The organism is Streptomyces sp. NPDC111516 (assembly GCF_055635345.1).
On sequence record NZ_JBVKBV010000001.1, the window covers coordinates 570,428 to 794,557 of the forward strand.

A 224,130-nucleotide genomic window follows, 5' to 3' on the forward strand; every position below is an offset into this window, starting at 1 on the left:
CGAGGGCACCGCCATGGGCACCACCGTCATGGGGCAGCGCCACAGCGAGGCCACCATCAAGGAGGCTGGTAAGGCCGTCGAGATCACCGACAAGGCCCTGTTGACCGGCCTCGGTGATCCCCGCGGCGAGGCGCAGCGCCAGTTCGGCATTCTCGCCGCGCGGAAGGTCGACGCCGCGCTGATCGCGCAGGCGCAGGCCGACGAGACCGCGCAGGGTGGCGGCAAGCCGTACGAGTTCACCACGGCCACCGGGAAGACCGCGTTCACGTGGGCCGATGCAGTCGTGCCCGGCCTCGCTCAGTTCGGTGACGAGTGGGATCCGGCCGAGTTCGCCGGAATCTTCATCAACTCCGCGCAGCAGGCGCAGGCGTTCGCCGACCCGCAGTTCACCGACGCGTCGAAGCTGGGCACCGCAACCCCGGTCCTCACAGGTCAGATCGGCGTGGTGGGTGGTCTGAGGATCTTCGTCACCAACCGCATCACGGCGGGCAAGTTCCTGCTGCTGAAGAACAACGCGCTGGGCGCCCTGTACAAGCGCCGGCCGATCGTCGAGACCGACCGCGACATCCTCAAGCGTACGACCGTGATCACCACGAACGTGCACTACGCCGTGAAGCGGCTCGACGACAAGGGTGTGTGTGTTGGCACCCTCGCGACGGGCGCCTGATCAGGAAGGAGGGCGCCGCTGTGCTGCTGCGCCGCTACCACCCGGACATCGAGCCGGACACCGAAGACGACGAGCAGACCGAGGACGCCCCGCAGGCCAAGCCCGCGGGGCGTTCACCGTCCAAGCCCAAGCCGAAGGGGTGAGGTCATGCCCCGTGTGTACGCCACTCCTGAGCAGTTGGCGGAGCAGACGGGGCAACCGGCCCCGCAGGATGCCGCCCGGCTGCTGCGTCGCGCGTCCGAGGACGTCGACGACGCGCTGAAAACTGCCGTGTACCGGACGGACGACGAGGGCATGCCGACGGACCCCGCCATCGTGGCCGCGCTTGCCGATGCCACCGTGGCGCAGGTCGAGTACGTCACCGCGCAGGGCGGGGACGACACCGGAGCCGCCGGGCAGTGGGACAGCGTCAGCATCGGCCCGGTGTCCATGTCCGGTCGCCGCGGCGGGCCCGTCGGCTCGTCCGTCGACATCGGCCCGCGCGCGCTGCGCACCCTGGCACGGGCCGGGCTGCTGCCGGGGGTGATCTGGTGAACGTGCCCACGTGGCTGCTGCCGCATCTGATCACCATCGAGCGGTACCGCGGCGAAGGACCTGTTGGGTCGGTCTACTGGCCGCCGGGCAAACCGGTGCGCGGGCTGGTCTCCGAGAAGGTGCGCACCGTGCGGGACCGGACCGGGGCCGAGGTCACGAGCACCGCTCAGATCATCGCGGCCCCGGATCTCGACTGCCCGGCACAGTCCCGCATCACGCTCCCGTCGGGCCGGAAGACGACCGCACTGCACATCGCCCCGCACACCGCGCCGGGCCTCCCCCTGCCCGAAAGTTCGGAGGTGTTCTGCGAGTGACACAACGCGCACGCCTCACCTGGAACGGCGAGGCGACCATCCGGGGCACCCGCGAGGGCGCCGCCCGCGGTCTGCGGCTTGGCGCCGAACACGTCCTACAAGTCAGCCAGGCCCGCGTCCCGATCGAAGAGGGCACTCTCGAACGCTCCGGAACAGCGACGGTCGACGAGCAGCAGCTAACGGCCGCCGTCGCCTACGACACCCCGTACGCCGTCCGGCAGCACGAGGAGATGGACTACCGGCACGACGCCGGACGCACCGCCAAGTACCTTGAAAAGCCGCTCGCCGAGGAGGCCGCAACGGTCGGCCGGATCATCGCTGCACAGCTGCGGCGGTCCCTCCGATGAGCTACACGGCCGAGATGGTCGAGGGCCTGGCCGAACTCCTCGCCGCGCAGGGCCTCGGCCTGTACGGGCCGTCGGATGAGCCGTACCCCACACAGGGCACGGCGATCGTCATCGGCGTGATGCCCGCAGCCCCGGATGCGGTGCTCTGTCTGACGCCGTACCCGGTCGAGGACACGGGCGGCACTGACGCGATCACCGCTGTGCAGGTGCGGATGCGTGCCGGTCGCGACCCGCGCGACGTCTACGGCCTGGCTGACGCGGTGTGCGACGTGCTGCACGGCCGCGAGGGGTTTCGACTCCGTGGCGTGCCAATCGCCCTGATGTGGCGCCAGTCCGAGGCGCAGCTCGGCTTGGACAGCAACGGCCGTATGGAGCTGACGGCCAACTACTACGCCCGGACTACCCGGGTCACCCCGAACGCTTACGAGTAGGAGAACGCCCCATGAGTACCCCTGTCGAACCCGCAGTGACCGCACTCGCCCGCAGGTGGCGGCTTGAGGTCAACGTCGGCACGGCCGCTACGCCTGACTGGAAGCTGTGCCCCGGCGTTACGTCGTTCCAGCCGGCCGCGGAGCCGAACATCGAGGACTCCTCAGACTACGACTCCGACGGCTGGGCCGGGAACACCAAGACGGGCCAGTCGTGGGAGCTTTCCGCCACGATCAACCGGAAGATCACCGACACCGCGAAGACCTACAACGCGACACACGAAGCGCTCAGGCTCGCCAGTTTCGCGTACGGTTCCGCGTCGCTGGTGCACGTCCGGTACATGGACCGCAACGGCCTCCCCGAGGCGTACGAGGGTCACGCCCTGGTGACGTGGGCGCCGTCCGGCGGTGAGTACACCGCTCTGGATCAGGTCGAGGTCACCCTCACCGGCGACGGGCCGCTGAAGCCGATCACCAACCCGCTTGCCACTGGCGGTGGCGCCTGATGGCAGGGTTCCAGGCGCTCGCCGACTTCCTCAACGACGCTCTCGAACTCCCCGTGACCGGCCGGGACGGTGTCGAGCGGGTCTACCGGATCGAGGACCCGTCCGCCGAAGACGGCATCCGGATCGAGCGGATCACGACAATGGCCGCCCGCCTTGCTGCGGGGGGCGAGGCGATCGAGTCTCCCGCCCTGGACGACGAGCAGGAACTCGACCTGTACCGCATGTGTCTGGGCGAGGCGTACGAGGAGCTGCGCGCCGACCTGTCGTGGGGCCGATTCCGGCACGTGGCTCTCACGGCCATGATGTGGATCACCGCCGACCGCGAGACCGCCGAGGCGTACTGGGCGACAGGCAACATACCGGGAAAAGCGAATCGGGCGGCGAGGCGGTCGGCGTCGCGCGGCTCCTCGGTAAAGGGTGCGGCGAGTACGACGAAGCCACGGGCCTCTATGAGTGGTACGAGGGCGGCCTCGCCGCGCAAGGCGGCGGCAACGGCCCCGCGCTGACGTGGGATGCGCTGCTCGAACAGTGGCCCTTGATCGAGTGCGATCTGCATCAGGTGTACGGCATCGACGCCAGTAGCGGCGTACTCCGCGAGCGGTCATGGCGGTGGCTCCGCGCCCGCATCACCGGCCTGCTCTCCACTGAATGCCGCACCAACCGCCACTTTGCACCGCCCGACACCGGGCAGAAGGGGGGCCGGTGATGGCGCTCACGATCGGTGAACTCACCGGATACATCACGATCGATGACCGTCAGGTCCGGCCCACGCTGCGCCGCACAGAAGGCGATCTACGGTCGTCTGGGCAGCGGATGACGGCCACGGCCGGGCAGGCTGGTACGGCCGCGGGCCGGGCCCTTGGCGGCGGCGCCGCGGACGGTGCACGGTCCGGGCTCGACGAGGTGGAGACGGCGGCGCGGTCGGCCGGCCGTCAGGCTGGAGCCGATCTCGCGGACGGTGTACGTACCGGCCTGGCTGACCTCGACGGGGACGCGAGGCAGGCCGGTGGCGACGCTGGCGATGCTCTGACTGCTGGTGTGCGGGCGGGGCTCGGCGACCTCGACAGCACGGCCCGTACGGCGGGAAGGCGTGCGGGGGGCGCTCTCGGTGACGGTCTCGGTGACGGGGCGTCGACCGGGTCAGGTCGTCTGCGTCAGGTGGCGGAGTCTGCTTTCGACAAGATCAAGATGGCGGCTGTCGCGGCGGGTGTCGCGGCCGGCGCGGTATTGATGCAGGGCATCGGCACGGCGCTTGATCAGGGCCGTGTTACGGGCAGGCTCGAAGCGCAGCTCGGCGCGACTCCGGCTGTAGCGAAGAAGTACGGGAAGCTGGCCGGGGCCATGTACGCGGCCGGTGTAACAGAGGATTTCCAGGGCGCCGCGGACGCGATCAGCGTAACGATGCGCGCCGGGCTCTTGCCGACGGGTGCGACAAATTCCCAGATACGTGAAATCTCGACGAACGTCACGGATTTGGCGAATACGTTTGAGCTGGACTTGGGGCAGACCGCAAACGCTATTGGTCAGATCATGAAAACTGGCCTGGCCCCGAACGCGAAGACTGCTCTCGATGTCATCACTAAGGGTCTGCAAGGTATGGGCCCGCGCGCCGATGATATCGCCGATACTTTCAATGAGTATTCGGTCATTTTCCAGCGTCTCGGACTGAGTGCACAGTCTGCAACGGGCATTATCTCGCAGGGCATGAAAGCTGGTGCGCGTGATACCGATGTGGTCGCCGACGCGCTTAAAGAATTTACCATTGAGGGCGTGGCGGGTAGCGATAAAATCGTGTCCGGCTTCCAGGCTATCGGGCTGAACTCTGACCGAATGGTGAAGATGCTTGGCGAGGGTGGCCCGAAGGCAACGCAGGCGCTTCAAATGACGCTCGACACATTGCGCGCGATGGAAGATCCCGTCAAACGCGACGCTGCCGCAGCAGAACTTTTCGGCACCAAGAGTGAGGACACACAGAAAGCCCTCCTCGCCCTCGACCCGTCGAAGGCCGTCAGTGCGCTCGGGAATTTCTCCGGCGCTGCGGACAAGGCTGGTACGTCGCTGCGCGACAACGCATCGACACAACTGGAAGCTTTCAAGCGCGGGTTGCAGCAGAGCGTAGTGAATGTGCTGGCGTCTCAGGTGCTGCCGGTGCTGCTGCGTTTCGGTACGTGGGTGCAGCAGAACGCGGGAACGATCAAGATCCTTGCTGCTGTAATAGGCGGCGCGCTGCTGCCGGTGCTGGTGCTGATGGGTGTCACGGCGACAGTGTCCGCGGCGCGCACGGTAGCGGCGTGGGTGACGTCGGGTGCATCGTCGATCGCCTCGGCCGGCACACAGGTGGCATCGGGTGCGCGTGTGGTCGGGACGTGGATTCTTATGGGTGTTCAGTCCATGATCCAGGGCGCCCGCATGGCTGCTGCGTGGGTGGTTGCAATGGGCCCGATCGGCTGGGTAATTGCCGCGATTGTGGGACTGGCCGCGATCATTTTCCTGAACTGGGACAAGATTGTGGCCGCGACAAGTGCCGCTTGGGACTGGATTACGGCAAAGGTATCCGGCGTCGGCAAGTGGCTGCTCGGGTTCCTGATGAATCTGCCCCTGGTGAAGTATTTCGTCACCCACTGGGACAAGATCAAGACCGGCACGGCGACGAAAATCATCGGCCTGATTGACTACGTGCGCAAGCTCCCCGGCCGAATCAAATCCGCGCTGGGCAACCTCGGGTCACTGCTCTACGACAAGGGAAAGAACATTGTCGAGGGCCTATGGAACGGCATTAAGGGGATGGGCGACTGGATCAAGGGAAAGCTGATCGGCTGGGCCAAGGATTCGATCCCTGGCCCCATCGCTAAAGCGCTCGGCATCCATTCACCGTCGAAGGTAACCAAAGCTCAGGGCCGATGGATCGCGCGCGGTCTGATTGACGGACTGACCGGCTCAACGAAACAGATCAAGGCCGCGTCGACCAAGCTCGCGGATATGGTGACCGATGGCCTTCGGCCAGGCAAGAAACGGTCACAGGCTCTCGGGAAGATCAGCAGCGGAAGTAAAAAGCTGCTCGCCCTGGCCAATCGCGAAGCGAAGGTTGCATCGCAACTCAAGGCCGCTCAGAAGAAGGTTACCGATCAGATCGCAGCCCGCGACAAACTCGCCGCGGATGTTCGTAAGGGCGTGCTCGACTCCGGGAACATCACGTCGATGGACGGGCCCGCCACGGCGGACACGATCATCAACACCCTTGCCGCCAGGGTTGATCAGGCGCAGCGTTTCGCCGCACAGCTCGCGACGCTCAAGAAGAAGGGTGTGCGAAGCGACCTGATCGCACAGATCGCGAGCGCCGGGGTCGAGCAGGGCGCATCGTCAGCTGCGGTCCTCGCGAACGCGTCGGCGTCGCAGATCAAGCAGATCAACTCGCAACAGGCGGCGCTCACGAAGGCGGCAACGACCGCTGGAAACACTGCCGGTGACGCCATGTACGGCAGCGGCATCCGGGCTGCGCAGGGTCTCGTAAAGGGTCTCCAGTCGCAGCAAAAGGCGATCGAGAAGCAAATGCTCACGATCGCTAAGAGCATGCAGAAGGCCATCAAATCCGCGCTGGGCATTCATTCACCGTCGCGGGTGATGGCGGCGCTCGGCGCGTTCATCCCGCAGGGTCTCGTACGGGGCATCGACGGCGAGCGTGGCGCGGTCGACCGGTCCATGTCGGCACTCGTAGACCCATCCGCCGTACCGATCCCCACAGGGTCGATGGCGTCGGGCGGCACCGGTGCGGCTGGATCTGCCGGCCGCACCGTGATTGAGATCCGGTCCAGTGGCAGCCGTCGGGACGATGCGCTGCTCGAAGAGTTGCGGCACGCGATCCGCGTCCGTGGCGGAGACGTTCAGCTCGTACTCGCGGGCAAGAAGAGGTAAGGAGGCGCCCGTGGCATTCCCCGAGAACCCGCTCGGTTTGCGGGGCGAGCTGCTGCTCGGCGGAACCTGGACGGACATTACGCGAGACCTGTACACGCGTGAGCCGATCAGCATCGTGCACGGCACAGCAAGCGAGGGGGCGCAGACCGATCCTGCGTCCTGCTCGCTGCTCCTGAACAACAAGAGCGGCCGGTACTTCCCGCGTAACCCGAACTCCCCGTACTACGGGCGTCTCGGCCGCAACACACCGATCCGGGTCACGGTGCCAGGGCCCGAGTCGTACCTCGACCTCGGCGGCACCCCGGACAGTATCGCCACCACCCCAACCGCCCCGGTCATCAACATCACCGGAGACCTCGATGCGCGAGTGGAAGTAACGGCGGACTGGTCAGCGCCCGGTGACTACATCCTGATCGGGAAGTGGGACGGGGCGATCAACCAACGCAGTTGGAGGTTGGAGCTTTTCAACGGGACGCTTCGGCTGCAATTCTCAGCCGACGGGACCGGCGTCTACTTTGCGGCGCAGCCTCTCCCCGTGTTGCCGGTCCGGGCGGCGCTGCGCGCCACGCTGGACGTCGACAACGGCGGGGGAGGCTGGACGGCTCGCCTGTACTGGTCAACGGCCCTTGACGGGCCATGGACGCAGATAGGCCCTGACATGGTCGTCGCTGGGACGACCCGCATCTATGCATCCACCGTGCCTCTTTCGCTCGCCCCTACCACCACCCCGGTAATGGGTCGCATCCACCGGGCCGAGCTCCGCAACGGCATCGGCGGGGTAGTGGTGGCGTCCCCGGATTTCCGCACCCTGACACCAGGGACACGCGCTTTCACCGACGCGGCCGGCCGCGCGTGGTCTCTCGCACCACGTGGCGAAATCACCAACCGTGAGGGGCTGTTCTCGGGTGAGGTGTCGGAGTGGCCGCCCCGCTGGTCACCGGGCGGGCGTGACGCCTGGGTGCCGGTACAGGCCGCGGGTATTCTGCGACGCCTCGGCCAGGGCCGGCGCCCCCTGCAATCCACGCTCCGACGCCGGGTGCCGTCCGACCCCGCACTGATCGCGTATTGGCCGATGGAGGACGGGCCGGACTCTAAACAGCTCTACTCTCCGATCGACGGTGTACAGCCGTTGCGCGTGACGGGGCTCGACCTGGCCGCTGACGACGACCTACCCGGCTCGGCGCCGCTGCCCACACTCGGCACGGTAGCCACTCTGTCCGCGACGGTACCGGCCACATCTGCGAAGGGGTGGCAGACCGAAATGGTCTACCGCCTCCCGACGATGCCGAGCATTCAGACGGAGATCCTGCGGGTAACGGTGGCGGGGTCGGGCGCGATGCGGACCGCTCACGTGTTCGCAAGCACGGCCGGTATTCGGGTCGAGGCGCGTAATGCGGACGGTGAGACGCTGGCATTCATCCTCTACAGCGACCCCGCCGCGATCAGCGATTTCGCCGGTATCTGGAACCGGCTGGCGATCTTCGTATCGGACGGCGGGGGCGGGCAAACGCGCTTGGTGTGCGCCTGGCGAGACATCTCCGACGGCAAGTGGTGGCAGGCCAACACGATCTACACCGGGGCCATGGGATCGGCTACCGCCATAACTGGCAACTGGGGCTCGGCCACACAGGGCATGACCATCGGGCATCTGGCCGCATTCGCCGTGCCTGGCACCGGCACCAACCCTGGCAGCACGATCTATACCGGCGCCGACCGGGGCTACGCGCGCGAAACTGCTGTTGATCGCCTGGTGCGCCTCGCCCAGGAAGAACCGGACCTGCGCCTGACTACCGTGGATGGTGACACCACCACCGCATCAGAACAGATGGGCTCACAGGGGCAAGTCGAGTTGATGACGCTGGTCGGCGAGGTGGTCGAGACTGACGGCGGGGTCCTGTATGAGCGCATGGATCGGCTCGGCCTGGTGTACCGGGGCCGCGCCACCCTGTACAACCAGGAACCGGCGCTCGTCCTCGACTACGCGGCCGGCCACGTCGCGCCGCCGCTGGAACCGGTCGAGGATGATGCCGGGCTCCGAAACGACGTGACCGTGACGCGACAGGGCGGGAGTTCCGGCCGCGCGGTGATCGAGGAGGGCCCACTGTCGGTACTGCCGCCCGAGCAAGGCGGCGTAGGCGTGTACGAGGAGGCCGTCACCCTGTCATTGGGTTCCGACACACAGGCGCAGCTGCTCGCGGCGTGGCGGGCGCATCTGGGCACGTGGGACGAGGCGCGGTATCCGACCGTGCGAGTCCTGCTGCACCGTCAGCCGCAGCTCATACCCGCCATACTGCGGCTCCGGCCTGGTGACTTGATACGGGTCACGAACCCGCCGCCGTACACCGGGCCGGGCCCGCTGGACCTCCTCGTACGGCAGATCCAGCACCAGCCGCGCCCGCGGGCGTGGGAGGTCACGTTGTCGTGCTCACCTGCCGGGCCGTACCGGGTCGGCGTGATGGGTGATCCGGTGCTCGGCCGGGCGGATACGGACGGGTCACAGCTGGCCGCGTCCGTAACGTCGTCGGCTACGGCGCTGTCGGTGGCAATCACGGCCGGGCGTGTGTGGGTGACGGCCGCACCGAACATGCAGCCCGATCCTGGTTTCGAGGCCGGGACGGGCACGTGGGCGTGCACCCGCGGCCCGAGTATTGGCAAGGTCAGCCCCGAGACCGGCATCGTGCATTCGGGCACCGGGGCCTTGCGTATCACCCGGGTCCACCCCACCGACACCGGCACACTCAACATTGCTGACACGATCAGCGGCCTGGTGCCTGCGGCGTCCGGGCAGACGTGGGTGGGGTCGGCGTGGGTGTACAGCGGCGGCGCAGCCTCGAACGCGATGCGTGTCGCGCTCGTGTGGCGCAACAGCGACGGCACGGAAACGGTCATCTATGGGGCCGCGCCGAGCGTGGGCCCCGGGGTATGGACGCAGCTCACCGTCAGCGCCACTCTGCCCGCTGGGGCCGTTGTCGTCCGGCTCAGCGTCGAGGGCCGATCGTCATGGACGGTGGGTGAGTGGTGGCTGTGCGATGACGTGCGCCTCGCCCGTACCGACAATCTCGCCGGCCCGGACATGGCTGACGACTTCCCATTCGAGGTGCGCCTCGGCGGCGAGGTCGTCAACGTTCACGGCATCTCCGGCACCAGCAGCCCGCAAACGTTCTACGTCGACCGCGCCCGCAACGGCATCACGAAATCCCACACGGCCAGGACGGACGTCCGCCTCGCCACACCCACTATCGCCGCACTCTGAGGAGGCGCACCCCATGGCTGTACCGGCCACCCTGTGGCAGCCCGGCATGCGGATCACCGTCGGCCGCCTCGCCGCCCGCAACTATCAAGCCGGAACCGTGAACGTCAGCTTCACCAATCTGGCTTCCTACTCGCAGCCAGTCACGTTCCCCGAGCCCTTCCCCGTAGCGCCGATTATGGATGCCGAGATCGCATCCGGGGCCGGGAGCACTGGCCGCTTCGAGGCCCGCCCCATCAACGTCGGCCCAAATGGATTCACCCTCTTCATCCTGATCAGCGACACCGCCGAGGGCCCGGACACCTGGACGAATATCCCGGTGCACTGGACTGCCATGATGCCGACCTGACCACACCCCATACCTCGTACGCCCCGTGCCGATCCGGCCGGGGCTTTTCGCATATCTGGAGACACCATGGCAACACCGCTCACCGCGTCCGCGTTCCTGTCCGCGCTGCGGGGCGAGGGGGTCGACGTCGTCGAGGTCGGATCGTGGCGCACCCACAACCGCGCCGGACACGGGTCCTGGGGACCGATACACGGCGTGATGATCCACCACACCGTCACATCGGGCACGGACGCGTCCGTACGTATCTGCCGCGACGGCTACGCAGACCTGCCGGGCCCGCTGTGCCACGGCGTCATCGACAAGGCCGGCCGCACGCATCTGGTCGGGTACGGGCGCACGAACCATGCCGGGCTCGGCGACGGCGACGTGCTCGCCGCAGTCATCGCCGAGCGTCCCCTTCCCGCGGCCAACAAGGCAAGCGCCGACGGCAACGCACGCTTCTACGGATTCGAGTGCGTCAACCTGGGCGACGGGCGCGACCCGTGGCCTGAGGCGCAGATTGAGGCCATCGCCCGCGCCGCCGCCGGTATCTGCCGCGCGCACGGGTGGGGCGCCGAGTCCGTGATCGGCCACCGCGAGTGGCAGCCGGGCAAGATCGACCCGCGCGGACCGATCGGCACCAAGGACGGGCCCGCGCTCACCATGGCGAAGATCCGGGCCCGCGTCGCCGAGCTGCTGGCCGACGACGACAAGCCGACCGCGCCGAGCAAGCCGTCGAAGCCGACCGCGCCGAAGCCGTACGCGCCGCCCGCATTCCCGAAGGGGCTCGCACCGGGCCGCAAGTCGCCCTCAGCAAGGGGGCTACAGCGGGCGCTGAAGGCCGCGGGGTACATGTCCGCCGCCATCCCCGAGGCGGACAACTACGGGCCCGCCACACAGGCCGCCGTCGCCCGTTTCCACCAGGCGCACCCCGCCTACCGCGCCACCGGACAACACTACGACCCCGCCATCGGCCCGCGCGGCTGGGCCGCACTCCACACCATCGCCTACGGGAAGAAGTGACCAGCATGAAGCCGAGCACGAAGCGGAGCATCCGTACCGCGATTCAGGCCGCCGCCGGGTTCGCCGCGGCGCTGCCCGCGATCGTCGCCGCGTCCGGCGTGCCCGAGTCACTGCCGTGGGTTGCCGGGGCGCTCGCGGTCGCGGCCGGCGTCTCCCGCGTGATGGTGCTGCCCGTTGTCGAGCAGCTGCTCGACCGCATCGGCCTCGGTCTCGGCGAGGAGGACAGCAGATGAGCATCCCTACCCCGTCCGACCCCGCCGCCGTCGCGGTCGAGCTGGAGAAACTACGCGGCACGATGGAGACCGGGTTCGCAAAAGTTGACGGGTCGCTTGCGCTCCTCGTCCAGCGCGGCGACCAGACCGACCGGCGTATCGACGACCACGAAAAGCGGCTCGATGCGCTGGAGCGGGCCCGGTGGCCGCTCCCGTCCCTGGCCGCTCTGGTCGGCGTGATCGGCCTCGCCCTGACCCTCTGGCAGCTCTCGCAGAACTGAACGCGCCCCCTTCCCGCACTGTGCGGGGAGGGGGCGATTTTGTGCGTTCGGATCACGTGACGCCGCACACAGAATTGGCCTTGCCCCATACCCTGACAGTGACGAGCTGTTCAGAGAGGGGCAAGGCCATGCCAAATGATGCTACCCCGGACCCATACGCCGACCCCATGGCATTCGGTCAACGCATGCAGATCCTCCGCACGAAGCGCGGCATGAGTCGTCCAGTCGTGGCCGGGCTGCTGGGAATGTCCCCCTCCTGGGTGAAGCAAATTGAAACGGGGCAGATCGGTATGCCGAAACTCCCGATGGTCCTGCGTATCGCTGAGCTGCTGCGGATTCGAGACCTATCCGACTTGACCGGCGATCAGTCCGCCCCCGTAGATCTGTTCATCGGGCCGGGTCATTCCCGTCTGCCGGCAGTCCGGGACGCGGTTAACGCCCTGACCCTGGGCACCGATCGGGAGGCGCCGTCAGCCGAGCACCTGGCGGCCAGGCTCGCCAAGTCATGGACGGCCCGGCACCAGGCGGCAAACCATCGTGAGGTCATCGGCGAGCTGCTGCCCGACCTGATCCGCGATGCCCAACTCGCAGTGCGGCAGTCCGATTCGGCGGTTGATCGACGCGCGGCTCAGGCCGTCCTGTCCGAGGTGTACAGCCTCAGTCAATTCTTCGTGGCGTACCAGCCTGATAGCGCCTTGCTCTGGCGTGTGGCCGAGCGCGGCATGGTTGCGGCGCAGGAGTCCGAGGACCCGCACGCCATCGGCATCGCGGCATGGCTGGCCGCGCAGGCTCACCGCGATACCGGTCCGGACCATTTCGACGCTGCAGACGCCATGACCCTGGAGGCGCTTAGCTACCTGGAAAGGTTCCTGCCCGAGGCTGATAATCGCGTCCGTGCAATCACCGGGGCGCTCCAGTTCGAAGCGGGGTACACGGCTGCTCGGCGCGGCGAGTCCGGGGCGGCGTGGGGGTGGTGGGACAAGGCAAAGGCTACTGCTGGCACGCTCGGCCCCGGCTACTACCACCCGGTCACAAGCTTCTCTCAGGCCATCATGGGCGCCCATGCGGTGACGGTGGCTGTGGAGCTACGCGCGGGCGGCGAGTCGGTACGGCAGGCTGTGGCGGCGGATACGTCCGCGATCCCGTCCCGGCCTCGGCTGGCCCGGCACCGCATCGAGGAGGCTCGCGCTTACCAGCTTGACGGGCAGGCAGAAACGGCGCTCGCCACGCTGGAAAAGGCACACAAGGCCGCTCCCGAAACGATCAAGTACAACGGGTACGCCCGGCGGATCGTGCTGGAGGAGACAGAATCCAAGGTCCCGGCCCGGCGGCAGCGGGCTGCGGCACTGGCTGACCAACTTGGGTTGCTCGCCGCATAGTTCGAACCCATGGACGAGGGGCAGGAATCCTGCCCCTCGTTTGCTGTGGGCGCTCCTACGGTCAGAGCAACGCTTTCGACGACCGGGGGGACGATACCCATGGCGATGACGATCAAGGTGTACGAGGTGAGCCGGGAGGGCGTCACGCGCGTGGTGCGGCCCGAGGCCGAGGTGACCCCGCTGAAGACCGTGAACCCGTCCTCAGCGTTCCCGGCCTGCGAGTGCGAGCGGTGCAAGGAGGACCGCGCATGACCGCCCGGACCAAGATGGTCCCCGCGTCGGACGCCGCGTACCTTACCTGGATCGGCCACACCTACGGCTGCGCCACCTGCCGGGCCGGCGCCCCGTGCCCGACCGCCGTGCGACTCGGCCGCGCTTGGCGGGACGCCCGCGGCCCGATGCGGGAGGCCCGCCGATGAGAACCGAGTCGACCGACCTCATCACGCACTGCTGCTGGGACATGGACCCGAAGACCAAGGCGCGCTGCACCCTGAAGCCCGGGCACAGGGGCGATCACTACGACCCCTATGCGCGCGCATCGTGGGACCGACCGGGCGCCTCGTGGCCCGCCAAATGACTCCCGCCTGTGGCCGCTCTTTGGACGGTTCGGCCACAGGCGGGTCAACGGGCGGGGAATCAGTTCCCGCCCCCCACGGAAGGGATTAGACCATGGGTGCTCAGCCTGAGTTCGAGTTCGAGTTCGTTTCGGCGGCCATGTGCCGCGACAAGAAGGTGGGCAACTGTCCACAGGTCGCCCTCAATGTTCCCGGTACCGTGGCGGTGCGGGACAGCGAGCGGCCGGACCAGGTCGTCACGATGACGGCGGCCGGGTGGGCGTCGCTTGCAGCCGCGGTGAAGGCTGGAGAGTTCGACCTGCTGACCTGAGAGGTAGTCCTGTGAGTCGCTGCCCGCGCTGTACTGCTGCGTCCCTGACTGATCCGGAGAGCGGTTTGGGATGGTGCGCTCGGTGCGGGCAGCACTTCGGGCTTGAGGTCCGCCGTTGCTGGGGGCTTTGGTGGCAGAGCGCTCGCGGTACCAGAGCGCCAACCAGGCTTCGGGAGCACTAACCAGGGCCACACAGACAGCCCCAGCGAGCCGTAAGCGTCGACACGCAGGACCCCGCAGGTTGCGCCTGCGGGGTCCTTACGCGTTTCAGCAGGTCAGCGCGAGGATGTTTTAGGGGCGTTGTTCTTCAACAACGCGGGTACGTTCGGCCCGCGTTCCGTCCCCGTCGAGGACCTCTCGGTGGAGGACTGGCGCTCGGTGGTGGACGTGAACGTGACGGGCGCGTTCCTGTGCGCGCAGGCCGCGTACCGGCTGATGAAGGAACAGGACCCACAGGGCGGCCGGATCATCAACAACGGCTCGATCTCCGCCCACGCGCCGCGCCCGCACTCGGTCGCCTACACCACGACCAAGCACGCCATGACGGGCCTGACGAAGTCGCTGTCGCTGGACGGCCGTCCGTACCGGATCGCCTGCGGGCAGATCGACATCGGCAACGCGGCCACGGACATGACAGAACAGATGCGGACGGGCATCCTTCAGGCCGATGGCCGGCTGGCGGTGGAGCCGGTGATGGCCGCCGCGGATGTGGCCCGGACGGTGCTCCACATGGCGGAGCTGCCCCTGGAGGCGAACATGCAGTTCGCGACGGTCCTGGCGACGGCGATGCCGTACGTGGGGCGCGGCTGACGGGTACGTCCCGAACCGGTCGCCCGGCGTGGACGGTTGCGCCCGGACGACCACGGCCCGGCCGGGACGCGCGGCTCCGTGGATGCGGCCGGGCCGGGAATCCGGCCTCGCGGGGAATGCCCCGGCCCGCGGCAGGGTTGACCTGCGGCATGAGCCAGAATTCAGGTACCGGGATCCTGCGTTACACCGCCTTCTCCGCCGACCCGGACGGCGGCAATCCGGCGGGTGTCGTGCTTGACGCGTCCGGTCTCGACGACGCGGCGATGCTCGCCGTCGCGGCGGAGCTGGGGTACAGCGAGTCGGCGTTCCTGACCGGACGGACCGAGCCGGTCGAAGAACGGCCGGGTGATGAACTGCCGGGCGGCGAAGGGGCGCCGGCCGCCCGCGGGTACACGATCCGCTACTTCAGCCCGAAGGCGGAAGTCCCGTTCTGCGGCCACGCCACCGTGGCGACGGCCCTCGCGCTCGCCGAGCGCGACGGACCCGGTGATCTGGTGTTCAGCACCATCGCGGGTACGGTCCCGGTCACCGTCACCCGGGAGGGCGGCGAGCTCCGCGCCACGCTCACCAGCGTCGAGCCGGACGTGACGGACATCGCCCCGGACGACCTGGCGGAGGCGCTGGCCGCCCTGGACTGGCCGGCCGGCGATCTCGACCCGGCCCTGCCGCCCCGGATCGCGTACGCGGGCGCCCGCCACCTCGTGCTGGCCGCCGCGACCCGAGAGCGACTCGCCGACCTCGGTTACGACTTCGCGCGCCTCGAAGCCCTGATGCACCGGCTGGACCTGACCACCCTGCAACTGGTGTGGCGGGCATCGCCGGCCGTCTTCCACGTCCGCGACCCGTTCCCGGTCGGCGGCGTGGTGGAGGACCCCGCCACCGGCGCGGCGGCGGCCGCCTTCGGCGCCTATCTGCGCGCGCTGGGCCTCGTCCCGGACACCGCCGTCCTCACCCTCCACCAGGGCGAGGACATGGGCCGCCCCGGAACACTCACGGTCGAGCTCCGGGCGGGCGATGCCCGGGTCCGGGTGAGCGGTACGGGCACCCGGATCAAGGCCTGCCCCTGACGGCCACGGTCGCCGGGGACGGCCGGCGACCGGGGCCGTCAGGGGCTCAGGCCGAGGTGCCGGCGGTACCACGGGGCGTGCCGGGCGAAGACTGTCGTGAAGCCTTCGCCCGGCTCCCAGTCGAAGTCCTGGTCGACCCGTTCGTCGGTGAACCAGTGGTCCACGGCCAGCATGCCGAGGTGGTGCAACGCGTACGGCACACCGGCGAGCCGCTCACGGGCCGCGGCCACGTCGATGCCGGTGCCTCCCCAGGGCAGCCGCAGCTCGTCGACGACGGTGGAGAGCAGCTGCGCAGAGCTCACCGGTTCGGGGTGGTTGACGTGGTAGACCCCGGCCGGTTCCTTCGGGGACAGCGCCGCGCTCATCAGCGCCCGCCCCAGCGCCTGTACGTCGATCATCGAGTGCCGTGCCCCGCACCCGGCCGGCACGGCCGAGAGCTGTCGGAGCAGGCCGACCAGCCCGGGCACGGCCCAGCGGTCTCCGGCCCCGTACACGAGGTGCGGGCGCACCACGACGCCACCGGCCGCGAGGATGTGCTGCTCGGCGGCGGCGCGGGTCAGGCTGGTGGCCGAGGCCGGGGCGGGCTCGGCCTGTCCGGGCCGCAGCCCGGTGAACGGGCCCCGGCCGTAGACGGATGCCGTGCTCAGGTACACGATGCGGGTGACCCCGCAGCGGGCCGCCTCTTCGATCAGAGCCCTGGTTCCTTGATCATTCACGGACCGCGCGGTCGGTTCGTCTCCGCCGAGCCAGGAGGCGCAGTGGATCAACGCGTCGATGCCCTCGCAGCTGCCGCGCAGCGTCGGCGGGTCGGCGAGGTCCCCGTACACCGTCTCGACGCCGGGTGGTCCGGCGGAGGCGGGGAGGGCGGTCCGGTGGGTCATCAGGCGCAGCCGGAGGCCGGGGGCGGTCCGGGCCGCGGCCACCACATGGCTGCCGATGAAGCCGGTCGCGCCGGTGATGAGTACGCGCGGTGTCATGACTGTCCGACCTGCCGCTCGTTCGCCGCGTCCTGCCGTGGGCCCGGGGATTCCAGGGTGCAGGCGAAGACCGGCCGGTCGTCCTGTGTCGCCGAGACGTGCACCCCGGTCGTCGTGGGGTCGCCGGTCGGGACGGGCCGGGCCTCGATCCAGCAGGGGCGGTCGAGTTCCACGTACTGGAGGAAGTCGGTCTTCACCGACGTGGGGAGGAAGCCATGGCCGGGGGTGACGGCGACGGCCGCCTGACGGGCCGCCTCCAGCAGCAGAATGCCCGGCACATGGTCGTTGGGCCGGGCGAACAGCGTCGGATGCCGGGTGTCGAGCCGCAGTCGCCAGACATTTCGCCGCGGGCCCGGCGCCAGTACGACATCACGTTCATCGGTCCTGCCCACCACGGCCGGCGCGACGGCGGGCAGGAGGGGTATCGGGGCGCCGATCATGTCCTGCCGCCCGTCCCGTACCCTGCGGTACGCCTTGGCCGAGGTGCAGCTGATCCGGCCCCCGCCGCTGGCGAGGACCGTGCCGAGGCGGTGCAGGAGCAGCTCGACATGCATGGAGTTGATGCTCCGGGCGCCCCGCCGGATCCGGGAGCAGGCCACATCCACCGTGATGTCCCAGGGCTCCTCTCCCCGGAGCAGCCGATCGGGCTCGGAGGCGTATGCGAGCTCCCACATCACGAACTGATCTCCCATCGGGACACCGAACGCCGCATGGCCCAGGAGCATCGTCGTCTGACGCATGGTTTCCGCGATCAGCAGCGGATCCTGGTGACGGCCCGATACGGGCGCGAAGAAGCGGTGCGCCTGCGGCCAACGGGCCGACACCGAGAACTGGGTCTCGGTCTGCCGGGTCCAGCCGGTGGGAAAGATGTCCTCGGCATCGGTCCGGTGGACCAGCTGCCCGAGGAAGTCCGCCTCCGACTGTCTTCCCTCCGGCGCCGTACCGCCGGCTCCGGAGTATTCGGTGAAATCTGCGGCCCCGACGCCTTCGACTGCGGCCGAAGCGCTGTGCGAGGTGAGCTGAACCATGAAAGTTCCTCCCAGAGGATCCATACCGGGAGGGCAGGCAGCCCCCGCAGTAAGATACTGACAGTCCGGTTTTCCTATCCAGCCATATCCCAGTGGTGCTGACCACGCCACGACCGAGAGAGACTCGTAGCTGATGGCACAGCAGGCGCGCGCGATCCAGACTCGACGGTCGATCCTGGTGGCGGCCGCCGCCGTTTTCGATGAACGTGGCTACAGCAGTGCCACCATCAGCGAAATCCTCGCGCGGGCCGGCGTGACAAAAGGTGCGCTCTACTTTCATTTCACGTCCAAGGAAGACCTGGCACTCGGGGTGATGGACGTTCAGCTGGACAGCGATCCACTCCCTCCTCAGCTGACGAAGCTTCAGGAGCTCGTCGATCAGGGCATGCTGCTCGCCCACCGGCTCCGCCATGAGCCGCTGGTACGCGCCAGCGTCGGACTGGCCATGGATCAGGCGGTGGAAGGACTCGACCGGGGCACCCCGTTCCGTGCCTGGATAGACCGGCTCGAACACCTGCTGGTCGCCGCGAAGAACCAGGGCGAACTGCTGCCGCACGTCGACCCCCGCGAGACCGCCGAAATGCTGGCAGGCTCCTTCTCCGGCATTCAGGTGATGTCCCAAGCCCTGTGCAAGCGGGAGGACTTGGGCCGACGGATCTCAGTACTTCTGCACTACGTGCTGCCGAGCATCTCGACCCCGTCCGTGCTGGCCAGTCTCGACATGGCCGAGGACCGGGGCAAGCGCCTGTTCGGCACCCTCGAATCGGTCCCCAGCCAGGCCGGCGCACCCGGCTGACGGGCAGGGCCTGCCGGGACACCCCTGAACGTGGTCGACACGGACAGCGGGATCGTCAGTATGGGGAATCGGCAGACGGCCGGGCTCCGGGCGGCAGCCGTTCAGAGGGCCGGGGACGGCCCGCCGTCCCCGTCGTACGGCAGGATCCGCCGCAGCAGCCCCTTGGGGTGGCCCCGCTTGCGCCATTCCCTGGGGTAGCCGATGGAGACCTCCTCGAAGCGCACCCCGTCGTACCAGGTCGTACGGGGAATGTGCAGATGGCCGTAGACCATGGCCGCCACGTTGAAGCGCCGGTGCCAGTCGGCGGTGAGCTCCGTACCGCACCACTGGGCGAACTCCGGATACGTCAGGACGGCCATCGGTTCCCGGACCAGGGGCCAGTGGCTGGCGATGACCAGTGGAATCTCCGGATCGTGTGTCGCGAGGCGTCGCTCCGTCTCCGCCACCCGCGCCCGGCACCAGGCGTCACGGGTCGGGTACGGGTCGGGGTGCAGCAGGAACTCGTCGGTGCACACCACCCCCGTCTCGTGCGCGTACGCCAGGGACTCCTCCTTGGTCGTCGTGCCCGGGGCCCGGAAACTGTAGTCGTACAGCAGGAACACGGGTGCGACGGCCACCGGCCCTTCGGGACCGGGCCACAGCGGGTACGGGTCCTCCGGGGTGGACACCCCGAGGCTCCGGCACAGCTCGACCAGACGCTCGTACCGTTCCTGGCCCCGCAGTTGGACCGGGTCGCGCGCGGTCGTCCACAGCTCGTGGTTCCCGGGGGTCCAGATGACCCGGGAGCAACGGCCCGCGAGCAGTCTCAGCGCCCACTCCACGTCCTCGACCTGCTCCGCCACATCACCGGCGACGATGAGCCAGTCCTCGTCCGAATCGGGCCGCAGCGACTCGATGATGCGGCGGTTGTCCGCCATCCCGACGTGAAGGTCGCTCACCGCGAGCAGAGACCCACGGTTTCCATAGGCGCGATCGGACATGGAGAACCCTTCCCGAGGAGTGACTGGACAAGATCGTGCCCCATCACCGGGCCCGGCACATCAGCCACGACGGTCCTTCTCCTTCTGCCTCACCGGTCAGTCCGTGGTTCTGCGGCCGTGCACCAGGTCACGTACCCGGTCCACCAGTCCTGCGCCGGGCGCGAACAGCTCATGGGCGGGCGGGATGTCCGAGACGGCGGAGTGCGGACGGGTGGGGGCCGTTTGCTTGGCGTGGCGGGCCAGCCGGCCCAGCTCGTCCAGCTTCTCGGGGGAACAGGATGCCGCGAGCTCGGGGAACAGTTCCTGTTCCTCCTCGCGCACGTGGGAGGCGACCTCCAGTCTCAGCTTCGCGACGATGTCGTTGAACTGCGGATCATTGACGTGGAGCTCTTCGAGGTCCCTGAGCAGCTGCTCGATCTTGACGTGTTCGGCGAGTTCCTTGTCCGCCAGCACCTCCCCGTCGCGGACGTGTTTGCGAACCGTCGGATAGAGGTGCATTTCCTCGGCCACCGAGTGCCGCACCAGCTCCGCCGTCAGCCGGTTCGCCAGCACACGCCGCTGCGGGTGATCGACCGGCTGCGCCTCGATCCGGGCGAAGAGCTCCTCCAGCTCACGATGATCAGCCGTGAACTCAGCGATCACGTTGCCGCCGTGTGCCATGACAGTCCCTTTCTCGGGTCGGGTTCGTTGTCCCGCGGCGCGGGGTGCGGGCACCACCCAACAGGTCGGGGACGGACATCCTGCGCTGAGCGCGCGACGAGAGACCCCGCACTCACCTCTCCGGCCCATCCGCGCTCAGGGCGCGCGGGGGCGCCGTCTTCGCTCAGCAGAGTGATCTAGGACGCTGCGGCCCCACCGCCGGGCATACTGCCGACGTCGACGTGGAACATCCAGGCATGACCGAAAGTGCGAGCCCCCGTGTCTCAACGCCTCGGATCACTGTGCTGAACGTGCAGCCCGGTGATCCGCCCTTCCGCCTTGTGGAGATCGACGGGGAGGTCGTCGCCGAGGCAACATCGATGACGGACGTGCTCGCCATCGCCTGGGTCGCGGGCATCAGGGTCCATGATCTCGACGACCCGGAAGTGATCCGGTGGGTGGGCGGCGGAAAATTTCACTGGAGGCTGCGCTGAGAGCCGTCCCGTTGCCGCGTGGCGGGGTGCGGGTCGCATCGGCAAGGGCGTGCCCGCAGCGGGGACGGGTGGAGGCACCCCGTGCCCGCATGCGGGGACGGGTGGAGGACCCCCTCCGACCTGAGCCTGAAGGGGAACGGCAGACGAGTCGGGCTGTACGCCGGGTTCTGTCGCCCGGTCGCCTCGCGGCGGCCGGGGAGACGGCCATCCATCTAGGGCCGGCATTGCTGCCGGCCTCGTGCGGTCTACCCGCGAACTCGGGCGGGCCGCCCTCGAACATTCGCGCAGGGCCGTCTTGCGACGGCCCCTCTTGACCTTGCTCCGGGTGGGGTTTACCTAGCCGCCTGAGTCACCTCAGGCGCTGGTGGTCTCTTACACCACCGTTTCACCCTTACCGAGGACCGAAGTCCCCGGCGGTCTGTTTTCTGTGGCACTGTCCCGCGGGTCACCCCGGGTGGCCGTTAGCCATCACCCTGCCCTGTGGAGCCCGGACGTTCCTCGGGGAGATCCGAAGATCCCCACGCGGCCGTCCGCCCGGCTCGTCTGCCGTGCCGACCATGCTACCCGCCTGGCCGTGGGCACCGGACGGGGTGGCTCAGTTGAACGCCTCGGTCTCCAGGTCGAAGGCAAAGGGGGCCGGAAGGGTGAGCGACTTGCCGAACGGGATCGTGCAGTGCTGACGGTAGTCGTCCCCTTCCGGCTCGCTGAACAGCGTCACCGAGGACTCCTCGCGGTCGACCAGCAGGTACAGGGGGATGGGTCCGCGGGCGTAGCAGTGCCTCTTGTCCGTGCGGTCGGCCCGGGGCTTGGTCGAGGTGACCTCGACGACGAGGGCCACGCCCTCGCACGGCATCCAGGGGTCCGCTCCCCGGTACAGACGCAACTCGGTGGGGGCGAAGGTGCCATCGGGGATGACGTGGTTCCTGGGGCAGCGTCCGCCGCTCTTCAGTTTCAGTCCCTTGTTCCCGGAGAAGTCCATGTCGGTCCCGGCGAGCCTGATCACTTGTTTCAGAATCAGGCTGATGTAGTCCTCGTGGTCCCCGTCCGGCGGCGGCGTCACGACAATCTCCCCCTCGATGAGCTCGGCCCGGAAGCCCTCCGGCGTATCCAGCGCCAGGAAGCCCTCCAGCAGGACGTCCGCCTGCGTGAGCGGTTCGTGCGGCATGGCAGTCATGTCACGCCCCTTCCTCGGTCGCTCGCCAGATTGGGACATCGATGGATCCGCCGTCCGTGAGATGGGAGTGCTTCCCTCGATCGTGGCACAGCAGGGAGCGCGGTTGTCGGATGCGGACGGGTGGGGTGCGCGCTTGACCTTGCCGCGGCGTGAAGGTTTCTACTGGCTCCATGCGCATCGGAGAGATCGCCGCGCTCGTCGGGGTCACCTCGCGGGCGATCCGGCACTACCACCACATCGGACTCCTTCCCGAGCCCGCGCGCCGGCCCAATGGCTATCGTGCCTACGGCGTGCGCGATGCCGTGGTGCTGGCCCGGATCCGGCGTCTCACCGAGCTCGGGCTCGGGCTGGACGAGGTACGGGACGTCCTCGCCGACGACTCCGGGCGTGAACTCGTCGACGTGATCGTCGAGTTGGATGCCGACCTGGCCCGGCAGGAGAACGAGATACGGGAGCGGCGGCGTCGGCTGGCCCGGCTGCTGGACGGCCCGGTGAGCGCCGAGGAGCCCGTATCGCCCGCGCTGGCCGAACTGCTGGGCACGGCTCCGGCCACCGGCTCCCCGATGGCCGACAAGGACCGCGAGCACCTGGTGCTGCTGGATACGACGGGCGGGGGCGGTGAGCTCTACGCCGCGTTGCGGCCGCTGGCCGAGGACCCGGCCGTGCACGCGTTGTACGAGCGGCTGGACGCACTGGTCGCGGCGCGTGTGGACGATCCGCGGATCGCTCCGCTCGCCGCCGATCTGGCCGCCGCCGTGCCGGACGAGGTGCTGGCGGCGATCCCCTCCGGCGGCCCGGCGATGACGGGGTTCGGTCAGGCCCTGCTCGACGACTACGCACCCGCGCAGGCCGAGGTGGTGCGCCGGATGATGACGGCCCTGACGGCACGCGTGGCGGGGAGGGGAACAGGATGAGCGTGCGGATTGCACGGTATGCCGTGGGGGCTGTGCCGGCTGTCGAGTTGGTCCTGGGCGGCTGCCTGCTGGCGGGGGTCCGGATACCGGGTGCGGTTCTGCTCGGCGCCGAGGCCCTGGTGGTCGCCGCGCTCGGGTTCGAGGGCGTGATCCTTTGGCGGCTCTGGCACGCGGGCCGACGCACAGGTGCCGGGCGGCGGGCGGCGATGGGCGCGGCGCTCCGTACCGTCGTACCCGAGAAGGTGCGCCGTCTCGCCGCGCACGAGGTGCGCGCCCTGCACAGTCTCGGGCTGTGGGTGCTGCGGCGGCGTCATGACGTGCCGGAGGGTGCCCTTGCCGTCTCGTACACCGGGCCGCAGACCGCAATGATGTACGGCCTGGTCTTCGTCGCTCTGGTCGAGACGGTGATGCTGGCGCTGCTGATCCCGTGGCCGGTCGTGCACAGTGTTCTGCTCGTGCTCGATGTGTACGGGGTGGTCCTGGTGCTCGCCCTCCATGCCGCGTGTGTGACCCGGCCGCATGTGGTGGACTCCGACGGGGCGCTGCGGCTTCGCTACGGCGGGCTGTTCGACCTGCGGGTCCCCGCCGAGGTGGTCGCCGGTGCGCGGGTCGAGCGGCGCTATCCCGAGGGCGGGCCGGTGCGGCCGGGGGCGGACGGGGTGCTCGACATCGTCGTGGGCGGGCAGACGACGGTGACCGTGGAACTGCTCTCTCCGGTGGCGTTCGTGCGGCCGCTCGGGAAGCGGGGGTGGGCGCGGACGGTGCGGTTCCACTCGGATGATCCGGGGGCCGTCGTGGCCGCGCTCACGCGGGGGCGAAGAGGACCTTCGCCGAGCCAGGATCCGCCCGGGCGAGCCTGACCGGCAGCCGCTCCCCCAGGGGGAGCTTCGCCGTGCCGCCCTCGACGCGGGCGACGACGGCCGGGTCGTCGATGTGGACGGTGCCCGCGGTCGGCTCCTGCTCCGACACGTCGATCACGTACGCGTCGAAGACCTCACCGATCCGGTCCTTGAGGAGCGCGGCCTCGACCACGTCGACGCATTCGCGTTCCACCGTGTTGGCGCGCCTGGTTCCGTCCGCCATCTCCTTCGGCAGGCCGGGCAGCGCGGCGAGGACCCACTCGGGCGGGTCCTGCTCCGCGACGACGGCGACGCACAGCTCGGCCGCGTACCGGTCGACGAGGCGGCGCAGCGGGGCGGTGCAGTGTGTGTACAGGTCGGCGACGGCGGCGTGGACGGCGGGGGTGGGGAGTTCGCCGTGTGCGAAGACGGTGTAGCCGGCGCCGCGCAGGAGGGTGGTGCACTCCTGGAGGAACGCGGCGTGGGTGGTCCTCCTCGGGTCCAGGGAGCGGACGACCTCGGCGTACGGGACATGGTGCGGCCAGTCGATGTGCAGCGCTTCGGCCGAACGCCGGAGCCGGGCCACGGCGCCGTCCGGGGCGACCGGGAGGGTCCGCAGGATGCCGGTGCCGGCCTCCGTCATCAGGTGGGCGGCGGCCATGCCGGTCAGCAGGGAGATCTGGGCGTTCCAGCCGTAGGCGGGCAGCGGGGCGCGGTAGTCCAGGCCGTACGTGCCGTCGCGCGCGACGATCTCCTGCTCGGGCACGTTGAGGGAGATTCCGCCGCGGGCGACCTCCTGTTCCTCGCGGAGCCGTCCGATGTCCCGGAGCAGGGCCAGGGGCTCTTCGGCGGTGCCCGTTTCGATCTGCCGCTGGACGCCCGCGTAGTCGAGTTTGGCGCGGCTGCGGACGAGGGCCCGGCGCACCGAGGTGGCGACGGCGACGCCCTCCGCGTCGAGGTCGATCTGCCAGAGCAGAGCGGGGCGCGTCTGCCCGGGGAGGAGGCTGGCCGCGCCCTCGGAGAGCGAGATGGGGTGGAGCGGCACCTGGCCGTCGGGGAAGTAGAGGGTCGTCACCCGGCGGTGGGCCTCGGTGTCGAGTGCGCCGCCCGGGCGTACGAAGGCGGCGACGTCGGCGATGGCGTAGTGCACGCGGAAGCCGTGGCGGCGGCGTTCGAGGTGCATGGCCTGGTCGAGGTCGGTCGACGCGGGCGGGTCGATGGTGAAGAACGGCAGGTCCGTCGCGTCCCTGTGGGCCGACACCGCCGGGGCGCTCGCCGCCTGTGCCGCCTCGGCGAGGACGTCGGGCGGGAAGCCGTCGGGCACGCCGAGCTCGGTACGCAGCTTGCGCAGGGCCGCCCTCAACGGGGTGTCGGCCGGCCCGGTCATGTGGAGATGGCGGCGGGGCATGCACCGAGCGTATGGCGGGGCGGGCCGGGCGGCATCCCGGGTGGCGGCAGGACGTGGTGCTGCTGTCCGGCCCCGATCCGCCGGGACCGGCCCCGGTGACGGTGCAAGTGGCCCCCGTACGCTGGTGCGCGGGCTTCCGGGCCCGTCTGCCTGTGCGTACGTACGAAGGAGAACCGCCGTGCTCGTGCTGTTGCCGCCCTCCGAAGGAAAGGCCGCGTCGGGGCGCGGAGCACCCCTGAAGCCGGAGTCGCTGTCGCTGCCGGGGCTGGCCGCGGCGCGGGCCGCGGTCCTCGACGAGCTGATCGAGCTGTGCACGGCGGACGAGGAGAAGGCCCGTCAGGTGCTCGGGCTGAGCGAGGGGCTGCGCGGCGAGATCGCGAAGAACGTCGAGCTGCGCACGGCGGGGACGCGTCCGGCCGGGGAGATCTACACGGGGGTGCTGTACGACGCCCTGGATCTGGCTTCGCTGGACGCGGCGGCCAGACGGCGGGCCGGAAAGTCGTTGCTGGTCTTCTCCGGACTGTGGGGCGCCGTGCGGATGGGCGACCGGATTCCTTCGTACCGCTGCTCGATGGGAGTGAAGCTGCCGGGGCTGGGTGCGCTCGGGGCGTACTGGCGCGGCCCGATGGCACAGGTCATGCCGGAGGCGGCCGGGGACGGGCTCGTTCTGGACCTGCGGTCGTCCGCGTACACCGCGGCCTGGAGGCCGAAGGGTGAGGTGGCGGAGCGCACGGCGAGTGTGCGGGTGCTCCACTCCCGGATGGTGGACGGAGTCGAGAAGCGCTCCGTGGTCAGTCACTTCAACAAGGCGACGAAGGGGCGGTTGGTCCGCGATCTGCTGGTGGCGGGCGCTCGGCCGAAGGGGCCCGCGGAGCTGGTGGAGTCCTTGCGGGAGCTCGGGTACATGGTGGAGGCCGAGGCCCCCGCGCGGGCCGGGCGGGCGTGGTCGCTCGATGTCGTGGTGACCGAGATCCACTGACCGGAGGATGCACGCATTGCAGCATGTGCAACGTCCGTTGCGTACGGTGCTGCGGGCGCGGCAAGATGGGGCGCATGACCTCCTCCGTGCTGGACCTTGCCCCCGTCGTCCCCGTTGTCGTCCTGGAGGACACCGCCGACGCGGTGCCGCTCGCCCGGGCCCTGGTCGCGGGCGGGCTCCCGGCCATCGAGGTGACACTGCGCACCGCCGCGGCCCTGGACGCGATCAAGGCCATCGCGGCCGAGGTGCCGGACGCGGTGGTCGGCGCCGGCACGGTGATCTCCGCGTCGAACGTCTCCGAGACCGTCGCCGCGGGGGCCCGGTTCCTGGTCAGCCCTGGCTGGACGGACGCACTGCTGGACGCGATGAAGGCGTCGGGGGTGCCGTTCCTGCCGGGCGTATCGACGACGTCCGAGGTGGTCGCACTGCTGGAGCGCGGGATCACCGAGATGAAGTTCTTCCCGGCCGAGGCGGCGGGCGGCACGGCGTATCTGAAGGCGCTCTCCTCGCCGCTGCCGCAGGCCCGGTTCTGCCCGACGGGCGGTATCTCCCTCGCGTCCGCGCCGGCCTATCTGGCTCTGCCCAACGTCGGCTGCGTGGGCGGCAGTTGGATGATCCCGGCGAACGCAGTGGCGGCGAAGGACTGGGCGCGGGTGGAACGGCTGGCGAGCGAGGCGGCGGCGCTGCGCGACTGACGGAGGCGGGGGCGGCCGGGGCGCGGCCGGTTGCGGATGCCCACTGCCGCCCCGCGTCCTCTGCCTCCTACCTCAGATGCGACGTGTCGTTCAGCAGCCTGAGTGACACGTTCCCGTCCGAGTAGTACGCGACCGCGGACACCGAGGCCGCCGAGAGCTCCATCCGGAACATGGCTTCCGGCGGCGCGCCGAGCGCCAGCCGGACCAGGGTCTTGATCGGCGTCACATGGGTGACCAGGAGAACCGTGCGGCCCGCGTAGCGGGCGGTGAGGCGGTCGCGGGTGGCCGCGACGCGGCGGGCAACCTCGGCGAAGCTCTCGCCACCGCCGGTGGGGGCCGCCTTCGCCGAGGCGAGCCAGGCGTCCAGGTCGGGGCCGTAACGCTCGCGCACCTCGGCGAACGTCAGCCCCTCCCAGGCGCCGAAGTCCGTCTCGCGCAGGCCGTCCTCGATCCGGACCTCCAGACCCAGCCGAGCCGCCACCGCGGCCGCCGTTTCACGGCAGCGGCGCAGCGGGGAGCTGACGATCTCCTCGATCGTGCCGCGGGCGGCCAGCGACCGGGCGATGCGTTCGGCCTGGTCACGGCCGGTCGCCGAGAGTTCGGGGTCGCTGCCGCCGCTGCCCGAGAAACGCTTCTCGGGGGTGAGGGCCGTCTCGCCGTGCCGGAGCAGTACGAAGGTGGCGGGCGCCCCGAGATCGGGCGCCGCGGCCCAGCCCACCCGGGGCGCGGCCGTGGATGCCGCGCCCGTACCGGCTCCCGGGCGGGCGGACATCGCCGCGCGGGCCTTCGCCGCGCCCGCCGCCGCGTCACCGGGCGGCCCGGAGACCGGCGGCAGGACGGCGGTCGTCGAGGGACGGGGGGTGTCGAGGGCGGCCGTCGACGACGACGGCTCCCACTGCCTGCCGCGCTTGCCCGCGTCCATCGCCTCGTTGGCGAGCCGGTCGGCGTGCTTGTTCTGCTCGCGCGGGATCCACTCGTACGTGACAGCGGAGGCCGGCAGGATCCTGGCGGCCTTCGCCGCGAGCGGCTTCATGTCGGGGTGCTTGATCTTCCAGCGGCCCGACATCTGTTCCACGACCAGCTTGGAGTCCATCCGGACCCGTACCCGGAGAGCGCCGCCCGCCGAGGCCTCCGGCAGCAGCGCCTTCGCCGCATTCAGGCCGGCGATGAGGCCCTTGTACTCGGCGACGTTGTTCGTCGCGACGCCGATGTACTCGGCGGCCTCGGCAAGGGTCTCCCCCGTCACCGGGTCGATGACGACCGCACCGTAACCGGCGGGCCCGGGGTTGCCCCGGGAACCGCCGTCGGCCTCGATGACGAGCTGGCGCGGCTGGGTCATTACAGGCCCGACTCCGCCGTACGGACCAGGATGCGGCGGCAGTTCTCGCAGCGCAGGACGGTGTCCGGGGAGGCCGCCTTCACATCGTTGACCTCGGTGATGTTCAGTTCGAGCCGGCAGCCCTCGCAGCGGCGCTGGTAGAGGCGGGCAGCGCCGACCCCGCCCTGCTGGACGCGGAGCTTGTCGTACAGCTTCAGCAGGTCCGCGGGGACCGAACCGGCGACGAGCTCGCGCTCCCTGGTGACGGTCGCGGCCTCCTCGTCGAGCTCCTTGGTCGCGGCGTCGCGACGGGCGATCGCGTCGTCGGCCTTGGCCTGGACCGCGGAGACCCGGTCGGACAGCTCGGTGACGCGCTCCTGAGCGGACTCGCGGCGCTCCATCACTTCGAGGACGACGTCCTCCAGGTCGCCCTGGCGCTTTGCCAGCGAGGCGATCTCGCGCTGAAGGCTCTCCAGGTCCTTCGGCGAGGTGACCGCGCCCGAGTCGAGGCGCTGCTGGTCACGGGCGGCGCGCTGGCGCACCTGGTCGACGTCCTGCTCCGCCTTGGTCTGCTCGCGGGCGGTGTCGCTCTCCTCGGTCTGCGAGGCGACCAGCAGGTCGCGCAGCTGCGCGAGGTCGCTGGTGAGCGACTCGATCTCGGCGTGCTCGGGCAGCGACTTGCGCCGGTGCGCAAGCTGTGACAGGCGTACGTCGAGGGCCTGGACATCGAGGAGTCGGATCTGGTCGGCGGGCGCGGCGTTCAGTTGGGGGCTCCAGAAGAGTGGTGGGTGGTGGTGGTCCAGGGGTCGGTGACCTGCTTCGAGACATGGACCCGCAGGCCCCATCCGTGGCGGTCGGAAATCGCGTCGAGCTGCGCTGCGGCCTGTTCGCACCAGGGCCATTCGGTGGCCCAGTGCGCGGCGTCGATCAGGCCGAGCGGGGAGTGCTGGATGGCTTCGGAGGCCGGATGGTGGCGCAGGTCGGCGGTGAGGAAGGCGTCGACGCCCGCGGCGCGCACCGCGTCGAAGAGGCTGTCGCCGGAGCCGCCGCTGACCGCGACGGTGCGCACCGTCGCCGCGGGGTCGCCCGCGAGCCGGATGCCCTGCGCGGTGGCGGGCAGCCGGGCGGCGGCGCGGGCGGCGAAGTCGGCCAGGCTCTCGGGATGGTCGAGCGCACAGATCCGGCCGAGGCCTCGACGGCCCTTGGGGTCGGTGGGATCCGGTACGAGGGGCCCCTCGACGCGCAGGTCGAGCGCACCGGCGAGGGCGTCGGAGACGCCCGGGTCGGCGGTGTCGGCGTTGGTGTGGGCGACGTGCAGCGCGACGTCGTGCCTGATGAGGGTGTGCACGACCCGGCCCTTGAAGGTGTCGGCCGCGACCGTCGTCGTACCCCGCAGATAGAGCGGGTGGTGGGTGACGATCAGCTGGGCGCCGAGTCTGAGCGCCTCGTCGACGATCTCGTGGACGGGGTCGACGGCGAAGAGGACCCGGTCGACGTGCGAAGCGGGGTCTCCGCAGACGGTACCGATCGCGTCCCAGCCCTCGGCCCGCTCGGGGGGCCAGAGAGCGTCGAGCTCGGCGAGGACTTCGGACAGACGGGGCACAAGGAAAAGGCTACCTGCCCTTCGCGCCCCGTCGCCCATGGCTTCCGCGACCCGTACGGACGGGCCACGGAGTGCCTGAATCGTTACTTCACGAGGTCGGCGCGGAGGTCGTCGAGGACCAGGTTCGCGGCCGTGACACCGAGGCCGAGGTACCAGGTCTCGTCGGAGACGTCCTTGGCCCGGCCGCCCTTGACCGCCTCGAGGTTCTTCCACAGCGGGTTGGACTGGGTGGTGTCGCGCTTGGTGGCCTTCACGTCGCCGTAGACGCCGGTGAAGATCCAGTCGGCGTCGGCCTCATCGATCTTCTCCGGGCTGATCTCCGCGGCGAGGTCGTCGATCTGCTGGTTCTTGGGCCGCGGCAGGCCGACGTCGTCAAGGATGGTGCCGATGAAGGACGCCTTGGCGTAGAGGCGGATGCGGTCGGGGAGGTAGCGGACCATGGAGATGGTCGGCTTGTCCGGGCCGATGTCCTCGCCGAGCTTCTTCGCCTTCGCCTCGTAGGCGTCGAGCTCGCTCTTCGCCCTGGCGGTCTTGTCCAGCGCCGCCGCGTTGAGGAGGTAGTTCTCCTTCCAGGTGAAGCCCGGGCGGATGGAGAACACGGTCGGCGCGATCTTGGAGAGGGCGTCGTACTTGTCGGCGGCGCGGAGCTGGCTGCCGAGGATCAGGTCGGGCTTCAGACCGGCGATGGCTTCGAGGTTGAGGTTGTTGATCGTGCCGACGTTCTTGGGGTTGCCCGCGTCCTTCTTCAGGTACGAGGGGATGGCAGCGTCGCCCTCGGAGGGGGCGTAGCCGACCGGCTTCACACCCAGCGAGACGACGTTGTCGAACTCGCCGACGTCCAGCACGACGACGCGCTTGGGGGCTGACTTGATCTCCGTCCTGCCCATGGCGTGGGTGAGGGTTCGGGGGAACTGGCCGGCCTCGGCGTCCGTCCCGTACGCCGCCGTCTTCTTCGCGGCGTCGCCGAAGTCCTTGCCGCCCGTCGCGACGGCCGCCTTCTTGTCGCCGCCGGACTTGGCCGAGTCGCCCGAGCCTGCGTCTTCGCTCCCGCAGGCCGAGAGGGAAAGGGCGGCGGCCACTGCCAGGCCGACTGTGGCGGTACCGCGGCGACGAAGGGACATCACTTGCTCCAGATAGAAGGTCACACCGGGACTGTTTAGGAATGCCTAACCTTACCCATCGGCTTTCGCGTCAAGCACAGGCACCCCCTCGCCCTCAGGCGAATCCCGGCATCACCACCCTTATGTGTGAAGCGGCCGGTCTCGTGTTGTTCGGCAGGAAGTGCGAAAACTAGCTTCGGATGCCGGAGGTGACCAGTCCATGACTGCCTGTGCTATCGAGAACGAGACCGTGGGGGTGGCCGGGGATACCGGAGGCGCGGTCCTGGGGGACGACGAGCCGGATCCGCCGGGTGAACCGGGTGCGCCCGGCCGGGCAACCCTCGCCCCGCGCGCCTTCACGATCGCGGCGGACGGTTCGTACGCGGCCCGGCTCGCCCGTCGTGACATCGGCGCGGCGGGCGAGCCGTCGGACGAGGCCGGGCAGACGTGGTTCGTGGAGCGCTGGACGCTCGACGGGCACGAGCCGTACGCCGTACCGCTCCCCCTGGACCAGCCGGAGGAGCCGGACTCGGACGTGCTGCCGCTGGCCGACGGACGCGTACTGGTCCGGCGCCGGGTCGTGGACCGGCATGCGTTCTCGTTGCTGTATCCGACCGGCCCCGGCACGGGTGAACTGCCGCTCGGCGCCGTCGGATGCGCGGATCTGACCCTGCTGCCGCCGTCGCCGGACGGCCGATGCGCGTACGCCCTGTCGGTCGGTGCGCGCTCCACCGCCGTCTGGCTGGTGGCGGGCGGCGCCTTCGGTCCCGAGCGGGTCGCCGAGGTGCCGGGACGCTGCTCCGGCGGGGTCTGGCTGGACCGGGCGGGGCGGCTGCTGGCCCTGGACCGGGAGCTGCCGGGCGGCGGGCCGGTCAAGGCGGTCGCCGTGAACCTGGAGCGGGGCGGCGAGGTGACACCGCTGCTGCAGATCGCGCCGGGGAGCAACGACCGGCTGCTGCTCGCCGACGTGGACAGCGGTCTGCTGCTGATCCGTTCGGACGCGCCGGGGCACGACCGGCTCGGGTGGGGGGTGCTGGGCAGCTGCCTGCCGGTGCGTTTCCCGGAGTGTCTGCGCCCGGCGGATGTCGCGGTGACGCCGTTCGCCGTACAGCCGGGTCAGATGCTGATGCCGGAGAGCTGTGCGGTGGCCCTGCGGATCGACGGGGCGGCGGGCAGCTGGCTCGGGGTGTGGCGGCCGGCGGGACGCCGCTTGTATCAACTCGCCGCCCCCGAGGGGTGGCAGGCCGGTCGCGGGGTGTGGACCCGGGACGGCGTACTCAGGCTTCCGTACGCCAACGAGAACGTGGCGTGCGGGGTGGCACTGCTGGAGGCACCGGTGGACGCGAAACGCGGTGCGCGGCCGTCGGCGGATCCGGCCGCGGAAAGCGGTATGCAACCGTCCGCTGCCGCTGCGCCTCTACCGGTGTGCAAGCCGATTCCGCTGGGGCAGGCGCCTCTCATGGGGCGCATGGTGCCTCGCTAGAATCCTGGGCCTGGGCTGCGCAGCCGTTCTCCGCGGTCGCCGTTGGTGACCGTGCCGTGCTGCGGTGGCGTGATCGGCCCTGGTGACACACACGTAAGCGATCACAACGGGGTGACTTCCCACATGTCTGAAGCCCGAACCGACACGACCCAGACGCGTCCGGCGGACGCGGAACGGGCCGAAGCCGGCGGCTCCGGAAAGCACCGAGGGGGTGTCGCGACGGACGACACGGCAGCACAGCCGCACGGCCGTCACCGACGCCCCCACGAAGGGGACAGCCGGGCGGCCTGACCGCGCGGAACAACGACGAGGGACGGGTGGGCCCCGGCAGCCGGTCGGCTGCCGGGGCCCACCCGTGTCCCTTGCGGTCAGCCCCGTTTCAGGCCGAGCACCTCCGCCGCGGCGAAGGTCTCGTTCGGCGGGCGGTCCTCGTAGTACGGAGAAATCAGCTCGTCCAGCTCGTCGAAGGAGAACGTCTCCTTCGACGAGTCGAACTTCGCGGCCACCCTGGGTCGTTCGACGATCGCGACCATCCCGCCGTGCACGACGAGCAGTTGCCCGTTGACCTTGGCGGCCGCCGGGGAGGCCAGGTAGCCGACCAGCGGCGAGACGTGCTCGGGGGCGAGCGCGTCGAGCCGGCCGTCCGCCGGTTCCTGGAAGCCGGCGAAGACGTCCTCGGTCATCCGGGTGCGGGCCCGCGGGCAGATGGCGTTGGCGGTCACGCCGTACCTGGCCAGGGCCAGGGCCGTGGAGGTGGTGAGGCCGACGATGCCGCCCTTGGCCGCCGCGTAGTTCGGCTGGCCCGCCGAGCCGGCCAGGAACGCCTCGGAGGAGGTGTTGACGATCCGGCCGTAGACCGGGCCGCCGGACTCCTTGGAGCGGGCGCGCCAGTGGGACGCGGCGAAGTGGGTGGTGTTGAAGTGGCCCTTGAGGTGGACCCTGATGACGGAGTCCCATTCGTCCTCGGTCATCGAGAACACCATCCGGTCGCGCAGGATGCCCGCGTTGTTGACCAGGATGTCCAGCTTTCCGTACGTGTCGACGGCCAGTTCCACCAGGCTGCGGGCCTGCGCGTGGTCGGAGACGTCGCCGAGGTGCGCGACCGCCCGGCCGCCCGCCGCCCGGATCTCCGCGGCGACCTCCTCGGCGGGCGTCGCGGACGCCTCGCCGGAACCGTCGCGGCCCGGCTGCCCGTAGTCGTTGACGACGACGGACGCGCCGAGCCCCGCCAGTTCCAGCGCTTCGGCGCGTCCGAGGCCGCGGCCCGCGCCCGTGACGATCGCGGACATGCCGTCCAGGGGACGTGACAGGGGAAGTGACATCGGAATCTCGGAGCCTCTCAGGAGGGATCAGGGGTCACAGGTGAGGCCGCCGGTCAGAGTTCGACGCAGGTGCGCAACGACTCGCCGGTCCTCATCTGGTCGAGGGCGTCGTTGATGCCGTCGAGCCGCACCCGGTGGGTGATCATCGATTCGAGGTCGATGCGGCCGGCCCGCCAGAGCGCGATGGCCCTTTCGTACGAGCGGAGCACGTCCCCTCCCCCGTACATGGAGGGCAGGATCCGCTTCTCGTCGAAGAACAGCTCGAACATGTTGACCTGGAAGTTGTCGTCCATGGCGCCCGCGCCGACGACGCAGAGGGTGCCGCCGCGCCGGGTGTTCTCGTACGCCGTACGGGCGGTGGCCGACTTGCCGACGACCTCGAAGACGTAGTCGAATCCCTCGCCCGCGGTGATCCGCTGCTTGGCGTCGGCGAGTTCGTCCGGGGACACCGCCTCCGTCGCGCCGAACCGCAGGGCCGCCTCGCGCCGGGACGCGACCGGGTCCACGGCCACGATCTGCGCGGCGCCCTGCACCCTGGCGCCCTGGATGGTGGAGATGCCGACCCCTCCGCAGCCGATCACGGCGACCGACGAACCGGCCTCCACCTGTGCGGTGTTGATGGCCGCGCCGAGCCCGGTGGTCACCCCGCAGCCGATCAGCGCGGCGATCTCGAACGGCACGTCGTCGGGGATCGGCACGGCGCAGCCCGCGCCGACGACGACCTCCTCGGTGAAGGTGCCGGTGCCCGCGAAGCCGAAGACGTCTCCCCCGGCGCGCTTGAAGTTGGGCGTGCCCGCGTTCATGAAGCCGGCCAGGCAGAGCTGGGTCTGGCCGCGTTTGCAGGACGGACACGCCCCGCACGCGGGCAGCCAGCAGACCAGCACCCGGTCCCCCGTGCTCAGCCCGGTGACACCGTCGCCGACGTCCAGGACCTCGCCCGCGCCCTCGTGGCCCGGGATGAACGGGGCGGGCTGCGGCAGCACGCCGCTCATCGCGGAGACATCGGAGTGGCACAGTCCGGTGGCCCGGATGCGGAGCTTGACCTTGCCGGGGCCGAAGCCCACCGCCTCGACGTCGTCGAGGACTTCCAGCTTGTCCTGGCCTATCTCGTGCAGTACGGCTGCGCGCATGGTGCGGCTCCCCTCATGGGCCTGTGGACCTCTTGGAGTTGGTTCAGGAGTGTTCGACGAAGGTGTCACCGAGGACCATGGCGTTGTCCCGCTCCACGACCCTCACCTCGACCCGTACCTCGTTCCCGCCGGTCCACATCTCGATGCGCAGGGTCTCGCCGGGGAAGACGACCCCGGCGAAACGGGTGCGGTAGGAGCGGATACGGGTCACGTCACCGCCGAGCACCGTGTCGGTGACGGCCTTCAGCGTCATTCCGTAGGTGCACAGCCCGTGCAGGATCGGCCGGTCGAAGCCGGCCAGCCGGGCGAACTCGGGGTCGGCGTGCAGCGGGTTCCAGTCCCCGGAGAGCCGGTACAGCAGCGCCTGGTCGGGCCGGATCGGCCGCTCCACCACATGGTCGGGCGCGACCTCGGGACGGGCGACCCGTTCGGACGGCCCGCGATCGCCGCCGAAGCCGCCCTCGCCCCGGACGAAGATCTGGGCGTCGTTCGTCCACAACGGGCCCTCGTCGTCGGCGGCTTCGGTACGCAGCACCAGCACGGCCGCCTTGCCCTTGTCGTACACCGCGGCGACCTTCGAGGTCTGTACGGCGGTGCCCTTCACGGGGATCGGCCGGTGCACGCGTACGGACTGCCCGCCGTGCAGAACGGCGGCCAGGTCGACGTCGACACCGGGCGAGGAGAGCCCGCCGACGACGCCCGCGCCCGCCCCCGCGACGGTGGCGAAGGAGGGCAGCACCTGGAGCCGTGACTCGAGGGTGTAGCGCAGTTCGCCGGGGTCGGTGGCCGGGTCGGCCCGGTCGGGGTCGGCTCCGGCGCCGATCCCCAGGTGATAGAGCTGCACGTCCTTGTGGTCCCAGCTGATCCGGGTGGACCGCGGTTCGGCGGCGACAGCCTTTTCGGCATCAATGGGCATGGCGAAGCTGCTCCTTGATGGTGGGAAGACCTCGGCGCGGCCGTCCGCACCGTCGGCCGCACCGAGGTCGTGCGGGACCGGCCTCCACGCCCCGTTCTAGAACGCGTTCTAGCCGATGGCCCCATGTATAACGCAGCGTCCAGCAGTTGTGAAGACCGCTGCTGACGTGACGTCAGATCAGTTGCCGGGCCCGTCGCTCACCCATGACAAATGTCATCGCGAAGTTCGTACACACACCCCTGCCGGGCCTCGGGCCCCTTTCCGTAACGTCGTGGCCATGAAGCAGACAACGGGGAATCCGGCCGCGGTGGACCTCACCGGGGCGGTCAAGACCTTCGGCCGGGCGGGCCGGACCGTACGGGCCGTGGACGGGATCGACCTGTCCATCGGTCGCGGCGAGACCGTCGCCCTGCTCGGCCGCAACGGCGCGGGCAAGTCCACCACCATCGCCCTCCTGCTGGGGCTGGACGAGCCGGAGTCCGGCAGTGTGCGGGTACTGGGCCGGACCGCCGAGCAGGCGGTCCGGGCCGGTCTGGTCGGCGCCATGCTCCAGGACGGGCGGCCCATCCAGCGGGTCACCGTCCGCGAGCTGGTCACCTTCGTCGCCTCGACCTACCCGCGGCCGATGCCGGTGGCCGAGGCGCTCTCCCTGGCGGGCGTCACCGGGTACGCGGACCGGCGCGTCGACAAGCTCTCCGGTGGCCAGACCCAGCGCGTCCGTTTCGCCGTCGCGCTGGCCGGCAACCCGGAGCTGATCGTCCTGGACGAGCCGACCGCCGCCCTGGACGTGGAGGCGCGCCGGACGTTCTGGGAGTCGATGCGGGCCTACGCCCGGCGCGGCAACACCGTCCTGTTCTCCACCCACTATCTGGAGGAGGCCGACGAGAACGCCGACCGGATCGTCGTCATCGACCGGGGCCGGATCGTCGCGGACGGGAACGGCGACACGATCAGGGGCTCGGCCGGCAGCAGCCTCGTCTCCTTCGACCTGGCGGGCCGGCCGACCGAGGGCCTGGAACTGCTGCCCGGCGTCGTCACCGTCGAGGTGACCGGGGACCGGGCGCTGCTGCACACGGACGACTCGGACGCCACCGTCGTGGAGCTGGCCCGCCTCGGCCTGATCCGTGGCCTCCAGGTCTCCCGGGCCACGCTGGAGGACGCCTTCCTCGCCCTCACCGCACCGGCCGCCCGGACGGCCTCGACCGATACCGAGAAGGAGATCGCGTGATGTTCCGCTACATCGTGCTGGAGGTCCGCCGGACCCTGCGTGACGGCTTCTTCCTGATCTTCGGGACCGGGATGCCGGTGATGATGTACCTGCTCTTCACCAACATCGGCGGTGGCGCCGACGACGGCTGGAAGACGGCCTCGATGGTCGGCATGGCCGCGTACGGAGCACTGGGTTCCGCCATGTCGATCGGTACGGGGGTCGCCTCCGACAGGACCCTCGGCTGGCTGCAGCAGCTGCGGGTCACCCCGCTCGCCCCTTCGCACGCGGTCGTGGGCCGCGCGATCAGCGGTTCGGTGACCGTACTGCCGACGATCCTGACGGTGCTGCTGGCCGGCGGACTGGTCAACGGGGTACGACTGTCCGCCTGGCAGTGGACCGCCCTGACGCTGCTGCTGTGGATCGGGGCGCTCCCGTTCACCCTGCTCGGTCTCGGCAACGGCTACCGGCTCACTCCGCAGGGCACCGGGGTCGTCAACATGGCCTGCCTGATGGGCTTCGCGATCGCCGGCGGGCTGTGGTTCCCGCTGGAACTGCTTCCCGGGTGGCTGCGTTCGATCGGCCGGTTCACCCCCGCCAACCGGTTCGCCGACCTGGGCTGGGCGGCCACCGACGGACACGCGCCCGGCAGCGGCACGATCGCCGTGCTCTGCGCGTGGCTCCTGCTGTTCGGTACGTACGCCGTGATCTCTTACCGTCGGTCCGCCAGGACCGTCTGACAGGAGTGGACATGGTCAGGAACCGGACGGATCGGTGGATACGTACGCGTCGGGAACGGCGCGCACAGCGGTGTGAGAACCGGCGTCCGGGCCCGCCCGGACCGTACACCCTGCTGCCCTGGCTGCTGATGGGCATGGGCGCCTTCTCCAACCTCTTCCAGGGCGAGGCGCCCAACCCCTGGCTCGGCGGTGTCGGGCTGTTCGTCTTCAACTCGCTCTACATCTCCGTGGTGTTCCGCGGCTTCGACAAGAAGAAGCGCGAGAGCCCGGTGTCGTACTGGCTGCTCGCGGCGATGGCCGTCGTCACGTTCGGGCTCGCGATCGGCTACGGCGGAAGCTGGCTGCTGTTCTTCCCGCTGCTCTCGCTGGCCTGCGGCACCATCCTGCGCAACCGGCGGCTGGCCGCCGGTCTGCTCTCGCTCGCCGTGGTGGCCACGATCATCGCCGTGTGGCGCGGGAACGGCGGCTCCGACCCGTGGACCATCGGGTACGGCACCTTCATCTCGGGCGCCGTGACCGCCGCGATCCTCACCCTCGCGGAGACCGTGATGGAACTGCGCGCGACCCGGCAGGAACTGGCCCGCACCGCCGTCGAGAAGGAGCGGCTGCGGTTCTCCCGCGATCTGCACGATCTGCTGGGCCACACGCTCTCCGTGATCGTGGTCAAGTCGGAGGCCGCGCGCCGACTGGCACCACGCGACATGGATGCGGCACTCCTCCAGGTCGCGGACATCGAATCCGTCGGCCGCCAGGCCCTCACCGAGATCCGTGAGGCCGTCACCGGCTACCGCGAGGGGAGCCTCGCCACCGAACTGGACCGGGCCCGCTCCGCGCTGACCGCCGCCGGGATCGAACCGGTGCTCCGCCGCTCCGGACCGCCGCTCGCCCCACAGGCGGAAGCGCTGCTGGGCTGGGCGGTGCGAGAGGCCGTCACCAATGTCGTACGCCACTCCCGCGCCACCACCTGCACGTTCGTGGTCGACGGCACGCCCGAACGAGTCCGGCTGACGGTCACGGACGACGGCTACGGACCGGACCCCGACGCACCGGCCACACCCGGCATCGGCGGCACCGGACTGACCGGCCTGACCGAGCGCCTCGCCACGGCGGGCGGCTCCCTGAAGGCGGGCCCGGGGCCGGAGCGCGGCTTCGTGCTCACCGCCGAACTGCCGGTGGACGGGCCGGACCCGACGGACGGGAATCCGGCCGCCGGGTACGCCCCGAGCCATACGCTGGGCCGGTGAACGAGATGCCGCAGGATCACCGTCCGACCACGTCCGTACGCGTCCTCCTCGCCGAGGACCAGGGGATGATGCGAGGCGCGCTCGCGTTGCTGCTCGGGCTGGAACCGGACATCGAGGTGGTGGCCCAGGTGGCCGCGGGGGACGAGACCGTGGACGCGGCCCTGCTGTCCCGCCCCGATGTTGCGCTCCTGGACATCGAACTCCCGGGCCGCAGCGGCCTGGACGTCGCCGCCGATCTGCGCGAGGAGTTGCCGAACTGCCGGGTGCTGATCCTCACCACGTTCGGCCGCCCCGGCTATCTGCGCCGGGCGATGGAGGCCGGGGCGGCGGGGTTCCTGGTCAAGGACGGACCGGTCGAGGAGCTCGCCGACGCGATCCGCCGGGTGCTGAGGGGCGAGTCGGTCATCGACCCGGCGCTGGCCGCCGCCGCGCTCAACGCCGGTCCCAGCCCGCTGACCGCGCGGGAGCGGGACGCGCTGAACGCCTCGGTGGACGGGGCGACGATCGCCGACATCGCGGCGAAGCTGCATCTGTCCGAGTCGACGGTGCGGAACTATCTGTCGTCGGCGATCGGCAAGACCGGTACGCGCAACCGAATGGAGGCGGTGCGCGCGGCGCGGCAACAGGGGTGGCTGTAGGCGGCCGGGACGGTCGTGTCCGGGTCGGTGCCGAGCGGTCCGGTGGCGCGGCAGCCAGAGCACCATCAGCAACAGCCCACCGAGCAGCACCGTGCCGGCCGTGCGGGAGGTGTTGACGAGGCCGGAGACCAGACCGGACTCGCCGGGGGCCGCGCCCGTGATGGCTGCCGATCATCCCGCTGACGTCCGCCGGCCCCCGCCGATCACCCGCTGACGTCCGCCGATCGCCTCGCTACCGCCGCAGCAGCGTCACCACCGCCGCCCCGCCGAGCCCGATGTTGTGCGCCAGGCCGACCCGTGCGTCCTCCACCTGCCTGCCCTGCGCCTCCCCCCTGAGCTGCCAGGTGAGTTCGGCGGCCTGGGCTATTCCGGTGGCGCCGAGCGGGTGCCCCTTGGAGATCAGCCCACCGGACGGGTTGACCACCCACCGGCCGCCGTACGTGGTGGCCCCGGACTCGACGAGCTTCCCGGACTCGCCCTCGCCGCACAGGCCGAGCGCCTCGTAGGTGAGGAGTTCGTTGATGGAGAAGCAGTCGTGCAGCTCGATGACGTCGAGGTCGGCGGCCGAGAGCCCCGAGGCCTCGTACACCTGCTGGGCCGCGGCGCGCGACATCGGCTGTCCCACGGCATCGATGCAGGTGCCGGAGGCGAAGGAGTCGTCGGTGTCGGTGGTCATGGCCTGGGCGACGATCTCGACCGCCCGGTCGCCCAGGCCGTGACTCTCGACGAACCGTTCCGACACGACGACCGCGGCGGCCGCCCCGTCGGAGGTGGGGGAGCACTGGAGCTTGGTCAGCGGCCGGTGAATGGTCTTCGCGGCGAGGATCTCCTCGACCGTGTACGGGTCCTGGAACTGGGCGTACGGGTTGTTCACCGAGTGCCGGTGATTCTTCGCGCCGACCGCGGCGAGCTGCGCCTCGGTCGTCCCGTAGCGTTCCATGTGCTCGCGGGCCGCGTTGCCGAATATCTGCGCGGTGGGCGGGCTCATCTCGAAACCGTGGGCGGCGGCCATGATCCCGTAGTGCCGGGCGACGGGGGATGTCTTGAAGTCGGCGGCACCGCCGTCGGCGCCGCCGCCCCCGAGCGCGCCGCGCGTCATCTTCTCGAAGCCGAGCGCGAGGACGCAGTCGCTGCCACCGCCCTCGACGAACTGCCGGGCCATCATCAGCGCGGTGGAGCCGGTGGCGCAGTTGTTGTTGACGTTGTAGACGGGCACTCCGGTCAGTCCGAGTTCGTACACGGCGCGCTGACCGGCGGTGGAGGCCTGGAAGCAGTAGCCGGCGACGGCCTGCTGGATCTGCTCGTACGCGAGGGAGGCATCGGCGAGCGCCGCCGTCCCGGCCTCCTTCGCCATGTCCCAGTACTGCCAGTCGCGCGTTTCGGGCTTCTCGAACTTCGTCATGCCGACACCGACGATGTACGCCTCCATGAGCTTTATGGACGTCATCGGCTTCACGGGCTTCATGGGCAAGTCCCTTCGATTCAATCGCGCGGGAGGCCGAGGATGCGCTCGGCGACGACATTGAGCTGGACCTGGGTGGTGCCGCCCGCGATGGTCAGACAGCGGGACATCAGGAAGCCGTGCAGAGTCCGCTCCCCCGCCCCTTCGCCGACCGCGCCGGCCGGGCCGAGGAGTTCGAGGGCCAGTTCGGCGACCTTCTGCTGGTGGGCGGTCTGGACGAGCTTGCGTACGGAGGCTCCCGCGCCCGGTTCGAGTCCCGAGACCTGTTGCAGGGTGGTCCGCAGTCCGATGCAGGCGAGCGCGTGGGCCTCGGCCGCGAGCGCTCCGATCCGGGCCCGGTATGTGCCGTCGAGTTCGCCGGAGCGGGCGATCAGGGCCTCCAGGCCGGTGTCGAAGGTCATCTGGTCGGCCATGTGGACGCGTTCGTTGCCGAGGGTGTTGCGGGCGACCCGCCAGCCGTCGTCGATCTCGCCGACGACGGCGTCGGCGGGCAGCAGGACGTCGTCGAAGTACACCTCGTTGAAGAGGGAGTCGCCGGTGATCTCCTTCAGCGGGCGGATGTCGATGCCCTCGGTGTTCTTCATGTCGACGATGAAGTAGCCGATCCCCCGGTGCTTGGGGGCGTCCGGGTCGGTCCTGGCCAGCAGGATTCCGTGGTCGGCCCACTGGGCGGCGCTCGTCCAGACCTTCTGCCCGTTGATCCGCCAGCCTTCGTCGGTCCGCTCCGCCCTCGTCCGGAGCGAGGCGAGGTCGGAGCCCGCGCCGGGCTCGGAGAACAGCTGGCACCAGAGGAGCTCGCCGCGCAGGGTGGGCAGCAGATAGCGGTCCTGCTGCGCCGCCGTGCCGTGGGCGATGAGCGAGGGGACGACCCAGGTGGCGATCCCGAGATCGCTCAGCTTCACGCCCTGTTCCTTCAACTCCTGTTGTACGGCGAGCTGTTGGACGGGGCCGGCGCCCAGTCCGTAGGGGGCAGGGAGGTACGGGGCGGCGTAGCCGGTCGGCGCGAGCGCGCGGCGGGCGGCCTTCGGGTCGAGGCCGCGGGCGACGGCTACGGCCTCGCGCGCCTCGGCCCGGTAGGCCGCGGCCCCGGCGGGAAGTTCGAGGGCGAGTTCGCGGCGTGCCCCGCCCTCGGCCAGCCGGACGGCCCGCAGCCGGTGGGCGTCACCGGCCCCCAGCAACTGCCGGGCCATCAGGGCCCGGCGCAGATACAGGTGGGCGTCGTGCTCCCAGGTGAAGCCGATGCCGCCGAGGATCTGGATGCAGTCCTTGGCGCAGCCGTACGCGGCGTCGAGGGCGTCCGACGCGGCGAGGGCGGCGACCATTGAACGTACGTCCGGGGACTCCTCCCCTTCGGCGGCGCGGGCCGCGTCCCACGCCAGCGCGCGGGCCCGCTCGACCCGTACGAGCATGTCGGCGCAGAGGTGCTTGATGCCCTGGAACTGCCCGATGGGGCGGCCGAACTGCTCGCGGACCTTGGCATATTCGGCCGCGGCGTGCAGCGCCTTGGCCGCGGTTCCGCATGCCTCGGCGGAGAAGAGGACGGCGGCGAGGTCGCGGACGCGCGCGGTGTCGGTCCGTACGACGCGTTCCGCGGGGACGAGTACACCCTCGGCGCGGATCCCGGCCGTGGGGCGGGTCGGGTCGGCGCTGCGGTGCGGACGGGTGGTCAGCCCTTCGGCGTCGGCGTCGACGGCGAACCAGAGGGTGCCGGTGGCCGATTCGGCGGAGAGCAGGAGGAGGTCGGCGTCGGCGCCGGAGAGGACGGGCGGGGCGGTGCCGTCGAGCAGATGGCCGTCGCCGTGCTCGACGGCGGTGAGGGTGCCGGGGCCGAGCGCGACGGCGCCGACGCGTGTGCCGGCGGCGAGGCCGCGAACCAGGTCACGCACCGGTTCGCTTGCCGGTTCGGGCAGGGGTTCACGTACCGGTTCTCTCGTCGGTTCGCCCGCGCCCGCCGCGTGCAGTACGGCGGAGGCGAGGACACTCGCGAGATATGGGCCGGGAAGCGCGGCCCGGCCCGCCTCCTCCAGGACCACGGCCAGATCGAGGAGTTGGCCGCCCCCGCCCCCGTACTCCTCGGGCAGATGGATGGCGAGGAGACCCTGTTCGGCGAGCCCGTCCCAGTACCCGGGGCGCACGCCGGGGGCCCCGGGGGCGTCCGCGTCGAGGAGCTTGCGTATCTCCTCCGGCGGTACGGCGCGCGCCAGCCACCCCCGTACAGCCTGCGCCAACTCCCTCTGCTCTTCGGTGATTCCGATGCCCATGCGGATCCTCGCCGGTCGCAGCCACTGGAACGGCGCAAGAGTAGAACACGTTTCATTCTGATGGAAGGTCAGGTGGCGGTCGGATCGCCGCACGCTCCGGGCCGAGTGCGCGGTTGTGCCCCCGTTCGCTCCTCGTTCACCGGAATACCCCGGACATGCGGAAGGTTCACCGTGCACACACTTGGCGGTCGGCGCTGCCCGCCCGGGACCCGCACGCCTGTTCCGACTTCTCGACAGACCCTCGATCACGCCGCCCGGAGGCCACACGTATGCCACAGACGACGAACGGACAGCACACCGGGGAACTCCCCGATCCGCGGCCGCGCAGGGCGGGTGGCGGGGTCGTCCCCGTGCTCGCCTTCGCGGGCATCACCGTCGCGGTGATGCAGACCCTGCTCGTCCCCGTCATCAAGGATCTGCCCGCCCTTCTGCACACCGATCCGTCCAACGCCACCTGGGTGATGACCGCGACCCTGCTGGCGGGGGCCGTCGCGACACCGATCATGGGGCGGCTCGGCGATCTCTACGGCAAGCGCAAGATGCTGCTCGCCAGTCTCGCCGTGATGGTGATCGGTTCACTGATATGCGCCTTCACCGACGATCTCGTCGTCATGATCGTGGGGCGCGCGCTCCAGGGCTTCGCCATGGGCGCCATCCCGCTGGGCATCGGCATCATGCGTGACGAACTGCCGCGCGAGAAGCTCGGCTCGGCAATGGCGCTGATGAGTTCGTCGATCGGGGTGGGCGGCGGACTCGCCCTGCCCGCCGCCGCGCTGGTCGCCCAGCACTCCGACTGGCACACCCTGTTCTTCGGTGCGGCCGGTCTCGGTGTGCTGTCGATGGCGCTCACCGTCCTCGTCGTCCCCGAGACCACGCTGCGCGCCCCCGGCCGTTTCGATCTCACCGGCGCACTCGGGCTCTCGCTCGGGCTGGTCTGTCTGCTGCTGCCCATCACCAAGGGCAGTGACTGGGGCTGGACTTCGGGAACCACGCTCGGTCTGATCGCCGCCGCCCTGGTGATTCTCGTCCTGTGGGGCCTCTTCGAGCTGCGCAACCCGGCGCCGCTGGTCGATCTGCGGACCACCGCCCGGCGCGAGGTGCTGCTCACCAACCTCGCCTCGATCATGGTCGGGGTCGCCTTCTACGCCGTGTCCCTGGTTCTGCCGCAGCTGCTCCAGCTGCCGACGTCGACGGGATACGGTCTCGGGCAGTCGATGGTGGTCGCCGGGCTGTGCGTGGCGCCGCTCGGCCTGACGATGATGTTCGTCGCCCCGCTGTACGCCCGGCTGTCCGCGCGCCGCGGCCCCAAGGTGTCCCTGATGCTCGGCATGCTGATCATCGCGATCGGTTACGGGGCGGGGCTCGGGCTGATGAGTGCCGCCTGGCAGACCGTGGTGATCGCGGTGGTGCTCGGGGCCGGTATCGGACTCGCGTACTCCTCGCTGCCCGCGCTGATCATCGGGGCCGTCGATCCGTCCGAGACGGGTGCGGCCAACGGCCTGAACACTCTGATGCGGTCGATCGGTACGTCGGTGTCGAGCGCCGTGATCGGCATGGTGCTGGCGAACACCTCGGTACGGACGGGCGGGGTGCCGCTGCCGTCGATGGAGGGGTTCCGCATCTCGTTCGGGATCGCGACGGGCGCGGTGGTGGTCGGGCTGGCGCTGGCCGCGTTCCTGCCGTCGCAGCGCGAGGCGATGCGCCCGGCGTTGTCGGCGAGCAGCGAGGACGACACGTCGGCCCCCGTACTCTCCACGTCCCGCCCCGTCACCGGCTCCGGCGGCTTCCGCGGCCGGGTGCTGGACACGGACGGTACGCCGGTTGCCCGCGCCAACGTCACGCTGATCGACCACCGGGGCCGGCAGGCCGGGCTCACCGTGGCGGACGAGGAGGGCCATTTCATGCTGGCCGCCCCGTCCGGCGGCGCTTACGTGCTGGCCGGATCGGCCGCCGGATACGCGCCGCGCGCCTACCCTGCGGCCTATCCCGGCGACGGGCTGCCGGTCGACGCCGATCTGGTGCTGGCCGTCAGCGCACCGGAGCGTCGAACCGCGGTGTCGTCGTGAGCAGATGAGAGACGTCCGACCCGGCCGGCAGCTCCTGCGGCCGCGCGCCGCGGGTGAACAGCCGGGCGGGGCGGGCACCCTGCACCCGGGCCTGGCGGCCGTTGACCCGCAGCCATGACCCTTCGCGCAGGCCGAGGACCGGCACGTCGTTCTCCTCCAGGAACTCGGTGAGCCGCTCCTCGCGGGTCTCGCCCTTGTGGGTGCTCTCCGGGTCCGGGTCCAGATAGTGCGGGTTGATCTGGAACGGGACGAGGCCGAGCGTCTCGAAGGACGGCGGCTGCACGATGGGCATGTCATTGGTGGTACGGAGGGTGGGCGCCGCCATGTTCGTCCCCGCGCTGGCTCCCATGTACGGCAGTCCGCCCCGCACCGCTTCGGTCACCGCGTCCCGCAGACCGGTCCGGTACAGGGCGCTCAGCAGCCGGAAGGAGTTCCCGCCGCCGATGAACACGGCATCGGACGCGGTGAGTTCGGCGACCGGGTCGGCGTTCTCATGGACCCCGCGGACGGTGATGCCGGACGGCGTGAGGGCATCGCGGACGCGTGCGGTGTACGCGGTGTAGTCGGCGAGCGCGTACGGCACGAAGGCCAGCCGGGCGCCGGAGGGCAGGAACGCGGTGACGGTGTCGAGGGCGTGTTCCAGATAACCGCGGCCGCACTGGGTGGAGTTGGAGAGCAGCAGCAGATTCACAGGGTTCCTCTTGGTTCTGTTCTGGATCATCAGGTGGTGGTGCGGGAGCGACGGGCGCGCGGCTTCGGGCGCTGCGGAGGCTGGGTGAGGCGCCTCTCCAGCAACTGGGCCGCGTGGCGCAGTGCGTCGAGCCGGTCCTCCGGCGCCCCGCGGAAGAGTTCCTCGGCCCCGCCGAGGCTGAGGCTCCCGTACGGTTCACGCCCGAGGAACACCGGCACGGCGACGGTCGCGATACCGGTGTCGTACTCACCGACCGTCCAGGCGTAACCCTGGGCGCGAACCTTGAGGAACTCCTCCTCCAGCCGGTCCGGGTCGGTGACCGTCCGGTCGGTGAAGCGGGCCATCGGGCGGCCCCGGAAGAGCCGGTGGCGCTGCTCGTCGGGCAGATACGCGTAGTACGACTTGCTGGTCGCCCCGGCGTGCGCCGGGTAGAGCTCGCCGACCAGGGGGTAGTAGCGCAGCGGCCCGGCCTCCCCCTCCTCCGCGGCGACGCACCGCATATGGAAGCTGTCCGGCAGGCAGAACAGGACAGTGTCGCCGGTGGCCCGGCGCAGCTCCTCCAGCACCGGCCCGGCCAGCAGCTCCAGCGATCCGGAACGCTCCCAGAGCCTGCCCAGGCGCAGCACGGCGGGGCCGATGCGGTAGCGGCGGGTGGCCGGGTCGGAGACCAGGAAGCCGCGCCCGGCCAGGGTGGCGAGCAGCCGCTGGGCCACCGAGGTGTCCCAGCCGAACTCCTCGGCGACCTCGGTGACGCCCCAGTCGGGCCGGGTCCGCTCGAAGGCGAGCAGTACGAGGAGCGCCCGGTCGACGGTTTGCAGAGCACCGGCGGGGGTGCGCCGGTCCAGATCGAAGTCCGCCATCGTCATCTCACCATTCAGACCTGAATTGCAAATAACGGGAAACAGTTGCGTTCAACGCTATCGGATCCCGAATGTTGCGTCAGCACCCCGCCCCGCGCTTCCCCCCGTCGAGCGTCTCGGCCCGGGTGCCCGGATGAGCGAGAAAGTAGGGCCCCATGTTGAAGTACGTGCTGGACATCGTCGATCTGCTGGACGATCCCCAGGTCAATGGCAAGACGGTCGCCGAGTACCTCGACTCCGTCAGCGGGGCCGAGGGTTCGTCCGCGCAGGTCACCACGGTCGCCGGCGAGCGTGGCTCGACGGACTTCGTGATGGTCCGTATCCCGGGCGCCCAAGGGCGTACGTCCGGGGGCGGCGCCCGCACGCTGGGCGTGGTGGGCCGGCTCGGCGGCATCGGCGCCCGGCCCGAGGTGACCGGCATGGTCTCCGACGCCGACGGTGCGGTCTCCGCCCTCGCCACCGCCGCGAAGCTGCTCGACATGCGACGCCGCGGCGACGTGCTGCTCGGCGACGTCATCGTCGCCACCCACATCTGCCCGAACGCGCCGACCGAGCCGCACGACCCGGTGCCGTTCATGGGCTCGCCCGTCGACATCGCCACCATGAACCGTCACGAGGTGACCGGCGAGATGGAGGCCGTGCTCTCCATCGACACCACCAAGGGCAACCGGATCATCAACCACAAGGGCCTCGCCCTGTCGCCCACCGTCAAGGAGGGCTGGGTGCTCCGGGTCAGCGAGCAGCTCGGCGAGCTGCTGGCCGTGGTGACCGGTGAGCCGTTGGTCACGTACCCGGTGACCACGCAGGACATCACCCCGTACGGTAACGGTGCACACCACATCAATTCGATCCTGCAGCCCTCCACCGCGACGGCCGCCCCGGTCGTCGGCCTGGCCATCACCTCGGCCGCCGCGGTACCGGGCTGCGGTACGGGCGCGAGCCACGAGAGCGACATCGCGTCCGCCGCCCGCTACGCCGTGGAGGTCGCCAAGGCCTACGGCAGCGGCCACCTGGACTTCCACGACGCGGTGGAGTTCGACAACCTCGTCAACCGCTACGGGTCGCTGGCTCACCTGCAGACCTTCGGCCGCACCCCCCAGGAGTCCTGATGGCAGCCGCCCCGCAGGCCGAGGCCGTGGCCCACGAGGCCAAGAGCATCGGCAGCGACGACTACGCGCTCTCCCGCGTCCCGCGCGACAAGCGCTTCGGCTTCTGGTCCATGCTGCTGCAGTGGCTGGCCCAGTCCGGCTCGATCTCGCAGTTCACCCTCGGCGCCACCATCGGTGTCGGCATGACCTTCAAGGGCGCCTTCCTCGCCTTCACTCTCGGCGCGGTGATCCTGGAGATCGTGATCTTCGCAATCGGTCTGGCCGGAATGCGCGAGGGTCTGGCGACCCCGATGCTGACCCGCTGGGTAGGCTTCGGCCGCAACGGCTCAGCGCTGGTCAGCTTCGTCATCGCGGTCAGCCTCGTCGGCTGGTTCGGCGTCCAGAACACGATCTTCGGCAACAGCGTCTCGGCGCTGGTCGGCGGCCCGTCCTGGATGTGGTGCGTACTGGCGGGCATCGCCATCACCGCCCTGGTGATCTTCGGCTTCAAGTACATGGCCGTCTTCGCCAAGATCGTGACCCCGCTCTTCTTCGCGATGGTCGCCTGGTCGATCGTCTCGACGCTGAAGGACCACTCCCTCGGCGACCTGATCCATTCGCCGGCCCCCGGCCCGACGATCCCGCTCGCCGTCGCCGCCACCGCCATCGCGGGCGGCTTCATGACCGGTGCGATCGTGGCCCCGGAGATGACCCGGTACAACCGGAAGGGCTCGCACGTCTTCGTGCAGAGCGCCTCGTCGATGATCCTGTCCGAGTACATCGTCGGCATGACCGGTGTGCTCCTGGGTCACCTGGTCAAGAGCAACGAGGTCTCGCACATCGTGCTCTCCACCTCCGGTGCCTTCGGCGTCGTCGTCGTCCTGATGTCCACCGCGAAGATCAACGACTGGAACCTGTACGGCTCCTCGCTCGGTGTCGTCAACTTCTTCCAGGTCGTCTTCGGCAAGCGGCTGCACCGCGGCGCGGTCACGATCGTCCTCGGCATCGCGGGCACGGTCCTGTCCGCGGTCGGGATCATGACCCACTTCACCGAGTTCCTCTCCGTCCTCGGCGTCGCCATCCCGCCGATCGGCGGCATCATCGTGGCCGAGTACTGGGTCGTGAAGCGGATGCGCAAGCCGCTGGACGACACCCGGGAGTCCGAGACGCTGCCGAAGTCGTCGCCGACCTGGGTACCGATGTCCATCGCCATCTGGATCGCGGCGTTCTGCGTCGGCAAGTTCTTCGACGGCGGCATCCCGGCCCTGAACTCGCTGGCCACCGCCTTCATCCTGTACAGCGTCCTCGGCCTGCTGGGCTGGGTGAAGCCGTACGGCACCTCCACCCTGGACGACGAGGACGACGCCGCCGCCCCCGCCGCCCCCGCGACAACCACTGTGGGAGCAGCATGAGCACCCCCGACCCCACCACCCCCGGCCCCACGGCCTTCTTCGTCCCGGCCTCCGACGAGGCCCAGGACGAGGTCATCGAACTCTGCGCCGAACTGATCAGGTTCGACACCTCCAACCCCACCAGCGACGAGCGCGCGAGCGCCGAGTGGGTGGTGAGCCGCCTCGCCGAGGTGGGCATCGACTCGGAACTGGTCGAGTCCGCGCCGGGCCGCGCCAATGTCATCGCCCGGATCGCGGGCAGCGACCCGGAGCGCGGTGCGCTCCTCGTCCACGGTCATCTGGACGTGGTGCCCGCCGACGCCTCCGAGTGGCAGGTCCCGCCGTTCTCCGGCGAGATCCGCGACGGCTACCTCTGGGGCCGCGGCGCGATCGACATGAAGGACACGGTGGCCGTCATGCTGGCCACCGCCCGTCACTTCGCCCGTACCGGCACCAGGCCGTCGCGCGATCTGGTCCTCGCCTTCCTCGCCGACGAGGAAGCGGGCGGGAAGTTCGGCGCCCACTGGCTGGTCGAGCACCGCCCGGAGCTCTTCGCCGGGGTCACCGAAGCGATCGGCGAGGGCGGCGGCTTCTCCTTCGCCATCGACGACACCCGGCGCCTCTACCCGATCGAGAACGCCCAGCGCGGCATGGCCTGGATGGAGCTGACCGCCACCGGCCGGGCCGGCCACGGCTCGTCCCCCAACGACGAGAACGCCGTCACCGACCTCGCCGAGTCGCTGACCCGCATCGGCCGCGCGACCTTCCCGATCCGCCTGATCGCACCGGTCCGCGCCCTGCTCGAAGAGGCGGCCCGCCTCTACGGTGTCGAGTTCGACGAGAACGACATCGAGGGCAGCCTCGCCCGGCTGGGCCCGGTCTCCGACTTCATGCAGGTGGTGCTGCGCAACTCGGCGAACCCCACCATGTTCGACGCCGGTTACCAGACCAACGTCATCCCCGGAAAGGCGACGGCCCGGGTCGACGGCCGCTTCCTCCCGGGCCACGAGCAGGAGTTGACCGACACGATCGACGAGCTCCTCCTCCCCTCGGTCACCCGCGAGTGGGTCAACCACGACATCGCGCTGGAGACGACGTTCGACGGCCCGCTGGTCGACGCCATGTGCGAAGCCGTACGCGCCGAGGACCCGGACGGCCACCCGGTCCCGTACTGCAACCCCGGCGGCACCGACGCCAAGGCCTTCACCCACCTCGGCATCCGCTGCTTCGGCTTCAAGGGCCTCAAGCTCCCGCACGACCTGGACTACGGCCGTCTCTTCCACGGCGTGGACGAACGCGTCCCGCTGGAGGGCCTGCGCTTCGGCGTCCGCGTCATGACCCGACTCTGGCAGAGCTGCTGACCTCCACATCGCAGCCCCGTCGGGGGCGCCCCGCCCCGGGCTCACCCCCCGTACGCCCCCGCCGAACGCGACTTCCGTTCGGCGGGGGCGTACGGCACGATGTGGCGCCGCTCGGGGATCCTTCCCGGTCCGCCGACGCGACGAAGGTCCCTGCCAACCTCTGGCAGGGACCTTCGTCCAGGTGCCATCAGGCAACGGTGCCGGCGGCTTTGACTTCGTCGACGAACGCGAGCCAGGCGACGGCCGGGAAGACGCACACCCCCTGCTCGGGGTCCTTGGAGTCGCGGACGGCCATCTTGTGCCCAGCGAGGCGGGCGCCCTCGACGCAGTTTCCGCCTTGGTCGTTGCTGTGGCTCGACTTGAACCAGTCGGCTCCGCGCAGGGTCTCAGCCGTGATGCTCATGGATGTTCATAGCTCCTTGATCGCCGTCTGGATCGGACTCAGGGACTCCTGTGGTCCAGGAGCAAGAGCGGACAGGTCGGTGAACGCATCGTCGTACCGCTCGACGTTGTCGTCTCGCCTGGTGACCCATGCGTCCGCCAGATTCTCCAGGTACACGATGGGCTTGAGGACAACTCGGTCCGGGAAATGCAGGACGACGAACGGCCCGTTCATCCCGGAGTGTGCACCCGGTTTGAAGGGTTGGTTGCCATCAGAGTGCACTGAGCAACTGCCGGAGCACGGAACCACCCCGCGCGCGTGGCCTCCCCCTACGCCCCCGTGCCAGGAGCCCCCCATGACAGACCCCACGACAGGCCAGCCGTCGGGACCGACCGGTCCCGGCACCACCAACCTCCCCCTGGACATCGGAACCGCGGATCAAGCCGCCGATGCCGCCCTCAACCTCCGGCTCGGCACCACCACTCGCCAAGAGATCGACGAGTGGACAACCGAACTGCGAGGACGCATCAACCTCTTCGCCGAAGACGACGGCTCCCTGCGACCGCGCCGGGGACTGCCCCGAGGGCCGTCTGCGATCCACCGAGCCTCGGAGATTCATCGCAACCACCTTGCTCTTGCAAGTAATATGCAACAAGCTTGACCGGTCCTTACTGTCGACGCAGAAGCGGAGCCACGTCATGCCCCATCTGCTGCCGGACACCAGACCTCAGCGGGCCTGCTCATCTCGCTCTGCATCATCTGGGGCCGCCCCGGCTGGTATGTCGCCGGAGCCCTGTTCGCCCTGACGGGCCTGGCCGCTCCGCTCGCGGTCCGCTGGGCGCAACGCTGCCGACCGAATCGGCAGACACAGCCTGTCGTAGTCGCACCGAAGGCGTCGAACGCCTGATCCTTACCTCGTCATCGAGCGAACCCCGGCTGACGCCGGCCGCGAGGAAACGCACACCGTGGTGTGACATCCAGTGTCACCTGGTAGCACCGCTCGTTACTGTGGATGCCATGGCAGCACAACAGGAGATCACTCAACGCGACCTGCGCAACAGGTCCAAAGAGATCATGGACGCCGTCCAGGACGGGCAGGCGTTCACCGTCACGCGGGACGGACATCGCATCGGCGAGCTGATCCCGCTGCGCCGACGCAGGCGGTTCGTCCCGCGCGGCGAGTTCACAGCCATGTCCCGTACGTCTCCCGACATCTCGCTGGACGCCTTCCGGGCGGATCAGGAGTCCACCGCCGAGCAGAGGCCGGACGATCCCTATGCACGCTGAGTACGATCAGGGTCTGCTGGACACCAACATCATGATTCTTCGCAGGTGGGTGAATCCTGAGGAGCTTCCTGCCGAGGTGGCGATCAGCGCCATCACCCTGGCCGAGCTCTCCGCCGGACCGCACGAGGTGCGGCGGAACGAAGAGCAGGGCGACTACGACGAATACGCCGAGCGGGCCCGACGGCTCGATGTCCTTCAGCGCGCCGAGAACGAGTTCGACCCGATCCCCTTCGACGCGGAGGCAGCCCGGATCTATGGCAGGGTCTGTGCTGCCGTGATCGGTGCCGGCCGCAGACCGCGGCGCCGAGTGGCCGACTTGATGATCGCGTCCATCGCCGTCGCCGAGGAGCTTCCGCTCTTCACCACGAACCCCGACGACTTCAAGGGGCTGGACGACCTGCTCACCGTCGTCCCCGTCACGCGACCGCGGGTCCTCCACGATCGATAGGCCGTCGGGGCGTGCCCCGACCCGGGCTCACCCCTCGTACGCCCCCGCCGACGCCCCCGGCGGGCGCGTACGGCACGATGGGGCGCCGTCGAACGCGTGCCCCGTAGAACCGTCCCCACCAGGAGGAACCCGTGCCCGTCGAGTCCGTCGTCGAGCCCGAGCCGGAGATTCTCGCCGCCTTCCAGGCAGCCAAGGGCTTCATGCCGGTGGTCGAGGGGCTCGCGCTGTACCGGGCCGCCGTCGAGGCCGCCGCGCTGGGGCTGCCGGTCCTTGAGGTCGGGACGTACTGCGGGCGCTCGACCATCCTGCTCGCCGACGCCGCGCGGGCGGCCGGTGTGACGGCTCTCACCGTCGACCACCATCGCGGCAGCGAGGAGCAGCAGCCCGGCTGGGAGTACCACGACCCGACCGTGGTGGACCCTGAGGTCGGCCGGATGGACACGTTGCCGACCTTCCGCAGGACCCTGCACGCGGCGGGTCTCGAAGACCATGTCGTGGCACTGGTCGGACGGTCCGGGCAGGTCGCGGCTATGTGGGGCGGGAAGCTCGGCCTCGTCTTCATCGACGGCGGTCACACCGACGAGCATGCGAACGGTGATTACGAGGGCTGGGCGCCGCATGTCGCGGAGGGCGGGCTGCTGGTGATCCACGATGTGTTCCCGGACCCCGCGCACGGGGGCCAGGCCCCGTACCGGGTCTATCTGCGGGCGCTGGCCTCCGGCGCTTTCGCCGAGGTCTCGGTGACGGATTCGCTGCGGGTCCTGAGGCGTACCGGAACGGGGATCTGAGCCGGGCCGGGGACGGGGACGGAGGCACAGGTGCGGGCATCCGGGCCGGTCGGCCGAAGGCGCCCCGATAGCATCGCGGGGTGCCGTACGACGAGAGCGTTCCCCCCACCCAGCGCCGCCGGCCCCTGCTCGCCGCCGCCGCGCTCGCAGCCGTGTGCCTGACCGCCGTGGGCTGCGGCGCGGGCGATGACGGCGGCGGGGCGCAGGCCCGGCCCCGGCAGGGCGGCAGTGGTACCTCCGCCGTGCCGCCGTCGGCCTCGCCGTCGAAGAGCGCTCCCGCGCCGGGGAACGCATCCGCCACCCCCGGCCCGTCCGCGAAGCCCTCGAAGTCCACGGGCGGCCGGGCAACCGGGCCGTTGTCCGGGAAGACCGTCGTCATCGACCCCGGGCACAACCCGAACAATCATCTGCACACCCGCGAGATCAACCGCCAGGTGGACATCGGCACCACGCGCAAGGAGTGCGACACCACCGGGACGTCGACCAACTCCGGTTACGCGGAAGCCCGGTTCACCCTCGACGTGTCGCACCGGCTGCGCACGCTCCTGCAGGCGCAGGGCGCGAACGTCGTGCTGACGCAGGACAACGACCGTCCGTACGGGCCCTGCGTCGACGAGCGTGCCCGGATCGGCAACGAGGCCGAGGCCGACGCGGTGGTCTCGGTGCACGCGGACGGTTCTGCGGCCGGCAACCGCGGCTTCCATGTGATCCTTCCCGGGCTGGTACAGGGCGGGAAGGCGGACACTTCGAAGATCGTCGAACGGTCGCGCGATCTCGGCACCCGGATCGCCGGTCTCTTCGTCCGCGATACCGGAAGTGCGCCTTCCAATTACGTCGGCGGCAATAGCGGGTTGGACATCCGTAAGGATCTGGGCGGACTGAATTTGTCGACCGTGCCCAAAGTGTTCATCGAATGCGGCAATATGCGTGATCCGAAGGATGCCGCCCTGCTCACCAGCGAGGGCTGGCGCCAGAAGGCGGCGCAGGGCATTGCCGATGGCATCAGCAGCTACCTCAAGGGGTAGAACGCGGTAGTTCTGAGGCGAAATTGGGGGGAAGTGCGTCCAGCGTTCGGGCAGGGGCACAACCCGCCCAGGCAGACGATAGATTCATCCGTAGGATGGGGAGCCGCTCCCGAGCTTCGTGACATGCCCGCCGTACCCGTACAGGCGGCAGCGACGACCGCCCCGACGAGACGACCGACTAAGGACCTTCACGTGAATATCCGCTCCCTCACTCGAGGCGACGGCGTGGTGATCGGAGCAGCGGTGGTGCTGTTCATCGCCTCTTTCCTCGACCTCTCCGGTTTCGACTGCCCTGCGGGCCTCAACTGCTCCAACTACAACGCTCCGAACGCCTGGGACGCCCTCGGGCTCCTCATGAGCGTCTTCCTGGCCGGAATCATCGGTGGGGCGCTGGTCGTCGTGGGCCGTTCCATGCCGAGCCGTAAGGTCGTCGGCCTCGACCTCGGACAGTTCGGGGCCGCGTTCTGTGTCTTCGCGCTGTGGACGGCGTTCTGGACGACGATCGACTCCAGTAACGCGGGTGCCGGCATGATCCTCGGCCTGCTCGCGACCATCGTGCTCGCGGGCGGCGCGATCGCCACCCCGCTGGTCCCCGCGCTCAAGGCTCCGCTGCTGGGCGCCCCGCGTCCGCAGGCCGTGCAGCCGCCGTACGGCGGTCAGCCGCAGCCGGGTCAGGGGTACGGCTACCCGGGCGCCCAGCAGCAGCCGTACGGCGCGCAGCCGGGTCAGCAGCAGCCGTACGGCGCGCAGCCGCAGCCCGGTCAGCCGGAGCCGCAGCAGGCCCAGGCGGCGGCCGGGGCGCCGGCCGGTGACTTCACGCCGTTCTGGTTCGCGGTGCCGGTGGCCCGCCCGCTGTACGGGGAGGACGGCTCGCCGTCGCCGATCGCCGAACTGGCGCCCGGCACCTGGTACCTCGCGGTGGAGCAGCGCGGTCCGGCGCTCATCGCCCAGACGCAGGACGGCCGTCGCGGTGTGCTCCAGGACACCACGGGCATCCAGCGCGGCTGAGTCCACGCGCCGACGGTACGAACAGCGGCCTCTCGCCCCTTCCGGGCGGGGGGCCGCTGTCGTACTCTCCGTCCGTGCGTCAGATGGCTGACGTAACGTCAGAAGTGCTGGGAGGCAGCGGAATGCGGCTCGGACTCGCCCTCGGCTACTGGGGCCGCGGCCCGGACCCCGCCCATCTGGAGCTCGCCCGGGAGGCGGAGGCGCTGGGGTACGCGTCGGTGTGGACGGCGGAGGCCTGGGGCTCCGACGCGTTCACCCCGCTGACCTGGATCGCCGCACACACCTCCCGTATCCGGCTGGGCACCGGTATCGCGCAGATGGCGGCGCGCACCCCGACCGCGACCGCCATGCACGCCCTCACCCTCGACCATCTCTCCGGCGGCCGGATGATGCTCGGCCTGGGGCTGTCCGGGCCGCAGGTGGTGGAGGGCTGGTACGGGCGGCCGTTCCCCGGGAGCCCGCTGACCGCGACCCGCGAGTACGTCGACGTCATCCGCCAGGTGCTCGGCCGCGAGGCCCCCGTGGAGCTGGACGGGCGCTTCCACTCGCATCCGTACAACGGTCCGGACGGCACCGGTCTGGGCAAGCCGCTGAAGCCGATCACTCATCCGCTGCGGGCCCGGCTGCCCGTGCTACTCGGGGCGGAGGGGCCGAAGAACATCGCGCAGACGACGCGGATCGCCGACGGCTGGCTGCCGTTGTACTGGTCGCCGCTGCGCACCGAGGTGTACGAGGCGTCGCTCACGGACCTGCCCGACGGATTCATGATCGCGCCGATGGTGCGGGCGCGGGTCTGTGACGATGTGGCCGAGGGACTGCTGCCGGTGAAGGCGATGCTCGGCTTCTACATCGGGGGCATGGGGCACGCGGCCCGTAACTTCCATGCCGATCTGATGGCGCGGATGGGTTTCGAGGAGGAGGCGCGGCGGATCCAGCGGCTCTTCCTCGAAGGGCGCAAGGAGGAGGCGGTGCTGGCCGTGCCGGATGCGTTCGCCGATGAGATCTCGCTCGTCGGCCCGCGTCAACGCATCGCGGAGCGGCTGGAGTTGTGGCGCAAGGGGCCGGTGACCGATCTGCTGGTGACGGCGCCGGACCCGCACACCTTGCGGGTGCTGGCGGAGCTCAGCCAGTAGTGCTCGGTCTGGCCGGGTCCGTCGGCCAGATCCGGGTGGCGACCGGGGTGGGGCGTACGCGTCGTCGTGTGGCGGTGCGCTCCCAGGGCTGGGGGTCGGGGTAGGTCAGGAGTACCAGGGTGCTGCCCCACGGGGTGCGCAGATACGCGAACCGGTTGCGCGCCCCCGCCTCGGGGCCCGGCAGCGGCTGCGCCTCGGCGAGCAGCGTGGCGCCCGCGTCGACACAGTTCCGTACGGCCGCGTCCAGGTCGTCGGCGTAGAGCGCCACGTGCTGCCAGCCGAAGTCGCAGGGCCGCACCGGAGGTTCCCGTAGGGGGCCCTGGAACTCGAACAGCTCGATGCCCGGCCCGTCGCCGGGGAGGGCCAGCATCCGGATCGCCAGCTGCTGGGTGCCCGCGGGGACGCCGAGCCGGCGCTCGACGTCCGGTCCGCCGAGCGGCCCGTCGTGGCGGCGCAGGGCGTCGTACAGCACCTCGGCGCCGAACGCCCGGACGAGGAAGAGGGTCGCGGTCTCCAGATCCGGGACGGTGACCCCGATGTGGTCGATGCCTCGCACGCTTGTGGCCGTCATGGCTTCACCGCTCCTGTCCCGGGGCTGCGCCGACCGCCCCGTCCGCCCCGGAGCGGGCCCGCTCCGGGGTCGTGCCCCCGCTCGACCAGGCCAGCAGTTCGTCGGCCGGCCATGTCGTGACGACGCGTTTGGCCGGTACCTGGCACTCCTCGGCGCGGGCGCAGCCGTGGAATTGCCAGTCGAGCTGTCCGGGCGCGTGGGCGTCGGTGTCGATGGCGAACAGGGTGCCCGCGTCGACGGCGCGGCGCAGGAGCCGGCGGGGCGGGTCGAGCCGTTCGGGCCGGCTGTTGATCTCGACCGCCGTGCCCGCCTCCGCGCAGGCGGCGAAGACCTCGTCCGCGTCGAAGCGTGATTCCGGGCGCCCCCGGCCGGTGATCAGCCGCCCGGTGCAGTGTCCGAGGATGTTCGCCCGCGGATGGCGGACGGCCGCGAGCAGGCGCCTGGTCATCGGGGCGGGGTCCATCCGCAGCTTGGAGTGGGCGGAGACCACCACGACGTCCAGCTGCTCCAGCAGCTCCTCCTCCTGGTCGAGGGAGCCGTCGGGGAGGATGTCGCACTCGATGCCGGTGAGCAGCCGGAACGGCGCCCAGCCCGCGTTGAGCTCGGCGATCGCCGCCAGCTGCCGGCGCAGCCGCTCCGGGGAGAGCCCGTTCGCCACGGTCAGCCGGGGCGAGTGGTCGGTGAGAACCGCCCACTCATGGCCCAGTTCCGCCGCGGTGCGTCCCATCTCCTCGATCGGGCTGCCGCCGTCCGACCAGTCGGAGTGGAGATGACAGTCGCCGCGCAGCAGGGCGCGGAGGCGCTCGCCGCCCTCGGGCAGCGGAGCGGCGGCCTCCTCCTCCAGCCGTTGCAGGTAGCCGGGTACTTCTCCGGCCACCGCCTCGCGGATCACCTGCGCGGTCTTCGGCCCGATGCCCTTGACCGACTCCAGCGAGCCGTCCACCACCCGCTGTGCGGCCTCGCCGTCCGCCATCGCCGCGACTGCGGCGGCGGCCGTGCGGAACGCCTGGACGCGGTAGGTGTCGGCCCCGCCGCGTTCCAGCAGGAAAGCGATCCGTTTCAGGGCGCGGACTGGCTCCATCGACACCTCCACCGGGGCCGCCGGACACAACGGCCGCCCTTTCCAGCTTGGCTCAGCACCGCCGCGCCCGCACAGCGACGGAACCGGGTGGCGGACGGAAACCGGGCGGCGGCCGTGGGGCTCAGCCGAACGTGGCGCGCTCCAGCCAGAGGTCCAGGACCTCCGTGTCCCCCAGCACCTCGATCCGGTCGCTGTCCGCCGGGAGGCGCCGGTTGAAGACCAGCATCACGTCGGTGAGCGGGCCGCGCAGCGCCACGGACGCCTTCCCGTGGGCGCGCCGCCAGCCGAAACCGTCCTCGTCGAACTCGATCAGCCACTCGGCGTCCGGAACGTCCGTGGCGTGCAGATGGATCGAGTGCCTGGAGCCGGTCGGCTCGGCGTCCTCCCCGCCACCGGCGGCGCGCACGAAGGCGACGATCTCCAGCCACTCCTCGATGGTGTCGGCGGCCAGTTCCGGCGCCACCTCGTACCCGGCCCGCACGGTGAGCGCCGCGTCGGCCTGGTGGACGATCGTCTCGTGCGCCATGCGGCGCGCCCAGAAGCCCGTGCTCGACTCCCACGCCCAGGACCACACTTCCTGGTCCGGCCCGGCCTCCCGCAGCGCCCGGACGGTCTTCGCCGCGCCCTCCGCCAGCCAGGCGTCCAGCTCCGCGGGGTCGTCGCCCTCGGGCCTGAAGCCCGGTACCCGTTCATTCGGGACCGATTCGGTGGCCCGGGTGCGGACGATCTCACCGACCCAGCGGTGGGCTCCGCCGACATGTACGGCGAGGTCGCGCAGGGTCCAGTCGGGGCAGGTCGGGACCGTCGCCCCGAGATCCGCGCCGCGCAGCACCGTCCTCAACGCGTCGGTGCGGTGGACGATCTCGTCGCAGTAGAGGTCATGTGAAAGTGATCCCATGGCTCGCACCCTAGTACGACCGGAGATCCGAACGCCCATTGCCTGTCCGGCGAGTTGCACGGTGGTGGGCACCTTGTGAGGAGGGAGCGAGGCGGACTTCATGTCCAGAGCTGTTCACCGAGAGTCCCGGCGGGTGCGGTGCCGGGCAGGACGTAGGCCACGGCCGAGGCCCGGTGTTGGAGGAAGGGGGTGAGGGCGTCGCGGGCGGCCAGGCGGTTCTGGACGCGGGTGAACTGGGCGGGGTCACGCATGAAGGCGCAGAAGAGCAGGCCGCGGTCGGCCGGGCCGTCGTCGTAGCTGTAGCTGCGGCGGAGCATACGGGCGCCGCCGTCGAAGCGCGGGCTGGCCAGACGTACGTGGGCGGTGGCGGGGATGACGTAGGAACCGTCGGGGTTCTTGGCGTAGACGTCCGGCTCGTCATGCTCGGCGGTGCCGCTGAGGGGGACGCCGTCGCGGGCACGGCGGCCGATCACCTGGTCGCGTCGGCCCTCGGGGAGGGCCGCGAAGCCGGTGACGTCCATGCGGATCCTGCGGTAGACCAGCACGGTGCCGTTCCGGTGGGCTCCGGATGGGCCCCAGACCCACCGCTCGGCCGCCGCGTGATCGGGGTTGGCGGTGCCGTCCTTGGAGCCGAACAAGTTGCGCGGGGTGGTGCCCGGGGCCGTGTGGGCCAGGAAGCCGGACTGGGTCCAGCGCGGTACGGCGCCGGCTGCGTGCGCGGCCCTGCCGGCGAGTTCGGCGACGATGGTGAGGGTCCAGCGGTCGGCTGCGCACAGCTGGACCAGAAGATCGCCGTTGCTGCGGCGCTGGTCGAGACGGTCGCCGGGGAAGGGCGGCAACTCGCCCAAGGAAGGGGGGACGTTGAGGCGGAGCCGGGCGGCGAGGGCGGGGCCGATGCCGACCAGGGACGTGAGCCGGGACGCGCCTCCGCCCTGGAGTCGCGGGTCCGCCGGGGCGGCGGAGGCTGCGGTGGCGAGCGTGCGGGTCAGCGCGCCGAGGACGCTGCGCAGGGTCTTCCGGTCGGTGGCGGCGGAGGTCTGCGGGAGGTCGAAGGAAAGCAGATGCGTCGCCGGTTGCTGAGGCGCCGTAACACCTGCCTGTCGCACACCGTGGAAGGAAATCGCGGCCTCGGTCGGCGGGGCGCCGGTGGTGGCACGGCCGGCTGTCCGGTCGTCCCTCACCAGTTCGTCGGCCGCCGCGCCGATCCCGGCGGCGAGCACCGCTCCGGCGGCGAGCAGTGCCCGGCGCCGCCCGAAACCTGTTGCCGCGGGTCGGGACGGATCCTGCACATTTCCCTGTTCGGTGGGCATACGCCTATTGGAGACGATAAAACATCTGCCATGCAAATCCTGTCTGTAGAACGCCTGTTGACTCGTTCGCCAGTCCCGGCGGCGGTGTTCCGGGCGGCGCTGCTTCTGTCGGTGCTGGTCGTCTCGGTCGCGATGGCGGCCACCGGGTGCTCCGCAACGGGGTCGACGTCCACCGATTCGCGGCATCCGGCCGGGAGCGTGCTGCGCGTTCCGCAGGACTTCCCCTCGGTGCAGCAGGCGGTGGACGCCGCTCGTGAGGGCGAGACGGTGCTGATCGGCCCGGGCGTGTACCGGGAGAGCGTGCGCGTCACCAGGCCCCGCGTGGTGCTGCGCGGAACGGACCGCAACAAGGTCGTCTTCGACGGCGGTGTACGTCTGGCCAACGGCATCACGGTGACCGGCGCCGGCTCGGTGGTGGAGAACCTCACCGTGCACGGCTACCTCGCCAACGGCGTGCTGTTCACCGGCGTCACCGACGAGCGGTTGCAGCAGCGCGGCGCCGGCGGCTCCGCCTACGACCCGCTGGACACCACCCGCTTCCCTGCCGTCCGGGGCTTCCGCGCGACCCGGGTCACGGCATACAACAACGGCCTGTACGGCATCTACGCCTTTGACGCGCGCGACGGCGTGATCGAGGACTCCTACGCCTCCGGGCACGCCGACTCCGGCGTGTACGTCGGCCAGTGCAAGCCCTGCAATACCGTCGTCCGGGGCAACACCGTGGAGCGCAACGCGGTCGGCATCGAACTGACCAATGCCTCGGACGGCCTGTCTGTGCTGGGCAACCGGGTCGCCCGCAACCGGGTCGGCGTCACGGTCAACTCCAATGACCTGGAGGCCCTCGCCCCGCAGCACGGCGCGGTGATCGCGGGCAACGTGGTCGCCGACAACAACGCCGCCGACACGCCCGAGCAGGCGGACGGGGGCTTCGGTATCGGCATCGGCATCGGCGGCGGCACCGCGAACCGCGTCCAGCGCAACCTGGTCCGGGGCAACCGGGCGGCCGGAGTGGTCGTCACCGACCCGCCGGGGCATCCGGCGAGCGGCAATCGCGTCGAGGGCAACCGCTCCACCGGCAACGGCACCGACCTCGTGCTGGCCTCAGCCGACCCCGGCAACTGTTTCGCGGGCAACCGGCCCGCCACCCAGAGCCCGGACGACCTGGAGGGGCGCGCGGGCTGCGGCATCCACGGTCGGGGCGCGCTGCCCGCCGGCCGGACGACGCCGGTGCAGGCGCCGCCCGGTGTCCCGTTCAGTCAGGTGCCTGCCCCGCCCGCCCAGCCGTCCATGCCGGACCCGACGGCCCCGGGCAGCCCGGCGACCGGCCTGCCGGGGGCCGTCGACGCGGCCGCGTACCCGCTCCCGAAGGACGCGGACGCCGTGCCGCACTCGCGCTGAGCACGGTGCTCCGGTGGACTCGGCCCCCGTTCACCGTGCCGCCCCGAAGGGTGGGCCGAGGAGCGTCGTCGGCACCCACGGAAGCAGGGGCGCATCGGCACGGGGATGTCAGCTGGTGGCCCACGGCGCCTCGGGGAGCTTCGCGCGGCCGTCGCGCCCGGAGAACTCCACGGTGGTCGGGGTCCCCAGGCCGGACATCCGCATCGTCACCCGCCGCAGGCCGCCGTCACCGTCGACCCAGTACGTCAGCGGCGACCGTCCGCCGTCGGGTCCCGCACTGGGCGTGACACCCTGGGCGCGCGGCCCGGCGAACCGGTCGTAGCTGCGGCCGTCGATGCGATCACGCTCCAGCCAGCGAGCTCCGGACTGTGCGAGCAACAGCGGGTTGTCGGGGCGGTCCGCGCCCAGCCCGATCAGCAACCGGAGCCCGGCATCCAGAGGATCGGCCGTGTAGGAGCGCGCGGACCAGCCCGACCGCGGGATGTGCTCGGCCTGCTGCCAGGGCGGTCTGTTGTCTCCCTTGGGCGCGGGTGCCAGGCCGAGGCCGCCGGTGTCCCAGACGATCAGCCCGTGGTCGAGCTGCCCGGTGGCGGGCCCGGACGTTCCGGAGGTCCCGGAGGAACCGGAGGCCCCGGTGACCTGGTAGCTCCCCACGGCCCGGTGGGTTCGGTAGTCCACGACCCCCTTGACCTGCACCACCACTCCGCCGCCCTCGGTGGCGGTGAGGGTCACCGCCACGGGACTGGCCTGGTACAGATTCAGCCGCGACAGCGCCAGCCTGGACGCCTCCTCCGTCGTCACCGGCCGCTCGGTGGCGGTGTCGTCGGCGAAGGTCCGGTAGGCGGCCAGGCCGCCCGCTGCGGCGCCGCACACCGCGATCGCGATCAGTGTTCTCAACCAGAGGGTCCGACGCGGCGTACGGCCGTCGGTCTTCCTCTTCCGAGCCATGCAGTCGCCTTCTCTCGTCGGTCGGTCACACAGGAGGGCGGGTTCGCGAACCGCTGGTCCGCGAACCCGCCCGGTCCGGCCCGGAGGGTCACCGGTGCCGGTCGCCCCGCTTCGGGGCTAGCGGTGCTGTGCCCTTCGCCTGCGCATCAGTACGACCAGAGCCCCGCCGAGGGCGGTGAGCGCGGCGCAGCCGGCCAGGGCCAGCAGAACCGCCTGGCTCATGCCGGTGGACGCCAGGCCCGAGTTGGGTGCGTGGCCCGGTGCACCCGGTGCGCCTGGTGCGCCTGGAGCCCCCGGTGAACCCGGTTTGCCCGGTGTGTCCGGTGCCGGCGTCGTCGGCGTCGGCGTCGGCGTCGGAGTGGGGCCGGGCAGCCGCTGGTTGACCGCGGTCACCGAGACCCCCTCGTCGAGGTTGTCCGAGGTCAGCACCAGCGGCCCGAACACCGCCACATCGGGTACGGCGTACCCTTCGGGCGGGCTGACCTCCTGCCAGTAGTACGTCCCCGGCGCGCCGGCGCCCTGACAGATGCCGTCGGTCCCGGTCAGACAGGGTTTGTCGACCGGCGTGTCCGGCTCCGTCCCGGTGGCCTGCAAGCCGTCGGAACCATTCGTCTCCTTCCACAGCTGGAACTTCGCCTTCGCCAGCGGCTTGCCGTCCTGGTCGTGCTTGACCAGGCGCAGCACGCCTTCCTGTTGTCGGAAGCCGAAGTCGTAGGTGTGGTCGTTCTCCCCCGGCCCGCCGGTGGTCAGTGCCCGCTCCGGGAACTTCGCGTCGCGCGGGACGATTCCCTTGGAGTCGACGAAGTGGTTGTCGCCGACATCCGCGTCCGTGGGCACCCACTGGTGGAGCGGCCCGCCCTTGGCGTAGTCAGCCGCTTTGTCGAGGCGGATGGTGTACTTGGTCCTCGGCTTCAGGCCGCCGGTGACATTGGAGTCGTCGAAGTAGTACTCGCCACGCGCCGTCGTCTCGGTCGTGCCCACGAGCTTGCCCGACTCGTCGTGCAGGTTGACGGTCGCGCCCACGACCGGCCGCTGGCCCGGGTTCTGGATGCCCTTGCGCTCGGGGTCGTACCAGACCCGGTTGCCGATCTGGAGCGGGGCCTGGTCGCAGAGCACCTCCAGGTCGCCCATCGAGGCACCCTTGCCGAACGGGGCTGCGGTTCCCGGCGGGTTGAGGCGCAGGCCGAACTCCGGGTCCTGCGTGCCATCGCGCTGGAGGAACGACGTGCCGTACCCGAAGGCGCTGTGGTTGGGGTCGAAAGCGGAGATCGCGATGGTGTTCTCGGCCTTGGAGAGCGCCATGCCGGCGAACGCCGTGTTGTGGTGACCACCCCAGCTGGTGTCGAAGAACCGGGTGCCCCGGGGGGAGAGCCCGCAGCCGTTGTTGGTGTCCATCACGTACCCGCCGTCCGCCGGGCACGCCTTGTTCAGGTCGCCACCGGACATGACGTTGGCGGCCGAGCCGGGCACGGGGCCGGCCGGGGCGCGGTCGCCGAAGCGGTCACGGAAGGCCAGCAGCATGGAACCGTCGGACTCGAAGTCGATCTCGCCCAACTCCGGCTCGGGCTGGGCCAGATAGCTCTGGCAGGCCTGGCCGTTCTGGGAGGTCGGGAAGGTGTTGGTCCAGGGGAACCAGCCCGCGCCGTCGCACGGGGGCCCGCCGACCGTGGACTGGCGCGGGTAGTCCAGCGGCTGGTCCAGTACCGGCTTCTGGAACGCTCCGGTGGCGAGGTCGAACGGCATGACCACCGCGCGCAGGTCCGAGACCTTCCCCGTGGACTCGCCGGAGCAGACCCCGCCGAGGTAGCCGGTGCCGTCATGCAGGCCGAGGCCGAAGGGGCGCCAGTCCCCGGCCGCCGGGCAGCCCGGGTCCGGGATCGTGTAGACGGCCTTCGGCGCCGCCGCGGTCGCCACCGTGGCGTCATAACGGTAGAGCTTGCGGTTGTTGAGGTTGACGACGAACAGGTCCTTGCCGTCATCGGTGATCTTGATGCCGCCCAGGCTCTCCTTGCCGGGCGCGGTGAGGAAGGCGTCGTCAGTACCCGGGCCGTGTGCCGTCGCCCCCGCGTCCGGGACGACGGTGAAGAGGGTGGTCTTCTTCTGCGCGCTGTCGGTCACGTAGATCCCGCCGGCGTCGCCCGGACCGTAGTCCGTGGTGCGCTTGGCCAGTGCCGAGGAGAACACCCGCTTGTCGGCCTTGTTCCACGCGATGCCGAACAGCGTGCCGGTCTCGGCGTTGGTGGCGATGTTCGTGACGTTGACGTCGACGCCGTCCTGGCCGCGTGCGTCGTACGGGAAGGAGACCAGCGTGCGCTGAGCCCCGCTTTCGCGCGTGGCGGGCTGACAGGTCGTCATCAGCGGTGCGTTCTTCTGGCAGTAGTCACCCGGGTTCCACAGCCCGGTGGTGTACGCCACGCTCTTCTCGCCGGAGAGGTCGACGAACTCCTCGTTGCTGCTCAACTGGTTGGGCGCACCGTCCAGCCCCTGGCGCGAGGCGAAGGCCGGGAACAGCACACCCGGCTTCGGATTCACCACCTGCACACGGTATTTGCCGCCGGTGGTCTTGCCCGTGGCCGGAGTCAGTGTCACGGTGCCGTCGGCCGCCGTAACCCCCTCGATGCCGGCCCCGGCGTCGTCGGTGAGGGTCACCTTGACGCCCGCGATGCCCGGTTCCAGCGCGGGCGTCCACACGCCGCTGGTGTCCACGGCCCGGATCACCCGGACCGTCACCGATCCGTCCCCTGCCTGCGAGTACGCCGTGGGCGCCACGGCTAACGAGCCACTACCGATTCCCAAGGCGAGCGCGGCCACGCAGCCGACGGTGCGGCGACCGAGCATGCCCGGACGCCGCCGACGCGGCTCGGGCGCGGCTCCCTTCGCTTGTTCATTCGTAGATGTCATGCCCTGCTCTCAGTATTCATAAGGGCCTGCAGCCCTTCTGGTGAGGGAATACCTGGAGATGCGGAGAACCGCCTTGCCAGCGATCTTAAAAGCGATTTGGGCAAGATCGTGGCGGAATGGCGAACTCGGCCTCCGCCAAACCTTCATGCAACGGTCTCTGCGCGCATCGCGGGCGGGGTGGCGGGGCGGCGGAAACGGCCGTCAGTTCCGCCAACGTCTCCTGGCGGGCATCGTGAGGCAGCAGACTCATCCTCGCGGCCTTCGTGCTGGACGTGCGTGTTCCTTGCTCGAAGCACATGTTCGAACGAAGGCCGCTTTGGCGTACGGCAGTTACCGGACCGAGTGATCAAGTCCGATGCGCCGTGCGACGCCGGACGCCAAAGATCAAGCAAGTGCCCCTCCCGGCACTAACAGCAGTCCGGTTCCAGTCCACACGGCAGCCGTTCGCCGCTGAAGACCGCCGTGGTCGCCTCGTCGCCGCCGAGCGCGGCCACAGCGAGCAGCAGCGAACCGGCGGTCCAGGTGGTGAGTTCCTCCGGCCAGAACGCCCGGTCTCCCTCGAAGACGTACCCCGTCCAGTACATGCCGCCGTCGGCGCGCAGATGCTGGATGGACTGGAGGATCTCCAGCGCGCGGTCGGACTCACCCATCACCCAGAGGGCCAGGGCGAGTTCGCAGCTCTCGCCGCCGGTCACCCACGGGTTGGGCAGCACACAGCGCACTCCGAGGCCGGGGACCACGAACCGGTCCCAGCCCTCCTCGATCCGCTCCTTGGCGGCCGCTCCGGTGAGCGCGCCGCCGAGGACCGGGTAGTACCAGTCCATCGAGTAGCGGCTCTTGTCGAGGAAGCGTTCCGGGTGGTTGCGGATCGCGTGGGCCAGCGCACCGGTCGCCAACTCCCAGTCGGGCTGGGGCTCTTCGCGTCGCTCGGCGATGGCGAGTGCGCAGCGCAGCGCCTGGTGGATGGAGGAGCAGCCGGTCAGCAGCGCGTCGTCGACAGGGGTGCCGTCGGCTTCGCGCTTCCAGCCGATCTGCCCGCCGGGCCGCTGGAGCCGCAGCACGAATTCGACGGCGGCGAAGACCGTCGGCCACATCCGGTCGACGAACGCGTCGTCGCCGGTGGCGAGGTAGTGGTGCCAGACGCCGACGGCCACGTACGCGCAGAAGTTGGTCTCCAGCCCGCGGTCGGTCGGCCGTTCCGGGTCGCCGTCGTGGTAGGCGGCGTACCAGGAACCGTCCTCGTTCTGGTGCCGGGCCAGCCAGTCGTACGCGCGTTCCGCGGCAGCGTGCTCGCCGGCCGCGTCGAGGGCCATGGCGGCCTCGGTGTGGTCCCACGGGTCGAGGTGGTGGCCGCGGAACCAGGGCAGCGCACCGTCGTCGCACTGCGCGGCGAGGAGGGCGGCGACGGTCTCGGTGGCCTGCTCGGCGGTGAGGACTCCGGGCAGTACGAGGTGTTCGGTCTGCTCGGGAGTGGTCACGCCTCGGCCTTGGAGAGGTCCTCGGTGGCGGCCACGGGCAGGTGCGGCTTGGTCGCGTACGCGACGAAGCTCTTGCCGACGACGGGGTTGAGCAGTTGCTCGGCGACCCGGGTGGCCATCGGCTTCTTCATGATGTCCCAGACGAGCAGCTTGTGGTACGCGCGGACCGGCAGCGCCTTGTCGTTGTCCACCCCGAACGCGCACTTGAGCCACCAGTACGGCGCATGCAGGGCATGGGCGTGATGGGTGCCGTACGGCTTGAGTCCGGCACCCCGGATCTTGCCGAGCAGCTCGTCGGCCCGGTAGATGCGGATGTGGCCGCCCTCGACCTCGTGGTACGCGTCGGAGAGCGCCCAGCAGACCTTCTCGGGGCCGTAGCGCGGCACGGTGATCGCGATCCGGCCGCCGGGCCTGAGGACCCGGACCATCTCGGCGAGCACGCCCTTGTCGTCGGGGATGTGCTCCATCACCTCGGAGATGATCACGACGTCGAAGGACTCGTCGGGGAACGGCAGGTTGAGCGCGTCGCCCTCCATCGCGGTGGCGGTGGCGCCCTCGGGGGCCTCTTTGGCCTCCTTCATCGCGGCGAACCACTTCGCGACCTCGCGGATCTCCTCGCCGTTCCGGTCGAGGGCCACGACCTGGGCGCCGCGCCGGTAGCACTCGAAGGCGTGGCGTCCCGCGCCGCAGCCCAGGTCGAGCACCCGGTCACCTGCGGCGAGCGGGAAGCGGGTGAAGTCCACGGTCAGCACGAATGCCTGCTTTCGCGGTCGAGGGGGATCGGTTGGCGGAGACGACGAGGAAGGGCGGCGGTGTCAACGACGGCCGCCGGAGCGCGTGGTTCCGGCGCGCGTGGTGGCCGCGCGGGCGGCGATCGCCTCGCGGTAGCGGGCGGCGGTGCCGATGGCGGCCTGCTTCCAGGTGAACCGGGACAGCACTCGGGCGCGGCCCGCCGCACCGAGCCGGGCGCGCAGTTCCGGGTCGCCGAGCAGCCGGGCGAGCGCGTCGGCCAGGGCCCCGGCGTCGGCGGGCGGTACGGCCAGGCAGGTCTCGCCGTCCGGGCCCGCGACCTCGGGGATCGCGCCGCCGGTGGTGGCGACGAGCGGCGTGCCGGTGGCCATGGCCTCGGCGGCCGGCAGCGAGAAGCCTTCGTACAGCGAGGGGACGCAGGCGATCTGCGCGCCGCGCACCAGGTCGACGAGTTCGGCGTCGCTGATGCCCTTGACGAACTCGACTGCGTCCTGGAGTCCGTGCCGCTCGATGGCCTGCGCGACCGGTCCGTCCTCGGCCCGTTTGCCGACGACCACGAGATGCGCCCGCGGGTTCTCCGTACGGAGCTTGGCGAGCGCCTCGACGAGGTGGACGAGGCCCTTGAGCGGAACGTCGGCGCTGGAGGTGGTGACGATCCGTCCGGGGATCTCGGCGACCGACGGGTCGGGCGACCAAAGCTCGGTGTCCGCGCCGATGTGCACGACCTGGATACGGTCCTGGCGCACCCCGAGATGGTCGACGATCTCCTGCTTGGAGGAGCCGGAGACGGTGAGCACCGAGGGCAGCCGGCGCGCGACCCGCTTCTGCATGCGGGTGAAGGCGTACCAGCGGCGCACGGAGGCGCGTCGGCGGCGGGTTGCGGCGGCGTCCAGGTCCAGCTGCCGGTCGACCGTGATGGGGTGGTGGATCGTGGTGACGAGCGGGGCACCGAGATCCGCCAACAGGCCGTAGCCGAGGGTCTGGTTGTCGTGGATGACGTCGAACTCACCGCGTCGGGCGGCGAGATGGCGCCGGGCGCGGAGACTGAAGGTGAGCGGTTCCGGGAAACCGCCGGTCCACATGGTGGCGACCTCGGCGGCGTCGATCCAGTCCCGGTATTCGGCGCGCTTCGGGGTGCGGAACGGATCGGGCTGGCGGTAGAGGTCCAGGCTCGGCAGCTCGGTGAGCGGGACGCCCTCGTCGAGCACCGGATAGGGCTGGGCGCCGATCACCTCGACGCTGTGGCCGAGGCGGGCGAGCTCGCGGCCGAGGTGGCGTACGTAGACGCCCTGACCGCCGCAGAAAGGATTGCCCTTATAAGTGAGGAGTGCGATGCGCAGCGGACGGTCGTCGGGGCTGCCCGACGCGCCGCTGCCCGTGCGGGGGCCCGTCTCTATGGCCTCAGCGGTCACACTCGGCCCCCTTCTCACTGCGTGTCCGCCGGAGCGTAACCGCTCACGCTAATCTAGAACAAGTTTCAGACTGGATCGTTCAATGAGCTACGAATCTACCGGCAGGTAGCGTCGGCGCAACGGCCGGACCGGGTGATTCGCGCCACGACCGGCACCCTGGCATGCTGTGCGCCGCCGGGAGACCGAGCGCCTCCCTCCGGTTGCGGACAGAAGCCATGGATGGGGACACATGACAGCGGAAGCCAAGCAGGCATCGCCGCCCCTGACGGAACGACAGGAAGCCCGTCGCCGTCGCATCCTGCACGCCAGCGCCCAGCTCGCAGGCCGGGGCGGGTTCGAGGCGGTGCAGATGCGTGAGGTCGCGGAGGCCGCCGAGGTCGCCCTGGGCACGCTGTACCGCTATTTCCCGTCCAAGATCCATCTGCTGGTCGCCACCATGCAGGACCAGCTCCAGCACATGCACACGACGCTGCACAAACGCCCGCCGGCCGGGGACGACGCGGCGCAGCGGGTCGCCGACACCCTGATGCGGGCGTTCCGCGCTCTTCAGCGCGAACCGCATCTGGCGGACGCGATGGTGCGGGCACTGACCTTCGCGGACCGCAGCGTCAGCCCGGAGGTGGACACCGTCTCCCGGATCACGACGGCGATCATCCTGGACGCGATGGGCCTGGAGCATCCGACGCCGGAGCAGCTGTCCGCGGTCCGGGTCATCGAGCACACCTGGCACTCGGCGCTCATCACCTGGCTGTCGGGGCGGGCGTCGATCGCCCAGGTGAAGATAGACATCGAAACGGTGTGCCGGCTGATCGACGTGACGGCACCGCGGGACGCGTAGGGCCCGTCCGACCGCGGCAGCGGATCGAGAATCTTTCATCACACATCTCTCACCGTCCTGTTCGAAAGCGCCACAAAGCTCTCCTTATCATGGTCATGACCAGCACCAATGGAGAGGAAAACATGGCTGACCAGTCAGGCAGTGCAGGCGGCGCGATGGGGACGCAGGCCCCGGGCGGACCGGGTTACGGCGTGCAGCCCCCGGCCGGCTACGGGTACCCCGGTGGCGCCCCGCTGCCCAGCGGCAAGGCGACGGCCTCGATGGTGCTCGGCATCCTCGGGCTGGTGCTGATCCCGATCATCCTGCCGATCATCGCGCTGTGCCTCGGCGTCTCGGCCCGGCGCATGGCCGACCGGGGCGAGGGCGGAGGCCGGGGCCAGGCCGTCGCCGGCATCGTCATGGGCATCATCGGCATCGCGTTCGCCGCGCTCGGCGCGCTCGTCGCCACACTCCAGGCGATCGGCGCCGCCTGACGGCCGCCGTCCGCGGCACCGACATGTCGGAGCCGCGCCCCGTCCGCGCCCGGAAGGACCGTACGATCCGGTCCCCCGGGCGCGGCCGGTTTCCGCCCCTGGCCCAGGCCCGTGGCTTCGGCCTGCGTGTGCGGCCCCCACATGTGCACCGCGTCAGGTGAGGTGCCCTGCACCATGTCGACGGCGGCGCGGTGTTCATACGGTTCGGCGACATCACAGGTAAACGCCGAGGAGCCGGTCACCATGCGTCGCAGAGCCACAGGAACCGTCCGTCACCACAGATCCCTCGTCACCGTCGTCACGCTCGCCTCGGCCGGCCTCCTGCTGGCCGGGTGCACCGCCGCCGGAAAGGCCGGCGAGGACGATTCCGCGTCCGGGAAGGGCGCCAAGGACCAGAGCGTGAAGGTGGGCCTGGTCTACTCCCGTACGGGGCTGCTCGCGGACTACGGGAAGCAGTACCGCGACGGGTTCATGGCGGGCCTGGACTACGCGACGAAGGGCACCGGCAAGGTCGCCGGGCACCGTATCGAGGTCACCGAGCAGGACGACGCGGGAGACCCGGGCAAGGCGGTCGCCGCGGCCAAGAACCTGATCGGCAAGGGCTACAAGGTGCTGGCCGGCACCACCGATTCCGGGGTGGCCCTCCAGATGGCGCCGCTCGCCGCCCAGAACAAGGTGCTGTACATCAGCGGCCCGGCCGCCACCGACGCCGTGACCGGGATCAACGACTACACCTTCCGCTCGGGCCGGCAGTCCTACCAGGACATCCTCACCGCCGGGGCGATGCTCGGCGAGGCCAAGGGCAAGAAGGTCACGGTGCTGGCCCAGGACTCCACCTTCGGCCAGGCGAACGTCGCCGCGGTGAAGGCCGTCCTCGGCGCCAAGGGCGCGAAGGTCGGTTCCGTACTGGCTCCGCCCAGCGCCACGGACCTGACCCCGTTCGCCCGGCAGGTGAAGGCGGACGGGCCCGATCTCGTCTTCGTCGCCTGGGCCGGCTCCACCGCGCCGGCGCTGTGGACGGCGCTGGACCAGCAGGGCGTGCTGGGGGCGGGCAAGGTCGTCACGGGGCTCGCCGGAACCGCCTCGTACCCGGTCTTCGGGAACGCCGGTTCCAAGGTGTCCTTCCTCGCGCACTACTTCCCGGGGGCGGGCGGCGGCAACGCCGTGGAGAAGTCCATGATCGACTCCGTCACCGAGGCCGGCGGCACCCCGGACCTGTTCACCCCCGACGGCTTCACCGCGGCGCAGATGGTCGTGCGCGCCGTCGAGGAGGGCGGCGCCACCGATTCCGCCGCCATGGTGAAGGCCCTGGAGGGCTGGAGCTTCGACGGCGTGAAGGGCAAGGAGCAGGTCCGTGCCGAGGACCACGCGCTGGTGCAGCCGATGTTCGTCGCGAAGCTCAAGGGGAAGGGCCCCAGTGCCCTGCCGGAGCTGGTGAGCACCGCGCCGATGGACGAGGTGGCACCGCCCGCCAAGCCCTCGGCGGGCTGACCGATGACCGTACCGGGCATACCGGACACCACCGAGGAGCGCCCGGGCGGCACGCGGACCACCGCTCCCGTGCTTCAACTGGAGGGGCTCTGCTGGGGTGTCGGCGGGGCGACGATCGTCGAGGACGTCACACTGAGCGTCCACGAGGGCGAGTTCCTCGCCTTCATCGGCCCCAACGGGGCCGGCAAGACCTCCCTGTTCAACCTGATCAGCGGGCTGACCATGGCGACGTCGGGCACGATCGCGCTCGACGGTACGGACATGACGGACCGCCCCGCGCACGCACGGGCGCGGCGCGGCATCGGCCGCACGTTCCAGACGTCCAGTCTCTGGCCGGGGATGACCGTGGCCGACCACGTCCGGCTCGCCGCGCAGGCGGCCCGGGGTGGTTCGTACCGGCTGTGGCGGCGCGCCGCCCCGTACACCGCCGAGGTGGACGGCGTACTGGAGCGCACCGGCCTCGGCCACCGGGCCCGGGCGACGGCGTCCGAGCTGTCGCACGGCGAGAAGCGGAAGCTGGAGCTGGCGGTGCTGCTGGTGGGCGAGCCGCGGCTGATGCTGCTGGACGAGCCGATGGCCGGGGTGAGCGCCGAGGAGGTGCCCGCGCTGACCGAACTGATCCGCACCCTGCACCGGGACGAGGGGCGCACCGTCCTGATGGTCGAGCACCACATGGACGTCCTGCTGGGCCTGGCCGACCGGCTCGCTGTGATGCACCACGGCCGGCTGCTGGCGCTGGACACCCCCGATGCCGTGACGGCCGACCCGACCGTGCAACAGGCCTACCTCGGGGAGGGGTTGTGACGACAGAGCCTCTGCTCGCCGTGCGGGACCTGCGGGTCCTGATCGGCGGCCGGCACATCCTGCACGGCGTGGACCTGGACGTCGCCCCGCACGGAGTGACCGCGCTCCTCGGCCGCAACGGCGCCGGGAAGACCACGACCGTACGGGGCGTCCTCGGCCTCGTCCCGCGCACCGGCAGCGTGCGGCTGGACGGCGAGGAGACCGTATCGCTGCCCACGCACACCGTGGTGCGGCTGGGCATCGGATACGCCCCCGAGGACCGGGGGATCTTCGCCGGACTGACCGTCGCGGAGAATCTGCGCCTGGCGCAGCGGCGCGGCGCGGGCGAGCCCGCGTACCAGCTCGTCCATGAACTGTTTCCCGAACTCAAGCTACGGGAGCGGCAGTTGGCGGGGACGCTGTCCGGCGGGCAGCAGCAGATGGTGGCCATCGGACGCACGCTTCTCAACGGCAACCGGCTGATCATCGCCGACGAACCCACCAAGGGCCTGGCGCCCAAGGTGGTCACGGAGGTCGCCCAGGTGCTGGAGCGGGCCGCCGAGGCGGTGCCGGTACTGCTCGTGGAGCAGAACCTGGCCGTCGTACGCCGCCTGGCCGAGCACTGCGCGGTGCTCGCCGACGGCCTGACGGCCCATCAAGGACCGGCTGCCGAACTGCTGGGCGATGCCGAGGCGGCACGCAGGCTGCTCGGCGTGGGCCACGGCCCGCTCACTACGCACTCCGTGGAGGCGGATTCCTGATGTCCACCGTCGTCCTGCTCACCATGACCGGACTCGGTCTGGGAGCCCTCTACTTCCTGATCGCCTCGGGACTCTCACTGATCTTCGGGCTGATGGACGTGCTCAACTTCGCGCACGGGGCGCTGCTCTCCATCGGCGCGTACGGCACCTGGTGGGCGGCGTCCGGGAATCTGCCCGGCGCCGGCCCGGACGGTGCGGGCTTCGTCCTCGCGGTGCTGTTCGGTACAGCGGTGGGCACCGCGGCCGCCGTGCTGCTGGAACTCGCCGTCGTCCGCCCGCTCTACACCCGGCCCCGCGAGCAGGTCCTCGCCACGGTCGGGGTGGGACTCGCCGTCCCGGCGCTGCTGTCGGGGATCTGGGGATCGGACGCCCGGACCTTCCCGGGCCCCGAGGCCCTGTCCGGCACCTTCGGACTGCTCGGCGCGCGGGTGCCGGTCAACCGGCTGGTACTCGTCGCGGCGGCGGTCGTCGTACTCGTGGCGCTGCGGCTCTTCCTCGGCCGTACCCGGCACGGTCTGGTGGTACGGGCCGGGGTCGAGGACCGGGCGATGGTCACCGCCCTCGGGATCGACGTGCGCAGGGCGTTCACGCTCGTCTTCGCGATCGGCGGCTGCGCCGCCGCCCTCGGCGGGGCACTCGGCGGCCTGTACTTCGGCTCGGTCGACCCCCGCCAGGGCACCTCGCTGCTGATCTTCGCGTTCGTCGTGGTCGTCACCGGGGGCATGGGCTCGGTGACCGGCGCCGCCGCGGCGTCCGTCGTCATCGGCCTGGTCCAGCAGTTCGCCAACTACTACACCGCAGCGGGCCTCGGCGACCTGGCCGTCGTCGTCCTGCTCGCCGCGCTGCTGCTCGTCCGGCCGCGCGGACTGACCGGGAGGCTCGCGTGAGCACCGTCACCGAGACACACGACCGCACCGGCGACGGACCCACGGTCGCACCGTCCCCCGGGAACACCGCCCGGCTGCTGCGCCGCTGGTGGCCCGCCGCCGCACTGCTGATCCTCGCGGTCGCGCCGTACAGCGAACTGCCGCTGCCGGGTCTCCTGGACGGCCCGCTCGGCAGCCCGGGGAGTCTCCAACTCCTCGCCACCTGCCTGTTGTTCGGGGCTCTGGCGACCGGATACGACCTGCTGCTCGGCCGCACCGGGCTGCTCTCCTTCGGGCATGCGCTCTACTTCGCCGCCGGCAGCTACGCCACCAATCTGTTCCTGCTGGAGGCGGGCCTCCCCTTCGCCGTGTCCGCGCTCCTCGGCCTCTGTTCCGGAATCGCGCTCGCGCTGGTGCTGGGGTCGGTGAGCCTGCGGGTCACCGGGATCGGCTTCTCCATGGTGACGCTGGCCTTCGCCCAGGCGGGCTCGATCCTGGTCTCCCGCAACCCCGGCGGCCTCACCGGCGGCGAGGAGGGCCGGGCCGCCCCCGCCGAACTGCTGCCGTCCGGGCTCGTGGGCATCGAGCACACCGCCAACCTCTACTGGGTGGCGCTCGCCTATCTGGTCCTCACCCTCGCCGTCGTCCACTGGGCGGTCCGCTCCCCCACCGGACGGGTCTGGGAGGGCATCAAGGAGAACGAACGCCGGGTGGAGGTGCTGGGGTTGAAGCCGTACGGCTTCAAGCTGACGGCATTCGTCCTGGCGGGTGCGCTGGCCGCGCTCGGCGGCCTCGTCCACCTGCTGCTCACCGGCGGCTCGACCCCGCAGACGACCACCTCCGACTTCACCCTCTCCCTGCTGGTGATGGTGGTACTGGGCGGATCCGGGACCCGCTGGGGCCCGATGGTCGGCGGCATCCTCTACACCTGGGCCGATCACCGGCTCGGCGATCTGGCCGGGTCGGGCGCGGTCGCCGAGCTGCCCGCGGTGCTGCGGGTGCCGCTCTCCCAGCCGCTGTTCCTGCTCGGCGTGCTGTTCGTGGCCGTGGTACACCTGCTGCCCGGCGGCCTGGCCCGGCTGCCGTCCCGACTGGTGCCGCGCCGCGGCCCGACCGACGAAACACCCCCGAAGCGCGCCCGGAAGGAGAACGGACAGCCGTGATTCCGTACGAAGAGATTCAGGTCCCCGTGAACGGCGGCGAGTTGGCGGTACTGAGGTGGCCGGCCCAGGAGCCGGACGCCCCGGTCGTCGTCGCCCTGCACGGCATCACGGCCAACGCACTGTCCTGGGGTCCGGTGGCCGGTCCACTGGCCGGCCGCGTCACCCTGATCGCCCCGGACCTGCGCGGCAGGGCCGGGAGTTCCGCCCTGCCGGGGCCGTACGGGATCGCCCAGCACGCCGATGACGTCGCCGCGCTGGCGGAGGCCCTGGGCCTGGGCCGGGTGGTGCTGGCGGGCCATTCGATGGGCGCGTTCGTGACGGCGCTGGCCGCCGTACGCCACCCGGAACGGTTCGGGCCACTGCTGCTGGTCGACGGCGGCATCGGCTTCCCCGCCCCCACGCATCTCTCCCCGGACGAGCTGCTGACCGCCGTGATCGGCCCGGCCATGGACCGGCTGTCGATGACCTTCCCGGACCGGGCCGCGTACCGCTCCTTCTGGCAGGCGCACCCCGCGTTCGCGGATGCCTGGTCGGACGAGGTGGACGCGTACATCCAGCGCGATCTGACCGGGGACGAACCCGTCATGCACTCCAGCTGCCGGATCGAGGCGGTACGCGCCGACGGCATCAACCTCTTCGACGAGGAGGTGCTGACGGCGGTACGGAAGCTGCCGGTCCCGGCGACGCTGCTGTGGGCGCAGCGGGGCCTGATGAACGAGGAGCAGGGCCTGTACGACGAGACCCGCCTGGCGGCGGCCGACCTCGGGGGGACCGGGGTGACGCCGGTACCGGTACGGGACGTCAACCACTACACGCTGCTGACGGGAGAAGCGGGCGGCAACGAGATCGCCGGCTACTTGCTGACGATGTCCGGCGCCGCCGGCCCGTCCGGCGCCTGAGGACAGCATGTCAGCCGTCCAGCGCTTGAGGGCACGGGCAGCGGAACCCGCCCCCAAGCGGCCGGACGGCCCCTACCCTTCCTCCCGCGCACCCTTCAACGCATGCAGCCGCAAGGCGAGTTGCAGCTCCAGCGCCCGGCCGGGCTCGTTCCAGTCCCGCCCCAGCAGCACCTGCACCCGGTCCAGCCGCTGCACCACCGTGTTGACGTGCACGTGAAGTTCGTCCTTGGCGCGGATGAGGCTGCCGCCGGACCCGAAATAGGCGCCGAGCGTCCGCACGAGATGGGTGCCGCGTTGCGCGTCGTACTCCAGCAAGGGCCCCAGCGTCGCCGAGACGAAGCCGTCGACGTCCTGGGCGTTGCCCAGCACGACACCCAGGAAACCGAGTTCCTCGACGCACGCGCCTTCCCCCGTACGCCCCAGGACCCGCATGGCGCGCAGACAGCGGGCAGCCTCGCCGTATGCGGAGGCCAGCTCCCGGGCGCCGCGAGCCGGTCCGGTGGCGGCGACGGTGACGGGGGCCTGGATCAGCTGCCCGAGCTGTGCCGCCGCCGCGCGCGCCGCGTCACCGGCGGCCGGGCCGGGGTCACCGGCATCTATCAACAGCACGACGTGCCCGGCGTGTTCGGCGCTCACCCCGTGGGTGTCACCGCCGAACAGATAGCGCATCGCGGCAGGGGCCAGCCGCTCCCGGGTGCCGCCCTCGGCCACCAGCAGCAGATGCGGGCGGTCGAGGTCGATACCGAGGCGCCGGCCGCGTTCGGCGAGCCCGGCCGGGTCGCGGTCCGCGTCAGTGAGCAGGTCGCTGATCAGTTCACCGCGGATCCGGTTCTCGGTCTCGGCGACCGTACGTCGCAGCAGCAGCAGCAGGCCCGTGACCACCGAGGCCCGCTCGAACAGCCGCCGGTCGGAGTCGTCGAGCGGTTCGCGGCGGTGCAGGACCAGGCCGGCCAGGAGTTCCTGCCCGGCGAGGACGGCGCAGATCCACCGGCCGTCGCGGTGCACGGCGCGGGCCCCCGTGCGGGACTCCTCGGCGGTCTCGGCCAGCCACCCGGCGTCCATGCTGTCGGCGGCGAAGTCCGCACCGTCGGGCCGGACCGCCGCCAGGGGCCGCCCGCCTGGGTCGTGGATGGTGAGCGGGGAGCCCAGCAGCCCCGCGACCGCCGCGGCGACGTCCTTGACGTCGCGGCCGCGCAGCACCAGGTCGGTCAGGCGGTCGTGGGACTCCTCGGCCCGTTGCATGGCCGCCGAGTGGGCCCGTACGGCCGCATTGGCCTCGGCCAGCTCGGCGTTCGTCTCGGCGAGTTCGTCCAGGGCGGACCGGGTGTCGGCGAGTGCGCGGGCGGTGTCGATGGCGATCGCGGCGTGTGCGGCGAGCGAGCAGAGCAGGGCGACCTCGTCCGGGCTGAAGACGCGGGGCGCGCGGTCGGCGGCGAAGAGGACGCCGATGACCTTTCCCGTACCGCCCCGGCTGGAGCCCAGGAGCAGGGGCACGCCCAGGATGGCGACGAGCCCCTCGTCGAGCACCCCGGCGTTGATGTTGCGGGTGTGGTGGAAGCGCTCGTCGGTGCGGTAGTCGGGGGTCGCGTACGGGCTCGCGGTCTGCGCCACCAGACCGCCGAGCCCATGGCCGAGCTCCAGCCGCAGCCGCTGGAAGAGCACCGACACGGATCCGTCGGTGACCCGCATGTAGGTGTCCCCGGCCTCCTCGTCGGGGAGCGTGAGATACGCGGTGTCCGTGCCGAGCAGCATCCTGGCGCGGCGGACGATGGCGTTCAGCACGTCGTCCAGGTCGCGGGAGGCGGCCAGGTCACCCGCCGTGTCGAAGAGCGCGGTGAGCTGGAGCTCGCGGCGCCGGTGCTGGCGCAGGGCGCCCCTGATCCGCAGGGCGGTGGCGGTGGCCCGCTCCACCTCCGCCAGATCGCCCGCGGGCACCCCGGCGGCCCGCGCCTGTGAGGAGACGGCGCCCAGCGCCTCGGCGGGGGCGTCGTCGGCCAGCAGATCGAGGAGGCGCCGCAGATGGGGCGCGGCGGAGGCGGACGGTTCAGACATGGGCAACCGGCGTTCGTAGGGGGCGGGGGATCAGTTGGCGGTCCAGCCGCCGTCCATGGAGAGGGAGGTGCCGGTGATGTGCCCGGTACGCGGCCCGCAGAGCCACAGCACGGCCTCGGCTACCTCGTCGGGTTCGATCAGGCGCTTGATCGCGCTGCGTTCCAGCATGATCCGGCTCACGACCTCCTCCTCGGAGATGCCGTGCGCACGGGCCTGGTCCGCGATCTGGTTCTCGACCAGGAGCGTGCGTACGTACCCGGGGTTGACGCAGTTGCTCGTCACCCCGTGCTCCGCCGCTTCGAGCGCGACCACCTTGCTGAGTCCCTCCAGTGCGTGCTTGGCCGTCACATAGGCCGATTTGTAGGGGCTGGCCCGCAGACCGTGGACGGACGAGATGTTGACCACGCGCCCCCAGCCGCGTTCGTACATGCCCGGCAGGGTCCGGCGCAAGATGCGGAACGGGGCCTCCACCATGACCCGCTGGATCAGCGCGAAGCGGTCCGGCGGAAATTCGTGCACCGGGGCGACGTGCTGGAGCCCGGCGTTGTTGACCACGATGTCCGCGTCGGCGGGCAGCGTGTCGACCGCGTCGGGAACGGAAAGATCGAGAACCCACGCCGTCCCGCCGATCGCCCGGGCCAGGTCCTCGGCGGCGTCGGCGGCCTTGTCCACCACGTGGACGTGGGCTCCCGCGGCGGCCAGGGCCTGTGCGCAGGCCCGCCCGATCCCGCTCGCCGCCCCCGTGACCAGGGCGGTGCGTCCGGCGAGGAGCCGGTCCGTGGGCGACGACGAGGGACCGGCGGCGAGCGGCGGGACGGTGGCCGGGGCGGCGTGCGGGGCGGGCCCGTGGTCCGGGCTCTGAGGAGTCTCCATGGTCGTCACCGTAAGGAGGCCGGAGCCCGCGTCACACGGGGTCGGTGCACACACCGTCGTACGTCGGCATGGTGGCGGCGTACATGGTGCGGGCCCTCGCCGGGGCCGTCGACGGGCCGCGCCCTGGGCGATCGGGGCGTCGCGTCCGGGCCGTCGGTGGACCAGGGCGCACCGGGCGGGACGGGCGCACACCACGGGCGGCTACGTGTACGCGAACGGCTCGGACGAGAACATGGGCCTGTACAACGTCTTCGTCACGCACACGCTGCGGGAGTCGTCGGCGGGCTATTTCGTGGTCGCGGACAACGGGTGCGCGGGCTGAGACCATCCCTCTTTGGTCATCAGGCGCTGCGAGCGCACCAGTTGGCCCTCACAGGCCATGTGGTGGAATAGCAGGCCCTGAGGCGAGGTGGGGGAAGCAGTGACGAAGCGCAAAAGATCTCTTGTACGGGTGAGCGCGCTCCTGCTGGCGGCAACTGTGGTCACCGGCTGCGCGGTCAGGCCCGCCACCGACGTGAAGGCCGAGGGCTCGAAGACCCCCGAGATCCACACCGACACCGAGCCGCTGGCCAAGCGCCTGCCGAAACTCGGTCGGATCGTCTCGGCCCACTGGCAGCAGAAGGCTCCCGGCGCGGACAGCCGAGTGCCCGGCCCTACGGACTACTACATCAGCGCCCTCATGGAGCTCGACCCCGGCTCGGTGGCCGTCCTGACGGCGTCCACACAGATGCAGCCGGCGGGCGGAGGGGCCGAGCCCGAAGGCATCTCCATTCCCGCCGAACTCGCCGAGTTCGCACCGGCGGGGGCGCAGTGGGTCCACAGCAGGGTGCTCGACGAGAGCTTGGTGCGCGCCGACTCCGCACAGCTCTACTTCGACCCGGCCTCGGACACCGTCTACCTCTCCGCCACCAACGTGCACCCGCCGAACGCGGTCACGGTCCACGTCGGCCCGGACGGCAACCAGGTGACCAGCACGCCCACGCCGCCGGCACCCACGCCATGAACGGCGCCCAGAGCCAGGCCTTCTGACCTGTCGCCGCCCTCCGGCTCCCCCGCCTACTCCTCCGGCGGGAAGACGGCCTCCCCCGAGCCGATCAGCGTGATCGTGATCGCCTCCACCGGGCACCCCTCGGCTGCGGCGAGGATCGCCTCGTTGGCCTCGGTCTCCGGGACCGACGGGTGGGACTGCCGGGCGGAGTCCAGCGTGAATCCGGCCGGTGCCTGGTTCACGCACATCCCGGAGCCGATGCAGACCCCGCGATCGACCTCGACGGACCAGCGGTCCCCCATCATGCCCCCTCGTATCCGGCCGGCAGGTGGATCATCTTGTGCTCGAAGAACTCGGCGTACCCCTCGGGGCCGAACTCCCGCCCCAGACCGGAGTTCTTGTAGCCGCCGAAGGGGCCGAGCATGTCGAGGCTGAAGGTGTTCACGCTGTACGTGCCCGTCCTGACCCGGCGGGCGACGTCGATGCCGCGCTCGGTGTCGGCGGTCCAGACGCTGCCGCTGAGCCCGTAGTCGGAGTCGTTGGCGATGCGTACGGCCTCGTCCTCGTCGCCGTACGGCAGGAGGCAGATGACGGGGCCGAAGATCTCCTCGCGGGCGATGCGCATGGAGTTGTCGACGTCACCGAAGAGGGTCGGCTCGACATACCAGCCCCGCTCCTGGGACGCCGGACGGCCGCCGCCGGTAAGGATCTTGGCGCCCTCGTCCTGGCCGATCCGGATGTAGTCGAGCGAGCGTTGCTGCTGACGTCGCGCGACGAGGGGGCCGAGTTCGGTGGCGGGGTCGAGCGGGTCGCCGACCTTCAACGCACCCGCGGCGGCGGCGAACGCCTCGGCCGTCTCGTCGTAGCGGGAACGCGGGACGAGGATGCGGGTCTGGGCAACACACGCCTGGCCGTTGATCATCCAGGCGAAGGGGACAATGCCTGCGACGGCCGCGTCCAGGTCGGCGTCCGGGAGGATCACGGCGGCGGACTTGCCGCCCAGTTCCAGCGTGACGCGGGTGAGGTTGCGGGAGGCGACCTCCATCACCCGGCGCCCCGCGGCCACCGACCCGGTGAACGACACCTTGTCGACGCCGGGATGCCCGACCAGGTACTCACTGACCTCACGGTCCGCAGGCAGGATCGACAGCACCCCCTCCGGCAGCCCCGCCTCGGCGGCGATCTCGGCCAGGATGTAGGCGTCCAGCGGGGATTCGGGCGACACCTTGAGAACGGCGGAGCAGCCGGCCAGCAGCGCGGGCGCGAGTTTGGCGGCGGCGGTGAACTGCGGGACGTTCCACGGCACCACGGCCGCGACCACCCCGACCGGCTCCCGGCGTACGAGCAGCGGCCCGAGCGCCCCGTCCCGGCGCTCCTCGTACGAGAAGCCGCGGGCGACGGTGATCGCCGCGTCCCACACCATCATCGCGGCGAGTGCCTGCACCATGACGCTCGACGTGTACGGGGTGCCGTTCTCCGTGCTGATGACCCGGGCGATCTCCTCGTACCGCGCGGCGAAGGCGTCCTTGATCCGGGTGATCACCGCGATCCGCTCGTCCACGGTCATCCGCGACCAGGGCCCCTCGTCGAACGCCCGCCGGGCGGCGGCGACGGCCCGGTCCACGTCCCCCTCGCAGGCATGCGGCACCCGGCCGATGACCTGTTCGGTGTGCGGGGATACGACCTCGATGACATCCCGGCCCAGCGGATCGACCAACTCCCCGCCGATGAACAGTTTTCCGTGTTCGACAAGCTCGGTCATGACTGCTGCCTCCCGCGGCCCGGCACGTTGCCCGACTCATTGTCTGACCCTGTGTCAGAACTGATACCAGTTCCAGTTCCAGGAGTCCACGGCCGCGACGAAGCCCGCCCGGACAGCGGCGAATCGGCCCCTCATCACCTGCCCGGCGCACGGCGTGCGTGCACCGCCCACAGGTAGTCGACTGGGGCTACTAATGACATCAGTTCTGGTTACAGTGGGCGCGACTCACCACAACTGCACGCCGCCGAGAGAGATGGGGCCTCATGACGCAGGTGACCGCGCAGGTGACCGACCACGGCGGGGGCGTGCACAGCATCAAGGTCCCCATCCCGGACAATCCGCTCGGCCACACCCTCGTGCACGTCCTCGACACCGATCGGGGGCCGGTCCTGATCGACACGGGCTGGGACGATCCGGAGTCGTGGGACACGCTCACCGCCGGGCTCGACGCCGTCGGGACGGGTGTCGGTGACATCCACGGGGTGGTCATCACCCACCACCACCCCGATCACCACGGGCTGTCCGGGCAGGTGCGCGAGGCGTCCGGGGCCTGGGTCGCCATGCATGCGGCGGACGCGGCGATCGTGCGCCGGACCCGGGAGTCGGAACCGGGTACCTGGCTGAAGTACCTGGCGGCGAAGCTCAGCGCGGTCGGTGCACCCGAGGATCATCTCGCGCCGTTGCGGGCCGCCGCGGCGGACGGGGGCCGGATGCGAACCCTGCCGGGGCTGCGGGCCGCGCTTCCGGACCGGGAGATCGTTCCCGGGGAGCTCCTGGACCTGGCGGGGCGCACGCTGCGGGCCATCTGGACGCCGGGGCACACGCCCGGCCATGTCTGTCTGCATCTGGAGGAGGAGCATCCGGGGAATCTGCCGGGGCGGGGGAGGCTCTTCTCGGGTGATCATCTGCTGCCGGGGATCAGCCCGCACATCGGGCTGTACGAGGACCCGGACGACACGACGGTCACCGACCCCCTCGGCGACTACCTCGACTCGCTGGAGCGCATCGGCGGGCTCGGGGCCGCGGAGGTGCTGCCCGCCCACCAGTACGCGTTCGCGGATGCCGCGGGGCGTGTACGGGAACTCCTGGACCATCACGAGGACCGGCTGACCGGGCTGCTCGGGCTGCTGGCCACACCGCTGACGCCGTGGGAGCTCGCCGAGCGGATGGAGTGGAACCGGCCCTGGGCCCAGATCCCGCACGGTTCGCGGAACATCGCCGTCTCGGAGGCCGAGGCGCATCTGCGGCGGCTGGTGAAACTGGGGCGCGCGGAGGCGGTGGCGGGGAGCGAGCCGGTGACGTACGTCGCGGTGTGACCACCCGGCGAAAGGGGTCGGGCCATGACGTACGTCGTGGCGTGACCACCCGGCGAAAGGGGCCCACGCCATGAGGTACGTCGCGGTGTGATCACCCGGCGACGGGGGCCCGCGTCGCTACCGGCCCGGAGCCCGTCCGAACCCGCCCGGTAGAGTGTGCGCGTCGTCATCATGCCCGTTCAGGGGGAAGCCGGTGCGAATCCGGCACTGACCACGCAGCCGTGAACCGTCTTCCAGGACGGTGAGTCGGAATGCCCTGTCCGCGGTCGTGACCGGCTCGCGACCACCGGAACCCCGGTGGTCGGCACCGTCGAGGTATACGGGGCCGGAGCCTGGTGCGTGAGCGTGCCTGTGCCCGGACCCCCCGCAGGAGAGGCCCCGCCCGCCATGACCGTACGCCGCAGAGCAGCAACGCTCGCCGCCACCGCCACCGTGCTCTGTGCGGCCGCTGCCCCGGCCGCGATCGCAGCGCCGTCCCCGTCGCCCTCGCCGTCCGCCGCGCTGCCGTCCGGGCTGTACGGCACGAAGGACCCCACCTACGACGGGGTCTGGCGGCAGTCGCTGGCCTTCCTCGCCCAGCGGGTCGAGGGCGTCACGCCCGCCACGGAGTCGGTGGACTGGCTGATCACGCAGCAGTGCTCCAACGGCGCCTACGCCGCGTACCGGCCCGACGTCTCCCAGCCGTGCACCGAGAAGACCGTGCTGGACACCAACGCCACCGCGGCCGCCGTCCAGGCGCTCGTCGAGGTGGGCGGGCACGGGGAGACCGTGAACAACGCGGTCCGCTGGCTGAAGTCCATACAGAACGAGGACGGTGGCTGGGGCTACGCCGCGGGCGCGGCCAGCGACGCCAACTCCACCTCGCTGGTCATCGGCGCCCTCGCCCGGCAGGGCCAGCGGCTCGGTGACATCACCACCCCGGGCGGCAAGACGCCCTACGACCCGCTGCTGGGGCTCGCGATACCGTGCGGCGGCAAGGACGGCGGCGCCTTCGCCTACCAGCCCGACAAGGCCGGGAAGCTCGCCGCCAACGCGGACGCCACCGCGGCCGCCGTGCTCGGCACGATGGGCAAGGCCCTGGCCGTCGGGAACAACCCCTCGTCCAAGGCGCCCAGCTGCCACCCCGGCTCCGGTCTCACGCCCGAGCAGGCCGCCCAGAACGGCGCCCACTTCCTCGCGGACGCGCTCGCCGCCGACGGTCATCTCGACCTGGCACCGATGCCCGGCGCCGCCGACTCCACCCCGCAGCCCGACTTCGGCAACACCGCGGACGCGGTCGTCGCGCTGTCCGCCGCGGGCCACCAGGACAAGACGACCAAGGCCATGACCTGGCTGAAGAAGAACTCCGGGCCCTGGGCCGAGCAGAGCGGCCCCGCCGCGTACGCACAGCTGATCCTGGCCGCGCACGCGACCGGCGCCGACGCCCGCCACTTCGGCGGCGTCGACCTCGTCGACCGGCTGAACGCGACCGGTCCGGCGCCCGCGGCCATCACGACGCCCGACCCGGCCGCCGACACCGGGTACGTCGCCACGGAGAAGGACGAGGTCCACAGCGGGGACGACGTGATCGGCGGTGTGTGGTGGTACATCGGCATCGGTCTCGTCGTCGGTGCGGGCGCCGGCTTCCTGATCAGCGGCCGCCGGAAGAACCGGCAGCTGTGAGGCGGGCGGGAAGGGCCGCCGCTCTCCTGGTGGTCCTGAGCGCCGTCCTGGCCGTGCTCGGCGCGGGGACGGCCCAGGCGGCCGGCTACCGGTACTGGTCGTTCTGGGAGGGCTCCGGCACGGGCTGGACGTACGCGACCCAGGGCCCGTCCCTGGTCCGGCCGGACGACGGCACGGTGCAGGGCTTCCGGTTCGCGGTGAGCGAGGACTCCCAGGACTCTGCGAAACCGCGCCGCTCCCCCGACTTCGCGGAGATCTGCGCGGACACCCCGGCCAAGGACGGCAGCAAGCGGGTCGCGCTGGTCATCGACCCGGGCACGGCGGCGGACGCTCCAACCGGGGAGACACCGCCCGCGCCGCGTACCGCGTGCGCGCAGGTCGACCCGGACGCGAGCACCGCGGAGGCGCTCGCCTCGGTGGCCAAGCCGCTGCGCTACAGCAGCGACGCGCTGCTCTGCGCCATATCCGGGTACCCGGGCTCGGGCTGCGGCGAACAGGTCTCGGGCGACGGGCACGGAACGCCTGCCGCCTCCGCGTCCGCGGCTCCCGCCGAGTCCGCCGCCGGCGGCTCCGGTGGCTCCGGCGGTGGTCCGTCCGCCGGGGTGCTCGTCGGTGTCGGCGCCGTTCTCGTCCTCGGCATCGCCGCGGTCGCACAGGCCCGCCGTCGCCGCGGATGACCGCCCCGACCACCGGCCCGGTCCGGCCGCGCCGCCCGCTGCGCGCCCCCGGGGCGACCCGCGGCAACGCCCTGCCCGCCGGGGCCTGGTGGCTGTGGGCGCTCGGCCTCGCCACTGCCGCGTCCCGGACCACCAATCCGCTGCTGCTCGGGCTGCTGGTGGGGGTGGCGGGCTATGTGGTCGCGGCGCGCCGTACGGACGCGCCGTGGGCCCGTTCGTACGGGGCCTTCATCAAGATCGGGCTGTTCGTCGTCGGTGTGCGGCTGGTCTTCTCCGTCTTTCTCGGTTCGCCGATCCCCGGTACGCATCCGGTGTTCACCCTCCCCGAAGTGCCGCTGCCCGACTGGGCGAAGGGGGTCAGGATCGGTGGCCGGGTCACCGCCGAGCAGTTGCTCTTCGCGCTGTACGACGGGGCGAAGCTGGCCACCCTGCTGATCTGTCTCGGTGCGGCGAACTCGCTCGCCAACCCGGCCCGGCTGCTGAAGTCGCTGCCCGGCGCGCTGTACGAGGCGGGGGTCGCCGTCGTCGTCGCGATGACGTTCGCGCCGAACATGGTCGCCGATGTGGTGCGGCTGCGCACCGCACGGCGGCTGCGGGGCCGTCCGACCGCCGGTATCAAGGCGGTCCTCCAGATCGGGCTCCCGGTCCTGGAGGGCGCGTTGGAGCGGTCGGTCGCGGTGGCGGCCTCGATGGACGCGCGCGGATACGGGCGCAGCGCCCAGGTCCCGCCCGCCGTCCGGCACACCACGAACGTCCTCACGCTCGGCGGGCTGCTCGGGGTGTGCGCGGGTACGTACGGGCTGCTGGCCGCGCAGGGCGCGGTGTACGGCCTGCCGCTGCTCGTCGCCGGGCTGGTCGCCGCGCTGGCCGGGCTGTGGCTCGGCGGGGCCCGCTCGGTCCGTACCCGCTACCGGCCCGACCGGTGGGGTGCGCGTGCCTGGCTGGTGGCGGGTTCGGGGGTCGCCGTGGCCGTGGCGATGATCTGGGCGGGCGAGGTCGACGCGGAGGCGCTGCACCCCGGAGTCGTACCGCTGGCCGCGCCGGTGCTTCCGCTGTGGCCCGCGGCCGCGGCGCTGATCGGGCTGCTGCCCGCGGTGGTGGCGCCCGTGCCGCCGTCGCCGGGCGCCCCGCGTTCCAAGGAGATCCAGTGATCCGGTTCGAGCAGGTCTCGGTGCAGTACGAGGGGACGGAGCGCCCCACCCTCTCCGGGGTCGATCTGACCGTGCCCGAGGGCGAGTTGGTGCTGCTCGTCGGTCCGTCCGGGGTCGGAAAGTCGACGCTGCTGGGCGCCGTCTCCGGTCTCGTACCGCACTTCACCGGCGGCACGCTGCGCGGCCGGGTCACGGTCGACGGGCGCGACACCCGTACCCACAAACCACGTGAACTCGCCGATCTGGTCGGCACGGTGGGCCAGGACCCGCTGTCCCACTTCGTCACCGACACGGTCGAGGACGAGCTGGCGTACGGGATGGAGTCGCTGGGGCTGGCTCCCGACGTGATGCGGCGGCGGGTCGAGGAGACCCTCGACCTGCTGGGTCTGGCCGGGCTGCGCGACCGGCCGATCGCCACGCTCTCCGGCGGCCAGCAGCAGCGGGTCGCGATCGGCTCGGTCCTCACCCCGCACCCGAAGGTCCTGGTCCTCGACGAGCCGACGTCCGCGCTGGACCCGGCGGCGGCCGAGGAGGTCCTCGCCGTGCTGCAACGGCTGGTGCACGACCTGGGCACGACGGTCCTGATGGCGGAGCACCGGCTGGAGCGGGTGGTGCAGTACGCGGACCAGGTCGTCCTGCTGCCGTCGCCGGGCGCCGCACCGGTCATGGGCGCGCCCGCGGACATCATGGCCGTCTCCCCGGTCCACCCGCCGGTCGTCGCACTGGGCCGGCTGGCGGGCTGGGAGCCCCTGCCGCTCTCGGTCCGCGACGCCCGACGCCGGGCGTCGGACCTGCGGGACCTGCTGGCGCGGACACAGCCGGGCGGAGCGGCTGGTGCTATCGGTGTACCCGGGATGCACGAGGCTGCGGGGACGACCGGTGCGGCCGGGATCGCGCTGGCGCCGCTGCCCGCCGTCCCGGCGCCGCGGCGTGGGATGCTCGCCCGGCTGCTGGGCCGCGGCACACCCACCACCGCCGCTTCCGAGCCGGTCGTCGACGCCCCCGCACGGGTCGAGCGGCTCGGCGTACGGCGCGGGCGCGTCGAGGCGCTGCACCGGGTGACGCTCGCCGTCGCCGCCGGCGAGACCGTCGCCCTGATGGGCCGCAACGGTGCGGGCAAATCCACCCTGCTGGCCACGCTCGTCGGCATGGTCGAGCCCACCACGGGCACCGTCCTCGTCGGCGGCCGGGCCCCGCACCGTACGCAGCCGCGCGAGATGGTGCGCCGGGTCGGACTCGTACCGCAGGAACCACGCGATCTGCTGTACGCGGACACGGTCGCCGCCGAGTGCGCCGCGGCCGACGCCGACGCGGGCGCCGCCGCGGGCAGCTGCCGCGCCCTGGTCTCCGAGCTGCTGCCCGGTGTGCCGGACGACACCCATCCCCGTGACCTCTCCGAGGGCCAGCGCCTCGCGCTCGCCCTGGCCGTCGTGCTGACCGCGAGGCCCCCGCTGCTGCTCCTGGACGAGCCGACCCGCGGCCTGGACTACGCGGCGAAGGCCCGGCTGGTCGGGGTGCTCCGCGGCCTCGCGGCCGAGGGCCACGCGATCGTCCTGGCCACGCACGATGTGGAACTCGCCGCCGAGCTGGCGCACCGGGTGGTGATACTCGCCGACGGGGAGACCGTCGCGGACGGGGAGACCCGGCAGGTGGTGGTCTCCTCCCCGGCCTTCGCCCCGCAGACCGCGAAGATCCTCGCCCCGCAGGAGTGGCTGACCGTGGCGCAGGTGCGCGGCGCGCTGGGAGCCGCGTCGTGAGCGGGAACCGGACACGGCCGGTACGGCTCGGGCCGCGCGCGATCGCCGCGCTCGTCCTCATCAGCGCGATCGGCGTGGTCGCGTTCGGCTGGCCGCTGCTGGCCGGTGCCGACTCCGGCCTGGCGCACTCCCAGGACGCGCCGTGGCTGTTCGCCGCGCTGCTGCCGCTGCTGGTCGGCGTGGTCGTCGCGATGATCGCGGACTCCGGCCTCGACGCGAAGGCGGTGGCGATGCTGGGGGTGCTGGCCGCGGTCGGCGCCGCGCTGCGCCCGCTGGGCGCGGGCACGGCGGGGCTGGAACCGATGTTCTTCCTGATGGTGCTGAGCGGCCGGGTGCTGGGGCCCGGCTTCGGCTTCGTGCTCGGCTCGGTGACGATGTTCGCGTCCGCGCTGCTCACCGGTGGAGTGGGGCCGTGGATGCCGTTCCAGATGCTGTCGATGGGCTGGTTCACGATGGGCGCGGGCCTGCTGCCGGGCCCGGACCGGCTGCGCGGGCGGGCCGAGTTGCTGATGCTCGCGGCGTACGGGTTCGTGGCCGCGTTCGCGTACGGCACGGTGATGAACCTGTACGGCTGGACGATCGTGCCCGGGCTCGGCTCGGGGATCTCCTTCCACCCGGGGGACCCGCTGCCGGAGAACCTGGTCCGCTTCCTCGCCTATTGCACGGCCACGTCGCTCGGCTGGGACCTCGGCCGGGCCGTGCTCACCCTGGTGCTGACCCTGGCCATCGGCGCGACGCTGCTGAAGGCGCTGCGCCGGGCCACGCGCCGCGCCGCCTTCGAGGCCCAGGTCGCGTTCGACGCCCCCGGCGAGTAAGAGGAGCTCACAAAATGGGAGTCCGATCAGCTCGCGGCGTCTGGTGCGTGCGATCGCAAGGCGCTGGAAGGTCCTCGGATGGGGTCTCCCCTGCTCTTCAAGAGCTCGGGGAAGGAGCTACCAGGGCATTTCGGCAACGCAGCGAGCGTGCGTGCCAGGCGTCGCGAGCCGGGCGCCCATTTTCGTGAGCTCCTCTAAGGGACACCGCGAAGCCGATGATCGGCGACGCCGCGCTGTTCCCGGAACCCCATGACCTCGCGCGAAGGCACCGACCGCCGGTCGGTACCGGCCGGCACTGGCAAAAATCAGCAAATGACTACTTCCTATAACTTGGCCAACTTAATTACTCGTTGGTCCATCTAGGCGCATTTTGGTCCGCTGTCCGTGCCTGTCGGCCGCCGAAGCGTTGTCACGTACGTGGAACCTCGTGAATTCTGGGATCGGAACACTCTTCTGGCGGAGGCCTTTTGCGCCAGCGACGAACGCATGCGTCTGGCACAGGCTCTGCTGGACGAGGCGCAGGCGGAACGGAGCAGAATGCTCGCGGCGTTCGCCGTCACGGTCGGCGACGACGGCTCGATCGCGGACATGATGGGCCTGAACGAGCGCGAAGTGCGATTGGCGCGACGCACGGTGGGCCGCGGTGACGCGAGGTCCCTCGCCAAGGAGCTCCTGAACCGGGCCCGACAAGCGGCGCAGGAGGTGGCGGACGAACCCCCTTCCGCACCCGAGGTCCCCGTAGCGCATCCGCGCGAAGAGGTGCCCGTCGCACCGCTCGCCGCATCACCGGAAACGCCACCGGTCCCGGCTCCTCCCCCTCCCCTGCTGCCGCCCGCCGAGGTGGACATCCCCGTCGCCTGGTCGCCCAGCATGGACTCCGTGCTGCTGTGGAGCTGGGAGTCCGGTCTCGACGTACAGACGGTCGCCGCCGAACTCGGCCTGGACGTGCGGGCGCTGCTGACGCGCATCCAGGAGCTCGCGAACGACGGACGGCTCACGCTCTCGACCCCGGTCCCCGAGGTGAACCGGTCCGGGCGCCACCGCCGCCAGCACGAAGACGGATACGCCACCCTGTTCGGCCCCACCACCACGTTTCCCACCCACATGCCGTACTGAGCGGCGCCACCGGGTTCAGCGCCGCGCGGCGACCGCGTCGAACCAACGCACGATCTGCGGCCCCGACTTCATGTACGTGGCGTTGTGGCCGGTCGAACCCTGGTCGACCACGGGTGCCCGGACACCGTGCGCGGCCAGATCGGCGGCGCAGTCACGGGCATTGGCGATCGGTACGTCGGTGTCGCCGGACGAGGAGTAGAGGCGTACGGGGACGTCCGGCTTCCAGGCACAGTTGCCGTCCTGGGCGCGTACCGCGGACAGGAGGGCGCCGGCGGGGCGCTGGACCTGCCGGTAGTAGTCGTCGGTGAGCAGTTCCTTCAGCGTCGCGGGCAGCGCCGGGATGATCTGCTCCTCGGTGTGGTTGGTGTCGAAGAGGTCGTCGACGATTCCCGCGTACGGCTCCCGGAACGCCTCGGAGGCGTCCTTGTACAGCGGGTGGAGCCTGTTCTGCGCGGTGAGGAAGTAGGTCATGTAGAAGTTGCCGCTGATGTCGTTGACCCTGCCGTCGAACAGGGCGGGCATCTCGGCGTGCTCGATGTCGTACGGCCCCGAGACGGGGGCGAGGGCGCGGAGCCGGAAGTGCCGGTCGACGCCGTTGCCGAGGGCCCTGCCCAGCGCCATCGCGACCTGGCCGCCCTGGGAGAAGCCGCTGGCGTACACATCGCCGGTGAGCGGGCGGTTCAGGCGCAGCGCGGCGGTGCGGGAGGCCCGCAGCATGTCGACGGAGGCGGTGACGGCGGACTTTGTGTCCATGTACGGGTGGCGGCCCGGGCCCTTGCCGAGGCCCAGGTAGTCGGGGGCGGCGACGGCGCGGCCCGCGGAGGCGTGGAGGTAGGGCGCGAAACGGCCGAAGTCCTCGCCGACGGAGGGTGCGTAGTCGCGGTGGGCCATCGTGCCGTGGGTGTCGGAGACCAGGTCCAGGCGGTGCGGGCCGCCCTTGGGGAGCGCTAGGAGGCCGGTGGCGGTGGTGGGTGCGCCCTGCGGCGTGACGGTGCGGTAGGTGAGGCGGTAGGCGCGCAGGCCGTGCCGGACGCTGTCGGTGCCCATCCCCCCGGAGGCGAGGAAGCGGGCGACATCGGCGCGGTCCAGGTCGGCCACGGGGGTGATGTCCAGCAGGGTGCCTCTGCCGTGCGCTTCGGTCGAGCGGGACGACCCGGTCCCACCGGTGGGCTGCTGGGCGGCGGCCGGTGCGGTGCCGAGTGCGGCCAGGACCACCACGGCTGCGGCCGTCACCCTTCGACGGGCGGCGCGGCGGCGCTTGTGATCGTCCCACGTTCTTGTGTGCGTACGGCTGTTGTTGTCCATGGCCATGAAGCTACGCAGCCGCACGCCGCGCCGGTACCGGCGTGGCCCCCCGACCGGAGGTACACCTGGCAACACCTCCGGTCCGGGGTCCTCCCTGCTGGACGGGCCGCGCGCTCACAGCCGCTGGATGATGGTCCCCGTCGCCAGCGCGCCGCCCGCGCACATCGTGATCAGCGCGAACTCCTTGTCACGGCGCTCCAGTTCGTGCAGGGCCGTGGTGATCAACCGGGCCCCGGTGGCGCCCACCGGGTGGCCGAGCGCGATGGCGCCACCGTTGACGTTGACCTTTTCGAGGTCCTGCTCGAAGACCTGGGCCCAGCTCAACACCACCGAGGCGAAGGCCTCGTTGATCTCGACGATGTCGATGTCCTTGAGCGACATCCCGGCCTTGCCGAGCACCGCGCGGGTCGCGTCGACCGGTCCGTCGAGGTGGAAGTGCGGGTCGGCGCCGACCAGCGCCTGCGCGACGATCCGGGCGCGCGGCTTGAGCTTGAGCGCCCGCGCCATCCGTTTTGACGCCCACATGATCGCGCAGGCGCCGTCGGATATCTGCGAGGAGTTGCCCGCGGTGTGGACCGCGGTGGGCATGACCGGTTTGAGCCGGCCGAGCCCCTCCATCGTGGAATCCCGCAGCCCCTCGTCCCGGTCGACCAGGCGCCACATGCCCTGCCCGGCCGCCTGCTCCTCCTCGGTGGTCGGCACCTGGACCGCGTACGTCTCCCGTTTGAACCGTTCTTCGGCCCAGGCGACGGCCGCCCGCTCCTGCGAGATCAGCCCGAGCGAGTCGACGTTCTCCCGGGTCAGCCCGCGTTTGCGGGCGATGCGTTCGGCGGCCTCGAACTGGTTGGGCAGGTCCACGTTCCACTCGTCGGGCCAGGGCTTGCCCGGTCCGTGCTTGGAGCCGCTGCCCAGCGGCACCCGCGACATGGCCTCGACGCCGCAGCTGATGCCGATGTCGATGACTCCGGCCGCGACCATGTTGGCGACCATGTGGGAGGCCTGCTGCGAGGAGCCGCACTGACAGTCCACGGTGGTGGCGGCGGTCTCGTACGGAAGACCCACGGTGAGCCAGGCGTTGCGGGCCGGGTTCATCGACTGTTCGCCGGCGTGGGTCACCGTGCCGCCGACGATCTGTTCGACGCAGTCGGCGTGGATGCCGGTGCGGCCGAGGAGTTCTCGATAGGTCTCGCCCAGCAGATAGGCGGGATGCAGATTGGCGAGCGCGCCTCCACGCTTTCCGATGGGCGTGCGTACGGCTTCGACGATGACGGGTTCCGCGGCCATGAGCTCGTCCTCTCCTCGCCCTTCCGCAGGGGCGTCCCGGCGCCCGCGGAAGGAATCAGCGCCCCTCCCGGCAAGCTCTGCCCCGGGGCAAACGCTGCCAGTCACGGCACTAGTACGCGTTCTAGTTATCCATGCAGTCTTATGAGGCTTACCCCCGGTACGCAAGGGTCGTGCACGCACCTTGCGCCCACTTCGTGCCTGCTTCACCCACCCTTCACGCAACAGATCGGGCCGCCCCTCTTGCCAGTTGTAGAACTCGTTACTACCTTTCGGGCAACTTCTGATGGGCCGTCAGACACCTTTCGGGCGGCCCTCGGACCGACCTGGAGTTGCCGATGCCCTGCCCCCATCTGCCCGAAGGGTTCGACTTCACCGACCCCGATCTGCTTCAAGCCCGCATACCGCACCCGGAGTTCGCGCAGATGCGGCAAACCGCACCGGTCTGGTGGTGTACCCAGCCGGCCGGTATCTCCGGTTTCGACGACGAGGGCTACTGGGTCGTCACCCGGCACGCGGACGTCAAGTACATCTCCACGCACCCCGAGTTGTTCTCCTCGAACACCAACACCGCGGTCATCCGCTTCAACGAGTCGATCGACCGCGACCAGATCGAGGTCCAGAAGCTGATCATGCTGAACATGGATCCGCCCGAGCACACCCGGGTCCGTCAGATCGTCCAACGGGGTTTCACACCCCGGGCGATCCGCTCCCTGGAGCAGGCTCTGCGCAGTCGCGCCCGCTCGATCGTCGAGACGGCGCTCACCGCGGCCGACGACGACGGCTCCTTCGACTTCGTCACGAACATCGCCGTCGAACTGCCGCTCCAGGCCATCGCCGAACTCATCGGCGTACCGCAGGAGGACCGGTCCAGGATCTTCGACTGGTCCAACAAGATGGCCGCGTACGACGATCCGGAGTACGCGATCACCGAGGAGGTCGGCACCGAGGCGGCCATGGAGATCGTCTCGTACTCGATGAACCTGGCGGCCGCCCGCAAGGAGTGTCCGGCCAAGGACATCGTCTCCCAGCTGGTCGCCGCGGAGGGGCAGGGGAACCTCTCCTCCGACGAGTTCGGCTTCTTCGTGATCCTGCTCGCCGTCGCCGGCAACGAGACCACCCGTAACGCCATCAGTCACGGCATGCACGCCTTCCTCACCCACCCCGACCAGTGGGAGCTCTACAAGAGCGAACGGCCGGAGACGACCGCCGAGGAGATCGTCCGCTGGGCCACCCCCGTGGTCTCCTTCCAGCGGACCGCCACCCAGGATGTCGAACTGGGCGGGCAGCAGATCAAGAAGGGCGACCGGGTCGGGCTGTTCTACTCCTCGGCCAACAACGACCCCGAGGTCTTCGAGAGTCCGGGGACCTTCGACATCTCCCGCGATCCCAACCCGCACCTCGGCTTCGGCGGCGGCGGTCCGCACTTCTGCCTCGGCAAGTCCCTTGCCGTGATGGAGATCAACCTGATCTTCAACGCGATCGCCGATGTGATGCCGGACCTGCGGCTGGTCGGCGACCCGCGGCGGCTGCGCTCGGCGTGGCTCAACGGGATCAAGCAGCTTCAGGTCAGCACCGCCGTCGACGCCCGGCACTGACTCCGCCGGAAGCCGGGAGGCGGAAGCTCAGGACGGCGGGGGCCGGGGGCCTCCTTCGCACGCCCCGGCCCCCGCCGTCCGTACCGGCACACGCCCGCACCCCGTCCGAACCCCCGGTCAAGAAGCGCACAACAGCGCGAGGATCATGGCGGGCATGCACGCCCTGCTCTCCGCCTTCGCCCCCATCTGGATGCTCACCGCGATCGGCTACGCGATCGGCCGCAGCGGTCTCCTCGGGCAGCAGGCGGAGGCCGTGCTCGGCCGGTTCGTCTTCCATGTGGCCATGCCCGCCGCCCTGTTCACCATGGTTTCCGGGGCGCGTCTCGACGCCTTCGCCAACTCCTCGATGGTGGCCTTCGCGGCAGGCACGGCGCTGGTCTGCGGTCTCGGCTTCGTGGTCTCGGGCCGACTGTTCGGCCGGGGCACGGCCGACCGGGCGATCGGCAGCATGGCGTCCGGCTACGTCAACTCCGCCAACCTCGGCATTCCGGTGGCGGTCCAGGTGCTCGGCGACGCGTCGTTCGTCGCTCAGATCATCCTGTTCCAGGTGCTGTTGGTCTCCCCGGTGATCCTGACGCTGCTGGACACGGGATCGGGCGCGGGGCCGCGGCCGGGGGCGGGGGCGGGCTCCGGGAAGGGCCTGGTGTTCCGGCGGATGCTGACCATGCCGGTGCGCAACCCCGTCATCATGGCCTCACTGCTGGGCGTCGTCGTCTCCGCGCTCGGACTGCGACTGCCGCACGCCCTCGCCCACTCCTGTGACGTCCTCGGCGCCGCCGCCGTGCCGACGGCCCTGATCACGCTGGGTCTGTCCCTGAACGTCCGCCCGGCGACCGGTGTTCCGGCGATACGGCGCGCGGAGGGCGGTGAGCACGCGGAGCCCGACTGGGCCGGGGTGCGTACGAAACGTGCGGAGGTCGTGGTGGCCGTCGCGCTCAAGACGCTGGTCCAGCCCCTGATCGCCTTCGTCGTCGGCGGCCCGCTGCTGAGTCTGCCGGACCATCAGCTGCTGGCCGTCGTGCTCTGCTCCGCGCTGCCGACCGCTCAGAACGCCTTCATCTACGCCCAGCAGTACGGCCTGGACACCCGCGTGGCCCGCGACTCCGTGGTGGCCTCGACGGTGGTGTCCATGGCGACGCTGTCCCTCGCCACCTGGGCCCTGGGCACGTCCTCCTGAGCCGTTCGAGTGGCGGCGCCGGGCCGGTGGGCGGATGCTGGTCAGGCGGCGATCCATGCCGAAGGGGTGCCGGAACGGGGGTTTCGTCCCGGCACCCCTTCGGCGCCTGAGAGCCTGTCGGACGACCTACAGGCCCTGATGCTGCTTGCTGCCCACCGCGTCGTCGGCCGGTCTCGGCACCGGCACCGAAACGGCCAGGTCGTCCTGCGGTTTCGCCGCCGCCGGCACGGTCGGCAACCGCAGTCTCCGGGGCCCCGACAGAACGTGGGTCAGCCCGAAGCCGAGCGCGACGACAGCCGCACCGCCCACCGCGTCCAGCACCCAGTGATTGGCCGTGGCGATGATCGCGGAGACCGTGAACAGCGGGTGCAGCAGCCCCAGCGCCTTCATCCACGGCTTCGGGGCCAGCATGACGATGACCACACCGCACCAGAGCGACCAGCCGAAATGCAGCGAAGGCATCGCCGCGTACTGATTGGTCATCGCGGTCAGCGTCCCGTAGTCCGGCTTCGCGAAGTCCTGGACGCCATGGACCGTGTCGATGAAACCCAGCCCAGGCATCAACCGGGGCGGGGCCAGCGGGTAGAGCCAGAAGCCGATCAGCGCGAGAAGCGTGGCGAAGCCTATGGAGCTGCGGACCCAGCGGTAGTCGGCGGGGCGTCGTACGTACAGCACACCGAGGATCGCCAACGGCACGATGAAGTGGAACGTCGAGTAGTAGTAGTCGAAGAACTCCTTCAGCCAGGCGACCTCGACGACCGCGTGGTTGACCCAGTGCTCGATGTCGATGTGCAGCCACTGTTCGAGGGAGTGGATCTGACGGCCGTGGTGTTCGGCCGTGGCGCGGCCCGCCGTCGCCGCGAGCCTGACCTGCGCGTACGCGGAGTACACGACCCTGATCAGGAGCAGTTCCAGCAGCAGGTTGGGCCGGCTGAGCACCCGCCGCCAGAACGGCAACAGGGGAACGCGGCGCCAACGGGCCGGAGCCGGGACCGCGTAGTCGGTCGGGATCGGCCGCTGCCAGTACGGCGACGTGCGCGGCAGGAACGGCACCGCGCAGGCCGCGCCGAGTGCCGCGATCAGCAGCACGTTGTCGCGCAGGGGGAAGACCACCGCCACGTTCGGCAGCAGCATCGTCCCCGGCAGCGTGATCACGAGCACCACGACCGCCGGCCACACCAGCCGGTCGGAGGCCCGCTTGCCGACCCGGCCGACCACGGCGAGCAGCACCCACAGCAGTTGGTGCTGCCAGGCGGTCGGCGAGACGGCGACGGCGACGCAACCGGTCACGGCGACGGCGAGCAGTAGCTGCCCGTCGCGGGCGTACCGTACGGCGCGGCGGAGCCCGAGGCAGCAGACGACGGCCGCCAGCACCGCGAGCAGCACGATTTCGAGCGGGCCCGCCAGACCGAACCGGAGCAGCGCGCCGTGCAGGGACTGATTGGCCAGGCTGTCCGGATTGTCACCGAGCCCGGCGCCCGCGACATGGTGCACCCAGTAGGTCCACGAGTCGCTCGGCATCGCGGCCCAGGCCAGGGCGGTGCAGGCGGCGAATGTGGTGCCGCCGGTCACCGCGGCCCGCCGGCGGCCGGTGAGCCAGAGCAGGACCGCGAAGAGCAGCGCAGTCGGCTGGAGCGCGGCCGCGATCCCGATCAAAAGGCCCGAGGCGCGTTCCCCGCGGACCGCGAAACAGGCCAGCAGCACCAGCAGAACCGGCAGGATGCTGGTCTGCCCCAGGTGGAACGCGTTACGGACCGGCAGGGACACCATCAGCAGGCTGATCGCGACCGGGGCGGCCAGCAGTGAGGTGCGGCGGGTGACCGGACCCGGCAGCGCGCGGGCGGCGGCGATGCCCAGTGCGGCGACGAGCAGCAGCGAACCGAAGGTCCAGGCGACGCCCAGGCTCTGTTCCGCCGTCCGGGTCAGTGGCTTCAGCACGAGCCCGGCGAACGGGGTGCCGGTGAACCGGTCGCTGTCGTACAGCGAGCCCGTCACATGCAGGACACCATTCTCACCGATCCAGGTCTCCAGATCGGTGAGCCGTTCCCCCGGCGGCTGCCGCAGCACCACCGCCATCTGCCGGACGGCCAGTGCGGCCACAACCAGCCAGAGCAGGGCCCGGGCAACCCCGGTCCTCGCCCCCGTCGCCGCGTCTCCGCGCACACTGTGCTCCGCGTTCGCCACGCTGCGCCGACCCTCCCGCCGTTCCTGTGCCCGTCCCCGGACCTGGACGTGCTGTGAAACCTTCGCATTGCGCTATGGGATAGACACAATCAACCCCCTCTTCGCCTGACTGTCATCCTCCTTTTCTCGAAAGAATGACCGAAAATTCGCTCGTACTGGACCGGTCCGGCCCACTCCCCCGGCCGGGTCCGGAACCGGAACCGGAACCGGATCAGTGGGGTCCACGGTCCCCGGGTGCTGCGGTCCGACGGCACCAGCCGGTGGCGACCGCAAACTAAGACCGACCGGCAAATTTGTTCGCTCCTCCGATCATGCTCAAGTCACAATGACCGGCATGACCTGGACCGTGACCCCCGAACCCTTCGACTCCCCCGATGCGGCGCTGCTGCGCCGGGACTACTACGACGAGGTCGCCAGTCGCTACTGGGGGCGCCCCGCGACCGCCGAGGAGATCGACGAGGGGCTCACCGACGACGGCGCCGACCGGCTCGTTCCGCCCACCGGCCGGTTCGTCGTCGGCCGGTTCGAGGGGAAACCGGCGGCCTGCGCCGGGCTGTTGGTGGTGGACGCGGACATCGCGGAGCTGACCCGGGTGTTCGTACGCCCCGAATACCGCGGTACGGGCGGCGGCGGGCTGCTCCTGACAGCCGTCGAGAGCGCGGCGCGCGCCTTCGGAGTACGCACGGTCAGGCTCGACACCCGCAACGACCTCGTCGAGGCACGGGGGCTGTACGCCAAGCACGGCTATCGGGAGGTCCCGGCGTTCCACCAGCGGCAGTACGCGGAGCACTGGTTCGCCAAGGAGCTTTAGGTCTATCGCTCCGGGGACCGTTGGAGCGCTGGGAGCACCGGAATTCCTCACAGCTCCAGGAACCCCAGGAATCCCCGGCAGCCTCAGCGACCCCAGGCGCCGTCCACCGATCGGCTCACGCCGGGTCCGGCCGCGTGGTCCCGCTTCGGCTCGGGGCAGTGGGGCCGTTCCTTGGTCGACCCGCTCGTCTCGGCGGTCAGCTCCGCCACGAGCCGGACCAGGTCGGTCGGCCGTTCCGGCCTCCACCAGTCGCCCAGCAGCTCGGCCATCGAATCCTCACGGGCCTTCGCCAGGTTCACCACGACTTCCTCACCGGTCTCGGTGAGCACCAGCTGTATCCCCTCGCGCCGGACCAGTCCGCGTACCTCCAGCTGACGTGCCGCTTCGCTGATCACCCGCAGCAGAACCGGGGTGACGTCGGCGAGCATGGACGGTTCGACCGTGCCGTGCCGCCTTGTGCGCAGCAGCATCCAGCTCGCCGCGGGCAGCAGGTCGTACCCCGCCCTCTTGGTGATCTTCACGTAGACCTCGCGGCGGCCTTCTCGGGTGGCGAGCACCGAGAGGGCCCGGGCGCATTCGTCGTACGAGGACCGCTCGACCGGGTTCGTCGCCAGGGTCTCGGTGGGCTCCGGTGCGGTCACCGAGCCGCGCAGTCTGTCCTCCTTGAGGAACCAGGCGAAGGCGAAGGCGACCACCACGACGGGTGCCGCGTACAGGAACACATCGGTGATCGAGGTCGAGAATGCATGGAGCACCAACGGCCGTAGCGTGGGCGGAAGTTTGCCGATGGCGCGCGGGTCAGCAGCCAGCGCCGAGGCGCCGACCCCGGGAGGCGGGGTGCGGTCGGCCAGCACCGCGGTCAGTTTGCCGATGAGCCGGTTGGTGAAGATCGTACCGAAGACGGCAACGCCGAACGAGGCGCCGATGGAGCGGAAGAAGGTGGCTCCGGACGTCGCGACGCCGAGATCCTCGTATGTGACGGCGTTCTGCACGACCAGCACCAGGACCTGCATCACCAGGCCGAGCCCGGCCCCGAAGACGAAGAAGTAGGCGCTCATCCTCCCGGTGCTGCTGGTCTCCGTGAGCCGGTGCAGGAGCAGCAGTCCGATCGCGGTGATGCCGGTGCCCACGACCGGGAAGACCTTCCAGCGGCCGGTGCGGCTGACGATCTGCCCGGACGCGGTCGAGGTGAGGAGCAGGCCGGCCACCATGGGGAGCATGTGCACACCGGACATCGTCGGCGTGATGCCGTGCACCACCTGCAAGAAGGTCGGCAGATAGGTCATCGCGCCGAACATCGCGAAACCGACCACGAAGCTGATGACGGCGACGAGGCTGAAGGTCCTGATCCGGAACAGCTTCAGCGGAATGACGGGCTCCGCGGCACGGCGCTCCACCTGCACGAAGGCGATCAGCAGCAGCACGCTCAGCACTGCGAGACCGATGATCTGCGCCGAGCCCCAGGCCCAGGTGGTGCCGCCGAGCGAGGCGGCGAGGACGAGGCAGGTGGCGACGGAGGCGATGAGGAAGGTGCCGAGGTAGTCGATGGTGTGTTTCGTACGGTGGACCGGGATGTGCAGGACTGCGGCGATCACGAGGAGCGCGACAACGCCGATCGGCAGGTTGATGTAGAAGACCCAGCGCCAGCTGAGGTGTTCGGTGAAGAAGCCGCCGAGGAGCGGCCCGAGGACGCTCGTCGTACCGAAGACCGCACCGAACAGGCCCTGGTACTTGCCTCGTTCGCGCGGCACGACGATATCGCCGACGATCGCCATCGAGAGCACCATGAGGCCGCCGCCGCCGAGGCCCTGAAGAGCGCGGAAGCCGATGAGCTGCGGCATGTTCTGCGCGACGCCGCAGAGCGCCGAGCCGATGAGGAAGATGACGATGGCGGCCTGGAAGAACTTCTTGCGCCCGTACTGGTCGCCGAGCTTGCCCCAGAGCGGGGTCGCGGCGGTCGACGCCAGCAGGTAGGCCGTGACCACCCAGGAGAGGTGTTCCAGACCGCCGAGATCGCTGACGATGGTCGGCAGCGCGGTGGAGACGATGGTCTGGTCGAGTGCTGCCAGAAGCATGCCGAGGAGCAGCGCGCCGATGGCCACCATGATCGAACGCGTGGAGCGGTCCTCACCGGAGGCCGGGGCCGGGGCTGGGGGGCTCGGATGCTGGGCCATGGAACATCTCCTCGGGTCCGCTACATCCCCATCCTGGCCGTTCCGCACGGTTATGGCCTGCCGAACGGTACCGGGGAACCGGCCCGGGACCTCCGGGGCTGCGGCGACCTGCGGGGACACCCCGCCCTACGACCGCGACCCACCCGGATTGGCATTCCCGGACAGGTCTTTGTATCGTGATGGAACAAAGTAGCCTCCGCCCGCCACTCCCTGACCGGTGGGCGAGGCTGCTTGTTTCTCTTTCCTGCGACATGCCCCCTTCCCTCGAATTCGCTCGGCCTCTTCCCCTTTCCTGCGTCTTCCCCCCGCTCTGGAGCCCGCCCATGCCGGCCACCGTCCTCGCAGCTCGCGCCCTCCTTCTGGACATGGATGGCACCCTCGTGAACTCCGACGCCGTCGTGGAGCGCTGCTGGCGGCGTTGGGCGCTGCGGGAGGGGCTGGACCCACAGGCCGCACTCAAGGTGGTTCACGGGCGGCAGGGGTACGCCACGATGGCGGTGCTCCTCCCGGACCGTCCGATGGAGCAGAACTACGCGGACAACCGGGTGATGCTCGCCGAGGAGACCGCCGACACCGACGGCGTCGTCCCGGTCGTCGGCGCGCCCGCTTTCATGGACGCGATCGCGGCGCTCCCGCACGCCCTGGTCACCTCGGCCGACGCCGCGCTGGCCCGGACCCGGATGAGCGCGTCCGGGCTGCGGATGCCCGCCACCCGCGTGACCGCCGAGAGCGTCGGCGCCAGCAAGCCGGACCCCGAGGGCTTCCTCAAGGGGGCCGCCGAGTTGGGCTTCGCCCCGGCGGACTGCGTCGTCTTCGAGGACTCGGAGGCGGGAATCACGGCCGGCCGGGCGGCGGGCATGCGCGTCGTGGGTGTCGGCCCGCGGGCCGCGGCGCTCTCCCCCGACGCACATGTCGAGGACCTGACGCAGCTCCGGGTGGAAGCGGCGGCCGACGGTTCGATCCGGCTGCACATCAGCGCGCGATAGCCACCCTTCGGCCGCCCCCGGCCTCGGCGCGGCCGGCCCCGCGGGTCTCAGCTCAGCTCCTCTCAGTCCCGGTGCAGCCACCCCCGTGCCACCAGTTCGAGCATGACGGCGACGGCCACCGCCTGTACGGCCATCAGCGCCACCAGCACGAACAGCTGTACGGCCCCCGCCTGCACCGGTGAGGCGCCGCCGAGCAGCATGCCCACGAAGGCGCCCGGCAACGTGACGAGCCCCACCGTCCGCGTCTGATCGAGCCCCGGCAACAGCGCGTCCGCCGCCGCGGGCCGCGCGATCTCCAGCCTCGCGTCACGGTCGAGCAGCCCGAGCGCCATACCCGCCTCCACCTCCCCCCGCCGGGTCGTCAACTCGTCCAGTGCCCGCCGCCCACCGAGCACGGTCGCGGTCAGCGCGCCCCCGATGAGGATGCCGGTCACCGGGATCAGCGCTATGCCCCGGACCTGGACGAGTCCGGTGAGCAGCAGCAGGACGATCACCGGCACGACCCCCGCCCCGATCGGCACGGCCGCCCACCACCAGGTGCGATTACGGGTGATCCGGCGGCCCGCGGTCCGCACCGCGACGGCGTACATCAGCGCCACGAACCCGAGCAGCGGCGGCAGCGAACGGACCACCCAGCCGATGAGCAGGGAGACCGCGGCGAGCTGGACCGCGGCCCGCAGCCCGGCCAGCAGGATCTCGCGCCACCGTCCGAGCGAGGCCAGCGCGGCGGCGGCTGCCGCCGCCGCGAGCAGCAGGGCGAGAACGACCCCGAGCGTGATGTCGACCGGAAGCAGCACGCCACAACTCTACGGCCGACCCGACCCGGGCCACGGGCACTAACCGGCCCGCCCCACAAGCAGATTGCCGTCCCGTCAGCACGCACGCCCGCGCAGATGCGGACGTACACCCCCATGCTCCAGTCCTGTCGGCCAGAACCCTTGATGTGACGTGCTCATGTCGCCACTCTGTTACCTGGCGCCCACCCCACGGAAACCTGGCGCCGCCACGATGGCCGGGCCCCATAGGTCACCCGTCCAAGGTCCCCCCACGTCAAGGGAGTTCGCATGTCAGGTGTCTACGCGCGTCGCATTGCTGTCGTCGCCGCATCCGCCGCCCTCGCCGCAACCACCGGGCTGCTCACCGCACCCACCGCCCAGGCAGCCATGCCCACCCCGGTGTCGGCATCGACCGCCCGCACCTATCTGAGCCAGCTGACCGTCTCCGCGGAGGGCTCGTCGACCGGTTACAGCCGCGACAAGTTCCCGCACTGGATCACCCAGTCGGGCACCTGCAACACCCGCGAGGTCGTCCTCAAGCGCGACGGTGCGAATGTGCAACAGGACTCCAGCTGCGCGGCCGTCAGCGGCAGTTGGTACTCGGAGTACGACGGCGCCACCTGGACCGCCGCCTCCGATGTGGACATCGACCACATGGTCCCGCTCGCCGAAGCCTGGCGATCGGGCGCCAGCAGCTGGACCACCGCACAACGGCAGGCGTACGCCAATGACTTGACGCGCCCCCAGCTCATCGCGGTCACGGACAATGTCAACCAGTCCAAGGGCGACAAGGACCCGGCCGCTTGGCTGCCCCCGCGCACCGCGTACCGCTGCACGTACGTGCGCGCCTGGGTGCACGTGAAGCACTACTACAACCTCACGGTCGACTCGGCCGAGAAGAGCGCCCTGCAGTCCGTCCTCAACGGCTGCTGAACCCACCACCCCTCCCTCGTCGCCCCACACCGTACGGAGCCGTGCACGCCGCACGGCTCCGTACGCCCACCCGGGAAGGCGCGGGGACGGCGTGGGCGGGGAGCCGCGCAGGACCGGCCCGTCCGCCCACGGGCCGATCCGCACGTCGCCTACGCCCGGAACCCGGCCTTCCCATTTCCGGGCGTACGTGAGCTTCCCAACATCATCCGTATTTATGGATCACCGGAAGAACGGCAGGCGTACGCTGTACAGCTGGCCCTGCCGCTCCTGCCGCTCCCCTGCGACGTCGCGGCGTTGTTCCGGATCGGGGAGTAGTAGGTGCTTGAGAGTATGGGCGCGCTGACCGGCAGCCCATGGATCTACGCCGTGGTCGCCCTCTCGGTGCTCCTGGACGTCTTTCTGCCCGTGCTGCCCAGCGGAGTCCTGGTGATCGCCGCAGCCACGGGAGTCGCCGCCGGTTCGACGACCGTGGCGGGCACCGCTTCCGCGACAAACGCCGCCGAGCAGGTGCCCCAGGCGCCCTCGCTCCTCGCGCTGATCCTGTGCGCGGCCACCGCCTCGGTCCTCGGCGACCTCGTCGCGTACCGGCTGGCCTGGCGCGGCGGCGAACGCCTGGACCGGGCCATCGCCCGTTCCCGCCGCCTCACCTCGGCACAGGAACGCCTCGGCACCGCCCTCGCCCGGGGCGGCGGCATCCTCGTCATCATTGCCCGCTTCGCCCCGGCCGGCCGCTCGGTCGTCTCCCTGGGCGCGGGCGCCGCGCATCGCAAGGTGAAGGAGTTCCTGCCCTGGTCGGCGCTGGCGGGCGTGGCCTGGGCCGGTTACAGCGTGGGCCTCGGCTATGTCGGTGGCCAGTGGCTCGGCGCGACCTGGGTGGGTACGGCCGTCTCGGTCCTCGCCCTGTTCGTGGCGGGCGCCCTCGCCGCGTACGTCATGCGCCGCCCGGCAGCCGAGGCGGCCGCCCGGACAGCGGCGACCGCGAAGGCCACTACGGCGTCCTGACCGCACCCCGTATCTCCAGACCGTCCAGCAGTCTGGCGGTCGCCTCGGCGATCTCGTCGACGGCCCGGTCGAACACTTCCTGATTGTGCGCGGCCGGGGCACGGAAGCCGGACACCTTGCGTACGAATTGCAGGGCGGCGGCCCGGATCTCCTCCTCGGTGGCCTCTTCGGGGAGGGCGGGCGGTCGAAGGGTCTTGATGCTGCGGCACATGACCCCAGTGTGACCCGCCCCACTGACAACGGCCGAGGGCACTTCTGCCCGCCGGGCACCACACCACGTCAGCCCCTCACGTAGATCACTCGGCCGCTCACCCCTCACCGGTCCGTTCGACGGCGGGGATCTCGTACGCACCGTCGAGGATCTCCTGCCCCGGTACGTAGAGCCTGAGCACCATCCGGAACTCCCCGCCGGGCGAGGGCAGCCAGTTCGCCGCCGCGGCCGGGCCGGCCGGACGCTCCCTCCCGATGTGAAGCGTCAGCGACCCGTCCTCGTCGTACACCAGACCCGGGGTGCGATCACCGATCGAGGACCGCTCGGCCGGTTTCCCGGCGAGGCGGTGGCCCTGCGTGCCGTACACGGCCATGGACCAGAACGCCCCTACCGGGGGCTGCCGCTCGAAGCGCAGTACGTAGGAGTGGGCGCCGTTCAGCTGCTCACCGTCGGCGTCACGGAAAGCGCGGGCGTACACCGCCTCGTAGCCGTGACTCCCCCACAGCGCGTTCCGTGCCGCCACCGCCCTGGTCAGGTAGGAGGCCTCCCGGTCCGCGATCCGCCACTGCGGGGAGTCGATGGTCCCGACCCCGTGCCGGTCGAGGTTGTAGTCGAAGAGATGCGGGTCCAGCTCCCAGCCCCCGTCCGCCACCGGGGGCCGGCTCGCCTCCGCCACCCGCGCCCTGCCCCGTACCAGGCCCTCGCTCAGTGCGTGCACGAGTCCGGGGCCGGCGGACACGTACGGCGACGGCCCCTCCTCCAGCAGCCCCAGCGGCTGGAACCGGTCCTGATACGCCTGGTCGGCCGCGGACGGCGGGAAGTCGGCCATCCACACCCTGAGCTGCTCGAAGAAGCGCAGCGACTCCGGAACGTCGGGGTCGGGCGCGGGCAACCCCGTTCGGTGGGTACCGGCTCCGACATGCGTGAGGGCGAGCCGTGCCTGAAACGCGCGGCCCCGCTCCATGTCGTCCGGTCCGTCGCAGGCCTCGCGTCCGATGACGGAGACGACGGAGGTCGGTGCATCGATCACCCCGCGCACCCCGTCGGGCACACTGCCCGCCCAGCCGGGCGGTACGACGAGCCAGTCCCCGGCCTCCGTACCGGTGGCACGGCGGCCGACGTACGCGAAGTTGTTGGTCCAGGCGTCCACGAACTGCAGCACGTAGTACGCACCGTCCGCGTCGGGGACATGGAGGAGAACCGGACCACCGGAGAGGTCGAGATGGGCGAGGGAGTGGACCGTGTCGTCGTCACCGACCGGCACGAAGTGCGCGTCGGGGGTCACCGGCTGACCGGCATGCGCGAAGTGGTTGAAGGGAGTGGGCGGCAACGAGCCGAAGCCCGTCTGCATGAAGTCCTCGACCGTCGACAGGTCGTGGACCAGCGGACAGCCGTAGACGTACGCCTCGGCGGCAAGAGCGACGAGTTCTTCCGCGTTCTCCTCCGGCACCGCAACCCTCTCCGTCTCCCCCACGGCCCTCTCCTTCACGCGCCCGCTCCTCAGATGACCGCCTTCGCGGTCGCCGTGCACAGCGCCCAGATCACGAACGCGTCGATGGCGACGGAGACGATCGCCCAGACCGGCTGGTACGGCAGCCAGATGAAGTTGACGATCAGGCTGATGCAGGCAAGTGCCACACCCGTGGCACGAGCCCAGACCGCGCCTCTGAGAATGCCCCAGCCGACGCATCCGAGCACGATGCCGAGGACGAGGTGGATCCATCCCCATGTGGTCACATCGAACTGGAACGTGTAGTTCCTGACGTGCGCGTAGACGTCGTCGGTGGCGATACCGGTGATGCCCTTGATCACTCCGAGGACGCCGTCGACGAGGAGCAGCACGCCGGCGAACATGACTCCACCGGCTGCCCAGGGGTTCATGTCCCCCTGATCGACGGTACGGGCCGGGCCGGACGCGGGCGCTGAGTGTGCCATGGAAACTCCTGGGCCGGATCGGGAATGCAAGACAGAACCGACCCTGCGTGGCGCCTTCCCGGGCGTCCACCCGGACGCACCCGAACGGGTGACGCGCCGAGAGGCGCCTTCCTTGAGTCTCCCGTAGGGGGAGGCGTGAGAGTGGGGGCATGAACGGCGAAGCGCTCTGCTCGATCGGTGACCTGGCCCGGCGCACCGGGCTGACGGTCAAGACCATCCGGTTCTACGCCGACCACGGGATCGTGCCGCCGACCGACCGCACCCCGGCCGGCTACCGCCTCTACGGGATCGACGCCGTGGCACGCCTGGAACTGGTGCGTACGCTGCGCGACCTGGGGCTCGACCTGGCCACGATCCGGAAGGTCGTGGACCGGGAGCTCTCGCTCCCCGAGGTCGCCGCAGCGCACGCCGAGGCACTCACGACGCAGATCCGCACGCTGCGCATGCGGCGCGCGGTGCTCACGACGGTAGCCAGACGCGGGTCCACACCCGAGGAGATGGATCTCATGCACAGACTGGCCAGGCTCTCCGAGAACGAACGTCGACGCCTGATCGACGATTTCCTCGACGCCGCGTTCGGGGGCCTGAACACCGACCCCGGAATCAGCGGAATCATGCGCTCGATGACCCCGGAACTGCCCGACGACCCCGACACCGAACAGGTCGAGGCATGGGTCGAACTGGCCGAGCTGTCCCAGGACCCGGACTTCCGCACCGTCGTACGCCACCTGGCCGAGCACCACGCGACGGATCGCCCACCGGGCGGCACGACCGGCCCGCGCCGCGACCCCGCCGCAATGGTCCGCGACCACGTCGCCCCGGCCCTGGCAGCCGGCATCACCCCGGCCTCGCGCCGGGCGGATCCGATGGTCGAGGCGGTCATGACCCAGTACGCGAGCGATGTCGGTCTCCCCGACGACACCGGCCTCCGCCACCGGCTGCTGACCCTGCTGGAAACCGCGAACGACCCTCGCCGCCTGCGGTACGTACAACTGCTCGCGGTAATCAACGCCTGGCCTCCCCCGGACGATCCGACACCGGCCCTCGCCTGGTTCGCCGAGGCGTTGCGCACCCGGGCGGCCCGGCACCTCTGATGCGGCGGCAACGGGTCGAACCTAGACTGACAAAGGCCCGAAAAGTCCTGAATACGTGAATAAAGGAGATATTCACCATGGCCAAGCGAGGAAACAAGCGGCGCGGCCGCAAGAAGAAGAACGCCAATCACGGCAAGCGCCCCAACGCCTGATCCGACCGATCACCGAGTCCGCCGCGGCCGTGGAAGTACATCACCTGCGGTGCGCCCCGCTGTGAAGCAGCCGATGCGGCGCATGCCGATGGCTTCGAGGAGCCGACGCGAGCGGAGGTCGGCCTCTTGAGTGACCGCGACGACGGACGGGGCGTCCGAGGGAATGTTGTCCCACGCCCGGTCGGGGATCGCGGTCACGGCTTCGCGGGTGTTTGCGTGACCCCAGCGCTCGGGCAGGAAGGGGTAGGACACCTCCCGGCGGCCCAGGAACCGGGATTCCGGATCGATTGATACAGAGCCCACCACGGTCGCCGTGTCGCGCGTGACCACCGCGAATGCGTGGGGACGCAACGCGAAGTTCCGCCGGTGTACCGGGAGCCTCTCTTCGTCGACGGGCCCTCCCACCTCATCAACCGGGGCCAACAGGCCGGTGTCACCGCGATCGCCGTCGAAGACCTCGACTTCACCACCGGGAAGACCCGCGAGAAGCACGGTCGCAGGAAACGGTTCCGCCAACTCGTCTCCGGCGTCCCGACCGGCCGGCTCAAGGCCCGGCTCGTCTCCATGGCCGCCGAACACGACCTGCGCATTCATCGCGGTCGACCCCGCCCACACCTCCCTGTGGCCTCTCTGTGGGACGCCCGGCATCGTGCGGGGCATCGGACTGCCCAGGCCCCACCGGCACCCGGGGGCGTGAGGGAACCCGCCCACCCGCAACGGACCACGCCCCACGAGACGTGCCACCGGACGGGAAGAGAAAGCGGCAACCCAGCGCATCCAACACCGTTCGGGATGCGACCAGAACGCACCAGTGGGTCCAAGGCTCACTCATGCACACTGGTTAGGAGCGGTATGAACTCCTGAACGCCGGTCGTTCCTCCGGAACGGCTGGCGTTCGCACGGGCGTTGACGAACGGCACGAAGTACACGGTCGCGGCGGCGGGTTCGACGTGGCGTGCTCCGTACTTCTGAGTGGAGAAGGTGAAGTCGATCGACGGGGTCGCCAACAGGTTTGACGGCACGTCCCGGAACGTCGCGTACACCTCAGGGTGAAAGGAAGAACCACATGGCACAGCCCCTGACTGCAGCTCAGGTCATATCCGCTTTGCGAGCGGAAGGCGTGCGCATCGTCGAAGTCGGTAACTGGCGTACACACAACCGGAACTCGAAGGGGCCGTGGGGTCCGGTCCACGGGTCGATCGTGCACCACACGGTCACCAAGGGCACCGCCTCCACTGTCCGCATCGTCCGCGACGGCTACGCAGACCTGCCCGGTCCTCTGTGCCACGGGATGATCGCGAAGGACGGTCGGGTGCACATGGTCGGCTGGGGCCGCGCCAACCACGCCGGCGGCGGCGACCCGCGTGTGCTGGAGCAGGTCATCGCCGAGTCCTACGGCACCCGTCCGACCCCGCCCACGAAGGGCAACGCGAACGGCATCGACGGTAATGCCCGCTTCTACGGCTGGGAGTGCGAAAACCTCGGCGACGGCAAAGATCCCTGGCCCAAGGCGCAGTACCAGACGATTGTCCGCGTCCAGGCCGCGCTGTGCCGGGCTCACGGCTGGTCGGCGAAAAGCGTGATCGGCCACCTGGAGTGGAGCGCGGACAAGGTCGACCCCCGCGGCTTCACGATGGTCCGGCTCCGGGCCGATGTGGCCGAGCGGCTGAAGCATCCCGCGAGCTGGAACCCCGGCTCCGACCAAGAGGAGGACCCCATGGCGGGGATCACCAAGAAGGACATCTTCGACGCCGTATGGAAGACGGACGCGATCGGCGGACCCTCCGACGCGGCGGACCACGAAACGAATCCGACGTGGCAACCGCAGAGCATCCTCAAGGACATGCAGGCTCGCATCCGGCGCATGGACAAGACCCTGGCCGCCCAGTCCGCCGCGATCACCGCACTCGTGGGCCAGGTCGGCACGGGTGCGGACACCGAGACCATCGTCGCCGCGGTCCAGGCCGCCATCAAGGACGCCGTGATCACCGTCGACATCCATTCGGAGGAGGCCTGACCACGGCCGCGCGTCGCCGGGCACCACGCACCCCAGGGCGGTGAGCAAGCCACGCGGCGACCTCACCCAGCGGCCGTCCGGCGCACTGCCGGACGGCCCCGGGCTGCCACCCGGGCTCCGGAAGTCGCTGGAGGTCATGCTGCTTCTCGTGTCGCCCTTCATCGGTCAGGCGACCGACCGTTAGGCTCGCGTCGCCACAAAGGTCCCGATCTTCACGGAGGGCAGCACGACGGGGATCAATCGAGAGCGCCTCGTCAGAACGCTGACGTTCTGGCTGCGGCCTGCCTTCGCGTTGCGGGTCATCAACCGGTTTCAGAAGATCGTGGGTTTCGACCGCTCGCTGGCCCTGGCGTCCAGCGCCTTGACGGCATTGGTCCCGCTCTCCATCCTCCTTGGCGCTGTCTTGAGCAACTTCGTGCGCTACGACGCCGCAGAGCGGATCATCAGGCGCTACAACCTCACCGGAGCAGGCGCCACGGCGGTCAGTTCGCTGTTCTCTCCCACCGAAGCGACCAGCGCAAGCGTGGGCATCTTCGGGGTCGTGTTTCTGACGATCTCGGTGCTGAGTTTCGCGCGAGCCGCACAGCGACTCTTCGAACAGACTTGGGAACTCAAGCCCCTCAGTGTGCGCAACACGCGCAACGGCTTGTGGTGGATCCTCACCCTCGGTGGCTACGTAGTGGTCGCCACGTTCCTCTCCGCGCTCCTCGGCGGGGGCCCGCTGGGTCTCGCCGCCTCGGTGTGTGGGGTACTGGTGACCGCCGCGTTCCTCGCCTGGAGCGGCCGGATCCTGTCGGCGAAGCGGATCAGCTGGCCGGACCTGCTTCCCTTCGGTGTCACCGGCGCCGTCCTGACGGCGGCCTATTCAGTGGGCGCAACCATCTACATGCCGCGTCTCTTCAACACCTCCGCAGCACGCTACGGGGTGGTCGGTGCTGTCTTCGCGATGATTTCCGCCCTCTTCGCAGCCATGCTCGTCCTGGTTGCATCGGCGGCACTGGGACGAGAAGTACGAGACGAGCTCACCCGGATCCGCCAGGGCCACCGCCCTTCCGACCATGAGGTCCGCCGGCAGTGGGACAGCGTGGTCGAGCAGACTCGGTCCCGGTGGCGCACGGCACGGGAACAGGTCTCTCATCGTCGGACCAAGGGCTCGAACCATTGATGGGCACGGCCGGCCACCGCCCGAAACGGCCGAAGGGGCCAGCCCGCCCGGCCGCGATCCTGCGACCGTTCCCAGGCACGTGCTGTTGACTTGCCGCATCTCGTGGCGAACTGCCGGCACTGCGGTCACTGAGGGCTGTCGGCCCGTCCGGGGCTGGGGGCCGGCACCGGTTGCTGATAGCCGCTGTGGTTGCGGTGCTTCTCTGCTGTACTGCTGGCCGTGGGGATGGACCGATGCGGGGTGGTGGAACCGTGAGTACAGGCAACCGCGGAGTGCTGGGAGTCGTGGGTACGGCGGCCGATGGAGTCGAGCAACTACGCACCGGCCTGGTCGAGCCGGCGATCGCCCTCGGCTGGCAGGTAGCCGTGACCCTGACCCCGAATGCCGGCCAATGGCTGAGGGCGACCGGTGAACTGGACCGACTGGAAGCCGTGACCGGCCTGCCGGTCCGGGATACGCCTCGCCTACCGACCGAGGCTCGCCCACACCCGGTCGCCAACTGCTACGTCGTCGCCCCCGCAAGCGCGAACTACGTTGCCAAGCTTGCGACGGGCATCGCCGACAACCAAGCACTGACGCAGGTGAGCGAGGCACTCGGCACGATCGACGTTCCGGTCGTGGTGTTCCCGCGGGTCAACGCAGCACACGTACGGCACCCAGCATGGGACGGGCATGTCGCGGCCCTACGGAAGGCGGACGCAGAGCTCATCCACGGCCCCGACGTCTGGCCGCTCCATGAACCCCGCGAAGGGCCAGCAGTTCGACAGCTCCCCTGGACCGCCATCATGGAGTCCATCCAGCACGTGACGGCCCGGGCTGCCGAACTGGCCCCACTGCGCGCCGATCTGGCGGCCGAGCGGGCGGAGAGCGCGCGGCTTCGGCTGCTGGTGACGCAGCTGGGAGGGACGCCGTGACGCGCTGAGCGCCTCTTCCACCTACTCCGCTACCTCCTGTGGATCACGGCCGCGCCGCTCTTCCTCCGCGGCGGTCTCCTCGTCGCAGCCGACGCCTGACGCTGCTGCGATCAGTGCCGCCGGCGCTTGAAGGGGGTATTCGGACAGTTTCCAATACCCGACTCCACCATTACACGTCGTCCAGGACACCCAGTGCGAGGCCGTGATTCACCTGGACCGCATGCTGAAGCGGCAGCGTCCCGACGCTTGACTGACCGCGCCCGTTGATGTCAGAAGTAGATGTCAAAGGCCCCCAACCGTGATCGGTTGGAGGCCTTTGCACTGGTGGGCGCGGACGGTTTCGAACCGCCGACATCTGCTTTGCGAGCCTGGCGCCGCTCGCGGACACATCCTCGCTGGTCACCATGCGTGCGGCAGCGCCGAGTTGATCGCCCCGAGTAACCGTGGTTGACCGCCCGAGCTGGCACTGGCCTGGCACGCAGGCCGTCGCCGACAATGGCCGGGCCGCGCCACTCCTTGAGCTCGTTGATGCAGCGCTTCCTTAGGATTTCCCGAAGCATGCAGACCAACAGATGGGGTGGGCGATGGCAGGTCGGGTCACAGCGGTGAGCAGCAACGGGGCGTACTCGTTCAGCAAGCCCAATCGAGAGTCCGTCACGCTGCTTGCCGGCCTTGGCGTCGAAGGGGACGTCCACGCGGGGGAGACGATCCGCCATCAGTTCCGCATGACCTACGAGCCGGACCTGCCCAACCTGCGTCAGGTACACCTGATGCACGAGGAACTCTTCGACGAGCTCGCCCTCAAGGGCTTTGCCGTCTCTGCGGGCCAGCTCGGCGAAAACATCACCACCCGAGGTGTTGGCCTGCTCGGCCTTCCTACCGGCACCCTGCTACACCTTGGCGAGCAGGCGGTGGTGGAGGTGACGGGGCTACGCAACCCGTGCGCGAAGATCAACGACTTCCGGCAGGGCCTGCTCGGAGAGGTCTTCGCCCTCGATCCCGTCTCGGGGGACTTCACTTTCAAGTCCGGCATCATGGCCGTGGTCCGCCACGGCGGCCCCGTCCGCCCGTACGACCCCATCGAGGTCGAGCTCCCGCCGGCCCCGCACCGTCCCCTGGAGCGCGTTTAAAAGCCGTGGAGCTGACCGGCCCCAGCCACGACGTATCCCTTCTCTGGCGTCAGGCGGCTGATTGCTGTGCGCGCGGCATGACCTCCGGCCGGGCTGGAGCGGGGCGGAGACAGGAGCGCAGGCCAGGCCGGAAACCGGGCGGCGCGCGAAGATCAGGCGTTCCACCACTCATCGGTGGCACAGCCGACTTCGTAGTGCCACCACCCATCCTCTTGTCCTTGGGTCAGGAGCGCCTTGATCCCGTGGAAGTCGCCACCGGCTGGTGCGTTGAAGGCCACCATCGGGAAGTCTTCACTGAAGACCTCGCCACCGAGTCCGAATCTCGAAAGATGCTGATGAACTGCCTGAGGGCTGCGCCCCAGCGGGCCGGAAGGAGCAGGCACAACGCGAATCGTGCAGTTGCCGGAGGCGCTGACCCGCCCCACGGCCCAGTGAAGCCCTTCCGAGTCGGTCTGGAACCGCACAACGTCACCCTCGGCCACCCCATTCTGAAGAAAGGGGATGTTCTGCACGCAAGCCGTGTCAGCGCTGAGCCTCATAGCCCATAGACCCTCGGTGTCCTGCGAGAACCACCCCTCGCGAGGAACGAACCGGAACCAGACCTTGATCTTCTCGACCATGCTCTCCATGCCGGGCATCATGCGCCAGCCGCCAAAGTCACGTCGCATCGGGCCTGAGCTGGGCGATCAATCTTCGCTGTCATCGGACGCCCACCAGCAGATCACGGCTCATCACGCAGGGCGCAAGTCGGGGTATTCAGGTACGAATCGCACCTCGGTGCCGACTCGCCGTGTCGGATCACGCAAGGCGTTGACCTGCGTGATCACGATTTGCCGCAAAGTCGAGTGGCATGGGAGGCGGCGGCGGGCCAGGATTGGCGGCAACTGGAGGTCCCCGTCGGCGTCACCGGGGGTCCGGGCTCAGAGCAAGAAGGGGTTACCGTCACAGTGATCGACACGGACGAGCTAGCCAACCGGAACGCCGGGTTCGCCGACGGCGGATCATTCGCCGACCTCGAGCTCATGCCCAGTGGCAGTCTGACGGTCATCGGATGCGTCGACCCGCGTGTCGACCCGTCCGACGTGCTCGCGCTCAAGCTCGGCGAGGCAGCGGTGATCCGCAACGTCGGAGGGCGGGTCACGCCCGCGACACTCCGGACGCTGGAGATGCTCTCGAAGGTCGTCCAGGCCCGCACGGGCGGCCCTCGCACGGGCGACGTCCACTATGCGGTCCTGCACCACACCGACTGCGGGATCACGGACCTGGCCGCGTTCCCCGAGCTGCTGGCCGATTACTTCGAAGTTCCGGCCGGAGACCTGGACGCCGAGGCGGTCACCGACCCGGTCGCCGCCGTCCGCGTCGACGTCGAAATCCTCAAGCAGAAGCTTCCGGCCGGAGTCTTCGTCTCAGGACTCGTGTACGACGTGGCCACCGGGCTCATCGACGTCGTCGTCCCGCCCGCGCGAGTGGAAGCATGACACCGCGCGGCGCCTGCGGCCGGCGCGACCGCCGTGGGCCTGCGGCTTGTACCGGGATCTGCTTCCCTGGCCGGCCGTATCGGCGGGGAGGCGCTTTCTAGCATGTGCGACGATCACGGGCATTCGGCGACCGAGGCGGCGTGGTCAGCGCCTCGCGTCGCGGAGGGACCGGCTGTTGACCCTGTGACGCTGCCCGAGGTCGACGAGGTCAGGGTCACGACGTTGGTCGACAACACCTACGACGCCTTGCTGGCCTCTGCCGAAGGCGTCACCCGGGCGTCGATGGGCTCCGGGCGAACTGCCGCGCGGCAGTTCGCCGGCGGCGAGGCCGTCGCGGGGCTGCGTGCCGAGCACGGCTTCTCCGCCCTGGTCACCGTCCAAAGCGGGAACGCGAGCAGCACGCTGCTGTTCGATACCGGCGCGTCGCCGGACGGGCTGGCGGTGAACGCCGAGCGTCTTGGCATCGATGTCGGCGGCCTGCAGGGCGTCGTGCTCAGCCACGGACACTTCGACCACGCGGGCGGCTTCGACGGCCTGGCCCGGCTGCGCGGGCGCTCCGGCCTGCCGCTGACCGTCCACCCCGCGGTCTGGACCCGCCGCCGCCTGGAACTACCCGCCGGCCAGGGTCTGGAGATGCCCACGCTGTCACGGGGTGCCCTGGAACGCGAAGGGTTCGAGGTAATCGAGCGGCGGCAGCCGTCGCTGCTGGCCGGTGGCATCCTGATCACCGGCGAGGTGGACCGCGTCACCGAGTTCGAGCACGGCATGCCTCAGGCACACCAAGCCTGGGACGGGAACGGCTGGCGACACGACCCCACCGTCATCGACGACCAGGCACTCGTCATCAACGTGCGCGGCCGGGGACTTGTCATCATCACCGGGTGCGGCCACGCCGGAGTGGTCAACATCATCCGGCACGCCATGAGGCTGACCGGCGTGAGCAAACTGCTGGCCCTCATCGGCGGCTTCCACCTGATCGGCCCCGCCTTCGAGCCGGTCATCGACCCGACGGTGGCCGCGCTCACCGAACTCGCACCCGAGCTGATCGTCCCCGGTCACTGCACCGGATGGCGCGCCCAGCACACCCTCGCCGCAGCCTTCCCGGACGCATGGGTGCAGACCAGCGTCGGAACCACCTACACACTCAGCACCCCACAGGCGGGTGATGCCTGATCCCGGCTCAGCAGTCCCGGCTCAACCGGTGCAACAGGAAGTGCCGCGTCGGCGGTACGCGAACGGGCCGCGCGTGGGTCATGGTGTGGTCGACACCGTACGGGACGCGTGGTGCCGTGCGCTGGTGACGATGAGTGAGACGTTCTGCCCACCGAAGCCGAAGGAGTTGCTGAGCACGGCTTCCTGGGGGACGTCTCGTCGCTCTGCGACGACATCGAGGTCGATGTCGGGACCGACGCCGGCCGCGGTGAGGTTGCGGGTCGGCGGGATGACGCCGTGCTTCACACTGAGGACGGCGATGAGCGCCTCGATTGCGCCGGCGGCGCCGAAGAGATGTCCGAGCGCCGCCTTGGGGGCTGTCACGGTGGCGCGGCCGAAGACCTCCCCGATCGCGTGCGCCTCGGCGATGTCGCCGACCGGAGTTCCGGTGGCGTGGGCGTTGATGTGGCTGATCTGCTCGGGAGCCAAGCCGGCTTGCGCGAGGGCCTTCCGCATGGCCGAGATCTGACCGGAGCCGTCGGGAGCGGGCGCCGTGATGTGGTGGGCGTCGGCGGCGATGCCGGCGCCCGCGAGTACCGCGTGGACGCGCGCGCCTCGGGCGCCGGCGTGTTCGGCGCTTTCGAGCACTACGACAGCCGCGCCTTCGCTCAGGACGAATCCGCTGCGGTCCGCGGCGAACGGCCGGGAGGCTGAGGCGGGTTCGGCGGTGTATCGCGACAGTGCTTGTGCCTGGGCGAAGCCGGCGACGGTGATCGGGGTGATCGCGGCCTCGGTTCCACCCGCGATGACCACGTCCGCCTCGCCGGCACGGATGAGCCTGGCCCCCAGGGCGATCGCCTCGGCACCGGAGGAGCACGCCGAGACGGGCGTGTAGACCCCGGCCCGTGCGCCGTATTCGATACTGATCAGCGCTGCCGCCGCATTGGGCATGAGCATCGGGACCGTGCGTGGCGAGACGCGCCGTGTCCCGGCCTCCTCCAGTACGTCGTCTTCCTTCAGCAGCGTCCGTATGCCCCCGATGCCCGTGCCGATCGCTGATGCGAGCCGGTCCGGGTCCACCCGCGGGGCACCGGCATCGGCCCAGGCTTCGGCCGCCGCGGTGAAGGCTGCCTGCTGTGAGCGGTCGAGCCGCCTGGCCTGCACCGGCAGCAGTGACTCGGCGGGGTCGATCGCCATCGTCCCCGCGACGGTGTCGGGAAGGCCGGCGTCCTCGTGGCCGGGCAGGACGCCGCCGCGGATGCCGGACTCGCCGGCAAGCAGGGCGTCCCAGGTGGACTCCACGTCTCCACCGAGTGGCGTGATCGCGCCGAGTCCGGTCACGACGACTTCAGTCCCGTGCATGTCCTTGAACCTTTCTTGTATGCGATACAAGCGAACGAAGCCTAGTTGTATCACATACAATTCAAGTATGGAGAAGAAGCGAACCGAAGCTCGATCAACGTCGGCTCGGTCGCGTGACCGCGGTCGCGCGACGAGGCGCCGGCTGATTGAGGCAACTGCACGGCTCTGCAAGGAGCGGCCCGGCGCCGAGGTGAGCGTCGCGGAGATCGCGAACGCGGCAGGTGTCTTCCCCAATCAGGTCACCTACTACTTCGGGTCCAAGGACTCGCTGCTCGTGCACGCCGCCTTTCTCGGCTTGCTGCACGACGCTCGACGGATTGAGCGCATCGGTCGCCAAGCCCCCGATGCGGCGATATTTCGACGCAACATCGCCCGCGCCGTACTGGCCATGCCCTCGCTCCCATCGGTCGCGCGAGCACTCGCCGCCGGGATCTCCAAGCCCGAACTCGCCCCCGTGGTCGACCAGCACCTCCAGCTGCTGTTCCGACAATCCGAGCGCTTCGTGAGCCAGCTCATCGACAGCCGCGGCTGGAGGACCCGTAGACCGCTCAGCATGGAGGCCAGAACGTTCTGGAGCACCGCGCTCGGCGCAGTACTGCTCGTCCGCGCCGGGGCACACGGCACTGTCGCCGACCTCGACCTCGCCGGAGCATTGACCATCCACGACGAACCCGAGCGCGGCTAGCTCAGTCGAACGGGCCTGCGGCGGAGACGTGTACTTTCACGACCTCCGCCACACGGGGAACACGCTCGCTGCTGCCGGAGGGCTGGACAACGCGTGAGCTGATGCAGCGCATGGGGCACTCTTCGGTCCGGGCCGCACTGATCCACCAGCACCTGGTCAATGGACGCGACCAAGCGATCGCCGCTCACGTCGACGAGCAGATCAAGAAAGTCCGGCCGGCAGACACAGCCGCGCACGAGCCCGGGGAGGCATCCGGCACGTAAGTGGCACGACGTCCCTCCTCGGCCGTAATCGCGGAGGAACGACCAAGGCCCAGGCTCCCGGTTCAGTACCGGTGACCTGGGCCTTTGTCGTGCCTACTGCTGGTGGGCGCGGACGGTTTCGAACCGCCGACATCTGCTTTGTAAGAGCAGCGCTCTACCCCTGAGCTACGCACCCGTGGATGAAGCAACAGCGTACATGGACTACGGCCCGCGGTCACAAACGGTGCCGGGACGGCAGTGGACGGGGGCCGGGGTCGTGGCGGGGCCGTGGCGCTGTGCGGGGGATATCCCCACCCCCCGTACGGTAGCCGTCCGGATTCTGCCGGCGGGGTGGCGTACGTACGGTGAAGGCCACACCGTCGGGGACCACCCGCCGTACGACTTGGGGGAAGTTGATCATGGCACTCCATACCCGCACTCTCTTCGCGTCCGCCGGAGCCGTGCTGCTCGGTTTCGGGCTCACCGGCTGTGGCGGGGCGGATGCGGGGGACGCGCCCGCCGAGCACAAGTCGTTCGCGCTCAGTGGCAAGACTCTGACCATCCATTCCGGGCAGTCGTCGCTGGAGCTCGTACCGGCCGATGTGCAGAAGGTCGAGGTGACCCGTCGTGTCGACGGATGGGTGGTTCTCGGGAACGGGCCCGATCCCCAGTGGAAGATGCGGGACGACACGCTCACGCTCAAGGTGAAGTGCAGGGCGCTGATCAGCAACTGTGCCTCGGAACACCGGGTGAAGGTGCCGCGCGGGGTGGCGGTGGTCGTCGACGGGGACAACGGGAAGGTCGTCGCGTCCGGCTTCGATACTCCGCTCACCCTCCGCGCCGACAACGGGAAGGTGACCGTCCGGGACTCCAGTGGCCCGCTCAGGTTGGAGAGCGACAACGGTGGCATCGTCACCGAAAGGATTTCGGCCAAGTCCGTATCGGCACGGTCCGACAACGGCATGGTCCGGTTGGGGTTCGCCTCCGTGCCGGATCTCGTGGACACCGTCAGTGGCAACGGAGGGATCACCATCGACCTGCCGGCCGGCTCCGTGAGGTATGCGGTGGACGCCGTCGCCGACAACGGAAGGGTCTCGGTGGACGCGCCACGCAGCAACAACAGCAGCCACGTGGTGAAGGCCCGGAGCGGCAACGGTCAAGTCACCGTCCGAAGCGCGAACTAACCGACCCGTGTGTTCGTCCTTACCTGGTGGGAGAATGTACCGGGCAGGGCGAAACGGCACGGGAGAGGGATGTGACGGCGACACACGCGCGGCCGCAGGCGAGAGCGGGTGGGAGTTCCGCCGTCGAGGGTGTCAAAGGTGTCAAGGGCGCCGGGGGTATCGGGGGCGCCAGGGGTATCGGAGATGTCCTCGTGCTGATGTTGCTGCCTGTGCCGCTGCTCGCCGCCGCGCTGCCCGCGGCGTTCGCCGGTGGCGGTACGCGGCGCTGGTTCGGCGGGCGCGGGGACAGTCAGCGGGCCGATGCCCAGGCCGCGAAGGACGCCGCCGCTGCCGCCTTCTACGAGCTCGACACCGCCCAGCGCGATCTGCGGATCTCGATCGAGACGATCACCGCGGTGGACAGCTCACCCGGTGCGCGCAAGGCCGTGGACGATTTCGCCGCGCTCGGCCGGCGGATCGACGAGGCCAGCCACAAGTACATCACCGCGGTCGACGCACACGACCTGGACCGGGACGATCTGGAGCCGGCCGTCGCGGCCCGTGCCAGGAACGAGCTGACCACCGCCAAGGACGAGCTGGTTCGGGTCAAGGGCGAGCTGGACCGGTTCGCGCAGGGTCTGGGGCCGTTGCTGGGCAACGCGGAGACGCAGCTCGCCCGGCTCGCGCCCGCCGTGGAGCGGGCCCGGCAGGCGCTCCTCGGAGCGAGCAATGCTCTCGATGCGGTGCGGGCGTCCGGACTGCGAGCGGATGATCTCGCCGCGCGACTGGCGGCCCTCGCGCCCGAGCTGACCAAGCTCAACCAGGGCGCCGGCCGGCATGGCGTTCCGGAGACCTTGCAGCGTGCCGATCGGGTGCTGCGCGACGCCGAGGCGGTACGGGCCGAGGCGGTACGGCTGCCCGAGCGGGCCGCCGAGATCGACCACCGGCTGGTGTCGTTGCGTACGCGTGCCCAGGCGCTGACGACCCGGGCGGGCTCGGTGGAGACGGTGCTGAGCGAGCTGCGGCGGCGGTTCTCGGCCGCGTGCTGGCAGGACCTCCAGCCCGTGCCGGAGCAGGCGGCGACCAATGTGCGGCAGGCCGAGGAGAAGCTGAAGGAAGCCGCCGCGGCGCGGGACGAGCAGCGGTGGGCCGACGCGACCTCCCGGCTGAGCACGGTACGCGCCCTGCTGAACGCCACGGACGAGGCGGTGTCCGCCGCGGGCGACCGGCTGCACCGGCTGACCGACGTGTCCAAGGATCCGCAGCAGGAGATCCAGCGGACGCGGTTCGCGGTCCGGGACGCCCAGCGTCTGGCCATGGCCGGGCGCCAAACTCCCGAACCGCGCCACGCCCGCCCGCTGGACGACGCCGTGGCCCGGCTGGATCGCGCCATGGCCGGGCTGGAGGAACGCCACCCGGACTACTGGCATTTCCTGACCGAGACCGAAGCGGTACGGCAGACGGCCGCGCGGGTGGTCTCCGAGATCCGTGAGGAGCGCGGAGCGGGCACCTGAGCTGTACGGGCTCGGTCACGGGCTCCGACGGAGGGGGTGGGGCGGCCTCTCCGGCTTCCTGATGTGCGGCAGCGACACCGTGGGCGGATCCTGGTAGTACGCCTGAAGGAGACCGACATGGCCGCCCATGTACTGCACGCCACCGGACGGCGCACCCCGCGCCGCCGTCGCAGGACCACTCCGCTCGACAAGCACCTGCCCGTCGATCACCGGCTCAACCGTGTCTACCGGGTCGGAGCGGGGCTGATGGGACTGGTGCTGCTCGCCTTCGGAATCCTGGGGCTGATCGACGAGATCGGCTTCTTCAGCACCGGCGGAGCCACCGTCGCGGGCCTCAACACCAACGGCGCCCTCAGCGTTCTGTCCATCTTTGTCGGTCTGCTGCTGTTCATCGGGATGGTGATCGGCGGCAACACCGCCTCGAACCTCAACATGATTCTGGGCATCGCCTTCATCCTCAGCGGCTTCATCAATCTCGCCCTGCTCGATACCGACTACAACTTCCTCGCCTTCCACCTCCAGAACGTGCTGTTCAGCTTTGTGGTCGGACTGATGCTGATGGTCTTCGGGATGTACGGGCGGGTCAGCGGCGGCCTTCCGCACGACAATCCGTACTGGCGGGCCCGCCACCCCGACGAGGCCGCGCAGGAACTGCGGAGTAATCGGCAGGCCACTACAGCGGCAATGCCGGTCGTCCGTCGCCCTGACCACCCGTAATCCCGGGATCCGCAAGCCGTGACTCGTACTTCGTCTCCATACCGCCCGGCGCGCGTCGCCCCGCGCCCGTCGTGTCTGTCTCCCGTGCGCCCGTGCCGGATAGCCTGGGCGCATGCCTCGTTACGAGTACCGCTGCCGCTCCTGCGGAGACACGTTCGAACTCAGCCGCCCGATGGCCCAGTCCTCGGACCCGGCCTCCTGCCCCGCCGGGCACGCCGACACCGTGAAGCTGCTGTCCACCGTGGCCGTGGGCGGGTCGTCGGCCAAGTCCGCCCCCGCCGCCCCGTCCGCCGGCGAGGGCGGGGGCGGCTGCTGCGGCGGGGGTTGCTGCGGCTGAGAAGGCCGGCGGCCGGGCCGGCGGCTCCTACCGCTTGCGGGAGAGCGTCAGCCCATCGGCCACGGTGAGCAGCACGCTGTCCATCCGCGGATCGGCGGCCACGTGATCGTTGAATTCCTTGATCGCCGCCGCTCCGCCGGTCGCCTGCGGGTCGGTCACCCCGCCGTGGAAGAGCACGTTGTCCGTGACGACGAGGCCGCCCTGCCGCATGCGGGGCACCAATTCTTCCCAGTACGGGATGTAGTTGGCCTTGTCCGCGTCGAGATAGGCGAAGTCGATGTGCGGCTCGGCCGACATCGCCCGCAGTGTGTCGAGCGCGGGGGCGATACGGAGTTCGATCCGGTCGGCGACGCCCGCCTTCTCCCAGGCCTCGCGCCCGTACGCGGTCCACTCCTCCGAGATGTCGCAGGCGATCAACCGCCCGTCTGCGGGCAGCGCCTGTGCCATCGACAGGGCGGAGAAGCCGGTGAACGTCCCGACCTCCACGATGTGCCGGGCCCCGGTCAGCCGGACGAGGAAGGCGAGCAGTGGCCCCTGTTCCTCGGCGGACTGCATGCCCGCGTGCTCGGGCAGGCGGGCGTACGTGGTCTCGACAAGCTCGCGCTGCACCGCGTCGAGCGGTGGATTGTGCGCCAGCATGTACGCGTACAGCTCGTCCGTGATCTTGGTTTCGTTGCCCTTGGACATCGCTGCTCCTCGTCGGTCGTACCGGGCGGCCGGGCCCGCGCTGCTCTCCGCTCCCGTCCCGGTCCCTGTCCTCACATACTGCTACCGCCTGCCGGACGAGAGCGCCCGCCCCGGGCCCGAGGCCCGCAGGAAGTGCCGAAGGATCTCCTCGCCCGCCGCCACGCCGCGCTCGGCCGTCACGTCGACGTGCGGGGCGCTCCATCCGGTGTCGGCGAGTTCGCCGTGGGCCGGGCGCCAGGCGTGGTCGGCGTCGAGGAGCAGGTCGGCGTCGAGGAGGCTGTCACCGGCGGCGAGAGTGAGCGTGGCGCCGGTGCGTCGGGCGACCTCGTTCATGGCCGCGCTCTTGGTGAGCGGGCCCGGCACGGCGTAGATCTTGCGTCCCTGGAGGGAGACCGTCCAGCCGCGGGTCTCCGCCCATTGCCCCAGTTCCTTGACCCAGCCCTCCGGCAGCAGCGAGCGTTCGACGACGAGGTAGGTGAAGAGGTCCTCGGCGACCCGCTCCTTGAGCAGCCAGGTGGGGTCGGCCGCGGCCAGGAGATGGGCGCGGACCTCGGCGAGTGAGGCGCATTCGTCGGCGAGCCGACGGGCCACCCGTGTCTGCCAGTCGGGGTCGGACACCCCGTCGACCAGGAGGTGTCCCCCGTTGGCACAGATCGCGAACCGCGGTGCGGGGCCGGGGAGACGGATGCGCCGGTACTGCTCGCGGGTGCGGGTGGTCGTGGGGACGAAGACCGTGGAGCGGGCGAGCTCGTCGAGCAGTGTCGCGGCCGTCTCGGTCAGGTAGGAGAGCGGCTTGTGTTCGTACACCTCTACGCAGAGCAGCCGCGGGGCCTCGGCGTCCGGCATGGGGAGCTGGAGCGCCGCAGCCGAGTAGATCAGGGTGCGGTCGAGGTCGCTGGCGACCAGCGTCACGGGGGCGGCCGAGGTGGCGGGAACGGCGGAGGTGGCCGGGACGGTGGCGGGGACGGCAGAGGTGGCCGGGGTGGTCACTTCGACTCCACCGCCCTGCCGTTTGCGCCCGTGGCGCCCCTGGTGTACTTCGGGTGGATCAGCCCGACGCAGGTGTACGGGAGTTCGTCGACCTCCTCGATCGGTACGCCCCGCTGCTCGGCCAGCAGACGGATGTGCTCCAGGTCCACGCCGGCGCCGCGCTTGGCGAGGACCTTCCACGGGACGCGGCGCAGCAGTACGCGGGTCGTCTCGCCGACGCCCGGCTTGACGAGGTTCACATCGTGGATGCCGTGCTCCTCGCTGATGCGTTCCACCGCGGCCCAGCCTTCCCAGGTGGGCGCGCGGTCGGCCGCGAGCAGCTCCTTGACCTCGGCGTCCACCGCGTCGGCGACCTCGTCGAAGTGCGCGGCGACGGTGTCGAGGAAGTGGCCGGACACATCGGCGTCCGAGAGCTCCCGGTAGAACTTCGCACCGTGGAAGTCGTCCGGGCCGACCAGGTCGGAGCGCAGGACGGTCCGCGAAATCAGCCCGGAAACGGTGGAGTTGAGACAGGCGGACGGAATGAGGAAGTCCTCGCGGGTGCCGTAGGTGCGGACGCAGCCGCCCGGGTCGGCCAGGACCGCGATCTCGGGGTTGAAGCCGTCGAACTCGGCGAGCGCCACGGCGAGTTCGCGGGTGATCGCCCCCTTGCCGGTCCAGCCGTCGACGAAGACGACATCCGCCGGATTGTGGTGGGCGGCAAGCCAGCGCAGCGCGGTGGCGTCGATGCCGCGCCCCCGGACGATGGAGATGGCGTAGTGCGGCAGGTCGAGCCCGTGCCGGTGCCGGGCCCAGTGGCGCATGAGTACGCCGACGGGAGTGCCGGCCCTGGCGAGCGAGACCAGGACGGGGCGCGGCGTCCGCTCGGCGAGAACCGTCTCGGTGACGGTTCCCACGGCACGGGCGACGCGGGCGGCCGACAGCTCCAGCGCGGCCGTGAAGAGGCCCTGGTACTGGGCGGACGGCTGGTATTCGACGGGCAGCGACTCGGCGTAGTGCGCGCCGCCGCTCTGTATCGCCTCCTCGCGCTCCTCGGTGGGCGCCTCCAGCTCGGTGTCCGAGAGGTCCTGGAGCAGCCAGCCGACGTCGTCCGGTGCGTAGGAGGAGAACGCGGGGCCGCGAAGGGGCTCGGGCAGCATGGGGGGTTCCTGCCGTTCGGAGATGTACGAGGGGAGGTCCGACGCGGTGTGTGCGGGAAGGTCCGACCGGGCCTCCGCCGGGACGTACGACGGGACGACGGCGAGCAGGACATGACCGGCGTGCGCGGCGAGCTGCGCCAACAGGCCGTCGGAGGCGTGGAGTTCGGGGGTGTCGGCGGTGGAGTCGACGGCCACGACCACGGCGTCGAAACCGGCGCCCGCGACGTTGTACGCGTACCGGTCGCCGGGTCCGTCGGCCGGGTTGTCGTGGGCCGGGAAGACCAGCCGGCTGCGTATCGCGTAGCCGGGGTCGTCCACGGCGAGGACGGGGGAACGCGTGGTGGTGGAGTAGCGCACCTCCGCGTCGATGTGGCCTTCCAGGGCCGTGCCCAGGCGGAGGGGGGCGTACATGAGCTCCTCGAAGCCGAGGATCAGTACGCGGCGGGCGTCGCCCAGTGCCGCGGCGACGCGGGCGGCCATGGCCGGGAGGGCCGGCTCCAGGGCGGCCCGGTGGGCGGGGGTGAAGCCGTGCCGTCCGCCGTCGGGCACACCGGCGGGCCACTGGAGGTCCACCCGGGTGCACGGCCGGTGAACAGTCCCGGCGGCCGCTTCCGGGGCCGCGGAACCGGCCGCCTCCCGGCTTGCGGGGGCGGCGCTCTCCTGCGCGGCGACCAGTGCCCGGCCCTTCTCCAGGACGCCCTCCGGGAGGGCGACCGTGCCCGAGCTCCTCGCCACCAGGTCGACGCGCGCGCCGATCTCCGCGGCGAACTCGGTCAGCCGTCCCCGGTCGGCCGCGGACCGCATGTCCACCAGGGCGACGATCACGTACCGGCTCCGCGGGTACCGCTCGTGCAGCGCCCGGATGGTGTTGAGCACGGTGTTGCCGGTGGAGAACTCGTCGTCCACCAGCACCAGGGGGGAGTCCGCCACGGGCGCGCCTGCGCCTGCCGGGTCGGACTCGCCCGCCAACAGGTTCGGGTCCTCGGGGAGCAGCAGGTGCGAGGTGGCGTGCGAGTGCGATTCCTCGAAGCCGCCTGCCCGCGCCACGCCGTCGACGGGGCGGCGCGTCGAGTGCAGGTACGGCGCCACGCCGAGCCCGTCGGCGACCGCGTGGCCGAGACCGGTGGCCGTCTCCGCGTAACCGAGCACGACCGCCCGGCGGGCCTCGGCGTCACCGAGGAGTGCGTGCACCCGCCGGCCGAGCTCGAATCCGGCGCCGTACACCACGGAAGGCTTCTGCGGCACGTGCTTGCCGAGCACGTTGGACACGAGCAGGTGGGCCCGCTTGGGATTGCGGCGCAGGGCGAGGCCCAGCAGCTCTCTCAGCTCCTCGTCGCCGTCGGGCTTTCCGTCGCCGACGAGGTCGACGCCCAGTCGCTCCGCCACCCAGCTGCCCGACCACACCACGTTCGCCGTCTCTTTCCTTGCCGCGCGCTCGCTCATCGAGACGCACTCGTTCCACGAGGCCCACACGCTCGCACTCGCACACGCGATCCACGAACCGCGCTGCCCCCACAGGGCCCATCGCCCCCACGGGGCGCGCCCGCCCCGAAACGCACGCTCATTCCGCGAGGCCCGCGGCCAGCAGATCCACGAAGCCGACGTCCTGTCTCGCCACGCCGAAGACCTCGGCCCGCTGCAAGGTCCGCTCGGCCCAGGCGCGGTGCGGCTTCACTTCGTTCATCTTGTTCGTGTACACGGAGCGCATGACGCCACCGCCGCCGCGTTCCGGCCGCAGGATGTCCTGGGCGTCGCTGAATTCCTCGTGACTGACCACGGACAGCGCGTGCACGGGCGCGACGTGCGACGGGTGGATGCATGTCTTGCCCAGCAGGCCGTTGGCCCGGTCGAGCTCGATCTCGCGAAGCAGCCCGTCCAGGTCGTGCTCGATCAGCGCCGTACGCAGTTCCTCGGCCCGGCCCTCCAGGAAGGGACTGCGGCGGAGCTGCGGTTTGAACATGCGCTCCTGGAGCCGGAAGTACTCCCAGACCGGACCGGTGATCGTGAAGCCCGTGCCGTCCGCGCGGCCCAGCACATTGACCACGTCGGCGATGACCGCGCCGACGAGTTGTACGTCGTACGCCGTCATGTCGGGCGCCCTGCGGAGCCCGTACGCCGAGCAGAAGTCGGTGACCCCGAGCCGCAGTGCGAGCACCCGCTCGCGGTACTTGTCGACGGTACCGGCTATTCCCTGGAGTGTTTCCGCCCGGGTCTCCAGATGCAGCAGCTCGGGCGATTCCAGAACCGGCATCGCGAACAGCCGCTGCCCACACGCCTTTTCGGCGTTGACGAGCGCTTCCATGAAGGGCACGCCACGCTCTTCGGTGAACTTGGGAAGTACAAAACCAGACAACAAACGGACCGCGGAGCCGAGCCGCTGCACCAGATCGGTGATCTGACCCGGTTCCCGGACGCGAATGAAGAGCAGAGGCGCCTGCGCGCCCCGCGCGTCGAGGTCGGCGAACTGCCTGACCAGGTTCTCCTCGGCGTCGACGACCTCGGAGTCGTCGATCGAATCCTCCAGACACAGCACCATCGAGACGACCCCGCGCCCGGCCTGCTTGATGACGTCGTCGGCAAGTCTCGGCCTGGTCGCAGGGCTGTACAGGGTCGCTCCCAGGGCGGCCGAAAGCATGCGGGCCGACGAGCCCGCACCGAACTCGCACGGCTCCTGGAAGAACAGACCCTCTCGCACAGCGGGCGCAATATGCCCGAAATGACGCATGTGATTCCCCCGAACTGGCGGACCGACCGGAAATTGGATGGCCGGTAATAGTACGTACGAGCGGGTGTCAACAGTTCCCCACGTGCATGAATTCCGGGTAACTCGTCCATTTCCCGACGGGTCCGAGCCCTGCGGACCACGTGCTTCCGACATGGTTCCGACGCGCTGCCGCGACATCCGGTGCGACCCCCACGTTGTCCGCGCGGGCAGCCAGCAGGCAGGATGACGGGCATGACGCACGCGATGGTGAAGGGCTCGAACGTCCCCCTGGACGCCTTGGCCGTACAGGCCGTGCTGCGCTGGACCCCGGGCGCCGGGGTTCCGGATGTGGACGCCTCGGCGCTGCTGCTCGGAGCCGGTGGCCGCGTGCGCTCGGACGAGGACTTCGTCTTCTACAACCAGCCCCGCCACCCCTCCGGCCTGGTACGACGGCTACCGAAGCGCAGCGTCCCCGAAGGGCTCACGGACAGTATCGAGGCCGACCTCGGCGCGCTCGACCCCTCGGTCGACCAGGTGGTCATCGCCGCGTCGTCCGACGGAGCCGCATTCGCTCAGGTGCGCGATCTGCGCATCCTGCTGTACGACGCGGCGTCGGCGGGCGGGGACCCGCTCGCCGTCTTCGATGTGCGGCCGGAGACCGGCGAGGAGACGGCGATCATCTGCGGCGAGCTCTACCGGCGCGGCGATGGCTGGAAATTCCGGGCCGTGGGACAGGGCTATCCGACCGGTCTGGTGGGGCTGGCGACCGCCTTCGGCATCTCGGTGGACGAGGCGGAGACCGCGGCGGAGCCCGATCCCGTGCCCTCGCCCGTAGGCGCTCCTTCGCCTGCCATGCCCCCCTCGCCCTCCCCCGTGACGGCGCCCGGCTTCCCGCCGCCCGCACCCACGTTCCCGCCCGCACCGGCGCCCGGTCCGGACTCGCAGATCACGGTCCAGCACCAGCAGCCCACGTACGGTTACCCACAGCCCGCGGTGGCCCAGCCGGCTCACCGGGCCGTGCCCCAGCCCTCGTACGGCTATCCGCAGCCCGCCACCGCCCAGCCCGCCTACGGCTATCCGCAGCCCGCCGCGGTGGCGGCGCCCGCCCCCGACCCCAACTTCGTGCTGCCACCGCAGGGGCCGCAGTTCGTACGGTCCTGAGGCGCCGGGCCTGAGACGGCCTGCGCCCCTCAGGCCCGGCGCATCAGGCCCGGCGCCTCAGGTCCGGGACTTGTAGCCGCGTCCCCACTGCATGCCCCAGCCGTACAGCCGGTCCAGCTCCGACTGGAACCCGTACACGAACTTCACCTCGCGCCGCACGATCAGCTCGTCCTTGACGTTCTCCACCGTGAACACGGCGCAGGAGCGGGCCTCGGGGGCGTGCTCGTCGAGTTCGATCTCGATCCGCGGGCCATTGCCCGGGTAGAGCGTCACCTTGGCGTGCGTACGGTCGAAGGCCGGCGTCTGGTCATAGATGTAGACGAAGAACAGCAGCCGTTTGATCTGGTCGCGCTGGTCGAGGTTGACGTAGACGGTCTCGCCCGACGGCGCCCCGAAACGGTCGTCCCCGCTGAGCCGGATGTACGGCGGTGCGTTCAGGTCGCCGATGAGATTGCCCAGCGGCTGGACCACGCCCTTGGTGCCGTCCTTCAGTTCGTACATGCAGCCCAGGTCCAGGTCGACATTGACCACGCCCTGGGTGTGCGCCTGGACCACATCGGGCTTGAAGAGCGTCATGGGCCGCAGCAGCCGGCCGTTCTGCCGTGATCTGCCCTCGATGTCGGACGTACGCATCCGCCAGGAGAGGTTGACCCGCAGGTTGCCGGTCAGCGCACCCTGTTTGGTCAGTGAGACCGTGGCGTGCCGCCTGGAGAGCACGATGGAGTTGGTCGACGCGTTGCCCGACTCGAACTGCGCCCCTCTCCGTGGCCACAGGCTGTCCCAGAACGCCATCCCCAACCCCCACACGTATCGGTAGAAACACAAGTGCCCCGGCCCTGCGGCCGCCCCGTGCGTCGCACCGGGCGCCCACATCACTGCGGGGCGGCCGCCGGGCCGGGCCCGGGTGTTCCCGGAGAACCGTCGCCGTACGGACCGCCCCGCTGAGAGCGTTCCTCAATCCCTACCGGGTCACACCCCGGACGGGACTTCTGCCCTGGAACCCTCGTCGTCGTTACCGCCTGCGGCCTCCAGCGCCTTGTTGCGCCGCACCGAGGACCAGAAGGACCAACCGATCAGCACGACGCCGACGCCACCGGTGATGAGCTCGTTGATCTCGTACTGGATCGTGACGAGGAGGATGACGGACAGCGCGCCGATGGCGTAGTGGGCGCCGTGCTCCAGGTAGACGTAGTCGTCGAGGGTGCCCTGACGGACCAGGTAGACCGTGAGCGAACGGACGTACATGGCGCCGATACCGAGGCCGAGGGCCATCAGCACGATGTTGTTGGTGATGGCGAAGGCGCCGATGACGCCGTCGAACGAGAAGGACGCGTCGAGCACTTCCAGGTAGAGGAACATGAAGAACGCGGCCTTGCCGGAGAGCATGATCGCGGAGACCTTCTTGCCGCTCCTCCTGGCCTCGTCCTCCGCCTCGTGCTCCCGCTCCTCCTCTTCCTCCAGCTTGTTCTCGAAGAAGCCGGAGAGACCGCCGACGATGAGGTACGTGATCAGACCCGCGACCCCGGCGAGCAGGACGGTCTCCGCCTTGTCCGCGTGGCCGCCGCCGTGCTGGTGCGCGCTCGTCGCGAAGGTCATGGCCGAGATCAGCAGCACGATCAGCGCGATGCAGACCGACAGCATGTCGACCTTGCCGAGCTTGGCGAGCGGGCGCTCGATCCAGCGCAGCCACTGGATGTCACGTTCCTCGAAAATGAAGTCGAGGAAGATCATCAGCAGGAACATGCCACCGAACGCGGCAATCGCCGGGTGGGCGTCCGTGACCAGTTGCTGATAGCGGTCGGGCTGATTGAACGAGAGATCGATCGCTTCGATCGGACCCATCTTGGCGGTGATGGCCACGATCACGACGGGGAACACCAGCCGCATGCCGAAGACCGCGATGAGCACACCGACAGTGAGGAAGATCTTCTGCCAGAAGGCATTCATCTTCTTCAGGATTCCGGCGTTGACCACCGCGTTGTCGAAGGACAGCGAGATCTCCAGGACGGAAAGAATCGCGACCACGCCGAAGGCTTCCCACCCCCCGTAGATCACCGCTGCGACCAGGCCGAGCGCGGTAATCGCGAACGACCAGCCGAAGGTTTTCAGAAGCACTGGCTACCCCATCGTGTGTGTTACGGGTCTCCCCCGGGTGTGTACGGGGCTCCCCCGCGCCATGCGCGGCTTTACGAAACGTTGACCCCGAAGTCTAGAGCGATACCGCGCAGTCCGGACGCGTACCCCTGTCCCACCGCACGGAACTTCCACTCGCCGTTGTACCGATAGAGCTCGCCGAAGATCATCGCCGTTTCCGTCGAAGCGTCCTCGGTGAGGTCGTAGCGCGCGAGTTCCTGGCCGTCCGCCTGGTTCACCACGCGGATGAACGCATTGCTGACCTGACCGAAGGTCTGCCCTCGATTGTCCGCCTCATGGATCGAAACCGGAAAAATGATCTTGTCGCAGTGCGCGGGTACCTGTGTGAGATTCACGATGACCGACTCGTCGTCGCCCTCGCCCTCACCCGTGAGGTTGTCGCCGGTGTGCTCCACGGAGCCGTCGGGGCTCTTGAGGTTGTTGTAGAACACGAACCATTCGTCGCCGAGCACCCGGCCCGACTGGCACAGCAGCGCGCTGGCGTCGAGGTCGAAGTCGGCGCCCGTGGTGGATCGTGCATCCCAGCCGAGCCCGACCAGCACCTGGGTGAGGTTGGGTGCGGCCTTGGAGAGGGAGACGTTGCCTCCCTTGGCGAGTGTGACGCCCATGGTGTGTCCTCCCCGAGTCGGTGAACCGTTTGTTGAGCCGTCGAGCCGTTGAGCTGTCTAGCGCGTCCGGCGCCGCACATCGTGCGGCGCCGGACGGAATGCATGCTGACGTCGGCCGGCCTGAGCCGCGGCGGCTCCGGCCTCGCCTTCTCAGACGTTGACGCCGAAGTCCTGCGCGATGCCACGCAGCCCCGAGGCGTAACCCTGACCGATGGCGCGGAACTTCCACTCCGCCCCGTTGCGGTACAGCTCGCCGAAGACCATGGCGGTCTCCGTCGAGGCGTCCTCGCTCAGGTCGTAGCGCGCCAGCTCGCTGTTGTCCGCCTGGTTGACCACGCGGATGTACGCGTTGCGCACCTGACCGAAGCTCTGCTGCCGGGTCTCGGCCTCGTAGATCGAGACCGGGAAGACGATCTTGTCGACATCGGTCGGAACGCCGGCCAGGTTCACCTTGATGACCTCGTCGTCGCCCTCGCCCTCACCGGTAAGGTTGTCACCGGTGTGCTCCACGGAGCCGTCGGGGCTCTTGAGGTTGTTGAAGAAGACGAAGTTGCCGTCGCTGCCGACCTTGCCCTCGGCGTTCGTCAGCAGGGCGCTGGCGTCGAGGTCGAAGTCACCACCGGTGGTGGTACGAGCATCCCAGCCGAGACCGACGATGACCGCGGTCAGGTTGGGCGCGGCCTTGGTCAGCGAGACGTTGCCGCCCTTGCTGAGGCTGACTCCCACGAGTCCTCCCATTGGTTTCCTTGGGGGCCGGCAGGCGCCGGCGCCTCCACGTTGCGTTGGCATCCGATCAACGATCGGATCCTAGTGACCGGTTCCCGGTCAAAGCAGGCTTTTGGCCGGGTCGCCGCAGATCCACCGGCCCGGAGCGAAGTCCCCGGGCCGGCGGTCCCGGATCAGAGGGTGTCGAGCGCCTTGATGTAGTCGTTGAGGTCGCGTGCGTCGGGCAGACCGTTGACGACGGTCCAGCGCACCACGCCCTCCTTGTCGATGATGAAGGTGCCGCGCACCGCGCAGCCCTTCTCCTCGTCGAAGACGCCGTAGGCCCGCGAGGTCTCGCCGTGCGGCCAGAAGTCCGAAACCAGCGGATACTCCAGGCCCTCCTGCTCGGCGAAGACGCGCAGGGTGTGGATGGAGTCGTTCGAGACGGCGAGCAGCTGCGTGTCGTCGTTCTCGAACTTCGGCAGCTCGTCACGGAGCGCGCAGAGCTCACCCGTGCACACGCCGGTGAAGGCGAACGGGTAGAACAGCAGCACGACATTCTTCTCGCCACGGAAGTCGGAGAGCTTCACGGTCCGGCCGTGGTTGTCCTTCAGCTCGAAATCCGGGGCCTGGGTGCCGACCTCGATCGCCATGAAAAGCGTCCCTTCGCTACGTTCACCGGGCTGGGCTGTCCGGGTGGCTCCCAGCCTACGCAGAAGCCCGCAGCAGGCCATGCAGCGCCCGTGACAGCCGTAGGCACCCGCACGGGGCGCCCTGCGACCGAGAAACGCGGGGCGCCCTGCGACCGAGAAAGAAGACCCCCGGCGGTCAATGCCGTCGGGGGTCTTCGGGGCGAGTGCGTGGCGAACGCGGTTCAGCGCTTGGCTTTGGCCGCCTTCGGTGTGACCAGACGACTGCCCGTCCAGTCCTTGCCCGCATTGATGCTCTTGGTCTGGGAGAGACCGGCGGTCTGTGCAGACTCGTTGATGTCGCTCGGTTCGACGTATCCGTCACGGCCGGTCTTCGGCGTCATCAGCCAGACCGCGCCGCCGTCCTCGATCAGACCAATGGCATCCACCAGCGCGTCCGTAAGGTCGCCGTCCTCGTCGCGGAACCACAGCAGGACGACGTCTGCGACGTCGTCGTAGTCCTCATCGACGAGATCCTGGCCGATTGTGGCCTCAATGCCCTCACGGAGCTCCTGCTCGACGTCGTCGTCGTAGCCGATCTCCTGGACCACCTGTCCGGGCTCGAACCCCAGGCGTGCTGCCGGGTTGGTCCGCTCCTCCGCGTGGTCCGCGGTCGCGCTCACGGGTTGCCTCCTGATCATGTTTCGGAAAATGCTTCAGCCACGCGCGTGCGCGGGGCGTTGGCCGTAGTCCACACGGGAGCGGCGGATCGCGCAAGTACCCAGCATGCGAGACCGCCTAAACGGGGACGTTCCCTGCCACGTCACCGCACGGTCGGCAGCCCCCCACGGGGCCGGCGCCACCCTCCACACCCTTTACGTCCTTCCACAGCTTATGCCGTTTCGGTCCGCCATTCGGAGTCGAACATCCTTTGGGAATGGTTGGACGGGTTGGGCGTAAGGTTGCGGTTTGGGCCAGCACATCCCTGCGCCGCGGACGTGACGTCTCGCAACACGGCGGTTACCGCTCGGTAGAGGTGACGTTTACGCCCCCGCGGTACACGATGGTGATGGCGTACCTGCATGCATACATCCCGGGGGCATGTTCTCCCGTACCAGGCCCCGTAGAGCAGCACCGAACAGCGAAGGAACAGCGTGGCTTCCGGATCCGATCGTAATCCGATCATCATTGGTGGCCTGCCGAGCCAGGTCCCGGACTTCGATCCCGAAGAGACCCAGGAATGGCTCGACTCGCTCGACGCAGCCGTCGACGAGCGAGGCCGTGAGCGGGCCCGTTACCTGATGCTCCGGCTCATCGAGCGTGCACGCGAGAAGCGTGTCGCCGTGCCGGAGATGCGCAGTACGGACTACGTGAACACGATCGCCACGAAGGACGAGCCGTTCTTCCCCGGCGACGAGGAGATCGAGCGCAAGGTCCTCAACGCGACCCGCTGGAACGCGGCCGTGATGGTGTCGCGCGCCCAGCGTCCGGGGATCGGGGTGGGCGGCCACATCGCCACCTTCGCCTCCTCGGCGTCGCTGTACGACGTGGGCTTCAACCACTTCTTCCGGGGCAAGGACGACGGTCTGGGCGGCGACCAGATCTTCTTCCAGGGACACGCGTCCCCGGGTATCTACGCCCGCGCCTTCCTGCTCGACCGGCTGAGCGAGGCGCAGCTCGACGCCTTCCGTCAGGAGAAGTCGAAGGCGCCCAACGGCCTGTCCAGCTACCCGCACCCGCGGCTGATGCCGGACTTCTGGGAGTTCCCGACCGTCTCGATGGGCCTCGGCCCGCTCGGTGCGATCTACCAGGCCCGGATGAACCGCTACATGGAGGCGCGCGGCATCGCCGACACCTCCCAGTCGCACGTGTGGGCGTACCTGGGCGACGGCGAGATGGACGAGCCCGAGTCGCTCGGTCAGCTCTCCATCGCCGCGCGCGAGGGCCTGGACAACCTGACCTTCGTGGTCAACTGCAACCTGCAGCGCCTCGACGGCCCGGTGCGCGGCAACGGCAAGATCATCCAGGAGCTGGAGTCGCAGTTCCGCGGCGCCGGATGGAACGTCATCAAGCTGGTCTGGGACCGCTCCTGGGACCCGCTGCTCGCGCAGGACCGCACGGGCATCCTGGTCAACAAGCTGAACACCACGCCGGACGGCCAGTTCCAGACGTACGCCACCGAGTCCGGCGCGTACATCCGTGAGCACTTCTTCGGGGACGACCCGCGGCTGCGCGACATGGTCAAGGACATGACCGACGACCAGATCCTGCACCTGGGCCGCGGCGGTCACGACCACCGGAAGGTCTACGCGGCCTACGCGGCGGCCAAGGCGCACAAGGGCCAGCCGACGGTGATCCTGGCGCAGACGGTCAAGGGCTGGACGCTGGGGCCGAACTTCGAGGGCCGCAACGCGACCCATCAGATGAAGAAGCTCACCGTCGAGGACCTCAAGCGGTTCCGCGACCGGCTGCACATCCCGATCACGGACAAGCAACTGGACGAGGGCTATCCGCCCTACTACCACCCGGGCCGCGACTCGGAAGAGATCCAGTACATGCACGACCGCCGCAAGGGTCTGGGCGGATACGTCCCGACCCGTGTGGTGCGCGCGAAGCCGCTGGTCCTCCCCGAGGACAAGACGTACGCGATCGCCAAGAAGGGCACGGGTCAGCAGTCGATCGCCACGACCATGGCGTTCGTCCGCATCCTGAAGGAACTCATGCGGGACAAGGAGATCGGCAAGCGCTTCGTGCTGATCGCGCCCGACGAGTACCGCACCTTCGGCATGGACGCGTTCTTCCCTAGCGCGAAGATCTACAACCCGCTTGGTCAGCAGTACGAGGCGGTGGACCGGGATCTGCTGCTCGCCTACAAGGAGTCGCCGACCGGTCAGATGCTGCACGACGGCATCTCCGAGGCAGGCTGCACGGCGTCGCTGATCGCTGCCGGTTCGGCGTACGCCACGCACGGCGAGCCGCTGATCCCGGTGTACGTCTTCTACTCGATGTTCGGTTTCCAGCGCACCGGCGACCAGTTCTGGCAGATGGCCGACCAGCTCGCGCGCGGCTTCGTACTGGGTGCGACCGCCGGTCGTACGACCCTGACCGGCGAGGGTCTCCAGCACGCCGACGGGCACTCGCAACTGCTCGCCTCGACGAACCCCGGCTGCGTCGCGTACGACCCGGCGTTCAGCTACGAGATCGCGCACATCGTCAAGGACGGTCTGCGCCGGATGTACGGCGGGACCCCCGAGGAGAACGAGGACGTCTTCTACTACCTCACCGTCTACAACGAGCCGATCCAGCACCCGGCCGAGCCGGAGAACGTGGATGTCGAAGGCATCCTCAAGGGCGTGTACCGCTACAAGGCCGCCGAGCGGGGCGAGATTCCGGCCCAGATCGTGGCGTCCGGTGTTGCGGTGCCGTGGGCGGTCGAGGCGCAGCGGATCCTCGCCGACGAGTGGAACGTCCGGGCGGACGTCTGGTCGGCGACCTCCTGGAACGAGCTGCGCCGCGAGGCCGTCGACGTGGAGCGGTACAACCTGCTGCACCCGGCGGAGGAGCAGCGCGTCCCGTACGTCACGCGGAAGCTCTCCGGCTCCGAGGGCCCGTTCGTGGCGGTCTCGGACTGGATGCGTTCCGTACCGGACCAGATCGCGCGCTGGGTGCCCGGTGCGTACCAGTCGCTGGGCGCGGACGGCTTCGGCTTCGCCGACACCCGCGGCGCGGCCCGCCGGTTCTTCCACATCGACGCGCAGTCGATCGTCCTCGCGGTGCTCACCGAGCTCGCGAAGGAGGGACGGGTCGACCGCTCGCTGCTGAAGCAGGCGATCGACCGGTACGAGCTGCTGGATGTGGCCGCGGCCGACCCGGGCGCGGCCGGCGGCGACGCGTAGGCGCGACGCATCACGTACGAAGGGCGGCGGGGCCTGCTGGTCCCGCCGCCCTTCGGCGTCCGCGGGTCAGTTCTCCCAGACCTTGAAAGCCCTGACCTGGTACGGGGACTGGGGCACCCAGGTGCCGCCGCCCGGGTAGGTCTCGAATTCGCCGGTCTCGGCGCACTCCGCCGACTGGTACGTGGTGACCGGGCGGCCGGTGCGGTTGACGAGCGCCTGGACCTTGCTGCCGGCCGGCAGCGGGACGCAGCTCTCGATGTCGATCGTGGACAGCTCGTGGATCTGCCGGGCGCCCGTGAAGTCCGGCTTCTCCCAGAGACAGAGCTGGCCGCTGCCGCAGGCCCCGGGCCGGGCTGACCCGGAACGGACCGCGGAGTCGGCCACGGCCTGCGGGACCGAGGCGGTGGCGGCCAGGGTGGTGGCGGTCAGGGCTGCGGTGGTCAGGGCGGTGGCAAGAACGGTCGTACGCATGGAATCAACCCCCGTGGTGGTGCGAATCAGTTGCCTGCACCCTGACCGGCGGAGCAACCCTCGGGGAAGAGGTCGCGGGCCACACCACCCTGATAGGCGACAGCCCCGCCGGAACGGTCCGGCGGGGCTGTCCTACGCACTGTGTTGACGCGGCACAAGCGTCATGACGAGCCGTCAGATGTGACCGGCGCCCGCACCCGCCTCAGCGTTCGCACCGCGCTTGGTGAGCGTGGCGACCAGCGCGGCGATCACCGCGACGATGCCGGCGACCATGAATGCCGTGCTCATGCCCGACACGAACGTGTCATGAGCGACGCCCGCGATCTTCGCCGCGACCTCCGGCGGAGTGCTGCCGTCCACCGGCGGGACGCCGACCGTGACGGCCGAGGACGCCGCGTCCAGCTGCTCCGGCGAGAGGGGCGGAAGCTGCGCGGCCGTCCAGTTGTCGGCCAGCTTCGAGTCGACCTGGGACGCCATGACCGCGCCCAGCACCGCCGTACCGAGGCTGCCACCGACCTGCATGGCGGCCTGCTGCAGACCACCCGCGACGCCGGAGAGCTCCATCGGGGCGTTGCCGACGATGACCTCGGTGGCGCCGACCATCACCGGGGCGAGGCCGAGGCCGAGCAGACCGAACCAGATCGACATGGTCAGGGTGCTGGTGCCGATCTCCAGCTGGGACATGCCGAACATGGCGACTGCCGTGCACACCATGCCGCCGACCAGCGGAACCCGCGGGCCGAACTTCGTGATCATGGCGCCCGCGAGCGGCGAGGCGACGATCATCATCCCGGTCAGCGGCAGCAGGTGCAGACCGCTGTCGACGGGGCTCAGACCGTGCACGTTCTGAAGGTAGAAGGTGACGAAGAACAGCCCGCCCATGAAGGCGAAGGCCATCAGCACCATCAGGACCGCGCCCGCTGACAGCGGCACGGACCGGAACATCGCCAGCGGGATCAGCGGCTCCCTGACGTTCTTCTGGGAGAAGGCGAAGACCACGAACAGGGCCACGGCGGCGCCCAGGAAACCGAGCGTCTTGTAGTCGCCCCAGCCCCACTCGGCGCCCTTGATGAGCGCCCAGATCAGGCAGAACATCGCCTGCGACAGCAGCACGATGCCGCCGATGTCGAAGGAGCGCGGCGCGTTCTCGGCGCGGTGGTCCTTGAGGATCACCAGGCCCAGCAGGAGCGCGATCACACCGACCGGCACATTGATGAAGAAGACGGACTGCCAGCTGACGTGCTCGACGAGCACGCCGCCGAGGATCGGACCGCCCGCGGTCGAGGCGCCGATCACCATGCCCCAGATGCCGATCGCCATGTTCAGCTTCTCGGCCGGGAAGGTGGCGCGCAGCAGGCCGAGCGCGGCGGGCATCAGCAGGGCGCCGAAGAGGCCCTGGAGCACCCGGAACGCGATCACCAGGGCGACGCTGTGCGAGAGGCCGATGGCCCCCGATGCCGCGGCGAAGCCCACGACACCTATGAGGAAGGTCTGTCGGTGGCCGAACCGGTCACCGAGCTTGCCCGCGGTGATCAGGGAGACCGCGAGGGCGAGCATGTAGCCGTTGGTGATCCACTGGACGTCGGCGAGCGAGGCGCCGAGATCCTGCTGGATGGCGGGGTTGGCGATCGCGACGATCGTGCCGTCGAGCGCGACCATCATCACGCCGATGGCCACGGAGAAGAGCGTCAGCCAGGGGTGGCCGCGCAGCCCCTTGGCAGGTGCGGGCACGGCGGTGTCCTGCTGCTCCCGCGACGCCTTTTCGACGGTGGTCTGACTAGTCATGCCGGGGAGATTAGTGTCAGCCGCTGACAGTTGACAAATCATTTCACAAGACAGTAACTGTCATATAGCTCACACCCACGCTGAGCTGGGAATATCAGGAGAAGGAGGATCATTTCCGTGACCGATGGGCAGCGGGCCGTGCATCCGACCGGACCGTGCGGACGTCCGACGGGACCGCGCGAGCTTCCGACCGGACTGCGCGAACGGAAGAAGCGGCGCACCCGGGACGCCCTGCTGCACGCCGCCCTCGATCTTTTCACCACCCAGGGGTACGAGAAGACCACCGTCGACGAGATCGTCGACACAGTCGAGGTCTCCCAGCGCACCTTCTTCCGCTACTTCGCCAGCAAGGAGGAGGCCGCCTTCGCCCTCCAGGAGATGGTGGAGTCGCACTTCCTCTCGGAGCTGCGCCGGCGTCCCGCTGCGGAGACCCCGTTCGAGGCGCTGCGCCGCGCGGTCCTCTGCGCCTGGAACACCATCGGCGAGGCGATCGAGGCGATCGTCACGGTCGAACTCCACATGCGTACGTACCAGATGATCGAGTCGACGCCGTCGCTGCTCGCCGCCCACCTTCGACGCCACATCGATCTGGAGAGCCAGATCGCACAGCTGATCGCCGAGCGCGAGGGGCTCGACGTGGAGACGGACCCCCGGCCGCGGGTCGCCGTCGCCGCGTTCTGCGGGGTGATGCGGGTGACCGGGCAGCTCTGGGGACAGGGGCGGGACGCCAGCGTGGACTCGCTGCGCGCGCTGACCGAGGCGTACCTGGACCAGCTCGGCCCGGCGCTGGCCGGGAACTGGCGGGCGGAGGCCGGCGCGGGGCTCGGGTAGCGCCATGGAACTCCGTCCGATGTGCGGTGGGCCTCGACGCGGAAGCACCGGTGCGCCGAGGTGCCGAGGTGTCGATGTACCGACGCGCCGATGCGCCGACGCGCCGATGTGCGGTACGCCTCATTGCCCCGACATGACCGACTTCACAACAGCCGCGCCCCGGCGGCCATATGCGACGCTCCGGAGGCACTCCGCGCGACCTGAGCGTGCGCGTCGCACCAACACAGCGTGAAATGACCGGTCTTGAATTCCCGACAGCCGGGTGATGTGCGTCACCCTGTTCACGGCTGTCGTCCCGCGTCTCCTAGTGTGGGCAGAAGTGACTTCCTTCGACACCTCCCCCACGCTCACCGCATGGCGCGCGCTGCTCGCCGTCGCGGTCGTGTTCGTGATGCTGGCGACCACGGGTTGGACCGCCGTACGCCACCAGCCCTCCGACGAGCCACGCACCCTCGCACTCGCCTCGTGGGCGCGCGGCAGCGTAGCGGGTCATGCGCTGCCGGACGCCGACGCTCCGCCGCGCCGGCTGGCGCAGTTCTTCGCCACGCTCACGGCCGCGCAGCGCACCGGACTCGCCGACAAGTATCCCTTGGTCGTGGGCAATCTGAACGGCGCCCCGGTCACCCTGCGTTACCACGCCAATCGGGTGGCCCTGGTGCAGGCGCAGGCGGTCGAGCGGCAGCGTATGCACGACGAGAGGCTCTCCCCCGACGGCCGCGCCGAGGCGCTCCGGCGGATGAATCGCTTCCGGTCGATGCTGGAGAACGGCCGGCACATCCTCGCCTTCGACCCGACCGGGAAGGGTCGTGCGGCCGAGGTGTTCGGTGATCTCGACCGGGCCGCGCGGGTCTCCGTGATCGTCCCCGGCGTCGACACCAATCTGCTGACGCTGGAGCGGACCGCCCCCATGGTGAACGCCGCCCCGGTCGGCATGGCGAAGTCGCTGTACGCGGCGGAGCGCGCCGCGCGCCCCGGCACCCGTACCGCCGTCATCGCCTGGGCCGACTACACGACGCCGGCCGGGATCGGTGTGGACGCGGCCCTGGGGAATCTCGCCGAACGCGGGGCGGTGCGGCTGAACGCCCTGGTGGGCGCGTTGCCCGGGGACGCCCCGGTCTCGCTGTTCTGCCACAGCTACGGCTCGGTGCTGTGCGGTGTCGCCGCGCATGAACTGCCCTCCAGGGTCACCGACATCGCGGTCGCGGGCAGCCCCGGCATGCGGGTGGAGAACGCCGGGCAGCTGCACACCGAGGCCAGGGTGTGGGCGACGCGGGACCACGACGACTGGATCGCGGACGTGCCGAACCTGGAGCTCGGCGGACTCGGCCACGGCGCCGACCCGGTCGAGCCGGGCTTCGGGGCACGCATTGTCTCGGCGGGCGGAGCGGTCGGCCACAGCGGCTATTTCGAGCCGGGCACCAAAAGCCTCAGCAACTTCGCCGCCATCGGCGTCGGGGCCTACGCCTCGGTGAGCTGTGCGAGCTCCGACAACACCTGTAACGACGGAGTCGCCACCGGCGGCCCGGGCCTGGAGATCTGACGGGCGCGACGAACCGCAGTCGGCCGCATATCGGGGCCAACACCGAGGGGGACGTGCGAGCAAGTGCCGCATACGATGAGGCACATGGGTGATGTGCTGGCCGGAATTCATGCCACCTGGGAGTTCGACACCGACTCCGTGCTCATCCGCTTCGAACGGGGTATACGCACACCGAAGCTCTTCCAGAGCCTGCGTGAGCGCCGCGTCCCGCACACGGCGCTGTCGTCGGTGACGCTGACCCCGGGCAAGCGGGGCACGGTGGTCCTGCACGCGGTGCCGAGACCCGGTGCCGACCCGTTGCTGGAGGCCGCGGCGGGACAGCTGAAGGCCGGCTGCGATCCGTACCGGCTGGTGCTTCCGGCCGAGCGCGAGATGCTCGCCGAGTACTACGCGGACGAGCTGCGCGCCCGGCTCGGTCCCGACGCCGCGGAGCCCGCCGAGCGGTTCCTGGTCGCGGCCCCCGAAGCCCCGATGCAGTTCAAGGCGTACGACGGCCGGGCCGGCTTCGACGGTGACCGGATCTCCTTCCGTTGGTTCTGGACGGGTGCCTCCACGGCGAAGTGGAAGGCCGGCGACCAGACGTTTCTGGTGACGGAGCTGAGCGGGGTCGAGTGGCGTTCGCCGGAGGCCTTCGACGGCTATCTGCGGCTGGTGCCGAGGGGCCTGGAGGGCGCGGCTCCCGGACCGGGCTCGGGTGCCGGCCTCGACATGAGCACCGCTTCCGGCCCGGGTGCGGGTGGCGGTGCCGGTACCGGTACGGAGCTGGGCACGGGACTCGCCGCCGGCCTGCTGCGGAACGCACAGCCGATGAGTCCCCGCCCCACCCGGGCCGATCAGGACCCGGCCGCGGTGGTCTTCGGCCTCGGCTACGGCCCGGTGCACGAGTCGCTGCCGTTCGCCGCGGCCGTACTGGAATCCGTACGCAGGAAGCAGCCGTCGCCCGCCGCGCCGGCCGCCGTCCTGGCGGGCGCGGGACGGCGCGATCCCGCGGACATCGCGGAGCGGATCCGGCATCTCGGGGAGCTGCATCAGGCGGGGCTGGTGACGGACGACGAGTTCAGCGCGAAGAAGGCGCAGCTGCTCGCCGAGCTGTAGGTGTGCGCGGGCGGTGTGCGGCGGCCGGGGCGGGTGTCTCCGGCCTGCCAGGTCGGCGAGCAGGCTCGACGGTAGTACTCCCGTACGAGAAGGGCTGCGATGGACCGGAACCCTGGTATGACGTCGCCGGGCCGGTCCGCTGCCTACGCTGATCGAGCCATGTCCACTTCCCCGCCGCGCAAGCCGCCGACGCCGCCCACGCCACCCACGCCGCCATCGTCTCCCCCATCGCCCGCCGTCGACGGCCTGCTGAGCGCCGCCCGGCGCAACCTGCGCGAGTCCGCGCACGGGCTCTCGCACCCGTCCCATCCCGCGACGCCGCTCCTGGCTGACGCGCCGAAGCGGTGGCAGCGGCTGCTGCCGTACGTGGTCGTCCTCGCCCTCGTCGCGACCTTCATCCCGGTCACGATCAATGTCCTGACCCGTGGGTACGGCGTGAACGGAGGGCTGGCGGGAGCCCTGGCCGTCGCGCAGGCGGCACCGCTCCTGATGCTGGCCCACCGGCCGTTGCAGGCCTGGTGGATCATCTTCCCTGCGGACATCCTCGGCGCGGCCGCGCTGCTCGGGTATCCGGTCGGCAAGTTCGGCATCTGGCCGTGGCCCCCGCCCACCCTGATCGGCTACCTCTTCCTGCTGCTCGCCCTGGCCCTGCGCGAGACCCGGCGGACCCTGGCCGCGGTCTGGGTGGCGACGGGCGCGGCGAGCCTGATCCTGCACCTGATCTCGCCGGAGCGCAGCAACGGCAGCGCGCTGCTGCTCGTGGTCCTCGGTGCGGTGGTCCTGGTGATCGGCGCGGCGGTACGGGAACGGGGCGACGCGCAGCGTCGGCTCGCCGAGCAGGAGACCATCAGCGAGGCCGAGAGGGCGCAGCGGACGCTGCTGGAGGAGCGCACCAGGATCGCCCGTGAGCTGCACGACGTGGTCGCGCACCACATGTCCGTGATCACGGTCCAGGCCGATTCGGCGCCCTACCGGATCAGCGGACTGCCCGAGGAGGCGCGCGAGGAGTTCGGCGCGATCGCGGCGAGCGCGCGGGAATCGCTCACGGAGATGCGACGGCTGCTGACGGTGCTGCGCAGCGAGGGCACCGAGGGCGAGCGGGCGCCGCAGCCGGGGCTCGACCGGGTGCAGCAGCTGGTGGAGGCGACGGTGCGGGCGGGGCTGCCGGCCGAGCTGTCGCTGGCCGCCGATCTGCCGGACGTACCGCAGGCGGTGGACCTGTCGGCGTACCGGATCGTGCAGGAGGCCCTGGCGAACGTGGTCCGGCACGCGCCCGGCGCGCGGACCCGGGCGTCGATCACGTCCGACGGTGAGCACCTGACCGTACTGGTCGTCAACGACCGGGCGGAGCAGCCCGGTTCACCGCTGGAGACGACCGGGACCGGGCACGGCCTGGTCGGCATGCGGGAACGCGTACGGTTGACGGGCGGCACCCTGGACACCGGACCGCTGCCGGACGGCGGCTTCCGGGTCGCCGCGCGGCTGCCGCTCGCCGCCGTTCCGCCCCCGACCTCGGAGGACTCTTGACCATCCGCGTGATCATCGTCGACGACCAGGCCATGGTGCGGGCGGGGTTCGCGGCACTGCTCGCGGCGCAGAGCGACATCGACGTGGTCGGTGAGGCGCCGGACGGGCGCCAGGGCATCGACGTCAGCCGGCGGGTCCACCCGGACGTGGTCCTGATGGATGTCCGGATGCCCGAGATGGACGGCCTGGCGGCGGCCCGCGAGCTACTGAACCCGCCGGTGGGGGTGGCGCACCTGCCCAAGGTGCTGATGCTCACCACGTTCGACGTGGACGACTACGTGTACGAGGCGCTGCGCGCCGGGGCATCCGGCTTCCTGCTGAAGGACGCGCCGCCGGCGGATCTGATCTCGGCGGTACGGGTGGTCGCGGCGGGCGAGGCGCTGCTGGCGCCGTCCGTGACCCGGCGCCTGATCGCCGACTTCGCCCGGCAGGGGCCCTCCGGGGCGGCCCGGAGCGGGCAGGCGCTGCGGCTGAACGCGCTGACTCCGCGCGAGCGGGAGGTGCTGGAGCTGATCGCGCGGGGGCTGTCCAACCAGGAGATAGCCGGGCGGCTGGTGCTGGCCGAGCAGACGGTGAAGACCCACATCGGGCGGGTGCTGGCCAAGCTGGATCTGCGGGACCGTGCGCAGGCGGTGATCTTCGCGTACGAGGCGGGGGTGGTGGTACCGGGAGAGCAGTAACGGTGGTCTCCCCCCGCCCACCCCACCGGTAGGCCCCCCGTACACCCCCTACCCGGGTATCAATCCGCACTTGGCTCCCCGGTGCGACGCCCCCGCACCCACCTCCTTCCTACCTTCCTCTCCGTCGCGCCGAACGGCGTGCGGGAGCCGGGTCAGCCGGAGAGGGAGGGGCGGGATGCGCCGTTATGCAAGGACTCTGGTCGCGGTCGCGCTGGCGACCACTGTGATGGCGGGGACGGCCGGCTGGGCGTCCGGGAACGCGCAGCAGGCTCTGACCGGGCCACCTCCCGGAACCTCGGCCTGGCGCGCGGATCACGTGCTTGGGCGTGAGCTGCCCGACCCGGAGCGTGCCGCACCCGCCGAAGTGAGCCGGTTCTTCCGGGGGTTGACCGCAGCGCAGCAACAGGCCCTGCTCGTACGGCATCCACTCGTCGTCGGCAACCTGGACGGCGTACCCGCCGAACTGCGCTACCGGGCCAACGCCCGTTCCCTGCGTGCCAGTCACGACCCCAGGTACCGGCATCTCGCCGGACCCGGGCACCGGCAGATCCTCGCCTTCGATCCGCGCGGACGCGGCCAAGTTGCCGAGGTCTTCGGGGACTTGAGCACCGCACGCCATGTGGCGGTCGTGGTGCCGGGTTCGGACATCGACGCCGGGTCCTTCGACCGTACGAACGATGTGTACGGCACTCCGGCCGGCATGGCGAAGTCCCTGTACGCGCAGACCGGACACCGCAGCGCCGTCGTCGCCTGGGCCGGGTACACCACCCCCGTGGGCATCGGCCTCGATGCCGCGACCGGGTCGCTCGCCGAGGCCGGGGCCGACCGGCTGACCCGGTTCGCGGACGGGCTGGCCGCCGACGGTGTGCCCGCGCCCGCCGTGTTCTGCCACAGCTACGGCTCCGTCGTGTGCGGCCTCGCCGCGTCCCGGCTGCGCGCCAGCGACCTGGTCGTCCTCGGCTCGCCGGGGATGCGTGCCGACGACGTCGCGGATCTGCACACCACCGCCCGGGTCTGGGCCGCCAAGGACGCCACGGACTGGATCGACGACGTACCGAACATCGAGGTGGCGGGGCTGGGGCACGGCCCCGATCCGACCGGTCCGGGGTTCGGCGCACGCCGCGTACCGGCCCACGACGCCCACGGGCACACCGGCTACTTCGGCCCCGGTACGGACTCGCTCCGCGCCTTCGCCTCGATCGCGCAGGGGGAAGCCCGATGAGCCTCAGCACGCTCGCCGAGCGCATCGACGCCCGTACACCCGCCCATCGCGACCGGGCCGTCGACGGCCTGCGCGCGCTCGCCCTGCTCGCCGTCCCGACCGGCCACTGGCTGCTCGGCGGCTTCCGCCTCGACGGCGACGGCGCGCTGCACAACGCCAGCCCGCTCTCCACGTTCGGCGGGCTCGCCCCGGTGAGCTGGGTGCTTCAGATGCTGGGCATCTTCTTCCTGGTCGGCGGGTACGCCTCCGTGCTCTCGTACCACCGGAGGAAGTCCACCACCGGGGCCTGGCTACGCGGACGCGTCGCCCGCCTCGGCAGGCCGGTGCTCGGCGTGACGGCCGTCTGGGCGGCGATGATCCCGCTGCTGAGCGCGCTCGGCGTGCCCGGTGACACCCTGCGGACCGGGTCGACGCTGGTGATCCAGCCGCTGTGGTTCGTCGGGGTGTACACGGTGGTCACGGCGCTCACCCCGTACTGCGTCGAGGCCGCGCGGAAGCTGGGCGGCTGGGCCGCCGTGCCGCTGCTCGGCTCGGTCGCCGCCGTCGACTTCCTGCGGTACGGGCCGTTCGCGGACGCCATGCCGTCCTGGCTGAGCGTGTTGAACATCCTTCCGGGCTGGCTCTTCGCGTACCAGCTCGGCGTGTCGTGGGGCGAGGGCCGGATCGACAGGCGCGGCGCCCGGCTATTGCTGATCGGTGGGACGGTGTTGTTCGCCGCGCTGCTGTTCGTCCTCCACTATCCGGCGTCGATGGTCGGCGTCCCGGGCGAGGCGCGGACGAATTCGCACCCGCCGTCGCTGCTGGTCCTGGCGCTGGCCGCCGCACAGAGCGGTGCGGCGATCCTGCTGCGGGACCGGATCGGCCGGCTGCTGCGCAGGCCGCTGCTGTGGGCGCCGGTCGTCGTCATCAACCTGTCCGCGATGACGATCCTGTGCTGGCACCAGACGGCGATGCTGGCCGCGGCGGTCCCGGCGTCGTTCGCCGGTGCGGTGCCGGGGCTGACGACCGGGCCCGACACGGTCGGCTGGATCCTGGCGCGGGTGGCGTGGATGCCGGTGTTCGCGGGGCTGCTGGTGCTGATCGCCCGGTACGCGCGCCGGTTCGAGGCCCCGTGGCAGACCGGTACGCATGCGGCGAACGCCCGCCGGGCGGTGGCGGGCCTGCTGGCGACGGGGTTCGCGGCGTACGTGCTGGGGTTGGCGTAAGCGACTGTTTCTGATCTGGTCATGCCATGAGGCGGGCTGCCTGGTGGGAGGTGACCTGCTGGGAACGTTTGCCTGCGTTCGCGCTGACGCTCGATTGACGGCGGGTGGTGGTGCATACACCTGCGCGGCTGCCCGGTCGGGTGTAGGCAGAAGGCATGGGATTGCAGCAGCGGTTCACGCACCGTCTTCGACCACGGCAGGCCGGTGACGCCCTGCTGGTGCTTCCGCTCGGCCTGATCGTGGTCATCGTGCTGGTGGACGTAGTGGCGCTCGGCTTGCCATTGGGGCCGTCGTTGCTGATCGTGGCACCCGCTCTCACTGCGTCCTTCGCCTCAACCCTCGTCACTGGGGCGATCTCTGCCGTTGCGATGGTGGGCATGCTCGTCATCGGCCTGGACGCCCACCTGCTCGGCACGATGGACTTCGACTCGCAGTTCGTCGCTCTGCTGGTGGTGTCGGTGATCGTGACGGTCTTCTGTTATCTGCGCGAGCGGCACGCCCGTGAGCTGGCGCTGGTGCGGATGGTCTCGGAGGCCACGCAGCGGGCGGTGCTACGGCCGTTGCCACGGCGGATCGGCCCGCTGCGTGTGGCATCCATGTACCTGGCGGCACAGTCGCAGTCCATGATCGGCGGCGACCTGTACGCGGCTATCCGCACCCCCACGGGCACCCGGCTGATCATCGGCGATGTAGTGGGCAAGGGCCTGACCGCGATCAGCGACGCCGCCCTGCTGCTGGGCGCCTTCCGGGAGTCCGCGCACCGCCAGGCCGGCCTGCCCGAGCTCGCGGCCTACCTGGACCACAGCGTGTGCTGGAATCTGGCCGAGCCCTCCGAGGCGGAGAAGGCCGGGGAGTGCTTCATCACCGCCGCACTCCTCGACATCCCCGACGCACTGCCGCTCATCCACGTGGTCAGCTGCGGGCATCCGCCCCCCTTGCTGCTGCGCGGTGGGCGTGCCTCCGCGCTGCACGCCACCCGCCCCGCCCCGCCTCTGGGCCTGGGCGAACTGACCGCTGCCGCCTACCACGTCGACACCTTCACCTTCGAGCCCGAAGACCTGCTGCTGCTGCACACCGACGGAGTGATCGAGGCCCGGGACCCCTTGGGCGTGTTCTACCCGCTGACCGAGCGCGCCGCCTCCTGGACCCCCCACAGCCCCTCCGCGCTGATCCACCACCTGCGCACCGACCTGCTCGCCCACGTCGGCGGCCACCTGACCGACGACGCCGCCGTGGTCGCCGTCCAGCACACCCTCCGCCAGACACCCACCGCAGTGGATACCACCCACAACAACGCCTGACTGGCTGGGGCGAGCGGTCGGATCGGTGCTTATCCAGGGTTCGTAGGTACTTCGTGCTTTCGAGCCCGTCCGGCGCTTGAGGACACAATGATCGCCGGGCGCACCGGTCCGCTGGAAACGGCTACTCGCGCGCCGCAGACGTGCTGCTCATGTCCGGGTACCGGTCCCCCGCCACCTGCCCCGCGATCGGCTCCAGCAGTGCCAGCTCCTGCGCCGTCAGCGTGAGCCGGGTGGCGGCCACGTTCTCCAGCAGCCGGCTGCTCTTGCGGGTGCCCGGGATCGGCACCACGGTCAGCCCGTGCACCTGGGCCCGCTGCTGCACCCAGGCGAGCGCCACCTGCGCGGCCGACGCCCCGTGAGCCGCCGCGATCTTGTGGACGGGCTCCAGCAGCGCGGCGTTCGCGTTCGCGTTGTCGCCGGTGAAGCGCGGCTGGAACCGGCGGAAGTCGCCCTTCGACAGTTCCTTGGCCGCGTCCGTGAACGCCCCGGTCAGAAAACCGCGGCCGAGCGGCGAGTACGGCACGAGGGTCACCCCGAGCTCGACGGCGGCGGGCACGGCACTGCGCTCGACGTCCCGGCTGAAGAGCGACCACTCCGACTGGAGGGCGGCGATCGGATGCACGGCGTACGCCTCGCGCAGCTCCGCGCCGGTCACCTCGCTCAGCCCGAGCTGCTTGACCTTGCCTTGCCGGACCAGCTCGGCCATCGCGCCGACGGACTCGGCCAGCGGGACGGCCGGGTCGCGGCGGTGCATGTAGTAGAGGTCGATGACGTCGGTGTTCAGCCGGCGCAGGCTGTTCTCGACGGCTTGGCGGATGTACGCGGGGTCGTTGCGCACGCCTCGGTAGTGCGGGTCGTCGTCCTTCCGCTCGATGGCGAACTTCGTGGCGAGCGTGATCTCGTCCCGGTGCGCCCCGACGAACGGGGCGAGGAACGTCTCGTTGGCGCCGCTCCCGTAGACGTCGGCGGTGTCGAAGAGGGTGACGCCCGCCGCCAGCGCCGTCTCCAGCGTCTCGCGCGCCGCTCCCTCGTCGGTGTCCCCGTAGAACTCGCTCATGCCCATGCAGCCGAGTCCCTGCACACCGACCTGCGGCCCGCCGCTGCCGAGCTCCACCGTGGCGATCTTGTTGTCAGTCATCAGGCACAGGGCCTTTCCGGCGCCCGGCGGGCACCCGCATAGAATTCGATCTTGTGGTCGAGGACGGCGAGGGTGTCCTGGAGCTCCGCGATCCGCGTCTTCACGTCGCGGCGGGTCGCCTCCAGCAGCTCCTGGCGTTCCTCGAAGGTGTGCTCGCCCTCGCGCAGCAGCTCCGCGTACCGGACCATGTCCGCGACCGGCATCCCGGTCAGCCGCAGCTTGCCGACGAACGCCAGCCAGTCCAGGTCACGGTTGGTGAAGCGGCGCTGGCCGGTGTGCGAGCGGTCGACGTGCGGCATCAGCCCGATCCGCTCGTACCAGCGCAGGGTGTGCGCGGTGAGCCCGGTGAAGGCGACGACCTCACTGATGGTGTAGCGGTCCTGACCGTCGGCGCGCGGATGCGGCCGGGGGGCCGAGGCGCAGGCGTCCACCTTCGCGGAAGTGCTCTCCATCACCGTCATGCCCTCCACGCTAGAACCTTGGAGTGCACTCTAAGCAAGCGCGAACGGTGACGGGTTTCGGCAACGGCCGGCACAGGAGCGTGCTCCTGTGCCGAAGCACGCTGGTTGTCACATACGCAGGCTTGTTGTCACCGAGACCGTTCCTTCAGCCCCATGTGATCCGGGCGGCGACCGGCAGGTAGTCGCTGCCGGTGGCGGGCAGGGTGCGGATGTGGCCGACGGTCGCCGAGCGGGCCATGACCTGGTCGATCCGGGCCAGCGGGAAGGCGGCGGGGAAGCTGAAGGCGAAGCCCCGTTCCGCCACGTTCATCCGTGAGGTCAGCGGGGCCAGCCCACGGTCATCGACCGTGCCGTTGAGGTCGCCCAGCAGGATCACCGCTTTCAGTTTCTCGGCGGCGATGGCCTTGCCCAGCAGGGCGGCGCTTTCGTCACGCCAGGAGGATGCGAGGCCGCTCGCCCCGACGCGGACCGAGGGCAGGTGTGCGACGTACGCCGCGATCTCGCCATGCGGCGTGTGGACCACGGTCCGCAGCCCGCGACTCCAGGCCTCCGCGATCCCCTGGGGTTTTATGTTCAACAGCCGGGCATCGGTGAGCGGATGCTTCGACCAGAGTCCGACGGTGCCCTGGACTGCGTGGTACGGGTAGTCGGGGGCGAGGGTCTTCTCGTAGACCGGCAGCGCCGGGGGCACCAGCTCCTCCAGCGCGATGAGACCGGGCTCGGCGTCAGCCAGGGCGCGGGCCGTGCCCGCCGGGTCGGTGTTCTCGTCGCTGACGTTGTGCTGCACCACGACCAGGTCGTGCGCGCCGGGCTCTACCTCGGGCAGGAGCAGCCCGCCGAAGAGGTACGTCCAGGCCGCCACCGGCAGGAGCAAGGCCACCAGCGCGGTGCCCGAACGGCGCAGCAGAATCAGGCCGAGCAGCACCACGACCACCAGGCCGAGCCAAGGCAGGAAGGCTTCCAGCAAACTGCCCAGGCGACCCACGGAGTTGGGGACGGCCCGGTGGAACGCGAGCAGCCCGGCCGTCAGCACCGCAAGCGCGGCAAGGACCCGCTCCCGCGTCCAGGCCGGCCGGCCCCTCGTGTCCCCCGCCCGGCGCCGCGCCCACCGGGGCGTTGCTGCCTTCACCGTCGACGTCGCACCGCTGTCCGCCCGCTCCACCATGGCTTCCCATCCGCTTGGCCTCGCCCCCCAAGACGAGCCATCAGGCGAATCAGTTTCTGTTTTCCCCAAGCGCGTGCGGCGCGCGCTGCGGCGGGGTGGTGCGGCGGCCCCCCGTCGCCACTTCGGGCACGTTGCTGACCTGCCCTACGAGGAACGCACACGGAACAAGGACAGGTTTCGGTGACGGTCGGGCCACCCCCACAAGCACTCACCCCGGGACGCCGAGCGCCTGCGGGTTCAAGTGCGATGCACCGTGACGGCATCCGGTCCAGCGAGGGGCCGCGGCGGCCATCCGCCTCTCCGGGCGCAACGATGCCCAACGAGCATCACTCCCCCTCGTCTTCCCTGTTTCCTCCACCTCGCCGCTTCCCCTGTAAGAGGAGCTCACAAAATGGGCGTCCGGCTCGCGACGCCTGGCACGCACGCTCGCTGCGTTGCCGAAATGCCCTAGTAGCTCCGCTACGAGGACCTTCCGGCGCCTTGCGATCGCACGCACCAGACGCCGCGAGCTGATCGGACTCTCATTTTGTGAGCTCCTCTAATAGGTTCCCGACCACCGCGGCACCACCCAACGTGAAAACAAGTGGAATCAGTGTGGCGTAGGGATCCCCGAGACCCTTGCTCACTTGCCGCACTGCGACGATCAGAACGCATGCCAGGAACAGGGAATAAACCCGCACCCAACGAATCTTCCTCACAGCCCGTCTCGCATCCTCTTCACCGTTTCCTCAATCCGTCGCAAGGACCCTTCCATTCGACCAAAAGCGAAACGAGAGTTAATCGACGCCGAAACACGCGGGCTACGAGGACCTCATCGCCCTGCGGCACGACGCCGCCCTGGGCACCGACCGCCTATGGATGCATCCCAACAACGGGTACAGCTTCGCCTGCACCGACTGCGCCGACGGCAGCAACCGGGAGGAGCTGGCCGTCTACGACCCCGACAACGACCACTGGCAGGGCGCCAGTCAGATCCTCGCCATCGGCGACGTCGACGGCCCCCTCGACACCGACGGGGACGGCACCGTCGACACCCCGGGCTACCCGGACCTGCTGGTCAAGAACGGCAACCAACTCTGGCTCTACTACGGTGCGCCCGACTATCGGCTCGACTCCTTTCGCGACCCCGTCCTCCTCGCTGCCGGTGACGGCATGAGCGAGGGCAGCAACACCATCGACAAGATCACCCTCGCCGCTCCGGGAGACTTCACCGGAGACGGGTCCGGCCCGTCGGGCCCGGCATGAGCTCACTTGATCACTTCGCCCGAACGGTGGCTCGACAGCCTCGCCCGATACGCTCATAGGCATGCACAGCCTGGCGATGATCGACAACTGGCCCGTCCCCACCGCGGCGGCTGCCGTCGTACGAGCGGACGGCACCGTCGTCGGTATGCACGGCCCGACCGCACACCGTTTCCCGCTCGCCTCCGTCACCAAGCCGCTCGCGGCCTACGCGGCGCTGGTCGCGTACGAGGAGGGCGCGGTCGAGCTCGACGAGCCGGCCGGACCCGAGGGTTCCACCGTCCGGCATCTGCTCGCGCACACCAGCGGGCTCGCCTTCGACGAGCACCGGGTGACAGCGGCCCCCGGCACCCGGCGGCTCTACTCCAACGCGGGCTTCGAGGTGCTCGGCGACTACATCGCCAAGGCCACCGACATCCCGTTCCCGGAGTACGTGCGCCAGGCGGTGCTGGAGCCGCTCGGGATGATATCGACGACGGTGGACGGCTCGCCCGCCAAGGACGGTGTCTCGACCGTCGACGATCTCGTACGGTTCGCGGCGGAGGTACAGGCGCCGCGACTGCTCGACCCGCGTACGGTGCTCGCCGCGCAGACCGTCGTACACCCCGGCCTGAAGGGCGTATTGCCGGGCTACGGCCACCAGAACCCCAACGACTGGGGGCTCGGCTTCGAAATCCGGGACCACAAGTCACCCCACTGGACGGGCAGTTCCTCGTCACCCGCGACCTTCGGGCACTTCGGGCAGTCCGGCACGTTCCTGTGGATCGACCCGGTCGCGGGTGCGGCCTGCGTCGCGCTCACCGACCGGGCCTTCGGACCGTGGGCGGTGGAGGCGTGGCCTGCGTTCACGGACGCGGTGCTCGCGGAGCTCCGTTCCGGCCGCTGAGCCACGTCTCGTCCGGCCGGTCCGCCGGCTTCGCGGCCAGGCACTCGAACCACACCGTCTTGCCGGTGCCGTCGCGGCGCGGTTCCGTGCCCCAGCGGTCGGTGACGGCGTCGACCAGCATCAGCCCTCGCCCTCCCTCGTCGAGGGCATCGCCCGCGACCGCGCGGGGCAGTTCCGGACAGTCGTCCGCGACTTCAACGCGCACGCCCCCGGCCGGCATCAGGAAGATGAGCGCCCGGCCGCGGCGGCCGGGGACATGCCGTACGACATTGGCGATCAGTTCCGTGAGCGCGAGCTCGGCCGCGTCGGCCACGTCGAGGAGACCCCAGCCGGTGAGGTAGAGCCGCAGGATGCGGCGCAGATGCCCGGCCGAGTGCTCACCCATCGCGAAGTCGGCGCGGTAGGTCGCCTCGATGCCACCGGCCTGCGGATCAATTACGTGATTCATGTCACCAGAGTGCAGCGACGTGGTTACGCTCGGCTACGTACGGAAACGAACGCCGTGAGGCGTTGAACGCCGGAGGTACCTCGCCGTGGCCAACGTCCAATCACTCGACCCCAGCGCCTCCCCGTTGGACTACTACGGCTGGGAGCTGCGCCGTCAGAGAGAGGCCAACAACCTCAAGCAGGGCCAGCTCGGCGACATCATCTTCTGCACGGGCTCGCTGATCGGCCAGATCGAGACGACGAAGAAGGTCCCCACCCGCGACTTCTCCGAGCGGCTGGACGCGGCGCTCGGCACGGACGGGGTGTTCTCGCGGCTGATCGGCCTGGTCCTGCGCAGCCAACTGCCCACCTGGTTCCAGGCGTACGCGGACATGGAGGCCCGCGCGGCGTACATCTCCACGTACCAGGCGCAGTTGGTGTACGGACTGTTGCAGACGGAGGAGTACGCGCGGGCCCTCCTCGGTGTCGACCACCCGAGCAAGGTCGACGAGATGGTGGCGGCCCGCCTGGACCGCCAGCGGATCCTGAAGGGCGCGAACCCGCCCGCGTTGTGGGTCGTCCTGAGCGAAGCCGCGTTGCTCCAGGAGGTCGGCGGACGTGCGGTCATGCGCGCACAACTGGCGCGGCTGTTGGACCTCCGCGACGACCCCTGGGTGCAGATCCAGGTGCTTCCGTTCTCCGTCGGCCAGCACACGGGAATGATGGGCTCGTTCAACCTGCTCAGGTTCGAGGACGACCCCGATCTGTTCTACGTGGAGAGCTACGACCAGGGGCACATGACCGCCAATCCCCAAGTGATCAGGGAACGTTCGGTCGGCTACGCTCGCTTGCAAGCCACAGCCCTCTCCCCCGAGGACTCGGCGACACTGATCGCTCGTGTGATGGAGGAACGCTATGGGGACCAGCCATGAACTGGCCGAAGCACAGTGGCGGAAGTCGTCGTACAGCGGCACCAGCGGAGGCGACTGCGTCGAGGTGGCCGACGGCCTCCCCTGCGCCGTACCCGTCCGCGACAGCAAGAACCCGGACGGACCCGTCCTGACCATCGGGGCCGACGCCTGGCGGGCGTTCGTGGACACGCTCCGTTAGCGCGTGAGCTACGCTCCCCGGCCATGGCCGACATAGTCCGCGCCGCCGCCACCGACGTCCCCGCGCTCGCTTCCGTACTCGCCAGCGCCTACGCCGAGGACCCCGTCTGGTCCTGGCTGATGCCTCACGACCGGAACCGGAGGCTGCGGCTGCTGTTCACCGCCCATCTGGCGCAGCAGGTTCCGGCGGGCCGGGTGTGGACCGATCCGGACCGCACGGTGGCGGCGGTGTGGGCGGAGCCCGGGAAGTGGAAGCTGCCGGTGAGCTACCTGCTGCGCAACGCGGGCACGCTGCTGCGGGCGGGACGGGCCCAACTCCCCAGGACCGGAATGCGGTTGCTGGCCCTTGAGCACCGCCACCCGGCCAACCCCGCGCACTGGTACGTCGAGTACATCGGCACCCATGCGGACGCTCGCGGCACGGGGCGCGGATCGCAGGTGCTCGGCGGGCTGCTGGAGCAGGCGGACGCGGACGGGCGGCCGGTGTTCCTGGAGTCGAGCAACCGCCGCAACCTGACCTTCTACCAGCGGCACGGCTTCGCGGTGCAGGAGGAGATGACCTTCCGGGCCGGGCCGCCGATGTGGTCGATGTGGCGCCGGGACACCGGTCGATAGCCGAGGCCGATGCCCCAGGCCGGTGGTTCAGACCGACAACTCCCAGATCAGCACCTCGGCCGCGCCGCCCGCGACCAGTTCCAGGCCCTCCTCCCCGGTGATCCGCACCGAGTCGCCCGCCTCCAGCCCCTCGTCCCCGAGGCGTACGCCCCCGGCCGCCACATGGACGTACACCCGCGCCGCGTCCGGCACCGCCGTGCGTTCCCCGGGGGCCAGTCTGCGTACGTGCAGCATCGCGCCGGCCGCCGGGAGGGCGTACGGGGTGGAATCGGCGATGCCGGGAACGATCGTGTACGAGGGTTCGCCGCCCGGTTCGAGCGGTGCCAGCCACATCTGGATGAACGTCAGCGGGTCGTCCCCGTCGTTGCGTTCGACGTGGCGGACGCCGGACGCGGCGCCGAGGTGCTGGAGGTCCCCGGCGCGTACGACCGTGGCGTGACCGGTCGAATCGCGGTGGGTCAGCTCGCCCTCGACCACCCAGGTGACGATCTCCGTATGGCTGTGGGGGTGTTCGTCGAAGCCCGCGCCGCGCGCCAGACGCTCCTCGTTGCACGCCAGGATCGCACCGAAGCGCAGATTGTCCGGGTCGTAGAAGCTGCCGAAGGAGAAGGCGTGCCGGGACAGGATGCCGGCGGCCTGTTCCCCGCCAAGGAAGCGGTCTTCGGCGCGGTGTACGGAAATCACCCGTCCACGGTAGCCCGGCGCGGCGCACCCGCGACCCCTCGCCGCTACCCGGCGGTACGACCCGCGGCCGCCCCGGCCCTCCGCTCACGTGGTCCGATAAGGCAGTCTTGTGTTCGTGCCCCGACCCGATCCTGAGCAGCCCGCTGCGAACGACGCCCACCTGCATGCCGCGACCCTGAAACGGCTGGAACAGTCCTCCGGCCGGCTGGCCGCCAACGCGATCGCCCGCATGGACGAGACGCTGCCGTGGTACCGGGCGATGCCCCCGGAGAACCGGTCCTGGATCGGCCTGGTGGCCCAGGCCGGGATCGCGGCGTTCACCGAGTGGTTCCGGCATCCGGAGACCCCGCAGGCCATCTCCACCGATGTGTTCGGCACGGCTCCGCGCGAGCTGACCCGGGCGATCACGCTGCGGCAGACCGTCGAGATGGTGCGTACGACGATCGAGGTCATGGAGGCCGCGATCGAGGAGGTCGCCGCGCCCGGCGACGAGTCGGTGCTGCGGGAGGCGCTGCTCGTCTACGCCCGGGAGATCGCCTTCGCGACCGCCCAGGTGTACGCGCAGGCCGCCGAGGCCCGGGGCGCCTGGGACGCCCGGCTGGAATCGCTCGTGGTGAACGCGGTGCTGTCCGGTGAGGCCGACGAGGGTGCCGTGTCACGCGCCGCTGCTCTCGGCTGGAACTCCCCCGAACACGTCTGTGTTCTGCTCGGTACGGCTCCGGACGGCGACAGCGAGCTGACCGTGGAAGCGATCCGACGGGCCGCCCGGCACGCGAAGCTCCAGGTACTGACCGGGGTGCTCGGCAGCCGACTGGTCGTCATCGCGGGCGGCAGCGACAACCCGCTGCAGGTCGCGAAGGCGCTGATCGGCCCGTACGCGGCAGGTCCCGTGGTCGCCGGGCCCGTGGTCCCCGACCTGCTGGCGGCCACCCGTTCCGCACAGGCGGCGGCGGCCGGGCTCAAGGCGTGCGGCGCGTGGCAGGACGCCCCGCGGCCGGTGCTGGCCGACGATCTGCTGCCGGAACGCGCGATGGCGGGTGACCCCGCCGCACGGGACCAATTGGTGGAGGAGATCTACAGACCGCTCGAAGAGGCGGGTTCCGCGCTCCTGGAGACGCTGAGCGTGTATCTGGAGCAGGCGAGCAGCCTGGAGGGCGCGGCCAGGATGCTCTTCGTCCACCCCAACACCGTGCGCTACCGGCTCCGACGTGTGACTGACGTCACCGGCTGGTCACCTTCCGATGTCCGCTCGGCGTTCACTCTGCGAATCGCCCTGATCCTGGGACGCTTGGCCGCCAGAGATCCCCAGTCCTAGACTTTTGTCGGACATCAACAATTCCCCATACGGTTCTTCGTCCCTGTCCCCACGGGTGTTCCGGACCGTTGACAAGAGAGAGTGTGAGGGTGCTCGTACTCGTCGCTCCCGGCCAAGGCGCTCAGACGCCCGGCTTCCTGACTCCCTGGCTCGACCTCCCCGGTGCCACCGACCGCGTCGCGGCCTGGTCCGAGGCCATCGGGCTCGACCTCACCCGCTACGGCACCGAGGCCGACGCGGAGGCGATCCGTGACACCGCGGTGGCGCAGCCGCTGCTGGTTGCCGCCGGTCTGCTGTCCGCCGCCGCGCTCGACGCGTCGCCCGACATCGTCGCAGGTCACAGCGTGGGTGAGATCACCGCAGCGGCCCTCGCCGGCGTCATCGGCGACGAGGCGGCGCTGCGTCTCGTACGTGCTCGTGGGCTCGCCATGGCCGATGCCGCCGCCGTCGCCGAGACCGGTATGGCGGCGCTGCTCGGCGGCGACCCGGAGGTGACGGTCGCTCACCTGGAGAAGCTCGGGCTGACCCCGGCGAACGTCAACGGGAGCGGCCAGATCGTCGCCGCGGGCACCGCCGCGCAGATCGCCGCACTGACCGAGGACATGCCTGAGGGCGTACGCCGGGTGGTGCCCCTCAAGGTCGCCGGTGCCTTCCACACGCACCACATGGCGCCCGCCGTCGACCGGCTGCGCGAGGCCGCGATGGAGCTGAAGATCACCGACCCGGCCGTGACATATGTCTCCAACGCCGACGGGCAGCCCGTCGCCCTCGGTGACGAGGTCGTCTCCCGACTGGTCGGCCAGGTGGCCAATCCGGTCCGCTGGGACCTGTGCATGGAGACCTTCAAGAACATGGGTGTCACGGCGCTCATCGAGGTGTGCCCCGGTGGCACCCTCACGGGGCTCGCCAAGCGCGCGCTGCCCGGTGTGCAGACTCTCGCGCTGAAGACCCCCGACGACCTCGACGCGGCCCGCGCGCTCATCATCGAGCACGCGGGTGCCTAAGGAGCCCGAGAGCATGTCGAAGATCAAGCCCAGCCAGGGCGCCCCGTACGCACGGATCATGGGTGTCGGCGGCTACCGCCCGACCCGTGTCGTGCCGAACGAGGTGATCCTCGAAACGATCGACTCGTCCGACGAGTGGATCCGCTCGCGCTCCGGCATCGCCACCCGCCACTGGGCCTCCGACGAGGAGACCGTGTCCGCCATGTCCGTCGAGGCGGCCGGCAAGGCCATCGCGGACGCCGGGATCACGCCCGATCAGATCGGCGCCGTGGTCGTCTCCACCGTCTCGCACTTCAAGCAGACCCCGGCCATCGCCACGGAGATCGCCCACAAGATCGGCGCGGGCAAGCCCGCCGCCTTCGACATCTCGGCCGGCTGCGCAGGCTTCGGCTACGGGCTCACCCTCGCCAAGGGCATGATCGTCGAGGGTTCCGCGGAGTACGTCCTCGTCATCGGCGTGGAGCGGCTCAGCGACCTCACCGACCTGACGGACCGGGCGACGGCCTTCCTGTTCGGTGACGGCGCCGGTGCGGTCGTCGTCGGCCCGTCGAAGGTGCCGGCGATAGGACCGACGGTCTGGGGCTCCGAGGGCGACAAGTCCGAGACGATCAAGCAGACCGTGGCGTGGGACGAGTTCCACACCGAGCGCCCGGAGAAGTTCCCGGCCATCACACAGGAGGGCCAGGCGGTCTTCCGCTGGGCCGTCTTCGAGATGGCGAAGGTCGCCCAGCAGGCGCTGGACGCGGCCGGGATCGCCCCGGAAGACCTGGACGTCTTCATTCCGCACCAGGCCAACATGCGGATCATCGACTCGATGGTGAAGACCCTGAAGCTGCCGGAGAACGTCACGGTCGCCCGTGACGTGGAGACCACCGGCAACACCTCCGCCGCCTCGATTCCGCTCGCTATGGAGCGGCTCCTGGCGACCGGTCAGGCGAAGAGCGGCGACACCGCGCTCGTCATCGGCTTCGGGGCGGGTCTCGTCTACGCCGCGACGGTCGTTACCCTCCCCTAGGCACACCAGGCCTTTCGGCCCGGACGCCCGAACCCTGCAGATAAACACCGAAGGAGCGCCAACATGGCCGCCACTCAGGAAGCGATCGTCACCGGTCTCGCCGAGATCGTCAACGAGATCGCCGGTATCCCGGTCGAGGACGTCCAGCTGGACAAGTCCTTCACCGACGACCTGGACGTCGACTCGCTGTCCATGGTCGAGGTCGTCGTCGCCGCCGAGGAGCGCTTCGACGTCAAGATCCCCGACGAGGACGTCAAGAACCTCAAGACGGTCGGCGACGCTGCCGAGTACATCCTCAAGCACCAGGCCTGATCAGGCCGGCTCTGTGTCGCCACCCGGCGGTGGCGCCGCTGATTCACGACCCTCTACACGTGGAGAAGATTTTCCAGTGAACTCGACCAATCGCACCGTGGTCGTCACCGGTATCGGCGCAACCACTCCGCTGGGTGGCGACTCGGCGTCGACCTGGGAAGGTCTGATGGCCGGTCGTTCCGGCGTCAAGCCTCTCGAGGGCGAACGTTTCGCCGAACTGCCCGTCAGGATCGCCGCGCTCGCGGCAGTCGACCCGGGCGACGTCCTGCCCCGCCCGCTCGCCCGCAAGCTGGACCGCTCGGCGCAGTTCGCGCTGATCGCGGCCCGTGAGGCGTGGGCGGACGCCGGCTTCACCGGCAAGGCCGGTGAGGACGACGCGGTCCGGCCCGAGCGGCTGGGTTCGGTCATCGCCTCCGGTATCGGCGGCGTGATCACCCTGCTCGACCAGTACGACGTGCTCAAGGAGAAGGGCGTACGCCGCGTCTCCCCGCACACCGTGCCCATGCTCATGCCCAACGGCCCGGCCGCCAACGTCGGCCTGGAGGTCAACGCCCAGGCCGGTGTCCACACTCCGGTCTCCGCCTGCGCCTCGGGCGCCGAGGCGATCGGGTACGCCGTCGAGATGATCCGCACCGGCCGTGCCGATGTGGTCCTCGCCGGTGGCACCGAGGCGGCGATCCACCCGCTGCCGATCGCGGCGTTCGCCAACATGATGGCGATGTCGAAGAACAACGACGAGCCCGAGAAGGCCTCGCGCCCGTACGACACCGGCCGTGACGGCTTCGTACTCGGCGAGGGCTCCGGAGTCGTCGTCCTGGAGTCCGCGGAGCATGCCGCCGCGCGCGGCGCCAAGGTCTACTGCGAGGTACTGGGTCAGGGGCTGTCCGCGGACGCCCACCACATCGCGCAGCCCGAGCCGACCGGCCGGGGCATCGCCGCCGCGATGCAGAACCTGCTGGACCAGACGGACCTCAAGCCGTCCGAGGTCGTCCACCTCAACGCGCATGCCACGTCGACGCCGCAGGGCGACGTCGCGGAGCTGAAGGCGCTGCGCAAGGTGCTGGGCGACGACCTCGACCACGTCGCGATCTCCGCGACGAAGTCGATGACCGGTCACCTGCTGGGTGGCGCGGGCGGCATCGAGACCGTCGCGACGGTCCTGGCGCTGCACCACCGGATGGCGCCGCCGACCACCAACATCGACAACCTCGACGAGGCGGTCGAGGCGGACATCGTGCGCGATGTGCCGCGGCCGCTGCCCCAGGGGCCGATCGCCGCGATCAACAACTCGTTCGGGTTCGGCGGGCACAACGTGGTCCTCGCGTTCCGCAGCGTCTGACCTGCGGTCCGCGGGCCCGGTACACCGAAACCCGTCTCCCCAGCTGGGGAGACGGGTTTCGTCCGTTGCACGGGGCGTTCCGGGGGCTCTGACCCGGACCCCCGCGCCTCAAACGCCGGCGAGGCCGGTTTTTCACACCACCTGGTGCAGCCACCGCACCGGCGCGCCCTCGCCGGCGTGGCGGAAGGGTTCCAGTTCGTCGTCCCACGGCTTGCCGAGCAGCTTGGCGATCTCGGCCTCCAGGTCGGTCTCGCCCCGCACCGACCGTGCCAGCGCCGCACGCAGCCGGTCCTCGGGCACCAGGATGTCGCCGTGCATGCCGGTGACGGCGTGGAAGATGCCCAGTCGGGGCGTGGAGCTGTAGCGCTCGCCCTCCGACGTGGGGCTCGGCTCCGCCGTCACCTCGAAGCGCAGCAGATCCCAGCCGCGCAGCGCGGAGGCCAGCTTCGACGCCGTGCCGGGGCGGGCCTGCCAGGAGAACTCGGAGCGCCAGGTGCCGGGCGCGGCCGGCTGTCTGATCCAGTCGAGCTGGACCCGCACACCGAGGACACCCGCCACCGCCCATTCGACATGGGGGCAGAGCGCGCGCGGTGCGGAGTGAACGTACAGAACTCCACGTGTCGTCACCGGGACCTCCAGTGTGGGACGAAGTTCGCCTTCCCCAGCGGCCTCGCGCCCGTGCCGTCTCTTCTCAGCCGGCCCCCGAGGTTGTCGTCAGTAAACAGCATCGGGGCGAATCTCCTGAAAGGGACAGTATGTGACGTGATGTGATTTACAGAAAGCCACCCGAGTGGAGCCGGGCGAGGCAACGCGCCGCTGGTTCGACGAGGAAAAGCTACCGCGCGGCGGCGGCCGAGGTGTGACGTACGGTCGGTCCCGGGCACATCATTCGCTCAGCTTTCACCCTGCGGGGGACCCGGGCCGACCGCCCGGTGCCGCGGAGGGTTGCCGGGGGCATAACCGAGGGGACCAAGGGATGCAGGAACGTTCCGCTCGTCACCGTTCGCGTACCGCGGCCGCTGTCCTGGCGGCGGTCTCGTTGCTCGGCGCCGCTCTGACCGGCTGCGACGCCGACAAGGACGGGACGACGAAGGGGGCGGCGGCCGAGCAGCGGAAGCCGTCCGCCCGGCCCGGCCCGGTCTGGGACCGCAGTCCGGGGTCGGTGGCCGCCGTCGGTGACTCCATCACCCGCGGTTTCGACGCGTGTTCGGTGCTGACGGACTGTCCGGAGGCGTCCTGGGCGACCGGCACGGACCGGGAGGTGCGCAGTCTCGCCGTGCGGCTGCTCGGTGAGTCGGAGGCCGCCGCGCGCAGTTGGAACCACGCCGAGACGGGGGCCAGGATCGCGCAGTTGCCGGAGCAGATGGCGCTGGCCGCGAAGGAGAAGCCGGATCTGGTGACGGTGATGATCGGCGCCAACGACGCCTGCCGGGACTCGGTGCGGTTCATGACGCCGGTGGCGGATTTCCGGGTGTCGTTCGAGGCGTCGATGCGTCAGTTGCGCGCCGGGGCGCCGAAGGCGCAGGTGTATGTGTCGAGCGTGCCGGATCTCAAGCGGCTCTGGTCGACGGGGCGCGGCAACGCGCTGGGCAAGCAGATCTGGAAGCTGGGGATCTGTCAGTCGATGCTGGGGGACGCGGACGACATGGGGGCGCGCGCCGTGGCCCGGCGCGCCTCGGTGCAGGAGCGGGTCGTGGCGTACAACGAGGTGCTGCGGGACGTGTGCGCGAAGGACCTGCGCTGTCGTTACGACGGCGGGGCGGTCTTCGACTACGCGTTCACGGGCAAGCAGCTCAGTCAGTGGGACTGGTTCCACCCGGGACGCAACGGGCAGGCGAGGCTGGCGGAGATCGCGTACCGCAACGTCACTTCGGCCAGGCCCCCGGCGTAGGCTTTGTGATCATGGACACGGGTTCGGGCGCGGCGATACGTGCGGAAGAGTTCGGCACCCTCGCGGACGGCGCCGTCGTGCACCGCTGGACGCTGGAGCGGGACCGTACGCGGGTGCGCGTCCTGACGTACGGCGGCATCGTGCAGTCGGTCGAGGTGCCCGGCCGGGACGGAGCGCGGGCGGGTGTCGCGCTCGGGCTGCCGGACCTCGCCGGGTACGAGACGTTCACCGGACCGTATTTCGGCGCGCTCGTCGGGCGGTACGCGAACCGGATCGGCGGGGCCTGTTTCGAGCTGGACGGGCACACGCACCGGGTGACGCGGAACGAGGGGCGCAACCATGTGCACGGCGGGGCCCGGGGCTTCGACAAGCACGTGTGGCGGGCGCGGGAGGTGGCGGACGGTGTCCGGCTGTCCCTGGTCTCCGAGGACGGCGAGGAGGGCTTCCCGGGGCGTCTGACGGTGTCGGCGACGTACACGCTGGACGAGGGCGGGGCGCTGCGGATCGCGTACCGGGCGACGACGGACGCCCCGACGGTGGTCAACCTGACCAATCACACGTACTGGAATCTCGCGGGCGCCGGCAGCGGCGGCGCCCTCGGACAGGTGCTGCGGATCGCGGCCGGGCGGATCACCCCGGCGGACGCCGAGTCGCTGCCGACGGGCGAGTTCCTGCCGGTGGACGGGACCCGGTTCGACTTCCGTGAACCGCGGCCGGTCGGCCCGGACTACGACCACAACTTCGTGCTGGACGAGGTGGGGACGGGTCCGGTGGCCGAGCTGTACGACGCGGAGTCGGGGCGCGTCCTGACCGTCAGCACGACGGAACCGGGGATGCAGTTGTACACGGCGGACCACTTCGACGGGCGGCCGTTCGGGCCGTGCGCCGGGATCGCGCTGGAGACGCAGCACTTCCCGGACTCCCCGAACCGGCCCGGGTTCCCCAGCACGGTGCTGCGGCCGGGCGAGGAGTACGTCTCGACGACGGTGTACGGATTCGATGTGCGCTGAGGCGCGCCGACGTGCGCTGACGGCATGGCCGGCATGAGGAGAGCCACGGAGCGGGGTCAGGGACCGCGCCCGGGCTCTCCCCTGCCGGGGCTGCTGCCGGTCGCTACTCCTTGATGTCCACGGCCGCCGTCAGGCGTACGTCACCGAGTGAGCGGGCCGCCTGCACCTCGTAGGTGCCGGGGACGAGGGTCCAGTCGTACGCGCTCTCGTCCCAGATCTCGTACGCGCGCCGGTCCAGCGGGATCACCGCCTCGGCGCTCTCGCCCGGTGCCGCCTCGACCCGGGCGAAGCCGGCCAGTCGGCGGGCGGGGCGTTCGGCGGTGTCGTCCCGGGGCGCGAGGTAGAGCTGGACGGTCTCGGCGCCGGGGCGGGTGCCGGTGTTGCGGACGCGGACGGTGGCGCTGTCGGGGCCGGCGGTCAGCGTCTCGTACTCCCAGGTGGTGTAGCCGAGTCCGTGGCCGAAGGGGTACGCGGGCGCCGTGCCCGCCTTCTCCCAGGCGCGGTAGCCGACGAAGACGCCTTCGTCGTAGGGGAGTTCGCCGTCGGTGGGGGTGGTGTTCGAGACCGGGACGTCGGCGAGCGCGACCGGCCAGGTGGTCGGAAGCCGTCCGCCCGGTTCCGCTGCCCCGAGCAGGACGTCCGCCAGCGCGTGACCGGCCTCCTGGCCGGGGAACCAGCTGAGCAGGACCGCGGCGACCTCGTCGCGCCACGGGAGCTCCACCGGGGAGCCGGAGTTGACGATCACGACGGTGTTCGGGTTGGCGGCGGCGACGGCCCTGACGAGGTCGTCCTGGTGGCCGGGGAGTCCCAGGTCTGTGCGGTCGAAGCCCTCGGACTCGACGCGTTCGGTGGTGCCGACGACGACGATCGCGGTGTCCGCGGCGCGGGCCGACTCGACGGCCTCGGCAATCAGCTCCCGGGGGTCGCGGCGCGGGCCGAGGTGGCAGAAGGAGAACGAAACGCCGGGGATCGGCGCGTCGTCGCCCAGGGTCTCGGGGATCTGCCGCAGCGAGACCTCGACGGGTTCGCCCGCGGTGAGGGCGATCCGGCCGCGCTCCAGGGGGTTGCCGAAGAACGCCTCGCCGGGGTCGGTGGAGCCGGTGACCCGGTGGACCTCGTCGTACAGGGTCTCGCCCGCGACAGTGAGGCGGAGCGCTCCGGTGCCCCGGGTGCCGAAGACGTGCTCTCCGCTGTCGCGCGGGACGAAGGTGCCGGTGATCTCGACGCTGTGCAGCGTCTCGCGGGTCACGCCCTCGGGGAGGTCGGCGCCGATCCACTGGACGGTGCCGCTGTGCAGCGGGACCGAGCCGATGACGGTGCCGGAGGCGTCGTAGCAGACGGCCCTGAGTGCGAAGCCCTTCTCGGCGGGGGTGAGTTCGTCGTTCGGGTCGGCACCGACGCGGTAGTCGAGGACGTCCTCGGGGAGGGCGGCGGTGAGGCCGTCCAGCGGGGAGACGATGTGGTGCGGGAAGACCTGGGCGGAGCCGCCGCCGAGGACCCGGGCGTCCCGGGCGAGCGCCCCGCTGAGCGCGACCTTGCGGACGGCGGCCGGGTCGATGGGGAGCGCGGCGCGTTCGTTGCGTACGAGGACGAAGGAGCGGCGGGCGACCTCGCGGGCCAGTGCGTCGCCGTCGATCGTCCCGGGGTACGCGGTCTCGTCCACGACGGGCGGGGCGCCGTCCAGGATGCCGACGCGGGCGGCCAGTCGCAGCACGTTGCGTACGGCGCCGTCGACGACGGACTCCTCGACCTCACCGGCGCGCACGGCGTCGGCGAGTGCCTTCCCGTACACCGTCCTGGGGCCCGGCATGGCGACGTCGAGCCCGCCCTCCACGGCGGCGACGGTGGAACGGGCGGCCAGCCAGTCGGAGACGATGTAGCCGTCGAAGCCCCATTCGCCGCGCAGCACCGCGTTCTGCAGATAGCGGTGCTCGGTCATGGTGGAGCCGTTGACCCGGTTGTAGGCCGCCATGATGCCCCACGGGTGGGCGTTCTTGACGATCCGTTCGAACGGGGCGAGGTAGATCTCGCGCAGGGTGCGGGGGGAGACGATGTTGTCGACGGTGAAGCGGTCGGTCTCGGCGTCGTTGGCGACGAAGTGCTTGACGGTCGTGCCGACGCCGCCGTCCTGCACGCCCCGTACATAGCCGGTGCCGATCTCGCCGGTGAGGTACGGGTCCTCGCTGTACGCCTCGAAGTGGCGCCCGCCGAGCGGGGACCGGTGGAGGTTCACGGTGGGGGCGAGGAGGACGTGCACCCCCTTGCGGCGGGCCTCCTGGGCCAGCAGCCGGCCGGCCCGACGGGCCAGGACCGGGTCCCAGGTCGCGGCGAGCGCGGTGGGCGAGGGCAGGGCGACGGAGGGGTCGTCGGCGCTCCAGGCGACCCCGCGGACGCCGATCGGCCCGTCGGACATCACCAGGGAGCGCAGCCCTACGGCGGGAAGTGCGGGCAGCGACCACATGTCCTGACCGGCCAGCAGCCGCGCCTTGTCGTCGAGGCCGAGTGCGGCCAGCGCCGCGTCGACCGCGGCCTCGCGGACCGCATCGGGGTTGGTGGGTGTGGACGCGCCTGCCACGGCCGTACCTCCTCGTCGTTGTCCTGCACGGAATGTCTCCATACTGACCGCAGAACCGGTAGAGAAGTAGGTTTTGTTATCAGTCTGTGACCTTGAATGGCGTACGGTCCTCGTTGCGGGACCGATGAAGCACCGAAAGGGGCCGGGGCGATGGTGCGGGCCAGAAGCACGGAGCGGCGGGCGGAGATTCTCCGCGCCACACTCGAAGTGATCGCCGAGCGCGGCTATCGCGGCGCCTCGCTGAGCGCCGTCGCCGAGCGGGTCGGCCTCAGTCAGCAGGGGCTCCTGCACTACTTCCCGACCAAGGAGGCGCTGCTCGTCGCCGTACTGGAGGATCGCGACCGGTGGGACACCGGCGGCGGCCCCCGGAGCGACGGCACCTGGCGCACCGATCTGTTGGGCTCGCTCGTCGAGTACAACGCGATGCGGCCCGGCATCGTCCAGACGTTCTCGGCGCTGCTCGGCGAGAGCGTGACGGAGGGGCATCCCGCGCGGGAGTTCTTCACCCGCCGCTACGTCCAGGTCCGCGCGAGCATGGCGGCGACGCTGCGCGCGGAGTACGGCGAGCGGCTGCCGGGCGGCCTGACTCCGGAGCGCGCGGCGCCGCTGCTGGTGGCGATCATGGACGGGCTCCAGTACCAGTGGCTCCTCGACCCCGATTCGGTGGACATGCCCGCGGCGTTCCAGGATTTCCTGGCGCTCTTGCGGTCTGCGGGACCGGAAGCTCCGGAGAACCCCCGATCATGACATGACCTGCTGCGACGTCAGTCCCACAAGATCGACGGACCCCACCTGCGGGTGATTTCCGGGCGGTCTACGCGCGTCCCGGCGCAGGGCACCCTCCCGGGCGCCCCAAGGTGGGCCGCATGACTTCCAAGCCCGCCGGAGCCTCCTCCGGCCTGCCCTCCCGGCGCACCATGATCACGGGCGCCGCCGCCGGTGCCGCCGCCCTCGCCACGACAGCCGTCGGCTCCGCGAACGCCGCCGCGCCCCACGCCCTCGGCGCCACCGCCGCGTCCGCCACCGCGCTCGCCCCCACGGCCGCGCCGGGCTCGGACTGGAACGCCTGCCTGACCATCGCCCGCGCCATCCTCGTACGCGACGAACAGGACCAGCCGCTGGTCCCCGCATACCGCGACATCCTGCTCTCCAAGGGGCTGCCGCGCAGCCGCAAGGCCCCCAAGAAGGTGCTGGTCGTCGGCGCGGGCCCGGCCGGGCTCACCGCGGCCCATCTGCTCCGCAGCGCCGGGCACACCGTCACCGTGATCGAGGCCAACGGCAACCGCGTCGGCGGCCGGATCAAGACCTTCCGCACGGGCGGCCACGAGCACGCGAAGGCGCCGTTCGCCGACCCGAAGCAGTACGCCGAGGCCGGCGCCATGCGGATCCCCGACAGCCACCCGCTCGGCACCGGGCTGATCGACAGCTTCGGTCTGAAGCGCCGCCGCTTCTACCTGGTCGACGTCGACGCCGAGGGCCGGCCGGTCAACCACACCTGGATCCATGTCAACGGCGTCCGGATGCGCAAGGCCGACTACGCGGCGAAGCCACAGGCGATCAACCGCTCGTTCGGCGTCCCCGCCGAGTTCGAGAACAAGACCGCAGCAATGATCGTGCGGGATGCCTTCAAGCCCGTGCGGCAGGAGTTCGAGGGCAAGGAGGGCCGGGAGCTCGTCGAGGGCTGGGCGCGGGTCATCCAGCGGTACGGGCACTGGTCGATGTTCCGCTTCCTGACCGAGGCGGCCAAGCTCGACGAGCGCACCATCGACCTCATCGGCACGGTCGAGAACCTCACCTCGCGGCTCCACCTCGCCTTTGTGCACAGCTTCATCGGGGCCTCCCTGATCAGCCCGGACACCGCGTTCTTCGAACTGCCGGACGGCACGGCGACCCTGGCCGACGCGATGTACGAGCAGGTCCGGGACATCGTGCGGCTGGACCGCCGGGCCACCAGGGTCAGTCACGGCGCGAACAGCGTCCGGGTCGAGACGATCTCCGAGGGCCGCGACGGCAAGCCGCTGGTGCGCGAGACGTTCACCGGCGACCGGGCGATCATCACCGTGCCGTTCTCCGGGCTGCGCCACATCCCCGTCGCCCCCATGCTCTCGTACGGCAAGCGGCGCGCGATCACCGAGATCCACTACGACGCGGCGACCAAGGTGCTGCTCGAATTCAGCCGCCGCTGGTGGGAGTTCGAGGAGAAGGACTGGAAAACCGAGCTGAACCGCATCAAGCCCGGCCTGTACGACGCCTACCGGCTGGGCAAGGCCCCGGCCGACGGTTCGCTGCTCGGCGCCCACCCCTCCGTACCGCCCGGTCACCTGCCGCCCAACCAGCGGGTGCACTACGCGGCGTACCGGGCCACCGCCCGCAACCAGCCCGAGGCGGCGCATGTCATCGGCGGCGGATCGGTCACCGACAACCCCAACCGCTTCATGTTCCAGCCGTCCCACCCGGTCGAGGGCAGCGCGGGCGGTGTGGTCCTCGCCTCGTACAGCTGGGCCGACGACGCGCTGAAGTGGGACTCACTGGACGACGACGAGCGCTATCCGCACGCCCTGGGAGGGGTGCAGGACGTGTACGGGCAGCGCGTCGAGGTCTTCTACACGGGCGTCGGCGCCACCCAGTCGTGGATGCGCGACCCGTACGCCTACGGCGAGGCCTCGGTGCTGCTGCCCGGCCAGCACACCGAGCTGTTCGCCGATGTGCGCTCGGTGGAGGGGCCGCTGCACTTCGCCGGCTGCCACACCTCGATCAAGCCGGCCTGGATCGAGGGAGCTCTGGAGTCGGCCGTCAGGTCCGCGCTGGAGGTGCACACCAGCTGACCGGTGTCCGGCAGGCTCTCAGCCCTTGTGGAGGGTGTACGGGGCGGGGGCGGTGTCGTCGTCCCCGCCCTCGTCCTCGTCGGGCGCCACCAGGTCGCGGGCCAGCAGGGTGGCCCCGGCGACGGCGCCCGGCATCAGGAACACGGCGACGAACGGGACGAGGAAGGCGAGCCCCAGCGGCACGCCGAAGCCGAGGATCAGCAGGCGGCGGCCGCGCAGCAGGGCGAGCCGGTCCTTCAGCACCATGCCGCGGCGCTGGAGCGCGACGGCGGTGAGCTCCTCCGCGAGGAAGTAGCCGGTGACGCAGAAGCCGATCACGGGGACGACGGTCTGGCCGACGACGGGAATGAATCCGAGGGCGAAGAGCAGCACCGAGTACAGCCCCACCCGCACCAGGACGCGGACGCTGTCACGGGCGGAGATCCACAGCTCCCGCCAGAGCGGCAGCCCGGATTCGGGCACCTCGCCGCCCTCCGTGCGGTCGACCTGTTCGGAGAGCGACTCGTAGAAGGGCTGGCCGACCAGCAGCGTCACGGCGGTGAACGTGATCACGGCGAGGAAGAGCCCGAGGGCGAAGACCAGCACGGTCAGGGTGGTGCGGAGCAGGCCGGCCCAGGGCGACGACCAGTCGTCCGCGAAGGGGGTCGCCCAGGTCACCAGATCGTCGGCGCCGTAGCCGAGGCCGACGAGCGCTGCCGCGTACAGGACGAGGGTGATGAGTCCGGGCAGCAGCCCGAAGCCGAACCAGCGTCCGTGCCGGCCGACCCATCGCTGTCCCTTGATCAAGTAGCCGAAGCCCACCCCTGGATCACGCATGGCGTCAGGGTACTGGTGGGGGCGGCGGCCTCTCCCGTCGCGGTGTGCCCGGTGCACGGCCGGGGGCCGCACCCCTGTCGGGATGCGGCCCCCGGTCGGTTGTGGGCGGTCAGGCGACCGACAGCTCGACCTTGATGTTGCCGCGCGTGGCGTTCGAGTACGGGCACACCTGGTGGGCCTTCTCGATGAGCGACTGAGCGGTGGCGGCGTCGACGTTCGGGATGGTGGCCGTGATCGCGACCTCCAGACCGAAGCCGCCCTCGGCGGTCTTGCCGATGGAGACCGCGGCGGTCACCGTGGAACCGGAGATGTCGGCCTTCTCCTGGCGGGCCACGACGCCGAGGGCGCCCTGGAAGCAGGCGCTGTAGCCGGCCGCGAAGAGCTGCTCCGGGTTGGTGCCCGCGCCGCTTCCGCCCAGGGCCTTGGGCGGGTTGACGACGACGTCGAGGTTGCCGTCGTCGGACGAGACGCGGCCGTCACGGCCGTTCTCGGCGGTGGCGACGGCGGTGTAGGCAACGGTGATGTCCTGAATAGCCATGCTGTGAAATTTCCTTCTGCTGTGCGCCGCGACTCGCGCCCACGATCGCGACGGCCTGGTTATGAGACTAATGGTTGCCCCTGAACAGCTTTCAGGCGAGGGAGACGATCATCTTCCCGGTGTTCTCGCCGCGCAGCAGACCGAGGAAGGCGTCGAAGCCGTTCTCGATGCCTTCGACGAAGGTCTCGCGGTACTTCAGCTCGCCCGAGGCCAGCCAGCCGGCGACCTCCTGGACGAACCGCGGCTGGAGCGCGGCGTGATCGCCGACGAGCATGCCCTGGATGCGCAGCCGCTTACCGATGACGAGGGCGAGGTTGCGCGGGCCGGGAGTCGGCTCGGTCGCGTTGTACTGGGCGATCATTCCGCAGACGGTGACGCGGCCGTGCACGTTGAGCGAGGAGATCGCGGCTTCGAGGTGGTCGCCGCCCACGTTGTCGAAGTAGACGTCGATGCCGTCGGGAGCGGCCTCGCGCAGCTGCTCGGCGACCGGGCCGTTCTTGTAGTTGAACGCCGCGTCGAAGCCGTACTCCTCGAGGAGGAGCTCGACCTTCTCGTCGGATCCCGCCGAGCCGATGACCCGTGAGGCGCCCTTGAGCTTCGCCATCTGGCCGACCTGGCTGCCGACCGCACCGGCCGCGCCGGAGACGAAGACGGCGTCGCCCTCCTTGAAGGAGGCGACCTCGAAGAGACCCGCGTAGGCAGTGAGACCGGTCATGCCGAGCACGCCGAGATAGGCGGAGAGCGGGGCGAGCGACGGGTCGACCTTCACCACACGCTCGGCCGGGACCTCGGCGTACTCACGCCAGCCGAGGCCGTGCAGGACGTGGTCGCCGACCGCGACGCCCGCCGCGTTCGACGCGATGACCTCGCCGACCGCTCCGCCGTCCATGGGGTGATCGAGCTTGAAGGGCGGGGTGTACGACTTCACGTCGTTCATCCTGCCCCTCATGTACGGATCGACCGAGAAGTGCAGATTACGGACGAGGACACGGCCCTCGCCGGGTGCGGTGACCGGAGCCTCACGCAGTGCGAAGTCCTCGGCTTTCGGCCAGCCGTGCGGGCGGGCCACGAGGTGCCATTCACGGCTGGACGCGGGAAGTGCTGCAGACATGGGCTCGGGGTCTCCTCAATGCCTTACGGAAATACTTCATGATGTGAAACAACCATGCTCCTGGATATTTCACATTGTCAAGTAACCGGTTATCGTGGCTGTCATGGCCACCACCCGTACAGACCCGCTGACCCTCGAAGTCGTCGAGCTCATCGGCACCGTCGTGGCGCGTTACCACGAGGAGTACGACGAGGCCGCGGCGGCCCATACCCTCACCGGCGCCCAGGCGCGCGTCCTCGGACTGCTCGCCCTGGAGCCGATGCCCATGCGCCGGATCGCCCAGAAGCTGAAGTGCGAGCCTTCGAACGTCACCGGCATCGTCGACCGTCTGGAGACGCGCGGCCTGGTGGAACGCAGGCCGGATCCGGCCGACCGACGGGTGAAGCTGGCCGCGCCGACGGAGAAGGGCACGCGGACGGCGCAGGAGCTGCGCGATTCGCTCACGTTCGCCCGGGAGCCGCTGGCCGAGCTGTCGGACGAGGACCGGGCGACGCTGCGCGACCTGCTGCGGCGGATGCTGGGAGAGTCAGGCCCGCGCCGCGTCTGAGAGGGGGGCGCGGCCCGGGGCCACGCGCCGGGACGAACCGCTCAGGAGCAGAACCAGAGGAACCAGCACGTCTCGGACCGGGTCGGCGTCGGGGTGGGCGACGCCGGAGGTGCCGATCGCGTCGGGCCGCCGCCGGGCCGGGCGGGGTCCGACGGATCGTCGGACGTCCCCTCGGTGGCGCCGGGGCCGGGCGACGGGTCCGTGGAGGCGGAGGGCGCGACGGATTCCGGTACCGACGCGGCACCGGAATCCTCGGGGCGGGGGCTGCCCGCACCGGGACCCCCGGGGCGGGCGCCGCCCGTCGCCCCGCCGGCACCCGTGGCATCGGCAGGGTGCGCATCGGTGGCCGGGACCACGGCGGGGCCGTCCACCGGGCCGGGCCGTTCGGCCGCGTCGCTCGCCGAGTGGACCGGGGCCGGCTCGGTCGTGACCGGGACCGCTTCGCGTACGTAGTCCGAGGCGCGGTCGTCGCCGTTCGGCTCGATGGCCAGCTCGGCCAGGCTCAGCAGCCCCGCCGCGAGCACCACGCCGAACACGACGAGCAGGGCCGTCCGGCCCCGACGGCGGTGTGTGCGCTTGCCACGCCGCTGCGCCCCGGCCCTCCGGTCCGGCCTGCGGGAGCCGGAGGTACCGCGCCCGGGCCCGGCAGCACCGCGTCCCCGACGGCGTCCCCCGGGCCGGGGCGGTTCGGACGGTTCGCGCTCCGCATCCGATTCGTGACCGGAGAACGCGGGCGCGGCGTAGTGGCTCAGCGCCTCCGCGGGGGTTCCGCATCCGGCACAGGCCAGGGCGCCGTTGAGATGCCGTTGACACGGGTGGCAGTAATCCATGGCGCCCGCAGGTTAGATGTCTGTAGGACAACATAGAAAGCCGTCCAGGTGAGGATCCTGTGTGGAAACGTTGAATCCATGACCGCGCCCACGCCTTTCGGCCCCCGTGAGTTCCAGCTCGTCCTGCTGCGCCGGATGGCCGACCATCAGCCCGCCCTCGTCGACGAGGCCCGGCAGGAGCTGAGCGCCTCGCTCGCCGAGATGCGGGAGGCCAACCGGCGTTGGCAGGCCATGGTGCGGGCGCCGCGCGGACGGGGCGCCCTGCGGCGCTACCGTTCGGTGCTCGGCGAGCCCGAGTCGTCCGTACACCGCACGATCGGCGATCTGGAGTGCGACGCGCTGCTGTGGCCGGTACCGCTCTGGCCGGATCTGCGGTTCGAGGTGATGGTCGCGCCGAACGGGGCCGTATGGAACGAATGGCTGGTCCGGGCGCCGGGAGCGCCGGGCCCCGAACTGCGTACGGTCGAGGATCTGCGCCCCTGGTCGGGCACGGTCGACGAGGTCGCCCGGGCCTTCGCGCCGGCCCGCCCGATGGAGGGCAGCGCGCCGACCCGGTGGGCGCTCGCGATCAACGCGCCCGGGACGGGTGAACCGTATGTCGCCGAATTCACCTGGGGGCTGTTCCAGCGACTGCTGCCCGGCTGACCTCCGCGTACCACGCGTTCTGTCACTCCGTCAGACCCGTACCTCCTACGGCGCATCCCGACGGGCGCGATGACTCCGAACGGCGCACGATGCGAAGAGAGCCGGCTGCCGCCGGAACCCCCTCAGTGCTCTCGGGAGAACCTGCCGTGACCGTCAGCCTTGAGCAGTTGCGCCGTTGCCATGTCGCCGTCGACCTCGGGGCCGCCCGGACCCGCGTGTACGTCAAGGGGCTCGGGCTCGTCGTCGACGAACCGAGCGCCGCCGCCATGAACACCCGTACCGGCTCGCTCATCGCCGTCGGCGAACTCGCCGAACGGATGACGGGCCGCACCCCCGACTACATCCGGGTGGTCCGACCGGTCACCGGCGGAACCGTCGTCGACATCGAGATGGCCCAGCGGATGCTCCGCCAGCTGCTCGGCGAAAAGCTCCGCCGCCAGTTGCGCCGCAAGCCCCGGCTGCGGGCCGCCGCCTGCACCCCGCACGACAGCGATCCGCTCGCCCAGCGGGCCACCATCGAGACCCTGGTGGGGCTGGGCGCGCGGCGGGTCGAGCTGGTCGACACCCTGATCGCGGCGGCCGTCGGCTGCGGGCTCCCCGTCGAGCAGCCGACCGCGACCATGATCATGGTGTGCGGGGCGGCGACCACCCAGATCGCGGTGCTCTCGCTCGGCTCCATCGTGACCGCGGTACGTGTCCCGGTCGGCGGCGACGCCATCGACCACACGGTGATCCAGTATCTGCGCCAGCACCACGAGTTGATGCTGCCGAGCCAGTCCGTACGACCGCTGCAACTGGCGCTCAGTGGCAGCGGTCCGAGGTCGCACGGGCCCGCCACGACCGAGATCCACGGCCGGGACGTGAAGACCGGTCTGGCCCGCTCGGTGGAGGTCGACACCGTCGCCGTGCGGAAGGCGATCCACGCCCCGCTGACCGCGGTGCTCGACGGTCTCGGCGAGATCCTGCGCGACTGCCCGCCCGACCTGGTGGCCGACCTGGTCGACTGCGGGATCATGATGGTCGGCGGCAGCGCGCTGCTGCCCGGCCTCGATCGGATGCTGCGGGAGGCGACGGGCATGCCCGTGCACATCGCGGACCGGCCCGACGTGTGCTCCGTACAGGGGCTCGGTGCGATGCTGGACGGGAAGATCGAGCCGATGGTCCTCGACCCGCTCGCCTGCTGAGCACCACGGGGGTGCGCGTATGACCGAAGAGACGGAGAACAGCGCGGCGACGCACCCGCGCGCGGGGCCCCCGGACGAGGAGGCGGCCGGCCGCCTCACCGCCTCGCAGGCCGGGATCGCGATCGGCGATGCCCGGCTGTACGAGGCGGCCCGGCAACGGGAGCGCTGGATCGAGGGGGCGGCCGCCGTCACCACCGCCCTGCTGTCCGGCGGGAACGCGGCCGACGCGCTGCTGATCGTCGCCGAGGGGGCCAGGGCACTCGCCGATGCCACCGCCGGGGTGATCCTCCAGCCGAACGAGAAGGGCGGCATGGAGATAGTCACCGCGTCCACGCTCGACGACCCGGCCGGGATCGTCGGTACGGCCATCGAGCCCGGATCCGCCGTGCTGGTCCAACTGCTGGGCGGGGAACCGGTGTTCATCGAGGATTCGGCAACGGATCCGCGGATGACGACGCATGTGCGGTCGCGGTTCGGGCCCAGCATGATGCTGCCGCTGCAGAGCGGCGGGCGGCTGATCGGCACCCTCGCCCTGCCCCGGCGGCGCGGCGCCCGCCCGTACACGGCCGTGGAACGGCAGCTGGCCTCGCAGTTCGCCTCGCAGGCCGCGCTCGCCCTGGTCCTGGCGGACGCCCAGCACGACCGGGAACAGCTCGCGGTGTACGAGGACCGGGACAGGATCGCCCGCGATCTGCACGACCTCGTCGTCCAGCGGCTGTTCGCGACCGAGATGATGCTGGAGTCGACCCGCCGCAGGGCCGCCGCCCCGGAGACGGACGAGCTGCTCGGCAAGGCCATCGACGAGTTGGACTCCACCATTCAGGAGGTACGGACGGCGATCTTCGCCCTCCAGCAGCCGCCCGCCGAGGCCCCCGCCACTTTCCGCGGCCGGGTGCTGCGGGAGACCGGGGGCGCCGCCGGCGTTGTCGGCTTCCAGCCGTCGGTGCACTTCAACGGAGCGGTCGACACGTTGGTCCGGGAGCCCGTGGACGGCCGGCTGCTCGCGGCGCTGCGGGGCGCGCTGGCCGCCGCGCACCGGCGGGCCGGGGTGACGGCGATCGAGGTGGAGGTGGACGCGGCGGCCGTGGAGCCCGACGGGCGGGCCGCGGTCCGGCTGACGGTCGCCGACGACGGCCGCGAGGAGGACGGCTCGCGTTCGTCGACCGTCATCTGGCAGGCGCCGCTCTGAGCGCGACGCGGGTGTTGGAGTGGGCGACACCGGCCTCCCGCTTGAGCCTGCGCAGCAGTCCGTCCAGGGCCGCGGTGTCGGCGACGGTGGCTCGTACGAGGTAGTCGTGGCCGCCGGTCACATGCACCACCTCGGTGATACCGGGCAGCGCGAGCACCGCCCGCTCGAACACCTCGTTCGTCGTGTCGATACGCAGCGTCACGTCGATGAAGACGACGAGGCCCGTACGGGTGTCGGCGGCCGGGTCGATGATCACGGTGAAGCCGCGGATGACACCGTCGCGCCGCAGCCGGCGCACCCGGTCGGCCGCGGCGTTGGCGCTGAGCCCGACCCGTACGCCCAGATCGCGGTACGAGATCCGGGCATCCTCCTGGAGGATGCCGAGGATCTCCCTGTCCAGACGGTCCATACTGCGATTGTCTCAGCTTTGTCCGGTTCGCGACCACGCAAGGCGCACCGGGGTCGTACCCGGGGCCGCGGTCCGGCAGGGAACTCCTACGGTGCGATGCTCGCCGCAGGCTTTCTGCCGGGCCTCGGCGGCACGATGTTCGCGATCGGCATCCCGCTGGTCAGCGTGCGTGCTGGGCGGCGCGACGGGGCAAAGCTTGCCGGGAGGGGCACTAGGGTGCGGTGGGTGACTCCTCTTCTGCGTGTGCCGGATGACGGTTCCGTCCGGGAAGCGATCCGGTTCGGCGGACACTCCCTGACGTACGACCGGCTGGCCACCGCCTCCACCGCGCTTGCCGCGCGTCTTGTCGGTGCCAAACGGGTCGCCGTCTGGGCCACGCCCACGCCCGAGACCGTGGTCGCCGTCGTGGCCGCGCTGCGGGCCGGGGTGCCGGCGGTGCCGCTCAACCCGAGGACGGGGACGCGCGAACTCGGGCACATCGTGGCCGACAGCGAACCGGGCGTGGTGCTGACCGGGGCGGGCGACATCCTCCCGCCGGTGCTGGACGCACTGGACCGTATCGATGTCGAAACCGCCCCGGACGGGGCGCCGGGCCGCACGCTCCCCGAACCCTCCCCCGAGTCCCCCGCGCTGATCGTCTACACCTCCGGCACCACGGGCCCGCCCAAGGGCGCGGTCCTGCCGCGGCGGGCGATCGCCGCGTCGCTGGACGCGCTGGAGGACGCCTGGCAGTGGACCGGCGACGACGTGCTCGTCCACGCCCTGCCGCTGTTCCATGTGCACGGCCTGATCCTGGGCGTGCTCGGACCGCTGCGCCGGGGCGGATCGGTGCGGCACCTGGGCCGGTTCTCCACCGACGGGGTGGCCCGGGAACTGTCGTCCGGCGGCACGATGCTTTTCGGCGTACCGACGATGTACCACCGGCTGGCCGAGGCCCTCGACGGCTCCGGCCCGGACGCGGCCGGGCTGGCGAAGGCGCTGGCCGGGGCCCGGCTGCTGGTGTCCGGGTCGGCCGCGCTGCCGGTCCACGACCACGAGCGGATCGCGGCGGCGACCGGCCGCCGGGTCATCGAGCGGTACGGCATGACCGAGACCCTGATGAACACCGGCGTCCGGGCCGACGGCGAACCGCGTCCCGGCACGGTCGGCGCACCCCTGCGCGGCGTCGAACTCCGTCTGGTCGAGGAGGACGGCACCGTCCTCACCGGCCCCGACACCATCGGCGAGATCCAGGTGCGCGGCCCGAACCTCTTCACCGGCTATCTGAACCGCCCCGACGCCACGGCCGCCGCGCTCACCGAGGACGGTTGGTTCCGTACGGGGGACATGGCCACCCGCGACACCGACGGCTACGTACGGATCGTCGGCCGCAAGGCCACCGACCTGATCAAGAGCGGCGGGTACAAGATCGGCGCCGGTGAGATCGAGAACGCGCTCCTCGACCACCCCGGCGTCCGCGAGGCCGCCGTCACCGGTGAACCGGACCCGGATCTGGGCGAGCGCATCGTCGCCTGGGTGGTGCCGGCCGACCCCGCCGCGCCCCCGGCGGAGGACGAGCTCGCGGACCATGTGGCCGCGCAGCTGTCCCCGCACAAGCGCCCGCGCACGGTCCGCTACCTGGCGGCGCTGCCCCGCAACGACCTGGGCAAGATCATGAAGCGGTCGCTGCCTGCCTGACGGTCAGGGGCAGGGCCTTTGGTCCAAAACAGGCAGTTCAGGGAGCGGGGTCCGGTGCCGAGCCGTCACGGCAGCGGGTTCTTCGCGTCGTACCGCGCGAACCCGCGCCATCGCAGTCCCAACAGCGATACGGCGACGACACAGGCGATCCCGCCCCCGGTCACCGCCAGGCCGGGCGAGGCCAGATCGGCGACCGATCCGGCCACGAAGTCGCCGAGCCTCGGTCCGCCCGCCACGACGACGATGAACACGCCCTGCAGCCGTCCTCGCATCTCGTCCGGCACGGCCGCCTGGAGCATGGTGTTCCGGAAGACCATCGAGGTGGTGTCCGCGCATCCGGCGAGCGCCAGGAGGATCAGCCCGAGCCAGAGCTGACGGGTCAGCCCGAAGACCGCGATGGCGGTGCCCCAGCAGGCGACGGCGAGGAGCACGGCGAGGCCGTGGCGGCGGATCCGTCCCAGCCATCCGGAGAACACCCCGCCGAGCAGCGCCCCCAGCGCCGGAGCGGCGACCAGCAGCCCGGTGGTCTTCGCGTCACCGCCGAACCAGACGACGGCGACGACGGGGAACAGCGCCCGGGGATGGGCCAGCACCATGGCGCACAGGTCGGTGAAGAAGGTCATCCGCAGATTGGGCCTGGTCCCCAGGAAGCGCAGCCCGTCCGCGACGGACGCCCGCTTGTCGCCCGCGCCCTCCTCCCGCTGCGGGAGCATCGGGGGCAGCCGCCACATCGCGTACAGCGAGGCGGTGAAGGTGACGGCGTCGACGGTGTACGCGGCCCGGTACCCCCACCAGCCGACGACGATCCCGCCGAGCATCGGTCCGACCAGGGTTCCGGTGGTGCCGGTCATGGAGGTGAGCGCGTTGGCGGCGGGCAGCTGCTCGGCCGGCAGCAGCCGGGCGATCATCGAGCTGCGGGCCGGCGCGTTGACCGCGAAGCAGGCCGCCTGCAGGGCGACGACCGCATACAGCAGCCCCACCTGTTCCACCCCGGCGACGGTGGCGGCGACCAGCGCGACGGAGAGGACGAACGACCCCGCGGAGCTGGCCAGTCCCAGCTTGCGCCGGTCGATGGTGTCCGCGACGGCGCCGCCGTACAGCCCGAAGACGACCAGGGGCAGGAACGAACAGAACCCGATGAGCCCGACCGAGAAGGCGGACCCGGTGATGTCGTAGACCTGGAGGGAGACGGCGAGCGCCGTCATCCCCTGCCCGATCCAGGAGACGGTGTTCCCGAACCAGAGCCGCCGGTAGTGGGGGGAGGTCCGCAACGGCGTCAGGTCGGCGAGTATTCGGGGGCGGTGTGCGGGTTCGTCGGCTGTTCCGGCTGTTCCGGCTGTTCCGGTCACAGCGGATGGTAGCGACCGGCGTGCGTCCGACGGTCCGGCGGCCACCGGGTACGGTCCGTAGGCCTCCGGGCCTCCGCGTCAGGAAGCGCGGCCGGCCACGCAGTTGGGCACCGACCACCCCGCCTACCGCCAGTGGATTCCCGACGTGCGGGCGGACGGGTACACGGTGCCGTTACAGGGTTGGGTACGGCGCTCGAACAGAGTGGCGTACAGACCGTTCCGGCCCAGGAGTTGGGTGTGCGTGCCCGACTCCACCAGACGTCCCTCGTCCAGGACGAGGATGCGGTCGGCGTCCGCGGCAAGGGCCAGATCGTGTGTGATCACGATGGTGGTGCGCCCCTCGGCGAGGCGCCGCAGCGGTGCGAGGATGCGCTGTGCGGCCAGTCTGTCCAGTCCGGTGGTGGGCTCGTCGAGCAGGAGCACGGGCGCGTCGCGCAGCATGGCACGGGCGATCGCGATCCGCTGCAGCTGCCCTCCGGAGAGCCGGGACGTACCTGTGGATATGACGGTGTCATATCCCTCCGGCAGAGTCCGGATGAAGGCGTGGGCGTCGGCCGCCCGTGCAGCCTCCACGACATCACGGTGGGTCACATCGGTGCTTCCGCAACCGATGTTCTCCTCGATGGTGTCGTGCAGGACGAGCGTCTCCTGCGGCAGCAGCGTGACGTTCCGGCGCAAGTGGGTCAGCGGCAGCTGATCCACGGGCACGCCGTCCAGATGGATGCTGCCGGCATCCGGGTCGTAGAACCTCAGCAGCAGAGTCGCCAGCGTCGACTTGCCCGCGCCGCTGGGGCCGGTGACGACCAGCAGGTCCCCGGGGCTCGCGGTGAACGAGAGGTCCCGGAGAACGGGCTCACCGCTGCCCGGGTAGTGGAAGAGGACCTGGCGCACCTCCACCTCGCCGAGGGCACGGCTCCGGGGCGGGACGGGCACGGAAGCGGCCGGGTCGGTGACGGCGGGGCGGGCGTCGAGGATCTCCAGCAGCCGCTCGGCTCCCGCGGTCGCGGCGGTGGCCGTCAGACCGAGCTTGCCCAGGGAGCGGACCGGCGGGTAGAGGTAGCCGATGAAGGCGGCGAAGGCCAGGAGTTGCCCGAGGGTCATCCGTCCCGCGGAGATCTCCCACGCCCCCAGGCCGATGATCGTCAGGACGCACAATGTTTCGAGAACTTCGACGAGTTGCTCGTAGAACTCGGTGAGGCGGACGGCCTTCACCGCCATCTTCAGCCGGATGCGCGCCTTGCCGAAGAGCCGCGCCTCCTCGTCGGGCTGCCTGTTGTACGCCTGCGTCATGACGACGTTGACCAGCGTCTCCTCGACGACTGCCGTGATGGCACCGTCGGCCGCGCGGCCACGCCGGGACACCGCGCGCATTGGCCGGGTGAACCGGCTGGTCGTGAACCAGAAGAGCGGCACCATGAGAAAGGTGGCGAGGGCCAGGTCCCAGCGCAGCCACAGGGCTGCGGCGGCGTAGAAGAGCGTGCTGAACACGGCCGAGGCCGCCCCGACGATGCCGGAGACCACGAGCGCTTCGATGGCTTCCACGTCACCGGTCAGCCGCTCCACCAGGTCACCGCGGCGATTTCGTTGGTAGAAGTGCGGCGGGAGCGTCTGGAGATGGCTGAAGACCCGCGCCCGCAGCCGCATCACGAAGCGTTCGGCGTTCCAGACCGCGACCGAGTTGCCCAGATATCCCACCACCGCGCCGATGACGGCCACGGCGAGCCACTGGCCCGCCGGTTTCCAGAAGGCGCTGACGGAACCGGTCTGCAGGGCCGTGTCGGTGAGTTCGGCGAAGAGCAGGACGGTGATGGTCTCGGCGACGGCGGCGAGGACCGCGCACAGGAAGATGAGGACGAGCCAGCGCCGGTCTCCTGCGGTCATTGGCCAGAAGCGCCGGAACGCCACCCTGATGCTGATGGGATCGGTGCGGATCGGAACATCCGTCACCGAGTCCTGAGAAGTCTCTTCGGAGGGCGCTGGGCGCCGTGGTGAGCTGCGCAGGCGCATGGGCGTCACGTCACAGAGGTGCTCGGACTATGGACCATCTCCATAGGCGCGGACCCCAAGACCACGAGACCGACCCGCGCCGGAGCGCGGGCCTGCCTCGCTTGGGGATGGAGTCAGGGAATTCGGGGTCAGTAACCCCACCGGCCGCCACGACGGTCGAAGCGGTCGTAGCCGCCACGGCCCCGGTCGCCGCCTCCGCGGTCGCCGCGTTCGCCGTAGCCCCGGTCGCCACGTCCGCGGTCACCGCGGTCGCCGTGGTCCCTGCCCCCGTGGTCGAAGATGCTGCGTACCTTCATCTTCTCCTCCTCTGGAGGATGTACTTTGTACCGCTCCTTGCTCATGCTGCGGCACTACCGACACTACGTCCGCCCCCTGCGACCAACAACTCGTACAAGCCGTAATAAGGGCGAAACACACGAAATACCGTAAATCTTCGGAGCGTTGCCATAAGTGACTCTCCGGAGACCCTCATGAAGTGCGCCCCCGCCGCCCGCAATCGAGTCCGCCCGTACGTCACCTGACGGCGCGAGGGATCCGGCGAACGACCCGCCATTCTCGGTACGGCCGCCTGTATACACGCAGGTCATAGCGTTTCTGCCGGTAACAGCAAATAAGGGGCGCATGGGCGATGGCGCGCGGCTCGTGCGTCGACAGGTCGGCGCGAACCCATCGACCTCCCGCTCTCCCGCTCGCCGTCGGATCACCGTGCGTGATGACCCGACCGGCACGGTACGTACACGTCGGCCCGCCCCCGGATCACCCTCAGCCGACGGGTTCTCCGGACCGGGCGACGGGCCCATGCATCGCCTTGACGTGTTGCATGTACGTCAGGCTACGGACCAGCCGGACAGCGAGGACGGCGCAGGCGATGTCGAGGAGGTCGGCGAGCGTGAGCAGGCCGAGTCCCACGTTCGTCGTGCCGATCGATTCGGCCATGTCGTAGACCGCTCCGCCGACCAGGGCGACGAAGCCCTGAGCGAGCCAGAGGCCCCACCAGAGGTTGATCGGGCCACGGCCCGGCCGATCGGGCGCATACGACCCCTCAGGACGGCTCGCGTTCCAGATGTCGAGGATGATCCGACGCGGAAACCACAGGTTGACGATCGGGATGAGCCAGCCCCAGCCGGTCCAGCTGCGGCCCCGTCGGTGGGTGCCGGGGGCGAAGACTTCGGCGTTGTCGCGCAGGCGGTAGAGCCAGCACACGTATACGATTCCGGTGGTGAGGTAGACCATGCTCTGGAGCAGGCCGAAGAGGTCGTAGACGAACTGCCTCTCCTCGATCCCGCGAACCGCGAGCAGGGCCGCCTCCGGGTCGGCCGCGCCGCGCAGCAGACCGTACAGGTATCCCCCCGAGGCGAGCGACAGTACGTCCGTGACGATCACGGCGACCAGCAGAAGAGAAGTGGCCAGTCCCAGACCGACGGGTGAGCGCAGCACCGCGAGGTAGGCGGGCGAAGGGGCGGCGGCTTGCGTGGCATTCGTGTTCACACTCCGACCAGCGACTCCACCGCCCCGGGCGTCACACCCGCAGACGTATCGAGGAGTGGCGGGCCACCCCGGGGCGGCGTCGACAACGCGCCGGAGTGTGGCCGCGGCAGAAGCCTGCGGGCGAGCCGAGCCGGGTCACGGTTCGGCCGAGCCCGGTGGGGAGCCGCGGAGGGTGGCCAGGCGGCGCTGATACTCGTCGTCGTCGATCTCACCACGTGCGTACCGCTCGGCAAGGATCTGCTCCGCGGATGACGGGCCGGGTTTGGGCCAGCCGGGCGTGACAGGGGGCCGGCCGCCGACAGGACGGCTCCGGCCGAATGCGCGGAAGAGCAGGACGACGACGACGATGATCAGTACCCAGAAGAGGATCATGACGACCGTCATCGCGAACCAGCCCCACCAGCCCGTGCCGTGGTCGTACCAGTACATCATCGAAGATCACTCCCCCTGGTGTCAGGCGGGGATGCGGGCCCGGCGCCCGTAGAGAGCCTTCGGTTCCATCCTCCCTCTCGCCCGAACGAAGCGGACAGGTGAGAGCGGACATGCCGGTCATGCCTGTGAACCCCGTGGACAGCAGGCCGGTACCGGCACCGTGACGAGCACGAACAGCAACTGCCGAGGGCGAACACTTGGTGTAATCAAACAGGTACTCTATGTGACGTGCTCCTGAAGCGGCGTCACTCCCGATCGGCGGCCACAGCCGTCCTCGCTGCGGTGCTGGCCGCTCTCGTGCACGTGCTGGCCTGCGCCCATGGGCCCGATCTCGGACGCGCGACCGTGTCCGACTCGCTACCGGTCGCGACCGCGGCCGCGGTCGTGCCTGCTGTGCCGGCATCGGGTCCGGTGTCCGCGCCGGTCGTCGGGGAGCGGGGGCTGCGGTTCGCCGACTGCACGGGGAGCGATGCCCCCGGTGTGCTGTCCCGGGACATGTGCGTGGCACCGGCGCCGGAGGTGATCGCGCCCGCGAGTGCGGTGGAGCCGGAGCCGCCGGCGGTCGCCTGGCGGAGAGCGCCGGAGGCGGGGGCGCCCGCGGATCACGGCGAGCAGCAACGGGTGCGGGCCGCGCTGGGGGTGTGGCGGACGTGATCGCGACTCGCCGCGCGGCGTGACGGGAGTGGCCGGATGGCCCCGTCGTGCCGTGGTGGCGTTCGCGCGTCCTGAACAGCCGTCACGATCACGCGGCCCGCCGAAGGGCGGGGTCGCGGGAGACCACACGCCATGAATTCTTCGCACACCTGCACTACTTCTACCTGTTCGCCTGCCCGGTTGCTCGCGTCCGGACCAGCCGCGCAGACGCCGGCCGGACTCGTCGGCGACACCCCGCTGTTGTGGGTCGGTGAGCCGTTCACCACCGCCGGCCACGGGTTCTGGGCGAAACTCGAAGGACACAACCCTGGCGGGATCAAGGACCGTACCGCGCTGTACATGGTGGCCCGCGCACGCGAACGCGGCGAACTGCTGCCCGGAGCACCGATCGTGGAGTCCACTTCCGGCACCTTGGGCCTGGGCCTGGCGCTGGCCGGGGTGACGTTCGGGCATCCGGTGGCGGTGGTCACCGACCCCGGCATGGAGCCGCTGATGCGCGGCCTGCTCACCGCCTACGGCGCCGAACTGCATGTGGTGACCGAGCCGCATCCGGTGGGCGGCTGGCAGCAGGCCCGCCGCGAGAGGGTCGACCAGCTGCTGGCTGCACGGCCGGATGCCTGGTGTCCGGATCAGTACCACAACCCCGACAACGTGGCCGCCTACGCCCCGTTGGCCCACGAGCTGGTCGCCCAGCTCGGCCGCATCGACACCCTGGTGGTGAGCGTCGGCACCGGCGGGCACTCGGCCGGCATCGGCCAGGTGCTGCGCGGCTTCTTCCCCGCCTTGCGGATCGTGGGCGTCGACACCTGCGGCTCCACGATCTTCGGGCAGCCCGCCGCACCGAGGCTGATGCGAGGGCTGGGTTCCAGCATCTACCCGCGCAACGTCGACTACGCCCTGTTCGACGAGGTGCACTGGGTCGCCGCCGGTGAGGCGGTCCGGTCAGCCCGCGCCCTGGCGAAGGCCCGGTACGCGACGGGCGGATGGAGCGTGGGCGCGGTCGCGCTGGTCGCCCGCCACATGGCCGCCACATCGGCGGCGGAGACGCGGATCGCCGCGGTGTTCCCCGACGGCCCGCAGAGGTATGTGGGCACGGTCTTCGACGACGTCTGGTGCCGTACCCACCAGCTACTCGGCCAGGAACCTGCCGACGCGCCGGACGAGCTGGCGCATCCCGGTGAGCGGGTCGTGGTCCGCTGGAGCCGCTGCACGACGGTCCTCGATCCCCTGGCCGGGACCGCCCGCACGGCTGCCGAGGAGCGCGGGCTGGTTGGGGTGGCCCGGTGAAGGCGCTACCGGCGGCGACCCGGAGCTTTTCTCCGGCGGTGCGGCTGTTGATGGTGAACCAGTTCGCCATCAACCTCGCGTTCTACATGCTCATGCCCTATCTCGCCGCTCACCTCGCAGGGCAACTGGGGCTGGCGGCCTGGGCGGTAGGCCTCGTGCTGGGGGTGCGTAACTTCTCCCAACAAGGCATGTTCCTGATCGGCGGCACCATCGCCGACCGCTTCGGCTACAAGGCCCCGATCATGGTCGGCTGTCTGCTGCGCACCGGCGGGTTCGCCCTGCTGGGGTGGGTCGACAGCCTGCCCGCCCTGGTGGCCGCGTCGGCGGCCACCGGGTTCGCCGGGGCCCTGTTCAACCCGGCCGTGCGCGCCTACCTCGCCGCCGAGGCCGGCGAGCGGAGGGTGGACGCCTTCGCCGCGTTCAACGTCTATTACCAGGCCGGGATGCTGCTGGGCCCGCTGGTCGGACTCGCCCTGCTGGCGGCCGACTTCCGCCTGGTGTGCACCGTCGCGGCCGCCATTTTCGCCGCGCTCACCGTGCTCCAGGGCCACGCACTGCCGACCCGCCGCGCCACCGCCGCCAAGGACAGCGGGGATGCGGACGGGGTGCTCGCGCAGTGGCGCCAGGTGGTGGCCAACCGGCCGTTCCTGCTGTTCTCGCTCGCGATGATCGGCTCCTACGTGCTGACCTTCCAGGTCTACCTGGCCCTTCCCATGGCCGCCGATGCCACGCTCGGGGCCGACGGCACGAAGGCCACGAGCGGCCTGTTCGTGCTCTCCGCCGCGGTGACGGTCGCCGGGCAGCTCAGGCTGACCGCCTGGGCGAAGGCGCGGTGGAGCCGTTCGCAGGCGATGGTGCGCGGGCTGGCCGCGATGGGCCTGGCGTTCACCCCGCTCGCCCTCGCCCAGGCCGCCGGTACGGGGATGTGGCGGACCTCGGTCGAGCTGGCGGCCCTGGCGGCGGCCGTCGCCCTGCTGGCGGTGGGCAGTGCGGTGGTCTACCCGCTGGAGATGGACACCGTCGTGGCACTCTCCGGCAACCGCCTGGTGGCCACGCACTACGGCCTCTACAACACCGTTTCCGGCCTCGGTGTCACGCTGGGCAACCTGGCCACCGGAGCACTGTGGGACTTCGCCGCCGCCCACCACGCGCTGTGGCTGACCTGGGCGGCGCTGACGGCGACCGGGCTGGGCTGCGCCGGTGCCGTGTACGGGCTGGCGCGCACCGGCCGCATCGGCGCCCCGGCGCCCGTGCCGCTGGCCGCCTGAACCCGGCATCCCGACGAGTACGGCCCGGGGGCTGCGGGTCCATGGCGTGAACAGGCCGGGGCCGGGACCCGCAGCAACCACTGGGTGACGGGCGTCGCATCCCCTGTCAGAAATACCCCCCCTGGTATCTCTGTTACGGTAGATGACAGATACCCCGGGGGGTAAAATTTCAAGGGAGATTGCCGTGTTCTTCGCCGACACCCTGGAGACCGAAGGTCTGGGCAACCGCAGCTACCTGGCCGGGGGAGCCCGGGCGGCCGTCGTCATGGACCCGCCCCGGGACATCGACCGGGTCATCGCCGCTGCCGCGGAACGCGGTGTGCGGATCGTCGCGGTCGCCGAGACGCATGTGCACAACGACTACGTGACCGGCGGGCTGGCACTGGCCCGTCTCACGGGGGCCCGCTATCTGGTGCCGGCCGGGGCATCGGTGGCGTACGAGCGGGTGCCGGTGGCCGACGGTGACGTCGAGCGGATCGAGGACGGCATCGGGCTGAAGGCGGTCGCCACACACCGCACCACACCTCCTACGTCCTTGAGGAGAACGGCCGGGCGGTCGCCGCGTTCACCGGCGGATCGCTGCTGATCGGCAGCGTGGGCCGGCCGGATCTCGTGGAGCCCCGGCTGACCGAACAGCTGGCCCGTGCCCAACACGCCTCCGCCCACCGCCTGGCGGCCGAGCTGGACGACGCGGTGGCGGTCATGCCCACACACGGGTTCGGCAGTTTCTGCTCCTCCACCCAGGCCGGGGGCGAGCACAGCACCATCGGGGCGGAGAAGGTCTCCAACCCCGTACTGGCGCAGGACGTGGAGACGTTCGTGGCCGGCCTCCTCGCGGGCCTGGACGACGTGCCCGCCTACTACACGCACATGGGCCCGGCCAACGCCGCGGGCCCCGCGCCGCTGGACCTGACCGAGCCACGGCGGGCCGACGCCGGTGAGATCGCGCGACGCCTGGCCGCCGGTGAGTGGGTTGTCGACCTGCGCAGCCGTGTCGCGTTCGCCGAAGGACATGTGTCCGGGGCCTTCAACTTCGAGATCGAGGGCCAGTTGGCGACGTATCTGGCGTGGATGATCCCGTGGGGCAAGCCGGTCACGCTCCTGGCGCAGAGCGCCGAGGACGTCACCCGGGCTCAGCGGGAACTGGCCCGCGTGGGTATCGACCGGCCGGCCGCCGCCGCGGTCGGCGCGCCCTCCGACTGGGTCGCCGAGGACGGGACACTCGCCTCGTTCCCGCGCGCGACGTTCGCCGGCCTCGCCGCCGCACGGGCGCGGGGAGAACAGCCGGTGGTCCTGGACGTGCGCCGGGACGGCGAGCGGGCCGGCGGCTGGATCGAGAGCAGTGTCCATGTCCCCGTCCACCAGATCCACCAGCGCCTGAACGAGGTGCCCGCGGGTACCGTCTGGGTGCACTGCGCCGGAGGGATGCGGGCGGCCATCGCCGCCTCGGTGCTGGACGCCGCCGGACGGGACGTGGTCGCCGTCGACGACGGATACGCCGCAGCCGCGGATGCGGGACTCGCCCTCGTGGCCCCTGACCGGCACTGACTGCACATTCCCGTCCGGTCCGGGCCACTGCCCGGTCGGCGGCAGCACGTAAGGAACGCAAGATGATCTTTTCCCGACGCGAGGGCGGTCGCCCCGCCCCGGGGGCCGTGCACGTACCCCTGACGCGGCTGCTCGCCGAGCGCCCGATGCCCTGTGTCGATGTGACCGGCGGCACGAGGGCGTGGAGCGCGGCGGGGCTCACTGTGCACAACACACGCGCCCCCGCAGGCACCGTGCACAACACACGCGGACTCGCGGGCACCGTCATATGACCGCGGTCCTGCTGGCCCTGGCCGCCGGCGCGCTGGTGGGCCTGGCCCTCGGATCACTGGGGGCCGGCGGCAGCATCCTGACGGTCCCCGCGCTGATCTACCTGCTCGGCTTCAGCCCGGCAGAGGCAACCACGGCCAGCCTGATCATCGTCATCGTCACGTCGCTGACCGCCCTCGTGGCCCACGAGAGGGCGGGAGCCGTGAACTGGCGTGCGGGACTGCTGTTCGCGGCGGCGGGAATCCTGCCTGCCGCCGGGGCGGGACTGCTGTCCGCGCACATCCCCGCCGCCGTGCTCACCCTTGCCTTCGCCGTGCTGGCCACACTGGCCGCCCTGCGCATGCTGCGCCGCAAGACCCCCGCAGGCAGCGGGACGTCGGTCTCGGCGGGGCGTGCGGCCGGGGCCGGCGCCGGGCTGGGCGCGGTCACCGGGTTCCTGGGAGTCGGCGGCGGCTTCCTCGCCGTCCCGGCGCTGGTGGCCGTACTGGCCGTACCGATGAGCGCGGCCGTCGGCACGAGCCTGCTGGTCATCATCGCCAACGCGCTGGTGGCCCTCGCGGCCAGGGCGACCACCGATGTCACCCTGGACTGGGCCCTGATCATGCCGTTCATCGCGACGGCGGTTCTGGGCGCCTGGGACGGCAAACGCCTGACCGCCAAGGTCGCGCCGGACACACTCCAGCGCGGCTTCGGAATTCTGCTGCTGGCCGTCGCCGTGACGATGGCCGTGGGCGTAGTGCTGTGACCCCCACGGGGCGACCGTTCAGGCCGGTGACGGGAATCAGGCCAGTGACAGGAAGAGCTTTTCCAGCCGGGCCCGCATCTGAACCGAGTCCCGCACTTGCGGATCGTCGCTGGTCATGCACTGCTGCAGCCCTGTCGCGATGATCGAGAACCCGGCCCGGTCCAGGGCGCGGGAGACGGCGGCCAACTGCGTGACGACGTCCTCGCAGTCCCGCCCCTCCTCGATCATCCTGACCACGCCGGCGAGCTGGCCCTGTGCACGCCGAAGCCGGTTCAGCGCCGACTTCAGCTCATCGGCCGTCATGTCGAGTTCCATATACCCTTCCTCCTCCATATACCCCTATGGGTATCGTACGTGGAGGGCGACCCATTCCCGAAAGGCATTGTTCCGTGACCACCCCCGCCCCTCTGTCCTTCTCCCAGGCCGCTGCCCGGTACGCGGAGTTCACCGTGATCGACGTCCGCACTCCCGGCGAGTACGCCGGCGGCCACCTCCCCGGCGCCCACAACATCCCCCTGGACCGGCTGCACGAGGCCGTCGGCGCACTGAAGGACGCTTCGGGCCTCGCACCGCTGCTGATGGTGTGCGCCTCCGGCAACCGCTCGGCCAAGGCCTGCATCCAGCTGTCCGCCCTGGGGATCGAGGCCGCGAACCTGGAGGGCGGGACCGGCGGCTGGGCGGCCGCGGGCCACCCCGTCGAGCGGCCCGCCGGAGCGCGCTCCACCTGGCCGATGGACCGCCAGGTCCGGCTGGCCGCCGGGTCGCTGGTCGTCGTCGGATTCCTCGCGGGCTTCGCCTGGCAGCCGGCGCACTGGCTGTCCGGCGCGGTCGGCGCCGGCCTCGTGTTCTCCGGCGTGACCAACACCTGCGGGATGGCCGCGATCCTGGCCAGGCTCCCCCACAACCGGCCCCCCAGGAACACCGTCTCCCTCCAGGACACGCTCGCGCGCCTGGCCGCCTGATCACGAATGCCGCTGCCCGCCCCGATCGAGAGGGGGCGGGCAGCGGTCTGCCGTCGGGGCAGTGCGTCGCTGACGGTGGCCGGGCGCCGGCGCGAACGCGCTCGTGAGGACGACGGCCAGGAGCGAGCAGCATGAGGGCAGATCTCATCCGTGGCCACCCCGGAGGCTGCTGCGACACACCGTCGGACAGCGCGGTCACACCTCGGTCACACCAGCCCGATACCTTGAGGTGTGGGGTGGACGACCACTGAATGGTCGATCTTACAAATGACAGAAACCCCAGGTCAGATCGTTTCTTCCTGAGGCTTCATGGTGGGGCGGGTGGGACTCGAACCCACGGCCGACGGATTATGAGTCCGCTGCTCTAACCGGCTGAGCTACCGCCCCTTTTCGGCGTGGCGCGTACAAGTGTGCGCGCCGTCTGCCGCAGCATAGCCGGTCATACGATCTCTCGCTCCGGATGGTCGGCCACACATGACCATGGAGACCGCGCCGCGCCCTGCCCGGTTCCGGACGGTGCGGAGTAGACGCCAAAGAGTTACCTGAACCCCACACGCACCACGCCGCGCACCACGTTGCCGGACGGTCATGGGCACACCCCCGGGCACGCGAAAAAGGACCCCGCAGGGCCCTCTTCCGTTCCGCTCCCCCGACTGGACTCGAACCAGTAACCCTCCGGTTAACAGCCGAATGCTCTGCCAATTGAGCTACAGGGGATCGCGCTCCCCCGACTGGACTCGAACCAGTAACCTGCCGGTTAACAGCCGGCTGCTCTGCCAATTGAGCTACAGGGGATTGCTGCGTTTGCACCGGACTCCACCTACCTGGCTACTGCCGGGCGGCGGGCGTTCGCTGCGACACATACATTAGCGCAAGCAGGGGGGTGCTTTGCCAATCGGTATCGCCCGGGGTGATCTCGGGTGCCCGCGGGTAGGCGGGCAGCACACGTCGCACTGAGCAAGGAAGGGTGGCAGCCATGCGGTACCGGCTCACGTTCATCGCCGGACTGGCCCTCGGATACGTGATCGGCACGCGGGCCGGGCGCGAGCGCTACGAGCAGATGAAGAAGTCCGCACGTCAGTTCGCCCAGAATCCGGCCGTGCGCAACACCGCCGAGTCCGCAGCGCGCGGCGGCCGCGATCTGGCCGAGAAGGCCTGCCACGCGGTCGGCGAGAAAGTGCCCGCCTCGGTGACCGACCGGGTGCGCTCGCTGCGGGACCGCGGGCGCAACGGCCTGAACGGCGAGGACGACTGGGGCACCACCAACACGTAGCGGACGGGCCGCCCGCCCGCTGCCGCATCACCGGTACGGAAACGCTCCGGCGGTGCGGCAGAATCTTGGGCATGGGCATAGTCGCCGGCTTGGACAGTTCTTCCGCCTTCACGCACATCGTTGTCTGCGATACGGACACCGGAGCCGTGCTGCGCCGGGGATACGCCGCACACCCCGTCGAGGCGAAGGCCACCGAGGTCGACCCGCAGGCGTGGCTGCTCTCACTCGGTGAGGCCGCCGACGGCGGGCTGCTCGAAGGTGTGCAGGCCATCGGTGTCTCCGCGCAGCAGCACGGCCTGGTGCCGCTGGACCACCAGGGCAATCTCGTACGTCCGGCACTGCTCGGCAATGACAAGCGCGCGCAGGTCGCCGCGGCCGATCTGATCGAAGGGCTCGGCGGGCGGCAGTCCTGGGCCGAGGCGGTCGGGGCGGTGCCGCAGGCCGCGCAGCCGGTGTCGAAGCTGCGCTGGCTGGCGCGGACGGAGCCGGAGGCCGCCCGGCGCGTGGCCTCGGTGCTGCAGCCGCACGACTGGCTGGTGTGGCAGCTGCTGGGGCGGCCGGCTCGGCGGACCACCGACCGGGGGGCGGCGTCCGGCACCGGTTACTGGTCGGCGGACAGTGGTTCCTACCGGCCGGATCTGGTGGAGCTCGCGCTCGGGCACCAGGCCGCGCTGCCCGAGGTCCTCGGCCCCTCCGACGCGGCCGGGAAGACGCCCGAGGGGCTGCTGATCTCCGCGGGGACCGGCGAGACGATGGCGGCGGCGTTCGGGCTGGGGATCGGGGTCGGCGACGCGGTGGTGTCGCTGGGCGCGTCGGGTTCGGTCATGGCGGTGCACCACGAGGCGCTGTCCGATCCCAGCGGGATGATCACCTCGTTCGCTGACGCGACCGGAATGCATATGCCGGTGGTGTACACGTCGAACGCGGTACGCGCGTTGCGCGGGACCGCCGAGATGCTGGGCGTGGAGGGTCTTGAGGAGCTGTCCGCGCTGGCGCTGAAGTCGACGCCGGGCGCCTCCGGTCTCGTACTCCTGCCGTATCTGGAGGGCGAGCGCACCCCGCATCTGCCGCACACGGCGGGGACGCTGTGCGGGCTGCGGCGCGAGTCGATGAAGCCGGAGCATCTGGCGCGGGCGGCGTTCGAGGGGATGCTGTGCTCGCTGGCCGACGCGCTCGATGTGCTGCGCGGCCGCGGGGTCGAGGTGCGGCGGGTGTTCCTGCTGGGCGCGGCGGCCGAACTGCCCGCCGTGCAGGGGCTCGCGCCCGCGTTGTTCGGTACGCAGGTGGTCGTGCCGCAGCCCGCCGAGTACGCGGCGCTGGGCGCGGCCCGGCAGGCGGCCTGGGCGCTGGGGGTCTCGCAGGGGACCGCGGATCCGCTCACTCCCCCGGCCTGGCAGGGTGCCGCGGCGCAGGTGCTGGAGCCGGGCGAGGAGCTGGCGGTCGGGCAGGCGGTCCGCCAGCAGTACGTGGCGACACGGGACCAGATCCATCCCGGGGCGTTCGACTCCGCGCCCTGAGAGCCTGTCGGGTGGCCTGCCGCACACCCTGCGTGACATGACCGGGTGCACCCGTCGGAGATCGATCTTCCGCATGTGTACTCGGTCTGTTTTTTGACCTGGTCTTGAAGAAAATCGTTCGCGGTCGCCCTCGGGGGTACCGGAAAATGGGTCGACTCCCGACCTCTGCCGACTCCGAGAGACACGCGTGCTCATAAAACTCCTGCGGGCCTATCTCGGCCCGTACAAGAAACCCATCCTGCTGCTGGTCCTCCTCCAACTCCTGCAGACCTGCGCCAGCCTGTATCTGCCCACCCTGAACGCCGACATCATCGACAACGGTGTCGTCAAGGGGGACACGGGCTACATCCTGGAGTTCGGCGGCATCATGATCGCCGTCAGCATCGGCCAGGTGGTCTGCAACATCGGGGCCGTCTTCTACGGCGCCCGCACCGCGTCCGCCCTCGGCCGTGATGTCCGGGCGTCGATCTTCGACCGGGTGCAGTCGTTCTCCGCGCGTGAGGTCGGACGGTTCGGCGCGCCCTCGCTGATCACGCGTACGACCAATGACGTCCAGCAGGTCCAGATGCTGGTGCTGATGACGTTCACCCTGATGGTTTCGGCGCCGATCATGTGTATCGGCGGCATCATCATGGCGCTCGGCCAGGATGTCCCGCTGTCGGCGGTGCTGCTCGCGGTGGTGCCGGTGCTCGGCATCGCGGTGAGCCTGATCGTCAAGCGGATGCGGCCGCTGTTCCGCACCATGCAGGAGCGGGTCGACACCGTGAACCGGGTGCTGCGTGAGCAGATCACCGGCAACCGCGTCATCCGCGCCTTCGTCCGCGACCGTTACGAGGAGGAGCGCTTCCGCGGTGCCAACAACGAGTTGACCGATGTGGCACTGTCCACGGGCCGGCTGATGGCGCTGATGTTCCCGACCGTGATGACGGTCGTGAACGTGTCCTCGATCGCCGTGGTCTGGTTCGGTGCCCACCGCATCGACAGTGGCGGCATGGAGATCGGCGCGCTGACCGCGTTCCTCGCCTATCTGATGCAGATCGTCATGTCGGTGATGATGGCCACCTTCATGTTCATGATGGTGCCGCGTGCCGAGGTCTGTGCCGAGCGCATCCAGGAGGTCCTGGAGACCGAATCGAGCGTGATTCCGCCCGTCAAGCCGGTGCGCGAGCTGCGCGCCCACGGGCATCTGGAGGTCCGCGGGGCGGACTTCCGCTACCCGGGCGCCGAGGAGCCGGTGCTGCGGTCGGTGAATCTGGTGGCCCGCCCCGGCGAGACCACCGCGATCATCGGCTCGACGGGCAGCGGGAAGTCGACGCTGCTCGGGCTCGTACCGCGGCTGTTCGACGTTACGGACGGCCAGGTGCTGGTCGACGGCACGGACGTACGGACGCTGGAACCGTCGCTGCTGGCGAAGACCGTGAGCCTCGTTCCGCAGAAGCCGTACCTGTTCTCCGGGACGGTCGCGACGAATCTGCGGTACGGGAACCCGGACGCCACCGACGAGGAGCTCTGGCACGCGCTGGAGGTCGCGCAGGCCAAGGAGTTCGTCGAGGCACTGGAGCACGGCCTGAACGCGCCGATCGCGCAGGGCGGCACCAATGTCTCCGGCGGGCAGCGGCAGCGTCTGTCGATCGCCAGGACGCTGGTGCAGCGGCCGGAGATCTACCTCTTCGACGACTCGTTCTCGGCGCTCGACTACGCGACCGATGCCGCACTGCGCGGGGCACTCGCGCAGGAGACGGCCGAGGCGACCGTGGTGATCGTGGCGCAGCGGGTGTCCACCATCCGCGACGCCGACCGGATCCTGGTACTGGACGAGGGCCGGGTCGTCGGCTCCGGTACCCATCACGAGCTGATGGACGGCAATGAAACGTACCGGGAGATCGTGCTCTCCCAACTGACGGAAGCGGAGGCCGCATAATGGCCGGTCCTGGCGGACGCATGATGGCGGGCGGGGCGCCGACCGACCGGTCCATGGACTTCAAGGGGTCCTCGAAGCGGCTGCTGAAGCTCTTCGGCTCGGAGAAGGCCTCGCTGTACGTGATGCTGGCAGCCTGCGTGGTGAGCGTCGGGCTGTCGGTGGTCGGGCCGAAGATCCTCGGCAGGGCGACCGACCTGGTGTTCGCCGGGGTCATCGGCGGGCAGATGTCCGACAGCACGACGAAGGAGCAGGCCATCGAGGGCCTGCGCAAGGCCAACAGCGGCCTCGCCGACATGCTCTCCGGGGTGGACTTCGTCCCCGGTCACGGCATCGACTTCGGTGCGGTGGGCGACGTACTGCTGACGGCGCTGGCGGTCTATGTCGGTGCCGGGCTGCTCATGCTGGTGGCGACCCGGGTGTCGATCCGGATCATCAACCGGGTCGTGTTCCAGCTGCGTGAGGACATCCAGACGAAGCTGTCGCGGCTGCCGCTGTCGTACTTCGACCGCGCCGAGCGCGGCGAGGTGCTCAGTCGGGCGACGAACGACATCGACAACATCTCCCAGACGATGCAGCAGACGATGGGCCAGCTCATCAACTCCCTGCTCACCATCATCGGCGTGCTGGTCATGATGTTCTGGGTCTCGCCGCTGCTGGCGCTGGTCGCGCTGGTGACGGTGCCGCTCTCGGTGGTCGTGGCCGCGAAGGTCGGCAAGCGGTCGCAGCCGCAGTTCGTGCAGCAGTGGAAGGTGACGGGCAAGCTCAACGCCCACATCGAGGAGATGTACACCGGGCACACCCTGGTGAAGGTCTTCGGGCGGCAGGAGGAGTCCGCACGGGGCTTCGCCGAGCAGAACGAGGCACTGTACGAGGCGGGCTTCAAGGCGCAGTTCAACAGCGGGATCATGCAGCCGCTGATGATGTTCGTCTCCAACCTGAACTATGTGCTGATCGCCGTCGTCGGTGGTCTGCGGGTCGCTTCTGGTTCGCTGTCGATCGGTGACGTGCAGGCGTTCATCCAGTACTCGCGGCAGTTCTCGATGCCGCTGACCCAGGTCGCCTCGATGGCGAACCTGGTGCAGTCGGGTGTCGCGTCGGCCGAGCGCATCTTCGAGCTGCTGGACGCCGAGGAGCAGGGCGCCGACCCCGCGCCCGGCACGAGCGAGCGCCCGAAGGAGCTGCGGGGCAGCGTCTCGCTGGAGAAGGTGTCGTTCCGCTACGACCCGGAGAAGCCGCTCATCGAGGACCTGTCGCTGAACGTCGAGCCGGGCCACACGGTCGCGATCGTCGGCCCGACCGGCGCGGGCAAGACCACACTCGTCAATCTCCTGATGCGGTTCTACGAGGTGACGGGCGGACGGATCACTCTCGACGGGGTCGACGTGGCGAACATGTCGCGCGACGACCTTCGGTCGGGGATAGGCATGGTCCTCCAGGACACCTGGCTGTTCGGCGGGTCGATCGCGGAGAACATCGCGTACGGCGCTTCGCGCGAGGTCACCCGGGAAGAGATCGAGGAGGCGGCGAGGGCCGCCCACGCGGACCGCTTCGTCCGCACCCTGCCGGACGGTTACGACACGGTGATCGACGACGAGGGCTCCGGCGTCAGCGCGGGCGAGAAGCAGCTGATCACCATCGCGCGGGCGTTCCTGTCCGACCCGGTGATCCTGGTGCTCGACGAGGCGACGAGCTCCGTCGACACCCGTACCGAGGTGCTGATCCAGAAGGCGATGGCGCGCCTGGCGCACGGTCGTACGAGCTTCGTGATCGCGCACCGGCTCTCCACCATCCGGGATGCCGACGTCATCCTGGTGATGGAGAACGGCTCGATCGTCGAACAGGGCACGCACGACGAACTGCTGGCTGCCGAGGGGGCGTACGCCCGGCTGTATTCGGCGCAGTTCGCGCAGGCGGTCGCCGAAGTCGACTAGGGTCTTTCGTTTGGATCATGCCGGGCTCGGCCTGATCCAAACGAGAGGCCCCACCGGCAACGCTCGGCAACGTGACGGGGCCCGTACCGCCGGTCGGCGGTGCGGGCCCCGTCACGCGCGATCAGTCGAGGTAGCCGCGGAGTTGGTCGGCGTGGGCGTGGTCCCGCAGCTTGTTGAGGGTCTTGGACTCGATCTGGCGGATGCGTTCGCGGGTCACGCCGAAGATCCTGCCGATCTCCTCGAGTGTGCGGGGCCGGCCGTCGGCCAGCCCGTAGCGCAGCTGGACCACCTTCCGCTCGCGCTCGTTGAGGGTGGAGAGCACCGCTTCCAGGTGCTCGCGCAGCAGCAGGAACGCGGCGGACTCGACCGGGGACGCGGCGTCGCCGTCCTCGATCAGGTCGCCGAGGGCGACATCGTCCTCCTCGCCGACCGGGGCGTGCAGCGAGACGGGTTCCTGGGCGAGCCGCAGGACTTCGCCGACCCGCTCCGGGGTGAGGTCGAGCTGGTCGGCGACCTCCTCGGGCGTCGGCTCGTAGCCGCGCTCCTGGAGCATCCGGCGCTGGACGCGTACGACCCGGTTGATCAGCTCGACGACATGGACCGGGACCCGTATGGTCCGCGCCTGGTCGGCGAGGGCGCGGGACATGGCCTGACGGATCCACCAGGTCGCGTACGTCGAGAACTTGTAGCCCCGGGCGTAGTCGAACTTCTCGACCGCCCTGATCAGTCCGAGGTTTCCCTCCTGGACCAGATCGAGCATGGTCAGCCCGCGGCCGACATAGCGTTTGGCGACGGAGACGACGAGGCGGAGGTTGGCCTCGATGAGACGGCGCTTCGCCATCCGCCCCATGACCACCAGCCGGTCGAGGTCGACGGCCAGCCGGCTGTCCGGATCCGGGGTGCTCGCAAGCCGTTCCTCGGCGAAGAGTCCGGCCTCGACCCGGCGGGCGAGCTCCACCTCGTCGGCGGCGGTGAGCAGCGGGATCCGGCCGATCTCCCGCAGATACTGACGGAAGAGATCGGAGGACGGGCCGACGGTCTCCGGGCGGCCCCTCGGCTCCGGGGGTTCGGGCACCTCCGGCGGCTCCTCCACGAGTGCCTCGGGTGGGTCGGACGGTGTCTGCGGCTCCACCGCGGCCTCCGGATGGTGCACGGCCCGGTGCTGCGCGGGGATGGCCGAGACATGCTCGGTTTTGGTCACGGTCCGGGTCTGCACGGGGGCGACCTCCAGGTGATCGCTGCCGGATCGCGGGGGATGGTGGACCACCGTTCGGTGGGCCGGCCGCGCTCCGATGACTCAGGCACCGCCCCCCAGTGTGGGGGAAGACGCATCGCCGCCACGAGGGGCGTGCGGGGACTTTCTGAGTCCGGTCCGTGACCGACCGGTTACGCGGACGGGGCCGGGGACGGGCGTCAGCATCCGGCCGGTCCGGCGATCCAGGACAGCACAGCGGGCGGCCGAGGGCCTCGCTTCAGAGCGCGTCGGCGCCGCTGTTGCGCAGGGACTGGGCGTACTGCTGGAGGACCCAGACCTCGTTCTGCGCGGCTGCCAGATGGTCCGGGGCCACATTGCTGCCGAGACGGGCGAGGCTGCCCTGGACGTCGTTGATCCGGCGGTCGACGGCGCGCAGGCGGACCTTGACCAGATGCTCGCCTGCGTACGCCTCGTCGATGGACTTGCCGTGGAAGACCTCGACCGCCAACTCGGTGACCAGTTTGCGCACCGTGTCGTCGGGGGTCGCGTCGAGCACCTGGACGAGGTACTCGCGGGTGTCGGGGACGCCCAGCTCTGCGCCGCCCGCCTCCGCGATGCACTGGCGGACCGCGGCATACGGCGGGGCGGTGAACTCGTCCACCCCGTAGGCGTCGAAGGCCGGGGAGACCAGGGCGGGCCGCTGCAGGGCGAGCTTGAGCAGCTCGCGCTCGGTGCGGTGTGCCGGGCTGCGGAGGTTGAGCGCGGGGCCGGAGGGGGCGGCGGGGGCCTGGACCTGCTGGGGCCCGGCGCCGGGGCGGGAAGAGGCCGGCTGCGGTCCTCGCCGGTCGCCCCGCCCGCGGGCCCACTGGGCGAGCTGGTTGACCCGGTGCACGACGTACTCCTGGTCCAGGATGCCGACGAAGCCGGCCAGCTGGACGGCGACCTCGCGCTGCACACTGCCCGTCTTGATCTTGGCGACGACGGGCGCCGCCTCGTCGAGCGCGGCGGCGCGGCCCGCCGGGGTCTCCAGGTCGTACCGGCCGACGATCTGGCGGAGCGCGAACTCGAAGAGCGGGGTGCGGGGTTCGACCAGATCGCGGACGGCCTCGTCGCCCTTGGCCAGGCGCAGATCGCACGGGTCCATGTTGTCCGGGGCGATCGCGATGTACGTTTCGGCGGCGAACTTCTGGTCGTCCTCGAAAGCGCGCAGCGCGGCCTTCTGCCCGGCCGCGTCACCGTCGAAGGTGAAGATCACCCGGGCGCTGCCGTTGTCCATCAGGAGGCGGCGCAGGATCTTGATGTGGTCGCCGCCGAAGGCCGTACCGCAGGTGGCGATGGCGGTGGTGACCCCGGCGAGATGGCAGGCCATCACGTCGGTGTAGCCCTCGACGACCACGGCCCGGCTGGCCTTCGCGATGTCCTTCTTCGCCAGGTCGATGCCGTAGAGCACCTGGGACTTCTTGTAGATCGCGGTCTCGGGGGTGTTGAGGTACTTCGGCCCGTTGTCGTCGTCGCGCAGTTTGCGGGCGCCGAAGCCGACGACCTCGCCGGAGGTGTCGCTGATCGGCCACATCAGCCGGCCGCGGAAGCGGTCGATCGGGCCGCGCCTGCCGTCCTGGGAGAGGCCGGAGGCGATCAGCTCCTTGTCGCTGAAGCCCTTACCGCGCAGATAGCGGGTGAGGTGGTCCCAGCCCGCGGGGCTGTAGCCGACGCCGAAATGGCCGGCCGCCGCCTGGTCGAAGCCGCGCTCGGCAAGGAACTTCCGGCCGATCTCGGCCTCGGGGCTGTCCAGTTGCTCCACGTAGAACCGGGCGGCCACCTTGTGCGCCTCGACCAGTCGGATACGCTCACCGCGCTGGTGGGAGGGGTTGTACCCGCCCTCCTCGTACCGCAGGGTGATGCCCGCCTTGGCGGCGAGCCGCTCGACCGTCTCGGAGAACGAGAGATGGTCGATCTTCATCACGAAGGCGATCGTGTCGCCGCCCTCCTGGCAGCCGAAGCAGTGGAAGAGACCCTTGCTCGGGCTGACCTGGAAGGAGGGGGACTTCTCGTCGTGGAACGGGCAGAGGCCTTTGAGGTTGCCACCGCCCGCGTTGCGCAGCTGGAGATACTCGGAAACGACGGCGTCGATCGGGACCGCGTCCCGTACCGCCTTCACATCGTCGTCATTGATCCTGCCTGCCACGGGTGAAGTCTACGGGTGGGGTACGACAGCCGTGCCGCGCGCCGATGTGATCCGTGGAACCCGGCGGGGCGCGGCCCGGCTCCGTTCAGGTCAGGGAGGTCAGTGGTACCGACGGGTCCGCCAGTGCGTCGGGGTCGATCTGCCGACCGGACCGGACCAGCTCCTGCACGGCGTCGGTGACCTCCCACACGTTGACGTTCATCCCGGCCAGCACCTTGCGGTCCTTCAGCCAGAAGGCGATGAACTCGCGCTTCCCCGCGTCGCCGCGGATGACCACCTGGTCGTAACTGCCCGGCGGCGCCCAGCCCGAGTATTCGAGGCCGAGGTCGTACTGGTCGGAGAAGAAGTACGGCACCCGGTCGTAGCTGACCTCCTGGCCGAGCATGGCGCGGGCCGCGGCCGGGCCGCTGTTCAGCGCGTTCGCCCAGTGCTCCACGCGCAGCCGGGCGCCGAGCAGCGGATGGGCCACGTTGGCGACGTCCCCGGCGGCGAAGATGTGCGGGTCACAGGTGCGCAGCGAGGCGTCGACGGCGATGCCGCCGCCGTCCTTGCGTGCGGCCATGGCGAGCCCCGCGGCTTCGGCGAGACCGGTGCGGGGGGCGGCACCGATCGCGGCGAGCACGTCGTGGGCGGGGTACTCCTCGCCGTCGTCGGTGCGGACCGCGAGGACGAGGCCGTCCTGGCCGATGATCTCGGTGAGGCGGACACCGAAGTGGAAGCGGACACCGTGGTCGCTGTGCAGATCGGTGAAGATCTGGCCCAGTTCGGGGCCGACGACGTGGTGCAACGGGGTCGGCTCCGGTTCGACAACGGTGACTTCGGCGCCGTACTCGCGCGCGGCCGCCGCGACCTCCAGACCGATCCAGCCGGCCCCGGCGATCACCAGATGGCCGTTGTCGCGGCCGAGGGAGGTCAGCACGTTGCGCAGCCGGTCGGCGTGGGCGAGGCGGCGCAGATGGTGGACACCGGCCAGGTCCGTACCCGGAATGGGGAGGCGGCGCGGCTCGGCCCCGGTGGCGAGCAGCAGCTTGTCGTAGTGGACGACGGTGCCGTCGCCGAGCTGTACGGAGCGGCCCTCCCGGTCGAGGACGGTGACGGGCTGGCCCAGATGGAGCTCGATGTCGGCGCCCGCGTACCAGGCCGTCTCGTGGACGAAGACGCTGTCCCGTTCCTCCTTGCCGGACAGATAGCCCTTGGAGAGCGGCGGCCGTTCGTACGGATGGTCGCGTTCATCGCCGAGAAGGATCACCCGGCCGCTGAAACCCTCCGCCCGGAGCGTCTCGGCCGCCTTCGCTCCTGCCAGTCCTCCGCCGACGATGACGAACGTCCGATGTGCGTCGACCACGTGATGCCTCCTCGGTGCTTGCTGCGCGGGGCCCGACTGCGAGCGTCCCGCACGCAGCGTGATGGCGAAAGAGGGTGTACACCGATCAGGTCACACCCAGTGGTCACGGGCAGGCACGCGGATGAGGCCGTGGGCGGTGACCGCCGGGCGTACGCGGTCGTGATCCGGCCTCGCGGTCGGGAGCTGCGGTCAGCGGCGGCGTGCCGTGAAGGACGCGTGCAGGGAACGCGCCGAGGCGTCGGTCAGGGCGGCGATCTGGTCGACGAGGACCCGCTTGCGGGCCCTGTCCCCGGAGGCGGCGTCGAACAGTGCCCGGAACTGCGGCTCCAGCCCCTCCGGGGCGCGTGCGGTCAGCGCGGCGGCCAGTTCCGCGATGACGATCCGCTGGTCCGCGCGGATCGCCTCCTGCTCGGCGCGCTGCATGACGTACCGGTCGGCGACCGCCTTGAGGACGGCGCACTCGTTGCGTGCCTCGCGGGGGACGACGAGCTCGGCCGCGTACCGGATCAGTCGGCCCGTCCCGTACGTCTGCCGGGTGCCGGTCTCGGCCGCGAGGCAGAACCGGCCGATCAACTGGCTCGTGGCATCCTTCAGCCGGGCCTGGGCCACGGCGGATCCGTCGTAGCCGTGCGGCCACCAGTCCTGGGCGATGAGCCGGTCCAGGGCGTCGGCCAGCTCGGCGGGGTCGGTGTCCGCCGGGACGTAGCGGCCGATGGCGACCGCCCAGATCGCGTTCCGCTCGGGCTCGGCATAGAGACAGTCGGGGTCGATGTGCCCGGCGTGCAGCCCGTCCTCGAAGTCGTGCACCGAGTACGCGACATCGTCGGACCAGTCCATGACCTGGGCCTCGAAGCACTTACGGTCCTTCGGGGCGCCGTGCCGGGCCCACTCGAAGACGGGCAGGTCGTCCTCGTACACCCCGAATTTCGGCGAGTCGGGATCGGTGGGGTGCCCGCCGCGCGGCCACGGGTACTTGGTGGCGGCGTCCAGAGCGGCACGGGTCAGGTTGAGTCCGACGCTGACCAGCTCGCCGGTGCGGGTGTCGGGCACGAACCGCTTCGGTTCGAGCCGGGTCAGCAGGCGCAGCGACTGGGCGTTCCCCTCGAAGCCTCCGCAGTCCGACGCGAAGTCGTTGAGCGCCTGCTCCCCGTTGTGTCCGAACGGCGGGTGGCCCAGGTCGTGGGCCAGGCAGGCCGTCTCGACCAGATCGGGGTCGCAGCCGAGCGCCGCCCCGAGCTCGCGGCCGACCTGGGCGCATTCCAGGGAGTGGGTGAGCCGGGTCCGCGGGCTGGCGTCCCAGACGTGGCTGCGGGTGCCGGGGGTGACGACCTGGGTCTTCCCGGCGAGCCGGCGTAGTGCGGCGGAGTGCAGGACCCGGGCCCGGTCACGCTGGAACGCGGTACGCCCGGGCCGTTTGTCCGGCTCGGTGTCCCAGCGCTCGGCGTCGGCGGCGCGGTAGGGGGCCGTGCCGTGGTCCTGAGTGCCATGGTCCTGAGTGCCATGGGTGCACCGGGTGCCATGGGTGCACTGGGATTCCTGCGTACCGTCCATGGTTCCGACAGTAAACGGCCGGACCGACAGGACGGCTCAGGCGGATGCGCGCCGATCGGCCGGGGCGCGCACCAAGGGTGCAGGGGCGAGGTTGCCGCACCGTTGCGCGGGAGTGACGGCTGCTCACCGGAGGAGTCGCGTCGAAACGGAGCGATCGGAAACGGTAACGAATTCAATGAAATCAGGAGAAGGAGAACCCTTTCTCCCCGTTGGTCGTCCGATCATGTGGAACAGCGTGGACGGGGCAGGAACAGGGGGGACACCCATGCGGGAGAAGCAGCCGGGACGGCTGAGGCGGCTCGGGCGGTTTCGGCCGCGGTGGCCGCGGACGCGGCGCGGGCAGCGGCGGGCCGTGCAGGGGGTGATGGTCGCCTGCGTGGTGGCGCTGGCGCCCGCGACCTGGACGTACTCCGTCGCCGACGCCCGGGTCAGGACGACCGCGGACGCGCCCGCGCAGCAGGTCGCCGTGGTGTTCGGGGCCGGGCTCTGGAAGGGCAGGCCGTCGCCGTATCTCGCGAACCGGCTCAAGACCGCCGCCGAGCTGTACCGGGACGGGAAGGTGAAGGTCGTGCTCGTGACCGGTGACAACAGCCGCAAGGAGTACGACGAACCGGACGCCATGCGTACGTATCTCAGGGCGCAGGGCGTGCCGGACAAGCGGATCGTGAGCGACTTCGCCGGGTTCGACACCTGGGACTCGTGCGTCCGGGCGAAGAAGATCTTCGGGGTCGACCGCGCGGTGCTGGTGAGCCAGGGGTTCCACATCCGGCGGGCGATCGCACTGTGCCGGACCGCGGGGATCGACGCGTACGGCGTCGGAGTCGACGCCGTACACGATGCGACCTGGTACTACGGCGGGACGCGGGAGGTGTTCGCGGCGGGGAAGGCGGCGCTGGACGCCGTGTTCAAGCCGGACCCGCACTTCCTGGGCCCCGAGGAGCCCGGGATCGGGGAGGCCCTGGCGGCGGACGAGCGTTGAGGGTGGATGCGCCCGGGGCGGGTGCCGGTTCTGTGAGCCCCTCTAAAGAGGGGTGACCGGGGCGGTCTCGGCCGAGACCCAGTCGAGGTAGCGGGCGTTGCCCCTTACCACCGGGACCGCGATGACCTCGGGTGTTTCGTAGTCGTGCGCCGCCAGGAGATGGGCCTCCAGTTCGTCGTACCGCTCGGCCGTCGTCTTGAACAGCAGTTGCCACTCCTCGGTGGTCTCGATGGCGTTCTGCCAACGGTAGACCGAGGTGACGGGCGCGGAGATCTGTACGCAGGCGGCGAGTCGCGCCTCCACCGCGCCCTGCGCCAGGGAGTGGGCCTTCTCCTCGCTGTCGGTCGTGGTCAGTACGGTCAGCCATGCCGGCGGCGTCGTCACCTTCGGGCTCCTCGGTGTCGGTCACTGGGTCACTGGAGGTCCTTCGATTGTCGGGGGCATCGCGGCGCGGCGCAGTGCCCGGTGTCAGACGCCGTACGGACGGACGGCCTTGGCGTCGCGCAGCGCGCGTCCCCACCAGACCAGCTGGTCGAGCAGGGACTTGGCCGCCGCGTCGCAGCCCGAGGGGTCACGGTGCCTGCCCTCGCCGTCGAACAGGGCGCCCGCGTTGTGGAACGACACGGTTTCGCGGATGCCGACGGTGTGCAGCTCCGCGAAGACCTGCCTGAGGTGCTCGACGGCGCGCAGGCCGCCGGAGACTCCGCCGTACGAGACGAAGGCGACGGGTTTGGCCTGCCACTCGGCGTGATGCCAGTCGATGAGGTTCTTCAGCGGCGCCGGGTAGGAGTGGTTGTACTCGGGGGTGACGACGACGAAGGCCTCGGCCGCCGCCAGCCTGGGCGACACGGCCGCCAGTCGGGCCAGCGCTTCGGCGTCGGGCCGGTGGGAGAGGGCGCTCGGGAGGTCGAGTTCCGCGATGTCGATCAGATCGGTCTCGATGCCGGCGTGACCGGCGGTGCGCGAGAGGAACCAGCCGGAGACGACGGGGGCGAACCGTCCCTCGCGATTGCTGGCGAGGATGACCGCGACCTTCAGGGGCGCGGCGGAGGCAGTAGTGGCTGCGGGTGCTGTGGTGAGGTCCATGCGGCGAGGTTCATATGTCAACCATGGTTGAGGTCAAGCCCGGTCCGCCGGGGCCGTCATCGCCCGTCGCGGCATACGGTGGGCCGCATGACGACGCCCCCGCCCGCGCCCTTCCCGTACGCCGAGTTCAACGGGCACCCGGCCACCGAGGCGGATCTGCGGATTCCCGCCTTCCTCGACTACGGCCATTTCACGGCCATGCAGGTCAGGGACGGAAAGGTGCGCGGCCTCGCCCTGCATCTGGCCCGGCTGGACTCGGCGAACCAGGAGCTGTTCGAACACGCACTGGACGGGGAACGGATCCGCGAGCTGATCCGGCACGCCCTGGACAGTGCTGGGGTAACGGACGCCTCGACCCGGGTGTACGGCTTTCTGCCGCCGGGCGATACGGAGACGACCGTCATGGTCACGGTGCGCGGGCCGGCGCGGAAGTCCACCGAGCCGCACGGCCTGATGTCCGTCCCGTTCGCCCGGACCGTGCCGCACATCAAGCGTCCCGGCGAGTTCGGCCCGACGTACTACGCGCGGCTCGCCGCACGCGCGGGTTTCGACGAGGCTCTGCTGACCCTGCCGGACGGCGCGGTGACGGAGGGGGCGATCACCAACGTCGGCTTCTGGGACGGCACTTCGGTCGTCTGGCCCGCCGCCCCTTCCCTGCTCGGCATCACCATGGCGCTGCTGGAACAGCATTTGCCCGGCGCGGGGCTGGAGTCCGTACGGCGTCCGGTGACGCTGGACGGGCTGGCCGGGTACCGTTCGGCGTTCCTCACCAACTCGCAGGGCATCGCGCCGGTCCGGCGGATCGACGACACCGAGTTCACGGTGGACGAGGAACTGATGAAGCGCATCGGGCAGGCCTATGACAGCACGCCGTGGGACACGATCTGAGAGCCTGATGCCCCCGCCCGAGAACGCCGCACGGTCCCGAGAAACGCCGTGTCGCAGGGCGTCCGGCACGCAACCGCCCCCACCGGAACCAGGGGGGATGGGGCCGGTGGGGGCGGCGGCCGGGGGCGGCCCGGTGCACCGTCCCGTGGGGGGTGTCAGGCGTGTGCCCAACCTCCACAAAGTCATGCATGTGATGTGCGCCACTTTCCTCCGCGATGACGTCACCCGATCGGCACCGGACGACGAGAGGCCGGTCACGCCCACTTCGATCACGGCTGTGACCTGCACACATGCATCTTGGCAAGGATGCCGCGCCGGGCCGTTCGAGTGAAAGCTGACTTGGTGTCAGCAGGCATGGGCGGTGGCCGGCCCGTTAGCTCGTGGTCAGGACACACCTACTCGCGCCATTGCCGGAGGAACCCCCATGCGTCCTGCCCGCCTAGTGACCGGTACCGCCGTTTCCGCGGTCACCATAGCCACGCTCGGCCTCTTCGCCGCCGGGTCCCCCGCGTACGCGGGGGATTCCGGCACGCTGCGGGTCGGCTCGGCGGCCGCGCCACGAACCAACGGCGGCCCGGATGCGCAGGGCGGCGACGAGGACAACGGGGACAACCCGCCCGGGTCCGGGCGCGACACCCCCCTCGGCCTCAATGTCCCCTCACTGCTCGACTCCGTCGGCGGGCTCAACGCCTTCTCCGGGCTCAACACCCCATCCAGGGACGAGGGCTCGAACGAGCGCGGGAGCGGGAACCGGAACCCGTCCGAGGACCAGGGCTCGGGCAGGCACAACAGCTCGTCCGGACGCGACAACTCATCATCGGGGCGCGACAACTCATCCGGGCGCGACAACTCGTCCGGGCGCGACAACTCATCCGGGCACGACAACTCGTCATCCGGACGCGACAACTCATCCGGGCGCGACAACTCGTCGTCCGGACGTGACGACTCATCCGTGTCCACCGGCCCCAGCGGGCACGTCAAAACAGGCGTCGGCGGCAGTGTCCGGTCCGACACCTCCCAGATCGCGGCGGGCGCCGGCGTACTCGCCGCGGCCGCCGTCGGCGGAGCCTGGCTCCTGCGTCGCCGGGCGAGCGGCACGCAGGAAGCCGGCTGACGGAGACGGATTCACGTCTCCGTACCGCCAGGTTCCCGTCCCGGTGGCCGCGCGACCACCGGGACGGGACTGCTCCCGTCCCCGTACCCCTCCCGTCCGCGTTTCGTCACCCGGAGGACGACCGTGTCCCAGAAGGCCAAGGGCTGGCTGCTGGTCATCGCGGCGATGGCCGGTGTCTGGCTGATCCGGCACGGCGCCGGCACCCAGCTGGTCCCGCCCCAGCCGACCACCGCGCAGGCCTTCGCCGCGGGCCCCGAGCCGCAGCCGGGGTCTCCCCTCGCCGAACCGCTGAAGCCCTCGGCGCCCGTGCGCATCCGGATCCCGAGCATCCGGGTGGACGCCCCGATGATGCGGCTGGGGCTCGGGGCCGACGGCAGTCTCGACGTGCCGCCGGCCGGGGACCGTAACGTCGTCGGCTGGTACCGGGACGGCACTCCCCCGGGCTCCAAGGGCAGCGCGATCGTCGCCGGCCATGTCGACAACGCGCAGGGCCGGTCGGTCTTCTACGACCTGGGCACCCTGCAGAAGGGCAGCACGGTCGAGGTGGTCCGCCAGGACGGACATACCGCCGTCTTCTCCCTCGACGGGATCGAGGTCTACGAGAGCGACGACTTCCCGGACGAGCGGGTGTACGGAGCCTCCCCCTACGCCTCGCTGCGGCTGATCACCTGCGGCGGCGGTTTTTCGAAGGCCACGGGTTACCAGGGCAATGTGGTGGCGTACGCGCACCTCACCGCAGTGCGGTGAACCCGGCACGCCCGGAGCGCGTCGTTCACGCCGTCCACTGGTCGAACCCCAGCTTCGCGACCAGTGAGAACACCACGACCAGCAGGACGCCGCGGACGAACTCGCTGCCCTTCCTGAGCGCCATCCGCGCCCCGATCAGCCCGCCCGCCAGGTTGAAGACCGCCATCAGCGCGGCCAGTTGCCACAACACGCTGCCCTGGTACGCGAACATGGCCAGCGCCCCGGCGTTGGTGCAGACGTTGACGATCTTGGCGGTGGCCGACGCCGTCACCAGATCGAGGTGGAGCACCGCGGTCAGCGCCAGGACGAGGAACGTTCCGGTGCCGGGGCCGAACAGCCCGTCGTAGAAGCCGATCCCGCCGCCGACGAGCACGATCGCGGTGACGGTGCGGGCCCGGGTGACCTGGTGCCGCGTACCGTCGTCCACCGTCTTGCCGAACGAGGGACGCAGCATCACGAACGCCGCCACCGCCAGCAGCACGACCATGATCACCGGGCGCAGCACCTCGCTGCTGATCCCGGCGGCGAAGAACGCCCCGGCCATCGATCCGGCCAGCGCCGCGAGCCCGATCCGCAGGGCCGTCCCGACCTTGACCGGCGCCTTGCGTGCATAGGTCACGGCGGCGCCCGTCGTACCGACGATCGCGACCGCCTTGTTGGTGCCGAGTACCTGCGCGGCCGGGACATGGGGCAGTCCCAGCAACAGGGCGGGCAGCAGGAGCAGTCCACCGCCGCCGACCACCGCGTCGATCCAGCCCGCCGCGGCTGCCGCGAGGCAGAGGATGACCAGTGTGGTGAGTGCTATGTCAGGCATGATCGCGACCCTAAGGACGCGATACGTGCCCCGTCCAACCGGTCCCGCCGCCCTCGGGCAGCCGGGCCGGCCCGACGGCCGCGAAGCCGGGCCGGGCCGATCACGCCCAGATCCGCGCCCGCCCGCATTCCGGGTGCGTCCATACCGGCTGCACCGCATCGAGTGCCCTGCCGCCGACGGACAGGGTGCGGGTACTCAACCCGATGTGGACCTCGGGTTCGGCGGTGACGTCGATCGCCACGTCACACAGGAAGCACACCACCGGGTCGCCCGCGGCCGCTGACTTCTCCGCGTGCAGCGGCAGCCCCGCCATCTCCTCCGCGCTCAGCAGCTGGTCGGCGCCCGCGCCCATCAGGTAGGCGGTGGCGCCCGCCCCGGTGTAGCGGCGCAGCTCATCAGCGTCCTGTCCGGGTCCGGCCTCCGCGTCTTCGGTCGGCGCGGACCCTTCGGCCTCCGGGCGCGGCGGCGCGGCGGCCGCCCACATGTCCAGGGTGTCCTCCAGCAGAGACTCCAGGCCCTCCGCGCTCAGGGCCTCCACCATCGCGAGGACCTCGCTGCCGTCACCGCTGAGTCCGCTCTCCCGGGCCACCGGGTGGAAGCGCTCGGTGGTGGGGGAGCACACGAATCCCGGAGAGGGCAGCAGGGCGTAGATGCTGCCGGCGAGGCTGGCGATGACGAGCCGGTCGCCGCTCAGGACCTTGTCCGCGAGGCTGGCCTGGCAGGGCTTGCACTGCTCGATGCACGCGCCGATCAGCGCGGACGCGGTACGCATGTCCGCCTGCCGGTCGACGCCGAACCCGGCACCGTCGACAGGGTCGATCGCGGGCCCCTGGTGACGGTGTGCGGTGCCCGACTGGGCGGAGGTGTAGGAGGCGCCGGTGGCGTTCTTCCGCGTGCGGGCGCGGTCCCGCTGGGCGTGGCTCTTGCGGCGGCGGTTCTTCTGGTTCTTCGGCACAGCTCACTCATTTCGGCGCGGCACGGCCCCATGACCCGGCGCGCACGATGAGCAGCGCACGGCGGAGGTGGTCGTCCAAGACGACGACGGTGAAGGAACTCGTGCGCTGGCGCGCTGCCGGAGACCGGCGAGCTGACCAGGTCCCAAAGGACCCTGGCACCTTTGCCCCGTGCCCCTCCGGTCATGGGCCGAAGAAGCGGGCTTGGGCCTACGCGATGTCACCCCGGGACGTGTGCCACGACAGGCGCGGCACCATCCACCAGGCGTACCACGACGGGATGGAGGACTAGCTCGGCACACTCGGCATGGTCCGCCCGTTGCGCGATCCAGACGCGCCGGGGCTGGACGAGGACGACGACGGGGGCGGGCAGGGCTAGGGGTGGCCGACCAGGGCGGTGATGAGCTTGCGGGCCCTCGCCTTGGTCAGCCGCTTCGCGGCCGTCGCGCAACGCTGACGGGGGGGCGCGCGGCTCGATGTCGCTGCCCTTGATCACCTTGGCGAACTCTGCATCGAACCGCTCCTTGCCGACCTTGTCCGCGAGCGTGGTCAGATACTTCACCTGCGCGGCTGTGGCCGGCTCTATCTTCGCCTTCTCGGCGCGAGCGCGCCGCGGAGCGTAGATCCGTTCGTTCTCCGCCTTGCGGGCCGCCTCCGACTCCGGGCTGCGGCAGGTGATGTGCACGCTCTCGTACCAGGTCTGGGTACCGGGCTTGCCGGTCACGGCCTCCCACAGGGCGTCCGCCGTCAGCTTCTCCTCGTCGACGCCCTCGGTCAGGCCGGGACCGACGAGCCCGTAGTAGCCGGTCCTGCCCCGGGGGATCACCGTGAACCCTGCCGGGATGGCATGGGCTTCGAGCCAGTCCTGTCCGCACCCGCAGTGCCGGGCGTGATACCCGGCCCACTTCCGCTCCAGCGGCTCGTACACCAGCCGATCGCCGTAGAACTTCGGATCTCTCGCGAACCCAGACACGCGCCGCAGTGTCCCACCGCCGGGCCTGTCAGGACAGCACGCCGTCAACCCCGGTGGACGCGGGTGGCCCGATCAGGCCGCTCCTTACCTGTCGCCCAACCGTGGCCCTGCTCGGCGGCGTCCGGGGATTTCACCCGCTCGATGCAGTTCGCCGCCTCCCCGGGCGCGTTAGTCCCTGTGTCCGCGCCCGACGCCTGTAGGGGAGAACGCCCGTGGCGAGCCGCAAGCCCGCGAAGAGGATGCCGATGGGCAGAGGACTTCTTGACCTGCGGGAGGCGCGGGTCCTCCCCCTGAGGCAGCTGCGGCCACCCGGTGCGCTGTACCGGTCGTGGTTCTTCCTCCCGACCGGCATGAACCCGGACGTCCCCGAGTCGTGGGGACTGTTCGGCCTGGACGGCGCGGCAAGACCCGCCGCGGTGTTGAAGCTCCACGAACTGGCTCCGTTCTACGGAGGCGAGATCCCTGAAGCGGCCCTGCGTGTCGATGAGTACATCTCGGCCCTCAACATCCCCGTGCGCCGGCGCGACGGCCGGGCAGCCCCGACGCCGCTGAAGAACTTCGTGGCGTCCGTCGAGTCGAGGGCCGCCACCAAGACCGAACTGGCGCCTTCCCGGGACTCGGTGCACCGCCTCCACGCCAAGGGCATGTTCGTCCTTGGTGATGACCTGGCCGCGCGGATTAGCGTCACGCAACCGCGGACACCATCGGACGCCTGGTCGTTCCGCGACGGCCAGGAGGTCGGCTCCCGGCAGGTGCACCGCCCGGGGCACGAGGGGACCCCGCCGAACGCGGGCCGACTCGGCAAGTTGGGTATCCCACCCGATCTCCCCGCCGACCTCCGCGATCTACTCGTCTCCCTGGGCCAGGAGTACCGGGAAGCCCTGGGCAGGTCCGAAGATCCGACAGCCGTCGTCGAGCGCGACATCCGCAAGGCAGCCGCGCTCGCGCGGTGGGCGGCCGAGCCGTCCGCCACCGAGAAGGTCAAGGCCGCAGCCCGCGCCGCGGAAACGCTCGCCGAAACAGGCCGCCGACGGCTCCGCAAGATCCACTCCAAGCCGGCCAGTGACGGCGAAGCGAGATCGTCATCCGCACCCACGGTGCAAGCCTGATGACCTGTGACAGTGAAGATTGATCCATTGCCACCGAAGTTTGACCGGTGTCGGTGCTACTCGCTGAGCATGTCGGCATTTCTACGAGACTTCGATGCTCTGCGGGACAGGTGCGCGAGCAGCTGGCCCACGCCGACGGCAACGTAGAGCACGACCAGAACCCCGAGTGCGAGGTCGAGCCAGTCATAGGTCGCGCCCCTGAAGAGCGAGGCCCACGCCCTGTACCCCGCGACGGATCCGGCAACCACCAGCAGCACCGACGCCGAGGCATACAGCGCCTTCGCGGCCCTGGGCCGCCGCTCTTTGAGCAGTTCACCACCCGCACCGAGCGCTACCAGCGCGGCGAAGGCATGGTGCGGCTCCAGATGCCCCGTCCCGATCGCGTCCACGATGTTGATCAGAACGCCGATCGACCCGACGACCAGGACACCTTGGGATATACGGCGGCTCATCAACCCTCGCCTTGCAGTCAAACTTCGTTGGCAATGAATCAATCTTCGCTGTCGTCGGATACCTGACGATCAGCCGGAACAGCCATGGCGTCGCCTGTCAGCAAACGAAGGCGAGCTCAAGCGGTCAGCGCATCACCGCTGTTCAGAAGGTCAGCGTAGACCTCCGCCGGAGTGCGGAACCCGTGGGTCTTGCGGGGCCGGTGGTTGAGCTCGTGGGCGATGGCGTCCAGGTCGGCCTGGCTGAACGTGCGGAGGTCCGCTCCCTTGGGGAGGTACTGCCGTAGCAGCCGGTTGGTGTTCTCGTTGGTGCCGCGCTGCCACGGGCTGCGCGGCTTGCAGAGGTAGATCGGCATCCCGGTCTCGGCGGTGATGGCCTGGTGCTCGGCTATCTCCCGGCCCCTGTCCCAGGTGAGTGTTCGTCGTAGCTGGGGCGGGATGTCGAGGAGACTCCTGGTGAGGTGTGGAGTGACCTGCTCAGCCTTGATGCCGTCGGGCAGCGCAACGATGGCCGTGTAGCGGCTGGTGCGCTCGACGAGCGTTGCAACGGCCGAGGGCCGGGTGCCCATCACGAGTCGGGTAGCGGGGACGCATTGCTGCGCCCCCGCCCCCTCAGAACCGTGCAAGCAGCTGTTCGCCGCACACGGCTCAAGCAAGCCCCAAGGGCTCGCGGTCAGGAGAAGGTGCGGGGCTTGTCGGATCGGCGGCTCCATTCCGCCGTTGACAGTGGGTGTGAAGGAGACGGATTCGTTGATCGCCCGGTGAGGCCCCTCCTGGGAAGGCGACGTACTGCTTGGAGATCGCCTTCCTGAGGACGGCCCGCCACGCTTCCCATTCCTGCGGGCTTCGCGGCGGGTGATCGGCGTGCAGCAGGAGCCCTCCGCAGATCGGGCAGCGACCCTGTTGCGCCTGAAGCAGGCGCACGGTCATACCGTCGACCGGCGGGGGCGGCCCTTTGCGACGCCGCTCGGCCCAGTACGACTCCAGCGCCGGGTCGTCCGGGGACGCCCTGCCCTTGACCAACTGGTGCCGGACGATTTTCGTCCAGGAGAACTTGAGCAGATAGGCGCCGCTGACGCGGTCGCCGAACACCCACCGGTCCCTCCTGGCCTTGTTGAACCGGCCGAAGTACTTGTCGGATATCCAGTGCTTCGGCTTGTTCGGGTGGCTGTGTTTTGCCCACTTGTAAGCGAGCTTCCACATGTGATTGTCCAGCGCGGTGAACACCTCGCTGGACACCACCGTCCGGTAGTAGGCAGACCAGCCCCGAACGATCGGGTTGATCTTCTTGAGCACCGCACCAGCGTTTGCCCCTCGCAGGGCCAGCATCTCGGCACTCAGCCGTTCCCGGATCCGTCGTTGCGCCGCTGTACTCGGCTTGATCAGCAACTTGCCGTGATAGCGGCGGACGTTGAACCCCAGGAAGTCGAACCCGCTCTCCGCGTGGACGATGCGTGTCTTGTCCTCGTGGAAGGCGAGCCCCCTGGGCGTCAGCCATGCAGCCAGCCGTTCCTTGACCTGTTCGGCCTGCTCACGACTGGTGCACATCGCGACAAAATCGTCTGCGTATCTCACCAGCACCGGGCTCCCGCTCTGCGCGCTTCCAGCGTCTCGGCCGGTTGTGTAGTAGCGGACGCCTGCGGCTTCCTCCATTCCATGCAGGGCCACGTTGAAGAGCAGTGGGCTGATCACTCCGCCTTGCGGAGTTCCGGCCTCGGTCGGGGCGAACCGGCCTCGGTCCACGGCTCCGGCCTTGAGCCATTGCCGGACCAGTCCCCGGGCGGGGAAGGTGCCGAGCGCGGCCATGAGCCGGTCGTGGTCGATACGGTCGAACGCCGCCGTCAGGTCCGCGTCGAGCACCCAGACACGCTGCGGGTTCTTCCCGTTGAGCGTGGAATAGATGGCCCCTATCGCGTCGTGACAGCCACGGCCGGGCCGGAAGCCGTACGACTTCGGCTCGAACCGCGCCTCCCACTCGGGTTCCAGTGCGCCCAGTGCCACGGCTTGCAGGCACCGGTCGACGATCACGGGAATCCCGAGCCCGCGCTTCTTCGTGGTCCCCGGTTTGGGGATGAACACCCGCTTGACGGGCTTGGGGATCCACGGCCGGGCGCGGTGCTGAACCCAGTCGGCCAACATGGCCTTGGACGGGGACATCAGCACCACCTTCCCGTCGACTCCCGCCGTCGCGCGTCCCGCGTTGATCTCCGTGACCCGCCGCACGCTCAGGAGCGTGTTGGACCGGGAACGGAGCATCAGCTTCTGCAAGTTGCGGACCTTCTTCAGGTCCCCTGCCTGCGACGCCGTGAAGATCCTCTGCCGCAGACGCCGTACGTCCTCCTCGACCCGGCGCCAGTCGATCGACGCCCAGTCCAGGTCTTCGTCCTCGGGTCCGTTCACCGTCGCGGCAGCGGCCGGAACGGCCAAGGCCACTCCGTCCGTGTCCGTCATGGCGTCCAACTTGTCCCTCGGTTCCGTCGTCTTTGTCCAGTGAGTCCGCACAGGCTCACCTGGCCCACGTCAGCACCCTTTCGGGTCCGGGCAGTGCACCCGTATCCGGACGGTTATGCGGGGCGACCGGCGGAGAGGCCGGTCATGCTGCCCCGATTTCCCGTTTCCTTTCGGCTTCCGGCATTGGCTTCTTGGGCCATCCTGTTCCCGCTGGGGAGTTGAGCCTTCCTCACGGTCGGCCGACCGGGCCACGAAGGCCCGGACCCCAACGGGGTTTTCACGTTCCACACGAATGAGATACGACCGGGGTGGGTGCTCCCTTTACCCCGAGGCGGCGGTGTCCACCTGGCCAGAGTGACCTCTGCCGGCCAGCGCCTGCCGCTTCTCAACGGCCAGCCTTGCACCCCACTGCAACCTTCCATCGGCGGGGCTTGGGATCACGAGGCATCATCGGGAGTTCACTTGTCTTCACCCGTCCGGTCTTCCCCTTGCCGGTAACTCCCGGATGGAACAGGAGCCCTTGGGCTTCCCCCTGAGCTCCGCACCACGCCGTTACCGGCATCGCACGTCAGAGGCGGGGACGGGCCATACGGACACGGACCCGTGACTGCACCTACGGCATCAGCCGCCCCTCCAATCGGTCAGTCCACTCAAATTCGTGCGGCTTCGTGTCGCACGGTCGCCCTCCCAGTGGCCGGGGACCTTGCGGTCCTCGACTGCCGTACTCGTGCTGGCCGACGCGGATGCGGCTGGTCGGATTCTTGAAGATGGTGCCGCTCTTCTTCGCTCGGCCGAACAGCGACCGCAGCACGATGAGCGTGTGCCGTCGCTGGCTGCCGTGGAGGGCATCGAGCTGGGTGAGGACGTCGTCGCGCGTCACCTCGCGCAGATGGCCGTAGGGGGCAGACCACTCCAGCAGGACGGGACGGATCCGGTTGAGGTAGCCCCAGACCGTGGCCTCGTCGCGGGGCTGGGACCTGGGGCCACCGTCGTGCAGGAGGCGGGCCCAGTGCTCCACGTCGCGGCGGATTCCGGGGGCGATGCCTTCGAGCTTGCGCTCCAGCCACTGCTCGAACGACGGCGTCCGGTCGTCGTGGAAGACGCCGATGTCGGCGAGTACTTCCACTGTGCGTTGAACGCTGAGCCCGCGGGATCGCAGGGCCGGGAAGATCTCAGAGTGCCGCACGACTTCTCCGCTGACATGGCCGGACAGCACGATGACCAGGGCTCGGCCGACGTCGAGGCGGACACCGCGAGGCCAGCCGTGCGCTTCACCGAGTCGATGTGCGGTATGCCGGGCCCAGGCCAGCCACGGGTTGTCGAGCCGGGCATGTTCCTGGCGATTGAACCGGGTGAAATCTCGGCGCGCCTCGAACAGCGGTGGCTGGAGCCAGCCGCCCACCGGCCGGTGGGCGGGGGCTGGGTCGGGGTGGCGCGGGCGACCCCGACGTCGTCCCTGCTTACCTCTGGGAGGGCCGGGCTGACGCAGACGATGGAGGTTGGTGAAAAACAGTTGATGATGCTGAATCTTCTCCAAGTAGGGTTCGAGTACAGTGACTTGCCCCCTGGCGTCCTGGCTTGCCTGATGCCAGCACAGACGGCAGTACCCCTTCTTCAACCGCACTGTTCGCCGGCAGCCGCTGCATTCGGCAGGCTCCTCGTTGCGGCGGAAACTCTCGCATGCGCCGCAGGCACGGCCGGGCAGCACGCCCCAGCCGAAGCAGGTCGGGCAACTGGCTGGCGGTTTGCACTTGCCCGCCGGCAGAACGTAGGCCATCACATCGGTGGCAGAGACCGGCCGTCGCGGCGACGCGGCACCACCACCGGGGCCGGACCAGCCGCAACGGCGGCCTGCTGGCCGGTCTCCTCGCCGGGGCGCCGGACTTTCTCCGGCTCGGGGATCAGCAGATCGCTGATCCCGCAGCCGAGGGCGACGCAGATGACGTCCAGGTCCTCCAGCTTGAGTGAGACGGGCTGGCCGGACCACAGTCCGGACATTTTCCCGGCCGAGATCACCAGGCCGTGCTCGGCCAGGCTCCGCTGGAGCTCGGAGGCTTTCCAGACGCCCCTGTTCGCGGCGGTCAGCCGTAGGTTCCACCTCATCGGACCAGTCCTTCCAGCCGCTTCGCGGCCCGTTCCGTCCCAGCGGCCCAGGCATCTTCAACCCGGGTCTGCTGGACGTGGATGTATCGCATGGTCGTGGCGATCCAGGAGTGCCCCAAAACCTCCTGGATTGCGAGCAAGTCAAGCCCGTTTCCGTAGAGTTGGGACGCACAAAAGTGCCGCAGGACGTGCGGCGTCAGTCTCTCGCCCCACCCCGGCAGGTGCGCTTTGGCCGCGTCCTTGAGCCCGCTGCGCAGAGCGTCGTCGCCCACCCGGCGGGAGGAGCCATCGGCGCTCTTGCGCTCGGAGGGAAATAGCGGGGCACCAGGGCGTGTGTGGTCGTCGTCGAACTGGCCCCAGACGTCCTCGATGAACCATCGAAGCGTCCGGTCGGCGCCGTTGATCAGCGGCACCATCCGCTCACGCGGCCCCGATCCGCGGGCGCCCTTGCCATGGCGGACGTGGAGTTTACCGAAGCGGCCCAAGTCCCACTTGATGTCGGCCAGGTCGAGCTTGCATGCCTCGCTCACCCGCAGGCCGACCTGGGACATCAGCTTCGAGGCGGTGTAGTTCCTGGCGGTAGGGGCGAACTTGCGGCACGTCGCCAGCTCGCCGCCCCAGCCGGTGAACAGCGTCCCGACCTCCGGCTCGCTCGGCGGGATCCGCAGCTGGGCGTCCTTGGCCCCACGCGGCCGGTTCATCTCGTCGACCGGGCACTCGACGACCCGGCCGGTCATCCGGTGGAGCTCGACCTTGTGCCGCAGCTCCAGGAACATGAAGTACGTCGTCAGCGCCTGCGACCGGGCCAGCCGGGTGCCGCTGGGCGAGTTCCGCAGCACCTTCCCGAAGTACGCGTCCGCGTCAGCGGGCTCCATGTCCCACAGGGGCCGGCCGAACCAGGACCTGATCTGGTCCAGGTGCCCGACGTCCCCACGGATCGTTCCGTCCGCCAGGCCAGCCGAGGCCCGCGCAAGGACGAACCCGGACAGTACGTCGGTCTCGAACCGCTCCAGCTCCTCCGCCGACGCGGGTGCCCAGTGCTCACGCAGGTCCCGTACGACTGCCAGCGCCGCCAACCCGAGCCTCCTCGCCTTCGGCCCGACTGCGGATCGGTCGGACGAGGTGAGAACGCTTCAAGAAACCCGAAGTTACGTCACAAGGTCACAGAGCACCTGAAGGAGGAAGAACCTCCTGGCCGCGAGGCCAGAGACTCGGCGAGGCTCAGAAGAACTCACGGGATGTCGCACACTCCAGCGGTATGCACGCCCTGTCCAACATTGATATGGGAGATCTCAACAGCGAGCGGAACTACCGCCGTTGGATCGCCTACGGCCGCTCGAAGACCGCCAATCTGCTCTTCGTCCACGAGTTGGCGCGGCGCCTCTCGTCCGCCGGTTGCGATGTGGTGGCCGCCGCGGCGCACCCTGGTTACGCGGCGACCAATCTGCAGACGGCGGGCGTCCGGATGGAGAACCGCAAAGCGGCGGACCTGGCGTTCCGGCTCGGCAACCGGCTCGTCGCGCAGCCCGCGTCGTCCGGTGCGCTGCCCACCCTGTACGCGGCCACCGCGCCCGGCGTGGGTCCCGACTCGTTCACCGGCCCGAGGCTGCTGGGCCGGCGCGGTGCGCCGGCCCCGTCCTGGCGGGCGGGCTGGACGCTGAACGATATGGCGAGCGAGCGGCTCTGGGTGGCGTCCGAGCAGCTCACAGGGGTGACGTATCCGGTGCTCACGGCCTCAGAGCCTGTCGGGTGACCTCCGAGGCCCGGATACGCCACCGCTCATCGGCGCATTCAGGACTGCTGCCCCTCGACGGCGGCCGGGTCCATCCACATGACCTCCCAGATGTGGTGGTTGGGGTCCTGGAAGGAGCGGCCGTACATGTGGCCGTAGTCCACCGGCTCGTTGGCGGGCGATCCTCCGGAGGCGAGGGCGGTGTTGACCAGCTCGTCCACCTTCTCGCGGCTCTCGGCGCTGAGGGCGAGGATGACCTCGGTGGACTTCGAGGAGTCGGCGATCTCCTTCTTGGTGAACTCCTTGAAGCGGGGCTCCGTGAGGAGCATGGCGAAGATGGTGTCGCTGATGACGAGACACGCGGTGTTCTCGTCGCTGAACTGCGGGTTGCAGGAGAAGCCGAGCTTGCCGAAGAAGGCCTTGGTCGTCTCAAGGTCCTTGACCGGCAGGTTCACGAAGATCATCTGAGGCATGGCCGTTCCGTTCTCTCTGGTGTTCGAACGTGTTACGACAGATAGACGGCGGGGCGGCGCGGAACTCATCGGTACCGGCGAGGAAATTTTCCGCCCGCGGGGTCGGGACAGGGCGAGCGGCGCGCCGCCCCGGAGCAGCGATCCGCCCAGCGGGGTCAGCGTGTGCAGGACCGAGCTGCCGTGCCGCAGCGTGTGGATCAGGCCCGCCTCGCGCAGCACGCAGGCGTGCGGGCTGGCCGAGGCGAGGGAGGCTCCTGCCCGGCGGGCGAGTTCACTGGTCGTGCAGCCGATGCCGATGGCGCGCAGGACCGTCGAGCGGGTCTGACCGAGGAGCCGGCCGAGCCAGGGGCCCGGTTCGGCGTAGACCGGGGCGCGGGAGTGGGTGCTGTCGGCGGCTTCACGCGGGTGGGAACGGGGGTTCTGGGGCCGAATGGGTGACCTTGGCGGCTGGTGCTCGTTGGGCTGGGTAGTGGGTATCCGGTCCCGTGGGAGGGGGTGTTGTGGTGAGTGGTGTGCGGGAGCTGGCGCCACCGTTCGTGGTGCACGGGCCGTGCGGGGTGGCGATCCGGGACCGTCTCAAGCACCTCACTCCCCAGGACGAGAAGGTTCTGTGTGCGGTCGGTGAGCACCAGGGCCGTCTCGCTTCCCGTGACCTCAGGGCCCGTTGTACGGACGGCCTGGAGCACAGCAAGGAGACCTGGGCGTCGCGCAAGCGGAACCTGACCGCACAGTCGTCGTCGTGGATCGCCGGTGCGATCACCAAATCCACACACGATCAATGGGCGCTCGCACGCCGTAGCCAGGCAGCACACATCCAGACACTGGAAGCCGGGATCAGGACGCTGCGACACCGCCTGTCCCTCCCCATCCGGCAGAAGGGCACCAAGCGGGCAGCCGGTGGCTACCGATCCAAGGGCGAGTGGTTCCACAAGTCCCGCCGCCTCGCGGCGCTGGAAGCGCGGCACGCTGCCGCGGTCCGTGACCGGCAGGCCGGACGCGTCCGGGTCGTGCGGGGCGGCAAACGCCTCCTCAACACCCGCCACCACCTCACCCAGGCGGGGCTGACCGAAGAGCAGTGGCGGGAACGCTGGGAAGCGGAACGCTGGTTCATCGCCGCCGACGGCGAGTCCGGGAAACGGTTCGGGAACGAAACGATCCGCGTCACCTCGAACGGCGAAGTCAGCATCAAACTACCCGCCCCGCTCGCGCACCTGGCCAATGCCCGGCACGGCCGATACACCCTCACCTCGACCGTGGCGTTCGCGCACCGAGGCGTGGAGTGGGCCGACCGCATCGCCGCGAACCGGGCCGTCGCCTACCGCTTCCACCTCGACACCGACCGCGGCCGCTGGTACCTCACCGCATCCTGGCAACGCCCGGCCGTCCAGGCCATCCCGCTGGAGACCGCCCGCGCCCGGGGCGTGATCGGCGTCGACACCAACGCCGGACCACTTCGCCGCCTACCGGCTCGACCCACACGGCAACCCCACCGGCAACCCGCACCGCTTCCCTTACGACCTCTCCGGGACCGCCAGTCACCGCGACGCGCAGATCCGCCACGCCCTGACCCGCCTGATCACCTGGGCCAAGCAGGCCGATGTCGCTGCGATCGCCATCGAAGACCTCGACTTCACGACCGGGAAGACCCGCGAGAAACACGGCCGCAGGAAACGCTTCCGGCAGCTCATCTCCGGCATCCCGACCGGCAACCTCAAGGCCCGGCTGGTGTCCATGGCCGCGGAACAGGGCCTTGCAGTCGTCGCGGTCGACCCCGCCTACACCTCGGTGTGGGGTGTCCAGCACTGGCAGAAACCGCTGGCCACCCCGCACCGCAGAATGTCCCGTCACGATGCCGCCGGCATCGCGATCGGACGACGCGCCCTCGGACACCCGGTCCGGCGTCGGACGGCACCGCCCCCACACGACCGGAGTGATCGTGCGGGGCATCGGACCGCCCAGGCCCCACCAGGTACCCAAGGACGTGAGGGAACCCGCCCACCCGCAACGGACCACGCCCTCAGAGACGTGCCGCCGAACGGGATGCGAAAGCGGCAACCCAGCGCATCCAACACCGTTCGGGATGCGCCCAGCACGCATCAGTGGGCCCAGGACCCACTCATGCACACTGGCTAGGAACGGTACGAGTGAGCCGACGGCGGCTCCGGGGTCACGGGGCCGGGTGCCGGTTCAGCGACTGTCGCTGCCCTTCGCCTCCGCCGCCGCCCGGCCCGCCTCCAGACGGGCGACGGGGATGCGGAACGGCGAGCAGGACACGTAATCCAGGCCCACCTCGTGGAAGAAGTGCACCGATTCCGGGTCGCCGCCGTGCTCGCCGCAGACGCCGAGCTTCAGGTCCGGGCGGGTGGCCCGGCCGGCCGCAACGGCGCTGCGGACCAGCGAGCCGACGCCGTCCTTGTCGATCGTCTCGAACGGCGACACCCCGAAGATGCCCTTCTCCAGGTACGCGGTGAAGAACGAGGCCTCCACGTCGTCACGGGAGAAGCCCCACACCGTCTGCGTCAGGTCGTTCGTGCCGAAGGAGAAGAACTGTGCGGCCTCGGCGATCTGACCGGCGGTCAGCGCGGCGCGCGGCAGCTCGATCATGGTGCCGATGGTCAGCTTCAGCCGGGTACCGGTGGCGGCCTCGACCTCGGCGATGACCTGGTCGGCCTCCTCACGGACGATCTCCAACTCCTGGACCGTGCCGACGAGCGGAATCATGATCTCGGCGCGCGGATCGCCCTTGGCGTTCTTGCGCTCGGCCGCGGCCTCGGCGATCGCCCGTACCTGCATGGCGAACAGGCCGGGGATGACGAGACCGAGACGGACCCCGCGCAGACCGAGCATCGGGTTCTGCTCGTGCAGCTTGTGCACGGCCTGGAGCAGGCGCAGGTCGTTCTCGTTGGCATCCTTGCGGGACTCGGCGAGCGCGACCCGTACCGAGAGCTCGGTGATGTCGGGCAGGAACTCGTGCAGCGGCGGGTCGAGCAGCCGTACGGTGACGGGCAGTCCGTCCATCGCCTCGAACAGCTCGATGAAGTCGGCCCGCTGGAGCGGAAGCAGCTCTTCCAGCGCGGCCTCGCGCTCCGCGTCGGTGTCCGCGAGGATCAGCTTCTCGACCATCTCGCGGCGCTCGCCGAGGAACATGTGCTCGGTGCGGCACAGGCCGATGCCCTGGGCTCCGAAACGGCGGGCGCGCAGCGCGTCCTCGGCATTGTCGGCGTTGGCCCGCACCCGCAGCCGGCGCACCCGGTCCGCGTACGCCATGATCCGGTGCACGGCGGCGACCAGTTCGTCGGCGTCGTCGGCGCCCGCGTGCATCCGGCCCTCGAAGTACTCGACGACCGGGGACGGCACCACGGGGACCTCACCGAGGTACACCTTGCCGGTGGAGCCGTCGATGGAGACGACGTCGCCCTCCTCGATCACCCGTCCGCCCACGGTCATCCGGCGGCGCTTGGTGTCGACTTCGAGGTCCTCGGCACCGCAGACACAGGTCTTGCCCATGCCGCGTGCGACGACGGCGGCGTGCGAGGTCTTGCCGCCTCGCGAGGTCAGGATGCCCTCGGCCGCGATCATGCCGTCGAGGTCGTCGGGGTTGGTCTCGCGGCGGATGAGGATGACCTTCTCGCCGGACCGGGACCACTTCACCGCCGTGTACGAGTCGAAGACGGCCTTGCCGACCGCGGCGCCCGGCGAGGCGGCGATGCCCCGGCCCAGCAGCTCGGTGGCGGCTTCGTCGTCGAAGCGCGGGAACATCAGCTGTGCCAGCTGCGCCCCGTTGACCCGCTGGAGCGCCTCGGCCTCGTCGATCAGGCCCTGGTCGACGAGCTGGGTGGCGATCCGGAAGGCGGCACCGGCGGTGCGCTTGCCGACCCGGGTCTGGAGCATCCACAGCTGGCCGCGCTCGATGGTGAACTCGATGTCGCACAGGTCCTTGTAGTGCGTTTCGAGGGTTTCCATGATCTGCATCAGCTGGTCGTACGACTTCTTGTCGATCGACTCCAGCTCGGCAAGCGGCACGGTGTTGCGGATGCCGGCGACGACGTCCTCGCCCTGCGCGTTCTGCAGGTAGTCGCCGTAGACGCCCTGGTGCCCGCTGGCCGGGTCACGGGTGAAGGCGACGCCCGTACCGGAGTCGGGGCCGAGGTTGCCGAACACCATCGAGCAGACGTTGACGGCCGTGCCGAGGTCGCCGGGGATGCGCTCCTGGCGGCGGTAGAGCTTGGCCCGGTCGGTGTTCCACGAGTCGAAGACGGCCTTTATGGCCAGGTCCATCTGCTCGCGCGGGTCCTGCGGGAAGTCACGCCCGGCATCCCGCGAGACGATCTTCTTGAACTGCTTGACCAGCTTCTTCAGGTCGGCCGCGTCGAGATCCACATCGACGGTGACGCCCTTGGCCTCCTTCGCCGCCTCCAGCGCCTCCTCGAAGAGGTCGCCGTCGACACCGAGGACGGTCTTGCCGAACATCTGGATGAGGCGGCGGTAGGAGTCCCACGCGAACCGCTCGTCGCCGGCCTGGGTGGCGAGACCGGCCACG

The 224,130-nt window shown here is 70.4% G+C and carries 213 protein-coding genes, 4 tRNA genes, 1 other RNA gene, 7 pseudogenes and 1 riboswitch (2 of these 226 only partly in view); of the genes and pseudogenes, 129 read left to right on the forward strand and 96 right to left on the reverse strand.

The window, feature by feature from the left end; translation table 11 throughout:
* The 21 genes and pseudogenes from ACZ7L9_RS02660 to ACZ7L9_RS02760 form a co-directional block, all read left to right on the forward strand.
* Positions 1-667: the 3' portion of a phage major capsid protein gene (locus tag ACZ7L9_RS02660; RefSeq protein ID WP_471411889.1), read on the forward strand. The gene continues 191 nt to the left of window position 1, outside the view; 667 of the gene's 858 nt are visible here — the last part of the coding sequence; its start codon lies off the left edge, out of view; the stop codon is at positions 665-667.
* Positions 668-687: 20 nt separating this feature from the next.
* Positions 688-810 carry a hypothetical protein gene (locus tag ACZ7L9_RS02665; RefSeq protein WP_471411892.1) on the forward strand — a complete coding sequence of 41 codons (123 nt, stop codon included), beginning with the start codon at positions 688-690 and terminating at the stop codon, positions 808-810.
* A 4-nt stretch (positions 811-814) separates the two neighbouring features.
* On the forward strand, positions 815-1,201 hold the full coding sequence (locus ACZ7L9_RS02670) for a hypothetical protein (RefSeq protein ID WP_471411893.1): 387 nt from the start codon (positions 815-817) through the stop codon (positions 1,199-1,201).
* Positions 1,198-1,515, forward strand: coding sequence for a hypothetical protein (locus tag ACZ7L9_RS02675; protein ID WP_471411895.1), 318 nt, complete (start codon positions 1,198-1,200; stop codon positions 1,513-1,515). The genes ACZ7L9_RS02670 and ACZ7L9_RS02675 overlap by 4 nt, the downstream gene beginning before the upstream one ends.
* Complete coding sequence (locus ACZ7L9_RS02680; RefSeq protein WP_471411898.1) at positions 1,512-1,862, forward strand: hypothetical protein; 351 nt, start codon at positions 1,512-1,514, stop codon at positions 1,860-1,862. Before ACZ7L9_RS02675 ends, ACZ7L9_RS02680 begins: the two co-directional genes overlap by 4 nt.
* The gene (locus tag ACZ7L9_RS02685) at positions 1,859-2,293 is read left to right on the forward strand and encodes a minor capsid protein (RefSeq protein WP_471411900.1); all 435 of its coding nucleotides are present in this window, start codon (positions 1,859-1,861) and stop codon (positions 2,291-2,293) included. Before ACZ7L9_RS02680 ends, ACZ7L9_RS02685 begins: the two co-directional genes overlap by 4 nt.
* 11 nt (positions 2,294-2,304) lie before the next feature.
* The gene (locus tag ACZ7L9_RS02690; protein ID WP_471411902.1) at positions 2,305-2,796 is read left to right on the forward strand and encodes a phage tail tube protein; all 492 of its coding nucleotides are present in this window, start codon (positions 2,305-2,307) and stop codon (positions 2,794-2,796) included.
* Complete coding sequence (locus ACZ7L9_RS02695; protein WP_471411904.1) at positions 2,796-3,302, forward strand: DUF7426 family protein; 507 nt, start codon at positions 2,796-2,798, stop codon at positions 3,300-3,302. Before ACZ7L9_RS02690 ends, ACZ7L9_RS02695 begins: the two co-directional genes overlap by 1 nt.
* A 199-nt stretch (positions 3,303-3,501) precedes the next feature.
* On the forward strand, positions 3,502-6,708 hold the full coding sequence (locus ACZ7L9_RS02700) for a phage tail tape measure protein (protein ID WP_471411907.1): 3,207 nt from the start codon (positions 3,502-3,504) through the stop codon (positions 6,706-6,708).
* 10 nt (positions 6,709-6,718) lie between these two features.
* A complete protein-coding gene (locus ACZ7L9_RS02705) occupies positions 6,719-9,961 on the forward strand; it encodes a carbohydrate binding domain-containing protein (protein ID WP_471411909.1) in 3,243 nt (1,080 codons plus the stop codon).
* Between the two features lie 13 nt (positions 9,962-9,974).
* Positions 9,975-10,307 (forward strand): H-type lectin domain-containing protein, encoded by a 333-nt coding sequence (locus ACZ7L9_RS02710; protein ID WP_471411911.1) that lies wholly within the window; start codon positions 9,975-9,977, stop codon positions 10,305-10,307.
* A gap of 66 nt (positions 10,308-10,373) precedes the next feature.
* Complete coding sequence (locus tag ACZ7L9_RS02715; protein WP_471411914.1) at positions 10,374-11,309, forward strand: peptidoglycan recognition protein family protein; 936 nt, start codon at positions 10,374-10,376, stop codon at positions 11,307-11,309.
* A gap of 5 nt (positions 11,310-11,314) precedes the next feature.
* Positions 11,315-11,542, forward strand: coding sequence for a hypothetical protein (locus ACZ7L9_RS02720; protein WP_471411915.1), 228 nt, complete (start codon positions 11,315-11,317; stop codon positions 11,540-11,542).
* Positions 11,539-11,802, forward strand: a complete 264-nt coding sequence (locus ACZ7L9_RS02725; RefSeq protein ID WP_471411917.1) for a hypothetical protein — start codon at positions 11,539-11,541, stop codon at positions 11,800-11,802. The genes ACZ7L9_RS02720 and ACZ7L9_RS02725 overlap by 4 nt, the downstream gene beginning before the upstream one ends.
* 128 nt (positions 11,803-11,930) lie before the next feature.
* Positions 11,931-13,181 (forward strand): helix-turn-helix domain-containing protein, encoded by a 1,251-nt coding sequence (locus ACZ7L9_RS02730; RefSeq protein ID WP_471411919.1) that lies wholly within the window; start codon positions 11,931-11,933, stop codon positions 13,179-13,181.
* Between the two features lie 99 nt (positions 13,182-13,280).
* Complete coding sequence (locus ACZ7L9_RS02735; protein WP_471411922.1) at positions 13,281-13,433, forward strand: hypothetical protein; 153 nt, start codon at positions 13,281-13,283, stop codon at positions 13,431-13,433.
* Positions 13,430-13,600 (forward strand): hypothetical protein, encoded by a 171-nt coding sequence (locus tag ACZ7L9_RS02740; RefSeq protein WP_471411924.1) that lies wholly within the window; start codon positions 13,430-13,432, stop codon positions 13,598-13,600. Before ACZ7L9_RS02735 ends, ACZ7L9_RS02740 begins: the two co-directional genes overlap by 4 nt.
* Positions 13,597-13,758 carry a hypothetical protein gene (locus tag ACZ7L9_RS02745; RefSeq protein ID WP_471411926.1) on the forward strand — a complete coding sequence of 54 codons (162 nt, stop codon included), beginning with the start codon at positions 13,597-13,599 and terminating at the stop codon, positions 13,756-13,758. Before ACZ7L9_RS02740 ends, ACZ7L9_RS02745 begins: the two co-directional genes overlap by 4 nt.
* A gap of 92 nt (positions 13,759-13,850) precedes the next feature.
* Positions 13,851-14,066 carry a DUF397 domain-containing protein gene (locus ACZ7L9_RS02750; RefSeq protein WP_471411928.1) on the forward strand — a complete coding sequence of 72 codons (216 nt, stop codon included), beginning with the start codon at positions 13,851-13,853 and terminating at the stop codon, positions 14,064-14,066.
* A 300-nt stretch (positions 14,067-14,366) separates the two neighbouring features.
* Positions 14,367-14,876: pseudogene (locus ACZ7L9_RS02755) on the forward strand (SDR family oxidoreductase); the annotation flags it as partial.
* A 149-nt stretch (positions 14,877-15,025) separates the two neighbouring features.
* Complete coding sequence (locus tag ACZ7L9_RS02760; protein WP_471411930.1) at positions 15,026-15,943, forward strand: PhzF family phenazine biosynthesis protein; 918 nt, start codon at positions 15,026-15,028, stop codon at positions 15,941-15,943.
* A gap of 38 nt (positions 15,944-15,981) precedes the next feature.
* On the opposite strand, the gene ACZ7L9_RS02765 is transcribed toward ACZ7L9_RS02760, so the two are convergent.
* Together ACZ7L9_RS02765 and ACZ7L9_RS02770 are read right to left on the reverse strand one after the other, a co-directional pair.
* A complete protein-coding gene (locus ACZ7L9_RS02765) occupies positions 15,982-16,920 on the reverse strand; it encodes an NAD-dependent epimerase/dehydratase family protein (protein ID WP_471411932.1) in 939 nt (312 codons plus the stop codon).
* Positions 16,917-17,948, reverse strand: coding sequence for a ScbA/BarX family gamma-butyrolactone biosynthesis protein (locus ACZ7L9_RS02770; protein WP_471411934.1), 1,032 nt, complete (start codon positions 17,946-17,948; stop codon positions 16,917-16,919). Before ACZ7L9_RS02770 ends, ACZ7L9_RS02765 begins: the two co-directional genes overlap by 4 nt.
* 133 nt (positions 17,949-18,081) lie before the next feature.
* Between ACZ7L9_RS02770 and ACZ7L9_RS02775 the strand changes: the two genes are divergently transcribed.
* On the forward strand, positions 18,082-18,744 hold the full coding sequence (locus ACZ7L9_RS02775) for a ScbR family autoregulator-binding transcription factor (protein WP_471411936.1): 663 nt from the start codon (positions 18,082-18,084) through the stop codon (positions 18,742-18,744).
* Positions 18,745-18,845: 101 nt separating this feature from the next.
* Here ACZ7L9_RS02775 and ACZ7L9_RS02780 read toward each other — a convergent pair whose 3' ends face one another.
* Both ACZ7L9_RS02780 and ACZ7L9_RS02785 read right to left on the reverse strand, forming a co-directional pair.
* Complete coding sequence (locus ACZ7L9_RS02780; RefSeq protein WP_471411938.1) at positions 18,846-19,724, reverse strand: metallophosphoesterase family protein; 879 nt, start codon at positions 19,722-19,724, stop codon at positions 18,846-18,848.
* A 96-nt stretch (positions 19,725-19,820) separates the two neighbouring features.
* Positions 19,821-20,384 carry a hemerythrin domain-containing protein gene (locus ACZ7L9_RS02785; RefSeq protein ID WP_471411940.1) on the reverse strand — a complete coding sequence of 188 codons (564 nt, stop codon included), beginning with the start codon at positions 20,382-20,384 and terminating at the stop codon, positions 19,821-19,823.
* Between the two features lie 236 nt (positions 20,385-20,620).
* Between ACZ7L9_RS02785 and ACZ7L9_RS02790 the strand changes: the two genes are divergently transcribed.
* Complete coding sequence (locus ACZ7L9_RS02790; RefSeq protein WP_471411942.1) at positions 20,621-20,857, forward strand: hypothetical protein; 237 nt, start codon at positions 20,621-20,623, stop codon at positions 20,855-20,857.
* A 140-nt stretch (positions 20,858-20,997) separates the two neighbouring features.
* Here the strand turns inward: ACZ7L9_RS02790 and rnpB are convergent.
* An RNA gene (rnpB, locus tag ACZ7L9_RS02795) (RNase P RNA component class A) lies at positions 20,998-21,399 on the reverse strand.
* 53 nt (positions 21,400-21,452) lie between these two features.
* Positions 21,453-22,022: a Uma2 family endonuclease gene (locus tag ACZ7L9_RS02800; protein ID WP_471412746.1), complete on the reverse strand. Its 570-nt coding sequence runs from the start codon at positions 22,020-22,022 to the stop codon at positions 21,453-21,455.
* Positions 22,023-22,201: 179 nt separating this feature from the next.
* On the opposite strand from ACZ7L9_RS02800, the gene ACZ7L9_RS02805 reads away from it, so the two are divergent.
* Positions 22,202-22,945, forward strand: coding sequence for a MerR family transcriptional regulator (locus tag ACZ7L9_RS02805; RefSeq protein WP_471411944.1), 744 nt, complete (start codon positions 22,202-22,204; stop codon positions 22,943-22,945).
* Positions 22,942-23,805: a hypothetical protein gene (locus ACZ7L9_RS02810; protein ID WP_471411946.1), complete on the forward strand. Its 864-nt coding sequence runs from the start codon at positions 22,942-22,944 to the stop codon at positions 23,803-23,805. Before ACZ7L9_RS02805 ends, ACZ7L9_RS02810 begins: the two co-directional genes overlap by 4 nt.
* Here the strand turns inward: ACZ7L9_RS02810 and ACZ7L9_RS02815 are convergent.
* On the reverse strand, positions 23,750-25,192 hold the full coding sequence (locus tag ACZ7L9_RS02815) for an RNB domain-containing ribonuclease (RefSeq protein ID WP_471411948.1): 1,443 nt from the start codon (positions 25,190-25,192) through the stop codon (positions 23,750-23,752). The genes ACZ7L9_RS02810 and ACZ7L9_RS02815 overlap by 56 nt on opposite strands.
* 178 nt (positions 25,193-25,370) lie before the next feature.
* On the opposite strand from ACZ7L9_RS02815, the gene yaaA reads away from it, so the two are divergent.
* Positions 25,371-26,171: a peroxide stress protein YaaA gene (gene yaaA / locus ACZ7L9_RS02820; protein WP_471411950.1), complete on the forward strand. Its 801-nt coding sequence runs from the start codon at positions 25,371-25,373 to the stop codon at positions 26,169-26,171.
* Between the two features lie 74 nt (positions 26,172-26,245).
* On the forward strand, positions 26,246-26,866 hold the full coding sequence (gene eda, locus ACZ7L9_RS02825; protein ID WP_471411952.1) for a bifunctional 4-hydroxy-2-oxoglutarate aldolase/2-dehydro-3-deoxy-phosphogluconate aldolase: 621 nt from the start codon (positions 26,246-26,248) through the stop codon (positions 26,864-26,866).
* 67 nt (positions 26,867-26,933) lie between these two features.
* Here eda and ACZ7L9_RS02830 read toward each other — a convergent pair whose 3' ends face one another.
* The 4 genes from ACZ7L9_RS02830 to ACZ7L9_RS02845 all read right to left on the reverse strand — a co-directional run bounded on the left by ACZ7L9_RS02830 (position 26,934) and on the right by ACZ7L9_RS02845 (position 30,908).
* The gene (locus ACZ7L9_RS02830) at positions 26,934-28,205 is read right to left on the reverse strand and encodes a bifunctional RNase H/acid phosphatase (protein ID WP_471411954.1); all 1,272 of its coding nucleotides are present in this window, start codon (positions 28,203-28,205) and stop codon (positions 26,934-26,936) included.
* Positions 28,205-28,948 carry a zinc ribbon domain-containing protein gene (locus ACZ7L9_RS02835; protein ID WP_471412747.1) on the reverse strand — a complete coding sequence of 248 codons (744 nt, stop codon included), beginning with the start codon at positions 28,946-28,948 and terminating at the stop codon, positions 28,205-28,207. Before ACZ7L9_RS02835 ends, ACZ7L9_RS02830 begins: the two co-directional genes overlap by 1 nt.
* Positions 28,945-29,787 carry a Nif3-like dinuclear metal center hexameric protein gene (locus tag ACZ7L9_RS02840; RefSeq protein WP_471411956.1) on the reverse strand — a complete coding sequence of 281 codons (843 nt, stop codon included), beginning with the start codon at positions 29,785-29,787 and terminating at the stop codon, positions 28,945-28,947. The genes ACZ7L9_RS02835 and ACZ7L9_RS02840 overlap by 4 nt, the downstream gene beginning before the upstream one ends.
* 83 nt (positions 29,788-29,870) lie before the next feature.
* A complete protein-coding gene (locus ACZ7L9_RS02845) occupies positions 29,871-30,908 on the reverse strand; it encodes an ABC transporter substrate-binding protein (protein WP_471412749.1) in 1,038 nt (345 codons plus the stop codon).
* 199 nt (positions 30,909-31,107) lie between these two features.
* Here ACZ7L9_RS02845 and ACZ7L9_RS02850 point away from each other — a divergent pair, with 199 nt between their 5' ends.
* A complete protein-coding gene (locus ACZ7L9_RS02850) occupies positions 31,108-32,370 on the forward strand; it encodes a hypothetical protein (RefSeq protein ID WP_471411958.1) in 1,263 nt (420 codons plus the stop codon).
* 368 nt (positions 32,371-32,738) lie between these two features.
* Here ACZ7L9_RS02850 and ACZ7L9_RS02855 read toward each other — a convergent pair whose 3' ends face one another.
* From ACZ7L9_RS02855 to ACZ7L9_RS02865, 3 genes are read right to left on the reverse strand one after another with little or no spacing between them, the layout of a single operon-like run.
* Complete coding sequence (locus ACZ7L9_RS02855) at positions 32,739-33,692, reverse strand: 3-oxoacyl-ACP reductase (protein ID WP_471411960.1); 954 nt, start codon at positions 33,690-33,692, stop codon at positions 32,739-32,741.
* 53 nt (positions 33,693-33,745) lie between these two features.
* A complete protein-coding gene (locus ACZ7L9_RS02860; protein WP_471411962.1) occupies positions 33,746-34,822 on the reverse strand; it encodes a Zn-dependent alcohol dehydrogenase in 1,077 nt (358 codons plus the stop codon).
* 43 nt (positions 34,823-34,865) lie between these two features.
* Positions 34,866-35,738 carry a MaoC/PaaZ C-terminal domain-containing protein gene (locus tag ACZ7L9_RS02865; RefSeq protein ID WP_471411964.1) on the reverse strand — a complete coding sequence of 291 codons (873 nt, stop codon included), beginning with the start codon at positions 35,736-35,738 and terminating at the stop codon, positions 34,866-34,868.
* Positions 35,739-36,015: 277 nt separating this feature from the next.
* On the opposite strand from ACZ7L9_RS02865, the gene ACZ7L9_RS02870 reads away from it, so the two are divergent.
* Genes ACZ7L9_RS02870 through ACZ7L9_RS02885 form a run of 4 tightly spaced genes read left to right on the forward strand, consistent with a single transcriptional unit; the run spans position 36,016 to position 39,567 of the window.
* Entirely contained in the window at positions 36,016-36,966 is a 951-nt protein-coding gene (locus tag ACZ7L9_RS02870; protein ID WP_471411966.1) for an ABC transporter ATP-binding protein, read from the forward strand.
* A complete protein-coding gene (locus tag ACZ7L9_RS02875) occupies positions 36,966-37,685 on the forward strand; it encodes an ABC transporter permease (RefSeq protein ID WP_471411968.1) in 720 nt (239 codons plus the stop codon). The genes ACZ7L9_RS02870 and ACZ7L9_RS02875 overlap by 1 nt, the downstream gene beginning before the upstream one ends.
* 11 nt (positions 37,686-37,696) lie before the next feature.
* Positions 37,697-38,929, forward strand: a complete 1,233-nt coding sequence (locus tag ACZ7L9_RS02880; protein WP_471411971.1) for a sensor histidine kinase — start codon at positions 37,697-37,699, stop codon at positions 38,927-38,929.
* Positions 38,930-38,934: 5 nt separating this feature from the next.
* The gene (locus tag ACZ7L9_RS02885) at positions 38,935-39,567 is read left to right on the forward strand and encodes a response regulator (protein WP_471412750.1); all 633 of its coding nucleotides are present in this window, start codon (positions 38,935-38,937) and stop codon (positions 39,565-39,567) included.
* A 232-nt stretch (positions 39,568-39,799) separates the two neighbouring features.
* Here the strand turns inward: ACZ7L9_RS02885 and ACZ7L9_RS02890 are convergent, their stop codons facing one another.
* Together ACZ7L9_RS02890 and ACZ7L9_RS02895 are read right to left on the reverse strand one after the other, a co-directional pair.
* Positions 39,800-40,996 (reverse strand): lipid-transfer protein, encoded by a 1,197-nt coding sequence (locus ACZ7L9_RS02890; protein WP_471412751.1) that lies wholly within the window; start codon positions 40,994-40,996, stop codon positions 39,800-39,802.
* Positions 40,997-41,049: 53 nt separating this feature from the next.
* Complete coding sequence (locus ACZ7L9_RS02895) at positions 41,050-43,290, reverse strand: acyl-CoA dehydrogenase (RefSeq protein WP_471411973.1); 2,241 nt, start codon at positions 43,288-43,290, stop codon at positions 41,050-41,052.
* Between the two features lie 269 nt (positions 43,291-43,559).
* Between ACZ7L9_RS02895 and ACZ7L9_RS02900 the strand changes: the two genes are divergently transcribed.
* Positions 43,560-45,356: an MFS transporter gene (locus ACZ7L9_RS02900; protein WP_471411975.1), complete on the forward strand. Its 1,797-nt coding sequence runs from the start codon at positions 43,560-43,562 to the stop codon at positions 45,354-45,356.
* Here the strand turns inward: ACZ7L9_RS02900 and pepE are convergent.
* Positions 45,319-46,047 (reverse strand): dipeptidase PepE, encoded by a 729-nt coding sequence (pepE, locus tag ACZ7L9_RS02905; protein WP_471412752.1) that lies wholly within the window; start codon positions 46,045-46,047, stop codon positions 45,319-45,321. The two genes, ACZ7L9_RS02900 and pepE, sit on opposite strands and share 38 nt — an antisense overlap.
* A 29-nt stretch (positions 46,048-46,076) precedes the next feature.
* Entirely contained in the window at positions 46,077-46,907 is an 831-nt protein-coding gene (locus tag ACZ7L9_RS02910; RefSeq protein WP_471411977.1) for an IclR family transcriptional regulator, read from the reverse strand.
* Between the two features lie 155 nt (positions 46,908-47,062).
* Between ACZ7L9_RS02910 and ACZ7L9_RS02915 the strand changes: the two genes are divergently transcribed.
* The 3 genes from ACZ7L9_RS02915 to ACZ7L9_RS02925 are packed head-to-tail and all read left to right on the forward strand — an operon-like array spanning position 47,063 to position 50,747.
* Positions 47,063-48,016, forward strand: a complete 954-nt coding sequence (locus ACZ7L9_RS02915; RefSeq protein WP_471411979.1) for a DUF1177 domain-containing protein — start codon at positions 47,063-47,065, stop codon at positions 48,014-48,016.
* Positions 48,016-49,407, forward strand: coding sequence for a cytosine permease (locus ACZ7L9_RS02920; protein ID WP_471411981.1), 1,392 nt, complete (start codon positions 48,016-48,018; stop codon positions 49,405-49,407). Before ACZ7L9_RS02915 ends, ACZ7L9_RS02920 begins: the two co-directional genes overlap by 1 nt.
* A complete protein-coding gene (locus ACZ7L9_RS02925) occupies positions 49,404-50,747 on the forward strand; it encodes a M20/M25/M40 family metallo-hydrolase (protein ID WP_471411983.1) in 1,344 nt (447 codons plus the stop codon). The genes ACZ7L9_RS02920 and ACZ7L9_RS02925 overlap by 4 nt, the downstream gene beginning before the upstream one ends.
* 187 nt (positions 50,748-50,934) lie before the next feature.
* Here ACZ7L9_RS02925 and ACZ7L9_RS02930 read toward each other — a convergent pair whose 3' ends face one another.
* Both ACZ7L9_RS02930 and ACZ7L9_RS02935 read right to left on the reverse strand, forming a co-directional pair.
* Entirely contained in the window at positions 50,935-51,150 is a 216-nt protein-coding gene (locus ACZ7L9_RS02930) for a DUF397 domain-containing protein (RefSeq protein WP_471411985.1), read from the reverse strand.
* 6 nt (positions 51,151-51,156) lie between these two features.
* A complete protein-coding gene (locus ACZ7L9_RS02935) occupies positions 51,157-51,555 on the reverse strand; it encodes a Scr1 family TA system antitoxin-like transcriptional regulator (protein ID WP_471411987.1) in 399 nt (132 codons plus the stop codon).
* On the opposite strand from ACZ7L9_RS02935, the gene ACZ7L9_RS02940 reads away from it, so the two are divergent.
* From ACZ7L9_RS02940 to ACZ7L9_RS02970, 7 genes are all read left to right on the forward strand, one after another.
* The gene (locus ACZ7L9_RS02940) at positions 51,485-51,790 is read left to right on the forward strand and encodes a hypothetical protein (RefSeq protein WP_471412805.1); all 306 of its coding nucleotides are present in this window, start codon (positions 51,485-51,487) and stop codon (positions 51,788-51,790) included. The genes ACZ7L9_RS02935 and ACZ7L9_RS02940 overlap by 71 nt on opposite strands.
* A gap of 356 nt (positions 51,791-52,146) precedes the next feature.
* On the forward strand, positions 52,147-52,416 hold the full coding sequence (locus ACZ7L9_RS02945) for a type II toxin-antitoxin system Phd/YefM family antitoxin (protein WP_471411989.1): 270 nt from the start codon (positions 52,147-52,149) through the stop codon (positions 52,414-52,416).
* Positions 52,406-52,864 carry a PIN domain-containing protein gene (locus tag ACZ7L9_RS02950; protein ID WP_471411991.1) on the forward strand — a complete coding sequence of 153 codons (459 nt, stop codon included), beginning with the start codon at positions 52,406-52,408 and terminating at the stop codon, positions 52,862-52,864. Before ACZ7L9_RS02945 ends, ACZ7L9_RS02950 begins: the two co-directional genes overlap by 11 nt.
* Before the next feature lie 200 nt (positions 52,865-53,064).
* Positions 53,065-53,652 (forward strand): class I SAM-dependent methyltransferase, encoded by a 588-nt coding sequence (locus ACZ7L9_RS02955; RefSeq protein ID WP_471412754.1) that lies wholly within the window; start codon positions 53,065-53,067, stop codon positions 53,650-53,652.
* An 80-nt stretch (positions 53,653-53,732) separates the two neighbouring features.
* On the forward strand, positions 53,733-54,677 hold the full coding sequence (locus ACZ7L9_RS02960; protein WP_471411993.1) for an N-acetylmuramoyl-L-alanine amidase: 945 nt from the start codon (positions 53,733-53,735) through the stop codon (positions 54,675-54,677).
* Between the two features lie 192 nt (positions 54,678-54,869).
* A complete protein-coding gene (locus ACZ7L9_RS02965; RefSeq protein ID WP_471411995.1) occupies positions 54,870-55,685 on the forward strand; it encodes a hypothetical protein in 816 nt (271 codons plus the stop codon).
* Positions 55,686-55,807: 122 nt separating this feature from the next.
* Positions 55,808-56,818 (forward strand): LLM class F420-dependent oxidoreductase, encoded by a 1,011-nt coding sequence (locus ACZ7L9_RS02970; protein ID WP_471412755.1) that lies wholly within the window; start codon positions 55,808-55,810, stop codon positions 56,816-56,818.
* On the opposite strand, the gene ACZ7L9_RS02975 is transcribed toward ACZ7L9_RS02970, so the two are convergent.
* The 4 genes from ACZ7L9_RS02975 to ACZ7L9_RS02990 all read right to left on the reverse strand — a co-directional run bounded on the left by ACZ7L9_RS02975 (position 56,808) and on the right by ACZ7L9_RS02990 (position 60,678).
* On the reverse strand, positions 56,808-57,389 hold the full coding sequence (locus ACZ7L9_RS02975) for a VOC family protein (RefSeq protein ID WP_471411997.1): 582 nt from the start codon (positions 57,387-57,389) through the stop codon (positions 56,808-56,810). The two genes, ACZ7L9_RS02970 and ACZ7L9_RS02975, sit on opposite strands and share 11 nt — an antisense overlap.
* A gap of 4 nt (positions 57,390-57,393) precedes the next feature.
* Positions 57,394-58,470 carry a PHP domain-containing protein gene (locus ACZ7L9_RS02980; protein WP_471411999.1) on the reverse strand — a complete coding sequence of 359 codons (1,077 nt, stop codon included), beginning with the start codon at positions 58,468-58,470 and terminating at the stop codon, positions 57,394-57,396.
* Between the two features lie 121 nt (positions 58,471-58,591).
* Positions 58,592-59,368 (reverse strand): maleylpyruvate isomerase family mycothiol-dependent enzyme, encoded by a 777-nt coding sequence (locus ACZ7L9_RS02985; RefSeq protein ID WP_471412001.1) that lies wholly within the window; start codon positions 59,366-59,368, stop codon positions 58,592-58,594.
* A 98-nt stretch (positions 59,369-59,466) separates the two neighbouring features.
* Positions 59,467-60,678 carry a Dyp-type peroxidase gene (locus ACZ7L9_RS02990; protein ID WP_471412003.1) on the reverse strand — a complete coding sequence of 404 codons (1,212 nt, stop codon included), beginning with the start codon at positions 60,676-60,678 and terminating at the stop codon, positions 59,467-59,469.
* 57 nt (positions 60,679-60,735) lie between these two features.
* Between ACZ7L9_RS02990 and ACZ7L9_RS02995 the strand changes: the two genes are divergently transcribed.
* Positions 60,736-62,076, forward strand: coding sequence for a right-handed parallel beta-helix repeat-containing protein (locus ACZ7L9_RS02995; protein WP_471412005.1), 1,341 nt, complete (start codon positions 60,736-60,738; stop codon positions 62,074-62,076).
* Between the two features lie 108 nt (positions 62,077-62,184).
* Here the strand turns inward: ACZ7L9_RS02995 and ACZ7L9_RS03000 are convergent, their stop codons facing one another.
* From ACZ7L9_RS03000 to ACZ7L9_RS03020, 5 genes are all read right to left on the reverse strand, one after another.
* Positions 62,185-63,024, reverse strand: coding sequence for a hypothetical protein (locus ACZ7L9_RS03000; protein ID WP_471412007.1), 840 nt, complete (start codon positions 63,022-63,024; stop codon positions 62,185-62,187).
* Positions 63,025-63,141: 117 nt separating this feature from the next.
* Positions 63,142-65,925, reverse strand: coding sequence for an SdrD B-like domain-containing protein (locus ACZ7L9_RS03005; RefSeq protein ID WP_471412008.1), 2,784 nt, complete (start codon positions 65,923-65,925; stop codon positions 63,142-63,144).
* A 407-nt stretch (positions 65,926-66,332) separates the two neighbouring features.
* Positions 66,333-67,403: a prenyltransferase gene (locus ACZ7L9_RS03010; RefSeq protein WP_471412010.1), complete on the reverse strand. Its 1,071-nt coding sequence runs from the start codon at positions 67,401-67,403 to the stop codon at positions 66,333-66,335.
* Positions 67,400-68,155: a class I SAM-dependent methyltransferase gene (locus ACZ7L9_RS03015; RefSeq protein ID WP_471412012.1), complete on the reverse strand. Its 756-nt coding sequence runs from the start codon at positions 68,153-68,155 to the stop codon at positions 67,400-67,402. Before ACZ7L9_RS03015 ends, ACZ7L9_RS03010 begins: the two co-directional genes overlap by 4 nt.
* A gap of 63 nt (positions 68,156-68,218) precedes the next feature.
* Positions 68,219-69,565 (reverse strand): glycosyltransferase family 4 protein, encoded by a 1,347-nt coding sequence (locus tag ACZ7L9_RS03020; RefSeq protein ID WP_471412014.1) that lies wholly within the window; start codon positions 69,563-69,565, stop codon positions 68,219-68,221.
* Between the two features lie 229 nt (positions 69,566-69,794).
* Between ACZ7L9_RS03020 and ACZ7L9_RS03025 the strand changes: the two genes are divergently transcribed.
* The 8 genes from ACZ7L9_RS03025 to ACZ7L9_RS03060 all read left to right on the forward strand — a co-directional run bounded on the left by ACZ7L9_RS03025 (position 69,795) and on the right by ACZ7L9_RS03060 (position 76,839).
* Positions 69,795-70,403, forward strand: coding sequence for a TetR family transcriptional regulator (locus tag ACZ7L9_RS03025; RefSeq protein ID WP_471412016.1), 609 nt, complete (start codon positions 69,795-69,797; stop codon positions 70,401-70,403).
* A gap of 122 nt (positions 70,404-70,525) precedes the next feature.
* A complete protein-coding gene (locus ACZ7L9_RS03030) occupies positions 70,526-70,876 on the forward strand; it encodes a DUF4190 domain-containing protein (RefSeq protein ID WP_471412018.1) in 351 nt (116 codons plus the stop codon).
* Positions 70,877-71,119: 243 nt separating this feature from the next.
* Positions 71,120-72,367, forward strand: a complete 1,248-nt coding sequence (locus ACZ7L9_RS03035) for a substrate-binding domain-containing protein (protein ID WP_471412020.1) — start codon at positions 71,120-71,122, stop codon at positions 72,365-72,367.
* Positions 72,368-72,370: 3 nt separating this feature from the next.
* Positions 72,371-73,171 (forward strand): ABC transporter ATP-binding protein, encoded by an 801-nt coding sequence (locus ACZ7L9_RS03040; protein WP_471412022.1) that lies wholly within the window; start codon positions 72,371-72,373, stop codon positions 73,169-73,171.
* Entirely contained in the window at positions 73,168-73,911 is a 744-nt protein-coding gene (locus ACZ7L9_RS03045; protein WP_471412023.1) for an ABC transporter ATP-binding protein, read from the forward strand. The genes ACZ7L9_RS03040 and ACZ7L9_RS03045 overlap by 4 nt, the downstream gene beginning before the upstream one ends.
* On the forward strand, positions 73,911-74,798 hold the full coding sequence (locus ACZ7L9_RS03050; protein WP_471412025.1) for a branched-chain amino acid ABC transporter permease: 888 nt from the start codon (positions 73,911-73,913) through the stop codon (positions 74,796-74,798). The genes ACZ7L9_RS03045 and ACZ7L9_RS03050 overlap by 1 nt, the downstream gene beginning before the upstream one ends.
* Positions 74,795-75,940: a branched-chain amino acid ABC transporter permease gene (locus ACZ7L9_RS03055; protein WP_471412027.1), complete on the forward strand. Its 1,146-nt coding sequence runs from the start codon at positions 74,795-74,797 to the stop codon at positions 75,938-75,940. Before ACZ7L9_RS03050 ends, ACZ7L9_RS03055 begins: the two co-directional genes overlap by 4 nt.
* Positions 75,937-76,839, forward strand: a complete 903-nt coding sequence (locus tag ACZ7L9_RS03060; protein WP_471412028.1) for an alpha/beta fold hydrolase — start codon at positions 75,937-75,939, stop codon at positions 76,837-76,839. The genes ACZ7L9_RS03055 and ACZ7L9_RS03060 overlap by 4 nt, the downstream gene beginning before the upstream one ends.
* Before the next feature lie 72 nt (positions 76,840-76,911).
* Here ACZ7L9_RS03060 and ACZ7L9_RS03065 read toward each other — a convergent pair whose 3' ends face one another.
* Both ACZ7L9_RS03065 and ACZ7L9_RS03070 read right to left on the reverse strand, forming a co-directional pair.
* The gene (locus tag ACZ7L9_RS03065) at positions 76,912-78,891 is read right to left on the reverse strand and encodes a helix-turn-helix domain-containing protein (protein WP_471412030.1); all 1,980 of its coding nucleotides are present in this window, start codon (positions 78,889-78,891) and stop codon (positions 76,912-76,914) included.
* 30 nt (positions 78,892-78,921) lie between these two features.
* Positions 78,922-79,764: a 3-hydroxybutyrate dehydrogenase gene (locus ACZ7L9_RS03070; protein ID WP_471412031.1), complete on the reverse strand. Its 843-nt coding sequence runs from the start codon at positions 79,762-79,764 to the stop codon at positions 78,922-78,924.
* A 175-nt stretch (positions 79,765-79,939) separates the two neighbouring features.
* Here ACZ7L9_RS03070 and ACZ7L9_RS03075 point away from each other — a divergent pair.
* Both ACZ7L9_RS03075 and ACZ7L9_RS03080 read left to right on the forward strand, forming a co-directional pair.
* A pseudogene (locus ACZ7L9_RS03075) lies at positions 79,940-80,086 on the forward strand (extracellular catalytic domain type 1 short-chain-length polyhydroxyalkanoate depolymerase); the annotation flags it as partial.
* A 99-nt stretch (positions 80,087-80,185) separates the two neighbouring features.
* The gene (locus ACZ7L9_RS03080) at positions 80,186-80,767 is read left to right on the forward strand and encodes a hypothetical protein (protein WP_471412033.1); all 582 of its coding nucleotides are present in this window, start codon (positions 80,186-80,188) and stop codon (positions 80,765-80,767) included.
* A gap of 53 nt (positions 80,768-80,820) precedes the next feature.
* Here the strand turns inward: ACZ7L9_RS03080 and ACZ7L9_RS03085 are convergent, their stop codons facing one another.
* Both ACZ7L9_RS03085 and ACZ7L9_RS03090 read right to left on the reverse strand, forming a co-directional pair.
* Positions 80,821-81,054, reverse strand: coding sequence for a ferredoxin (locus tag ACZ7L9_RS03085; RefSeq protein WP_471412757.1), 234 nt, complete (start codon positions 81,052-81,054; stop codon positions 80,821-80,823).
* Complete coding sequence (locus tag ACZ7L9_RS03090) at positions 81,054-82,514, reverse strand: aldehyde dehydrogenase (protein ID WP_471412035.1); 1,461 nt, start codon at positions 82,512-82,514, stop codon at positions 81,054-81,056. Before ACZ7L9_RS03090 ends, ACZ7L9_RS03085 begins: the two co-directional genes overlap by 1 nt.
* A gap of 263 nt (positions 82,515-82,777) precedes the next feature.
* On the opposite strand from ACZ7L9_RS03090, the gene ACZ7L9_RS03095 reads away from it, so the two are divergent.
* The 7 genes from ACZ7L9_RS03095 to ACZ7L9_RS03125 all read left to right on the forward strand — a co-directional run bounded on the left by ACZ7L9_RS03095 (position 82,778) and on the right by ACZ7L9_RS03125 (position 91,008).
* Positions 82,778-83,830, forward strand: coding sequence for an MBL fold metallo-hydrolase (locus ACZ7L9_RS03095; RefSeq protein WP_471412037.1), 1,053 nt, complete (start codon positions 82,778-82,780; stop codon positions 83,828-83,830).
* A gap of 183 nt (positions 83,831-84,013) precedes the next feature.
* Positions 84,014-84,087: riboswitch (cobalamin riboswitch) on the forward strand.
* 130 nt (positions 84,088-84,217) lie between these two features.
* Entirely contained in the window at positions 84,218-85,492 is a 1,275-nt protein-coding gene (locus ACZ7L9_RS03100) for a prenyltransferase/squalene oxidase repeat-containing protein (protein ID WP_471412039.1), read from the forward strand.
* Complete coding sequence (locus ACZ7L9_RS03105) at positions 85,489-86,169, forward strand: SCO2322 family protein (protein WP_471412041.1); 681 nt, start codon at positions 85,489-85,491, stop codon at positions 86,167-86,169. The genes ACZ7L9_RS03100 and ACZ7L9_RS03105 overlap by 4 nt, the downstream gene beginning before the upstream one ends.
* Positions 86,166-87,320: an energy-coupling factor transporter transmembrane component T gene (locus ACZ7L9_RS03110; RefSeq protein ID WP_471412043.1), complete on the forward strand. Its 1,155-nt coding sequence runs from the start codon at positions 86,166-86,168 to the stop codon at positions 87,318-87,320. Before ACZ7L9_RS03105 ends, ACZ7L9_RS03110 begins: the two co-directional genes overlap by 4 nt.
* Positions 87,317-89,077 (forward strand): ABC transporter ATP-binding protein, encoded by a 1,761-nt coding sequence (locus ACZ7L9_RS03115; RefSeq protein ID WP_471412045.1) that lies wholly within the window; start codon positions 87,317-87,319, stop codon positions 89,075-89,077. The genes ACZ7L9_RS03110 and ACZ7L9_RS03115 overlap by 4 nt, the downstream gene beginning before the upstream one ends.
* Positions 89,074-89,892 carry an ECF transporter S component gene (locus ACZ7L9_RS03120; RefSeq protein WP_471412047.1) on the forward strand — a complete coding sequence of 273 codons (819 nt, stop codon included), beginning with the start codon at positions 89,074-89,076 and terminating at the stop codon, positions 89,890-89,892. Before ACZ7L9_RS03115 ends, ACZ7L9_RS03120 begins: the two co-directional genes overlap by 4 nt.
* Positions 89,893-90,378: 486 nt before the next feature.
* Positions 90,379-91,008 (forward strand): hypothetical protein, encoded by a 630-nt coding sequence (locus tag ACZ7L9_RS03125; RefSeq protein WP_471412049.1) that lies wholly within the window; start codon positions 90,379-90,381, stop codon positions 91,006-91,008.
* 15 nt (positions 91,009-91,023) lie between these two features.
* Here ACZ7L9_RS03125 and ACZ7L9_RS03130 read toward each other — a convergent pair whose 3' ends face one another.
* Together ACZ7L9_RS03130 and ACZ7L9_RS03135 are read right to left on the reverse strand one after the other, a co-directional pair.
* Positions 91,024-92,319, reverse strand: a complete 1,296-nt coding sequence (locus ACZ7L9_RS03130; protein ID WP_471412758.1) for an alpha/beta fold hydrolase — start codon at positions 92,317-92,319, stop codon at positions 91,024-91,026.
* 108 nt (positions 92,320-92,427) lie between these two features.
* Positions 92,428-93,597: a steroid 3-ketoacyl-CoA thiolase gene (locus ACZ7L9_RS03135; RefSeq protein WP_471412050.1), complete on the reverse strand. Its 1,170-nt coding sequence runs from the start codon at positions 93,595-93,597 to the stop codon at positions 92,428-92,430.
* A gap of 335 nt (positions 93,598-93,932) precedes the next feature.
* On the opposite strand from ACZ7L9_RS03135, the gene ACZ7L9_RS03140 reads away from it, so the two are divergent.
* Entirely contained in the window at positions 93,933-95,192 is a 1,260-nt protein-coding gene (locus ACZ7L9_RS03140; RefSeq protein ID WP_471412052.1) for a cytochrome P450, read from the forward strand.
* Between the two features lie 154 nt (positions 95,193-95,346).
* Entirely contained in the window at positions 95,347-96,369 is a 1,023-nt protein-coding gene (locus ACZ7L9_RS03145) for an AEC family transporter (protein ID WP_471412054.1), read from the forward strand.
* Between the two features lie 126 nt (positions 96,370-96,495).
* Here ACZ7L9_RS03145 and ACZ7L9_RS03150 read toward each other — a convergent pair whose 3' ends face one another.
* The gene (locus ACZ7L9_RS03150; RefSeq protein ID WP_471412759.1) at positions 96,496-98,532 is read right to left on the reverse strand and encodes a bifunctional glycosyltransferase 87/phosphatase PAP2 family protein; all 2,037 of its coding nucleotides are present in this window, start codon (positions 98,530-98,532) and stop codon (positions 96,496-96,498) included.
* A gap of 355 nt (positions 98,533-98,887) precedes the next feature.
* Here ACZ7L9_RS03150 and ACZ7L9_RS03155 point away from each other — a divergent pair, with 355 nt between their 5' ends.
* On the forward strand, positions 98,888-99,364 hold the full coding sequence (locus ACZ7L9_RS03155) for a GNAT family N-acetyltransferase (protein ID WP_471412056.1): 477 nt from the start codon (positions 98,888-98,890) through the stop codon (positions 99,362-99,364).
* An 83-nt stretch (positions 99,365-99,447) separates the two neighbouring features.
* Here the strand turns inward: ACZ7L9_RS03155 and ACZ7L9_RS03160 are convergent, their stop codons facing one another.
* Positions 99,448-101,538, reverse strand: a complete 2,091-nt coding sequence (locus ACZ7L9_RS03160) for an MDR family MFS transporter (RefSeq protein ID WP_471412057.1) — start codon at positions 101,536-101,538, stop codon at positions 99,448-99,450.
* 323 nt (positions 101,539-101,861) lie between these two features.
* On the opposite strand from ACZ7L9_RS03160, the gene ACZ7L9_RS03165 reads away from it, so the two are divergent.
* Entirely contained in the window at positions 101,862-102,524 is a 663-nt protein-coding gene (locus ACZ7L9_RS03165) for an HAD-IA family hydrolase (protein ID WP_471412059.1), read from the forward strand.
* A gap of 62 nt (positions 102,525-102,586) precedes the next feature.
* Here the strand turns inward: ACZ7L9_RS03165 and ACZ7L9_RS03170 are convergent, their stop codons facing one another.
* Positions 102,587-103,321: an ABC transporter permease gene (locus ACZ7L9_RS03170; RefSeq protein WP_471412061.1), complete on the reverse strand. Its 735-nt coding sequence runs from the start codon at positions 103,319-103,321 to the stop codon at positions 102,587-102,589.
* A 267-nt stretch (positions 103,322-103,588) separates the two neighbouring features.
* Here ACZ7L9_RS03170 and ACZ7L9_RS03175 point away from each other — a divergent pair, with 267 nt between their 5' ends.
* A complete protein-coding gene (locus ACZ7L9_RS03175; RefSeq protein ID WP_471412062.1) occupies positions 103,589-104,233 on the forward strand; it encodes an HNH endonuclease family protein in 645 nt (214 codons plus the stop codon).
* Positions 104,234-104,551: 318 nt separating this feature from the next.
* Positions 104,552-105,235, forward strand: coding sequence for a DedA family protein (locus tag ACZ7L9_RS03180; protein ID WP_471412064.1), 684 nt, complete (start codon positions 104,552-104,554; stop codon positions 105,233-105,235).
* Here ACZ7L9_RS03180 and ACZ7L9_RS03185 read toward each other — a convergent pair.
* The 3 genes from ACZ7L9_RS03185 to ACZ7L9_RS03195 all read right to left on the reverse strand — a co-directional run bounded on the left by ACZ7L9_RS03185 (position 105,222) and on the right by ACZ7L9_RS03195 (position 107,381).
* The gene (locus tag ACZ7L9_RS03185; protein WP_471412760.1) at positions 105,222-105,434 is read right to left on the reverse strand and encodes a DUF2277 domain-containing protein; all 213 of its coding nucleotides are present in this window, start codon (positions 105,432-105,434) and stop codon (positions 105,222-105,224) included. The two genes, ACZ7L9_RS03180 and ACZ7L9_RS03185, sit on opposite strands and share 14 nt — an antisense overlap.
* A gap of 109 nt (positions 105,435-105,543) precedes the next feature.
* Positions 105,544-106,896, reverse strand: a complete 1,353-nt coding sequence (locus ACZ7L9_RS03190) for a DUF1254 domain-containing protein (RefSeq protein WP_471412761.1) — start codon at positions 106,894-106,896, stop codon at positions 105,544-105,546.
* 50 nt (positions 106,897-106,946) lie between these two features.
* On the reverse strand, positions 106,947-107,381 hold the full coding sequence (locus ACZ7L9_RS03195) for a DUF7144 family membrane protein (RefSeq protein ID WP_471412066.1): 435 nt from the start codon (positions 107,379-107,381) through the stop codon (positions 106,947-106,949).
* A gap of 149 nt (positions 107,382-107,530) precedes the next feature.
* Between ACZ7L9_RS03195 and ACZ7L9_RS03200 the strand changes: the two genes are divergently transcribed.
* Both ACZ7L9_RS03200 and ACZ7L9_RS03205 read left to right on the forward strand, forming a co-directional pair.
* A complete protein-coding gene (locus tag ACZ7L9_RS03200; RefSeq protein WP_471412068.1) occupies positions 107,531-108,475 on the forward strand; it encodes a helix-turn-helix domain-containing protein in 945 nt (314 codons plus the stop codon).
* Positions 108,476-108,552: 77 nt separating this feature from the next.
* Entirely contained in the window at positions 108,553-108,627 is a 75-nt protein-coding gene (locus tag ACZ7L9_RS03205) for a 50S ribosomal protein bL37 (RefSeq protein ID WP_373302405.1), read from the forward strand.
* Positions 108,628-108,636: 9 nt separating this feature from the next.
* On the opposite strand, the gene ACZ7L9_RS03210 is transcribed toward ACZ7L9_RS03205, so the two are convergent.
* Together ACZ7L9_RS03210 and ACZ7L9_RS03215 are read right to left on the reverse strand one after the other, a co-directional pair.
* The gene (locus ACZ7L9_RS03210; protein WP_471412070.1) at positions 108,637-109,221 is read right to left on the reverse strand and encodes a GNAT family N-acetyltransferase; all 585 of its coding nucleotides are present in this window, start codon (positions 109,219-109,221) and stop codon (positions 108,637-108,639) included.
* A gap of 230 nt (positions 109,222-109,451) precedes the next feature.
* Positions 109,452-109,649 carry a hypothetical protein gene (locus ACZ7L9_RS03215; protein ID WP_471412073.1) on the reverse strand — a complete coding sequence of 66 codons (198 nt, stop codon included), beginning with the start codon at positions 109,647-109,649 and terminating at the stop codon, positions 109,452-109,454.
* Between the two features lie 44 nt (positions 109,650-109,693).
* Here ACZ7L9_RS03215 and ACZ7L9_RS03220 point away from each other — a divergent pair, with 44 nt between their 5' ends.
* The 5 genes from ACZ7L9_RS03220 to ACZ7L9_RS03240 all read left to right on the forward strand — a co-directional run bounded on the left by ACZ7L9_RS03220 (position 109,694) and on the right by ACZ7L9_RS03240 (position 113,853).
* The gene (locus ACZ7L9_RS03220; protein ID WP_471412074.1) at positions 109,694-110,644 is read left to right on the forward strand and encodes an N-acetylmuramoyl-L-alanine amidase; all 951 of its coding nucleotides are present in this window, start codon (positions 109,694-109,696) and stop codon (positions 110,642-110,644) included.
* A 40-nt stretch (positions 110,645-110,684) separates the two neighbouring features.
* Positions 110,685-110,828 carry a hypothetical protein gene (locus ACZ7L9_RS03225; RefSeq protein WP_471412076.1) on the forward strand — a complete coding sequence of 48 codons (144 nt, stop codon included), beginning with the start codon at positions 110,685-110,687 and terminating at the stop codon, positions 110,826-110,828.
* 138 nt (positions 110,829-110,966) lie between these two features.
* Positions 110,967-111,809, forward strand: coding sequence for a hypothetical protein (locus ACZ7L9_RS03230; RefSeq protein WP_471412077.1), 843 nt, complete (start codon positions 110,967-110,969; stop codon positions 111,807-111,809).
* Positions 111,810-112,060: 251 nt separating this feature from the next.
* Positions 112,061-112,723 carry a flavoprotein gene (locus ACZ7L9_RS03235; RefSeq protein ID WP_471412080.1) on the forward strand — a complete coding sequence of 221 codons (663 nt, stop codon included), beginning with the start codon at positions 112,061-112,063 and terminating at the stop codon, positions 112,721-112,723.
* 584 nt (positions 112,724-113,307) lie between these two features.
* The gene (locus tag ACZ7L9_RS03240; protein ID WP_471412082.1) at positions 113,308-113,853 is read left to right on the forward strand and encodes an MOSC domain-containing protein; all 546 of its coding nucleotides are present in this window, start codon (positions 113,308-113,310) and stop codon (positions 113,851-113,853) included.
* Positions 113,854-114,005: 152 nt separating this feature from the next.
* Here ACZ7L9_RS03240 and ACZ7L9_RS03245 read toward each other — a convergent pair whose 3' ends face one another.
* Entirely contained in the window at positions 114,006-114,482 is a 477-nt protein-coding gene (locus ACZ7L9_RS03245) for a DUF4265 domain-containing protein (RefSeq protein ID WP_471412084.1), read from the reverse strand.
* 318 nt (positions 114,483-114,800) lie between these two features.
* Between ACZ7L9_RS03245 and ACZ7L9_RS03250 the strand changes: the two genes are divergently transcribed.
* The gene (locus ACZ7L9_RS03250) at positions 114,801-115,331 is read left to right on the forward strand and encodes a carbonic anhydrase (RefSeq protein WP_471412086.1); all 531 of its coding nucleotides are present in this window, start codon (positions 114,801-114,803) and stop codon (positions 115,329-115,331) included.
* Positions 115,332-115,514: 183 nt separating this feature from the next.
* The gene (locus ACZ7L9_RS03255; RefSeq protein ID WP_471412088.1) at positions 115,515-116,504 is read left to right on the forward strand and encodes an MBL fold metallo-hydrolase; all 990 of its coding nucleotides are present in this window, start codon (positions 115,515-115,517) and stop codon (positions 116,502-116,504) included.
* 78 nt (positions 116,505-116,582) lie between these two features.
* On the opposite strand, the gene ACZ7L9_RS03260 is transcribed toward ACZ7L9_RS03255, so the two are convergent.
* Entirely contained in the window at positions 116,583-117,845 is a 1,263-nt protein-coding gene (locus ACZ7L9_RS03260) for a beta-ketoacyl-[acyl-carrier-protein] synthase family protein (RefSeq protein WP_471412090.1), read from the reverse strand.
* A 67-nt stretch (positions 117,846-117,912) separates the two neighbouring features.
* On the opposite strand from ACZ7L9_RS03260, the gene ACZ7L9_RS03265 reads away from it, so the two are divergent.
* Both ACZ7L9_RS03265 and ACZ7L9_RS03270 read left to right on the forward strand, forming a co-directional pair.
* Positions 117,913-118,530 (forward strand): TetR/AcrR family transcriptional regulator C-terminal domain-containing protein, encoded by a 618-nt coding sequence (locus ACZ7L9_RS03265; protein WP_471412092.1) that lies wholly within the window; start codon positions 117,913-117,915, stop codon positions 118,528-118,530.
* A 25-nt stretch (positions 118,531-118,555) separates the two neighbouring features.
* Positions 118,556-118,793 (forward strand): annotated as a pseudogene (locus ACZ7L9_RS03270) (site-specific integrase); the annotation flags it as partial.
* Positions 118,794-118,893: 100 nt separating this feature from the next.
* On the opposite strand, the gene ACZ7L9_RS03275 reads toward ACZ7L9_RS03270, so the two are convergent.
* A tRNA-Val gene (locus tag ACZ7L9_RS03275) sits at positions 118,894-118,968 on the reverse strand.
* Positions 118,969-119,191: 223 nt separating this feature from the next.
* Here ACZ7L9_RS03275 and ACZ7L9_RS03280 point away from each other — a divergent pair.
* The 4 genes from ACZ7L9_RS03280 to ACZ7L9_RS03295 all read left to right on the forward strand — a co-directional run bounded on the left by ACZ7L9_RS03280 (position 119,192) and on the right by ACZ7L9_RS03295 (position 122,503).
* Positions 119,192-119,956, forward strand: coding sequence for a DUF4097 family beta strand repeat-containing protein (locus tag ACZ7L9_RS03280; protein WP_471412094.1), 765 nt, complete (start codon positions 119,192-119,194; stop codon positions 119,954-119,956).
* Positions 119,957-120,027: 71 nt separating this feature from the next.
* On the forward strand, positions 120,028-121,449 hold the full coding sequence (locus ACZ7L9_RS03285; protein ID WP_471412096.1) for a hypothetical protein: 1,422 nt from the start codon (positions 120,028-120,030) through the stop codon (positions 121,447-121,449).
* A 117-nt stretch (positions 121,450-121,566) separates the two neighbouring features.
* Positions 121,567-122,166 (forward strand): DUF4383 domain-containing protein, encoded by a 600-nt coding sequence (locus ACZ7L9_RS03290; protein WP_471412098.1) that lies wholly within the window; start codon positions 121,567-121,569, stop codon positions 122,164-122,166.
* 112 nt (positions 122,167-122,278) lie between these two features.
* Positions 122,279-122,503, forward strand: a complete 225-nt coding sequence (locus ACZ7L9_RS03295; RefSeq protein WP_471412100.1) for an FmdB family zinc ribbon protein — start codon at positions 122,279-122,281, stop codon at positions 122,501-122,503.
* A 27-nt stretch (positions 122,504-122,530) separates the two neighbouring features.
* Here ACZ7L9_RS03295 and ACZ7L9_RS03300 read toward each other — a convergent pair whose 3' ends face one another.
* From ACZ7L9_RS03300 to ACZ7L9_RS03315, 4 genes are all read right to left on the reverse strand, one after another.
* Complete coding sequence (locus ACZ7L9_RS03300; RefSeq protein WP_471412102.1) at positions 122,531-123,190, reverse strand: O-methyltransferase; 660 nt, start codon at positions 123,188-123,190, stop codon at positions 122,531-122,533.
* A gap of 81 nt (positions 123,191-123,271) precedes the next feature.
* Positions 123,272-124,102, reverse strand: coding sequence for an HAD family hydrolase (locus tag ACZ7L9_RS03305; protein ID WP_471412762.1), 831 nt, complete (start codon positions 124,100-124,102; stop codon positions 123,272-123,274).
* A 74-nt stretch (positions 124,103-124,176) separates the two neighbouring features.
* On the reverse strand, positions 124,177-126,762 hold the full coding sequence (locus ACZ7L9_RS03310) for a phosphoribosyltransferase (RefSeq protein ID WP_471412103.1): 2,586 nt from the start codon (positions 126,760-126,762) through the stop codon (positions 124,177-124,179).
* A 118-nt stretch (positions 126,763-126,880) separates the two neighbouring features.
* The gene (locus ACZ7L9_RS03315; protein ID WP_471412104.1) at positions 126,881-128,044 is read right to left on the reverse strand and encodes an HpcH/HpaI aldolase/citrate lyase family protein; all 1,164 of its coding nucleotides are present in this window, start codon (positions 128,042-128,044) and stop codon (positions 126,881-126,883) included.
* Positions 128,045-128,275: 231 nt separating this feature from the next.
* On the opposite strand from ACZ7L9_RS03315, the gene ACZ7L9_RS03320 reads away from it, so the two are divergent.
* Complete coding sequence (locus ACZ7L9_RS03320) at positions 128,276-129,184, forward strand: TerD family protein (protein ID WP_471412106.1); 909 nt, start codon at positions 128,276-128,278, stop codon at positions 129,182-129,184.
* A gap of 57 nt (positions 129,185-129,241) precedes the next feature.
* Here ACZ7L9_RS03320 and ACZ7L9_RS03325 read toward each other — a convergent pair whose 3' ends face one another.
* The 6 genes from ACZ7L9_RS03325 to ACZ7L9_RS03350 all read right to left on the reverse strand — a co-directional run bounded on the left by ACZ7L9_RS03325 (position 129,242) and on the right by ACZ7L9_RS03350 (position 133,963).
* A complete protein-coding gene (locus ACZ7L9_RS03325; protein ID WP_471412107.1) occupies positions 129,242-129,976 on the reverse strand; it encodes a TerD family protein in 735 nt (244 codons plus the stop codon).
* Between the two features lie 177 nt (positions 129,977-130,153).
* The gene (locus ACZ7L9_RS03330; RefSeq protein ID WP_471412108.1) at positions 130,154-131,299 is read right to left on the reverse strand and encodes a DUF475 domain-containing protein; all 1,146 of its coding nucleotides are present in this window, start codon (positions 131,297-131,299) and stop codon (positions 130,154-130,156) included.
* Between the two features lie 71 nt (positions 131,300-131,370).
* Positions 131,371-131,946, reverse strand: coding sequence for a TerD family protein (locus ACZ7L9_RS03335; protein WP_384460342.1), 576 nt, complete (start codon positions 131,944-131,946; stop codon positions 131,371-131,373).
* A gap of 150 nt (positions 131,947-132,096) precedes the next feature.
* Positions 132,097-132,672 (reverse strand): TerD family protein, encoded by a 576-nt coding sequence (locus ACZ7L9_RS03340; RefSeq protein ID WP_471412764.1) that lies wholly within the window; start codon positions 132,670-132,672, stop codon positions 132,097-132,099.
* Between the two features lie 173 nt (positions 132,673-132,845).
* The gene (locus ACZ7L9_RS03345) at positions 132,846-133,304 is read right to left on the reverse strand and encodes a peroxiredoxin (RefSeq protein WP_093895495.1); all 459 of its coding nucleotides are present in this window, start codon (positions 133,302-133,304) and stop codon (positions 132,846-132,848) included.
* Positions 133,305-133,525: 221 nt separating this feature from the next.
* On the reverse strand, positions 133,526-133,963 hold the full coding sequence (locus ACZ7L9_RS03350; protein WP_471412109.1) for a DUF3052 domain-containing protein: 438 nt from the start codon (positions 133,961-133,963) through the stop codon (positions 133,526-133,528).
* 471 nt (positions 133,964-134,434) lie between these two features.
* On the opposite strand from ACZ7L9_RS03350, the gene aceE reads away from it, so the two are divergent.
* The gene (aceE, locus tag ACZ7L9_RS03355; RefSeq protein WP_471412111.1) at positions 134,435-137,176 is read left to right on the forward strand and encodes a pyruvate dehydrogenase (acetyl-transferring), homodimeric type; all 2,742 of its coding nucleotides are present in this window, start codon (positions 134,435-134,437) and stop codon (positions 137,174-137,176) included.
* 66 nt (positions 137,177-137,242) lie between these two features.
* Here the strand turns inward: aceE and ACZ7L9_RS03360 are convergent, their stop codons facing one another.
* Entirely contained in the window at positions 137,243-137,647 is a 405-nt protein-coding gene (locus ACZ7L9_RS03360; protein ID WP_471412112.1) for a peptidase inhibitor family I36 protein, read from the reverse strand.
* Between the two features lie 174 nt (positions 137,648-137,821).
* Positions 137,822-139,432, reverse strand: a complete 1,611-nt coding sequence (locus tag ACZ7L9_RS03365) for an MFS transporter (RefSeq protein ID WP_471412114.1) — start codon at positions 139,430-139,432, stop codon at positions 137,822-137,824.
* Between the two features lie 138 nt (positions 139,433-139,570).
* Here ACZ7L9_RS03365 and ACZ7L9_RS03370 point away from each other — a divergent pair, with 138 nt between their 5' ends.
* The 8 genes from ACZ7L9_RS03370 to ACZ7L9_RS03405 all read left to right on the forward strand — a co-directional run bounded on the left by ACZ7L9_RS03370 (position 139,571) and on the right by ACZ7L9_RS03405 (position 148,833).
* On the forward strand, positions 139,571-140,263 hold the full coding sequence (locus tag ACZ7L9_RS03370) for a TetR family transcriptional regulator (protein ID WP_471412765.1): 693 nt from the start codon (positions 139,571-139,573) through the stop codon (positions 140,261-140,263).
* 319 nt (positions 140,264-140,582) lie between these two features.
* Entirely contained in the window at positions 140,583-141,803 is a 1,221-nt protein-coding gene (locus tag ACZ7L9_RS03375) for an alpha/beta hydrolase (protein WP_471412116.1), read from the forward strand.
* A gap of 84 nt (positions 141,804-141,887) precedes the next feature.
* Positions 141,888-142,898, forward strand: a complete 1,011-nt coding sequence (locus ACZ7L9_RS03380) for a DUF4429 domain-containing protein (protein WP_471412117.1) — start codon at positions 141,888-141,890, stop codon at positions 142,896-142,898.
* Between the two features lie 159 nt (positions 142,899-143,057).
* The gene (locus ACZ7L9_RS03385) at positions 143,058-144,425 is read left to right on the forward strand and encodes a sensor histidine kinase (protein WP_471412118.1); all 1,368 of its coding nucleotides are present in this window, start codon (positions 143,058-143,060) and stop codon (positions 144,423-144,425) included.
* Entirely contained in the window at positions 144,422-145,105 is a 684-nt protein-coding gene (locus ACZ7L9_RS03390) for a response regulator (protein ID WP_471412119.1), read from the forward strand. Before ACZ7L9_RS03385 ends, ACZ7L9_RS03390 begins: the two co-directional genes overlap by 4 nt.
* Before the next feature lie 175 nt (positions 145,106-145,280).
* Positions 145,281-146,327 carry an alpha/beta hydrolase gene (locus tag ACZ7L9_RS03395; RefSeq protein WP_471412120.1) on the forward strand — a complete coding sequence of 349 codons (1,047 nt, stop codon included), beginning with the start codon at positions 145,281-145,283 and terminating at the stop codon, positions 146,325-146,327.
* Positions 146,324-147,532, forward strand: coding sequence for an acyltransferase family protein (locus ACZ7L9_RS03400; protein ID WP_471412122.1), 1,209 nt, complete (start codon positions 146,324-146,326; stop codon positions 147,530-147,532). Before ACZ7L9_RS03395 ends, ACZ7L9_RS03400 begins: the two co-directional genes overlap by 4 nt.
* A 155-nt stretch (positions 147,533-147,687) precedes the next feature.
* Positions 147,688-148,833 (forward strand): PP2C family protein-serine/threonine phosphatase, encoded by a 1,146-nt coding sequence (locus ACZ7L9_RS03405; protein WP_471412123.1) that lies wholly within the window; start codon positions 147,688-147,690, stop codon positions 148,831-148,833.
* A gap of 121 nt (positions 148,834-148,954) precedes the next feature.
* On the opposite strand, the gene ACZ7L9_RS03410 is transcribed toward ACZ7L9_RS03405, so the two are convergent.
* The 3 genes from ACZ7L9_RS03410 to ACZ7L9_RS03420 form a co-directional block, all read right to left on the reverse strand.
* A complete protein-coding gene (locus tag ACZ7L9_RS03410; protein WP_471412124.1) occupies positions 148,955-149,971 on the reverse strand; it encodes an aldo/keto reductase in 1,017 nt (338 codons plus the stop codon).
* Entirely contained in the window at positions 149,971-150,432 is a 462-nt protein-coding gene (locus ACZ7L9_RS03415; RefSeq protein ID WP_471412126.1) for a MerR family transcriptional regulator, read from the reverse strand. The genes ACZ7L9_RS03410 and ACZ7L9_RS03415 overlap by 1 nt, the downstream gene beginning before the upstream one ends.
* A 145-nt stretch (positions 150,433-150,577) precedes the next feature.
* Complete coding sequence (locus ACZ7L9_RS03420) at positions 150,578-151,597, reverse strand: endonuclease/exonuclease/phosphatase family protein (RefSeq protein WP_471412129.1); 1,020 nt, start codon at positions 151,595-151,597, stop codon at positions 150,578-150,580.
* A gap of 858 nt (positions 151,598-152,455) precedes the next feature.
* Here ACZ7L9_RS03420 and ACZ7L9_RS03425 point away from each other — a divergent pair.
* Both ACZ7L9_RS03425 and ACZ7L9_RS03430 read left to right on the forward strand, forming a co-directional pair.
* A complete protein-coding gene (locus ACZ7L9_RS03425) occupies positions 152,456-152,842 on the forward strand; it encodes a hypothetical protein (RefSeq protein ID WP_471412131.1) in 387 nt (128 codons plus the stop codon).
* Positions 152,843-152,903: 61 nt separating this feature from the next.
* Entirely contained in the window at positions 152,904-153,725 is an 822-nt protein-coding gene (locus tag ACZ7L9_RS03430; RefSeq protein ID WP_471412132.1) for a serine hydrolase domain-containing protein, read from the forward strand.
* Here ACZ7L9_RS03430 and ACZ7L9_RS03435 read toward each other — a convergent pair.
* Positions 153,685-154,173, reverse strand: a complete 489-nt coding sequence (locus ACZ7L9_RS03435) for an ATP-binding protein (protein WP_471412133.1) — start codon at positions 154,171-154,173, stop codon at positions 153,685-153,687. The genes ACZ7L9_RS03430 and ACZ7L9_RS03435 overlap by 41 nt on opposite strands.
* Positions 154,174-154,258: 85 nt before the next feature.
* Between ACZ7L9_RS03435 and ACZ7L9_RS03440 the strand changes: the two genes are divergently transcribed.
* The 3 genes from ACZ7L9_RS03440 to ACZ7L9_RS03450 are packed head-to-tail and all read left to right on the forward strand — an operon-like array spanning position 154,259 to position 155,875.
* Positions 154,259-155,083 (forward strand): helix-turn-helix domain-containing protein, encoded by an 825-nt coding sequence (locus ACZ7L9_RS03440; protein WP_471412134.1) that lies wholly within the window; start codon positions 154,259-154,261, stop codon positions 155,081-155,083.
* Positions 155,067-155,261 carry a DUF397 domain-containing protein gene (locus ACZ7L9_RS03445; RefSeq protein WP_471412135.1) on the forward strand — a complete coding sequence of 65 codons (195 nt, stop codon included), beginning with the start codon at positions 155,067-155,069 and terminating at the stop codon, positions 155,259-155,261. Before ACZ7L9_RS03440 ends, ACZ7L9_RS03445 begins: the two co-directional genes overlap by 17 nt.
* Positions 155,262-155,284: 23 nt before the next feature.
* A complete protein-coding gene (locus ACZ7L9_RS03450; RefSeq protein ID WP_471412136.1) occupies positions 155,285-155,875 on the forward strand; it encodes a GNAT family N-acetyltransferase in 591 nt (196 codons plus the stop codon).
* 27 nt (positions 155,876-155,902) lie between these two features.
* On the opposite strand, the gene ACZ7L9_RS03455 is transcribed toward ACZ7L9_RS03450, so the two are convergent.
* The gene (locus tag ACZ7L9_RS03455) at positions 155,903-156,559 is read right to left on the reverse strand and encodes a pirin family protein (RefSeq protein WP_471412137.1); all 657 of its coding nucleotides are present in this window, start codon (positions 156,557-156,559) and stop codon (positions 155,903-155,905) included.
* 115 nt (positions 156,560-156,674) lie between these two features.
* On the opposite strand from ACZ7L9_RS03455, the gene ACZ7L9_RS03460 reads away from it, so the two are divergent.
* From ACZ7L9_RS03460 to fabF, 5 genes are all read left to right on the forward strand, one after another.
* Positions 156,675-157,874, forward strand: coding sequence for a PucR family transcriptional regulator (locus tag ACZ7L9_RS03460; RefSeq protein ID WP_471412139.1), 1,200 nt, complete (start codon positions 156,675-156,677; stop codon positions 157,872-157,874).
* An 89-nt stretch (positions 157,875-157,963) separates the two neighbouring features.
* Complete coding sequence (locus tag ACZ7L9_RS03465) at positions 157,964-158,878, forward strand: ACP S-malonyltransferase (protein WP_471412140.1); 915 nt, start codon at positions 157,964-157,966, stop codon at positions 158,876-158,878.
* 13 nt (positions 158,879-158,891) lie between these two features.
* Positions 158,892-159,893: a beta-ketoacyl-ACP synthase 3 gene (locus ACZ7L9_RS03470; RefSeq protein WP_471412141.1), complete on the forward strand. Its 1,002-nt coding sequence runs from the start codon at positions 158,892-158,894 to the stop codon at positions 159,891-159,893.
* Positions 159,894-159,956: 63 nt separating this feature from the next.
* On the forward strand, positions 159,957-160,205 hold the full coding sequence (locus tag ACZ7L9_RS03475; protein WP_471412143.1) for an acyl carrier protein: 249 nt from the start codon (positions 159,957-159,959) through the stop codon (positions 160,203-160,205).
* Between the two features lie 76 nt (positions 160,206-160,281).
* Positions 160,282-161,544 (forward strand): beta-ketoacyl-ACP synthase II, encoded by a 1,263-nt coding sequence (gene fabF / locus ACZ7L9_RS03480; protein ID WP_471412144.1) that lies wholly within the window; start codon positions 160,282-160,284, stop codon positions 161,542-161,544.
* A gap of 132 nt (positions 161,545-161,676) precedes the next feature.
* On the opposite strand, the gene ACZ7L9_RS03485 is transcribed toward fabF, so the two are convergent.
* Positions 161,677-162,171, reverse strand: a complete 495-nt coding sequence (locus tag ACZ7L9_RS03485) for a DUF3145 domain-containing protein (protein ID WP_383761081.1) — start codon at positions 162,169-162,171, stop codon at positions 161,677-161,679.
* A gap of 349 nt (positions 162,172-162,520) precedes the next feature.
* Between ACZ7L9_RS03485 and ACZ7L9_RS03490 the strand changes: the two genes are divergently transcribed.
* Together ACZ7L9_RS03490 and ACZ7L9_RS03495 are read left to right on the forward strand one after the other, a co-directional pair.
* Positions 162,521-163,435: an SGNH/GDSL hydrolase family protein gene (locus tag ACZ7L9_RS03490; protein WP_471412146.1), complete on the forward strand. Its 915-nt coding sequence runs from the start codon at positions 162,521-162,523 to the stop codon at positions 163,433-163,435.
* Positions 163,436-163,446: 11 nt separating this feature from the next.
* Positions 163,447-164,445, forward strand: a complete 999-nt coding sequence (locus ACZ7L9_RS03495; RefSeq protein ID WP_471412148.1) for an aldose epimerase family protein — start codon at positions 163,447-163,449, stop codon at positions 164,443-164,445.
* 103 nt (positions 164,446-164,548) lie between these two features.
* Here ACZ7L9_RS03495 and ACZ7L9_RS03500 read toward each other — a convergent pair whose 3' ends face one another.
* Positions 164,549-167,020, reverse strand: a complete 2,472-nt coding sequence (locus ACZ7L9_RS03500; protein ID WP_471412149.1) for a glycoside hydrolase family 3 protein — start codon at positions 167,018-167,020, stop codon at positions 164,549-164,551.
* A gap of 150 nt (positions 167,021-167,170) precedes the next feature.
* Here ACZ7L9_RS03500 and ACZ7L9_RS03505 point away from each other — a divergent pair, with 150 nt between their 5' ends.
* Together ACZ7L9_RS03505 and ACZ7L9_RS03510 are read left to right on the forward strand one after the other, a co-directional pair.
* The gene (locus tag ACZ7L9_RS03505) at positions 167,171-167,767 is read left to right on the forward strand and encodes a TetR/AcrR family transcriptional regulator (protein ID WP_471412151.1); all 597 of its coding nucleotides are present in this window, start codon (positions 167,171-167,173) and stop codon (positions 167,765-167,767) included.
* A gap of 119 nt (positions 167,768-167,886) precedes the next feature.
* Positions 167,887-169,845: a flavin monoamine oxidase family protein gene (locus tag ACZ7L9_RS03510; RefSeq protein ID WP_471412153.1), complete on the forward strand. Its 1,959-nt coding sequence runs from the start codon at positions 167,887-167,889 to the stop codon at positions 169,843-169,845.
* Between the two features lie 18 nt (positions 169,846-169,863).
* On the opposite strand, the gene ACZ7L9_RS03515 is transcribed toward ACZ7L9_RS03510, so the two are convergent.
* The 3 genes from ACZ7L9_RS03515 to ACZ7L9_RS03525 form a co-directional block, all read right to left on the reverse strand.
* Entirely contained in the window at positions 169,864-170,661 is a 798-nt protein-coding gene (locus tag ACZ7L9_RS03515) for an EI24 domain-containing protein (protein ID WP_471412155.1), read from the reverse strand.
* A gap of 109 nt (positions 170,662-170,770) precedes the next feature.
* Positions 170,771-171,199 (reverse strand): organic hydroperoxide resistance protein, encoded by a 429-nt coding sequence (locus tag ACZ7L9_RS03520; RefSeq protein WP_471412157.1) that lies wholly within the window; start codon positions 171,197-171,199, stop codon positions 170,771-170,773.
* Between the two features lie 91 nt (positions 171,200-171,290).
* Positions 171,291-172,310 carry an NADP-dependent oxidoreductase gene (locus tag ACZ7L9_RS03525; RefSeq protein ID WP_471412158.1) on the reverse strand — a complete coding sequence of 340 codons (1,020 nt, stop codon included), beginning with the start codon at positions 172,308-172,310 and terminating at the stop codon, positions 171,291-171,293.
* A gap of 103 nt (positions 172,311-172,413) precedes the next feature.
* Here ACZ7L9_RS03525 and ACZ7L9_RS03530 point away from each other — a divergent pair, with 103 nt between their 5' ends.
* Positions 172,414-172,857, forward strand: coding sequence for a MarR family winged helix-turn-helix transcriptional regulator (locus ACZ7L9_RS03530; RefSeq protein WP_471412160.1), 444 nt, complete (start codon positions 172,414-172,416; stop codon positions 172,855-172,857).
* 41 nt (positions 172,858-172,898) lie between these two features.
* Here ACZ7L9_RS03530 and ACZ7L9_RS03535 read toward each other — a convergent pair whose 3' ends face one another.
* Positions 172,899-173,687, reverse strand: coding sequence for an SCO2400 family protein (locus ACZ7L9_RS03535; protein ID WP_471412163.1), 789 nt, complete (start codon positions 173,685-173,687; stop codon positions 172,899-172,901).
* Positions 173,688-173,765: 78 nt separating this feature from the next.
* Here ACZ7L9_RS03535 and ACZ7L9_RS03540 point away from each other — a divergent pair, with 78 nt between their 5' ends.
* The 3 genes from ACZ7L9_RS03540 to ACZ7L9_RS03550 all read left to right on the forward strand — a co-directional run bounded on the left by ACZ7L9_RS03540 (position 173,766) and on the right by ACZ7L9_RS03550 (position 176,705).
* Complete coding sequence (locus tag ACZ7L9_RS03540) at positions 173,766-174,332, forward strand: hypothetical protein (protein WP_471412164.1); 567 nt, start codon at positions 173,766-173,768, stop codon at positions 174,330-174,332.
* 146 nt (positions 174,333-174,478) lie between these two features.
* A complete protein-coding gene (locus ACZ7L9_RS03545; RefSeq protein WP_471412165.1) occupies positions 174,479-175,516 on the forward strand; it encodes a rod shape-determining protein in 1,038 nt (345 codons plus the stop codon).
* 19 nt (positions 175,517-175,535) lie between these two features.
* Complete coding sequence (locus tag ACZ7L9_RS03550; protein WP_471412167.1) at positions 175,536-176,705, forward strand: GAF domain-containing protein; 1,170 nt, start codon at positions 175,536-175,538, stop codon at positions 176,703-176,705.
* Here ACZ7L9_RS03550 and ACZ7L9_RS03555 read toward each other — a convergent pair.
* Positions 176,683-177,114, reverse strand: a complete 432-nt coding sequence (locus ACZ7L9_RS03555) for an Lrp/AsnC family transcriptional regulator (protein ID WP_124717831.1) — start codon at positions 177,112-177,114, stop codon at positions 176,683-176,685. The two genes, ACZ7L9_RS03550 and ACZ7L9_RS03555, sit on opposite strands and share 23 nt — an antisense overlap.
* A 216-nt stretch (positions 177,115-177,330) precedes the next feature.
* Between ACZ7L9_RS03555 and ACZ7L9_RS03560 the strand changes: the two genes are divergently transcribed.
* Positions 177,331-178,791, forward strand: a complete 1,461-nt coding sequence (locus ACZ7L9_RS03560; RefSeq protein WP_471412767.1) for an acyl-CoA synthetase — start codon at positions 177,331-177,333, stop codon at positions 178,789-178,791.
* 65 nt (positions 178,792-178,856) lie between these two features.
* Here ACZ7L9_RS03560 and ACZ7L9_RS03565 read toward each other — a convergent pair whose 3' ends face one another.
* The 5 genes from ACZ7L9_RS03565 to ACZ7L9_RS03585 form a co-directional block, all read right to left on the reverse strand.
* A complete protein-coding gene (locus ACZ7L9_RS03565) occupies positions 178,857-180,140 on the reverse strand; it encodes an MFS transporter (RefSeq protein WP_471412168.1) in 1,284 nt (427 codons plus the stop codon).
* Positions 180,141-180,263: 123 nt separating this feature from the next.
* The gene (locus tag ACZ7L9_RS03570; RefSeq protein WP_471412170.1) at positions 180,264-182,021 is read right to left on the reverse strand and encodes an ABC transporter ATP-binding protein; all 1,758 of its coding nucleotides are present in this window, start codon (positions 182,019-182,021) and stop codon (positions 180,264-180,266) included.
* Between the two features lie 254 nt (positions 182,022-182,275).
* Positions 182,276-182,443, reverse strand: coding sequence for a hypothetical protein (locus ACZ7L9_RS03575; RefSeq protein WP_471412171.1), 168 nt, complete (start codon positions 182,441-182,443; stop codon positions 182,276-182,278).
* A 466-nt stretch (positions 182,444-182,909) separates the two neighbouring features.
* On the reverse strand, positions 182,910-183,635 hold the full coding sequence (locus ACZ7L9_RS03580; protein WP_471412173.1) for a DUF4328 domain-containing protein: 726 nt from the start codon (positions 183,633-183,635) through the stop codon (positions 182,910-182,912).
* Positions 183,636-183,770: 135 nt separating this feature from the next.
* Positions 183,771-184,067 (reverse strand): SHOCT domain-containing protein, encoded by a 297-nt coding sequence (locus tag ACZ7L9_RS03585; protein ID WP_471412174.1) that lies wholly within the window; start codon positions 184,065-184,067, stop codon positions 183,771-183,773.
* A gap of 228 nt (positions 184,068-184,295) precedes the next feature.
* Here ACZ7L9_RS03585 and ACZ7L9_RS03590 point away from each other — a divergent pair, with 228 nt between their 5' ends.
* The 6 genes and pseudogenes from ACZ7L9_RS03590 to ACZ7L9_RS03615 all read left to right on the forward strand — a co-directional run bounded on the left by ACZ7L9_RS03590 (position 184,296) and on the right by ACZ7L9_RS03615 (position 189,839).
* Positions 184,296-184,721 carry a hypothetical protein gene (locus ACZ7L9_RS03590; protein ID WP_471412175.1) on the forward strand — a complete coding sequence of 142 codons (426 nt, stop codon included), beginning with the start codon at positions 184,296-184,298 and terminating at the stop codon, positions 184,719-184,721.
* A 132-nt stretch (positions 184,722-184,853) separates the two neighbouring features.
* Complete coding sequence (locus ACZ7L9_RS03595) at positions 184,854-186,008, forward strand: PLP-dependent cysteine synthase family protein (RefSeq protein ID WP_471412177.1); 1,155 nt, start codon at positions 184,854-184,856, stop codon at positions 186,006-186,008.
* 50 nt (positions 186,009-186,058) lie between these two features.
* Positions 186,059-187,276, forward strand: a complete 1,218-nt coding sequence (locus tag ACZ7L9_RS03600) for an MFS transporter (RefSeq protein WP_471412179.1) — start codon at positions 186,059-186,061, stop codon at positions 187,274-187,276.
* Between the two features lie 184 nt (positions 187,277-187,460).
* A pseudogene (locus ACZ7L9_RS03605) lies at positions 187,461-188,824 on the forward strand (rhodanese-like domain-containing protein).
* Between the two features lie 62 nt (positions 188,825-188,886).
* Positions 188,887-189,096 (forward strand): hypothetical protein, encoded by a 210-nt coding sequence (locus ACZ7L9_RS03610; protein WP_471412180.1) that lies wholly within the window; start codon positions 188,887-188,889, stop codon positions 189,094-189,096.
* Complete coding sequence (locus tag ACZ7L9_RS03615; protein ID WP_471412182.1) at positions 189,093-189,839, forward strand: sulfite exporter TauE/SafE family protein; 747 nt, start codon at positions 189,093-189,095, stop codon at positions 189,837-189,839. Before ACZ7L9_RS03610 ends, ACZ7L9_RS03615 begins: the two co-directional genes overlap by 4 nt.
* Before the next feature lie 36 nt (positions 189,840-189,875).
* On the opposite strand, the gene ACZ7L9_RS03620 is transcribed toward ACZ7L9_RS03615, so the two are convergent.
* Positions 189,876-190,154, reverse strand: a complete 279-nt coding sequence (locus tag ACZ7L9_RS03620) for a metal-sensitive transcriptional regulator (RefSeq protein WP_471412183.1) — start codon at positions 190,152-190,154, stop codon at positions 189,876-189,878.
* Between the two features lie 74 nt (positions 190,155-190,228).
* Between ACZ7L9_RS03620 and ACZ7L9_RS03625 the strand changes: the two genes are divergently transcribed.
* Positions 190,229-190,801 carry a rhodanese-like domain-containing protein gene (locus ACZ7L9_RS03625; RefSeq protein ID WP_471412185.1) on the forward strand — a complete coding sequence of 191 codons (573 nt, stop codon included), beginning with the start codon at positions 190,229-190,231 and terminating at the stop codon, positions 190,799-190,801.
* Between the two features lie 310 nt (positions 190,802-191,111).
* On the opposite strand, the gene ACZ7L9_RS03630 is transcribed toward ACZ7L9_RS03625, so the two are convergent.
* From ACZ7L9_RS03630 to ACZ7L9_RS03640, 3 genes are all read right to left on the reverse strand, one after another.
* Positions 191,112-191,188, reverse strand: a tRNA-Ile gene (locus tag ACZ7L9_RS03630).
* 257 nt (positions 191,189-191,445) lie between these two features.
* Positions 191,446-191,518, reverse strand: a tRNA-Asn gene (locus ACZ7L9_RS03635).
* A 5-nt stretch (positions 191,519-191,523) separates the two neighbouring features.
* Positions 191,524-191,596, reverse strand: a tRNA-Asn gene (locus ACZ7L9_RS03640).
* Between the two features lie 181 nt (positions 191,597-191,777).
* Between ACZ7L9_RS03640 and ACZ7L9_RS03645 the strand changes: the two genes are divergently transcribed.
* The 4 genes from ACZ7L9_RS03645 to ACZ7L9_RS03660 all read left to right on the forward strand — a co-directional run bounded on the left by ACZ7L9_RS03645 (position 191,778) and on the right by ACZ7L9_RS03660 (position 197,443).
* The gene (locus tag ACZ7L9_RS03645) at positions 191,778-192,074 is read left to right on the forward strand and encodes a YtxH domain-containing protein (protein WP_471412769.1); all 297 of its coding nucleotides are present in this window, start codon (positions 191,778-191,780) and stop codon (positions 192,072-192,074) included.
* Between the two features lie 71 nt (positions 192,075-192,145).
* Positions 192,146-193,591 carry an FGGY family carbohydrate kinase gene (locus ACZ7L9_RS03650; protein WP_471412186.1) on the forward strand — a complete coding sequence of 482 codons (1,446 nt, stop codon included), beginning with the start codon at positions 192,146-192,148 and terminating at the stop codon, positions 193,589-193,591.
* A 187-nt stretch (positions 193,592-193,778) separates the two neighbouring features.
* Positions 193,779-195,512 carry an ABC transporter ATP-binding protein gene (locus tag ACZ7L9_RS03655; RefSeq protein WP_471412187.1) on the forward strand — a complete coding sequence of 578 codons (1,734 nt, stop codon included), beginning with the start codon at positions 193,779-193,781 and terminating at the stop codon, positions 195,510-195,512.
* Entirely contained in the window at positions 195,512-197,443 is a 1,932-nt protein-coding gene (locus ACZ7L9_RS03660; protein ID WP_471412189.1) for an ABC transporter ATP-binding protein, read from the forward strand. The genes ACZ7L9_RS03655 and ACZ7L9_RS03660 overlap by 1 nt, the downstream gene beginning before the upstream one ends.
* A 121-nt stretch (positions 197,444-197,564) precedes the next feature.
* Here ACZ7L9_RS03660 and ACZ7L9_RS03665 read toward each other — a convergent pair whose 3' ends face one another.
* The 4 genes from ACZ7L9_RS03665 to ACZ7L9_RS03680 form a co-directional block, all read right to left on the reverse strand.
* The gene (locus ACZ7L9_RS03665; protein ID WP_471412190.1) at positions 197,565-198,659 is read right to left on the reverse strand and encodes an RNA polymerase sigma factor; all 1,095 of its coding nucleotides are present in this window, start codon (positions 198,657-198,659) and stop codon (positions 197,565-197,567) included.
* Positions 198,660-198,915: 256 nt separating this feature from the next.
* Entirely contained in the window at positions 198,916-200,823 is a 1,908-nt protein-coding gene (dnaG, locus tag ACZ7L9_RS03670; protein ID WP_471412192.1) for a DNA primase, read from the reverse strand.
* 85 nt (positions 200,824-200,908) lie between these two features.
* On the reverse strand, positions 200,909-202,168 hold the full coding sequence (locus tag ACZ7L9_RS03675; RefSeq protein ID WP_471412194.1) for an NAD(P)/FAD-dependent oxidoreductase: 1,260 nt from the start codon (positions 202,166-202,168) through the stop codon (positions 200,909-200,911).
* Between the two features lie 189 nt (positions 202,169-202,357).
* Positions 202,358-203,719 (reverse strand): deoxyguanosinetriphosphate triphosphohydrolase, encoded by a 1,362-nt coding sequence (locus ACZ7L9_RS03680; protein ID WP_471412195.1) that lies wholly within the window; start codon positions 203,717-203,719, stop codon positions 202,358-202,360.
* 265 nt (positions 203,720-203,984) lie between these two features.
* Here ACZ7L9_RS03680 and ACZ7L9_RS03685 point away from each other — a divergent pair, with 265 nt between their 5' ends.
* Complete coding sequence (locus ACZ7L9_RS03685; protein WP_471412197.1) at positions 203,985-204,698, forward strand: SanA/YdcF family protein; 714 nt, start codon at positions 203,985-203,987, stop codon at positions 204,696-204,698.
* A 42-nt stretch (positions 204,699-204,740) separates the two neighbouring features.
* Here the strand turns inward: ACZ7L9_RS03685 and cutA are convergent, their stop codons facing one another.
* Together cutA and ACZ7L9_RS03695 are read right to left on the reverse strand one after the other, a co-directional pair.
* On the reverse strand, positions 204,741-205,082 hold the full coding sequence (cutA, locus tag ACZ7L9_RS03690; RefSeq protein WP_471412199.1) for a divalent-cation tolerance protein CutA: 342 nt from the start codon (positions 205,080-205,082) through the stop codon (positions 204,741-204,743).
* A gap of 84 nt (positions 205,083-205,166) precedes the next feature.
* On the reverse strand, positions 205,167-205,784 hold the full coding sequence (locus ACZ7L9_RS03695; RefSeq protein ID WP_471412201.1) for an NADPH-dependent FMN reductase: 618 nt from the start codon (positions 205,782-205,784) through the stop codon (positions 205,167-205,169).
* Positions 205,785-205,871: 87 nt separating this feature from the next.
* On the opposite strand from ACZ7L9_RS03695, the gene ACZ7L9_RS03700 reads away from it, so the two are divergent.
* The 3 genes from ACZ7L9_RS03700 to ACZ7L9_RS03710 all read left to right on the forward strand — a co-directional run bounded on the left by ACZ7L9_RS03700 (position 205,872) and on the right by ACZ7L9_RS03710 (position 208,533).
* Positions 205,872-206,672, forward strand: a complete 801-nt coding sequence (locus ACZ7L9_RS03700; protein ID WP_471412202.1) for an aminotransferase class IV family protein — start codon at positions 205,872-205,874, stop codon at positions 206,670-206,672.
* Positions 206,673-207,096: 424 nt separating this feature from the next.
* Positions 207,097-207,786 (forward strand): hypothetical protein, encoded by a 690-nt coding sequence (locus ACZ7L9_RS03705; protein ID WP_471412204.1) that lies wholly within the window; start codon positions 207,097-207,099, stop codon positions 207,784-207,786.
* A gap of 165 nt (positions 207,787-207,951) precedes the next feature.
* Positions 207,952-208,533 carry a class F sortase gene (locus tag ACZ7L9_RS03710; protein ID WP_471412770.1) on the forward strand — a complete coding sequence of 194 codons (582 nt, stop codon included), beginning with the start codon at positions 207,952-207,954 and terminating at the stop codon, positions 208,531-208,533.
* A gap of 25 nt (positions 208,534-208,558) precedes the next feature.
* Here ACZ7L9_RS03710 and ACZ7L9_RS03715 read toward each other — a convergent pair whose 3' ends face one another.
* From ACZ7L9_RS03715 to ACZ7L9_RS03725, 3 genes are all read right to left on the reverse strand, one after another.
* Positions 208,559-209,347, reverse strand: coding sequence for a sulfite exporter TauE/SafE family protein (locus tag ACZ7L9_RS03715; RefSeq protein ID WP_471412206.1), 789 nt, complete (start codon positions 209,345-209,347; stop codon positions 208,559-208,561).
* A 100-nt stretch (positions 209,348-209,447) separates the two neighbouring features.
* On the reverse strand, positions 209,448-210,302 hold the full coding sequence (locus ACZ7L9_RS03720; RefSeq protein WP_471412207.1) for a hypothetical protein: 855 nt from the start codon (positions 210,300-210,302) through the stop codon (positions 209,448-209,450).
* 218 nt (positions 210,303-210,520) lie between these two features.
* Positions 210,521-211,273, reverse strand: coding sequence for a hypothetical protein (locus tag ACZ7L9_RS03725; RefSeq protein ID WP_471412807.1), 753 nt, complete (start codon positions 211,271-211,273; stop codon positions 210,521-210,523).
* Between the two features lie 212 nt (positions 211,274-211,485).
* On the opposite strand from ACZ7L9_RS03725, the gene ACZ7L9_RS03730 reads away from it, so the two are divergent.
* Positions 211,486-212,382, forward strand: coding sequence for a hypothetical protein (locus ACZ7L9_RS03730; RefSeq protein ID WP_471412209.1), 897 nt, complete (start codon positions 211,486-211,488; stop codon positions 212,380-212,382).
* A 56-nt stretch (positions 212,383-212,438) separates the two neighbouring features.
* Here the strand turns inward: ACZ7L9_RS03730 and ACZ7L9_RS03735 are convergent, their stop codons facing one another.
* The 6 genes and pseudogenes from ACZ7L9_RS03735 to ACZ7L9_RS03760 all read right to left on the reverse strand — a co-directional run bounded on the left by ACZ7L9_RS03735 (position 212,439) and on the right by ACZ7L9_RS03760 (position 218,461).
* Positions 212,439-212,834, reverse strand: a complete 396-nt coding sequence (locus ACZ7L9_RS03735; protein ID WP_471412210.1) for a hypothetical protein — start codon at positions 212,832-212,834, stop codon at positions 212,439-212,441.
* A 116-nt stretch (positions 212,835-212,950) separates the two neighbouring features.
* A pseudogene (locus ACZ7L9_RS03740) lies at positions 212,951-213,406 on the reverse strand (IS30 family transposase); the annotation flags it as partial.
* 73 nt (positions 213,407-213,479) lie between these two features.
* Positions 213,480-215,282: a group II intron reverse transcriptase/maturase gene (gene ltrA, locus ACZ7L9_RS03745; protein WP_471412211.1), complete on the reverse strand. Its 1,803-nt coding sequence runs from the start codon at positions 215,280-215,282 to the stop codon at positions 213,480-213,482.
* A gap of 613 nt (positions 215,283-215,895) precedes the next feature.
* Positions 215,896-217,059 (reverse strand): hypothetical protein, encoded by a 1,164-nt coding sequence (locus ACZ7L9_RS03750; protein WP_471412213.1) that lies wholly within the window; start codon positions 217,057-217,059, stop codon positions 215,896-215,898.
* Positions 217,059-217,385, reverse strand: a complete 327-nt coding sequence (locus tag ACZ7L9_RS03755; RefSeq protein ID WP_471412215.1) for a helix-turn-helix domain-containing protein — start codon at positions 217,383-217,385, stop codon at positions 217,059-217,061. Before ACZ7L9_RS03755 ends, ACZ7L9_RS03750 begins: the two co-directional genes overlap by 1 nt.
* Positions 217,382-218,461, reverse strand: a complete 1,080-nt coding sequence (locus ACZ7L9_RS03760; protein ID WP_471412217.1) for a tyrosine-type recombinase/integrase — start codon at positions 218,459-218,461, stop codon at positions 217,382-217,384. Before ACZ7L9_RS03760 ends, ACZ7L9_RS03755 begins: the two co-directional genes overlap by 4 nt.
* 155 nt (positions 218,462-218,616) lie before the next feature.
* Between ACZ7L9_RS03760 and ACZ7L9_RS03765 the strand changes: the two are divergent.
* Positions 218,617-219,138 (forward strand): annotated as a pseudogene (locus tag ACZ7L9_RS03765) (SDR family NAD(P)-dependent oxidoreductase); the annotation flags it as partial.
* Positions 219,139-219,176: 38 nt separating this feature from the next.
* On the opposite strand, the gene ACZ7L9_RS03770 reads toward ACZ7L9_RS03765, so the two are convergent.
* On the reverse strand, positions 219,177-219,590 hold the full coding sequence (locus ACZ7L9_RS03770) for a VOC family protein (RefSeq protein WP_471412772.1): 414 nt from the start codon (positions 219,588-219,590) through the stop codon (positions 219,177-219,179).
* Between the two features lie 503 nt (positions 219,591-220,093).
* On the opposite strand from ACZ7L9_RS03770, the pseudogene ACZ7L9_RS03775 reads away from it, so the two are divergent.
* A pseudogene (locus ACZ7L9_RS03775) lies at positions 220,094-221,723 on the forward strand (IS200/IS605 family accessory protein TnpB-related protein).
* A 54-nt stretch (positions 221,724-221,777) separates the two neighbouring features.
* Here ACZ7L9_RS03775 and ppdK read toward each other — a convergent pair.
* Positions 221,778-224,130 carry the 3' portion of a pyruvate, phosphate dikinase gene (gene ppdK, locus ACZ7L9_RS03780; protein ID WP_471412218.1) on the reverse strand. 395 nt of this gene lie beyond the right edge of the window, so only the last 2,353 of its 2,748 coding nucleotides appear in the window; its start codon lies beyond the right edge, outside the window — the gene reads right to left on this strand; its stop codon occupies positions 221,778-221,780.

Coding starts and splice junctions, on each gene's coding strand:
- ACZ7L9_RS02765 (WP_471411932.1), bottom strand. CDS start 16,920: ATGACACCGCGCGTACTCATCACCGGCGCGACCGGCTTCATCGGCAGC.
- ACZ7L9_RS02910 (WP_471411977.1), bottom strand. CDS start 46,907: ATGGCGGACTTCGATCTGGACCGGCGCACCCCCGCCGGTGCTCTGCAA.
- ACZ7L9_RS03495 (WP_471412148.1), top strand. CDS start 163,447: ATGGACACGGGTTCGGGCGCGGCGATACGTGCGGAAGAGTTCGGCACC.
- ACZ7L9_RS02830 (WP_471411954.1), bottom strand. CDS start 28,205: ATGACCCAGCCGCGCCAGCTCGTCATCGAGGCCGACGGCGGTTCCCGG.
- ACZ7L9_RS03470 (WP_471412141.1), top strand. CDS start 158,892: ATGTCGAAGATCAAGCCCAGCCAGGGCGCCCCGTACGCACGGATCATG.
- ACZ7L9_RS03405 (WP_471412123.1), top strand. CDS start 147,688: ATGGGATTGCAGCAGCGGTTCACGCACCGTCTTCGACCACGGCAGGCC.
- ACZ7L9_RS02770 (WP_471411934.1), bottom strand. CDS start 17,948: ATGGTTCAGCTCACCTCGCACAGCGCTTCGGCCGCAGTCGAAGGCGTC.
- ACZ7L9_RS03435 (WP_471412133.1), bottom strand. CDS start 154,173: ATGAATCACGTAATTGATCCGCAGGCCGGTGGCATCGAGGCGACCTAC.
- ACZ7L9_RS03295 (WP_471412100.1), top strand. CDS start 122,279: ATGCCTCGTTACGAGTACCGCTGCCGCTCCTGCGGAGACACGTTCGAA.
- ACZ7L9_RS03380 (WP_471412117.1), top strand. CDS start 141,888: ATGGGTGATGTGCTGGCCGGAATTCATGCCACCTGGGAGTTCGACACC.
- ACZ7L9_RS02985 (WP_471412001.1), bottom strand. CDS start 59,368: ATGGGATCACTTTCACATGACCTCTACTGCGACGAGATCGTCCACCGC.
- ACZ7L9_RS03280 (WP_471412094.1), top strand. CDS start 119,192: ATGGCACTCCATACCCGCACTCTCTTCGCGTCCGCCGGAGCCGTGCTG.
- ACZ7L9_RS03065 (WP_471412030.1), bottom strand. CDS start 78,891: ATGTCTGAACCGTCCGCCTCCGCCGCGCCCCATCTGCGGCGCCTCCTC.
- ACZ7L9_RS03395 (WP_471412120.1), top strand. CDS start 145,281: ATGCGCCGTTATGCAAGGACTCTGGTCGCGGTCGCGCTGGCGACCACT.
- ACZ7L9_RS02775 (WP_471411936.1), top strand. CDS start 18,082: ATGGCACAGCAGGCGCGCGCGATCCAGACTCGACGGTCGATCCTGGTG.
- ACZ7L9_RS03490 (WP_471412146.1), top strand. CDS start 162,521: ATGCAGGAACGTTCCGCTCGTCACCGTTCGCGTACCGCGGCCGCTGTC.
- ACZ7L9_RS03570 (WP_471412170.1), bottom strand. CDS start 182,021: ATGACCGCAGGAGACCGGCGCTGGCTCGTCCTCATCTTCCTGTGCGCG.
- ACZ7L9_RS03300 (WP_471412102.1), bottom strand. CDS start 123,190: ATGTCCAAGGGCAACGAAACCAAGATCACGGACGAGCTGTACGCGTAC.
- ACZ7L9_RS03145 (WP_471412054.1), top strand. CDS start 95,347: ATGCACGCCCTGCTCTCCGCCTTCGCCCCCATCTGGATGCTCACCGCG.
- ACZ7L9_RS03385 (WP_471412118.1), top strand. CDS start 143,058: ATGTCCACTTCCCCGCCGCGCAAGCCGCCGACGCCGCCCACGCCACCC.
- ACZ7L9_RS03130 (WP_471412758.1), bottom strand. CDS start 92,319: ATGGCCATGGACAACAACAGCCGTACGCACACAAGAACGTGGGACGAT.
- ACZ7L9_RS02805 (WP_471411944.1), top strand. CDS start 22,202: ATGCGCATCGGAGAGATCGCCGCGCTCGTCGGGGTCACCTCGCGGGCG.
- ACZ7L9_RS03645 (WP_471412769.1), top strand. CDS start 191,778: ATGCGGTACCGGCTCACGTTCATCGCCGGACTGGCCCTCGGATACGTG.
- ACZ7L9_RS03365 (WP_471412114.1), bottom strand. CDS start 139,432: ATGACTAGTCAGACCACCGTCGAAAAGGCGTCGCGGGAGCAGCAGGAC.
- ACZ7L9_RS02870 (WP_471411966.1), top strand. CDS start 36,016: ATGAAGCAGACAACGGGGAATCCGGCCGCGGTGGACCTCACCGGGGCG.
- ACZ7L9_RS02940 (WP_471412805.1), top strand. CDS start 51,485: ATGACAGACCCCACGACAGGCCAGCCGTCGGGACCGACCGGTCCCGGC.
- ACZ7L9_RS02900 (WP_471411975.1), top strand. CDS start 43,560: ATGCCACAGACGACGAACGGACAGCACACCGGGGAACTCCCCGATCCG.
- ACZ7L9_RS02955 (WP_471412754.1), top strand. CDS start 53,065: ATGCCGGTGGTCGAGGGGCTCGCGCTGTACCGGGCCGCCGTCGAGGCC.
- ACZ7L9_RS03710 (WP_471412770.1), top strand. CDS start 207,952: ATGGCCGGTGTCTGGCTGATCCGGCACGGCGCCGGCACCCAGCTGGTC.
- ACZ7L9_RS02935 (WP_471411987.1), bottom strand. CDS start 51,555: ATGTCCAGGGGGAGGTTGGTGGTGCCGGGACCGGTCGGTCCCGACGGC.
- ACZ7L9_RS03110 (WP_471412043.1), top strand. CDS start 86,166: ATGACCGCCCCGACCACCGGCCCGGTCCGGCCGCGCCGCCCGCTGCGC.
- ACZ7L9_RS03315 (WP_471412104.1), bottom strand. CDS start 128,044: ATGCGTCATTTCGGGCATATTGCGCCCGCTGTGCGAGAGGGTCTGTTC.
- eda (WP_471411952.1), top strand. CDS start 26,246: ATGACCTCCTCCGTGCTGGACCTTGCCCCCGTCGTCCCCGTTGTCGTC.
- ltrA (WP_471412211.1), bottom strand. CDS start 215,282: ATGACGGACACGGACGGAGTGGCCTTGGCCGTTCCGGCCGCTGCCGCG.
- ACZ7L9_RS03650 (WP_471412186.1), top strand. CDS start 192,146: ATGGGCATAGTCGCCGGCTTGGACAGTTCTTCCGCCTTCACGCACATC.
- ACZ7L9_RS03680 (WP_471412195.1), bottom strand. CDS start 203,719: ATGGACGGTACGCAGGAATCCCAGTGCACCCATGGCACCCGGTGCACC.
- ACZ7L9_RS02885 (WP_471412750.1), top strand. CDS start 38,935: ATGCCGCAGGATCACCGTCCGACCACGTCCGTACGCGTCCTCCTCGCC.
- ACZ7L9_RS03700 (WP_471412202.1), top strand. CDS start 205,872: ATGACGACGCCCCCGCCCGCGCCCTTCCCGTACGCCGAGTTCAACGGG.
- ACZ7L9_RS03265 (WP_471412092.1), top strand. CDS start 117,913: ATGGAGAAGAAGCGAACCGAAGCTCGATCAACGTCGGCTCGGTCGCGT.
- ACZ7L9_RS03595 (WP_471412177.1), top strand. CDS start 184,854: ATGAATTCTTCGCACACCTGCACTACTTCTACCTGTTCGCCTGCCCGG.
- ACZ7L9_RS03070 (WP_471412031.1), bottom strand. CDS start 79,764: ATGGAGACTCCTCAGAGCCCGGACCACGGGCCCGCCCCGCACGCCGCC.
- ACZ7L9_RS02785 (WP_471411940.1), bottom strand. CDS start 20,384: ATGGCACACGGCGGCAACGTGATCGCTGAGTTCACGGCTGATCATCGT.
- ACZ7L9_RS02895 (WP_471411973.1), bottom strand. CDS start 43,290: ATGGGCATCGGAATCACCGAAGAGCAGAGGGAGTTGGCGCAGGCTGTA.
- ACZ7L9_RS02725 (WP_471411917.1), top strand. CDS start 11,539: ATGAGCATCCCTACCCCGTCCGACCCCGCCGCCGTCGCGGTCGAGCTG.
- ACZ7L9_RS03040 (WP_471412022.1), top strand. CDS start 72,371: ATGACCGTACCGGGCATACCGGACACCACCGAGGAGCGCCCGGGCGGC.
- ACZ7L9_RS03210 (WP_471412070.1), bottom strand. CDS start 109,221: ATGAATGCGCAGGTCGTGTTCGGCGGCCATGGAGACGAGCCGGGCCTT.
- ACZ7L9_RS03220 (WP_471412074.1), top strand. CDS start 109,694: ATGGCACAGCCCCTGACTGCAGCTCAGGTCATATCCGCTTTGCGAGCG.
- ACZ7L9_RS02710 (WP_471411911.1), top strand. CDS start 9,975: ATGGCTGTACCGGCCACCCTGTGGCAGCCCGGCATGCGGATCACCGTC.
- ACZ7L9_RS02695 (WP_471411904.1), top strand. CDS start 2,796: ATGGCAGGGTTCCAGGCGCTCGCCGACTTCCTCAACGACGCTCTCGAA.
- ACZ7L9_RS03125 (WP_471412049.1), top strand. CDS start 90,379: ATGCGTCTGGCACAGGCTCTGCTGGACGAGGCGCAGGCGGAACGGAGC.
- ACZ7L9_RS03310 (WP_471412103.1), bottom strand. CDS start 126,762: ATGAGCGAGCGCGCGGCAAGGAAAGAGACGGCGAACGTGGTGTGGTCG.
- ACZ7L9_RS02715 (WP_471411914.1), top strand. CDS start 10,374: ATGGCAACACCGCTCACCGCGTCCGCGTTCCTGTCCGCGCTGCGGGGC.
- ACZ7L9_RS03100 (WP_471412039.1), top strand. CDS start 84,218: ATGACCGTACGCCGCAGAGCAGCAACGCTCGCCGCCACCGCCACCGTG.
- ACZ7L9_RS02720 (WP_471411915.1), top strand. CDS start 11,315: ATGAAGCCGAGCACGAAGCGGAGCATCCGTACCGCGATTCAGGCCGCC.
- ACZ7L9_RS03200 (WP_471412068.1), top strand. CDS start 107,531: ATGAACGGCGAAGCGCTCTGCTCGATCGGTGACCTGGCCCGGCGCACC.
- ACZ7L9_RS03540 (WP_471412164.1), top strand. CDS start 173,766: ATGACCGCGCCCACGCCTTTCGGCCCCCGTGAGTTCCAGCTCGTCCTG.
- ACZ7L9_RS02760 (WP_471411930.1), top strand. CDS start 15,026: ATGAGCCAGAATTCAGGTACCGGGATCCTGCGTTACACCGCCTTCTCC.
- ACZ7L9_RS03535 (WP_471412163.1), bottom strand. CDS start 173,687: ATGGATTACTGCCACCCGTGTCAACGGCATCTCAACGGCGCCCTGGCC.
- ACZ7L9_RS02735 (WP_471411922.1), top strand. CDS start 13,281: ATGGCGATGACGATCAAGGTGTACGAGGTGAGCCGGGAGGGCGTCACG.
- ACZ7L9_RS03585 (WP_471412174.1), bottom strand. CDS start 184,067: ATGATGTACTGGTACGACCACGGCACGGGCTGGTGGGGCTGGTTCGCG.
- ACZ7L9_RS02745 (WP_471411926.1), top strand. CDS start 13,597: ATGAGAACCGAGTCGACCGACCTCATCACGCACTGCTGCTGGGACATG.
- ACZ7L9_RS03415 (WP_471412126.1), bottom strand. CDS start 150,432: ATGACGGTGATGGAGAGCACTTCCGCGAAGGTGGACGCCTGCGCCTCG.
- ACZ7L9_RS02850 (WP_471411958.1), top strand. CDS start 31,108: ATGACTGCCTGTGCTATCGAGAACGAGACCGTGGGGGTGGCCGGGGAT.
- ACZ7L9_RS03600 (WP_471412179.1), top strand. CDS start 186,059: ATGGTGAACCAGTTCGCCATCAACCTCGCGTTCTACATGCTCATGCCC.
- ACZ7L9_RS03245 (WP_471412084.1), bottom strand. CDS start 114,482: ATGGAGAGCATGGTCGAGAAGATCAAGGTCTGGTTCCGGTTCGTTCCT.
- ACZ7L9_RS02975 (WP_471411997.1), bottom strand. CDS start 57,389: ATGACGGCCACAAGCGTGCGAGGCATCGACCACATCGGGGTCACCGTC.
- ACZ7L9_RS03140 (WP_471412052.1), top strand. CDS start 93,933: ATGCCCTGCCCCCATCTGCCCGAAGGGTTCGACTTCACCGACCCCGAT.
- ACZ7L9_RS03345 (WP_093895495.1), bottom strand. CDS start 133,304: ATGGCGATCGAGGTCGGCACCCAGGCCCCGGATTTCGAGCTGAAGGAC.
- ACZ7L9_RS03240 (WP_471412082.1), top strand. CDS start 113,308: ATGGCAGGTCGGGTCACAGCGGTGAGCAGCAACGGGGCGTACTCGTTC.
- ACZ7L9_RS03660 (WP_471412189.1), top strand. CDS start 195,512: ATGGCCGGTCCTGGCGGACGCATGATGGCGGGCGGGGCGCCGACCGAC.
- ACZ7L9_RS02750 (WP_471411928.1), top strand. CDS start 13,851: ATGGGTGCTCAGCCTGAGTTCGAGTTCGAGTTCGTTTCGGCGGCCATG.
- ACZ7L9_RS02740 (WP_471411924.1), top strand. CDS start 13,430: ATGACCGCCCGGACCAAGATGGTCCCCGCGTCGGACGCCGCGTACCTT.
- ACZ7L9_RS02930 (WP_471411985.1), bottom strand. CDS start 51,150: ATGAGCATCACGGCTGAGACCCTGCGCGGAGCCGACTGGTTCAAGTCG.
- ACZ7L9_RS02865 (WP_471411964.1), bottom strand. CDS start 35,738: ATGCCCATTGATGCCGAAAAGGCTGTCGCCGCCGAACCGCGGTCCACC.
- ACZ7L9_RS03695 (WP_471412201.1), bottom strand. CDS start 205,784: ATGGACCTCACCACAGCACCCGCAGCCACTACTGCCTCCGCCGCGCCC.
- ACZ7L9_RS03090 (WP_471412035.1), bottom strand. CDS start 82,514: ATGACCGAGCTTGTCGAACACGGAAAACTGTTCATCGGCGGGGAGTTG.
- ACZ7L9_RS03005 (WP_471412008.1), bottom strand. CDS start 65,925: ATGACATCTACGAATGAACAAGCGAAGGGAGCCGCGCCCGAGCCGCGT.
- ACZ7L9_RS03705 (WP_471412204.1), top strand. CDS start 207,097: ATGCGTCCTGCCCGCCTAGTGACCGGTACCGCCGTTTCCGCGGTCACC.
- ACZ7L9_RS03525 (WP_471412158.1), bottom strand. CDS start 172,310: ATGTCTGCAGCACTTCCCGCGTCCAGCCGTGAATGGCACCTCGTGGCC.
- ACZ7L9_RS03410 (WP_471412124.1), bottom strand. CDS start 149,971: ATGACTGACAACAAGATCGCCACGGTGGAGCTCGGCAGCGGCGGGCCG.
- ACZ7L9_RS02880 (WP_471411971.1), top strand. CDS start 37,697: ATGGTCAGGAACCGGACGGATCGGTGGATACGTACGCGTCGGGAACGG.
- ACZ7L9_RS03030 (WP_471412018.1), top strand. CDS start 70,526: ATGGCTGACCAGTCAGGCAGTGCAGGCGGCGCGATGGGGACGCAGGCC.
- ACZ7L9_RS03335 (WP_384460342.1), bottom strand. CDS start 131,946: ATGGGCGTCACACTCGCCAAGGGAGGCAACGTCTCCCTCTCCAAGGCC.
- ACZ7L9_RS02875 (WP_471411968.1), top strand. CDS start 36,966: ATGTTCCGCTACATCGTGCTGGAGGTCCGCCGGACCCTGCGTGACGGC.
- ACZ7L9_RS03325 (WP_471412107.1), bottom strand. CDS start 129,976: ATGGCGTTCTGGGACAGCCTGTGGCCACGGAGAGGGGCGCAGTTCGAG.
- ACZ7L9_RS03610 (WP_471412180.1), top strand. CDS start 188,887: ATGATCTTTTCCCGACGCGAGGGCGGTCGCCCCGCCCCGGGGGCCGTG.
- ACZ7L9_RS02855 (WP_471411960.1), bottom strand. CDS start 33,692: ATGTCACTTCCCCTGTCACGTCCCCTGGACGGCATGTCCGCGATCGTC.
- ACZ7L9_RS03175 (WP_471412062.1), top strand. CDS start 103,589: ATGTCAGGTGTCTACGCGCGTCGCATTGCTGTCGTCGCCGCATCCGCC.
- ACZ7L9_RS03475 (WP_471412143.1), top strand. CDS start 159,957: ATGGCCGCCACTCAGGAAGCGATCGTCACCGGTCTCGCCGAGATCGTC.
- ACZ7L9_RS03420 (WP_471412129.1), bottom strand. CDS start 151,597: ATGGTGGAGCGGGCGGACAGCGGTGCGACGTCGACGGTGAAGGCAGCA.
- ACZ7L9_RS03615 (WP_471412182.1), top strand. CDS start 189,093: ATGACCGCGGTCCTGCTGGCCCTGGCCGCCGGCGCGCTGGTGGGCCTG.
- ACZ7L9_RS03515 (WP_471412155.1), bottom strand. CDS start 170,661: ATGCGTGATCCAGGGGTGGGCTTCGGCTACTTGATCAAGGGACAGCGA.
- ACZ7L9_RS03715 (WP_471412206.1), bottom strand. CDS start 209,347: ATGCCTGACATAGCACTCACCACACTGGTCATCCTCTGCCTCGCGGCA.
- ACZ7L9_RS03550 (WP_471412167.1), top strand. CDS start 175,536: ATGACCGAAGAGACGGAGAACAGCGCGGCGACGCACCCGCGCGCGGGG.
- ACZ7L9_RS03755 (WP_471412215.1), bottom strand. CDS start 217,385: ATGAGGTGGAACCTACGGCTGACCGCCGCGAACAGGGGCGTCTGGAAA.
- ACZ7L9_RS02815 (WP_471411948.1), bottom strand. CDS start 25,192: ATGCCCCGCCGCCATCTCCACATGACCGGGCCGGCCGACACCCCGTTG.
- ACZ7L9_RS03050 (WP_471412025.1), top strand. CDS start 73,911: ATGTCCACCGTCGTCCTGCTCACCATGACCGGACTCGGTCTGGGAGCC.
- ACZ7L9_RS03360 (WP_471412112.1), bottom strand. CDS start 137,647: ATGCGTACGACCGTTCTTGCCACCGCCCTGACCACCGCAGCCCTGACC.
- ACZ7L9_RS02970 (WP_471412755.1), top strand. CDS start 55,808: ATGCGGCTCGGACTCGCCCTCGGCTACTGGGGCCGCGGCCCGGACCCC.
- ACZ7L9_RS03165 (WP_471412059.1), top strand. CDS start 101,862: ATGCCGGCCACCGTCCTCGCAGCTCGCGCCCTCCTTCTGGACATGGAT.
- ACZ7L9_RS03290 (WP_471412098.1), top strand. CDS start 121,567: ATGGCCGCCCATGTACTGCACGCCACCGGACGGCGCACCCCGCGCCGC.
- ACZ7L9_RS03135 (WP_471412050.1), bottom strand. CDS start 93,597: ATGGCCGCGGAACCCGTCATCGTCGAAGCCGTACGCACGCCCATCGGA.
- ACZ7L9_RS03450 (WP_471412136.1), top strand. CDS start 155,285: ATGGCCGACATAGTCCGCGCCGCCGCCACCGACGTCCCCGCGCTCGCT.
- ACZ7L9_RS02790 (WP_471411942.1), top strand. CDS start 20,621: ATGACCGAAAGTGCGAGCCCCCGTGTCTCAACGCCTCGGATCACTGTG.
- ACZ7L9_RS03155 (WP_471412056.1), top strand. CDS start 98,888: ATGACCTGGACCGTGACCCCCGAACCCTTCGACTCCCCCGATGCGGCG.
- ACZ7L9_RS02980 (WP_471411999.1), bottom strand. CDS start 58,470: ATGGAGCCAGTCCGCGCCCTGAAACGGATCGCTTTCCTGCTGGAACGC.
- ACZ7L9_RS03530 (WP_471412160.1), top strand. CDS start 172,414: ATGGCCACCACCCGTACAGACCCGCTGACCCTCGAAGTCGTCGAGCTC.
- ACZ7L9_RS03195 (WP_471412066.1), bottom strand. CDS start 107,381: ATGGCACACTCAGCGCCCGCGTCCGGCCCGGCCCGTACCGTCGATCAG.
- ACZ7L9_RS02920 (WP_471411981.1), top strand. CDS start 48,016: ATGGCAGCCGCCCCGCAGGCCGAGGCCGTGGCCCACGAGGCCAAGAGC.
- ACZ7L9_RS03320 (WP_471412106.1), top strand. CDS start 128,276: ATGACGCACGCGATGGTGAAGGGCTCGAACGTCCCCCTGGACGCCTTG.
- ACZ7L9_RS02990 (WP_471412003.1), bottom strand. CDS start 60,678: ATGCCCACCGAACAGGGAAATGTGCAGGATCCGTCCCGACCCGCGGCA.
- ACZ7L9_RS02925 (WP_471411983.1), top strand. CDS start 49,404: ATGAGCACCCCCGACCCCACCACCCCCGGCCCCACGGCCTTCTTCGTC.
- ACZ7L9_RS02950 (WP_471411991.1), top strand. CDS start 52,406: ATGCACGCTGAGTACGATCAGGGTCTGCTGGACACCAACATCATGATT.
- ACZ7L9_RS02730 (WP_471411919.1), top strand. CDS start 11,931: ATGCCAAATGATGCTACCCCGGACCCATACGCCGACCCCATGGCATTC.
- ACZ7L9_RS03025 (WP_471412016.1), top strand. CDS start 69,795: ATGACAGCGGAAGCCAAGCAGGCATCGCCGCCCCTGACGGAACGACAG.
- ACZ7L9_RS02915 (WP_471411979.1), top strand. CDS start 47,063: ATGTTGAAGTACGTGCTGGACATCGTCGATCTGCTGGACGATCCCCAG.
- ACZ7L9_RS03095 (WP_471412037.1), top strand. CDS start 82,778: ATGACGCAGGTGACCGCGCAGGTGACCGACCACGGCGGGGGCGTGCAC.
- ACZ7L9_RS03430 (WP_471412132.1), top strand. CDS start 152,904: ATGCACAGCCTGGCGATGATCGACAACTGGCCCGTCCCCACCGCGGCG.
- ACZ7L9_RS03770 (WP_471412772.1), bottom strand. CDS start 219,590: ATGCCTCAGATGATCTTCGTGAACCTGCCGGTCAAGGACCTTGAGACG.
- ACZ7L9_RS03035 (WP_471412020.1), top strand. CDS start 71,120: ATGCGTCGCAGAGCCACAGGAACCGTCCGTCACCACAGATCCCTCGTC.
- ACZ7L9_RS03620 (WP_471412183.1), bottom strand. CDS start 190,154: ATGGAACTCGACATGACGGCCGATGAGCTGAAGTCGGCGCTGAACCGG.
- ACZ7L9_RS03445 (WP_471412135.1), top strand. CDS start 155,067: ATGGGGACCAGCCATGAACTGGCCGAAGCACAGTGGCGGAAGTCGTCG.
- ACZ7L9_RS02700 (WP_471411907.1), top strand. CDS start 3,502: ATGGCGCTCACGATCGGTGAACTCACCGGATACATCACGATCGATGAC.
- ACZ7L9_RS02810 (WP_471411946.1), top strand. CDS start 22,942: ATGAGCGTGCGGATTGCACGGTATGCCGTGGGGGCTGTGCCGGCTGTC.
- ACZ7L9_RS02685 (WP_471411900.1), top strand. CDS start 1,859: ATGAGCTACACGGCCGAGATGGTCGAGGGCCTGGCCGAACTCCTCGCC.
- ACZ7L9_RS02845 (WP_471412749.1), bottom strand. CDS start 30,908: ATGTCCCTTCGTCGCCGCGGTACCGCCACAGTCGGCCTGGCAGTGGCC.
- ACZ7L9_RS03505 (WP_471412151.1), top strand. CDS start 167,171: ATGGTGCGGGCCAGAAGCACGGAGCGGCGGGCGGAGATTCTCCGCGCC.
- ACZ7L9_RS03425 (WP_471412131.1), top strand. CDS start 152,456: ATGCATCCCAACAACGGGTACAGCTTCGCCTGCACCGACTGCGCCGAC.
- ACZ7L9_RS02780 (WP_471411938.1), bottom strand. CDS start 19,724: ATGTCCGATCGCGCCTATGGAAACCGTGGGTCTCTGCTCGCGGTGAGC.
- ACZ7L9_RS03735 (WP_471412210.1), bottom strand. CDS start 212,834: ATGAGCCGCCGTATATCCCAAGGTGTCCTGGTCGTCGGGTCGATCGGC.
- ACZ7L9_RS03160 (WP_471412057.1), bottom strand. CDS start 101,538: ATGGCCCAGCATCCGAGCCCCCCAGCCCCGGCCCCGGCCTCCGGTGAG.
- ACZ7L9_RS03085 (WP_471412757.1), bottom strand. CDS start 81,054: ATGGGGGACCGCTGGTCCGTCGAGGTCGATCGCGGGGTCTGCATCGGC.
- ACZ7L9_RS03555 (WP_124717831.1), bottom strand. CDS start 177,114: ATGGACCGTCTGGACAGGGAGATCCTCGGCATCCTCCAGGAGGATGCC.
- ACZ7L9_RS02670 (WP_471411893.1), top strand. CDS start 815: ATGCCCCGTGTGTACGCCACTCCTGAGCAGTTGGCGGAGCAGACGGGG.
- ACZ7L9_RS03575 (WP_471412171.1), bottom strand. CDS start 182,443: ATGAAGGTACGCAGCATCTTCGACCACGGGGGCAGGGACCACGGCGAC.
- ACZ7L9_RS03510 (WP_471412153.1), top strand. CDS start 167,887: ATGACTTCCAAGCCCGCCGGAGCCTCCTCCGGCCTGCCCTCCCGGCGC.
- ACZ7L9_RS03520 (WP_471412157.1), bottom strand. CDS start 171,199: ATGGCTATTCAGGACATCACCGTTGCCTACACCGCCGTCGCCACCGCC.
- ACZ7L9_RS02890 (WP_471412751.1), bottom strand. CDS start 40,996: ATGGAGGCGTACATCGTCGGTGTCGGCATGACGAAGTTCGAGAAGCCC.
- ACZ7L9_RS03750 (WP_471412213.1), bottom strand. CDS start 217,059: ATGGCCTACGTTCTGCCGGCGGGCAAGTGCAAACCGCCAGCCAGTTGC.
- ACZ7L9_RS03400 (WP_471412122.1), top strand. CDS start 146,324: ATGAGCCTCAGCACGCTCGCCGAGCGCATCGACGCCCGTACACCCGCC.
- ACZ7L9_RS03685 (WP_471412197.1), top strand. CDS start 203,985: ATGCGGGAGAAGCAGCCGGGACGGCTGAGGCGGCTCGGGCGGTTTCGG.
- ACZ7L9_RS02800 (WP_471412746.1), bottom strand. CDS start 22,022: ATGCCGCACGAACCGCTCACGCAGGCGGACGTCCTGCTGGAGGGCTTC.
- ACZ7L9_RS02860 (WP_471411962.1), bottom strand. CDS start 34,822: ATGCGCGCAGCCGTACTGCACGAGATAGGCCAGGACAAGCTGGAAGTC.
- ACZ7L9_RS02945 (WP_471411989.1), top strand. CDS start 52,147: ATGGCAGCACAACAGGAGATCACTCAACGCGACCTGCGCAACAGGTCC.
- ACZ7L9_RS02690 (WP_471411902.1), top strand. CDS start 2,305: ATGAGTACCCCTGTCGAACCCGCAGTGACCGCACTCGCCCGCAGGTGG.
- ACZ7L9_RS03260 (WP_471412090.1), bottom strand. CDS start 117,845: ATGCACGGGACTGAAGTCGTCGTGACCGGACTCGGCGCGATCACGCCA.
- ACZ7L9_RS03000 (WP_471412007.1), bottom strand. CDS start 63,024: ATGGCTCGGAAGAGGAAGACCGACGGCCGTACGCCGCGTCGGACCCTC.